This is a genomic window from Variovorax sp. GW822-FHT04E09 (assembly GCF_058800845.1).
In genome coordinates, this window is record NZ_JBXAMR010000005.1 from 1 (window position 1) to 223,078 (window position 223,078).

Consider the following 223,078-nt stretch of genomic DNA (forward strand, 5'->3'; position numbering starts at 1 on the left):
CAGTGCAGCCTGACCAAGAACAACAGGGATCGCAGCAGAAGAGACAGACAGCGTGCGCGGCATCGACGACTTCCTTGGGAGGAAAACAGGTCGCGCAGTTTGCGAGTCGCCTCGCGATCACACTGATAACAATCGTCAAACTCCACGCACCCCTTTCGCCATGCGTGGGATTTGTCATTCGTCGTGAAGAAGGATGAGCCTGTTCCAGGCCGGGAAACAGCGCCTCATCGAAGACGCAAGAAAGGAATGCTGCGCTCTGCCTTGAGCGTGATTCACAGCGGGCACAGCGCCCGCACGCATCAACTCTTGTACTTGATCGAACACCCGTACGGCCGCGTGCTCGCCATCGACACCGGCTTGCCGCCGGTCACTTCGCCCAGCGCCTGGTTCACGTAGTTGGTGGCGGTCTTGATGTCGTCCACACGGGCCGAGGCGATGCTGTCGATGCCGCCGGCATACACCAGCGTGCCCTTGGGGTCGATGATGAAGATGTGGGGCGTGGTGCGCGCACCGTAGACCTGGCCGATCACGCCGTCTTCGTCCATCAGCACGGCGGTGGGCGCGGCTTTTTGCGACTTCATCCAGGCGTCGAGTGCGTCGGCCTTCAGGTAGTCGCTGGCGGCGCGTTCGGTGGAGTTGATGGCGAGCCAGACCACGCCCTTGTCGGTGGCCGCCTTCTGCGTGGCCGGCATGTTGCCGCTGCCGTAGTGCTTGCGCACGAAGGGGCAGCCGGGGTTGGTCCATTCGAGCACCACGAACTTGCCCGCGAAGTCAGACAGCTTGTGCTTGGCACCGGTGGTGTCGACGGCCACGAAGTCGGGCGCCTGCTGGCCCACGGCGGGCGCGGCGAAGGCGTTGGTGCCCATGAGGAAGGTGGCGCCCAGCGCGACGGCGGCGGCCACGACGGCGCGGCGGGAAGCGCGGCTGAGGGCGGCGCGCGCCTGGCGCGCGGCGCGAAGGGAGCGTGAGTCGACAGTGGGCGAGAGCGTCATGGCCAGCTTGAACTCCAAAAAAACAAAATTCCAAACAACAACTGCAGCTTAGAACGGTTTCTTCAAGTGCGTGTGACAACCCATGACAGCGGCGTTGTCATCTCGTTTCAATTCACCGCATCGGCGCTCAAAGCGCTGCCAACGCGGCGCGCACCTCGTCTTTGCTGAGGATTTCGGTCAGCACGACGGGCGCCTTGCCCGGTGCCTGCAGCACGTACACGGGCACGCCGCTGCGGCCCAGCGCGGTGAGCGCGGCGGTGATGGCGGGGTCGCGGCGGGTCCAGTCGGCGCGCAGCATGGCGACCTGCTTCGTGTCGAAGTCGGCGAGCACCTCGGCGTCGGCCAGCGTGCTCTTCTTGTTGTACTGGCAGGTCACGCACCAGGCGGCGGTGAAGTCGATGAACACGGGCCGGCCCGCGGCCGCCATGTCGCTCACGCGCTGGGCCGACCACGGCTGCCAGCGCTCGCCGTCGTTCGGTGCTGCCGAGGCCAGCTTGGCCGTCGGCTCGGGCACCTGCACGATGTTGCGGCCGATGGTGCCGGCCAGCACGGCGGTGAAGGCGATCATCACGGTGGCGATGACGACGCGCGTGCGTCCGGTCAGCGTGAGCGCCCAGACCACGGCGGCCAGGCACACCAGCAGCGCGAGCAGCGTGCCAGCGCCGTCGATGCCGCTTTGCTGGCCCAGCACCCAGACCAGCCAGGCCACGGTCGCGAACATCGGAAAGGCGAGCAGGCGGCGCAGCGTGTGCATCCACGGGCCCGGCTTGGGCAGCAGGCGCGCCACGGCCGGCACGAAGCCCGCCACCAGGTAGGGCAGCGCCAGGCCCAGGCCCAGCGCGGCGAACAGCAGCAGCGCCTGGGCCGCCGGCAGGCCGATGGCAAAGCCCAGCGAGGCGCCCATGAACGGCGCGGTGCAGGGCGAGGCGATCACCACGGCGAGCACGCCGGACAGGAAGTCGTTGGCCAGCGGATGCTTGGCCTGCGCGCTGCACACCGATTGCGGCGCGGCGCGGCCGAACTCGAACACGCCGGCCAGGTTCAGGCCGAGCAGGGTGAAGAGCGCCGCCAGCGCCGCCACCACGCCGGGCGACTGCAGCTGGAAGCCCCAGCCGAGCTGCGCACCGGCCGCGCGCAGCGCGAGCATGGCGCCGCCCAGCGCGAGGAAGGACAGCATCACGCCGCCCGTGTAGGCCAGGCCCGCCTTGCGGTGCGCGCTGGCGTTGCCCGCCTGGCGCGCGAAGCCCAGCACCTTGATCGCGAGGATCGGGAACACGCAGGGCATGAGGTTGAGCAGCAGGCCGCCGAGCAGCGCGCCGAGCAGGGCGACCATGAAGGTGCCGGCGGGCTGGGCCTGCGCAGCGGCAGCGGGGGCCGCCGCCTGGGCCGCGTTGGCGGCCAGCGCCGCCTGCAGCGCGGGCGACACCTCGGCGGCGCGCGGTGCGGCGGTGGCGGCGGGCCAGGTGCCCGACACCGGCGCCTCGGCGCGCCAGGCCACGGGCTGGCCGGCCTGGCGGTCGGCCTCGGCCAGCGCCACCACCACGGGCATGGCGGTGGGGCTTTCGCTGCGCTGGTCGGCCAGCGGCACGGTGGCGGTCCAGGTCGCGCCGTCCCAGGCCTGCGTCCAGTCCTTGCCGGACACGGCGGCGGTGCGGATCACCTCGGGCGTTTCGGGGAAGAACTCGAGCGTCTTGCCGCGCACGGCGGCGGGCAGGCCTTCAAGGCGCACCTTCAGCTGCTGGCCCTCGACGGCGATGGTGCCGGGCGCGCCCAGCGGCTGCGGCTGTGCGGCCTGCGCGGTGTCGAAGGCCGACTTGTTCAGCGCGGTCGAGCCGCGCGTGGCCAGCGAGAGCGTGAACTCGCCCTCTTCGGGAATGCATTCCTTGCGGCAGACCAGCCAGGAGGCCTGCAGCTTGATGTCCATGGCGGGCGAGCCGCCGGTGAGCGCCACGTCTGGCTTGTAGAGCGTCGAGACCTCGAGCGGCACCGGCAGCAGCACGGTGTTCTCGTAGCCGTAGTTGGCGAGCGTGCCGACCGGGATCTTCTTGGGCACCGGCCAGGCGATCTCGCCGGTCGAGACGCCGGCGGGCAGCGTCCATTTCAGTTCCGTCGGAAGGCCCGAATCGCCCGCGTTCTTCCAGTAGGTGTGCCACTCGGGCTGGTGGGTGATCTGCAGCCCGACCCAGACCGGCGCGCCGGGCGCCACGCCCTGGGGCGCATGGGCGACCAGTTCGGCGCGCACATGGGGGGTGGTGACCACGGCCCCGGTTTTCGGGGCCAGCTGGGCCGCAGCCGGCATGCAGGCTGCGGCGGTAGCTATCAGAAAAGTAGCGAAAGAGATGCGCGAAAAGGTCATGCCGGTCAGTCGGAGCCAGAGGGCGGGGCGAAGTTCCTGGGGGCCGGGTCTTTCCGGGGGCTCAGACGGCGGAGGCCGCGGGCCAGCCCAGCACCACGCGCCGGGTGGTCGCGCTCTTCTTCTCGATCTTGGTGACGACCATGGCGCCGATTTCCGCCGTGTTGGCCACGTGCGTGCCGCCGCAGGGCTGGAAGTCGATCGACGGCGCGCCGCCGTCTTCGCCCGTACCGCCGATGCGGATGGTGCGCACCGTGCCCGTGCCGCGCGGCGGCTGCACGCTCATGCTCTTGACCAGCGCGGGGTTGGCGTCGAGCTCGGCGTCAGTGATGGCGCCCACGGTCAGCGGGTGGGCGGCCTCGACCAGCTTCGCGAGGCCGGCGGTGAGCGTTTCCTTGTCGAGCGGGTCGGTGATGTGGAAGTCGATGCGCGCGTACTCGGGCGTGATCGAGCAGCCGTTCACCGGCACCGGCACGAGGTGGCACAGCAGGTGGCTGGCGGTGTGAAAGCGCATCAGCCGGTGGCGGCGCTCCCAGTCGAGGCGGGCGGTGACGGTGTCGCCGGGTGCCAGCGCGGCCAGCAGCTCGGCCTGGTCGGGCGCGGGCACGTGGACGAATTCGGCGGTCGGCTGGCCCTCGGCGTCCTTGGCCTTGCGGGTGTCGGCGATGGCGATTTCGCGGCCGTCGGCGAGCACCAGCGCGCCGGCATCGCCGGCCTGCCCGCCGCCCAGCGGATAGAACACGGTGCGGTCCAGCACGATGCCGGTGTCGTCGATGCGCAGGATGCGGGCTTCACAGGTGCGCAGGTAGGCGTCGGCGCGGAACAGGTCGTCGGTCATGCGGCGATGGTAGCGACGATGCGCGAAGGAGGTGCGCGCACGCCGGAAAGCGCCCACGACCGACACGCCCGCGCCGTGCGATTGCGCATGATCCGGCGGTCTGCGGCCGCCTGCCGCGCAAGGAATCCGCATGAACGCATCGCCGCACCTTCCCGTCCGCCTCGCTCTTTCTGCAGCGGCCGTGGCCGCCGTGCTGCTCGTCGCCGGCTGCGGCGAGACCGCCAAGCTCGCGCCCGAACTCACGACCGGCCCCCGGCCCCAGCTGGCCGATCCGAACAAGACGCTGATCCCCACCGTCAACGTGGCGCCCGCCGTCGGCTGGACCGACACCGCCGGGCCCACGCCCGCCGAGGGCCTGCGCGTGACGGCGCTGGCGCGCGGGCTGGACCACCCGCGCTGGGTCTACACGCTGCCCAACGGCGACGTGCTGGTGGCCGAGAGCAACAAGCCGCCCAAGCCAGAAGGCAGCGGCGCCGGCGGCCCGGTGGCCACGGTGCGCAACTGGGTCATGGGCAAGGTGATGGGCCGCGCGGGCGCCGGCGTGCCCAGCGCCAACCGCATCACCTTGCTGCGCGACGCCGACGGCGACGGCCTGGCCGAGGTGAAGCAGGTGTTCCTGGCGAACCTCAGCTCGCCCTACGGCATGGCGCTGGTCGGCAACGAGCTCTTCATCGCCAACGCCGACGCACTCGTGAAGGTGCCCTACACCGAGGGCCAGACCTCGGTCAGCGCCACGCCCACCGTGGTGACGGCGCTGCCCGCCGGTATCAACCACCACTGGACCAAGAACGTCATCGCCAGCGCCGACGGCAGCAAGTTGTACGTCACGGTCGGCTCCAACAGCAACATCGGCGAGAACGGCATGGCGGCCGAAGAGGGCCGCGCCGCGATCTGGGAGGTCGATGCGAAGAGCGGCGAGAAGCGCTTGTTCGCGAGCGGCCTGCGCAACCCCAACGGCCTGGGCTGGGAGCCCGAGACCAACGTGCTGTGGACCGTGGTGAACGAGCGCGACGAGATCGGCAGCGACCTCGTGCCCGACTACCTCACCTCGGTGAAGGACGGCGCCTTCTACGGCTGGCCCTGGAGCTACTGGGGCGGCGTGGTCGATGCGCGCGTCACGCCGCAACAGCCCGAGCGCGTGGCCAAGGCGCTGGCGCCCGACTACGCGCTGGGCGCGCACGTCGCGCCGCTGGGCCTGGTGTTCTCGCACGCGCGCGGCATGCCGCCCGAGTTCGCGAGCGGCGCCTTCATCGGCGAGCACGGCTCGTGGAACCGCAAGCCCAAGTCGGGCTACAAGGTGGTGTTCGTGCCCTTCATCGGCGGCAAGCCGAGCGGGCCGCCGGTCGACGTCCTCACGGGCTTCCTGAGCGCCGACGAAAAGGCGCACGGCCGGCCGGTCGGCGTGGCGCTCGACAAGAACGGCGCGCTGCTGGTGGCGGACGACGTGGGCAACGCGGTGTGGCGCGTGTCGAAGGCGAAGTAGCCCGGCGCGGTCGTTTCAGCGCCGCGGGTTGCAGATCCGGAACAGCCGGTGGCCGCGCAGCGCATGGCCCTCGGGCACCGCCGGATGCTCGAAGGCGCCGGCCACGTCCTCGTGCATGCCGATGCGTGCCATCACGGCGGCCGAGCGCAGGTTGCCGTTGGCGGTGAACGCCACGATCTCTTCGAGCCCGAGCCGTTCGAAGCCGACCTGCAGCGCGCCGCGCGCGGCCTCGGTCGCGAAGCCCTGGCCCCAGCTGGCGCGCGACAGGCGCCAGCCGATCTCCACGCAGGGCGAGAAAGGCAGCGTGGCCATCGGCACGTTCAGGCCGGTGAAGCCGATGAACTCGCCGGTGTCCTTGCGCTCGACGGCCCAGAAGCCCCAGCCCTTCTGCGCGATGAGCGCGCGGGCACGGTGGGCCGCTGCGTCGCTCTCGGCGCGCGTGGGCAAGGGCAGCAGGAACTCCATCACCTGCGGGTCGCAGGCCAGCGCGAAAAATGGCGCGAGATCGCTCTCGCGCCATTGGCGCACCCGCAGGCGCGGGGTCTCGAATTCGATGAGGGGCGGGTGTGTGCTTTCTTCGGTCATGCGACCGATTGTGCGCAAATCAGAACCCGGCCAGCACCACCTTGCCCTGCGCCTTGCCGCTCTCGATGAGCGCATGCGCCTTGCGCAGGTTCGCGGCGTTGATGGTGCCGAAGCTCGCATTCGCCGTGGTGCGGATGCGGCCCGCGTCGACCAGCGCGGCCACCTCGGCCAGCAGCTTGCCTTGCTCGGCGATGTCGGGCGTGGTGAAGCGCGAGCGCGTGAACATCATTTCCCAGTGCAGTGAGATGCACTTGGTCTTCAGCGGCATCGCGTCGAGCACCTTCATGTCGTCGATCACCGCGAGCTGGCCCTGGGGCTTGAGGCTTTCGATGAGCTGCGCGTAGTGCTGGTCGGTCTGGGTGAGGCTGGCGACCATGTCGACTTCATCGATGCCGGCGGCCTTGAGTTCGGCGGCGAGCGGCTTCGAGTGGTCGATGACGACGTGCGCGCCCAGTGCCAGGCACCAGGCGCGCGTTTCGGCGCGCGAGGCGGTGGCGACCACGCGCAGCTTCGTGAGCTGGCGTGCGAGCTGGATGAGGATGGAGCCCACGCCGCCCGCACCGCCGGTGATCAACAGCGTCTGGCCTTCGCCGCCGCCCTTGGGCACCTGGAGGCGGTCGAACAGCAGTTCGTAGGCGGTGATGGTGGTCAGCGGCAATGCGGCGGCCTGCGCGTCGTCGAGGCTCTTCGGGGCGAGGGCGGCGATGCGCTCGTCGACCGCGTGCAGCTCTGAATTGGCGCCGGGGCGAATGATGGAGCCGGCGTAGTAGACGCGGTCGCCGACCTTGAAGCTTTGCACGTCGCTGCCGATGGCTTCGACGGTGCCGACTGCGTCCCAGCCCAGCACCTTGGCCTGGCCGGCTTCGGGGGCGGCGTTCTTGCGGACCTTGGTGTCGACCGGGTTGACCGACACGGCCTTCACGCGCACCAGCAGGTCGCGCGCGCCGGGCACGGGGGCGGGGAGCTCGATGTCCTGCAGCGATTCGGGGTTGTCGATGGGGAGGGGCTGGTGGTAGCCGACGGCTTTCATGGGAAGAGACCTTCTTTCTGGAACGATGGCTGGACTGTAGGATGACAACGTCTGTTTGATAAGACGGGCTGAATCACCAACACTTTCAAATGAAGATTGAAAATATATCGGACCTGCAGGTGCTCGTGCAGACGGCGCGTGGCGGCACGTTGACGGCGGCGGGGCACGCGCTGGGGATCACGCCCGCCGCGGCGAGTGCGACCTTGAAGCGGCTGGAGGCGCAGTTGGGGGCGCGGCTGTTCGAGCGGTCGACGCGGGCGATGCGGCTGACGCCGCAGGGGCAGACGCTGCTCGACTATGCGGTGCGTGCTTTTGAGCTGCTGGATGAAGGGGAGTCGCTGGTCACTGCGGATCGCGGCGAACTCGTCGGCACCTTGCGGGTGGCCTCGCCGTCGGACCTCACGCGCAGCACCTTGTTGCCCTGGTTCGACGAGTTCCTGGCGTTGCATCCAGGGGTGCAGTTGTCGCTCTCTGTCGGGGATCGGCCGCTGGACGTGATGCGCGACGAGGTGGATGTGGCGCTGCGCTACGGGGCGCTGGCCGATTCGCGGTTGGTGGCGCGGGCGTTTGCGCTGACGAATCCGGTGCTCACGGCTTCACCGGACTATCTGCGTCGGCATCCCTTGCCTCGGGTTCCGCAGGATCTGCTGCAGCACAACTGTCTGACGTTCAACCGGAGTGGGCGGCGGCACCGGGTGTGGCGGTTTGCGCAGTTGGGGCAGTGGACGGAGGTGCGGGTGAATGGGGATCGCAGTGTGGATGATGCTTCGCTGGCGCGGGAGTGGACTGTGGCGGGGTATGGGATTTCGCTGAAGTCCGCTTTGGATGTGCGTAATGACATTCGGGAAGGTCGTCTTGTGCGGCTGCTGCCTGACTGGGAGACGGAGCCTTATCCGTTGCATGCGCTGTTGCCTAGTGGGCGGTTTGTGCCGGCTCGGGTTCGGGGGTTTGTGGATTTCCTGGCGTTGAAGTTCGAGGGATTGTTGGCTTTGGGCTGAGGGGTTGCTTTCGGGGGCCGGGTCTCGCCCCGGCGGGCGACTCACTTTCTTTTGCTTCGCCAAAAGAAAGTAAGCAAAGAAAAGGCGACCCCACTGTCCGCGTCCCTCCGCTTCGCTGCGGGCAACCTGCGGTGCTCGCGTTTCGCGGGGTCTCGCCCAAACTCGCTTCGCTCAAACAAGGGCGAGCCCTGATCCGCGAAACGCTGCGCTCCTCGGCGCGGCCAGAGGGGAGGGGGAACGGGCGGGCCGTCGCTGCGCTCGGCTTGGGGGTCGCTTCACTGCGTTCGCTCCCTCGTGCTGCTCGTTGTCAGATCATCGGGGTCACTGCGCCATCCATCGCCACGATCGCGCCGGTCACATAGCTTGCCTTCGGCGACGCCAGGAAGAGCACGGTGTTGGCGACTTCCTCGGGCGTCGCGATGCGGCCCAGCGGCAGGCGTGCGGTGGCGCGCTCCAGCGCTTCGTCGGTGTCGATGCCCTGCAGTTTCGCGTCAGCCTTCATCCCCTCCTGCAACCGCGCGGTCAGCGTGAGGCCGGGGTTCACGGCGTTCACGCGCACGCCCTTCGCGGCGTAGGCGGCGGCCATGCCGGCGCTCACGAGCATCAGCGCGGCATTGGCGGCGCCGCCGGCCATGTGCACGGGGCTGGCGACCTTGCCGCCCTGGCCGATGACGTTGACGATGGCGCCGCGGCCGCGCGTGCCCATGCGCTTCACGACCGGGTCGATCATGTGGATGTAGGTGAAGTACTTGGCGTCCATCGCGTCGTGCCACGCAGCGGGCGTGAGCTCGTCGGGCGGAGTGCGGCGCGCGGCGCCTGCCGAGTTGACGAGCACGTCGACGGGGCCGAAGGCCTGTTCGGCGGCGTCGAGGGCGGCGACGGCACTGGCGGGGTTCTTGAGGTCGGCGGCGTGCAGGCTGACGCGGCCTTCGGCTTGCGGGAACGCGGCGATCAGTGACTGCTGGCCCTGTTGCAGGTTCTGCAGGTCGCGCGAGACCAGGCTCACGCGCGCGCCTTCGCGCAGGAAACCGAGCGCGCAGGCCAGGCCGATGCCCTTGCTGCCGCCGGTGATGAGAACGTGCTGGTCCTGGAGCTGGAGGTCCATGTCGGGGTCCTTGGAAGAAGGTGAATCTGTCTGCGGCGTTGCCGCCGCGCGATTGAATCACCGCCCCGAAACCCCTGCAGCGACGCGGCCGAAAAGGCCGCGCCGGTTGCCCTTGCGCGTCAGGCCTTGCGGCGCTTGGGCTGCGTCGTTTCTTCTTCGAGCGCGGCCGGCGCGGTGTCGGTGGCGTCGCGCAGCTGGCCGTGGTGATCGTGGTGCGCCAGCAGCTGGCGCGTGCGCTGCCAGGTCGACAGGCGCGCGGGCGCGACCTCGATGTACGACGCCAGCGCGAACAGCGACGACTGTTCCTTCTCCGGCGGCGTCTCGCTGCGGTGCTGGCGGCGGCGCAGCGGGCCCATGATCAGCATCGAGGCGAGGATCACACCGATGACGATGGCGTACAGGCCCAGCAGCTGAAGCACCTCGGGCTGGGAGCGCGCACCCATCACGTAGGGCCAGGCGTACCAGATGGCGCAGAACCAGATCGCGACGGTGATCGCGGGGCGCAGCACGCGCAGCCACAGGTACATGGCCAGGGTGCGCGCCGGCGAACGGCCGTTGCCGAAGGCGTGCAATGGAATGCGCGCGGCGTCGATGATGGGTTCGTCCACCGCGGGCTGGCCCCACGAACGGGTGCGGGGCGGCGGGGCTTCGTGCAGCGCCGGCGAAGAGAGCGGGTTCTCAGGATGCATCGGAAGAAACTCCTCGGTCAGGGCTCGTCCACACCGCGCGCTTGCCGCGACGACGCATCAGAGCGTTGGGAAGGGCGACCACCGTGGTGGCCATCGTGATCGTCCAGAACGCGATCGGGTACCAGATCGTTCCGGCGAAATAGCGCATGAGGTCGCGGTCGTAGCGACGGTCGATCCACAGGCTCAGCAGCATCTGCAGGATGCAGGTCATGGCCAGCAGCGTGCCCTGCCAGTGCGGCAGCAGCGCCGAATGCCAGGCCGACTCGTGCGGCAGGAAGGGGCGGATGAAGCTGATCAGCAGCACCAGCGCCATCGCATAGGCCCACACCACGCTCACCATGTACTCGCTGTAGATGAGCCACAGGCGCCAGCTGCGCAGGCGCAGGATGGACGGCGTGATGCGCAGCATGGTCTGGATGCCGCCGACGGCCCAGCGCAGGCGCTGCTTCCACAGGCCGCGCAGGGTCTCGGGCATGAGGATCCAGCACAGCGCGCGCGGCTCGAAGCGCAGGCGCCAGCCGGCGAGCTGGAGCTTCCAGCTCATGTCGATGTCCTCGGTGAGCACGTCGGGGCTCCAGAAGCCCACCTCGAGCACGGCGCGGCGGCGGAACATGGCCAGCACGCCCGACACCGTGAACAGCGTGCCGATGAGCTGCTGCGAACGCTTGATGAGGCCGATGATCGACGAGAACTCGCCCACCTGCATGCGCCCCAGCAGCGTGGTGCGCGTGCGGATGCGCGGGTTGCCGGTGACGGCGCCGATGCGATCCGAGGCCAGCATGCGCTTGAGCATCCAGGCGATGGCGTTGGGGTCGACCAGCGCGTCGCCGTCGATGCCCAGGATGTACTCGCCGCGCGCCAGCTGGCAGGCGGTGTTCAGGCCCACGGCCTTGCCCTGGTTGCTGGCGTTGTGGATCACGCGCAGGCGGCTGAACTCCTGCGTCATCTCGTCGAGCAGTTCGCCGGTGCCGTCGGTGCTGCCGTCGTTGACGGCGATCACCTCGTAGTTCGGGTAGCGCGTGCGCATCAGCTGCTCGATCACTTCGCGCAGGTGCGGCGCCTCGTTGAAGCAGGGCACCACCACGGTGACGAGCGGCTGCGAGGGCAGCAGCGGCAGCGGGTCGACCTCGACGTCGCGCTTGCGCTCGAACGACCACGCGTGCGAGAGGCCGCCCGCGATCCACACCCACGCCATGAAGAACGGGTAGTAGAAGACGAAGCCGAAGAGCACCGGTGGAATCAGGTCCACCAGCATCTGGAGCGTGTTCATCGGGGCTTCCCTCCTTCAGGCGGCAGCGTGGCGGCGTCGTGGTTGCGCCGGGGGGCGCGCGACAGCAGCGAACGCACCGAGATCGCGCGGCGCACGGTCTCCAGCGAGGGCTGGTTGTTCAGGAAGTCGTCGGGGTAGTAGCCCAGGTGGCGCACGCCGGCACGCTGCAGCAGGGTCCACTGGCGCGTGAGCTCGGCGTCGGCCACGGGTTTCCCGGTGCGCCAGTCGCGCGCCTGCAGCTCGAACACGGTGCGGTCCAGGCCATGCGGCGTGGCGGCCGCGCGCTGCGCCAGGCGGCCCAGCCAGGCGTCGCTGTCGGCCGGGGTGCGGGCCTCCTGCTCCATGCGCGGCATGGCCATCAGGCCGACGTAGTCGTAGGCGGCAAGCGAGGCTTCATAGTTTTGGGCAAACCATTGCTCGGCCGCGGGTTCGAGCACCGGCCGCGCGTAGAGGTTGCGCGCCGTCTCCAGCGCAGGGCGCCAGGTGCCCACGCGCGCCGCGAGTTCGTGCGTGAAGTCGATCAGGTAGCGGGTCTTGGCGCTGGTCCAGCGGGCCATGAGCGCGGGGTCGGCGCGCAGCGCGGCCACGTCGGCCGGCAGGCCCCAGCGGCGGTAGGTGTCGAGCGCGGCGGGGCTGGCGTCCTCGTCGTCCGAGAGCATGGCGTCGTCGTGGAACAGCAGGCCTTCGAAGAAGGTGTGGCGGCCCAGGTCTTCGTACAGGTCGCCGACCAGCGTGCGCACGGCCGGGTCGAAGGGCGAGAGCCGGTGGTAGCGGTCGGCCGGCGCGTCGCCCTTGAGCGTGCGCACCGTGTGCGTGGCCAGCGGGTTCGACGCCGGCAGCCGGTAGGCGGTGACGGGCATCCAGGCGTAGACCTTCACGCCGGTGCGGCTGCGCAGCTGCCAGGCGGCGCGGGCGAACAGGTCGGCGCGCATCGGCAGGTGGCGGTTGGGAAAGTACAGCGCGTCGGCCACGCCGTCGCCGTCGGGGTCGGCATAGGCCTGCAGGAACACCGAGCGCGGGCGCACGGCGGCCACGCGCTCGATCAGCGCCGAGAGGTTGCGCTCCTGCTGGGCCGGGTCGGCGTCGTACACGTAGTCCAGGTCGACGTGCATCACGCGGTTGATCGGGCGCACCTCGCCGCCCACCGGGCTGCGCAGCATCTGCACATAGTCGGGCGCCTCGTTGTCGTAGGCGGCCAGCGCGCGGCGGATGCGGTTGAGCGGAATCTCCTTGGTGTTCGCGCCGTCGTCGAGCGTGAAGGTGATCGGCATGCCCACGCGCGCCGAGGCTTCCAGTGCGGGCGTGTTGTAGGCGCCGTAGGGCCACACGGTGGCGCGCACCTTGGCGCCGGTGCGCTTCTCGATGAGCTCGCGACTGCGGCGCAGGTCGGTCTCGATGCGGCGCAGGTAGGCGGCGTCGTCCTCGTAGCGGCCGGTCTTCGGGTCGTAGCGGTGCGTGGCCGCGGCGGGCAGCATGTTGCCTTGCGGGTTGGCCTGGATGCCGGTGTGCATCGCGTCGGTGTGGCTCGCGAACTCGACCAGCGGCGAGCGCGCCATCTCGGCGGCTTCGCGCCACAGCAGGAAGTTCTCGCGCGGCGCGGGCTTGTCGCCCCAGTGCACGGGCTGGCCTTCGGGCACCTCGAGCCAGCTCGTCACGAGCGCGAACAGCGCCGGGTAGTTGAAGCGCTGGAGCAGCGGGAACACGTGCGTGTAGGCACTGCGGTAGCCGTCGTCGAAGGTCAGCAGCACGGGCTGCGAGGGCAGTGGCTTGCCGCCGCTGCGCGCATCGATGATCTGCTGCAGGCTGACCGGGTGGTAGCCGCTGTGGCGCAGCCAGGCGAACACTTCGGCGAGCGTGCGCTCGTCGATGGCGGTTTCGTCGGGCGAGGTCTCGAAGCTGGCGCGCACGTTGGGGCGCACGTCGTGGAACGAGATCACGCGGAAGTCGACGCCGTTGTCGGGGTCGGCGGGCAGCACCGGCGCCGCCAGTGCGGGCAAGGCCGCCGCCAGCAGCAGCCCGAGCAGGGCCGCGCGCAGCCGGAGGAAGAAGGTGGGGGCTTGCATCACGGACATCACTGCAGGGGCATCGAAAGGTTCAGGAACACGCCGCGCTGTTTTTCGCGCACGCCGTCGTAGGGGTGGCTGCCGAAGGTCAGGCCGTAGCGCAGCGTGAGCTTCTGGCCCAGGGCCCAGCGGTGCTCGTAGCGCAGGTTCCACAGCGGGCCGCTGCCGAAGCCGGCCTGCTGGTAGCTGCCGCCGCCGAGTTCCAGCACCTGGAAGAACTGGCGGTCGTCGCTTTTCCAGGTGAGCCACTGGCCGCGCACCGACAGCTGGGCGCTGGCATCGCGCGAGGGGCTGAAGTAGCGCACGTCCTGCAGGCGGCTGCGGCTGGCATCGACGCCCAGCCGCGTCTCGATCTGGAAGCGCGGCGTGCTGACCCAGCGCTCGCGCCAGCCGAAGTCGAGGCCGTCGCGCAGGTTGCCGTCGCTGAAGTCGAGCCGGCGCCATTGCAGGTCGAAGCGGCGCGACTCGTTGACGACGTAGGCCGCGCTGGCGCCGAACTCGCGCGCGCCGATGGCCTGCGCGCCGAAGGGCACGGCGCGGGCCTTCCAGGGCAGTTCCTTGCTGTCGCCGTCGTAGGTGGCCGACAGGCGCCAGGCGTCGCTCGCGCGGTAGTCGACGCGGCCGGCCACGCTGTTGCGGTAGCGCCCGCTGTTCGCATGCTGCAGCACGCCTTCGGCCAGCCAGCGGCCTTGTTGCCAGCTCGCGCCGAGGCCGCTGCGCGCCCACTGGGCGGTGCCTTCGGAGGTGTAGCCGCGGCCCAGCGTCTGCGCGTAGAACACGCGCCATGCGTCGCCGATGAGGCCGGAGCTGAGCCGGCTGTCGACGCGCCATTCGCGGCTGGCCAGCGTGCCGCCGCCGCGCGAACCTTCGGCATCGATCTCGAGCTGCGGGCCGACCAGCGAGCGGCGCTTGCGCGCCATCTCGCGCACCTCGGCGGCGTCGGGCGCATCGGCCTCGAGTGCTTCGGCGCGCAGCCGCGCGGCGCGAAATTCGTCGGCGTCGAGCAGCGCTTCGACATGGCCGGTGCGCACGCTCAGGTCGTCGGGGTGGTCGGCGCTCAGCGCCTCGAAGCGCGCCACGGCCGCCTCGGGGTGCTCGCGCAGCCGCTCGGTGAGTGCGGCGCCGTAGGCGTAGCCCGCGTTGAGCGGGGCTTCCTGCGTGAGCGTGTTGAAGCGCGGCTGAGCAAGCTTCGGCCGGTCGCCGTACAGCTGCAGCAGCGCACCCAGGCCGCTCACTTCGGAGAACTGGTCGTTGGGGCGGCCGGCCTCCGGCGCCAGCCGCATCAGCACGGGCGTGGCGCTTTCGATGCGCTGGAGCAGCGCCTCGGCCTCGTCGAAGCGGCCGGTGTCCAGGTAGGCGTAGACCAGGCCGAAGTGCAGGCTGTCGGGCATCGGCAGGTCGACGACCGCCTTCTCGAACAGCGGCACGGCATCGGCCGAGCGGCGCTCCTGCGCCAGCGCGCGGGCGGCGGTGCCGAGCGCGTAGGGCGGCAACGCGGTGCCGTCGGCACGCAGGCTGTCGTACAGCGCGATGGTGTCGGCGGGGCGGCCGCGCTCCAGCAGCGCCATCATGCGGTCGGACTGCAGCCGCGTACGCAGCGTGCGCCAGGTGTCGGCGTCTGGCGGGGCGGGCTGCGCGAGCGCGGCGTCGACGCGGGCCAGCGCGGCATTCTGGGCGGCCAGCACCTTGTCGAGGTCGGTGACGCGCGCCGCGCCCAGGCGCTGGTCGCGCGCCTTCACGGCCCAGCGCAGCTGCTGCGCCAGTGCCTGCTGTTCGAGCAGGGCGAGCGTCAGCGGCGCGAGGCTGCCGGGCTGCTTGCGTTCGGCCGCCTGCGCGTCCTCGAACGCGGCGGTGGCGCCGCCGTACTCGGCCAGCAGGAAGTCGGCGTCGCGCTGTGCATCGCGGCGCTGGGGCTGCAGCGCGGTGATCTCGCCGTAGGCCGTGAGCGCCTGGAAGGGCTGGCCCTGGGCACGCGCCAGCGCGGCGCGCAGGTCGAGCAGCGCGACGCGGTCGGCGACCTCGGTGGGCGCGGGCTGTGCGAGTGCGCGGTAGAGGGTTTGCGCGCCGGCCGTGTCGCCGCTGGCCAGCCGCCAGAAGGCTTCATGGATGCGCGGTTCGCGGGCCGCCGGCTGGCGCGCGCGCCAGACCTTGACGGTGTCGCCTTGCAGGGCGATGTCGCCCGTGCGCCGCGCGGCACCGGCCAGCGGGCCGAGCGCGTAATCGCCCAGCTCGCTCGGCGGCACCTGGCGGCCCACGGCCACCGCGTCGGCGAACTGGCCGTCGGCCACCGCGATCGCGATGGCGTCGGACGCCACGCGGCGGCGCTGCTCGTCGGCCAGCGGCGTCGCCAGCCATTGGCGCAGCTGCTGCAGGGCTTGGGCCGGTGCGATACGACCGGCACGGCGCGCGACGATGAGGGCGTCGTGCTGCGAGGCGTCATACGCCAGCGCGCTGCCCAGGGGGGCGGCCGGCGAGGGCGCGACAGTGGATTCCGCGTACGCGGTGCTGCTTCCGAAGACCAGCACGCACACGATCGGCGGCAAACCCCGCACGGCTCGTGCGAGATGGTGAGGCAATGCCTTGAAGGGCGCGACTTTGCGCCCGGCAACGACGGTGCCTCCATTTTTTTGTGGATGGATGGACACGCTACTCCCTTTTGCGTGAACTCTCCTGGGCCGTGACAAGCCGTGGCGGAAAGTTCGTGAAAAGGGACTCTAGGCCAATTTGTAAACAATAGGACCGAACATCGGGAAAGATGAGAACTAATCGTGAACAGATTCGCGATCAATTCATCCGATGTTGGCAAGTTGTATGCAAGTGTTGCCCCATGCGCCGCCCATGGCCCCGTCCTAAGATCGCGGCATGAACGCACTTCCGGTCTCTTCGCCCCGTTGGCCCCGTTTCTGGTCCCAGTTGACGACGCGCGACTTCGCCGCGCTCGACGCGGCGACCACGGTGGCGGTGCTGCCGCTGGGCGCGACCGAGCAGCACGGCCCGCACCTGCCGCTGGGCGTGGACACCGTGCTGGCCGACGGCATCGTGGCCGCGGCGCTGCCGCTGTTGCCGCCGGAATTGCCGGCGCTGTTCCTGCCCACCCAGCAGATCGGCCTGAGCCCCGAGCACGCGCGCTTCGCGGGCACGCTCACCTTCTCGGCCGAGACGCTGATCCGCATGTGGAACGAGATCGGCGCGGGCGTGGCGCGCGCCGGCGTGAAGAAGCTGGTGCTGTTCAACGCCCACGGCGGCCATGTGGGCGCGATGGACATCGTGGCGCGCGAGCTGCGCGCCGCGCACGGCCTGATCGTCTACAGCGTGAGCTGGTTCAACCTGCCGCTGGGCGATGCGAACGCGCAGTTCAGCGCCCGCGAGCATCGCTTCGGCGTGCACGCGGGCGAGGTCGAGACCTCGATGATGCTGGCGCTGGCGCCCGCGCTGGTGCGTATGGGCGAGGCGAAGGATTTCAGTTCCACCTCGGAGCAGCGCGCGGCCGACTGCGCGATCCTCGGCAACGGCAAGAGCGCCAAGCTCGGCTGGGCCATGGAGGACTACAACGCGCAGGGTGCGGCGGGCAATGCCGCAGCAGCCACGGCCGCGAAGGGGCAGGCGGTGATCGATGCGGCCGCGCAGCAGTTGGCGCTGCTGCTGGCCGAGGTGTCCCAGCTGCCGCTGAGCACGGCGAACACAGGGCCGCTGCCCTGAGCGCGGATCAGGCGCTGCGCCCCAGCACCCCGGCGAACATGTCCGCGTCGACATTGCCGCCGCTCAGCGCAACGCCCACCGTCTGCCCGCGCCAGCGTTCCTTCTGCTGAAGCGCCCCCGCCAGCGCGGCAGCCCCCGCGCCTTCGGCCACGTTGTGCGTGTCGCTGAAAAGCACGCGCATCGCTTCGGCCACTTCGTCGTCGGTCACGGTGATCACGTCGTCGGCTTCGCGCAGGATCACCTCCAGCGATTCGGGCACCGGCGTGCGGCAGGCCATGCCGTCGGCCAGCCGCGTGGTGGCGGGCGACTCGACCGCACGGCGCGCGCGGAACGAATCGCGGTAGGCCGTGGCATGCGCTGACACCACGCCGATGAGCTTCGTCGACACGCCGCAATGCGCGCGCGCCGCCGCCGCGCCGGCAAAGCCGGAGCCCAGGCCGATGGGCACGAACAGCACGTCGGGCGGTGAAGCTTTCAATGCGCTGAAGAACTCGACATACGCGGTCGACACGCCGCGCACCAGTTCGCGATGGAACGAGGGCACGCGGTGCAGCGCGTCGCGTTCGGCCAGCACCGCGGCGTACTCGGCCGCGGCCTGGAAGTCGTCGCCATGCTCGACCAGCGTCACGCCGAGCGCGCGCATCGCGGCGTTCTTCTCGCGCGAATTGCCGTGCGGCACCACGATGGTCGCGGCCAGCCCGTGGCGCTGCGAGGCGAAGCCGACCGACTGGCCGTGGTTGCCGCGCGTGGCGCTGATCACGTGGCGCACGGCAGGCTGCTCGCGCGCGAGGGTCTCGAAGTAGGTCAGGCCGCCGCGGATCTTGAAGGCGCCGACCGGCGTGTGGTTCTCGTGCTTGGCCCAGACCGTGGCGCCCAGGCGCTGCGACAGCTGCGGCCAGGTGTACTGGGGCGTGGGCGGCATGGCCGCATGCACGGTGCGCTGCGCGGCTTCGATCTCTTCGCGGGTGAATCGCATCGACGTCCTTCTTGTTGCTTACTTGCGTTCGGTGAGCGCCACGCGCACGGCCAGCGCGGCCAGCACGCTGCCCATGATGTAGCGCTGCGCGCGCAGCCAGCCCGCGCTTTGCGACAGCACGGCCGTGATGCTCGCGGCGCCGACGATCATCACGGTGTTGACCAGCGCGCTGCTCGCCATCTGCGCCATGCCCAGCTGCAGGCTCTGCAGCAGCACCGAGCCGCGCTCGGGATGGATGAACTGCGGGAAGAACGACAGGTAGAACATCGCCACCTTCGGGTTCAGCAGGTTCGTGAGAAAGCCCATGCGAAACAGCTTGGCCGGCGGATCGGCCGGCAGCGCGCGGGCCTCGAAGGGCGCGTTGCCGCCGGGCTTGACCGCCTGCCACGCGAGCCACATCAGGTAGGCCGCGCCGGCGAAACGGATCGCGTCGAACGCGACCGGCACCGCCAGCAGCAGCGCCGTGAGGCCCAGCGCCGCGGCGAACAGGTGCACCAGGAACGCCATCAGCACGCCGCCCAGCGAGATGAGCCCCGCGCGGCGGCCCTGGATCAGCGTGCGCGACACGCAATAGATCATGTTCGGCCCCGGCGTGAGCGCCAGCAGCAGCGAGGCGAGGGCGAACCAGGCGATTTCGGTCAGGGTGAGCATGGGGTCAGAGTCCTTGCGATTCGAGGGTGACGGGGCCGCGCGGCGTGTCGAGCACGGCGACGAGGTTGGGCGGGCCGGCATCGACCGGCAGGCCGCCCATGCCGATGGCCGTGAGCGCGGCCGACAGCGCCGGCGCGCGCGGATGCGCCACGCGCAGCGAACGCAGCGCCAGGCCCGAGGCGGGCATGGCGTCGGTGGGGTGCACCGCGCCCCACTGGATCAGCGTGGGCAGCGCGCCGTAGAACAGGCGCTGGCCGTCGTCGCGCACCGTGATCTGCCATTCGAGCCGGCCGGCCGGTGTGTCCCGCGAGGCTTCGAGCAGGTGGCCGCGGTCGATGTGCGCATGTTCTTCGCGTGCAAGCGCCTGCGTGGCTGCGTGCGCGTCGGGCACGCGCGCCACGAAATGGATCAGCCGCGGGCCGCGCTGCACGAGCGCGGCCTGCAGCGCGGTGTCGTCGAGGTCGAACCAGCGGTGCGTCTTCGGCCGCGACGGCGCCTTGCCGGGCTCGATGGCGATGATCTCGGCATAGGCGCGCGGGAACGCGCCGCTCGCGATGTTCAGCAACCGGTTGTGCGTGCCCATCAGCGGATGCACGCCGCCGGGCGCGGGCGTGACGCCGAGCGTGGCCTCGCACCACGCCACGCCCTCGGCCAGCGAGGCGGCGGCGATCACCAGGTGGTCGATTTCGGCGGGGGCCATGGCGTGCCTTTGTTCAGAGGGTGACGTGGCCGTCGACGCAGGTCACGGCATCGCCGCCGACCCAGATCGTGCCGTCGCTGTCGCGCTCGATGTGCACGCGGCCCGCGCGGCCCAGGCACTGGCCTTGCGCGGCCAGGTAGCGCTCGGGCATGTGGCCGTCGGCGATCAGCCATTCGGCCAGGCTGGCGTTGAGGCTGCCGGTGACCGGGTCTTCCTGCACGCCGATGGGCTCGGCGAAGGCGCGCACCTCGAGGTCGATCTTGGCGCCGTCGTCGTTCGGCGTGGCGGGGCGGTTGCCGAAGGCGCGCGCCTCGCGGTTCGAACGGCCGATGAGCAGCGAGGTGTCGTGCGCCGAGGGCACGCCGGCCACGCCGGCCTTCACGCCCAGTTCCTTCAGCGCGCGGTGGTCGGGCTGCAGCGCCAGCACGGCGTCGGCGTCGTTCAGCAGCAGGCCGAACCAGACCGGGCCGTTGTCGAGCACCTGCGCCGCGATGACCTGCTGCGCCTTCAGGCCCAGCGCGCCGGCCACCTTGGCCAGCAGCGCGGGGCTCGGGGCGCTGCGCTTGAGCGGCGGCGCGGCAAAGGCCAGGCGCTCGCCGTCGCGCCGCAGCGGCACGAGGCCCGCGCCGCACTGCTGCACCACGCGGCCCGCCACCTTGGGCTTGCCGCCGGCCTGCAGCCACGCATGGCAGCTGCCGATGGTCGGGTGGCCGGCAAAAGGCAGCTCGCCGCCGGGCGTGAAGATGCGCACGCGGTAGTCGGCGCCCGGGTCGGTCGGCGGCAGCAGGAAGGTGGTCTCCGACAGGTTGGTCCACTGCGCGAAGCGCTGCATGGCGGCGTCGTCCAGGTCCTGGCCGTCGATCACCACCGCGAGCGGGTTGCCGTAGTAGGCGGTGGCGGTGAAGACGTCGACTTGCTTGAAGGGGCGGGATTTCATCAGGGTCATTCGAGGGAAAGATCAAGCACGCCACGCGTGCCCGGACGGGAAAGCAGGTCGGCGTACCAACGCTCGACGTTGGGCCAGACGGGCCGGCGGTACTCGGCGCCGGGCAGGCCGAACCAGCGGTGCGCCTCGCAGCCGATCGGGATGTCGGCCATGGTGAAGCGCTCGCCGGCCATGTAGGGGCGCTGCGCGAGGTGCGCATCGAGCATGGCGAACAGCGCCTCGCTCTCGCGCACCGACGCGGCGATCAGTGCGGGCTGGCGTTCCGAGGGCGCCGTGCGCACCCATTGCACGAAGGCGTCGCGGCTGGCGCGGTTGAGCGTGGTCTGCTGCCAGTCCATCCAGCGCTCGGCGTCGAAGCGCGCGGGCAGCTCGCTCGGGTAGAGCGTGCCGTGCGAATGCCGGGCGCAGAGGTAGCGCACGATGACGTTCGACTCCCACAGCGTGACGCGCTCGGCGCCTTCGCCGTCGTCGATGGTGGGCACCATGGCGTTCGGGTTGAGCGCGCGGTATTCGGGCGTCTGCACCACGCCGAACTTGCCGCCGGCCTCGGTGCGCTGGAAGTCGAGCCCGAGCTCCTGCGCGCACCACACGACCTTGCGCACGTTGATCGAACTGATGCGGCCCCAGATGTTGAGCATGGTGTTCAGTGTCCTTGTGCGCAGAGGGCGTCGGCCGTGGCCGATGGCCGCGTCTGCAGGTACGGTTCGATGTTGCGCATCGCGCGCGCCACGTAGTCGTCTTTCTCGCCGACAGGCGCGACGTAGTGCAGCGCGCTCTTCGCGGCCTCGAGGCCTTCGGTGCGCGCGATGAGCCAGGCCGCGAGGTAGGGCGCCGAGAAGCAGCCGCCCGCGGTGGCCACGTTGCCCTGCGCGAAGAAGGGCTGGTTGAGCACCTCGACGCCGGCTTCCTGCACCCAGGGCTTGGTCGTGAGGTCGGTGCAGGCCGGCACCGTGCCCAGTAGGCCGAGCTTGGCGAGCAGCAGCGTGCCCGAGCATTGCGCGCCGATGAGCTGGCGCGACGGGTCGAGCCCGCGCAGCACGCCCATGAGGCCCGCATCGGCGGCGATCTCGCGCGTGCGGATGCCGCTGCCGACGATCACCGCGCCCGCCTCGCAAGCCGACTCGAGCGTCGCGGTGGCGTGCACCGTGACGCCGTTCATCGAGGTCACGGTGGCGCTGGGCGAGGCCAGCGTCACGCGCCAGCCGGGCTTCTTCACGCGGTTGAGCACACCGAGCGCGACCAGCGAGTCGAGCTCGTTGAAGCCGTCGAAGGTGAGGATGGCGATGTGCATCGTCGTCGGCCTTGTCAGGCGTGGGCGGGGGCCAGCAGCGCCAGCTCTTCGCGCAGCGTGACGGCGAGCGCGGCGATGGCGGTGTCGATCTCCTCGACGCTGGCGGTCACGAACGACAGGCGCAGCGTGCGCGGATCGCCTTCGCCCGCGTAGAACGGCGCGCCGGGCACGAAGGCCACGTTGCGCTCCACGGCCTTGGGCAGCAGGGTCACGGTGTCGATGCCCTCGGGCAGGCGCGCCCACAGGAACATGCCGCCCTTGGGAGCGTTGAACTTCACGTCGAGGCCGGCCATCTCGCGGTGCAGCGCGGCGATCATGGCGTCGCGCTGGCGCTTGTACAGCGCGCGGATGGTGGGCACGTGGCGGTCCAGGAAGCCGTCCTTCATCACGGCCGAGACCATGCGCTGCGTGAAGATCGGCGTGTGCAGGTCGACCGCCTGCTTGGCCTGCAGCAGCTTGGGGAAGATGGCCTTCGGCGCCACCAGGAAGCCCAGGCGCAGGCCCGGGGCCAGCACCTTGGAGAACGAGCCCAGGTAGATCACGCCCTCGGGGTTGCGCGCGGCCAGCGGCAGCGGCGGGGCTTCGTCGAACCAGAGCTCGCCGTAGGGGTTGTCCTCGACGATCGGCAGGTTCGCGGCGGCTGCGGCAGCGGAGACGGCGGCGCGGCGCGCCTCGGTCATGGTGCGGCCGGTGGGGTTCTGGAAGTTGGGCAGCAGGTAGACGAAGCGCGCGTCGGCCGCCTTGCTCACGAGGTCGTCGACGATCACGCCGTCGTCGTCGCTGGCCACGCCCACGGGGTGCGGCTCCATCGGGCCGAAGGCCTGCAGCGCGCCCAGGTAGGTGGGCGTCTCGACCAGCACCTTGCTGCCCGGATCGATCAGCACCTTGGCCACGAGGTCGAGGCCCTGCTGCGAGCCGGTGGTGATGAGCACCTGCGAGGCGTCGACGTCCCAGGGCAGCATGTCGGCCACGGCCTGGCGCAGCGGCGCATAGCCTTCGCTGGCGGCGTACTGCAGCGCGGCCTGGCCGTCGTTGTGCAGCACTTCGGCGCAGGCGTCGGCGAACTCCTGGATCGGGAAGGTCTTGGGCGAGGGCAGGCCGCCGGCCAGGCTGATGATGCCGGGGCGCTCGGTGACCTTGAGGATTTCACGCAGCACCGAAGGATTCATCTTGGCGGCGCGGGCGGCGAGTTTCCAGTTCATGGGAGGCTTTCTTCTTTCTGGCGAATGAGAGGTGAGTCTGAGTGTGTCGTCAGGATGGCGGGATGTCGCCACGGTGCACGACATGGATTTTGTTGCCGTCCGGGTCGCGCAGGTAGGCGCCGTAATAGCCCTGCCCGTAGCGGGGGCGGGGACCGGGCGCGCCTTCGTCGCGGCCACCGTGGCGCAGGGCCGCCTCGTGGGCGGCATGAACGGCCTGCGGCGAGGGCGCGCAGAACGCGACCATGCTGCCGTTGCCGGCGCTGGCGGGTTCGCCGTCCAGCGGGATGTACACGTAAAAGCGCGGCAGCGTCTGGCCCGGCACGATCCAGCAGGCGGCGTCGGGGCCGCCATCGGGCGTCACGGGGCGGCGGATCAGGCCGAGCGGCGCCAGCACCGCGTCGTAGAAGGCGGCGGCGCGCGGCAGGTCGGTGCAGCCGACGGTGACATGGCTGAACAGCGTCATGGTCGTCAGCTCCTGGCTTGCGGCTCGGCGCCGCGTGGAACGGCAGGCGCCGCCGGTTGCGACAGCCGCTTGCCCGCGACCACCGTGGCGACCACGGCGGCGGCGAAGCCCAGCGTCACCAGGTCGAGCGGCTCGCCCAGCAGCGGGATCGACGCGAGGATCGACAAAAAGGGCTGCAGCAGCTGCGTCTGGCTCACGCGCAGCGCGCCGCCCAGGGCCAGGCCGCGGTACCAGGCGAAGAAGCCGATCCACATCGAGAACATGCCCACGTAGGTGAAGCCGACCCAGGCCGAGGCGGCCACGGGCTGCTGCGGCCACAGGGCGATGGTGGCGGGCAGCGTCACGGGCAGCGCCATCACGCAGACCCAGCAGATCACGCGCTCGGCGCCCAGCGACGGCGTGACCTGCGCGCCGTAGATGTAGCCGACCGAGGCCGCGACGACCGCGCCGACCAGCAGCAGGTCGGCCCATTCGAAACCGAAGCCGTGGCCGCTCTGCTGCGCGCGCAGCACCGAGAACACCACCACCAGCAGGCTGCCCGCGATGGCGCAGAGCCAGAAGCCCAACCGCGCGCGCTGGTGCAGCACCCAGGCCGCGACCGCGGCCGTGACCAGCGGCAGCAGCGCCGTCACCACCGCCGCATGGCTGGCCGTGACCACGCGCAGCGCAAAGGCCAGCAACAGCGGAAAGCCGATGCAGTTGCCCAGCACCGCCATGCCCAGCGGCTTCCACTGGTGCGGCGCCGGGCGCGGCGAGCGCGTGACCAGCAGGAAGACGGCCGACAGCACGCCCGCCAGCGCCGCGCGCCCGAGCGTGACGAACCACGGCGACAGCTGCGGCGCCTCTTGCGTGCCCGTGGCCAGCCGTGTCATCGGCAGCGTGATGGCGAACAGCGCCACGCCGACCACGCCGAGCCACATGCCCAGCGTTTCGTCCTTGATGGCGAGCTTCATACGCCCACCATCCACCAGGCCGTCAGGACCAGGATGAGGCCCATCGCACGGTTGAACCACAGCAGGCGCCGGCCCTTGGCCAGCCACTCGCGCAGCAGCGCGCCGACCAGCGCATAGGCGAAGTTGCTGGTAAAGGCGTAAGTCAGCATCACGGGCGCGACGATGGCGAAGCGCGCGAGCGCGTCGGGCTGGCCGGCGATCCAGCCCGCCACCAGCGTGAGCGCCAGCAGCCAGGCCTTGATGTTCACGAACTGCAGCATCACGCCTTGCCCGAAGCCGACCGAGAGGCGGGCGCTGTCAGCCTTGCCGAGCTGGGCGCTGCCGCTGAGCTTGTAGGCCAGCCACAGCAGGTAGGCGATGCCCAGGCCCTTGATCGCCAGGCGCAGCGGCGGCATGGCCACCACCAGCGCGCCGAGGCCGGCCGCGCAGATGGCGAGCAGCAAGGTCCAGCCCACCGGCACCGCGACCACGAAACGCATCGCACGCGGCAGGCCGCCGTTGGCCGCCAGGGCGGTGGAGAGCGTGGTGTTGGGTCCGGGCGAGAAGCTCATCGCCGTGGCCAGCACCAGCAGCGCGGTGAATTCTTGCCAGTTCATGTCACAGACTCTAAACTTTGGACCATTACAGTTCCAGTACAGATGATCGAACAAATCTGAAATCTGTATTGGTCATTCCTTCGACACACGCCGCCCTTTTCTTGCTCTCTGTGCGATGCAGTCCGACCCGATGCTGACCCGAACCTCCACCCAGTCCCTGACCGGGCAGCTGGCCGACCGCCTCGCCGAGCGCATCCGCAACCGGCTGTTGGCACCCGGCGCGCGCCTGCCCTCGGTGCGCGAATGCGCGCGCCAGCAGGGCGTGAGCCCGTACACCGTGGTCGCCGCCTACGACCAGCTGCTCGCGCAAGGCCTCGTCGAAGCGCGCCGCCAGCGCGGCTTCTACGTGCGCGACGCGGCGCCGGCGCCCGAGAGCTCGCGCAATCCGGCGCATGCCGTGCCCGCGGTCCCGCCGATGATGGCCTCGCGCGTGCCGGCCGACGCCAGCTCGCTGATCCGCAGCATGTTCCACCGCCCGAGCGACAAGCCGCAGCCGGGCATGGGCGTGTTCCCGCCCGACTGGATGGCCTCGACCTTCCTGGCGACCGCGGTGCGCCGCGTGACCACCACGTCGGCGCTGCAGGAGTTGTCGCTGCAATACGGCGAGCCTTCGGGCGATCTCGCGCTGCGCCGCAGCCTGTCGCAGAAGCTGGTGCGCATCAACGTGCCGGCTGGGCCGGACCAGATCGTGACCACCATCGGCGCCACGCATGCGCTGGATATCGTGAGCCGCACGCTGTTGCGCGCGGGCGATCCGGTGATGGTCGAGGAGCCCGGCTGGGCGCTGGAGTTCGCGCGGCTCGAGGCGCTGGGCATGCGCATCCTCCCCGTGCCGCGCCGCGCCGACGGGCCCGACCTCGACGTGATGGCGCAGTACTGCAAGCTGCACAGCCCCAAGCTGTTCGTCAGCGTGAGCGTGCTGCACAACCCGACCGGCTACAGCCTCACGCCGGGCAGCGCGCACCGCGTGCTCAAGCTGGCCAACGAGCACGACTTCCACATCGTCGAGGACGACACCTACAGCCACCTCGCGCCCGAGCACGCCACGCGCCTGAGCGCGCTCGACGGGCTGCAGCGCACCATCTACGTCAGCGGCTTCGCGAAGATCCTGGCGCCCAACTGGCGCATCGGCTTCCTGGCCGCTTCGCCCGCGCTGAAGGAGCGGCTGCTCGAGACCAAGCTGCTGGCCACGCTGACCTCGCCCACGCTGTTCGAGCGGGCGCTGTCGTGGTGCATCGACCAGGGCCAGCTGCGCCGCCATTCGGAGCGCGTGCGCATCCGCCTGGACGGCGCGCGCGGCCGCGCGGTGAAGCTGGCCATGTCGCACGGCTGCACCTTCGCCTCGGAGCCGGCGGGGCTGTTCGGCTGGGTCGACACGGGCGTGGACACCGACGCGCTCACGCAACGCATGCTCGACCAGGGCTACCTGCTGGCGCCGGGCTCGCTGTTCCATGCGCGCCGCCCGCCGAGCACGATGATGCGGATCAACTTCGCGACCTCGCAGGACGCGAATTTCTGGAAGGTTTTCAGCCGGGTCAGGGACGAGCTCTGATTCGCTTGCAAAGGGCTTGGAGTAAGCTGGCAGCACAAGAAAACCCAGCCAGGAGACCTCCCGCATGAGCAACGCCAGCAAACCCTTCGACTTCAGCCAGTTCGTCCCCGGATTCGACTTCCTGAAGAACCTCGCCGGCGGTGCCGCCGCGGGCTCCGGCTCGGTGCCCGGCATCCCCAGCTTGGCCAGCTGGGTCGCGCCGACCATGAGCGTCGAAGAGGTCGACAAGCGCATCCAGGAACTCAAGACCGTCCAGTACTGGCTCGAACAGAACGGCCACGCGCTCAAGGCGACCATCCAGGCGCTCGAGGTGCAGAAGATGACGCTGTCGACCCTGCGCGGCATGAACGTGCGGATGGAAGACATCGCCAGCGCGTTCACCAAGCAGGCCGCGGCCATGGCGCCGGCACCTGCACCGGCTCCCGCCCCGGCCCCCGCACCCCGGCCCGAGCCGGAGCCGGAGCCGGAGCCCGTCGAGGAAGAGGAAGAAGAGTTCGACGAGGCCGAGGAAGAAGCGGAAGAAGAGGAAACCCCGGCGCCGAAGAAGACCTCGCGCGCCAAGCCCGCAGCGTCCAACGGCGCCGCCGGCGTGGTCGACCCGATGCAATGGTGGGGCTCGCTCACCGAGCAGTTCCAGCAGATCGCGAGCACCGCGCTGCAGGATGCGGCGCAGCTCAAGGTGCCGGCCATGGCACAGCCGCTGGCCGACGCCGTGGGGCAGGTCATCGGCAAGGCAACGGCGGCGCGCAAGCCGGCCGCCAAGACCGCCGCGAAGAAGGCCGCCGCGAAAAAAGTCGCGCCGGCACCCGCCGCGCGCAAGAAAACCACGTCCGCCGCCGCGCGCAAGCGAACCTCCGGCCGGCGCTGACGTCTTACAGACACCTTTCCAGACGACGACGCACGGGTCGGTACGCACCATGAAACTGTTTCCCACCGGCCATGCCACCCACCCGCAATGGCGCATGGCCGCCGGCCTCGTGCTGGCCCAGTTGCGCGCGCAGATGGCGCTGCCCGACTACGCGTCGAACCCGACGCTCGGGCTGCTCTACATCACCGACCACTACGCGGCCGAGGCGCAGGAGATCCTCGATCACCTGAGTGCCGAATTGCCCGAGGTCACCGACTGGTCGGGCACGGTCGGCATCGGCGTGTCGGCCAACAACGCCGAGTACTTCGACGAGCCCGGCCTGAGCCTGATGCTGTGCGCGCTGCCCAGCGACCAGTACCGCGTGTTCTCGGGCGTGGCGCCGCTGGGCAGTTCCGAAATGAGCGGCTTCGAGGCGCACACCGCGCTCGTGCACGCCGACCCGGCCACGCCCGATCTGGGCGAGCTCATCGGCGAGATGGCGGGCCGCACCGACACCGGCTACCTGTTCGGCGGGCTCTCGTCCGGCCGCGGCGGGGCGCTGCAGTTCGCGGTCGGCGGCAATGGCAACATCCGCGGCCACGGTGCGGCGGGCGGTGTGTTCTCGGGCGGCTTGTCGGGCGTGGTGTTCGGCGAGGGCGTGCGGCTGGTGTCGCGTGTCACGCAGGGCTGCCAGCCGCTGCGCACGGGCGGCGCGCGCGAGCGCGAGATCACCGAGGCCGACGGTAACCTGCTGCTGTCGCTCGACGGCGAGCCGGCGCTCGACGTGTTGCTGGCCGACCTGCAGGTGTCGCTCGACCGGCCGCAGGAAGCCATCGACGCCGTGCGCAACACGCTGGTCGGCCTGGCCGACGCGGGCAGCGACGGCATCCGCCGCACCGGCGACCTGGGCGCCGACGTGCTGGTGCGCCACATCATCGGGCTCGATCCGACGCGGCGCGGCATCGCCATTGCCGACAACGCCGAGGCCGGCATGCGGCTGAGTTTCTGCCGCCGCAATGCGCAGGCGGCGCGCGCCGACCTGATGCGCATCTGCGCCGAGATCCGCGAAGAACTCGAGCCCGAAGAACAGACGCTGGCCACCGCACGCGCCGTGGCGGCGGGCGAGGCCGAGGCCGCACCGCATCCGGCGCGGCGCATCGCGGGCGCGGTGTACGTGAGCTGCTCGGGGCGCGGCGGCCCGCACTTCGGCGCACCGGGCGCCGAGCTGCAGATCGTGCGGCATGCGCTGGGCGACGTGCCGCTGGTCGGCTTCTTCGCCGCCGGCGAGATCGCGCGCCACCACCTGTACGGCTACACCGGCGTGCTGACGGTGTTCACCGCGCCGGACTGACTGACGGGAAAAAACGACGCGTGCATCCGCGCACTGTGTTCGCAGGCGCTTCGCGTCGCTAGAATCCGCCCGCTTTCTTGAATCTCTGCTGCTGCAAGAAAGAGTGATCCGCGCGCCCCGAGGCACGCGGTCGATCTCTTTCGCCCCGCCACGCGATGTGACGGGGCCCGGAAACCGACACGGTTTCCCCGAATGGAATTGCAGCCATGGGCAGACCCACCAATAGTCATTTTTCGAGACTCCAGCGCGCCTTTTCGCGCGCCCACATCGCCGTCGACTACCGCGACGGCATCTATCACCTGCGCAACGAAGCCGCGCAGGCGACCGTGCTTCTGCCGCAGAGCCTGCCGCTGGAAGAAAAAGCCGTGAGCCAGCTGCTGGCCTTCGCCAGCGTGCGCTCGCCCGACGGCGCGCACGGCGTGTGCAAGGCCTGCGCGACGCCGGACTTTCATCCGGGCTCGGTCGCGCCGGTGGGCAGCGTGGTCGCGACCGATGGCGACTTCGTGATTCCCGCCGCGGTCGGCACCGACATCAACTGCGGCATGCGCCTGCTGACCACCGGCCTCACGCTGGACCAGGTGGCGCCGCACAAGACGCAGCTGCTCGCGCGGCTCACGCGCAGCCTGCTCGACAACGGGCGCGACGTGCCGGTGCACACGGCGGCGTTTCGTGCGCTGTTCGACGAAGGGCCGGCCGCATTTTTGGACGCCGTGCGTGGCGACGGGCTCTGGGCCGCGTGCGACCGCGACCGGCTGCAGGCCGAGATCGGCGCGTGCATCGGCCTGGCGAGCTTCGGCGGGCAGTCGCGGCACGCACCGCCGGCCTACACCGGCGTGCGCCACGAGGTGTTTCGCGACCCGTGCCTGGGCACGCCGGGCAGCGGCAACCACTTCGTCGAGTTGCAGGTCGTCGACCAGGTGATGGACCGGCACGCGGCCTACCGCGCGGGCCTCAAGGCGGGCGAGGTCGTCGTGATGATCCACAGCGGCTCGCGCGACATCGGGTTCCACGTCGGCGGCCGCTGGATGGACCGCGCGCGGGCCGAGTGGCCGCAGGGCCTGCGCCATCCGAAGAGCGGGCTGTACGGCCTGGCCGGGCCGCTGGCGCAGGAGTACCTCGAAGCCATGGGTGTGGCCGCGCGCTATGCGTGGGCCAACCGCGTCGTGCTGGCCGAGCTGGTGCGCAAGGACTTCGCCGAGCTGCTGGGCGCCACGGCGTCGACGCTGGTGGTCGACGTGCCGCACAACGTCGTGCTGCGCGAGCACGGCATGAACATCCATCGCAAGGGCGCGACGCCGGCGCATGCGGGCGACCTGGCGCTGATTCCCGGGTCGATGGGCGATCACTCGTACCTCGCGACCGGGCTGGGGCATGAAGACTGGCTGTGGTCGTGCAGCCATGGGGCCGGCCGGCGCATGCGTCGGCAGGAAGTGCGCGCGATGCGGCCCGCACCCGGCGACGCCGATGCCAGCTGGCAGTGCGTGACCTTGCGCGAGGAGCGCCGCATCGAGGAGGCGCCGCAGGCCTACAAGCCGATCGGTGCGGTGATCGAGGCGCAGGAAAGCGCGGGGCTCGTCCGCTGCGCCGTGCGGCTCAAGCCCTGGGTCACGTTCAAGGCATGACCCGAGGGCGCGTGTCGTGTCAGCCCAGTGCGGGTTGCACGGCGCGCGGCGCGGGCGCCGGCATGCCGGCGAACGCGAAATCGACCTCGGGCGCCAGCCCGCTCACGATGCGCGCGATCGACTTGCCCGAGCCGCAGGCGTGCGTCCAGCCGAGCGTGCCGTGGCCGGTGTTGAGGAACAGGTTCGGCAGCTTGGTCTTGCCGATCAGCGGCACGTTGCTCGGCGTGGCCGGGCGCAGGCCGGTCCAGAACTGCGCGCGTTCGGTGTCGCCGGCGCCGGGGAAGAGCTCTTCGACGCGCCGCACGATGGCTTCGCAGCGCACGCGGTTCAGGTCGCGGTCGTAGCCGTTGAGCTCGGCCGTGCCGGCGATGCGCAGGCGGTCGCCCGACTCGGAGGTGTAGCGCGAGAACACCAGCTTGTATTCGTCGTCGGTCAGCGAGACCTGGTGCGCCTTCGACGCGTCCTTCACGGGCAGCGTCACCGAGTAGCCCTTGGCCGGGTAGATCGGCAGGCGGATGCCCAGCGGCGCGGCGTACAGCGGGCTCAGCGAACCCATCGCGAGCACGAAGGCGTCGCCGCGGATGCGCTGGAAGCGGCCTTCGTTGTCCGTCGCCTCGACGTGGTCGATGCTGCCGCCGGCTTCGCGCAGCGCGGTCACCGTGTGGCTCATGAGGAACTTCACGCCGGCCGCCTCGGCCAGCTTCACGAGCTCGCGCGCGAAACGGTTGGCGTCGCCCGACTCGTCTTCGGCGGTGTAGGTGGCGCCGGCGAGTTGGGAGCGGATGTGGGCAAGGGCGGGTTCGATCTTGATGGCTTCGTCGGCCGAGATGACCAGCCGCTCGCAGCCCAGGGCACGCATCTGCTCGGCGGGCTTGAGGGCGCCGTCGAATTCTTTTTGCGTCGTATAGAAGTGCAGGATGCCTTGCGTGCGCTGGTCATAGCTCAGGCCGGTGTCTCGACGCAATTGCTGCAACATTTCCCGGCTGTATGTACCGAGACGAACGATCTGTTCGATGTTGTGGCGGGTGCGCGCGGGGGTGCATTCGCGCAAAAACTGCAGGCCCCAGAGCCACTGGCGCATGTCGGCGCGGATGCGAAAGAGCAGCGGCGCATCTTCCTTGCCGAGCCATTGCAGCACCTTCAGCGGTGCGCTCGGATTGGCCCAGGGTTCGGCATGGCTGACCGAGATCTGGCCGCCGTTGGCGAAGCTGGTTTCGGCGGCCGGGGTGGCCTGCCGGTCGATCACGGTCACCTCGTGGCCGAGTTGCTGGAGGTAGTAGGCCGAAGTCACGCCGAGCAGGCCGGCGCCAAGAACGATCACACGCATTGCAAGTACCTTTGAGTTTGCAGCGCTTGAACGGCGGGCGTGGAGTGCTATTGAACCAATAGCAAGCAACCGGACGACCGATGTCCAAGTTGCCGCTCCCCCTGTCCTCGGTACCTGAGAGATTCACCCTGCTGCACCCGCAGCGGGTTTGCTCCTTCGGTGCGCCACATGGCGTGGCGGCTCTCCAGACGGCTGTATCGATGAGTGCAGTACTGACCCCTTGCCGAAGTTCCTGGGCGTTGCCTGGAATTTCGTCGGGCCGACCTGAGCGTTTATGGGAGTTTGCGCCTTCGGTAGGGCCTCCGTGGAGGCCCGCTCTCCTGCAATTGTTGGCGATTGTAGGCGGGCCCCGCAAGCCGGCCAAGCCCTGTACATCGGCACTTCACACCGATGGGATAATTGAATGTTGATTTTTGGTAAAGCAAACTTTTTTCTACAGGTGGGGACCTCATGATCCTGGTTACCGGCGGCGCAGGCTTCATTGGCGCCAATTTCGTACTCGATTGGATCGCACAGGGCAACGAGCCCGTCGTGAACCTCGACAAGCTGACCTACGCGGGCAACCTCGAGACCCTGGCGTCGCTCAAGGGCAACGCGAACCACGTCTTCGTGCAGGGCGACATCGGCGACAGCGCGCTGCTTGATCGCCTGCTGGCCGAGCACAAACCCCGTGCCGTTGTGAACTTTGCCGCGGAATCGCATGTGGATCGCTCGATCCACGGCCCGGAAGACTTCGTGCAGACCAACGTGCTCGGCACCTTCCGCCTGCTCGAATCGGTGCGCGGCTACTGGAACGCCCTGCCGGCCGACCAGAAGGCCGCCTTCCGCTTCCTGCATGTGTCGACCGACGAGGTCTACGGCTCGCTCTCCAAGACCGACCCGGCCTTCACCGAAGAGAACAAGTACGAGCCCAACAGCCCGTACTCGGCCAGCAAGGCCGCCAGCGACCACCTCGTGCGCGCCTGGCACCACACCTACGGCCTGCCGGTGGTCACCACCAACTGCTCGAACAACTACGGCCCGTTCCACTTCCCTGAGAAGCTGATCCCGCTGATGATCGTCAACGCACTGGCCGGCAAGAACCTGCCCGTGTACGGCGACGGCATGCAGGTGCGCGACTGGCTCTACGTGAAGGACCACTGCAGCGCCATCCGCCGCGTGCTCGAAGCCGGCAAGCTCGGCGAAACCTACAACGTCGGCGGCTGGAACGAGAAGCCCAACATCGAGATCGTCAACACCGTGTGTGCGCTGCTCGACGAACTGAGCCCCCGCGCCGACGGCAAGCCGTACAAGGAACAGATCACTTACGTCACGGACCGCCCGGGCCACGACCGTCGCTACGCCATCGATGCACGCAAGCTCGAGCGCGAACTCGGCTGGAAGCCCGCCGAGACCTTCGACACCGGCATCCGCAAGACCGTCCAGTGGTACCTCGCCAACGGCGAGTGGGTGCGCAACGTGCAAAGCGGTGCGTACCGCGAGTGGGTCGAGAAGCAGTACGACGCCGCACCTGCAAAGGCTTCCGCATGAAGTTGCTGCTGCTCGGCAAGGGTGGACAGGTCGGCTGGGAGCTGCAGCGCAGCCTCGCGCCGCTCGGCGAAGTGGTCGCGCTGGACTTCGACAGCACCGACTTCCACGCCGACTTCAGCCGCCCCGAGCAGCTGGCCGCCACGGTGCTGGCGGTGCGCCCCGACGTCATCGTCAATGCCGCCGCGCACACCGCCGTCGACAAGGCCGAGAGCGAGCCCGACTTCGCGCGCAAGCTCAACGCCACCTCGCCCGGCGTGGTGGCCGAGGCCGCGCAGCAGATCGGCGCGCTGATGGTGCATTACTCCACCGACTATGTCTTCGACGGCAGCGGCACCCGACCCTGGAAAGAAGACGACGCGACCGGTCCGCTCAGCGTGTACGGCCAGACCAAGCTCGAAGGCGAGCAGTTGGTGGCGCAGCATTGCGCGAAGCACCTGATCTTTCGCACCAGCTGGGTGTACGCCGCACGCGGCGGCAACTTCGCCAAGACCATGCTGCGCTTGGCCAAGGAGCGCGACAAGCTCACGGTCATCGACGACCAGTTCGGCGCCCCGACTGGTGCCGAGCTGCTGGCCGACATCACCGCGCACGCCATCCGCGCCACGCTGCAAGACCCGGCCAAGGCCGGGCTGTACCACGCCATCGCCGGCGGCGAGACCACATGGCACGGTTACGCGCGATTCGTGCTCGAGATGGCGCAGCAGGCTGGCGTCGAACTCAAGGCCGGCCCGCAGGCCGTGGAGGCCGTGCCCACCAGCGCCTTTCCGACGCCCGCGAAGCGGCCGCACAACTCGCGGCTCGAGACCACCAAGCTGCAGACCACCTTCGGTCTGCGCCTGCCGCCATGGCAGGAAGGCGTGGCACGCATGCTGCGCGAGACGCTCTGACCGACTGATTTTTCCTGCCCCTCACAGAAGAAGACTCCCATGACGCAACGCAAAGGCATCATCCTTGCCGGTGGCTCCGGCACCCGCCTGCACCCGGCCACGCTCGCCATGAGCAAGCAACTGCTGCCGGTGTACGACAAGCCCATGATCTATTACCCGCTGAGCACCCTGATGCTCGGCGGCATGCGCGACATCCTGATCATCAGCACGCCGCAGGACACGCCGCGCTTCCAGCAGCTGCTGGGCGACGGCAGCCAGTGGGGCATCAACCTGCAGTACGCGGTGCAGCCGAGTCCCGATGGCCTGGCGCAGGCGTTCATCATCGGCGACAAGTTCGTGGGGAACTCGCCGAGCGCACTGGTGTTGGGGGACAACATCTTCTATGGGCATGACTTTGCCCATCTGCTGTCGGACGCTGATGCGAAGCAGAGTGGTGCGACCGTGTTCGCATACCACGTGCATGACCCGGAGCGTTATGGCGTGGTGGCCTTCGATGCCAACGGCAAGGCCAGCAGCATCGAAGAAAAGCCCGTGAAGCCCAAGAGCAGCTATGCCGTGACCGGCCTGTACTTCTACGACAACCAGGTCGTCGACATCGCCAAGGCCGTGAAGCCGAGCGCGCGCGGCGAACTGGAGATCACGGCGGTCAACCAGGCGTACTTGGACCTGGACCAGCTCAACGTGCAGATCATGCAGCGCGGCTATGCTTGGCTCGATACGGGCACGCACGAGAGCCTGCTCGAAGCCGGCCAGTTCATCGCGACGCTGGAGCATCGGCAGGGGCTGAAGATCGCCTGCCCTGAAGAAATTGCGTGGCGTAATGGCTTCATCGACAGCGCCCAACTCGAAAAGCTCGCTGCACCGCTGCAGAAGAACGGGTACGGAAAGTACCTGAAGCACCTGCTGACCGAAGAGGTGCGTTCGTGAATGTCATCCAAACCGAGATCCCCGACGTTCTGATCATCGAGCCGAAGGTCTTTGGCGATGCCAGAGGGTTTTTCTACGAGAGCTTCAATCAACGCGCATTCGAGGAGGCGGTTGGATCGAAGGTCGACTTCGTTCAGGACAACCATTCAAGGTCTTCCAAGGGCGTGCTTCGGGGGTTGCACTATCAGGTTCAGCAAGCGCAAGGAAAGCTGGTGCGCGCGGTACGCGGCGCGGTGTTTGATGTGGCCGTCGACATTCGGCGCTCTTCGCCCACGTTCGGGCGTTGGGTGGGCACGGAGTTGAGCGAAGGCAATCACCGACAGTTGTGGGTTCCGGCGGGCTTCGCGCACGGATTCTTCGTTCTCACGGACTCCGCGGACTTTCTGTACAAGACGACGAACTACTACGCACCGGAGCACGAGCGATGCATTGCCTGGAACGACGCGAGCCTGCAGATCGCGTGGCCTGACATTGGCATGGCGCCGCAGTTATCCAAGAAGGATGCCGAAGGCAAATCGCTTCAAGCGGCGGACGTCTTCGAGTAATCAAATTTTTTTGGACGAGGCACCTGAGTGCCAGTCGAATTCGGTGCTTTCGTTTTTTTGATCGCACATCAAATGAACAAATGCCGAAAGTGAGATTCTTGTCTTCTCGCTGTATTTGAAATATTCCTGCTGCCTGTGAATGTGGGTTGCTTCTGATGGAGTGAACCGAACGACTCCGGCCTCATGCGCATTCGATCGATGAACAGAGACCTGAGCGTGTGAGCGCAAGGAAGCGCATCAATTTTCATGAAACCCGGAATGAATTTCAAAAAGCTACTGAAGCGCAGCGCTCAACTTGTGAACGAGTATCGCGATGCCGGTCTGCTCCGGCAGTCGGATCTGTTCGACAAAAAATGGTATCGGGAGCGCAATCCGGATGTTCCGGAAGGCGCTGAGATCCAGCATTTCCTTCGGTTCGGCGGCAGGGAAGGGCGTGCACCGAGCGAAAAGTTCGATGCAGCAGGATATCTGGAGGCCAACAAGGATGTGGCGTACCGGGGCCTCAATCCTTTGGTGCACTACCTCAAGTGGGGCAAAGAGGAGGGGCGGAAGATTGCAGTTGCCCACCCACCGATGCGCGCGTCCCTCTCCGAGAAGCGACGTTCGGTGCCAGCCATCGATCTCAGTCGCTATTCAAGAAACGGCACGCTGCTCGTCACAGAGCAGGAGATTCGCGATCTCGAATTGCTCCACGAAACCGACCTCTTCGATGCCGGGTGGTATCTCGAAAACTACCCGCATCTGAAGAATCAGGACCCTTACCTTCATTTCCTGCGGCATGGCGGTTTCGAGGGATTGAAGGCCAGCGAGAACTTCGATTGCGAGTGGTATTGCGACATCTATCCGGATGTCGTCTTGCACGGCGTACACCCACTGCTTCACTACCTGAAGCACGGTATGAAGGAAGGTCGCTTCAAGGGCATGTCGCCCAAGATCGCATCGGTCGTCAAGCGGACCGTTGCCGACCTGATGGCGCTCGACCCCGAAATCGAATCGTGCCATCCGTTGCACGGCAAGCACTTGAGGCTGCGCCCGAATTTCAGTATCCCGACCGATGAACTCGGTGCAGCGTGGACTGAAATTTTTCATGACCTGCCTGCCGGAATCCGGCACGTCGTTTTCATGCCGTGGCTCGTCAAGGGCGGGGCGGATCTCGCCGGGGTCAACATCCTGCGTGCAGCGCAGGAGGCGGTCGGCGTTTCTGCCACGCTGCTCGTCTTGACCGATCATGACAAGGTGGATGCCTTCGACTGGCTGCCCTCGGGGTCGCAGGTGCTGGTTCTGTCCGATTACGACGCCGATCTCAATCAGCGGAACAGACAACGCATTGTCGAGGCGCTGATATTCGCGCTTCAACCCGAGTCGATCACGAACGTAAACAGTTTGGCGTGCTGGGCCGCTCTGGTTGAAAAGGGCAAGGCTTTCCAGTCGATATGCAAGGTCTACACGACGCTGTTCTGCCGCGACTTCACGGAAGATGGCCGCGGGGCGGGGTATGCGGATACGCACCTTCGGGCTGCGATCCATAACGTCGACAAGATCTATTTCGATACCAACGTCTTCCTTGAAGAAGTGGTGGCGAGGTATGGATTTACTCCTGCATTGACGCAGAAGCTCCAGTTCTTGCCTCAGCCTGCATTGGACGATCTGCGAGAGATTTCCAAGAAATCCCAATCCGACGAACAGCGACCGGCCATCTTCTGGGCGGGCCGGTTCTGCCATCAGAAAAATACGGAGTTGTTGGGGCGGATCATCCGGTCTCTGCCGGAGGTCGCGCTGGACGTCTACGGCGGCGGTGAGCCTCAGCGCGAAGCCGAATTGGCGGCGCTCGCAGACACGCAGCCCAAGCTTCGTCTGCTGGGGATGTTCGCCTCGTTCAGCAAGCTTCCCCTGGAGCGGTATGCCGCCTTCCTCTTCACGTCGCGTTTCGAAGGCATGCCGACGGTCCTGATCAATGCCGCCGCCGCAGGCGTCCCCATCATCGCAAGCAATGTCGGAGGCGTCTCCGAACTGGTGACCAACGAAACCGGATGGCTGATCGATACCCTGGACGACGAGCTCGCTTACTGCGCGGCCATCCAGGAAATTCTCGACAATCCGGAAGAGGTGGAGCGTCGCCTGCAGGCCATGAGGAAAAAGTTGGGCCTCGAGCGTTCTTGGTCCGCATTCACAGCAGGACTCCCTTTCTCATCCATGTCCTCCAGCGAGGCTGAGCATGTCTAAGTTTCACGTCACGGCGATCGTCAATGCGCACAAGGAGGGCCTGTGGCTCAAGCCGGCATTGGACAGTGTCTGGGCGTGCTTCGAGGCGGCCCGGGAACGGGGTTTGACCACCGAACTGCTCGTCGCGATGGACCGCGCGGACGCACTTTCTGTCGAGATCGTCAGCGACAGCGTCGCAAGATTTCCCCATGTGCGCGTGGTTCCCATGAACCATGGTGATGTCGGGCATGCCCGGAATCAGGCGGCATTGATGGCCGAGGGCGAGTACGTGGCGTTTCTCGACGGCGACGATCTTTGGGGCCCTGCCTGGCTTTCGGACGCCTATGCCATGGCGAGTGCGGACGAGCGGGAACTCGTGCTTCACCCGGAGGTGAATGTTTATTTCGGGCACGACCCTCATGTTTTTGTGCATATCGATGCCGAAAGCAAGAATTTCGACACGGCTGCACTTGCATTGGTGAACTACTGGACGTCACTTTGTTTTGTGCGCAGGGAATTTCTTGTGGAGAATCTCTATCCAGAAACAGATCTGGCAGCACAAATAGGCTACGAAGATTGGGCCTGGAATCTCAAGGTGATGTCTGCGGGTGCCGTGCACAAATGCGTTCCAGGAACCGGGCATGCCATCCGGATGAAGAGAATTTCTTTGGTTCGTCAAACAAGTTCGGCAGGTTGTATCGCGGCGCCCAGTGATATTTTCAGGAAAGTCCTGAAAAATCAGAAAAGAAGACCTGATTCGAAGCTTCGCATCGCAGTTTAGTTCGCGCTTCCCGAGAAGCTTTTTAATTTGGCTTCAATGTGTGATGGAAAAAACAAAATTCAAAATTCTTGACGGGTGGGAGAGCACTCATGTCAAGTTGCTGTTGATCGTATTTGGTGCAGCGCTGATTGCAAAAGGCGGGGTTCTGGCGCGCGGTTTTGCCGTCGATGACTACGCGTTCGGGCAGGGGTTCACAAAGGGCGAGCTGAGCACATTTTTGACGCAGGGCCGGTTCCTGCTAGGAGGCATTGACAGTTTCATCGACTCCCTCGGTGTGAACATCAATGACTTGTACGTGTCGCTCGGCGTCTGCGCACTGCTTCTTCAGGCCGTGCTGGTCGTTTCCATCTTGCGATTCGTAGGTGTCGCGAATGCGCGAGGTGCGGCGTTGGTGGGCGCTGTCATGGTGGCCCATCCATATCTGGCGGAAATACTCACCTTCCGCATGGTGTTGCCTGGATATTGCGTGGCGGCGGCGTTTTCCATCGTGTCGCTGGAGATGATTTCGAGAAAGCCGTTGAGGTGGCCGTACATCGCGATTGCACTGGCTGCCACGGTCGGCATGCTGTTCATCTACCAGGGGTTTCTGAACTATTTTTCCGCAGCCATCGTTTTTGCCTATCTGTTTGGCGCAATTTCCTGGAAGCGGATCGGTTTTGAAGTAACTGATGGACAGGATCTCAAACGACGCGCTGTGGTGTTGATGCTCGTTTGCCTTGTTTCTGCGCTCATTTTCTTGGCCATTCTCAGCGTATCGAAGAGCCTGGGATGGATCGAGCTGACAGGAAGAGCGAACTTCATTGAACGCGGGTTCATTGCGGAGAGAATGGGGCAGATCAAGGATCTACTGCTTCGGATCTACTGGTCGGGTGAGCCGGTGTCCCCTCGGTGGTTGAAGGTTCTTGTTGCCGCGATGATTTCTATCGCCGTGATCTTGACCGCAAATATTTTCTGGTCTCAAGAAAAAAATTCAAAGAAGCCGCTTGATATTCTTGGCATTGCATTGGGTTTGCTCTTGCTGATTCCAGTGACTGTGGGCGTGATTGCTCCATTCAAGGACTGGCATCCGGTGCCGAGAGTGCTTCCCCAGGTTGCATTGATTGTTGGATTGTTTCTGCTCGTCGGTTATTCGGCGGTGCGAGGGTTCTTTGGAAAAATTCCGGGAGATGTTTTCTCGGGTTTGTTGGCTGTTTTGCTGGTGGTGTTTGTTTTTGTAAACAATCAGATATTCGCAGATCAACAAAGAATCAATTCTTGGGACGGAGCTGAGGCGAATCGAGTGATTGCTCGTCTTGAGCAACAAGAAGAGTTCTCGAAGATTGAATACATCTTCGTAAGCGACGGTGGCTGGCGCCATCCTTCCCGGTTGAGCACGATTCTAGGGGATATGAATATTTCGGCTTTTTCTCCAGAGTACTCAAGGGTGCCATTGCTGGTTGAAATTTCTGGTTATGCCTTCAAGAAATCCTCTGGTGATAAAAATCTGATTGGCGAAAGGTATTGCGAAAAATCCAAGCCATGGCCAAGTCGGGAGTCTGTTTTCGTTATTGAAAATCTGGCTATTGTTTGCTTGAAGAAGTGAGCTTTTGGTTTCGACAGGAGTTTCTGACTTGAGTTCTATTTCAATGGCGAAAAATTAAACTGTTAGAATTATTAAAATGAACAGGTTAGAACGAGTTTCCATAGTGATCCCGGTTTATTCGGGGGAAAAGACGCTGCCAATTCTCGTGGCCGAAATCGAGAAACTGACGCACCCGCAAGTCACTGCGGCCGGAAACTCGTTCGTCGTCAGCGAAGTCGTGCTGGTCCACGATTGCGGCCCGGACCGATCGGACCTCACCATGACCGCGCTCGCGGAGAGCCATGCCTTCGTTCAGCCGGTATGGCTGTCCCGAAACTATGGACAGCACGCCGCCACCATGGCCGGCATGGCCAGCGCCACGGGGGACTGGGTCGTGACCATGGACGAAGACGGCCAGCAGGACCCCACGAGCATCGGTGCGATGCTGGACCTCGCCCTGAGTGCTTCGCTCCAGCTCGTCTACGCTCAGCCCACGAATCCGCCGCCGCATGGCTGGTTGCGCAATCTGATGAGTCGGACGGCGAAGGGCATCAGCACGCGTCTACTCGGCAACAAGACGATTGGTCGCTTCAACAGCTTCCGGTTCATCGATGGCGAAATTGCCAGGACGTTGTCCGCCTATTGTGGCAACGGTGTCTATCTGGATGTCGGACTGTTCTGGATCACGGGCCGTGTGGGGCACTGCCCATTGCGTCTCAGGGAAGAACTGGGCCGCCCTTCGGGTTATTCCTTCCTGTCGCTGGTCAGACATTTCTGGAGCCTGGTGCTCACGACCGGCACCCGACCGCTGCGTCTCATCACCATCATGGGATTCTTCTCGATTCTGTTGGCGATGGGATTTGCGATCTATGCCCTCTACGAGAAGTACACGGGGCAGGTGCCCGTCGAAGGGTGGACATCGCTCGCCGTCGTGGTGGCATTTTTCTCTGGGGTCATCCTGACAGCGCTTGGCGTGATCGCGGAGTACCTGGCGGTGACGATGGGCATCGCAATGGGCAAGCCGCTCTACGTGGTGAGCTCGAAGCCGACCCGGTCGAACCGCCCATGACCTTGACGTGGGTCCTCGGTAGCCGTGGTTTGCTGGGCTCCGCTTTTTGTCGTGCCCTGCAACTCGGCGGGTCTGAGGCATTCGTTCCTGCCGAGCATTTCAGCTGGGGGGACGAAGCGCGGCTCGCGTTGCAGATCGAGGCCGCAGTCGACGCTTTTTCGTCCCAGGCGCGTCAAGCATCCAAGTGGGAGATCTACTGGGCCGCCGGTGTCGGAACGATGGGCAGTGCCGAGGAATCACTTGAGCCTGAGGTGCGGGCGCTCGCGTTGCTTGTCCGACTGATCGAGTCGAACGACGTGCTGCTGGCGATGCCGGGTGCGCTGGTGCTTTCGAGCTCTGCCGGAGCCATCTACGCGTCGTCCAAGGACGAAGTCATCACCGAGAACTCCGTACCGGCGCCCAACAGCGCCTACGCGCGAGCGAAGCTGCGCCAGGAAGACCTGCTGCGCGATTTTGGGGCTGCACACCCGCAGATCTGCGTGTTGCTGGCCCGGATATCGACGCTCTACGGCGCGGGGCAGGCCATTGGCAAGGCGCAAGGGCTCTTGACGCACATGGCCCGCAGCATCGTGCGCAATCGCCCGGTCGGTATCTATGTTCCGATCGACACCATCCGCGACTACATCTCGGTGGACGATGCGGCATCCGAGATCATTGGCACCCTGCGTGAACCGGGTTTCTGGCCGGGCGTGCTGCTGAAGATCGTCGCATCGGGACGGCCGACAACGATCGCCGAGATCATTTCCATTTTCAAGAGAATTTCCAGAAAGCCGCCCAAGATCACGACGGGTGCCAGCAAGGTTTCCAGCCTCTATCAAAGAAAAATTCAATTCCGGTCTGTCGTTGGAAATGGAAGACGGTTATCGCAGGTACGCAGCCTGGGAGTTGGAATACATCAGATCCTCAGTGCCGAGCGGGCCGCACATGCCAATCCGGAGAGACTCCTTCGATGACGGATTTTCAATTTTTGAGTGCTTTTCGGATTTGTAGGCGGGAATTGGTATGAAGAGGGGTGAAATTTTTTCCTTTCAGTTCGTTCGATTTCTCGTGGTTGGTGTTGTCAATACATTGGTTGGCCTGTCGATAATCTATTCCGCCAAGTATTTTCTCAAAGCCGGCGATGTCGCCGCCAATGCCATCGGCTACGGGGTTGGAATCTGCGTGAGCTTTATCTTGAACAGCCGATGGACATTTGCATACAGCGGCCTCATGGTCCCTGCGGCAGTGAAGTTTTTTTTAGCCACAGCGGTGGCATACGCAGCCAATTTGTTGACGGTCATGACGGCAATCGATGGGTTTGGTATAAATACCTATCTGGCTCAGGCGCTTGGCATGCCGGTCTATACGGTCGTGGCGTACCTGATAAGCAAGTACTTGGTGTTTCGTTTGAAAATAGAATAAACACCATGTCTTCATGGCGTGTGAAACGGAAAACTGAGTGTTTATTTGTAGAGGTTCGGTTTAGGTCGATAAACCTTGGCTACTCCGCCAAAAGGTAGGGTCGATTTGATTTTCTCTCTCGCGATGTTGCATATTCCGACGATCTCTCATGTCGGGGTTTGATAAAGAAAAACAGGAAACAAAAATGAGTATGCGAGGTCGACGCTTCGTGGAGTTCTGGAGAGAGCACGGAACCCGAGCGGCTGCAAGATTGATTCGCGAAAAATTGGGGGACGCCATCGCCGGGCGCGCCGTGTTCACGAAGGTGGAAGTCGCGCCGGCCATCGTCGAGCGCGGCGGGACGGTGCCGCAAATCTGCGGGCAGCGCTTTATTTCGCAGCAGCCCCTGCAAACCTATGTCATTCCGCAGCCTTCGCTGCCGCGTGTCAGCTTGGTGACGGACAGCATCGGCTCGGACAGCCTGTTCGGGGGCGTGGGTACGGCCTTGCTGTTTTCGGCCCAGTTGGCCAATCGCATGAACGCAACGTTGCGGGTCGTGACCCGGACCGAAGCCCCCATTCCCAGCAATGCCTGGCAGATCCTGAATGCGTACGGCATCGAACTCCAACACGAAATCCAGTTCGCTTTCGCACCGCTCTCGGACATGAATCCGGATGCAAGCCAACTGGGCGAAACGGTTTCGCCCGGCTTGGACATCCACCCGGACGAGACCTTCATCACGACCTCCTGGTGGACGACGGCCGCCGCGTTGCCGAGCGTTCCGCATGCATCGATCATCTATCTCCTCCAAGAGGACGAGCGCATGTTCTATCCGTTTGGCGAAGAGCGGGTGCATTGCGAACAGGTCTTGCGCACCGAAGACATCCGCTTCGTCGTCAATACGCAGTTGCTCTATGACCACCTGATTGCCTCCGGCCTCACGCACCTGAGCCGCACGGGGTGCTGGTTCGAGCCGGCGTTTCCGAAGTCGCTGTTCCATGTGCGTGATCGTGAGCCGGGAGGCAAGAAGCGCTTCTTCTTCTACGCCCGCCCCAACAATCCGCGCAATCTCTTCCATGTCGGCCTGACGCTCCTCGATCGTGCAGTCAATGAAGGCATTCTCGATCTCGAGCAGTGGGATGTGTTCCTCGTAGGCAAGGACATTCCGAACGTGTCGTTCGCCGACGGCAGCAGGCCGCAGCGATGCGAGGGGCTCGGTTGGAAAGCCTATGCCGATCTCGTGGGCACCATCGATCTGGGGCTCAGCCTGATGTACACGCCGCATCCAAGCTATCCGCCATTCGATCTCGCAGCCAGCGGTGCGGTGGTGGTGACGAACAGGTTCGCCAACAAGCAGGATCTTTCAAACTATTCGCCGAACATTCTTTGCGCGGACCTGGACACGGAGGCCTTGCTCGACGCTCTACGGGAAGGGGTCGCACTGGCAGGAGACGCGCAAACGCGCAGTCGCAACTACGCCGCGAACGGGTTGGGCACGGATTGGGCGCAGGCGTTCGAAGCTGTCCTTCGAGCGCTCACGGCGGCACGCTGATGTTTGCTCTGGACACACCCAGCGTTCCCTATGCGGACCCTTGGCTTCTGCCGGTTTCCGCACGCCTGGCCATGTTGCATAGGCGTTCGGTGCGTGTGGCGTACTTCTATGAGGAGCCCAACAACAGCACGTTCCGCTACCGGGCCTACAACATGGCCCAGGTGCTCAATGAACTCGATGCCGGCAGCCATGTTTCAGCCAGCTACTTCTTCTTGTCCGACAGTGCACGTTTCGACGAGATCGCCGATGCCGCGGATGTGCTGGTCATCTGCCGCTCGCGCTATTGCCACCAGGTCAACGGCCTGATCACCAAGTTCCGCGCGCGCCGCAAGCGTGTGTTGTTCGACGTCGACGACCTGGTGTTCGACACGGACTATGCCCATCTGGTGGTTGCGACCCTGGGCCTTGATGTCGCGCAGAAAGGGCTGTGGGACGACTGGTTCGCCATGATCTCCCGCATGGGGCAGACGTTGAGACTGTGTGACGGTGCCATCACGACCAATGACTTCCTGGCTCGGAAACTGGCGGACTATTCGGGTCTTCCCGTGTCCGTGGTGCCGAACTTCATGAACAAGGAGCAGCTAGGGCTTGCGGAGAAGGTCTTTGCCGAGAAGCAACGCATGCGCTTCTCGGGTGACGGCAAGGTCACCCTGGGCTACTTCAGCGGTTCGCCTTCGCACCGCCTGGACTACGCCATCGTGGAGCCGGCGCTGGCGGAGGTGCTGGCGATGCGGCCGAATGTCGAGGTGATGGTGGTCGGCTACATCGACCACGGGCTCGCGATGCGCGCCTTCTCGAATCGCGTCAGTCGGCAGCCGTTCCATGACTACGTGAACCTGCAGCGGCTGCTTGGAACGGTCGAGTTCAATCTCATGCCGCTGCAATCGAATGCTTTCACCGACTGCAAGTCCGAACTGAAGTACTTCGAGGCGGCGAGCGTGGGCACCTTGAGCATCGCTTCGCCGAGCTTCACCTATCGCCGCGCCATTCGTCACGGCGAAAACGGCTATATCGCGAAGGCCCATGAGTGGGCCTCGGCGATCCTGCAGGCGGTGGATCGCAGTGCCGAGAGCTATGAGGCGATGGCGACCGAGGCCCGGTGCGATGCGCTGCAGAAGTTCGGCTGGCAGCACCAGACCGAAGCGATCCTCAACGCATTGCAGATCGCCTGACAGGGCCGAGCATTTCCGGGGCGCGCTTCTTCAGCGTTCGACGATCCGCCCGTGTTCCATATGGATCACGCGATTGCACTCCTTGGCAATCAATTCAGGCGAGTGCGATGCCAGCACCAGGATGCCCGACTTGGACACCACGTCGCGCATCCGCTTCTCTGCCTTCTCGGTGAAGGCGGCGTCGCCCACCGACAGCCATTCGTCCATCAGCAGGATGTCGGCTTCGACGCTGGTCGAGATGGAGAACGCCAGCCGCATCATCATGCCGGTCGAGTAGGTGCGAACGGGCATGTTGACGTACTCGCCCAGGCCGCTGAACTCGCAGATGTCGGGCGTGAGCCGGTCGACCTCTTTCTTGCTCATGCCCATGACGAGGCCGCGCAGCATGATGTTCTCGATGCCGGTGGCGTCCATCTCGATGCCCAGTGCGGGGTCGATCAGGCTCGCCACGGAGCCCTGGCGCGTGAACTCGCCCGACGAGGGCTCGTAGACGCCCGCCAGCGTGCGCAGCAGCGTCGACTTGCCCGCGCCGTTGTGGCCGATCAGGCCCAGCCGGTCGCCGCTCTTGAGCTCGAGGTTGAGGCCGCTGAGCGCCTGCACCACGGTGACGCCGGTTTCCTTGCCGAAGCGCCCGCCGGTGACGGAGGCCGCCAGCGTCTTCTTGAGTGACACCGAACCTGCCCCGTAGATGGGGAAGCTGACCGAAACGTTCTTGAGTGAAATGGATGCCATGGATCAGAGCCAGTAAACGACGCGGCGACGGTATTTGACGAACATCACGCTCGCGGCGGTCAGGCACAACACGGTCCACAGACCGATACCGATCCAGCTTTCGAGGTGGGCCACGCCGCCCATCAGCGGCGTGCGCAGCAGGTCGAGCATCTGTGCGAAGGGGTTCCACAGCACGTACTTGGCGCGGCCCGGGAGGTTCTCGGGAAGCCAGAACACGGGGGTGAGGAACATCAGCATCTGCATGATGCTGGTGATGATCTGCGTCACGTCGCGGTAGCGGGTGCAGATGAGGCCCAGCAGCAGGCCGAGCGCATGGGCGTTGACGATGAGGATCAGGAAGGCCGGAATGACCAGGAGAACCGACCACGACAGCGAGACGCCGGCCCAGAGGGCGACGGGGATGTACAGCACGATCTGGTGGGCGAACTGGATCAGGTTGCGCCCCAGACCTCGCCACACGAAGAGGCTGATGGGAAAGTAGCCCTGCTTCAGGTAGTTGGAGGCGCCGACGAAGGCGTTGCAGGCATCGGTGACGATCGCGGAGAAGAAACCCCAGAAGATGACGCCGAGCGCCAGGTGCGGGAAGAACTTGTCCAGCTGGGTGCCGAAGAGCGAGGCGTACAGCGGGCCCATGCCGCCGATCATGATGCCCATGCTCAGCGTGAGCCACAGCGGCCCCAGCATGGAGCGGCGATAGCGCAGCACCACGTCGAACCAGGCCAGCGTCCACCAGATGTCGGTGCGGCGGGTGCCTTCCCACCAGTCGGCCAGGGCGCTTCGATGGAGATTGGAATGAACTTGGCTCATGCGTGTGCGTCAGTGTCTTTGTCTGCCATGCGGATGCCGATGTGCAGGGTCAGGTTCCCACCGCCGCGTGAAACGGCGATGAGCAAAAGCGCTTCGTGGCCGAGGGGGTCAAGCGGGATTTCTTGGAGGGCTATGGCCGTAAGGGCCGGGACGGTGCTCGTGCGAGCCCGCGCATTTTATTCAGAGTATCAACTGAGAGATAATTTTACCGGCTCCGGTTCCCCTGCAATTCGTAACCATGGAAGAGCCCACCGCTCCCCCGATCGGACGGGCTGCGGCTGCCATCGGCAGCATGCCCGACAGAAAAACGATCCACCCATGCGCAATCCCCGTCCTCTCGAAGTCTCCGTCGCCCTGTGCACCTACAACGGCGCCCGCTTCCTGCGCGAGCAGGTGCGCAGCATCTGCCTGCAGACCCGGCCGCCGGTCGAGATCGTGCTGTCCGACGATGCCTCGCGCGACGGCTCGGTCGATGTCGTGCGTGCCACGGTGGCCGAATGCGCGGCGGAGCGCCCCGGGCCGCCCATCGCCCTGCGGGTCTTCGAGAACCCCGTGGCCCTGCGGGTCGTCAAGAACTTCGAGCAGGCCATCTCGGCTTGCACCGGCGACCTGATCGCGCTGAGCGACCAGGACGACGTGTGGGTGCCCGACCGGCTCGAGCGGATGGTGGCGCCCTTCGTGCAGGACGACAACCTCTGGTTGCTGCATACCGATGCGCGCCTCGTGGATTCCCAAGGCCGCGACCTGGGCAACACGCTGTTCCACGCGCTGGAGGTCACACCGTCGGAGCTCGAGCGGATTCACACCGGGCGGGCCTTCGACGTGTTCCTGCGGCGCAACCTCGTGACTGGCGCCACCACGGTTTTCCGTCGTGCGCTGCTCGCCGATGCGCTGCCGCTGCCCGTCGAGTGGGTGCACGACGAATGGCTGGCCATCATCGCGTCGACGACATCGCGGGTCGACCTGCTGGAAGAGTCCCTCATCGAATACCGCCAGCACGAATCCAACCAGATCGGTGCCCGCCGCGACACCTTCAAGGAAAAGGTGCGCAAGGCGCTCGCCTCGCGCGGCAACACGCACGTCGAGCGCGCGATCAAGGCCGAGCTGTTGCTGGAGCGTCTGCTCCAGCTCGGCGATCGCGTGCCCCCCGAGATCATCGACAAGGTGCGCAGCAAGATCGTGCACCAGCGCTTCCGCGCCGCCTTGCCGGCCTCGCGCCTGGCCCGGTGCGTGCCGATCCTGCGCGAGGCCATGACCGGTCGCTACGACAAGTTCGGCCGCGGGGTGCGCGGCGTGGTCCGCGATCTTTTCGAATCCGTCTGACACAACAACAATGAACCCAACCAACGTCCCCGCGAACTCATCCCGGCCCGGCGAGCCGACGGCCTGGCCGAACGTCGTGGTCATCATTCCGTTCTACAACGGCGCCGATTTCATCGAGCGCTCGGTGAAGAGCGTGTTCGAGCAGTCGGTGCCCGCGCACGAGGTGATCGTGGTCAACGACGGCTCTCGCCCGGAGGAGCGCGCCGCGCTCGACGGGCTGGCGGCCCGCTACCCGTTCCGCATCCTCGACAAGGAGAACGGCGGCCAGGGCTCGGCGCGCAATGCGGGCGTGGCGGCGTCGACCTCCGACTACATCTGCTTCCTGGACCAGGACGACTTCTACCTGCCGAACCACATCGAGACGCTGGTGTCGTCGATCCCGTGGGACGACCGCCTGTTCGGCTACATCTACGCCGACCTGTACGAAGCGGACGGCGACGGCAATGTGATCCGCACCGGCGTCATCAAGGACCACGCGCAGCACCCGAAGCGCAGCATCTTCGACCTGCTGCGCTACGACATGTTCGTGTTGCCCTCGGCTGCGCTGGTGAGCCGCAAGGCCTTCGACGCGGTGGGCGGCTTCGACTCGCAGTTCATGGGCTATGAAGACGACGATCTGTTCCTGCGCATCTTCCGCAAGGGCTACAGCAATCACTTCGTGGACAAGGCGGTGACGGTCTGGTGCATCCACACGGCCAGCACCTCGTTCGGCATCCGCATGGTGCGCAGCCGCTTCAAGTACTTCAAGAAGCTGCTGCAGATGTTCCCCGACGAGCACCAGCGCGGCCGCTACTACCTGCGCGAATACCTGATGCCGCGCTTCCAGCTGTTCTTCGTGAACGAGGCGATCGAGGCCATCAAGAAGGACGACCAGTACCGCAGCGAGATGACGGCGGTGCTGGACGACTACGCGGCCATCGTCTTCGCGAACCCGTATGTGGGCCGCAAGAAGAAGCTGCGGTTGTGGATCACGCTGTTCCTGCTGCGCCGGAGCACGCCGGGCATGGTGCGCTTCATCGGCGCGCTGACGAAGCTGCCGGGCATCCGCAGCCTGCGCAAGGTCTACAAGTCCTGATGCGCGCCGCGGCGGCCCGCAGGCCGCCGCAGCCTGGTCCTCAGCGGGCCGGCGCCGACGTCATCGCCGGGTCCATGTAGGTGGCGTGCGAGCGCACGTACTCGGCGCGCAGGTGGCCCGCGTCCTTGTAGATCGGCGTGGCGTCGGCATCGGCGCGGGTGCACCAGTCCTTCTGGCACAGGGTCGGGATCGGGTCGATCACGATGGCGCCGCTGCGCTGCGCGATCTGCCGCATGCGCTCGTGCAGCGCCTTCTGCCTCGCGTCCCAGGGAGCGGTGGGCGACATCTTGCCCACTTGCATGTCGCCCAGGCGGCCACCCTTGATGAACTCCTCGGGGCCGAAGCCCTCGCCGACCGGGTTGTCCAGCAGCAGGTAGACCTGCTTGTGCTTGGCCAACGTGGTCAGCACGGTCTCGAGCATGTTGAGCGAGAAGTCCACGCCGCCGCCGCCCATGAAGCGCCGCTTGTCCTTGCCGTCGAAGAAGTAGTAGCGGTCGGCCGCTGCGTTCTCTGCGTTGGGCTTGCCGGTCTCGGTGAAGTAGCAGTTCCAGCAGCCGCCGAAGACGACGGCGTCGAACCGGTCGCTCATGGCCAGCCGCATGCCGCCGTCGCGGCGTTCGCCGCAAAGGTTGTTCTGCTCGTCGACCACGTTGGGAATCGGCGGGCACGCGCCCCAGGTCACGAAGGAGAGCGAATCGAGCGTGCCCGGCGAGGTCTTGGAGAGCTCGACGGCGCGCGGCCCGTACTGCTCGACGTGGCTGTCCCCGAAGAACAGCACCCGTCGCTTGCCCTGCCCGATCTGCTGCAGCACCTCGCCGTCGACCTTGATCGGGCTCAGGCCGTCCGGGTAGGCCCAGTCCTTGGCGGCGGCGGCGGTCTTGTTGAAGTACGGATCGCTGTGGCGGCCGACGTAGTAGCGCGTGGTCGCCAGCAGGCCGAGCACGACGAAGCCGATCATCACGGCCACCAGCCCCGCCGTCACCGTCGGGTTCTCGCTGCGGCGCGTGTAGCGCTCGACGAACCGGTAAGTCAGCCACGCGAGCACGAACGACGCCACGAGCATCAGCGCGCGGATGCCATCGGAAGGCAGCTTGCCTTCCAGGATGCGCGCATAGGCCAGCAGCGGCCAGTGCCAGAGGTAGAGCGGGTAACTGATCAGCCCGACCCAGACCATCGGCCTGGACGCGAGCACATAGCGGTTGAGCACGCCGCTCGGTCCGGCGGCGATGCAGAAGAAGGCGCCTACCGACGGCAGGATGGCCCAGAACCCGGGAAAGGCCTTACCGCCGCGGATGTAGCACAGGCCCAGCACGATCAGCACGAGGCCGGCGATCGACTGCGCGTGGCGGCTCCAGCCTGGCTTCGGTGGCGGGCGGTGCAGCCGCGCGTAGGCCAGCATGCCGCCGATCATCAGTTCCCAGAAGCGCGACAGCGGCGAATAGAACGCGGCCGTGCGGTGGCTGTGGATGGTCGTCACGTTGAGCAGGAACGACATTGCCGCCACCGTGCCGAGCACTGCGAGCATGCGCCACTTGCGCTTCCAGGCCAGGCCCAGCAGCACGGGCCAGAAGATGTAGAACTGCTCTTCGATGGCCAGCGACCACAGGTGCAGCAGCGGCTTGGTCTCGGCGGCGTTGTCGAAGTAGCCGGCCTCGCTCCAGAAGGCGAAGTTCGAGACGAAGCCCGAGCCCGCGGCCACGTGCTTGCCCAGCTGTTCCCATTCGTGCGGCAGCAGGGCGAACCAGCCGAAGGCCATGGTGGCCAGCAGCACCAGCGCCAGCGCCGGAAAGATCCGCTTCACGCGCCGCGCATAGAACTCGCGGTAGCTGAAGCCGTCGCCCTGGAAGCTGCCCAGGATGATGGTGGTGATCAGGAAGCCCGAGATGGCGAAGAAGATGTCGACGCCGATGAAGCCGCCCTTGATCCACTGCGGGAACGCGTGGTAGCCGAGCACCGACAGCACCGCGACGGCACGCAGCCCGTCGATGTCCGGGCGGTATTTCGGGTGAACCAGGTGGGCGTGTTCGGGGAGGGAGGTCGGGCTGCTCGTGGTCGTCATCGTCGGTGCTGAAAGCGGCGCTTGCGGGCTTTTCGTGCGGGGCTTTTCGGCCCCGATTGTCCTCGCAAACGCTGCCGTGCCTTTTTCAGGCGGCGGCGCGCTGCAGCCGCCAGTAGCGCCAGAAAGCGCCCGACAGCCACACCTTGAGCAGGCTGGTCAGGTGCCAGTACAGGTACTTCTTGCTGCGGTGGCTGGCGCGCTGGGCGTCGTGGCGCGCGCGCAGGTCTTCGGTCACCTGGAGCTTCCAGCCGGCCAGCCGGGTGCGGGCGCAGATGTCGAAGTCTTCCCCGTACATGAAGAAGCGCTCGTCGAAGCCGCCGATCTTGCGGTAGGCCTCGCTGCGAAACAGCATGAACAGGCCCGGAATCCAGGCCGGCACGGCCGGCGGCTGGTAGCCGGGCTTCTTGCGGCCCAGGATTTCGAAGGGGGTCAGCAGCGCGCGGTGCGGTTCGGGCTCGGGCCGGCCCGACTCCAGGATGCGCGGCGTCATCAGGCCGGCGTCGGGCGCGGCCTGGGCGAGCATCGGGGCGAGCACGTCGGCGTCGAAGCGGATGTCGGGGTTGAGCACCAGGAACCAGGGCGTGTCGCAGCGCGCGAAGGCCTGGTTGTGGTTGGCGCCGAAGCCCAGGGGCGCCGCGTTCTCGATGCGTTCGATGGCGAAACCCCACTGTCGTCCTGCGAGCAGGTCGGCCTCGGGAATGTTCAGCGTGAGCACGACCTTGGCGATCGCGTTCCGGCTGTGCCGGTCGAGCTGCTCGAGCAGCGGCAGCACCAGCGCGAGCTGGCCGTGGCTCACGATCGACAGGGTGACCGGGGCGTGGGGTGAAGAAGGGGGCGTGGGCATGGTCTAATTTCGCTCGGGAATTCTAGGGTTCCCCCAACCCCACTCATGATTGCCCTGATCATCCTCAGTTTCTTCGTCTCCGCCATCGCGGTGCAGCTGTTCATGCGCCGCGCGCGCAGACACGCGCGCCGCTACGGCGCCGACATGCCCCAGCGTTTCCACAAGGGCCACGTGCCGCGCCTGGGCGGGGCCGGCATCATGCTCGGCATGAGCGCGGCCTGGCTGGGCGCCGGCCTGATCGAGCCGCTGAACATCGCCTGGCCGCTCAAGTCCTCGATGCTCACGCTGGTGTGCATCCTGCCCGCCGTGCTCGGCGGCATCGTCGAAGACGTGACGCAGCAGGTCAAGGTGCGCTACCGGCTGGGCCTGACCATCGGCTCGGCGCTGCTGGTGTGCTGGGTGCAGGGGCTGGGCGTGGCGCGCACCGGCTTCGAGACGCTCGACGGCTGGCTCGCGCTGCTGCCCTATGCCTCGCTGGTCTTCGCGGCCCTGGCCATCGGCGGCCTGCCGCATGCCTTCAACATCATCGACGGCTACAACGGGCTGGCCGGCACCGTGGCCGTGCTCGTGTGCCTGGCGATCTCGCACGTCGCGCTGCAGCTGGGCGACCGGCAGCTGGCCGCGATGGTGATCTGCCTGGTCGGCGCCACTTTCGGCTTCCTGGTCTGGAACTACCCGCGCGGCAAGATCTTCGCCGGCGACGGCGGCGCCTACGTCTGGGGCATGGTGATCGCCGTGGCCTGCGTGACGCTGGTGCAGCGCCACCGCGTGGTGTCGCCGTGGTTCCCGATGCTGCTGTTGATCTACCCGGTGTGGGAGACGCTGTTCTCCATCTACCGCAAGCTGGCCCGGGGCCAGTCGCCTGGCACGGCCGACGCGCTGCACTTCCACCAGCTGATCTTCCGGCGCATCGTGCGCGTGGCCTTCGCGGACGACGAGGCGCGCCAGCTGCTGGCGCGCAACAACCGTACCTCGCCGTACCTGTGGATGTTCGCCGCGCTGTCGGTGGTGCCCGCGGTGCTGTTCTGGAACAACACCTTCGTGCTGATGCTGTTCTGCCTTCTGTTCGTCACGACCTACGTCGGGGCGTACCTGATGATCGTGCGCTTCAAGGTCCCGCGCTGGCTGCGGCCCTGACCGCCGGCGCCGCCTTGTTGCGAGAATTCTTCCCATCGTCCACCGCTTTGGAGCCTGACCGCCCATGACCGACCCCGTCCTCAACATCCCTCCGCGCGACAAGGCCGAGATCCTGGCCCAGGCGCTGCCGTACATCCGCAAGTTCCACGGCAAGACCATCGTCATCAAGTACGGCGGCAACGCCATGACCGACCCCGCGCTGCAGGCCGACTTCGCCGAAGACGTGGTGCTGCTCAAGCTGGTCGGCATGAACCCGGTGGTGGTGCACGGCGGCGGCCCGCAGATCGAGGCCGCGCTGAACAAGCTGGGCAAGAAGGGCAGCTTCGTGCAGGGCATGCGCGTGACCGACGCCGAGACCATGGAAGTCGTCGAATGGGTGCTGGCCGGCGAGGTGCAGCAGGACATCGTGGGTCTGATCAACCAGGCCGGCGGCAAGGCCGTGGGCCTCACGGGGCGCGACGGCGGCCTCATTCGTGCGCAGAAGCTCAAGCTGGCCGACCGCACCGACCCGAACGTGCACCACGACGTGGGCCAGGTCGGCGACATCGTCTCCATCGACCCCAGCGTGGTCAAGGCGCTGCAGGACGACGCCTTCATTCCCGTCGTGAGCCCCATCGGCTTCGGCGAGGAGAACGAGAGTTACAACATCAACGCCGACGTCGTCGCCGGCAAGCTGGCCACGGTGCTCAAGGCCGAGAAGCTCATGCTGCTGACGAACACGCCCGGCGTGCTCGACAAGAACGGCAATCTGCTCACCAACCTGAGCGCGCGCGAAATCGACGACCTGTTCGCCGACGGCACCATCTCGGGCGGCATGCTGCCCAAGATCGAAGGCGCGCTCGACGCGGCCAAGAGCGGCGTGAACGCGGTGCACATCATCGACGGCCGCGTGCCGCACGCGATGCTGCTCGAGATCCTGACCGACCAGGCCTACGGCACAATGATCCGGGCGCGCTGAGCGCCCTCCGCGTGCCTTCCGTCGGCGGAAGGCGCGCGCTCACTGCGCTGTGCGAGAATCAATTGATTACATCTTTGCACGCGCTCCCATGCAGAACGAAGAGACAGCTGCCCCCGGCGTAGAGACCCCGGCCGACACGCCCGCCGCCGCACCGACGCGCAAGCGCCCCAAGCCGGGCGAGCGGCGCGTGCAGATCCTGCAGGCGCTGGCCGCCATGCTGGAGCAGCCCGGTGCCGAGCGGGTCACCACCGCCGCGCTGGCCGCGCGGCTCGAGGTGAGCGAGGCGGCCCTGTACCGCCACTTCGCGAGCAAGGCCCAGATGTTCGAGGGCCTCATCGACTTCATCGAGCAGAGCGTCTTCACGCTGGTCAACCAGATCCTCGAGCGCGAAGGCGCCACCGGCAGCCAGCAGGCGGCCCGCATCCTCGTGCTGCTCGTGCAGTTCGCCGAGCGCAACCCCGGCATGACGCGCGTCATGGTCGGCGATGCGCTGGTGTTCGAGAACGAGCGCCTGCAGCAGCGCATGAACCAGTTCTTCGACAAGATCGAGGCCACGCTGCGCCAGGTGCTGCGCGGCGCGGCCGCCGCCGACGGCTCGGCCACGCCCAGCGTCGATGCCCAGGTGCGCGCCGCGGCGCTCACGGCCTTCGTGGTCGGGCAGCTGCAGCGCTTTGCGCGCTCGGGTTTCCGCCGCGCGCCGTCCGAACACCTGGAAGCCACGATCGCACTGATCGTTTGACGGCAAGGCTGGCTGGTCCGGCGCAGCCATGCTGAACTCGACGCGGCCCTTTGCGGCGCGTACGATCGATTTCCTCCCTTGCCGCCACGCGGTGCCGCGGTGACAAGCCCGTTTCGCATGACCTCTGGATCGGAGGCTCGCATGAGTGCTTGTCCTTCCCGCCGCCGCTGGCCTTCCGGGGCGCGCCATGCCTGACGCCGCCGCTGCCCGCCCGGCCCCTCTCCTGCACGCCGTTGCGCTCACCGCCGTCGCCATGGTCGCGTTCGCGGCCAACTCGCTGCTGTGCCGGCTCGCGCTGCAACACGGCGGCATCGACCCGGCCAGCTTCGGCAGCATCCGGCTCGCGTCCGGGGCGATCACGCTGGCGCTTGTCGTGCGTTTCCGGGCGCAGCCGTCCGCGCTCGGGCGCACCGGCTGGCTGCCGGCCGTCATGCTGTTCGCGTACGTCGCGTTCTTCTCCTTCGCCTACCTCAGCCTCCCGGCGGGCACTGGCGCGCTGATCCTCTTCGGCGCGGTGCAGCTCACGATGCTGGGCGCGGGGCTGGGCGGCGGCGAGCGCTTCGGGGTGCTGGCGTGGTGCGGCTTTGTCCTCGCGGCGGCCGGGCTCGTGTACCTGGTGTCGCCGGGCGTCGCCGCGCCGCCGCTGCTGGGCGCCGTGCTGATGGCGGTGGCGGGCGTGGCGTGGGGCGTGTATTCGCTGCGCGGCCGGGGCGTGGCCGATCCGCTGGCTGCGACCGCGCGCAACTTCCTGCGCGCCGTGCCGCTGGCCCTGGCACTGAGCCTGGTGTTCGCCATGCGCGCGCACGCCGATGCGCGCGGCGTCGCGCTGGCCGTGGCCTCCGGTGCGCTGACCTCGGGGCTCGGCTACGTCGTCTGGTACGCGGCGCTGGGCCGCCTGTCGGCCTTGCGGGCGGCGACCGTGCAGCTGTCGGTGCCGCTGCTTGCAGCGTTCGGCGGCGTGCTGTTCCTGTCGGAAGCGATCACGCCGCGGCTGGCGCTCGCCTCGGTGGCGATCCTCGGCGGCATCGCGCTCGTGCTGAGCCAGAAGTCGCGCCAGGCGGCGCGGCGCTAGGCGACGGCCACGCCCACCTTCGCGCCGGCGGCGACGATCTCGCCCCAGGTCGCGTCGTCGACCCACACCCCGTCGCGCCGGCGTGCCGCGCGCGCCTGGCGCTCGGGCTCGCCCGCGATCTGCACGGCCTCGAAGCCCTGGCCCGGCGGGCTTTGCCGCAGCCAGCCGATGAACTCGCGCGCCTCCTCGTCGAAGGCCTTCTGCGTGCCGAGCTTCACGGGGTCGATCAGCACCGTCAGCATGCCGTTGAGCACCGTGCGCGCCGTGTCCGCCGGCCGGTGCCAGGTGCCGCCGCCCGTGAGCGCGCCGCCCAGCAGCTCGCAGGCCACCGCCATGCCGTAGCCCTTGTGTTCGCCGAAGGTCATGAGCGCGCCGAACAGGCCGTTGCCCTGCGGCACCACGACCACGCCCGGGTCGTTGGTGGGCGCACCGCGCTCGTCGATGAGGTAGCCGTCGGGCACCTGCTCGCCCTTGTTGTGGGCCACGCGCATCTTGCCCTGCGCCACGCGGCTGGTCGCGTAGTCGAGCACGAAGGGTTCGGCGCCCGCCAGTGGAATGCCGATGCAGCACGGGTTGGTGCCGAAGCGCCCGTCGCCGCCGCCCCAGGGCGCCACCACGGGCCGCGAGAGCACGTTGACGAAGTGCATCGCCACCAGCCCCTGCGCCGTCGCCATTTCCGCGAAATGGCCGATGCGCCCCAGGTGGTGCGCGTTCGCGAGCGTGAAGATGCAGCTGCCGTGCTGCTTCGCGCGCGCGATGCCGAGCTCCATCGCCTGCACGCCGACGATCTGCCCGTAGCCGTGCTGGCCGTCCAGGCCCATCAGCGTGCCGATGTCGAGATTGACCTTCACGGCGGCGTTGGGCACGAGCCCGCCCTCGGCCACCGCATCGATGTAGCGCGGCAGCATGCCCACGCCGTGCGAGTCGTGCCCGCTGAGGTTGGCCAGCACGAGGTTGGCGGCCACCTGCTGCGCTTCGGCGGCGCTGCTGCCCGCCGCTTCGAGGATGCGGGCGACGTTGGCTTGCAGGCCGTCGGCCGGCAGGGTTCTGGACATGGATCAGGCTCCTCTTGCGTTCAATGGGATGGCGTGGCCGAAGGGGCGGGTGGGCAGGGGCTGCGCCTGCTTCACATCACCGCGCCGACTTGCCAGGGCACGAACTCGTTCTGCCCGTAGCCGTGCTGCTCGCTCTTGGAGTGCGCGCCCGAGGCCGTGGCCAGCACCAGCTCGAAGATGCGCTGGCCCATCTCCTGGATCGAGGCCGTGCCGTCGACGATCTCGCCGCAGTTGATGTCCATGTCTTCTTCCTGCCGCTGCCACAGCGCCGAGTTGGTCGCGAGCTTGAGCGAAGGCGAGGGCGCGCAGCCATACGCCGAGCCGCGCCCGGTCGTGAAGCAGATCAGGTTGGCGCCGCCGGCCACCTGGCCCGTGGCGCTCACCGGGTCGTAGCCTGGCGTGTCCATGTAGACGAAGCCGTGCGCGGTGACGGGCTCGGCATATTCGTACACCGCCTCGAGGTTGCTGGTGCCGCCCTTGGCGACCGCGCCCAGCGACTTCTCGAGGATGGTCGTGAGCCCGCCCGCCTTGTTGCCCGGCGAGGGGTTGTTGTTCATCTCGCCCTCGTTGATCTCGGTGTAGTGCTCCCACCACTTGATGCGGTCCACGAGCTTCTGGCCCACCTCGCGCTTCACCGCGCGGCGCGTGAGCAGGTGCTCGGCGCCGTACACCTCGGGCGTCTCGCTCAGGATGGCCGTGCCGCCGTGCGCCACCAGCAGGTCGACTGCCGCACCGAGCGCCGGGTTCGCGCTGATGCCCGAGTAGCCGTCCGAGCCGCCGCACTGCAGCCCGATGGTGATGTGCGCCGCGCTGCACGGCTCGCGCTTCACGGCGTTGGCGCGCGGCAGCATCTCGTTGATGAGCGCCACGCCCTTCTCGACCGTCTTGCGCGTGCCGCCCGTGTCCTGGATGTTGAAGGTGCGGAAGTTCTCGCCCTCGGCCAGGTGGCCGGTCGCGAGCCATGCGTTGATCTGGTTGGCCTCGCACCCCAGCCCGACCACCAGCACGCCCGCGAAGTTCGGGTGCGTGGCATAGCCCGTGAGCGTGCGCTCCAAAATCTGCATGCCCATGCCCTGCGTGTCCATGCCGCAGCCCGTGCCGTGCGTCAGCGCGACCACGCCGTCGACGTTCGGAAACGCCGCCAGCGCCTGCGGATTCGTCTTGCGAGAGAAGTGGTCGGCAATCGCGCGCGCGGCCGTGGCCGAGCAGTTCACACTGGTCAGCACGCCGATGTAGTTGCGCGTGGCCACGCGGCCATCTGCGCGCTTGATGCCCATGAAGGTGGCCTCGCGTTTCGCGGGCGCGGGCTTCACGTCGGCGCCGAAGGCGTAGTCGCGTTCGAAGTCGCCCTTGTCGGGGCCCATGTCCAGGTTCTGCGTGTGCACGTGCTCGCCAGCGGCAATGGCCTTGCTCGCGAAGCCGATGATCTGGTTGTAGCGGCGCACCGGTTCGCCCTGTGCGATGGCGCGCATGGCGACCTTGTGGCCCGGCGGGATCAGGCCGCGCACGGCCACGTTCTCGACGAGCGTGCCGCCCAGCAGTTGCGAGCGCGCGATGACGACGTCGTCGGCGGGATGGAGTCGGATGTAGGGGGTCATCGTGGGTATCGTTCTCGGAGCCGGCGCGGGTGCGCCGGCGGTGGTCGTTACTGCATGATCTTCGGCAGCCACAGCACGGTGGCAGGCCAGTAGGTGATGATGCCCAGGCTCAGCAGCAACGGCACCAGCCAGGGCAGGATCGCCATCGTCGTGCGCTCGATGCTCAGGTTGGCGATGCGCGCCAGCACGAACAGCACCATGCCCATCGGCGGGTGCAGCACGCCGATCATGAGGTTGAGCACCATCACCACGCCGAAGTGCACCGGGTCGATGCCCAGCTGGTTCGAGATCGGCAGCAGGATCGGCACCAGGATCGTGATGGCCGCGGTGGTCTCCAGGAAGCAGCCCACGAACAGCATCAGCAGGTTCGCCAGCAGCAGGAACACCCAGGCTTCCTTGGTGAAGTTGAGCACCCAGCCCGCGATGTCGGCCGTGACACCGGTGGCCGTCAGCATCCAGCCAAAGATCGAGGCGGCCGCCACGATGAAGAGCACCGTGGAGGTCGACTCCACCGTCTCCAGGCAGACCTTGACGAACATCTTCCACTGCAGCGTGCGGTACCAGAAGAAGCCCAGCACCATCGCCCACACGCAGGCGGCAATGGCGCCTTCGGTGGCGGTGAACAGGCCCGTCGCCATGCCGCCGATGAGCAGCACCGGCGTCATGATCGGCAGCACCGCCTCGAACTTGAAGACCTTGTCGGCCGCGAAAAGAATCACCAGCGCAATGGCCACCGCCGGTTGGGCCGGCGCGCCGAACTTGTCGACTGCGAACCACAGCAGCGTGGGCCACAGGCACACCACCAGCAGCTCGACCAGCGCCTTCATGAGGCGCGGCCACTGGAACTTCACGTCCGCGCCCCAGCCGTTCTTGTGCGCGTAGTAGGCCACCGTGAGCATCATGAGCAGCGTCATGATCAGCCCCGGCATCAGCCCCGCGATGAAGAGCGCGCCCACCGACACGTTGGCCATCATCCCGTAGATCACGAAGGGCAGGCTCGGCGGAATGATCGGCCCCAGCGTGGCCGAGGCCGCGGTCACGCCGACCGCGAACTCGGTCGAGTAGCCGTGCTCCTTCATCGCCTTGATCTCGATCGTGCCCAGGCCTGCCGCGTCCGCGATCGCGGTGCCGCTCATGCCCGAGAAGATCACCGAGCCCAGGATGTTCACGTGCCCCAGGCCGCCCTTGAGCCAGCCCACCAATGCGAGCGCGAAGTTGTAGATGCGGTTGGTGATGCCGGCGTTGTTCATCAGGTTGCCGGCGAGGATGAAGAAGGGAACGGCCAGCAGCGGAAAGCTGTCGACGCCGCTCACCATGCGGTGAATGACGACGAAGCCTGGCAGGTTGCCGCTCCAGAGGATGTAGACCAGCGAGGCACCGGCCATGGCCACGGCGACCGGGATGCCGGCGCTCATGAAGAGCAGGAAGGCGATCTTCAGCATGTTGTTGTCGTGATGGAGTGGGGTTGCGACCTCAGCGGTCGTCGATCGTGGATTCGGGCCGCTCCAGCACGCAGTAGCCGCGGCGCCAGTGCACCACGCTCACCTGCACCGAGCGCACGCACATGGCGACGAAGCCCAGGAGACACACGCCGTAGACGATGTTCATCGGCAGGTCGACGATGGTCATGCTCGCGTTGTTGCCGATCTTGAGCATCATCTGCACCGTCATGACCACCGCCGCCGCGAAGAACGCCGTGCGCAGTACGTCGACGAGCAGGCCCAGCGCGCGGCCCATGGCCGGCGGCATGTGGCGGTAGAAGAAGTCGACCTGGATGTGGTTGTTGCGCGCCACGCCGATCGACGCGCCCACGAACACCGTGCCCACCAGCAGGTAGCGCGCGATCTCCTCGGTCCAGGAGGCCGAGTCGTTCAGCACGTAGCGCGTCACGAACTGGTAGAGCACCGTGAGGCCCAGCACCCAGAAGATGCCCAGGGCGGCCCAGGCCTCCACGGTGGTGCCGGACAGGTCGACGGCCTCGTCCTTGGCGTGGAACTCGCCGTCGTCGCCCAGCAGCTTGTCGTCGCTCATCGTGTGGCCTTACTTGATCGCGATGATGCGGTCGTAGTCCTGCTGGCGGTAGCCGTGGTCGGTGGGCTTGGTGTTCTTGAGCACGGCCTCGCGGAACGCGCCCTTGTCGACCGTGATCACGTTGTTGCCCTTCTTCTTGAACTCCTCCACCAGCCGGGTCTCGGAGGCGATGATCTCGCGGCCGGTTTTTTCGGCGGCTTCCTGCATCACGTCGTTGAACATCTTCTTCTCGTCGGCGCTCAGCTTGGCCCACAGCTGGCCCGAGACCACGGTGAGCAGCGAGTCGACGATGTGGCCGGTCAGCGAGATGTTCTTCTGCACCTCGTAGAACTTCTTGGCCTCGATGGTGGGCAGCGGGTTCTCCTGCGCATCCACGGTGCCGCTTTGCAGCGCGAGGTAGACCTCGGCGAAGGCGATCGGCGTGGCGTTGGCGCCCAGCGACTTGGGGAAGGCCAGGTAGGCCGGCGCGTCGGGCACGCGGATCTTCAGGCCCTTCATGTCCTCGGGCTTGCTCACCGGCTTGGCCGCGCTCGAGGTGACGTGGCGCGCGCCGTAATAGTTGAGCGCCGTGATGTGGTTGCCGGTCTTGTCGTCGTAGCCCTTGGCGAGCTCCTTGAACACGTCGCTCCTGGCGTACTTCAGCTGGTGCTCCGCGTCGCGGAAGATGAACGGAAAGTAGGTGATGGCCAGCGGCTTGTAGCTGTTGCCCGCGAAGCTCGCGCCGGTCAGCACGATGTCGACCGTGCCCAGCGTCAGGCCCTGGTTGATGTCGGCTTCCTTGCCCAGGCTGGAGGCCGGGAACACCTGGATGTCGTACTTGCCGTTGCTGCGCTTCTTGATCTCCTCGGCGGCCCACACCGAGTACTTGTGGAAGGGCTCCGAGGTCTCGTAGACGTGCGCCCACTTGAGCTTGGTCTGCGCCGAGGCGATGCCCGTCGCGCCCAGCGCGCCGGCCGCGAGGGCGCAGGCGGCCAGGGCCTTGAGGGCGGTGCGTTTGCTGTTCTTGCTGCTGCTGATCATGGGGTGTGTCTCCGTTGTAGTGAACTGGCAGGAAGGCTGGCGAGGAATCAGGCGGGCTTGGCGCGGCGCCAGCTCGCGCTGAAACGGTGGTGCGAGTTGTCCATGTGCGTGTGCATCGCACTGCGCGCGGCCTCGGCGTCGCGCGCGGCAATGGCGTCGCGGATCGCCTCGTGCTCGGTGATGGCGGCGCGCCACGAGGTCACGGTCTCGAAGTAGCCGCCCAGCCGCGTGAAGATCGGCCCGCGGCGCGAATCCCAGAAGCCCTGCACCGTCTCGACCAGCACCACGTTGCCGCTGGCGCCGACGATGGCCAGGTGAAAGGCGCGGTCGCCGTCCAGCGGCATGACGTTGCGGTCGGCCATCTCGCGCATGGTGGCGATGGCGCGCGTCATCGCGTCCACGTCCTTGCGCTTGCCCGACAGGGCGGCGATGGCGGCGGTCTCGCCCTCGATCACGCGGCGCGCGCGGATCAGCTCCAGCGGCCCCCACTCGGTGGGCGCCACCGGCGCGCTGGCACGGTGCGAGCGGTCGAGCACGTACACGCCCGAGCCGGTGCGCACCTCGACCCAGCCCTCGACCTCCAGCGCGATGAGCGCCTCGCGCACCGACGGCCGGCTCACGCCCAGCTGCTTGGCCAGGTCGCGCTCGGCGGGCAGGCGCGCGCCCACGTCGAATTCGCCCTTGGCGATCAGCCCCCGGAGCTGGTCGGCAATCTGGCGATAGAGGCGTTGGGGTTCGACGGTCTGGAGCGGCACGGGAGCAGGCAGTGGGTGTGGGCGAGGCGGTGGATCGGCTTAAGGGTTGTCCTGAATTGGACAAGTGGTAAGGCCAATTCAGAATACGGCGATTCACAGATGTCACCCATCGGGCCTAACCCGAACCCACCCCGCATCCGCAGAACACCCCAGGAGACACCGACCATGAGATTGAAGGGAAAGACCGTGCTCGTCACCGCCGCCGGCCAGGGCATCGGCCGCGCCAGCGTGCTGGCGCTCGCGGCCGAGGGCGCCCATGTGTGGGCCACCGACGTCAACGAGCAGCTGCTGTCGGCCTACGCCGGCGTGGCGAACGTCACGGCCCTGAAGCTCGACGTGCTCGACAAGGCCGCCATCGGCGCGGTCGTGGCGCAGCTGCCCACGCTCGACGTGCTGTTCAACTGTGCGGGCGTGGTGCACAACGGCACCATCGAGCAGGCCGGCGACGACGACCTCGACTTTGCCTTCCGCCTCAATGTGCGTGCGCAGATGTGGACCATCCAGGCCGTGCTGCCCGGCATGCTTGCGGCCGGGCGCGGCAGCATCATCAACATGGCCAGCGTGTGCTCCAGCATGAAGGGCCTGCCCAACCGCTTCGTCTACGGCACCACCAAGGCGGCCGTGCTCGGCCTCACCAAGAGCGTGGCGGCCGACTACGTGGCCCGCGGCATCCGCTGCAATGCCGTGTGTCCGGGCACGGTCGACACGCCCTCGCTGGGCGATCGCATCAACGCCAACGCCGACCCCGAGGCCGCGCGCAAGGCCTTCGTGGCGCGCCAGCCCATGGGCCGGCTCGCGCAGGCCGAGGAGATCGCGCCGGTGGTCGTGTTCCTGGCCAGCGACGAATCCATCTTCGCCACCGGCCAGTACTTCACGGTCGACGGCGGCATCACGATATGAACCGGCTCGATTTCGAAGGCCGCCACGCCGTGGTCACGGGCGGTGCCACGGGGCTGGGCTTCGGCATCGCGCAGCGGCTCGTCGCCTCGGGCGGCAGCGTCACGCTGTGGGACCGCGACGAGGCCGCCGCGGTGCGCGCGGCTGAAGCGCTGGGCGCCAAGGCCTTCGCGTTGAAGGTCGACGTGACGCAGCAGCCGTCGGTCGCGAAGGCCGTGGCCGCCACGCTCGCGCACGCGCCGCGCATCGATGCGCTGGTCAACAGCGCCGGCATCACCGGGCCCAACGTCAAGCTGTGGGACTACCCGGTGGACGACTGGCGCCAGGTGATGGAGGTCAACGTCAACGGCGTGTTCCTGTGCTGCCGCGAGGTGGTGGCGCAGATGCGCAGGCAGGGCGCGAAGGGCGAGGGCCGCATCGTCAACATCGCCTCGGTGGCGGGCAAGGACGGCAACCCCAACGCCAGCGCGTACAGTGCGAGCAAGGCCGCCGTCATCGGGCTCACCAAGTCGCTCGGCAAGGAGCTGGCCGACACCGACATCCGCGTGAACTGCGTGACGCCCGCGGCGGTGAAGACCGCCATCTTCGACCAGATGACCCCCGACCACATCGCCTTCATGCTCTCGAAGATTCCCATGGGCCGCTTCGGCACCGTGGAAGAGGTGGCGGCGATGGTCGGCTGGCTGTGCACCGACGATTGTTCGTTTTCCACCGGCGCCGTGTTCGACCTGTCGGGCGGCCGCTCCACCTACTGATTCCCCATTCAATGCACTGAAAGGAACGCATGAAACTCGTCCGCTACGGCAACCCCGGCAAAGAAAAGCCCGGTCTCATCGACAACGAAGGCAAGCTGCGCGACCTGAGCGCCGTCGTCAAGGACATCGGTCCCGACCAGCTCGGCGATGCCGCCCTTGCCAAGCTGCGCAAGACCAAGGTCGACAAGCTGCCGCTGGTCAAGGGCAAGCCGCGCTTCGGTAGCCCCGTGGCCAACGTCGGCAAGTTCATCGCCATCGGCCTGAACTACGCCGACCACGCGGCCGAGTCCGGCCTGCCGGTGCCCAAGGAACCCATCGTCTTCATGAAGGCCACCAGCTGCATCCAGGGCCCGAACGACCCGGTGATGCTTCCCAAGGGCTCGGTCAAGTCCGACTGGGAAGTCGAGCTCGGCGTGGTCATCGGCACGAAGGCGCGCTATGTGTCGCAGAAGAGCGCACTGGACTACGTGGCCGGCTACTGCACCATCAACGACGTGAGCGAGCGTGAATACCAGATCGAGCGCGGCGGCACCTGGGACAAGGGCAAGGGCTGCGACACCTTCGGCCCCATCGGCCCCTGGCTCGTCACGCGCGACGAGATCGAGAACCCGCAGAAGCTCGCCATGTGGCTCGACCTGAACGGCCAGCGCGTGCAGACCGGCAGCACCAAGACCATGATCTTCAGCGTGGCCAAGCTCGTGAGCTACGTGAGCCAGTTCATGACGCTGATGCCCGGCGACGTGATCACCACAGGCACGCCGCCCGGCGTCGGCATGGGCATGAAGCCGCCGCTGTTCCTGAAGAAGGGCGACGTGATGACGCTGGGCATCGAAGGCCTGGGCGAGCAGCGCCAGGACGTGGTGCCCTTCAAGCTCTGAGCACGCGCACCAGCTCGTCGTACACCAGCCGCACGCGCGCCGGCACCGGCGCGCGCCGCGGGCGGTAGACGTGGATCGGCCAGGGCTCGGGCGCCTCGGCCGCCAGCACCTCCACCAGCGCACCCGACTGCAGCCATGGCTGCGCCAGCGGCCCGATGAGCTGGCCGAAGCCGATGCCCGCCAGCACCGCGGCGCATTCGGCGTCGATGTTGTCCGTCACGAACGCGGGCGACGACACGGTGAACACCCGTTTCTTGCTGAAGGCCCAGGGCCAGGGCCGGCCCGAGCTGTGGTCGATCAGCGCCGTCACCGGCAGCCCGGACAGCGCATCGACGGTGCGCGGCGCGCCGACCCGCTCGATGAGCGCCGGTGAGCCCACCACGCACAGCGACATCTTTCCCACGCCCCGCGCCACGAAGCGCGCGTCGCGCATCGGGCCGACGCGCACGCCGAGGTCGATCTGCTGGTCGACCACGTCGGCATGCTGCTCCGACAGCCGCAGGTCGAGCACCAGCCCGGGATGCTGCGCCAGCAGCGGCGCCAGCGCCTGCGGGATCAGCCGGGCGTACACATGCGGCGCCGTGACCCGCACCGTGCCCGTGTGCTGCGACAGCGCGCGCCGGTCGATGCGATGAAAGAGTTCGTCCACGCCGCCCACGGCCACGCGGGCGCGCTCGGCGAGCTGGCGCCCGAAATCGGTGAGCTGCACGCCGCGCGTGCTGCGGTGAAAGAGCGGTTCGCCCAGCTCTTCTTCGAGTTCGCGCACCGCGCGCGTCACCACCTGCGGCGACACCGACAGGCGCACGGCCGCCTCGCGGAAGTTGGCGGCATCGGCGGCGGTGAAGAACACGCGCAGGGCTTCGAGGCGGTTGGACATGGGGTGTTCCTTTTTTGGGAATTCTGAAGTCGCCAGAGTTTCATTTACTGGAACGCGTGGATTTTCCACACTGCATGCACCTCTTCAACACACCCCCCAAGGAAATTCCATGACCTCCATTCAAGACAACATCCAGGGCAAGGTCGCCATCGTCACCGGCGCCAGCAGCGGCCTGGGCGAATCGACGGCCCGCCACCTGGCCGCGCGCGGCGCCAAGGTGGTGCTCGCGGCCCGCCGCACCGACCGGCTCGACCAGGTCGTCGCCGAGATCCGCGAGGCCGGCGGCGATGCCATCGCCGTGGCCACCGACGTGGCGAAGCGCGCCGACCTGGAAAAGCTCGCGGCCGCCACCGTCGAGGCCTTCGGCCGCATCGACGTGCTGGTCAACAACGCGGGCGTGATGCCGCTGTCGCCGCTGGACAAGCTCAAGGTCGACGAATGGGACCGCACCATCGACGTCAACATCAAGGGCGTGCTCTACGGCATCGCCGCCGTGCTGCCGCGCATGCAGGCGCAGGGCAGCGGCCACATCGTCAACGTCGCGTCGATCGCCGGGCTGAAGGTGTTCACGCCCATCGGCACCGTCTACAGCGCGACCAAGCACGCGGTGCGCGCCATCTCCGAAGGCCTGCGCGTGGAGGTGGGCAACAGCGGCGTGCGCGTGACCATCGTGTCGCCCGGCGCGGTGGACTCGGAGCTGAAGTTCGGCAGCAGCGACGCCGAGAGCGCCGCCGGCGTGAAGGCCTTCTACGACGCCAACCAGATTCCGGCCGACTCGGTGGCGCGCGCCATCGTCTACGCGGTCGAGCAGCCGGCGAACGTGGACATCAACGAGGTCGTGCTGCGGCCTGTGTCGCAGGAGTTCTGATCCCGCCGGGGCAAGGGTGCGGCCCCCTGGCGGCCGCCCCTTGCTTTGGCTAACCTTTATTAACCTACCGCCGCCCAAGGTCATTTGCGGTCAAAAGTGCAAAGCCCCTGCAAAATAGAACGACCGTTCGTTTTATTCGGAGCTTTCACGATGTCTGCCACCGCCGTTCCCGCCAAGCCGGCCCGCGCCGCCCCCAAGGGCCAGCAGACCAAGGCCATCATCGTCGACGCCGCGCTGGCGCTGGCCGCGCAGATCGGGCTCGAGGGCCTGTCGATCGGCGCCGTGGCCGAAATCACCAAGATGAGCAAGTCGGGCGTGTTCGCCCACTTCGGCTCGCGCGAGGAACTGCAGATTTCGGTGGTGCGCGAATACCACGCCCGCTTCGAGCAGGAGGTGTTCTTCCCCGCCCTGCAGGCCCCGCGCGGCCTGCCGCGCCTGCGCGCCATGTTCGCCAACTGGATGAAGCGCACCTCGACCGAGATCGACTCGGGCTGCATCTACATCAGCGGCGCCTCCGAATTCGACGACCGCCCGGGCCCGGTGCGCGACGCGCTGGTCGAGTCGGTCAGCATCTGGCAGGCTGCCGTGCTGCGCGCCATCGTGCAGTCCAAGACCGAAGGCCACCTGCGCGCCGACGCCGACGAGCGCCAGGTCGGGTTCGAGATCCACGGCCTGATCCTCGCGCTGCACTACGAAGCCCGCTTCCTGCAGGTGCCCGGCTCCATCGGCCGCGCCAACGTCGGCTTCGACAACATCCTCGCGCGCGCCGCCACGCCGGACGCGCCGCCTGCTTCCAACGCCGCCGAGTCCGCGCCCGCCGCGCGCGGCACGCGCCGGCTCAAGACCGTGCGCTGAGCGCCACGGTTGCCCGTTTCGTTTTTCCGTTTTCGTTTTTTCCAATCTATCTAGCTTCGACCAGGAGAGTCCCGGATGCCTACCTACAACCCCCCCGTGCGTGACATGCAGTTCGTGCTGCACGAAGTGCTCAACGTCGCCGAGGAACTCAAGGCACTGCCGGCCCACGCCGAGACCGATGCCGACACCATCAACGCCGTGATCGAAGAGGCCGGCAAGTTCGCGGCCGAAGTCACCTTTCCGCTGAACATCAGCGGCGACGAAGAAGGCTGCGTGCTCGACAAGGCCACGCACGAAGTCAAGACGCCCACCGGCTTCAAGGACGCCTACGCCAAGTACGTCGAAGGCGGCTGGCCCGCGCTGTCGTGCGACCCGGCCTTCGGCGGCCAGGGCCTGCCGTTCGTGGTGAACCAGTGCCTGTTCGAAATGCTCAACAGCGCCAACCAGGCCTGGACCATGTACCCGGGCCTGTCGCACGGCGCCTACGAGGCACTGGCCGCGCACGGCACCGACGACCAGAAGAAGACCTACCTGCCCAAGCTCACGAGCGGCGAGTGGACCGGCACGATGTGCCTGACCGAACCCCATTGCGGCACCGACCTGGGCCTGCTGCGCACCAAGGCCGAGCCGCAGGCGGACGGCACCTACCGCATCACCGGCAGCAAGATCTTCATCTCGGCCGGCGAGCACGACATGACGAGCAACATCATTCACCTGGTGCTGGCCCGCCTGCCGGACGCGCCCAAGGGCAGCAAGGGCATCAGCCTGTTCGTGGTGCCGAAGTTCCACGTCAAGGCCGACGGCTCGCTGGGCGAGCGCAACCCGATCTTCTGCGCCGGCCTGGAGCACAAGATGGGCATCCACGGCAACGCCACCGCACAGATCGTGATCGAAGGCGCCACCGGCACGCTGGTGGGCGAGCCCAACAAGGGCCTGGCCGCGATGTTCGTGATGATGAACGCCGCCCGCCTGGGCGTGGGCAACCAGTCGCTCGGCCTGACCGAAGTGGCCTACCAGAACGCCCTGGCCTACGCCAAGGACCGCATCCAGATGCGCTCGCTGTCGGGCGTGAAGGCCAAGGACAAGGAAGCCGACCCCATCATCGTGCACCCCGACGTGCGCAAGATGCTGCTCACGGCCAAGGCCTATGCCGAAGGCGGCCGCGCGCTGCAGATCTTCTGCACGCTGCTGCTGGACAAGGAACACAACCACCCCGACGAGAAGGTGCGCAAGGACAGCGGCGAGCTGGTCGCGCTGCTCACGCCCATCGTCAAGGCCTTCATCACCGACAACGGCCACATCGCGACGAACTCGTGCATGCAGGTCTTCGGCGGCCACGGCTTCATCAAGGAATGGGGCATGGAACAGTTCGTGCGCGACAACCGCATCAACATGATCTATGAAGGCACCAACACCATCCAGTCGCTGGACCTCTTGGGCCGCAAGATCCTGGGCAACAACGGCGCGTCGCTGAAGAAGTTCGGCAAGCTCGTGGCCAAGCTGGTGGAAGAAGAAGGCGTGAACGAGAAGATGGCCGAGTTCATCAACCCGATCGCGATGCTGGGCGACCAGCTCACCAAGTTCACGACCGAGATCGGCTTCAAGGGCTTCCAGAACCCCGACGAAGTGGGCGCCGCCGCCGTCGACTACCTGCGCGTGGCCGGCCACTTCGTGTTCGGCTACCTGTTCGCCCGCATGGCGCAAGTGGCCCTGCGCGAAATCGCCGCCGGCAACAACGATCCGTTCTACGTCGCCAAGCTGCAGACCGCACGCTTCTACTTCGCCAAGCTGTTCCCCGAGACCGTGATGCTGATGCGCACCGCGCGCGCCGGCAGCAAGGTGCTGATGGACACCGACGCAGCACTCGCTTAAGCGGCACACAGCCTTTCTTCATCGACCCACCGGGAGCCCGCTCATGAAAGCAACGCTTGCAGCCGTCTTGTTCACCGTCACCGCCGTCTCGGCCATGGCCCAGAGCACGCCGATGGGCCTGTGGCGCAACGTCGACGACAAGACCGGCGAGGCCAAGGCCGAGATCCGCATCGCCGAGACCAACGGCGCGCTGCTCGGGCGCATCGAGAAGTCGTTGAAGAAAGACACCAAGCCCGACGCCACCTGCGACGAGTGCGCCGACGACCGCAAGGGCAAGCCCATCGCGGGCCTGGAGATCATCCGTGGCGGCAAGAAGGCCGAGGGCAAGGACGTCTGGGAAGGCGGGAAGATCCTCGACCCCGAGAACGGCAAGGAATACCGCGCGAGCTTCACGCCGATCGACGGCGGCAAGAAGCTGGAAGTGCGCGGCTACCTCGGCCCCTTCTGGCGCACCCAAACCTGGAACCGTGTGCAGTAACTCCGCGCACAACCTATCCAAGAAATACCAAGCAACATGTCCCGATTTCAAGTGAAGAAGGTCGCCGTGCTCGGCGCCGGCGTGATGGGCGCGCAGATTGCCGCCCACCTCGTCAACGTGCGCGTGCCTGTCGTGCTGTTCGACCTGGCCGCCAAGGAAGGCCCGAAGAACGGCATCGTCACGCGCGCCATCGACAACCTCAAGAAGCTCAAGCCCGCGCCCCTGGGCGACGTGGCCGACGCGGGCCTGATCGAGCAGGCCAACTACGAAGACGACCTGGCCAAGCTCGGCGAATGCGACCTCATCATCGAGGCCATCGCAGAGCGCATGGACTGGAAGCTCGATCTGTACAAGAAGATCGCGCCTCACGTCGCCAAGCATTCGATCCTGGCCTCGAACACCTCGGGCCTGTCGATCACCAAGCTCAGCGAGGCGCTGCCTGAAGCCCTGAAGCCGCGTTTCTGCGGCATTCACTTCTTCAACCCGCCGCGCTACATGTTCCTGGTGGAGCTGATCAACACGCCCACCACCCAGCCCCAGGTGCTCGATGACCTCGAGGCCTTCGTCACCAGAACGCTCGGCAAGGGCGTGGTGCGCGCGCACGACACGCCCAACTTCATCGCCAACCGCGTCGGCATCGCCGGCATGCTGGCCACGCTGAAGGAAGTCGAGAAGTTCGGTTTGACGCCCGACGTGGTGGACGACCTCACCGGCAAGAAACTGGGCCGCGCGAGCTCGGGCACCTTCCGCACCGCCGACGTGGTGGGCCTGGACACCATGGCCCACGTCGTGAAGACGCTGCAGGACAACCTGAACGCCGAGACCGACCCGTTCTACGCCAACTTCGCGACGCCGCCCGTGCTCGCCAAGCTGCTGGAGCTGGGCAACCTGGGCCAGAAGACCAAGGCCGGTTTCTTCAAGAAGGCCGGCCGCGACATCCTGCGCTTCGACCTGAAGAGCGGCGAGTACGTGCCCGCCGGCGCCAAGGCCGACGAGGTGTACGGCCGCATGCTCAAGAAGCCCGCGGGTGAACGCCTGAAGCTGCTGCGCGAGAGCGAAGGACCGCAGGGCCAGTTCCTCTGGGCCATCCTGCGCGACGGCTTCCACTACGCCGCCGTGCACCTGGCCGACATCGCCGAGAGCGCGCGCGACATCGACTTCGCGATGCGCTGGGGCTTCGGCATGAAGCAGGGCCCGTTCGAACTCTGGCAGGAAGCCGGCTGGGCGCAGGTCGCCAAGTGGGTGCAGGAAGACATCGACGCCGGCAAGGCACTGAGCACCGCACCGCTGCCGAAGTGGGTCTTCGAAGGCCCGGTCGCACAAGCCGGCGGCGTGCACACGCCCGAAGGATCGTGGAGCGCCTCGCAGAACAAGTTCGTGCCGCAGCGCAAGCTGCCGGTGCACGACCGCCAGCTGTTCCCCGAGAGCGTGCTCGGCGCGAACGCGGCCGATGCCAACACGGCCGGCACGACGATCAGCGACGAAGGCGATGTGCGCGTGTGGACGCTCGACGGTGAAGTGCTCATCGCGAGCATCCAGTCGAAGATGCACGCCATCAGCCCCGACGTGGCCGAGGCGCTCGGCGCCGCGGTCGACCTGGCCGAAGCCGAATACAAGGGCCTGGTGATCTGGTCGCCCGACGAGGTGTTCTCGGTCGGCGCCGATCTGCAGGCGATGCTGCCGGCCTTCGTGGTCGCGGGCATCGGCGCGGTCGAAGGCGCGGAGGAAGAGCTGCAGAACGTCATGCTCAAGATCCGCTACGCCAATGTGCCGGTGATCTCCGCCGTGCGCGGCATGGCGCTGGGCGGCGGCTGCGAGCTGGCCATCCACTCGGCCAAGCGCGTCGTCGCGATGGAAAGCTACATCGGCCTGGTCGAAGTGGGCGTGGGCCTGATCCCCGGCGCGGGCGGCCTGACCTACATCGCTCGCCGCGCGGCGGAAAACGCATCGGCGTCGACGGGCACCGACCTGCTGCCGTTCCTCACCGAAGGTTTCACCGCCGCGGCGATGGCCAAGGTCGGCACCGGCGCGCTCGACTCGAAGAAGCTGGGCTACCTGCTCGACAGCGACGTGATCGTGCCGAACAAGGACGAGCTGCTCTACGTGGCACTGCAGCAGGCCAAGGCCATGGCCGACGCCGGCTACCGCCCGCCGCTTCGCCGGACCTTCCGCGTGGCGGGCCGCAGCGGCGCCGCGACGATCAAGGGCCAGTTGGTGAACATGCGCGACGGCGGCTTCATCAGCGCGCACGACTTCCACATCGCCAGCCTGATCGCGAACGTGGTCACCGGCGGCGACGTGGACGCGGGCTCGCTCGTGACCGAGGAATACCTGATGACGCTGGAACGCAAGGCGTTCTGCTCGCTCATCGTGCACCCCAAGACGCAGGAACGCATCATGGGCATGCTCAGCACCGGCAAGCCCGTGCGCAACTAAGGACAGATTTCATGAGCAAGCAAGTACAAGACGCCTACATCGTCTCCGCCACCCGCACGCCCATCGGCAAGTCGCACCGCGGCTACTTCCGCAACTACCGTCCCGACGACCTGCTCGCGACCACGCTGAAGGCCGCACTCGCTGCCGTGCCGGGCCTGGACCCCAAGGCCATCGAAGACATCATCTGCGGCTGCGCGATTCCCGAATCGCAGCAGGGCCTGAACGTCGCGCGCATCGGCGCGGTGCTGGCCGGCCTGCCGACCAGCATCGGTGGCATCACCGTGAATCGCTTCTGCGCTTCGGGCCTGTCGGCCGTGCAGATGGCGGCGGACCGCATCCGCGTCGGCGAGGCCGACGTGATGATCGCGGCCGGTGTCGAGAGCATGAGCATGGTGCCGATGATGGGCAACTCGCCCTCGCTGTCGCCCTCGATCTTCGAGCGCGAAGGCGACGTGGGCATTGCCTACGGCATGGGCCTCACGGCCGAGAAGGTTGCGCAGCAGTGGAAGGTGAGCCGCGAGGCGCAGGACGCGTTCGCGCTGGCCTCGCACCAGAAGGCACTGGCCGCGCAGGCCGCCGGCAAGTTCGCCGACGAGATCACGCCGATCGAAGTGACCGACCGCACGCCGAACCTGGAAACCGGCGAGTCGATCGCCAAGACCCGCACCGTGAGCCTGGACGAAGGCGCACGCCCCGACACCAGCATCGAAGGCCTGGCCAAGCTGCGCACCGTGTTCGCCGCGCGCGGCACGGTGACGGCCGGCAACAGCTCGCAGACCTCGGACGGCGCGGGCGCGTTGATCCTGGCCAGCGAGAAGGCCATCAAGCAGTACGGCCTCACGCCGCTCGCACGCTTCGTGAGCTTCGCGAGCAAGGGCGTGCCGCCGCACATCATGGGCATCGGCCCGATCGAGGCGATTCCGGCCGCGCTGCGCTATGCAGGCCTGAAGCACGAGGACATCGACTGGTTCGAACTCAACGAAGCCTTCGCCGCGCAATCGCTCGCGGTGATGAACACGCTGAGGCTCGATCCGTCGAAGGTCAACCCGATGGGCGGCGCCATTGCACTGGGCCACCCGCTGGGCGCGACCGGCGCGATCCGCGCAGCCACCGTGGTGCACGCGCTGCGCCGCGAGAAGCTGAAGTACGGCATGGTCACGATGTGCGTGGGCATGGGCCAGGGCGCTGCAGGAATTTTTGAACGCGTCTGATCCGTCCGACCCCGGGACGCCCTAGCAAGGGGCCGCAGAACGAAGGAGACCACGGAATGCAAGCCCTGCAACTGCCGGTCGACGCCGGCGCCCACGTGGCGGTGCGCCGCTACGACCCCGCCGGCGCCCCGCGCGCCAGCATCGTCATCGGCGGTGCGATGGGCGTGCGCCAGTCGTTCTACGAGCCCTTCGCGCACTGGCTCGCGGGGCAGGGCCTGCGGGTCTGGACCTTCGACTACCGCGGCAGCGGCGACTCGCTCGGCGATGCGCCGCTGCGCGGTTTCCAGGCCGACCTGTTCGACTGGGCGCGCGACTACGAGGCGGTGATCGACGCCGCGAAGGTCGCGCTGCCCGACGAACCTCTGTACCTGCTGGGCCACAGCCTCGGCGCGCAGCTGCCGGGCTTCCTGCAGCGGCCGGGGCAGGTCGACGGCCTCGTGAGCATCGCGGCCGGCAGTGGCTACTGGCGCGAGAACGCGCCGAAGCTGCGGCGCAGCATCCTGTATTTCTGGTTCGTGCTGGTGCCGCTGGCGACGCGCCTGTGGGGCTACTTTCCGGGCCGCAAGCTGAAGAAGGTCGGCGACCTGCCGCGCGGCGTGATCCTGCAATGGCGCCGCTGGTGCCTGAACCCGCGCTACAGCGTGGGCGCCGAAGGCGAGCCCGCGTTGCAAAGCTATGCACGCGTGCGCTTCCCGGTGCTCGCGCTCTCGATGACCGACGACGAGCTCATGACGCACGCCGGCACGCGCAGCCTCGTGAGTTTTTATGCAGGCGCGCCGAGTGCGGTCGAGCGCATCGCGCCGGCCGACGTGCAGGCGCGGCGCATCGGCCACTTCGGTTTCTTCCGCGAGCAGTTCAGTCAGAGCCTGTGGCCGAGCACGCTCGACAAGCTGCACCGGCTTGCCGCGCTGACCGCGCCTGCGGCAGTGCAGCACGCCAACGTCCCGCACACGACTGCGTGACGTCATCCTCCGCAGGCACACTGGCGATCACCATGAGCAGCACGACCCCACACCCCCTCGACAAAGCCCTGGCCCTGCACCACAGCGACATCCGCGTGGGGCACTTCACGGGCACCACGAGTCCCGACTACTGGAACATGGTCGGCCCGTTCGGCGGCACCACCGCGGCGCTGGCGCTGCAGGCGGTGCTCAAGCACCCCGACCTGCTCGGCACGCCCATCGCGCTGACCGTCAACTACGCGGCCGCGCTCGGCGAGGGCGCGTTCGACATCCAGGCCACCGCCGTGCGCACCAACCGCTCGACGCAGCACTGGACGGTGACGATCACGCAGCCCGGCGCTGACGGCACGGCGAACATGACGACCACCGCCACCGTGGTCACGGCCGCGCGCCGCGACACGTGGAGCCAGGTCGACCTCACCATGCCCGAGGCGCCCAAGCCCGAGGCGGTCGATCGCATCCGCATCGGCCCGTCGGGCGTGGCCTGGCTCGAGCAGTACGAGATGCGCCCCTTCAGCGGCGGCATTCCCGCCAAGTGGGACGGCAGCCTGCAGCACAGCGAAACGCGCCTGTGGGTGCGCGACGCGCAGGCGCGCCCGCTCGACTTCGCCTCGCTCGCCGCGTTGAGCGACGTGTTCTACCCGCGCGTGTGGCTGCGCCGCGCCACGCACGTGCCCGCGGGCACGGTGTCGATCACCACCTACTTCCATGTCGGCGCCGCCGAACTGGCCGAGGTCGGCACGGGCTACCTGCTGGGCTGCGCGGCGGGGCAGCAGTTCTTCAACGGCTTCTTCGACCAGAAGGCGCAGCTGTGGAGCGAGAAGGGCGCGTTGCTCGCCACCTCGAACCAGATCGTCTACTACAAGGAATGACCGTCATGGCGCTCACCAAGGCTGCATTGATCGTCGGCGCGGGCGACGCCACCGGCGGCGCCATCGCCCGCCGCTTCGCGCGCGAGGGCTACGCCACCTGCGTCACGCGGCGCAGCCTCGACAAGCTGCAGCCGCTGGTGGCGCAGATCGAGGCCGACGGCGGCCGGGCCCACGCCTTCGCCTGCGACGCACGCAAGGAAGAAGAAGTGGTGGCGCTCATCGAGCAGATCGAATCGACCGTCGGGCCGATCGAGGTGATGGTGTTCAACATCGGCGCGAACGTGCCCGAGAGCATCCTCACCGAAACCGCGCGCAAGTACTTCAAGGTGTGGGAGATGGCCTGCTTCTCGGGTTTCCTCAACGGCCGCGAAGTGGCCAAGCGCATGGTGGCGCGCGAGATGCCCGCCGGCGGCCACCGCGGCACGATCATCTTCACAGGTGCGACGGCCTCGCTGCGCGGCGCCGCCAACTTCGGCGCCTTCTCGGGCGCCAAGATGGCCCTGCGCGCGCTGGCCCAATCGATGGCGCGCGAGCTGGGGCCGCAGGGCATCCACGTCGCGCACGTCGTGGTCGACGGCGCCATCGACACCGAGTTCATCCGCAGCAACTTCCCCGAGCGCTATGCGCTGAAGGACAGCGACGGCATCCTGAACCCGGACCACATCGCCGACAGCTACTGGATGCTGCACGCGCAGCCGCGCGATGCGTGGACGCACGAGCTGGACCTGCGCCCCTGGTCCGAGAAGTTCTGACCGGCGCCGCGCTACGCATCGCGGCGCGACGCACAGCCACAAGGAGACACCCATGACGAAATCCGTCGCGTTCTATTTCGACGTCGGCAGCCCCGCCGCCTACCTGGCCGCCACGCAGCTGCCGCACGTGTGCGCCGACACCGGCGCCGAGCTGGTCTGGAAGCCCATGCTGCTGGGCGGCGTGTTCCAGGCCACGGGCAACCATTCGCCCGCCGAGATCAAGGCCAAGGGCCCGTACCTCACGACCGACCTGCAGCGCTTTGCCAGGCGCTACGGCGTTCCCTTCGTGCACAACCCGCATTTCCCGATCAACACGCTGCTGCTGATGCGCGGCGCCACCGGCGTGCAGATGAAGATGCCCGAACGCTTCGGTGCCTACATCGACGCGGTGTTCCATGCGATGTGGGTCGAGCCGAAGAACCTCAACGACCCCGCGACCGTCGGCGCCGTCTTGCAGAATGCAGGCTTCGACGCCGCGGGCCTGCTCGCGCTGGCCGGCGCGCAGGAAGTGAAAGACCGCCTCAAGGCGGTCACGCAGGAGGCGGTGGAGCGTGGCGTGTTCGGCGCCCCCACCATGTTCGTCGGCGACCAGATGTTCTGGGGCCAGGACCGCCTCGATTTCGTCCGCGAAGCCATCGACGCTTGAGCGCGTCGCCCCCGTTTTACCTACCCAAGGATCTTTCCATGAGCGACATCCTCGTCCACACCGAAGCCGGCGTGATGACCATCACCTTCAACCGCGTCGACAAGAAGAACTCGATCACCAGCAACATGTATGCCGCGCTGGCCGACGCGCTCGCCACGGCCGAGAGCGAAGCGGCCGTGCGCTGCGTGCTGATCCAGGGCGACCCGACGATCTTCAGCGCCGGCAACGACATCGGCGACTTCCTCAACGGCCCGGCCTCCACGCAGGAATCGCCGGTGTTTCGCTTCCTGCGCGGCATCGCCACCTTCCCCAAGCCCATCGTCGCCGCCGTGTGCGGCCCGGCCGTGGGCATCGGTACCACGATGCTGTTCCACTGCGACCTCGTCTACGCGGGCGACAACGCGGCCTTCTCGATGCCTTTCGTCAACCTGGGCCTGTGCCCCGAGGCCGCGTCGAGCCTGCTGGTGCCGCAGATGCTGGGCTACCACCGCGCCGCCGAAGCCTTGCTGCTGGGTGAGCCCTTCATGGCCGAGGCCGCGCTCGAAGTGGGCCTGGTCAACCGCGTGGTGCCGCCGACCGAAGCCAACGGCATCGCGCAGACGCAGGCCCGCAAGCTCGCGGCCAAGCCGTTGAGCGCGCTGATCGAGACCAAGCGCCTGCTGAAGAAGGCACAGATGCCTGCCGTGCTCGAGCGCATGGGCGAAGAAGGTGCGAGCTTCGGCCGCATGCTGCGCGAGCCGGCTGCCAAGGAAGCGTTTGGTGCTTTCATGGAAAAGCGCAAGCCCGATTTCTCGAAGGTCTAAGCCTTCCGTGGACTTGCCTGCGGACGGTGGCTGCGTACACTGTTCCTCGTGCCTGCTCCAGACATCAACCTGCCCACAACGCCCGCCACGCGGGCGATGCGTGCTACTGAAAAAGTAGCATTCGGGCCGACGCGCCGGCATGCTTTGGGCTTACTCGCGGGCTCGCTCGCGGCGCCCTCGCTGGTGCTGGCGCGTGTGCGGCCGTTGCGCATCGGGGTCATCGGCTCGTGGTCGGGGCCCTATGCGGGCGGCGGGCGCCAGTTCGACGCCGGCATGGCGGTCTGGCTGGCCGACCACAAGCAGCAGATCGCGGGCCGGCCGGTCGAGCTGCTGCGCCGCGACGTGCCCGGCAGCGCGCCCGAGCAGGCGCGGCGCCAGGCGCAGGACCTCATCGAGAGCGAGCGCGTCGACCTGCTCACGGGGCTGGACTTCAGCTCCAACGCCTACGCCGTCGGCACGGTCGCCACGCAGGCGCGCGTGCCGACCGTGATCATGAACGCCGCCTCCTCGGGCATCCCCGGGCGCTCGCCGTTCATGGTGCGGGTGTCGTTCACCATCGCGCAGGTCACGGCGCCGCTGGCGCGCTGGGCGCTGCAGCAGGGGTTGCGCGACGTGTGCACCGTGGTGGCCGACTACGCCTCGGGCGTGGACGCCGAAAGCGCCTTCGTCTCCGGTATCACCGCGGGCGGCGGGCGCGTGGGCGCGATGCTGCGCGTGCCGCTGAACACGCTCGACTATTCGGCCTACATGCTGCGCCTGCGCGAGCTGAAGCCGCAGGCCGTGTTCTTCTTCCTGCCCTCGGGCCAGATGCCGGCCATCTTCCTGAAGTTCTGGCGCGATCGCGGCATGGCCGACACCGGCATCCGCCTGCTCGCCACGGGCGACGCCACCGACGACCACTACCTGGACGGCATCGGCGAACTGGCCGAGGGGCTGGTCACCAGCCACCACTATTCCTTCGCCCACGAGTCGCCGGCCAACCGGCGTTTCGCGGGCGCCTTCGAGACCGAGTACGGCAGCCACCTGCGCCCGGGCTACTTCGCCGTGGCGGCGCACGACGGGCTCGCGGCCATCGACGCCGCATTGAGCGCGCCGGGCGCGCGCGGCGGCAAGGCGGGCGCCGAGCGGCTGGTGGATGCGTTCCGCGGCCTGCGGCTGGACAGCCCGCGCGGGCCGGTCGAGATCGACGCCCACACGCGCGACGTGGTGCAGTCGGTCTACATCCGCCGCGTGGAGCGGCGCGACGCGCGCTGGATCAACCGCGAGTTCGAGTGCTTCGAGCGCGTGCGCGACGCCGGCATGGGCGTCGCCTGAAGGCGGCTCAGGCCGCCGGCTGTTCGATGGGGCGGGGGCGGCCGTTGTCGTCGATGGCGACGTAGGTGAAAGTGGCCTGCGTCACCTTGATGTACTCGCCCTGGGCCCGGAAGCGCTCGGCGAACACCTCGACCGTCACCGTGATGGAGGTGCGGCCCACGCGCACCAGCTTCGAATAGAACGAGAGGATGTCGCCCAGCCGCACCGGCTGCTTGAAGATGAACTCGTTGACCGCCACCGTCGCCTGGCGGCCCTTGGCGTAGCGCGCCGGGATCACCGAGCCGGCCAGGTCGCACTGCGCCATGACCCAGCCGCCGAAGATGTCGCCGTTGGCGTTGCAGTCGGCCGGCATCGGGATGACCTTGAGCACCAGCTCCATGTCGGTGGGCAGGCTCTTGAGGGTGGCGGCGGCCGCCGCTGCGGCGGAAGCGGCACTGGAAGGGGAGGACATGGGCACAATCTGAAGCAACAACAACACCCACGATTGTCCCCCATGCGCCGAAGCGGCGAAGCCCTTTCCTCCTCTCCCCATGCGCCTGGCGGCCATCCGCCGGACCGCTCCGACCGTTCCGACTGGGCGACCCTGCGCCGCCTCTTTCCCTATCTCTGGCAGTACAAGTGGCGGGTGATCGCCGCGCTCGGCTTCATGATCGCGGCCAAGGTGGCGAACGTGGGCGTGCCGGTGCTGCTCAAAAACCTCGTCGACACGATGACGCCCAAGCCCGACATGGCGCAGGCGCTGCTCGTCGTGCCGATGGCGCTGCTGGTGGCCTACGGGCTGCTGCGCTTTTCGACCTCGCTCTTCAACGAGCTGCGCGAGCTGATTTTCGCCAAGGCCACCGAAGGCGCGGCGCGCAGCATCGCGCTGCAGGTGTTCGGCCACCTGCATGCGCTGAGCCTGCGCTTTCACCTGGAGCGCCAGACCGGCGGCATGACGCGCGACATCGAGCGCGGCACGCGCGGCGTGCACTCGCTCATTTCGATGTCGCTGTACAGCATCGTGCCCACCATCATCGAGCTGACGCTGGTGCTGACCATATTGGGCGTGAAGTTCGACGCGCTGTTCGTGTGGATCACGGGCGCGGCGCTGGTGCTGTACATCGTCTTCACGGTCACTGTGACCGAGTGGCGCACGCAGTTTCGCAAGACCATGAACGAGCTCGACTCGATGGCCCAGAGCCGTGCGGTCGATTCGCTGCTGAACTACGAAACGGTCAAGTACTTCAACAACGAAGACTTCGAGGCGAAGCGCTACGACGCCAGCCTCGACCGCTACCGCAAGGCCGCGATCAAGAGCCAGCGCACGCTGAGCATGCTCAACACCGGCCAGCAGCTGCTGATCGCCGTGAGCCTGGTGCTGATGCTGTGGCGCGCCACCTCGGGCGTGGTCGAAGGGCGCATGACGCTGGGCGACCTGGTGATGGTCAACGCGTTCATGATCCAGCTCTACATTCCGCTCAACTTCCTGGGCGTGATCTACCGCGAGATCAAGCAGAGCCTGACCGACCTGGACAAGATGTTCGTGCTGATGGAGAAGGAGCGCGAGGTGCGCGACGCGCCCGGTGCGCAGCCGCTGGCGGGCGCGGACTCGACCGTCCGCTTCGAGGACGTGAGCTTCGCCTACGAGCCCGATCGCCCGATCCTCAAGCACGTGAGCTTCGAGATCCCCGCCGGCAAGACGGTGGCCGTGGTCGGCCCGTCGGGCTCGGGCAAGTCGACGCTCGCGCGGCTCCTGTACCGCTTCTACGACGTGCAGCAGGGCCGCATCACCATCGGCGGCGAAGACATCCGCGCCGTGCAGCAGGCCAGCGTGCGCCGCGCCATCGGCATCGTGCCGCAGGACACGGTGCTGTTCAACGACACGGTCGAATACAACATCGCCTACGGCCGCCCCGGCGCCACGCGCGAAGAGGTCGAAGGCGCCGCGCGCGCCGCGCGCATCCACGACTTCATCGCCGCCACGCCCAAGGGCTACGAGACGACGGTGGGCGAGCGCGGCCTGAAGCTCTCGGGCGGCGAGAAGCAGCGCGTGGCCATCGCGCGCACGCTGTTGAAGAACCCGCCGATCGTGATCTTCGACGAGGCCACCTCGGCGCTCGACTCGGCCAACGAACGCGCCATCCAGTCCGAGCTGCGCAGCGCCGCGCAGGGCAAGACCACGCTGGTCATCGCGCACCGTCTCTCGACCGTGGTCGAGGCGCACGAGATCCTGGTGCTCGAGTCGGGCGTGATCGTCGAGCGCGGCACGCACGCCGATCTGCTCGCGCAGCAGGGCCGCTATGCCCAGATGTGGGCTTTGCAGAAGAGCGAAGCAGTGCCGATGCTCTAGCCCGATCATTCACCCCTTCTTTCTTTTCACCGACCCCAAGAGTTCAGACGTGTCGACCAAGATTCCCCTGCTGGTGCTCAACAGCCTCTCGAGCGCCCACCAGGCCCAGATTGCCGAGGTCTACGACATGACCTACGCCTTCGGCGACGCCCAGCGCGCCGCCGCCATCGCCGAGCACGGCAGCAAGTTCCGTGCGGTGCTGACCATCGGCGTCATCGGCCTCACGCCCGCCGAGATCGACGCCATGCCGGCGCTCGAGCTGGTCTGCTGCATGGGCGCGGGCTACGAGGGCGTGCCGCTCGAGGTCACGCGCGCACGCGGCATCGCCACCGCCAACGGCGCCGGCACCAACGACGACTGCGTGGCCGACCATGCCTTCGGCCTGCTGATCAGCATCGTGCGCGAGTTCCGCACGCTCGACCGGCTGTGCCGCGAAGGCGTGTGGCGCGAAGCCATTCCGCAGCCGCCGAACGTGTCGGGCAAGAAGCTCGGCATCCTGGGGCTGGGCACCATCGGCCAGAAGATCGCCAAGCGCGCCGCCGCCTTCGACATGGCCATCGGCTATCACAACCGCAAGCCGCGCGAAGGCGCCACGCACCGTTACTTCGACGACCTGAAGTCGCTCTCCACCTGGGCCGACTTCCTGATCCTGGCCGCGCCGGGCGGGCCGGCGACCAAGCACCTGGTCAACGCCGAAGTGCTCGACGCGCTGGGGCCGCAGGGCTACCTCGTGAGCATCGGCCGCGGTAGCGTGGTCGACACCGAGGCGCTGGCGAAGGCGCTGCGCGAGCGCCGCATCGCGGGCGCGGGCCTGGACGTGTACGAGAGCGAACCCAAGCGCCCCGAGCCGCTCATCGGCCTGGACAACGTGCTGCTCACGCCGCACATGGCAGGCTGGTCGCCCGAGGCCACGCAGAAGTCGGTGGACCACTTCCTCGCGAACGCCCAAGGGCACTTCGCGGGGCGCGGCGTGCTCACGCCGATCTGATCAGATTCGATCAGGACAGGGCCGGCGGGCGCCGCGCCGCCCAGCCGCAGGCCTGGTCGTAGGCATGGCCCAGCCGCAGCACGTCGAGGTCCGCATGGATCGGCCCGGCCAGCTGCAGGCCCATCGGCAGCCCGCCGTCGCCGAAGCCCGCGCGCACATTGAGCGTGGGCAGGCCCGCCAGCGTGAAGGGCGTGACGATCTCCATCCAGCGGTGGTAGGTGTCGCTCTTCACGCCGTTCACCTCGGCCGGCCAGTGCAGCTCGGCGTCGAACGGGAACACCTGCGCGGTCGGCGCGACCACGAAGTCGAAGCGCTCGAAGAGCTTCAGGAACGCGCGGTACACGTTCGAGCGGTAGTGCGAGGCCTGGTACAGAGAGGCGGCGTCCAGGTGCCGGCTCTGCTCGATCTCCCATTGCGCCTCGGGCTTGAGCTGGGCGAACAACTTCGGGTCGCTCAGGTAGGCGCCGAGCTTGCCGCCCACCAGCAGTTGGCGCAGACGCAGCCAGGCGCTCCAGTTGTGCTCGCGCGGCACGTCGAGCGTGCAGGGCTCGACTTCGCAGCCGATGGTGCGGAAGGTGTCGAGCGCTTGCTCGCCGAGTTCGCGCACGCCCGGCGCCAGCGGCAGTTCGGGCCAGAGGCTGCCGAGCCAGCCGATGCGCAGGCCGCGGCCGTCGCCGTCCAGCTGCAGGTCGTCGGGCGAGGGCAGGGCGTGCGGCGACGACAGCGGCACGCGCGTGTCGAAACCCGCTTGCACGGCCAGCAGCCGGGCCGTGTCTTCCACGGTGCGGCCCATCGGGCCCTCGCAGCCCAGCTGCTGGAAGAAGAGTTCCTGCTCCGGGTCGCCGGGCACGCGGCCGCGCGAGGGGCGCAGGCCGATCACGTTGTTGAAGGCGGCGGGGTTGCGCAGCGATCCCATCATGTCGCTGCCGTCGGCCACGGGCAGCATGCCCAGGGCCAGCGCCACGGCCGCGCCGCCGCTGCTGCCGCCCGCGCTGCGATCGGGCGCGTAGGCGTTGCGCGTGATGCCGAACACCGTGTTGTAGGTGTGCGAGCCGAGCCCGAACTCGGGCGTGTTGGTCTTGCCGATGACCACGGCGCCGGCCGCGCGCATGCGCGCCACATGCAGGCTGTCGGTGCGCGCGGGCGAGCGCGGCGACAGCGGCGAGCCCATCGAGGTCGGCAGGCCGGCGGCGTGGCTCAGGTCTTTCACGGCCAGCGGAAAGCCGTGCATCCAGCCGCGCCGTTCGCCGCGCGCCAGCTCGGCGTCGCGCTCGTCGGCCTCGGCCAGCAGCTGCGCCGCATCGCGCAGGGAGACGATGGCGTTGAACCGCGGGTTGAGCGCGTCGATGCGGGCGAGCGCGGCCTGCATCACCTCGCGGCAGGACACGTCGCGGGCCGCGATCTTGCGCGAAAGTTCGGTGGCGCTGAGGTCAGGCAGGTCGTCGAAAGGCATGGCGCATGCGGGAAAAGGAGGGGGCGCCCAGTATGGCGCGGCGCTCGCATAATCGCCGCGTATGGAAACAAAGTGGCTCGAAGACTTCATCAGCTTGGCGGAAACCCGCAGCTTCAGCCGCTCGGCCCAGTTGAGGCACGTGACGCAGCCGGCGTTCTCGCGGCGCATCCAGGCGCTCGAGGGATGGGCCGGCACCGACCTGGTCGACCGCAGCTCCTACCCCACGCGCCTCACGCCCGCGGGCCAGACGCTCTACAGCCAGGCCATCGAGATGCTGCAGTCGCTGCAGAGCACGCGCGCCATGCTGCGCGGCCACTCGGCCGCCGGCCAGGATGTGATCGAGATCGCCGTGCCGCACACGCTGGCCTTCACCTTCTTTCCGTCGTGGGTCACCAGCCTGCGCGAGCACTTCGGGCCGATCAAGAGCCGGCTCATCGCGCTCAACGTGCATGACGCGGTGCTGCGGCTGGTCGAGGGCAGCTGCGACCTGCTGATCGCCTACCACCACCCCTCGCAGCCGCTGCAGCTCGATGCCAACAAGTACGAGATGGTCAGCCTGGGTGAGGAAACCGTCGCCCCCTGGGTCAAGGCCGATGCCGAGGGCGCGCCGCGCTACCGGCTGCCGGGCCGCCCGGGCCAGCCGCTGCCCTACCTGGGCTATGCGCCGGGCGCCTACCTCGGGCGCGTGGTCGACCAGTTGCTGAAAGAGTCGGGCACCGCCATCCACCTCGACCGCGTCTACGAGACCGACATGGCCGAAGGCCTGAAGGTGATGGCGCTCGAAGGCCACGGCATCGCCTTCCTGCCGCAAAGCGCGGTGCGCAAGGAGATCAAGGCGCGCAAGCTGGTGAGTGCGCTGCCGCCCGAGATCGACAGCCTCGAGGCCAAGATGGAAATCCGCGCCTACCGCGAGCGCCCCAGCGCGCCGGTTCCGGTGAAGGGCGGCACCGGCCGCTCGGCGGCCCGGGCCGGGCTGTCCGAAAGCCTGCAGCCCAAGCGCACGGCCGACGCCCTGTGGTCCTACCTGGTCGGAACCCAGCCGCCGCAGTGAACGGGCGAGTGTGAATGGTTGTGGATTTGTGCGCTGCACAATCTATAAGCACCACGCATACGACCCCCCGCAATCAGCATTGGCGGCCCGGCCACGGCGCCACTACAGTCGCGGCAGTTTTTTTCGGCCGTTGCACGCCGGGGATCGCCGGTCGCTGCTTGCGCCACGCGCAGCCGCCCGAATTCCGGGCACAAAGGCTGCTTAGTGAAAGTCGGACAATGCGAAATGTCTGGATTGCACCAGGCTGGCGCCCCGATGGGCGCGGCCGGTGCGAGGCGGGCGGCGATGCCCGTGGAATGCACCGGGTTGGTCCGGGTATCCCGCAAAATGCGAGTGTCTAGAATTTCGTTCTATTTGTTTCAGTCACCCTCAGGAGCTTTTCGTATGAAAAAACAAGTATTGGCATTGGCTGTCGCAGCGCTCGCCACCAGCGGCGCCTTTGCACAGGCCAATGACACCCTGGCCAAGATCAAGGCCTCGGGCACCATCACCGAAGGCGTGCGTGAGTCCTCCGGCCTTTCGTACACGCTCGGCAATGGCCAGTACACCGGCTTCCATTACGACGTCTGCGCCAACATCATCAAGGACCTGGAGAAGGCCGCCGGCAAGAAGCTCGAAGTCAAGTACCAGCCCGTGACTTCGCAGAACCGCATCCCCCTGGTGCAGAACGGCACCGTGGACATCGAGTGCGGCTCCACCACCAACAACGCCACCCGCCAGAAGGACGTGGCTTTCGGCGTGACCACCTACGTCGAAGAAACCAAGATCGTCGTCAAGGCCAACTCGGGCATCAACTCGCTGGCCGACCTGAAGGACAAGACGGTCGCCACCACCACCGGCACCACGCCGCTGCAGACCGTGCGCAAGCAAAAGCGCGCCGAGAACCTGACCTTCAAGGAGGTCTACGGCAAGGACCACTCCGACAGCTTCCTGCTGCTGGAAACCGGCCGTGCCGACGCCTTCGTGATGGACGGCTCGATCCTGGCTGCCCTGGCCGCCAAGTCGAAGTCGCCCAAGGACTACAAGATCCTGAACGACGTGCTGGCCGTGGAACCCATCGCCATCATGATCCGCAAGGACGACCCCGCCTTCAAGAAGGCCGTGGACGACAGCATCAAGGCACAAGCCAAGTCGGGCGAACTCGCCAAGCTGTATGACAAGTGGTTCCTCAAGCCGATTCCCCCGGCCAATGTGACCATCAACCTGCCGCTGGGCGAAGCCACCAAGAACGCGTGGGCCAACCCGAACGACAAGCCGGCCGAAGAGTACGTCACCAAGGAATAAGCGCGCGTCGCTGCGTGAATGGACGCCCACCTTTCGCGGTGGGCGTTTCTTTTCAAGGGACGGTTTTTCGAAAAGAAGCTGAAGGAGTAAACACACATGGGAAACTGGGATTGGCAGGTCTTCCTGCAAGACCCCGGGGGGGAATATCCGAGCTACCTGCAATGGATGCTCTCGGCCTGGGGCTGGACGGTGTCGGTTGCGCTGCTGGCGCTGATCGTCGCGCTGGTGCTGGGCTCGCTGATCGGCATCATCCGCACGCTGCCCGACAGTCCGTGGCTCGTGCGCTTCGGCAATGCATGGGTGGAGCTCTTTCGCAACATTCCGCTGCTGGTGCAGATCTTCCTCTGGTACCACGTGATTCCGGCGCTCATCCCCGTGATGAAGGGCGTGCCGAGCTTCATCCTCGTGGTGCTGGCACTGGGCTTTTTCACCTCGGCGCGTATCGCCGAGCAGGTGCGCTCCGGCATCCAGGCGCTGCCCAAGGGCCAGCGCTATGCGGGCATGGCGGTGGGCTTCACCACGCCGCAGTACTACCGCTACGTGATCCTGCCGATGGCGTATCGCATCATCATCCCGCCGCTCACGAGCGAGACGATGAACATCTTCAAGAACTCGTCCGTCGCGTTCGCCGTGTCGGTCACCGAACTCACCATGTTCGCCATGCAGGCGCAGGAAGAAACCTCGCGCGGCATCGAGGTCTACCTGGCGGTGACGGCGTGCTACGTGGTGTCGGCCCTGGCCATCAACCGGCTCATGGCGTTCATCGAGAAGAAGACCCGCGTGCCGGGCTTCATCGTCTCGGCCAGCGCTGGCGGCGGAGGACACTGACATGATGAATCTCGACCTGTCCTTCTACAACTGGGACGTCATCAGCAACTTCGTCATCAAGGGCTTCTACTTCAGCATCATGCTGACGGTGGTGGCCACCATTGGTGGCGTGATCTTCGGCACGATCCTGGCGCTCATGCGCCTGTCGGGCAAGAAGTGGCTCGATGCGCCCGCGGCCCTGTACGTCAACGGCATGCGAAGCATCCCGCTGGTGATGGTGATCCTGTGGTTCTTCCTGCTCGTGCCGGCGTCGTTCTATTCGATGTTCGGTTCGCTCGGCTCGAACTACCGCTCCGAAATTTCGGCGGTGATCACCTTCGTGGCGTTCGAGGCGGCCTACTTCAGCGAGATCATGCGCGCGGGCATCCAGTCGATCCCGCGCGGCCAGGTGAACGCGGGCCAGGCGGTGGGCATGACCTACGGCCAGAACATGCGTCTCGTGGTGCTGCCGCAGGCCTTCCGCAACATGCTGCCGGTGCTGCTCACGCAGACCATCATCCTGTTCCAGGACACCTCGCTGGTCTACGCCATCGGTGCCTACGACATGCTCAAGGGCTTCGAGACGGCCGGCAAGAACTTCGGCCGTCCGATCGAGGCCTACCTGCTGGCGGCGGTCGTGTACTTCGCCATGTGCTACGCCCTTTCCTGGCTGGTGAAGCGCCTGCACAAGAAAATCGCCATCATTCGCTGATTGAGTGGCTGAACTGAACCGGAGAGAAACAAATGGCCGAAAAAATGATTGAAATCAAGAACGTCTCCAAGTGGTACGGCCCGGTGCAGGTGCTCAACGACTGCTCGGTGAACATCTCCAAGGGCGACGTGGTGGTGGTGTGCGGCCCGTCGGGTTCCGGCAAGTCCACGCTCATCAAGACCGTGAACGCGCTCGAGCCCTTCCAGAAGGGCGAGATCACCGTCAACGGCATTCCGCTGCACGACCCCAAGACCAACCTGCCCAAGCTGCGCTCCAAGGTCGGCATGGTGTTTCAGCACTTCGAGCTGTTCCCGCACCTGTCGGTGACCGAGAACCTCACGATCGCGCAGATCAAGGTGCTGGGCCGCACGCCCGACGAAGCCAAGACCCGCGGCCTGAAGATGCTCGACCGCGTGGGCCTGATGGCGCACAAGGACAAGTTCCCGGGCCAGCTGTCGGGCGGCCAGCAGCAGCGCGTGGCGATCGCCCGTGCGCTGTCGATGGACCCGATCGTGATGCTGTTCGACGAACCCACCTCGGCGCTCGACCCCGAGATGGTCGGCGAGGTGCTCGACGTGATGGTGAGCCTGGCCAAGGAAGGCATGACCATGATGGTGGTCACGCACGAAATGGCCTTCGCCCGCAAGGTCGCGAGCCGCGTGATCTTCATCGACGTGGGCGGCAAGATCCTCGAAGACTGCCCGAAGGACGAGTTCTTCAATCATCCGGAGAACCGTCAGCCGCGCACCAAGGACTTCCTGAACAAGATCCTGCAGCACTGATTCGCTGCAGCGCCCCAAGCAAAAAGCCACGCTGTTCGCAGCGTGGCTTTTTTCATGGGACTTGCCCTGAGCCTCAGGGCAGCCGCGCGATGTGCTCCGTCAGCAGGTCGAAGAAGCCCTGCGCATCGCCGTCGACGACCCACTGCACGTTGGCGGGCCGCTTCAGGCTGCCGTGCCAGTCGGCCACGGTCTGGCCGAAGCCCATGCCTTCGCGGCTGTCGATCTCGACGTGGATGCGGCGGCCCTGGAACAGGTCGGGCCGCAGCAGGTAGGCCGTGACGGTGGCGTCGTGCACCGGGCCGCCCGGCATGCCGTAGTGGGCCATCTCCTGCGGCGCGTAGGCGTCGAGGATGTCGGCGACGATCGCGCCAGCGCGGTTGCCCAGCTGGCGCAGCCGCGCGATGCGCGCGTCGCTCGTGAGGATCTTGTGCGTCACGTCCAGCGGCAGCATGGTGATCGGCACGCCGCTCTTGAGCACCGCCTCGGCCGCATGCGGGTCGGCGAACACGTTGAACTCCGCCACCGGCGTGATGTTGCCGCCGTTGAAATGCGCGCCGGCCATGAGCACCAGCTCGCGCAGGCCGCGCACGATGTCGGGCGCCTGTGCGAGCGCGAGTGCGAGGTTGGTCTGCGGGCCGAGCATGGCGAGTGTCACGCTGTGCTCGGGCGCTGCGCGCAGCGTACGGACAAGGTAATCGACCGCATGGCCTGCGGCCAGCGGCACGGCGGGCTCGTGCACGGCCACGCCGGTGAGGCCTTCGCGGCCGTGGATGTTGGCGGCGTAGATGGGTGTGCGCTGCAGGGGCCGCTCGGCGCCCGCATAGACCGGAAGCTCCGGCCGTCCGGCCCATTCGCAGGCCAGGCGCGCGTTGCGCGAGGTCTTGGCCAGGGGAACATTGCCCGCCACCGTGGTCAGCGCCTGAATCGCCAGCGATTCGGGCGCCGCCAGGGCGAACAGCAGTGCGATCACGTCGTCCGCGCCGGGGTCCGTGTCGATGATCAGGGTGTGCATGGCGACATTGTCATGCCGCCCCCGATCCACGGCGATGCGCGGCGGCTTACTTCGCGCGCGCGGCGATGGCCTTCTCGGCCTTGGCCACCAGGTCGACGCCGACGGTCGACTTCCACTTGTCGTACACCGGGCGCGTGGCCTTCACGAAGGCGTCGCGCTCGGCCGGCGTGAGGTTGGTCACCGTCACGCCCATGGCTGCGATGTCCTTCAGCACGGGTTTGTCGGCTTCGACCAGGCCCTTGCGCGCGATGGCGATTTCCTGCTTGCCGGCGTCGAGCGCGGCCTGGCGCACGATGGCCTGGTCGGCCGGCGTCCACGAGGCCCAGATTTCCTTGTTCACGACGAACACCAGCGGGTCGGCCACGTAGCCCCAGGTGGTGACGAACTTCTGGCCCACCGTGTGCATCTTGAGCACGGTGAACAGGAACAGCGGGTTCTCCTGGCCGTCGACCGCGCCGCTGGCGAGCGCGGGCTGCGCGTCGGCCCAGCTCATCTGCGTGGGGTTGGCGCCCAGCGCGGTGAGCATGTCGGAGTAGATGGGCGAGCCCACCACGCGGATCTTCATGCCCTTGATGTCGGCCGGCGACTTGATCGGCTTCTTCGAGTTGGTGATTTCGCGGAAGCCGTTCTCGCCCCAGGCGAGCGGCACCACGCCGGCCTTGTCGAGCGTCTTGAACATGTCCTTGCCCACTTCGCCTTGCGTGAGCGCGTCGATGGCCGCGTAGTCGGGCATCAGGAAGGGCATGGAGAACAGGTTGAGCTGCTTCACTTGCGGCGACCAGTTGATGGTCGAGCCCACGGCCATGTCGATCACGCCCTGGCGCAGCGCGCTGAACTCGCGCGTCTGGTCGCCCTGGATCAGCGACACGCCCGGGTACAGCTTGATGTTGATGCGGCCCTGGGTGCGCTCCTTCACGAGATCGGCCCAGATCTTGCCGGCCTGGCCCCACGGCGTGGGCGGGCCCAGCACCAGCGACATCTTGTACTCGGGCTTGTAGGTGGCCTGCGCCATCGCGCCGGTCGAGAACAGGCCGAGCGTGGCGGCGACGGCGGCAAGGCCCAGCAGGGTGCGGCGGAATTTCATGAGAGAGGTCTCCTCTTTGACTGTCGATGGATCGAAAAAATCAGTAGCCCAGCTTGCGCGGCAGCCAGAGCGCGAGTTCGGGGAAGGCGATCACCAGCACCATCACCACGAACATCGAGAACAGCATCCAGCCCACCCACTGCACGGTTTCTTCCATGCGCACCTTGGCGATGCGGCACGAGACCATGAGGTTGACGGCCAGCGGCGGCGTGAACTGGCCCAGCGCGACCTTCAGCGTGAGGATCACGCCGAACCACACCGGGTCCCACTTGTAGTGCTGCACGATGGGCAGCAACAGCGGCACGAAGATCAGGAAGATCGACACGCCGTCCAGGAACATGCCCACGGTGATCAGCAGCAGGATCAGCAGTGCCAGGATGCCGTACTCGCCCAGCCCCGAATTCACGATGGCGCGCGTGACCGGATCGATGACGCCCAGCGTGGAAAGCGAGTACGCGAAGATGCCCGCCAGCGACACCACCAGCAGGATCACCGCCGACAGCTCGCCCGACTCGCGCAAGATCACGAACAGGTCGCGCACCTTGATCGTCCGGTGGATGCACATGCCCACGAACAGGCCGTAGAACACGGCGACCACGGCCGCTTCGGTCGGCGTGAACCAGCCCGCGCGCATGCCGCCCAGAATCAGCACCGGCGCCGCCAGGCCCCAGATCGCTTCGCGAAAGCTCTTCCAGAACGGCGGGCGCGGCAGCGTCGATTCGAGCGCGCCCATCTTGTGCTTGCGCGCCAGCCACACGGCCGGAATCATCAGCGCCAGGCCGGCCATCACGCCGGGGATCATGCCGGCCGCGAACAGCGCCGGCACCGAGGCGCCGGGCACCAGCACCGAGTACACGATGAACGCGACCGACGGCGGAATCAGGATGTCGGTGGCCGCCGCGGCACCCACCACGCTGGCCGAGTAGGCGGCCGGATAGCCGGCGCGGCTCATGGCCGCGATCATCACCGCGCCCACGGCGGCGGCGTTGGCCGGGCCCGAGCCCGAGATGCCGCCCAGGAACATCGCCACCGCAATCGCCACCAGCGGCAGCATGCCGGGGCCGCGGCCCACGATGGCGATGGCAAAGTTGACCAGGCGCAGCGCCACGCCCGAGCGGTCGAAGATGGAGCCCACCAGCACGAACATCGGAATCGCCAGCAGCGGGTACTTGCCCAGGCCGGCGTAGAAGTTCTGCGGCACGGCCAGCAGGCCGAACCACTGGGCGTCGGCGTTGGCCAGCGCGATGCAGGCGGCGCCCGCCAGGCCGAGCGCGGCGCCGATGGGCACGCCCACCAGCATCATGAGCACGAAGGCGACGAAGAGCAGGGTGGCGATCACTTGGCATCGCCCTTCTTGCTGCTGCTGTTGTCGTCAGACTTGTAGTTGGTCTTGCGGCCACGGCGGACCATCAGGCCGATGGCGCGCCCCGCGATCGCGAACGACACGATGGGCAGCCAGATCGAATACCACCAGGCCGGCAGGCCGATGCCGGGCGTGGTTTCCTCGAAGCGGTAGTCGTCCCAGACCATGCGGATGCTGAGCGCGCCGATCAGCGCGAACAGGATGGCGATCATCAGCGCGCCGAACTGGGCCAGGCGCTTGCGCCGCGCCATGGAGCCGCTTTCCGAGAAGTACTCGATGCGGATGTGCCGGTCGCGCGCCACCGCGGCCGAGCCCGCCACCAGCGCCAGCATGATCATGAGGAACACCGAGAACTCCTCCGTCCACGCGAAGGACGAGTCGGTGAAGTAGCGCACGATGACGTTGGCAAACGTGATGAGCGCCAGCGCGCCCATGATGAGGACCGTGAGCCAGTCTTCAATGGCGAGGGGAACCTTGGTGGGTTCGTCGGCGGCTTCGATGTCGGGGGGGAGGGGACTGGCGGCGTCCAGTGTGGGGCCGGACTCGGGAGGAGTTGTCATCGCAGGAAAGGGCAGCTGAGGCAGGCGCCAGGTCACCGGGCGGACGCCGGGACGCGATCCGTACACCTTGACAGGCGAGCAGCGCTCGATGCTAGGGGGTCAATGATCATTCATATATCGGGGGTTTCCTTAGCTGTGGCGGTGTGTTGACGGCCTTGGTCGGGGGCCTTCAGGGTGCGTGCACAGGACACCGGGTACTCCCCTCCGCGAATGTCCCCCGGCCTGCGGCCTCCTCCTTGATTTCGCTGCGGGGAGTACCCGATGCCCTGCGCACGATGAGTGCGGTTGTGGGGTTGGTGGTTCGACCGCTGCGGTGGATTGCAGATGGATGTGCGGGGCGTACCACTGAGCTTTCGTGAGCGACAGGCACTGGCGAAGCAGAAGCCCGAAGGGCTGGTGCCGGATGCGGTCGACATGGACAGGGCTGCGTTCAATTTCGAATCACGCTGATCAGGCCCACCTTGCCCTAACAGTGCGAACAGAAGACCAAATGGTCCTCGCCTGTGCTGGCGTGCGCATCATGGACTGCGACGATGGCCCCGATAGCATCGAGGTGAACGTCTTGGGCATTTCCTACCCGGCCTATGAGACGTTGTTTTCCGAGCACGTCGCAGCCTATGAGCGACAGTGGAGCTGATCACGTCGGCTTTCCGCTGCGAACTCGGTCACGACGGCAGCGCGACTGGCTGCAGTCGGCCAAAACCAGTCGCTCAACCTTGTGGCACGATTCATCAAATGAACTGCCGGATTTGTGGTCGTGAGCTCGGTCGAGAGGATGACCCGCTGTCCTTGGATTGCGGCGGGGACTGTTGGGGCTGCATCGGTGAAATCGAGGCGGAGATGGGTTCGGAATCGTCCCTCGCACGGATTCGCGAGGAAGCGGCCCAAGGTTTCCGGCCAAGCTGGAAGGCCCCGGCTGAGCAGCCGCCGTCGGCCAGAAGCTGACTTTCCGAGAAGCCTTACAGAAGCGAAGCTGCGGCGACTCCAATCTCAGGAATCAGTGGGACATTGCAATGGATCGTGTAACCGCCCTCAATTTCTTGAAGACCCTCACTCGGACGGAACTGGCTTTGCTCGTCGCGGAAGCGGCCGAAAAGTGGACGGTCGGAGATTTAGCGGATGGGCGCTCAGTCGTTCGACTTGCGGAGTGCTTTGTCTACAGGGCCGTTGGCGAACAGCGCGCTGAACCAGCCTTCCTGGCTTTGGTCGCCTATCCGGCAGAATCAGAACACTACACAGGTCACGATTGGGTTGAACAAGGTGGCTCGTGCTCCACATGCGGCGTGGACGTTTATTGTTCAGAAAAAGTGGCCATTTGCCCGGTTTTCGGTGGAGAAGTGCTTTGCACATGAGTGGGTCATGATCCCTCTCATCAAGAATTGAGGGGCTGCTTCCAAGGAGGACTTCGAGCCCCGCCGCGATGGAGTCGCGACCGGCTAGAGCCGGCCATAACCTGACGTTCGCGTACACCGGCAGATTCAGAGCCAAACGTGGCGCTACCGACGCATGACCAAGCTACTCGACATCGACCTGCGCAGCACCGTTCCAGGGCCTGAAGCGCGCCCACATCAAGCAGATCTGAATCGGCTGTTTGACGATCCTGGATATGGCCTGTGCCGAGGGCAATCGCAAGCATCACTTTGGGGGCGCGTCCGAGTGTCCCTGGTTGATGACCGTGAAAGCCCGCCAGGGCTGACAGACTTCATGCGCACCGTTCCGTTCTACATCGTGTCTCGACGGTTCGTTGACGTGCTGCAGCGGCACGACTGCAAATGCGAATACCTGCCACTAGAAGCCACATACAAGCGCAAGGAATTACCTGGTGAGTTCTGCGCCCTCAACGTCCTCAAGATCCAGAAGTCCGCAGCGGACCTCGATCGCTCGGTGTTCGATAAGCGGCACTTTGAGTTTGGGTTGATGGAGGATGTGGAGAAACTGGTGCTCAAGGACGACCCCTTGGCGGGCGCACCGTTGGCATATCTGCGGGAGATACTTCAGATCGCGGTAAGCGACGACTTAGCAAAGGATCTCGCTCAGCTTACTGGTGTGCGGCTCGTCGATCCGCAGGCATTCACCAGCTAACCCATAGTCAAAGAGGCGGCTGCAACGACCGCTTTGGAGGGCAGCGCACAGCCACTTTGGGCCCGTTCAGGAACACGGCGCGACCGGCTACAGTCGGCCAGAAGCAGGCGGCCGCTGCGGCAGCTAAATTTGGCCAAAACGCTTATCCATTCAATGTCCAAAGACCACCATGACGGTCTTTCATCACGAAGGTAGGAACCAACCATGGGAATGCTCACCGACTTCTTTGTCGCGTCTGATGAGGATGCAGGCGCATATGAAAGTCGCCTTCTTGCGGACGATGAATCTTCTGAAGATGACCTGCGCTCGTTAGAGCGGGTTGAGCACAAAGGTCTTACCGGAATTGAACTCGGGGCTCTTTGGGCTCTTCTAGCCGATAAGAAATTTTCTTATCCAGAGTTCGGTTTGCAAGTAGGTCCTATGACCGAAGAAAGTGAAGGCATTCTGGAGGCGTTTCCTTCTGACTTCACACGTCGATTGGCGCAGCTTCCCCAGGGTTCAATACCCGGTCTTAGCGCGGGCTGGGCAGATGTCGACGGTGTGCCTCATGAAGCTGATGAGCTGGTGCCGATTCTGCAAGACCTCACACGCTTGGCACAAGCGGCGCAAAGCACTGGGAAATCGCTCTACATCTGGTACTCAATCTGAACGCCGGAATCATCTGGCGCTATCGGTCAGAACCGGACACCTAATGAACCTTGAAGAATACTTTGCCGAGTTCAATGCGGCGGTTAATGTGGACGCAGGTTCTGGCATCACAGTGCATGTCGCAGCTGAAGTCGCCGCAGGTCATGCGATAGGACTTACCGTCGCGCAGATGCATGCTTTCCTTGCTCGACGTACTCAGATAACGAGCGTTGCCGTCGCCCTGAAGAGCCACTTTCTATCTCCAGAGCAGATTGCCAGGATGGATTTGGCACGAGCTGAAGGTGCGGTCGAGCCCAAGGAAGTAATTCTGAGAGCCTTCACGCCGGAGGAGGTACGCCCGGACCTCCTGGCCAAAATCTCCGCATAAGAAACAAGGTCTGCTTCGGAGAAGAGTGAACTTCGGCTTAGGGCCCATTGCTGAAGTCAACCTGCAGCCCACAGAAGCGTCGAAGGCTTCTGGAGCCCTTCATAATCAAAATCTGCCCCCCGCTTGTTTGAGATACCGATCTTTCGTCATGGATAAATTCTTGCTGCAACAGCAGGTGCTGGAACGGCTCGCCGAAGACCTGCTGCAAGTCGAACAGGCAGTGCGGGCAGCCCATGAAACGGCGACTCATGAAGAGAACATCGCCGAAAACAAATACGACACATTGGGACTCGAAGCCGCCTACCTGGCCACCGGCCAAGCTCGGCGCGCCGAAGCCATACGCCAGGCGATGGCCAATTGGCGCCAATTCCGCCCGCGTCCCTACGACGCCAGCATAGGAATACGGCTCGGCGCGTTGGTCTGCCTGGTCGATTCCGACGACAAGCAGCAACAGCTCTTTCTCGGCCCGGATGGAGGCAGCATGACGTTGGTCAGCGGCACTCAGCTTGTTCAGGTCATCAGCAGCGAAGCCCCTTTGGGTCGGGCAATGCTGGGCAAATGCGAGGGTGATGAGGTGTCGATACAGGTCGCTCCAATCCGACAGCAGTTTGAGGTGCTGCGGGTTCTTTAAGCCGCGACTGGACAGAAGCGGCACGCGACGTTGAGAGTCAGTCGAAGTCGGCGGACCTCGACCTGCATGGACGCGAGCTAGGGTCTCGACGAACGTTCCTCGAAGATGGGCCCCGATTTTCCAGTTGTAGATTTCAGCTGCGCGTTGGCGAGATCTCCAAGACTCCTGATAGCCCCTTCCAAGCGCGGGTCGCCGAGATACCCGTAGTTGATGCGCAGGTGCCGGGTGTATCGGCGGTCGGCTGAAAACAAATGGCCCGGCGCTACGCCTATGCCGAGCCGAAGAGCGTCCTGGTGCAGTGCGAGCGAGTCGACACCTTCTGGCAGCGCGAGCCACAGGAAATAGCCACCCTCGGGGCGCGTGACCCGCGTTCCAGTCGGAAAGTATCGATCGATAAATCGCAAGCATGCAGCCTGCTGGCGGCTGAGCGAATGCCGCAGGGCGCGCAGGTGACGATCGAAACTCTTGTGTTGCAGGTACTCCTGCAACGCCAGCTGCGAGGGGAGTGCCGTCGCCAGCGAGCTCATCAACTTGTTGCGACCCAAAGTGGCTGCAAAGCGACCGCCCGCTACCCAACCGATGCGATATCCGGGGGCCAGGGATTTCGAGAAAGAACTGCAGTGCAGCACCCAGCCATCCCGGTCCCAGGCCTTGGCTGGTGGCGGTCTCCGAGCCCCATGCGCGAGCTCGCCGTACACGTCGTCTTCGATCAGCGGTATGGCGCGGGCGGCGAGCATGCTGACCAGTTGCTCTTTGGCTGCGTCGCTCATGGTGCAGCCCATTGGATTCTGGAAGGTCGGCATGAACCAGCAGGCCTTCACCGGATGCTGGTCGATCACGCGAGCAAGAGAGTCGAGATCTACGCCTGTTCGCGGGTGGGTCTCTACCTCGACCGCGCGAAGACCGCGCCGCTCCAGTGCCTGCAACGCACCATAAAAGGTTGGCGTTTCGATCGCCACGAGGTCGCCTGGCTGCGTCACCGATTCGAGCGCAAGATTGAGTGCTTCCATCGCCCCGCTGGTGATGACCAGTTCAGACGCAGGAACATCCATCCCGATGCTGCCGTAACGCAGGGAGATCTGATGGCGTAGTAAGGCGTTTCCTGGCGACAAATCCTCGACGGTCTGCCACGGATCCATCCGCTTGAGCGCTCGCGTCAGGCCGGCGGCAAGTTGCTCGAAGGGAAACAGCTCTGGCGACGGAAAGGCCGAGCCGAGCGGGACCATATCGCGCTCGCGAGCCTGCGCAAGGACCTGAAAGACAAGCGACGAGACGTCGACCGACATGGACCGCAGGACAGGCTCGCTGGCGGCGAGTTCGTTGGCCGGCATTTCCGCGCCCGCTCGAACGAAGTACCCCGACCGCTGCCGCGCTTCGACAAGCCCTTGCGCCTCCAGCAGGTAATAAGCAGAGAACACGGTGGACGCACTGATGCCCATTTGCGACGTCAGTTCGCGCACGGAGGGAAGGCGATCGTTCGCCTTCAGGCTACCCGCGCGAATACGCTGAGCGATGTTGTCGGCAAGCTTCTCGTAGCGGTTCATGGGCATCTCTTTCTGATACGGTCGTTCTGGACCGCTCCAGAGATTGTCATATCAGACGTCGGCGTGCCCCGGAGCGACCACCGGCTTCCTTGCATCTGATATGGAAATTTCCAGATGATCTGGTTCTGTACGTATCAGCCTGGAAGATGAACACTCGACAGCACGATGAGAGTGCTTCTGTGGTGCAGGCAGACTGCTCCGCCTTTCGACGCGTCTTGCGGACGCCCATTTAGCTGACCGTTACCGTTTCGTTAGATTGATTGATTGACCGTTTCTTCATTGGTCTATTGAGCTAATCGCCGCACTCGAGCACTTCGCCGTCTTTCACCATTGATATCCCTTCAATCATGAATTCAATCCCTATCTCTTTTGTTATCTTCAAGGTTCTCGTGCTCAGCGTGGGCATGTATTTAGCCGTCAAGTGGCATTACGAACGGGGACAGAAGGACAAGAATCAGAAGACAGCTGCAGTGGTACTGACATCCATCAAGGTGGGCGGGGCGTTCGTCGCTTCTGCGTTCCTCGTGCTCTTCCTCACCTTTGAATTTTGCAATTGGATGGGTCTGGACCTGGCCATGCAGTGATTGGAAGTTTTCGGTCGATAGCCCGGATACGGTGCGACTGACGGCACGACCCTTTCAGAGACGGACATCGACACGATGGCGCGGTATTTGGCTGGCATGCCGACATGCGAGGCGAGCTCGCCGATGGCAAAGTTCTCGCCCAGAATTCATGTCAAGTGATCGCCCGGCTGCATAGTCTCTGCTCCTGCGCCAACCTGCGTTAGTGCCAGGCATCAGGCCAGCTACCTTCTTGCCAGCAGCCTTGAGGCGGCGCCGGAACTCGATCTGGCAATCTTCGATTTTCATATTCGATGAGCCCGCCGAGTGGCTGCTTGTGGTCGCAACGAGCCCTGGTCATCGACCTCAACAATCTGAGGCCCCAATCGACTGAGCTCGTTCCGCTGACTCTCGGTGAAGGTGCGTCGCGCGAGCACAAGCGACTGCAACCCGGTGATGCCTGCCAATGCCGCGATGGTCGCTATGGAGAGCCGCGAGGCGTCGAGCGCAATTTGCTGGATGCCTCGCAGACCGCAAAGCGGAATGACTTTATCGTCCGCCAAAGATACATCCATAAGAGTGACCGCAAAGACCTCCGCGTCCCACACGTAGCCGCCACCGACGGCTTCCACGCCGTCGAGAATCGACTGATTGGCTTGGCTTTCTTCAGGCGTCATTTTCGGTTCACTGTATTGAAGGCGGCGGGAAGCAGGCGCGCCCCGTCTGGAAAGCTGAGAGGCGCCGACGAACTTCCGCTCTTGGCCGACTGTGGCCGGTCGCCTTGCCATCGCAAAGGGCGCTGCTCTCGACAATTTCGCGCGATCATGAAAGCTGGAGCTGGAATGGATTGACACACACCCGAGGCAATGGAAAAGGCCCATTTAGGATGTGTGAATCCCCGTCCCACCATCAAAAATTCCTACGGATTTCGACTGGGGCCCAGTGTCGATTCATGTACTTCATTGTGAAGATGGGCCCTTCGATAATCCGGAGACGGACAACGTGCGTCTGATGAGTTCGCGCACATGAGATTAACTAAATAGAAACAACGCTTGTGGAGCAACATCGCTTTGGGCCTATGCTGCCACCGTACCTCCAGGTTTCGCGCGAAGGCCGTGTGCAGCACTTGGCCGAACACAGCGGCACCTGCCGCGGTGCAGTCCTGCGCATTGCATGCAACGGAATCGATGGCTTTCATGCCGGGATGGCAGCCAAGCAGTACGGCCACGCGTGTCCTGGCATCGAGGACACGGGGTGGGGCACGCGTGAGGTGACAGTTCGGCATTCCTTCGGGAGTCGGTTGACGTTTGCCAACGCAGTGAGCACGTGACGGGCCGTCCGAATGCCCCGAACCGCCGACGGCCGTGGCTACAGTCGATGGCAGCCCTCGCCGTCGCGACCTTGATCGGCTGGGGGTGCCTTATTGGAGCGATCGAAGTGGTGGAAAGCGTGCGCACCGGGGTGCTCAACAACCGCAAAGGACCTGACATCCTTGCCGTCGAGCAGCCTGTCCTTTACTGGGCCCTGATCAGCTTCTACGCGGCGGCAACCCTGACCGCCGCCGGCTTGGCGCTTTTGGTGATGACCATTGCCGTGCGCGATCTGATCAGTGCAAGAGGCCTTGAGCGATGAATGCGTCGTCTACGCGCTTGGCGACCTGCGTGCGCGTTGCCGAGGTGTAAAAGTGGCGCGATCTTTCCTATGCCGACTGGAGCGCGAGATTCCGGCTTGAAGATGGCCCGCGGACCTCGAAGGGTCGAGGTGGCGACGCCGAATGACTGCTTCTGTCCGAAGCCGGGCTTCCGCTGATTCACAGAAAGATGGTGTGAGGCTGCAGTTTCACTCCTTCTTGCATACGCACTCACAAAGAGTTGACGACTTGTCCGTTCGCTGCAATTTGTCAGTGCGCCGAGAGCAGATATTTCATGCCCTGCGTAAAGCCACGCGGCGCGACGGTGAGATGGTCCTCGTCGTTCAGGACCGCTGACTTCAGCTTCAAGCCTGGGTACTTTCTGTTCTGTAGCACCGTCTCCAGCGCCTAGTTGTCGGCAACCATGTCTACCGTCTGGTTGTAGCGCCGAACACCTTTGCGCAGCGCCTCATAGGCGCCGACATAAAGATAGACATTCGCCGTCAGGTCCCGATTCTGTTTGGCGTAGCTCGCTTCGAGCTTCAAGGCATGTCGCTTGTCGTACCAGAGAGATGGGCTGCCGAGGATATAGCCGTTGAACAAGCCGGGCTCGGTGAAAAGGATCTGCATCCCAAGCAGGGCGCCGTAGGAGTGGCCGAGAAACATTGCTCTGGCCGGGTCGGCCCGGTAGCGAGCGGCGATGAACGGCTTTACCTGGTTGCGCAGATATTCTTGATAGGCGCGCGCCTGACCGTGGACCGCATTAGCAGGCGCGGTGCTTGGGCCGTTCGGTGTCGGTGTGTAGTCGCGCTGGCGGCTGAACGCCCCGTCCTCGCCCTTTGCGTAAGACAGGCCGACGAGGATGAATTCCTCGATCCGAGGCCCTTCAACGTTCAGGCGGCGCCCCAACTGCCGGACGATCGGGAAAGCGTAGTCGGCGTCAGTCACATACAGCACGGGGTAGCGCTGCCGGGGCTGCTTCGCATAGGACGGCGGCAAAGCAACGAAGACTTGGTAGCCGCGGCCTGAAACCGGATCGGGCACGTCCCATACCTCGCTGTCGACAATCTCGTAAGGCCGCCCCTCGCCGGGCTGCACCTTGGGCGTCGTTTGGGCCTGGGCGCGTACCGGATCGCCAGAGATGCCGAAGCTGGCGATGAGGGCAGCCAGCAAGGCATTCAGAAAACGTTGTTGCATGTGATGAGGTCTTCGCAGATCGGGGGAAATTCTGGTGCAGACCGAGAGGATGGCTTTCGTTCGACACCTGTCCCATGTTGAGTGTCTGCTTGTGACCGAATCGTTCCGGCGCAAAAAAACGGACGATTGTTGGCCCCTGGTGACCTTAGGGTGTTCGCGAACTGGGCGGCGTGAGCGAAGGTCCGGTTCTGGCCGATAGCACTCATTCGCGCGAGGCCAGAAGATGTCGGCAACCGCTGCATACCCGTCCTTCGTGTGCGCCCACTTCAGACTGTTGCGAGACAGGCCTGCACGCCTGGCTATCTCGCGAATGCACAACCATTCATTTCATTTGCATCTTTTACTCAGAGCAAATCAGCCGGCGCATCATGCCTTGTGCATGTCGTATGGATGCACTTTGGGTCTCGGCTCGACCCACCCGGCCGCTCCGGTATCCAACTACTTCAATTGGAGACCCAAATGAAAAAATTCATTCCCAGCGCCATCGCCAGCCTCCTGATCGCAGGGGCAATCTTGCCGGCCGCCGCCAAGGAGAAAGTCGTCGACCGGAGCATCACGGAAGCGGAAGTCCTGGGGGCCCAGCAGGCCTGGTGCAAGGCGCTGGTCGACATCAGCGCTGCGAATTCCAGCGGAGGGCAGCCGGCCGCCAGGGCGCTGGCCGAGAAGGTCATCGACAGCGCCTACGCCTACCAGTTGGGTGCAGTGCTGTTCAAGCCGACGCTCACGACATCGCCGCAGACCTTTCGCACCGCTCGCGACGGCGCGCTGGCGTACTTCGTGGGCGGCAACCCTGCCTTTCCCAACGACACCGGCTTCGCCCTGAAGGGCTGGACCAAATGCGAGATTGCCAACAGTGCCGTGCTCATCCACGGCGACGTGGCCAGCACGCTGGGTAACGTGCTCTTCACTGACCCGGACGGCAAGGTCACCACGGTCGACAAGACCTGGACTTTCGTGAAGGACGGTGCCGGCAAGCTGCGCATCGTCGTGCATCACTCGTCGCTGCCGTACGCTGGCCGTTGAACACCGTGTTCGAGCGCCGGCAGGCCCAGGCTCTAGGGCGGCGCCTTCAAGGGGCCTTCATCGGATGATGAAGGCCCCTCGGAGGACCGTCATTGGTGGCTCAAAGGCGCGAATCGGTGGCAGCACGCCGTCGTGGCGCTCGACCTGCACCGTAGTGCGTTGCCCCGCGCAACCCTGCGCCAGCGATGAGGTGCCGATGTCGCGCGTCAACACATTGGGGTTGCCGTGCACGCTTGCACTTCGAGCGGCAGTGGCCAGAGTGGCTGAACGCCTGTCTGTCTTGGGTCAGTAGGCACCCATGTAGTCGCGCTTGCCGATCTCCATACCGTTGTGGCGCAAGATGGCATAGGTGGTGGTCACGTGGAAGAAAAACTGCGGCAGTCCATAGTGCAGAAGGTATGCGCTTGCGGTCAGCTTCTTTTCCTTGGGGGTGCCGGGGCGCAATACGATCTCGCGGCTCTCGCTGGAATCGAATTGCTCAGGCTTGAAGGAGCCGATATGGGCCAGAGCTTTGGCGATCAACGCTTGCAGGTCGGCGAAGCTGACCTCGGTGTCGGGCCAGGACGGCACCTCGGCACCCGCCAGGCGGGAGGCAATGCCCTTGGAGAAGTCTGCGGCGATCTGTACCTGACGCACCAGCGGAAACATGTCAGGGAACAGCCGCGCCTGCAGCAGCGCATTGGGATCGATATTCCTTTGCGTCGCCTGGTCTTCGGCCTTCTTGAGCACGTCGGACAGGGCGCGCAGCATCTGCTGCATGACGGGAACGGAGGCGTTGTACAGCGGGCTGGTCATGGTGAGTTCACTTCAAAAATTTTGGGCACGATGGCCGGAGTTGGCGTGGCAGAGGCCCTGCCGACCATGCAAGGCTAACAGCACAGGGCGAACTGAATCGCCCCGGTTTTTGTGGCCAGCTTTTCTTCCCGCTGGTGGTCGGAGCAGCCGCGTTGAAGGGCAGTTCACTGGCAAGAAGCGGAGCGCGCCGCGAACCCAGCAGCCCGCAGACCAGCCGCTAACCGCCGGTCTCAAACGCTGTGCGTCGCGCCATCTCGCTCAGTTGAAACAGCTCCCCCGCCTTGCGAGCGAGATCAGCCGCAAGCCAAAGCACGTTGTCCAGCTGTCGAGGCCCGTCACCGCTGCACCAGTCGATCTCTTCCCCGTGGCAGACCCACAGGAGCGCTTCGAGTTGCGAGAGTGTGTTTTCGAGAAGATCCGCCGGGTCTTGGGCGTTGTCTTCGGAAGCTACCGGCGTAGTTGGCCGGGCTATAGTCTTGGTAGCCATTTTTGTGCGTTCCTTCCAAGGCGATTGCACGAACTTGGTTAGACGGCTGGGGTGCTAGTAACACCTCGGCCGTCGCCTTTTGATACCTCGCATCTGCATCGCTGCTTTCGCACCGATGACCTGCCGCGAGGCAAGCAGCCTTCAAACATCTCGATGGTGGTGGGGGTGTGGCGCCTTTCTTCTTCCCTTGGTGGGGTGTCGAGTGACAGGGGCATTCACTCTAGAGAAGAACCCGGCGAAGTGGCCGGTTCATGCGGCACGAAGTCTCGGCGAGCGCCAACAAATGCAGCTTCTGCGATGCGCTGAGCACGGACCTCGTGGGCCCGTGCCGCGCCAGTCCGAAGCGGCTCTGAACGCTCCCGTCGGCGGGAGCGCGGCAGAGCTTCAGTTCATCCAGCTGCGGGCGCGGTCCAGATGCTCACGGCACTCGCGCACCATGCGTTCCAGCAGTTCCGCGCAGGTCGGGATGTCGTCGATCAGCCCGATGCACTGGCCGGCCGAGACCACGCCGTTGTGCACCTCGCCCGACTCCAGCGCCGCGCGGCCGCGCGCACCCGCCACCAGCGGGCGGATGTCCTCGAACTCGCAGCCGCCCGGACGACGTTCGGTGGCCACCACTTCTTCGGAGATCGCGTTGCGGAACACGCGCGCCGTGTTGTGCAGCGTGCGGAACATCAGCTTGGTGTCGCGCTCGGTCGCGGCCACCAGCGCCTGCTTGATGTTGTCGTGGATCGGCGCTTCCTGGGTCACGCAGAAGCGCGTGCCCATGTTGATGCCCTCGGCACCGAGCGCCAGCGCGGCAGCCATGCCGCGGCCGTCGGCGATGCCGCCCGACGCGATGATCGGAATGCGCAGCTTGCGCGCCGCCACCGGCAGCAGCACGAGGCCGGGCACGTCGTCCTCGCCCGGGTGGCCCGCGCATTCGAAGCCGTCCACGGACACCGCGTCGACGCCGTTGCGCTCGGCCGAGAGCGCGTGGCGCACCGAGGTGCACTTGTGGACGATCTTCACGTCGTGGCGCTTCAGGGCCTCGATGAAGTCCTTCGGGCTGTTGCCCGCGGTCTCCACGATCTTCACGCCGCTGTCGATGATGGCCTGCACGTACTCGGCGTACGGCGGCGGCTTCACCGCCGGCAGGATCGTGAGGTTCACGCCGAAGGGCTTGTCGGTCATCGTGCGCGTGCGCGCGATTTCTTGGCGCAGGTCGTCGGGCGTGGGCTGCGTGAGCGCCGTGAGAATGCCCAGGCCGCCGGCGTTCGACACGGCGGCGGCCAGCTCGGCGCGGCCCACCCATTGCATGCCGCCCTGGATGATGGGGTAGCGGATGCCGAGCAGTTCGGTGATGCGGGTCTTCATCGTCGCAGCCGCTTACAGCGTGGTCACGAGTTCCGGCACGGCCGTGAACAGGTCGGCCACGAGGCCGTAGTCGGCTACCGAGAAGATCGGGGCTTCTTCGTCCTTGTTGATCGCGACGATGACCTTCGAGTCCTTCATGCCGGCCAAGTGCTGGATCGCACCCGAGATGCCCGCGGCGATGTACAGCTGCGGCGCGACGATCTTGCCCGTCTGGCCCACTTGCCAGTCGTTCGGGGCGTAGCCCGCGTCGACCGCGGCGCGGCTGGCGCCCAGGCCGGCGTTGAGCTTGTCGGCCAGCGGTGTCATCACTTCGGTGAACTTCTCGGCGCTGCCCAGCGCACGACCACCGGAGACGATGATCTTGGCGGCCGTCAGTTCGGGGCGGTCGCTCTTGGTGACTTCACGGCCCACGAAGGCGCTCTTGCCGCTGTCGGCCACGCCTTCGGCGGTTTCAACGGTGGCGCTGCCACCGGTGGCGGCTGCGGCGTCGAAGCCGGTCGTGCGCACGGTGATCACCTTGGTGGCGTCGGTGCTCTGCACGGTGGCGATGGCGTTGCCGGCGTAGATCGGGCGCTCGAACGTATCCGGGCTGTCGACCTTGGTGATGTCGGAGATCTGCGCCACGTCGAGCTTGGCGGCCACGCGCGGAGCGACGTTCTTGCCGTTGGCGGTCGAGGGGAACAGGATGTGGCTGTAGTTGCCGGCGATCGCGAGCACCTGGGCTGCGACGTTCTCGGCGAGGTTCTCGGCCAGCGAAGCGCTATCTGCAGCGATCACCTTGGACACGCCGGCGATCTGCGCGGCGGCCTTGGCGGCTTCGGCGGCGTTGGCACCGGCCACGAGGATGTGGACGTCGCCACCGCAAGCCAGAGCTGCGGTCACGGTGTTGAGGGTGGCCGGCTTGATGCTGGCGTGGTCGTGTTCGGCAATGACGAGTGCGGTCATGTTCGTTTCTTCCTCAGATCACTTTGGCTTCGTTCTTGAGCTTGTCCACCAGGGTGGCAACGTCGGGCACCTTGATGCCGGCGCCACGCTTCGGGGGCTCGCTGACCTTGAGGGTCTTCAGGCGGGGCTTCACGTCCACGCCCAGGTCTTCCGGCTTGAAGGTGTCCAGCTGCTTCTTCTTGGCCTTCATGATGTTGGGCAAGGTGACGTAGCGCGGCTCGTTCAGGCGCAGGTCGGTCGTGATGACCGCGGGCAGCGTGAGCGTCAGGGTTTCCATGCCGCCGTCGACTTCGCGTGCGACGGTGACCTTGTCGGCTGCCAGATCGACCTTCGAGGCGAAGGTGGCTTGGGGCAGGTCGGCCAAGGCAGCCAGCATCTGGCCCGTTTGATTGGCGTCGTCGTCGATGGCTTGCTTGCCGAGGATGATCAGCTGGGGCTGCTCCTTGTCGACCAGCGCCTTGAGCAGCTTGGCAACCGCGAGAGGCTGCAGCTCTTCGCTCGTCTCGACCAGGATGCCGCGGTCGGCGCCGATGGCCATCGCGGTGCGCAGGGTTTCCTGGCACTTGGCATCGCCGCAGGAGACGGCGATGACTTCGGTCACGATGCCCTTTTCCTTCAGCCGCACCGCCTCTTCGACAGCGATCTCGTCGAAGGGGTTCATGCTCATCTTGACGTTGGCAATGTCCACCCCGGTGCCGTCGCTCTTGACGCGCACCTTCACGTTGTAATCGACGACCCGTTTGACAGGCACCAGAACTTTCATGGCTGCTCCTCTTGAATGACAAAAAATGGGGAAGGGGTTATTCGAGCTTGGCGCCCGACTGCTTGATCAGGCGCTCCCACACGGGGCGCTCCTGCTTCCAGGCCGCGGCAAAGAGTTCGGGCGAGCTGTCCTTGATCTCGAAGCCCATGGCCGCCACGCGCTCGCGCACGTCGGGCTGCTGCGTGGCCTTGCGCACTTCGTCGGCGATGCGGTCCACGATGGCCTTGGGCGTCTTCGCGGGTGCGGCGATGGCGAGCCAGCCGGTCACGCGGTAGGCCTCGTCCTTCAGGCCTTGCTCGGCCAGCGTGGGCGCGTTGGGCAGCGTGCTCATGCGGCGCTCGCCGGTCACGCCGACGGCCTTGAGCTTGCCCGCGTCGATGTGCGGCTTGGCTGCGAGCGCGCTGGCGTAGGCCATCTGGATCTGGCCACCGATCAGGTCTTGCACCATCGGCGCTTCGCCCTTGTAGGCGACGTGGTTCATGTCGGCCTGCTGCGTGAGGCTCATGTGCGCGCCGGCCAGGTGCGGGTAGGCGCCCACGCCGTACGAACCGTAGGCGACCTTGCCCTTGTTCGCGGCCACGTACTTCAGCAGCTCGGGGCCGGTCTTGGCGGGCACGCTGGGGTGCACCACGAGCACCAGCGGCGCCATCGCGATCTGGTAGACCAGCGTGAGGTCGCGCTGCGTGTCGTAGGGCAGCTTCTCGTAGAGGAACTCGTTGGTCATGAGCGAGTTGCTCAGCGACAGCACGATGGTGTAGCCGTCGGGTGCGGCCTTGGCGACCGTGTCGGTGCCGATGATGCCGGCCGCGCCGGGCTTGTTGTCCACCACGATGGGCTGGCCCATGCTGGCCGACATCTTCTGGCCCAGCACGCGCGCCAGCACGTCGGTCGCGCCGCCGGCCTGGAAGGGCACGACGAGGCGGATCGGCTTGTTCGGGTAGGGCGCCTGCGCATGTGCGGGGGCCAATGCGAACAGCGCGGCGGTCGAGGCTGCGGCGCACAGCAGCGCACGGCGGGTCGAGGGTTGATGGGTCATGGTTTGTCTCCCGTTCGGTTTCAGAAAATCGTGTCGAAGAAGAAGCAGGCGGGTCACTTCAGCGCGATGCACGTCTTGAAGGGCAGGGGCTCCAGGGCTTTCTGCAGCCGCTCCTGCAATGCAGCGGCTTGTGCGCCCGTTGCAGCGGCGTCGATCTGCACGTGCACGAGGCTTTCGCCTTCGGTACTCACCGCCGGCCGGGCCGCATCGTTCACGCCGAGTGCGGCGCAAACCTCGGCGACCGTGGCCGCCACCACCTGCCGCGCGGCCATGGCGCGCAGTTCGGGCTTGTAGATCTTGCCGACGTTGGTCATGGGCATCGTGGCGATCACCGACACCCACTTGGGACGGGCCGGTGCCTCGTCCACGCGTGCAGAAGTGAAGGCCAGCAGTTCCTCTTCGGTGGCCGAGGCGCCGGGCACCAGCGTCGCGAAGATCACGGGCAGTTCGCCCGCGTAGGCGTCGGGCGCTCCGACGGCGGCGCACAGCTGCACGGCGGGGTGCGCGCCCAGCGCGTCCTCGATGGTCTTGGGGTCGATGTTGTGGCCGCTGCGGATGATCAGGTCTTTGGAGCGGCCCGTGAGGTGCAGCCGCTCTTCGGCGTCCATCCAGCCCAGGTCGCCGGTCGCGAGCCAGCCGTCGGCGGTGAAGGCCTTGGCGTTGTCGGCCGGATCGACAAAACCCGAGAACACGTTGGGCGACTTGAACAGCACCATGCCGGTCTCGCCCTGCGCCACTTCGCGGTCGCTGGCGTTGCCGTTCTCGTCGAGCGCCACGATGCGCACCTGCGCATAGGGCAGCCGAAAGCCGACGCAGCCCGCGGGCCCGTTCACGCCGGGCGGCGTGATGGTCGAGATGCCGGCCATCTCGGTCATGCCCAGGCTCTCGTGCACATGCAGGCCGAACAGGCGCTCGAAGCGCGCGGCCAGCTCGGGCGCGAGCACGGCGGCGCCGGTGCGGCAGTAGGTGATGGAGGAGATGTCGGCGCCGTCCAGCGGCACGTTGGCCAGCGCGGCGAGCACCGTGGGCACGGCGGACAGCGAGGTCGGGCGGTACTTCTCGACCAGCTTCCAGTAGTTGGCCAGCACCTCCTTGTTGCGCAGCAGCGAAGGCGTCGGAATGATCACCTCCACGCCCGCCGACAGCGACGACAGCGAGGCCGGCAGCACGCCCGCCACATGGAACAGCGGGTAGCCGTTGATCGAGATGCCCTGCTCGTTCATGCCCGCGAGCTGCACGCTGGCCCAGGCGGTGAACACCTGCGCGCCGTGGCTGTGGCGCGCGAGCTTGGGCGCGCCCGTGGTGCCGCCGGTGTGGAAGTAGGCGGCGATGTCGGTGGGGGCGATGTCGCGGCCGCTCACGAGGCGGTCCGAAGGTTGCGCGGCGCGCAGCACGTCGAACTCGGCCACGCCTTCGGGGAGCGTGCCGGCCGCGCCGAGCGCTTCGTCGTGCGGCGCCACGCGCAGCACGGTGGTGAGCGTGGGCACTTGGCCGCGCAGGCGCATCGCTTTCGACCACATGCCCGACTCGGTGTCGGAGCCGTAGGCGATGAGCACCTTGGCGCGGCCCGCGGTCATGAGCGCGACCAGCTTCTCGTCGGTGAGCAGCGGGTTCAGCGGCTGCACGATGCCGGCGGCCTCACCGCCCCAGAGTGCGAGGTGGTACTCGAGGCAACCGGGCAGCAGCACCGCCACTGCATCGTCAGGCCCCACGCCCAGCGTGTGCAGCAGGTTCGCGGTCTGGTGGATGCCCGCGAGCAGCTGCGCATACGACCAGCGGATGGGTTCGTCCGCCGGGTTGCCGCTGCGCAGGAAGGTGAGCGCGGTCTTGTCACCGAAGGCCGCGCCGGAGTTGCGGAAGAGCTCGTAGGTGCTGCGCACCGTGAGCGCTTCTTCGAGCGGCGTTTCTTCCAGCCGCCGGATGTCGGCGAGACCGCGCACCGGAAACAGGGGGCGGAACGGCGCGCTGGCCGTTCCCGTGGGGTTGTTCTTGTCGTTGCCTGTTGTCATGTTGTCTCCTTGAGGGGGGCTTGCCGGCTGCGGACGGAGGCCGTGTCTTACTGGTTCGTGATCTTGTTGTCGCGAATGACCTTGCCCCAGCGCTCGAAGTCCTGGCGCATGCGCGTGGCGGTCTGTTCCGGCGTGCCGTAGGCCGCGAAGGAGCCCACGCTCTGCAGCTTCTCGCCGACTTCCTTGTCGGCCAGCGCCTTCTTCAGCTCGGCGCTCATGCGGTCCACCACGGCCTGCGGCGTGCCGGCCGGAGCCAGCAGCCCGCCCCACGAGGTGGCGTCGAAGCCGGGGAAGCCCTGCTCGGCCACGGTCTTCACGTCGGGCAGCAGGCTCACGCGCTTGCCGGAGCCCACGGCGATGGGGCGCAGCGTGCCGGCGCGGATGTGCGGGATCACGGCCACGAGGTCGGAGAACATCGCCGGCACCTGGCCGCCGATGAGGTCGGTCACTGCCGGGGCGCTGCCGCGGTAGGGCACGTGCTGCATCTCGAACTTGCCGATGTTCTTCAGCTGCTCGGTCGTCAGGTGGCCGAAGCTGCCGGCCCCGGCGGTCGTGTAGTTGAGCTTGCCGCCGTCGGCCTTGGCCTTGGCGATCAGGTCCTGCAGGCCGTTCACGCCGGGCAGCGCCTTCGGGTTCACCACCATCACGATCGGCAGGTCGTACACCGTGCCCACGGGCGTGAAGTTCTTGAAGATGTCGTAGGGCACGGTGCCGTACAGGTGCGAGGCCAGCAGCGTCGGGGTGGCCAGCATCACGAAGGTGTAGCCGTCGGGTGCGGCCTTGGCGGCAAAGGCCGCGCCGATGGTGCCCGAGGCGCCGCTGCGGTTGTCGACCAGGATGTTCTGCTTGAGCGACAGCGACATCTTCTGCGCCACGATGCGCGAGGCCACGTCGGTCGGGCCGCCGGGCGGGAAGGGCACGACCAGCGTGATCGGCTTGGTCGGCCAGGCCTGGGCGAAGGCGCTGCCGGCCAGCAGGGGAAGGGCCAGCGCGAGCAGGGCGCGGCGCACGGGGTTGCGGGGGGTACGGAGGAACGGGGAGGCCATGGATTTCTCTTCAGGGATGCGGGCGTTGTCTTCGCGTGGTGCGATCAGACGACGCCGTTCGTTTTCAGCGCTGCCAGCTTTTCATCCGACAGGCCGAGCAGGGACTTCAGCACGTCGTGCGTGCCTTCGCCCAAAGTGGGCGGCGCGCTGCGCACGGGCAGGCGCTCGCCATCGAAACGGTAGGGCGGTGCCAGCACGTTGACCTCGCCGGCCACCGGGTGCGGCTGCTTGGTCACCAGGCCGGCGTCGGTCGCGCGCGGGGAGTTCAGCGCCTCCAGCAGGCCCAGCACTTCGCCGCAGGGAATGCCCGAGGCGTTGAGTTTCTCGAGCAGCGCAGCGCGCGGGCGCTTCGCGAGTTCGGCGGTCAGCTCGGGCAGCAGTGCGGCGCGGTTGGCCGAGCGCAGGATGTTGGTCTTGAAGCGCTCGTCGGCCGCGAGGTCGGGGCGCTCGATCACCTCGGTGCAGAAGCGCATGAACTGCGCGTTGTTGCCCACGGTGATCACGAGCGGGCCGTCGGCCGCGTCGAACACGCCGTAGGGCACGATCGACGGGTGCGAGTTGCCATAGCGCGGCGGGTCTTCGCCCATCAGCAGCGCTTCGAGGCCGTAGTAGGCGGTGATCATCAGGCCGCAGTCGAACAGCGCCATCTCGATGTGGCGGCCCGTGCCGGTCTTCTCGCGCTGGTAGAGCGCGGCCAGCACGGCCTGCGCCGAGTACATGCCGGTGAACAGGTCGACGGCGGCCACGCCGAACTTCAGCGGGGGCTGGTTCGCTTCGCCGTTCAGCGCCATCAGGCCGGCCTCGCCCTGCACCACGAGGTCGTAGCCGGGGCGTGCGGCCTCGGGGCCGGTGCGGTCGTAGCCAGAGATCGAGCAGTAGATGAGGCCCGGGTTCTCCTTGCGCAGCTGTTCGTAGCCCAGGCCCAGCTTGTCGATGCCGCCGAACTTGAAGTTCTGGATCACCACGTCGCACTGCTTGGCGAGGTCGCGTGCGATCTGCTGGCCTTCGGGCGTCTGCAAGTCGAGCGTGACCGAGCGCTTGTTGCGGTTCACGCTGTTGAAGTAGGCGGTTTCGGTCTTGCCCACGCGCAGGCCCCAGTCGCGCGTGTCGTCGCCGCGGCCCGGGTGCTCGACCTTGATCACCTCGGCGCCCATGTCGGCCAGCACCATGCCGCACCAGGGGCCGGCAAGGATGCGGGACAGATCGAGGACGCGCACGCCGGCGAGCGGCAGCGAGGAATTCAGCGAGGGCATGGGAACAACTCCAGGAAAACGAAAGACCCCCGCATCTGCATCGGCATGCACGAGCGGGGAGGGGCTCGGCGCGTCAGGACGCGTCGGGCTGGGGCGCGTGGCGCAACGCGACGAAGTCGGCCTTGCGCTTGCCGAGGAAAGCGCCGATGCCTTCGGCGGCTTCGGCGTCGGCCTGCGACGTCACCATGTAGATCGCTTCGGCCTCGAGTTGTTCCTCGAGCGTTGCACGATGGGCCTGGCGGCACAGCGTCTTGATGCGTGCGCTCGCGCGCTGCGGGCCGTTGGCCACCTTGGCGGCGAGGGCGATGGCCTCGGCCAGTGCGCCGCCCTTGTCGGTCAGGCGGTTCACCGCGCCCATCGCGTGCAGGCGCTCGGCCGTGAGGCGGTCGCCGGTGAGGCACAGCTCGGTGAGCAGCTGGCGCGAGACGAACTCCGCGAGGAAGGCCGTGGCGCCGCCGTCGGGCGTGAGGCCGACCTTGACGTAGGCCACCGTGTAGAACGCATCGCGCGCCGACACCAGCATGTCGCAGGCCAGCGCCATCGACAGGCCCGCGCCGGCCGCGCCGCCTTCGACCGCCGCGATCACGGGCTTGCCGCAATCGCGGATCGCGCGGATCAGGTCGTGCAGGCCTTCGAGCTTCTCGCGGCGTTCGGCCTCGGGCAGTTCGCGGCGCTTGGCCAGCAGGTTCAGGTCGCCGCCCGAGCAGAAGAAGTCGCCCGCGCCGGTGAAGACGATGGCGCCCACTTCGGGGTCGTTCTGCGCGTCGGCGAGCGCGGCGGAGAGTTCGGCGTACAGCGTCGGCGTGATCGCGTTGCGCGCGGTCGGGTTGCTGTTGGTCAGGATGCGGACGGCGCCTTCCTGGCTGATCAGCACGGTCTTGTTGTCGCTCACGACGCCAGCTCCTTGCCGGACTCTTTGCCCAGAGCGATGTAGCGCTGCAGGTGGTGGTCTTCGTCGCCGAGCTGGTGGTCGATCATCACGAGGCGCTTGGCGTAGTGGGGCAGCGGCAGCTCCCACGTCATGCCGATGCCGCCGTGCATCTGGATGCTTTCTTCGGCCACCAGCGCACCGATGCGGCCGATGCTGAACTTGGCGGCCGACAGTGCACGCTCGCGCGCCACGCGGTCGCTGCCGTCGATGGCGGCGGCGGCGTTGATCACGGCCGAGCGGGCCTGTTCGATCTCGAGCAGCAGGTCGGCCATGCGGTGCTGCAGGGCCTGGAAGCTGCCGATGAGGATGCCGAACTGCTTGCGCGTGCGCAGGTACTCGAGCGTGGCGGTCTTGGCGGCTTCCATCGCGCCCAGGGCTTCGGCGCACAGCGCGAGCACGCCGCGGCCGATGGCGCGTTCCAGCGTCGCTGCGCCCTGGCCTTCGGCGCCCAGCAGCGCGTCGGCGCCGAGCGTCACGCCGTCGAGCGTGAGTTCGGCCACGCGGCCCCCGTCGATCGCGGGGCAGCCGCGCACGGTGAGGCCGGCGGTCTTCGCGGGCACGAGGAACAGCGAGATGCCGGCTTCGTCATCGACGTTGCCCGAGGTGCGGGCCGAGACCAGGAACAGGTCGGCCTGCTCGCCTTGCGGCACCACGGCCTTGGCGCCCTTGAGCACCCAGCCGTCGCCGCTGCGCTCGGCCTTCGTGGCCACGCGCGTGCGCTCGTAGTGCGTGTCGGCTTCGTCGTGTGCAAAGGCCGCCACGGTCACGCCGTTGACGATGTCGCCGATCTTTTCTTTCTGCGCATCGCTGCCGGCGGCGCTGATCGCCTCGCCGACCATCACGGCGCCCAGCAGCGGCTCGACCACGAGGCCGCGGCCCAGTGCTTCGAAGACCACGGCGATGTCGAAGCCGCTGCCGCCGAAGCCGCCGTCGGCCTCGCTGAACAGCGCGCCGATCACGCCGAGCTCGGCGAAGTTCTGGAAGATTTCCTTGCTGAAACCGTGCGCCGACTTCGCGATGCGGTCGCGCGCATCGAAGGCGTACTGCTCGGCGATGAAGCGGTTCAGGCTGTCGGCGAGCATGCGCCGGTCTTCGGTGTGTTCGAAGTTCATGTGCGTGTCTCCTTTACAGCCCGAGGATCATCTTGGAGATGATGTTCTTCTGGATTTCGTTCGAGCCGCCGAAGATCGACAGCTTGCGGTTGTTGAAGTAGCGCGAGGCGGCAGCCTTGGCATAGGCCGGGCCGAAGGTCTCGCCGGTGAAGCCATCCTGCAGCGCTTCGGCGACGAAGGGGCGGCCGTACACGCCCATGGCGCGGCGCGCGAGCGACGAGATTTCCTGGCGGATCTCGGTGCCGCGAATCTTCAGCATCGAGCTTTCCGCACCGGGCACGCCGCCGCCGGCCACCGCCGCGATCACGCGCAGGTTGGTGGTCTTCATGTTCTCCAGGTCGATCTCGACGCGCGCCAGGCGTGCGGCAAAGGCCGGGTCGTCCGCCAAGGGCTTGCCGTTCTTGGTCTGCGAGGCGGCGATGCCCTTGAGCTGTTCGAGTGCGGCCACCGAGAAGCCCACGCCCGCGATGTTGGTGCGTTCGTAGGTCAGCAGGTACTTGGCGCAGGTCCAGCCCTTGTTCTCTTCGCCCACGAGGTTCTCGGCGGGCACGCGCACGTCGGAGAAGAACACCTCGTTGACTTCATGCTCGCCGTCCAGCGTGATGATCGGGCGCACTTCCACGCCGGGCGAGGTCATGTCGACCAGCAGGAAGCTGATGCCTTCCTGCTTCTTCGCCTCGCGGTTGGTGCGCACCAGGCAGAAGATCATGTTGGCGTGCTGGCCCAGCGTGGTCCAGGTCTTCTGGCCGTTCACGATGTAGTGGTCGCCCTGCGCGTCGATGCCGCGCACGGCCGTGGTCTTCACCGCGGCCAGGTCGGAGCCCGCGCCGGGTTCCGAGTAGCCCTGGCACCACCAGTCGGCGCCGCTCAGGATGCGCGGTAGCCAGTAGCTCTTCTGCGCTTCGTTGCCGTACTTGATGAGCACCGGGCCCAGCATGTTGACGCCGAAGGGCACGATGCGCGGCGCGAAGGCCAGGGCGCATTCGTTCTCGAAGATGAACTTCTCGACCGCGGTCCAACCCGGGCCGCCGTACTGCTCGGGCCAGTGGTTGGCGAGCCAGCCGCGCTCGTTCAGGATGGCGTGCCATTCCTGCATGTCGGCCTTTTCCAGGATCTTGCCGCTGCGCACCTTGTCGGACAGCCGCGCAGGCAGCTTGTTCGCCAGGAAGGTGCGCACTTCGCTGCGGAAGGCTTCTTCTTCGGTCGTGAAGTTCAGGTCCATCGCGGACTCCTCAATGAATCAATAAATTTCGAACAGGCCGGCCGCGCCCATGCCGCCGGCGATGCACATCGTGACCACGGCGTACTTGGCGCCGCGGCGCTTGCCTTCGAGCAGCACGTGGCCCGTGAGACGCGCGCCGGTCATGCCGAAGGGGTGGCCGATGGAGATCGCGCCGCCGTTCACGTTCAGGCGTTCCGACGGAATGCCCAGCTTTTCCTGGCAGTAGATCGACTGCGAGGCGAAGGCTTCGTTGAGTTCCCACAGGTCGATGTCCTGCACCTTCAGGCCGTGGCGCGCGAGCAGCTTGGGCACGGCGAAGACCGGGCCGATGCCCATCTCGTCGGGTTCGCAGCCGGCCAGCGCCAGGCCCCGGAAGGCGCCCAGCGGCTTCAGGTTGGCGCGCTCGGCGTCCTTGGCTTCCATCATCACGCAGGCCGAGGCGCCGTCGGACAGCTGCGAGGCGTTGCCGGCGGTGATGAACTTGTCGTCGCCCATCACGGGCTTGAGCTTGGCCAGCGCCTCGTAGGTGGTGCCGCGGCGGTTGCAGTTGTCTTCCGTGGCGGTGACTTCGCGGTGGGTGACTTCCTTGGTCTCCTTGTCGGTCACGGCCATCGTGGTGGTGCAGGCCACGATCTCGTCCTTGTAGCGGCCGGCCAGTTGCGCTTCTTCGGTCTTGCGCTGGCTCTCGGCGGAGAAGCGGTCCTGCGCTTCGCGGCTGATGTTGTAGCGCTTGGCGACGATGTCGGCGGTGTCGATCATCGCCATGTAGAGCTCGGGCTTGTGCTCGACGATCCACGGGTCCAGGCTGAGGTCGCCACCGTCGCCGGGGCTGCGGCCGCGGATCTGCGAGATGCTTTCCACGCCGCCCGCGATCATGGCCGGCGCGCCGTCCACCACGATGCGGCCCGCGGCCATGGCGATGGCCTGCAGGCCCGAGGCGCAGAAGCGGTTCACGGTGGTGCCGGCGATGCTGATCGGCAGGCCCGAGCGGATGATCGACTGGCGCGCGATGTTGCGGCCGGTGGTGCCTTCGGGGTAGCCGCAGCCGAGGATCGCGTCCTCGATCAGGGCCGGGTCCAGGCCCGAGCGCTCGACCGCGGCCTTCACCGCGAACGAGGCCAGCGTGGCGCCGGAGGTGATGTTGAATTCGCCGCGGTGCGCCTTGGTGAGCGGGGTGCGGGCGGTAGAAACGATGACGGCTTCACGCATGGGTTTGTCTCCTGGACGGTGGGCTCTAACGGTTACTCGGATTGATTCAGGCTGGCGAAATCGGCGCCACGTTCGACCAGCTCCACGAGCAGCGGCGACGGCTTCCAGAAGATCGGGTCGGCCTTGGCGAACTCGCGGATGTCGGCGAGCACCTTGGGCAGGCCCACGGTGTCGGCGTACTTCATGGGGCCGCCGCGGTGGCGCGGGAAGCCGTAGCCATAGAGGAAGGTCACGTCCACGTCGAGCGGGCGCAGCGCGATGCGCTGCAGCACGACGTTGGCGCCTTCGTTGACCATGGCGGCCATGTAGCGGCGCATGATTTCTTCTTCGGTGAAGGTGCGCGGCGTGATGCCGGCGCGCTCGCGCTCGGCGTCGATGATGGCCAGCACCTCGGGGTCGGGCACGCCGGTGCGCGCGCCTTCGGGGTACAGGTAGTAGCCGCGTTGCGTCTTCTGGCCGAACCAGCCGCGCTCGCAGATGCGGTCGGCCACCTGCACGTAGCGCGCCTGCGGGTCGCGCGTGGCGGCCTTGCGCTTGCGCGTGGCCCAGCCGATGTCGCCGCCGGCCAGGTCGGACACCTGGAACGGGCCCATCGGGTAGCCGAAGTTGCGCACGGCCGCGTCGATGTCGTAGGGCGAGGCGCCGTCTTCCATCATGTGGTCGGCGGCCTGGCGGTACACGGCCAGGATGCGGTTGCCGATGAAGCCGTCGCACACGCCGGCGCGCACGGGCACCTTCTTCAATTTCTTCGCGAGTTCGAAGCCCGTGGCGACCACGTCGGCGCTCACCTTGGCGGGCACCACGATCTCCAGCAGCTTCATGATGTTGGCGGGCGAGAAGAAGTGCAGGCCCACCACGTCCTGCGGGCGCGAGATGCTGGCGGCGATCTCGTCGATGTCCAGGTACGAGGTGTTGGTGGCGAGCACGGCGCCCTTCTTGCACACGCGGTCGAGTTCGGCGAACACGGCCTTCTTGACGCCCATCTCTTCGAACACGGCCTCGACCACGATGTCGACATTCGCGAAGGCGTCGTAGCTCGTCGAGCCCGAGAAGCGGGCCATGACGGCGGCCTTGGCCTCTTGTGTCATGCGGCCCTTGGCGATGAGGCCGTCGTACACCTTCTCGACGTGCGCACGGCCGCGCGCCAGGCTGGGCTCGTCGCGCTCGACCATGGTCACGGGCAGGCCCGCGTCGAGCATGGCCACGGCAATGCCCGCACCCATGGTGCCGCCGCCGACGATGCCGGCCGAGGTGAGCGGGCGCGGGCTGGCCGAGCGGGTCTCGGGCGCCTTCAGCACTTCGCGTTCGGCGAAGAAGGCGTGGATCAGGCCGGCGCGCTGCGGGCTGTCGATGCACTGCAGGAACAGCTTGCGCTCCAGTGCCATGCCTTCGTCGAAGGGCAGCGTGAGCGCGCCTTCGACCGCTTCGACGATCTTCATCGGCGAGAACAGGCCGCGGCTCTTCTTGGCGGTGTCGGCGCGCGCGGCCTCGAGGGCGGCGCGGGCTGCGTCCTTGTCGGCCAGGCCGGCGGCTTCGCGCGTGCGGCGCACCGGGGCGTGGGCAGCGACCAGCTCCTGCGCGTAGGCGAGGCCTTCGGCGCGGGCATCGGCTTCAGCGCCGAGGCGGTCGACGAGGCCGAGCGTCAGCGCTTCCTTGGCGCCCGCATGGCGGCCGCTGAGCATCAGTTCGAGCGCGGGCTTCACGCCGATCAGGCGCGGTGCGCGCTGCGTGCCGCCCGAGCCGGGCAGCAGGCCCAGCGCCACCTCGGGCAGGCCCAGCTTGGCGGTGGGCGCGGCGAGGCGGTAGTGCGCCGACAGGGCAATTTCCAGCCCGCCGCCGAGCGCCGCGCCATGGATGGCGGCGACCACCGGCTTGCTGCAGTTCTCGATCTTCAGGCAGACCTCGGGCAGCGAGGGCTGCTGCGGCGTCTGGCCGAACTCGCGGATGTCCGCGCCGGCGATGAAGTTGCGGCCCGCGCCGACGATCAGCACCGCCTTGGCGCCGCTGTCGGCCTCGGCCGCGTCGATGGCGGCGGCCAGGCCGCGGCGCACGTCCACGCCCAGGGCGTTGACGGGCGGGTTGTCGATGGTCACCACGCACACGTCGCCTTGACGCTGGAAGGTGACGGGACCGTTGGACGTGGAAGGGCTGGGAGTGGGGGTGGCCATGTGCGTGTCGCTTGTCTCTTGCTTGCGTGGCAGGCCCTCGTGAAGCCGAGGGGTCCGGGGCTCTGGGGAGCCCTGCATTCTTGGCCGGCATCGCTGCTTTGACAATTGCATAGGTGGTTGACAGACTGTCAAAGAATTTTTGACACAATCCGCCCATGGACCTGCAATCGCTCACCCTGCTGGTGGAAATCCTTGACGCGGGCAACCTGAGCGCGGCGGCGCGCCGGCTCAAGATGACCCGCGCCAACGTCAGCTACCACCTGAACCAGCTGGAGCGCTCGGTGGGCGCGCAGCTGATCCGGCGTACCACCCGGCGCGCCGAGCCCACCGAGATCGGGCTGCGGCTGTACCAGCACGGCGTGGCCATCCAGGGCGAGCTGCTGGCGGCGCGCGAGTCGGTCACCGCGCTGGGCGAGGGCCTGCAGGGCCGCGTGCGCCTGAGCGTGCCCAGCGGCTACGGCCAGCTCGTGATGGCCGACTGGCTCATCGACTTCAAGCGCCAGTACCCCGGCATCGTGCTCGACGTGGTGTTCGAGAACCGCATCGAAGACCTGCTGCGCGACGAGGTCGACATCGCCATCCGCGTGATCCCCGAGCCGCCGCAGAACCTCGTGGCGCGCGAGATGGGCCCGGTGCGCTACGTGGCCTGCGCCACGCGCGCCTACGCCGAGCGCCACCCGCTGCCCGTGCAGCTGGACGCGCTGCGCGCCACGCCGGTGGTCACGGCCGCCGTCATCGGGCGGCAGCTGCGCATCTCGGCCTACCAGGGCGAGACGCGGCGCGAGGTGATCCTGGAGCCGACGCTGATCTCGGAGAACTTTTTATTCCTGCGCCAGGCCATCCTCGCGGGCCTGGGCGTCGGCCTCGTGCCCGACTACGTGGTGCAGGAAGACGTGCGCCGCGGCGACGTGGTGACCACGCTGGACGACTGGCGCCTGTCGATCTTCGGCACCCAGATGTTCATGCTCTACATGCCGAACCGCCAGCACACGCGGGCGATCCGGACGTTCATCGATTTCATCCTGGCGCGGGTGCGGCCGGAAGAAGCCGAAGAAGCTCAGTCGCAGCGGTAGACGACTTCTCCTGCCGGCACACCTTCTGCCGGCACCTCCGACAGCGTGCTGCTCAAAAAGCGCATCGGCGCGCCGAAGTTGCGGCAGTAGTTCTCGGCGTCCTGCGCGGTGGGCGACTTGAACACGCCGTCGGCCAGGAAGGTGACGCGCGGCGCGGGTCGCGAGACGCAGCCCGCGCCGATGAGTAGGGCCGGAACGAGGACGGAGACAGCAGCGAATCGGCGCATGGGGCAGGGCGGAAAGAAGAGGCCGCGACTGTAGCCGCTCGCCCGCGTCAGTCGGCCAGCCACACGCTGCCGTCCGCCGCCTCGCGCAGCGCCAGCGGCGTGAGGCGCGCGCCGCGGCAGGGGCCGCCCACGCAGCGCCCGGTGTCGGGCTCGAAGATCGCGCCGTGCCGCGCGCACATCAGGTAGCGCCCGGAGCTTTCGAGGATCTGGCCTTCGAAATCGAGCGGGCCGCCGGCGTGCGGGCACTGGTTCAGGTAGCCGTGCACGGCGCCCTGCCAGCGCACCGCGAAGGCCGGCGCGCCGCCGGGCGCGGTGAACAGGGCCGCGAGGCCGCCGTCGGCGAGTTCGGTGGCGATGGGCTGGGCGGTCGGGGCGGGCGCGGTCATGGGGAGCGAGCCTACCAAGGTCCGCCGCAGGGCTGGCGCCCGGGGGAAACCTCCGTGGCATCACATGTTCCGGCTATGTCATCCGACCAATAGACGCAGGGGCGTGCCGTTTTCACAATGCATCCGCTCGCTTTCCTTCGTCCGTGCATCCTTGTGTCAAGGGGGATTCCCACCGATGAGCACGCTGAAACAGGGCTGGCGCGGGGCCGATGTCCGTCGCCTGCAGGAGGCCCTGAACCGCAAATTGCAGCCCAGCCCCGGCCTCGCGCCCGACGGCGACTACGGCCCCGTCACCCGGGCGGCCGTGCTGCGCTTGCAGGCCGCGCACTGGCTGTGCGAGGACGGCGAAGCCGGCCCCTGCACCCGCAACGTGGCCTTCGACAACGAAACCCACGCGCCGCTGCTGCACCCCGTGGCGTTGATTCCGCAGCCCGTGCCCGCGCTGTGCTGGGCGGCGGCCACCGCGATGCTCACGCGCGCCACCGTGCAGACCGTGGTGGCGCGCACGCCCTCGGAGCTGATGGGCGCCGACGGCGCCTTGCGCCGCCGCGTGGACAGCGACCGCCATGCGCAGGGCAGCGACCCCGATGACGACGACAACCGCCGCTTCGCCGCTGCGCACGGCCTCACGCTGCGGACCCACGGCCCGTGGACCGTCGCCGCGCTGCGCACCGCGCTGCACGCCGGGCCGCTGATGTTCGACCTGCGCTGGGGCGCCAAGGGCGGCGCGCCCGCCGGCCAGCCGGGCCACATGGTCGTGCTCGCGGGCATTCGCGGCGACAACGACCCCGGCGGGGGCGGCACCACGCTGCGCCTGTTCGATCCCTGGCCGCCGGGCCGGGGCGCGCGCAGCTCGACCAGCCACGTGCGCTGGATGCAGGCCGTGGCCGACCGCGTCTGCGGGGTGTTCCAGCGGTAGCTGTGCCTCATGCGGGTGGGCGTTGCCGCGAGGGCATGAAAAAATCCTGACTTTCCGCGAACCGTTTCGGCGGGTGGCCGCCTCTTTCCATGCGGGAGGGGCGTTCTGCTCCTCCCGCATTCACACGTCACGGATCGAAGGAAACCACCATGCTCTACGTCAAGAATGTTCCCGGCTGGGAACGCGCCCTGCGCATCGCCCTGGGCCTCGCCGGCCTCGCCTTCGCCGCCATGAACTGGCCGGCGGACGTCCTGGCCGTCGCGGTCGGCCTCATGGGCGCGATGCTGGCCCTCACCGGGCTGGTCGGCTTCTGCCCGATGTGCGCGATGGTCGGGCGCAGGCTCGACAAGGGCCGCTGACCCATGGCCACCGCAGCGATCGACCGCACCTGCCTGATCCTGGCCGCGCAGACCGGCGACCCCGTCGCCCTCGAGGGCCTGCTCGCCGCCTGCCAGACCGACGCGCGCCGCTACGCCCGCCGGCACTGCCAGGCCAGCGACGTGGACGACGCCGTGCAGGAGTCGCTGCTGGTGGTCGCACGCCGCGTGCGCGGGCTGCAGGCGGCCGCGGCGTTCTCGTCGTGGCTGTTCACCGTCATCCGGCGCGAATGCCTGCGCCTGCAGCGCGCCATGTTCCGCCACGACCCGCTCGACGAAGACACCGTCGAGCGCCAGCTCGCGGCCCGCAGCGACCACGCGCTGCGCATCGACCTGGCCCATGCGCTCGAATCGTTGCCGGCGCACTACCGCGAGGTCGTGCTGCTGCGCGACTTCGAGGAACTCACCATTGCCGAGATCGCCGAGCGCCTGGGCGAGCCGCCGGGCGCCGTGAAGAGCCGGCTGCATCGTGCGCGCCTGCTGGTGCGCGAATACCTGCTGGGGTAGGGCCCGTCTCAGGGGGCGATGCGACAATTGCGCCCGCCATGACAGACACCCTCACGATCACCCGCCCAGACGACTGGCACCTGCACGTGCGCGATGGCGCCGCCCTCGAAGCCGTCGTGCCCCACAGCGCCCGCCAGTTCGGCCGCGCGCTGATCATGCCGAACCTGCGTCCGCCCGTGACCACCGCCGCCCAGGCCGTGGCCTACCGCGACCGCATCCGCGCCGCCGTGCCCGCGGGCACGTCCTTCGAGCCCGTGATGTCGCTCTACCTGACCGACAAGCTGCCGCCCGAAGAAATCGCGCTGGCCGCCGAAGCCGGCGTGCGTGCGCTCAAGCTCTATCCGGCCGGCGCCACCACCAACAGCGATGCCGGTGTGACCGACATCCGCAAGACCTACAAGACGCTCGAAGCCATGCAGAAGCACGGCCTGCTGCTGCTGGTGCACGGCGAAGTGACCGACCCGGCCATCGACCTGTTCGACCGCGAAGCCGTGTTCGTCGACCGCGTGATGATCCCGCTGCGCCGCGACTTCCCCGAACTGAAGGTGGTGTTCGAGCACCTCACCACCAAGGAAGGCGCCCACTACGTGCGCGACGCCGACCGCTTCACAGCCGCCACCATCACGGCGCACCACCTGCTGTACAACCGCAACGCCATCTTCACCGGCGGCATCCGCCCGCACTACTACTGCCTGCCCGTGCTCAAGCGCGAAACGCACCGCGTGGCGCTCGTCGAGGCCGCCACCAGCGGCAGCGACCGCTTCTTCCTGGGCACCGACAGCGCGCCGCACCCCGCGCACCTGAAGGAGCACGCACTGGGCTGCGCCGGCTGCTACACCGCGCTCACCGCCATCGAGCTGTACGCCGAGGCCTTCGACAGCGTGAACGCGCTCGACAAGCTCGAAGGCTTTGCCAGCTTCCACGGCCCCGACTTCTACGACCTGCCGCGCCACACCGACACCATCACGCTGAAGCGCGAAACCTGGACCCTGCCCGAGACCGTGCCCTACGGCGAAGCCACGCTCAAGCCGCTGCGCGGTGGCGAGACGGTGAACTGGAAGCTCGCATGACGGCGCCGGTGCCCCTGTCGTCGCTGCGCGTGATGCTGCTGATCGACGCCGACAACGTCTCGGCCGACGTGATCGAGCAGGCCGTGCAGCGCACGATGGAGGACTACGGCGCCATCCACGTGCGCCGCGCCTACTGCAACGCCGAGATGGCCGTGAACCGCCAGGCGCTGTTCAAGCGGCTGTCGGTGCGGCCCATGGTGAACCTGTCGGCGGGCAAGAACAGCACCGACATCGCGCTGGCCGTCGACGCCATCGACCTCGTGATCGCCGAGCGGCCCGACGTGGTGGTGCTGGTGTCGTCCGACTCCGACTTCGCGCCGCTCGTGATCCGCCTGCGCGAAAAGGGCTGCCGCGTCTGCGGCATCGGCCAGCAGGGCAAGACCGGCGAAGAGACCGTCGGCATCTACGACAGCTTCATCGACCTCGCGCACCACGGCATCAAGCCGGCCGTGCGCACCGCGCCGGCCAAGAAGGTGGCGGCTGCGAAGAAGACGCCGGCCGCGAAGACCGCCCCCGCGAAGAAGGCTGCGGCCAAGACTGCGCGCAAGACGGCGGCGAAGACGGCCAAGCCGGTGGCACCGCCACCGCCGCAGCAGCCTGAAATCTCCGAAGCCGCCGAGTTCATCCTGCAGGCCGTGCCCGCGCTGCGCCGCGGCACCGACGTGCCGCTGAACGACGTGGCCAAGGCCCTGCGCACCGCCGGCCTGCTCAGCAAGAGCGGCAGCTCGCTCAAGCTCTTCGACAAGCTCACGGGCGAGTTCGCGGTGATGCAGCACCCCGACCGCATCCGATGGACGGGGGCGTCCGCGCCTTGAGCCCGGGCCTGCCGGCGGTCGCGGCCATCGATTGGGCCGCACCCTGGCTGGCACCGTACCGTGATCCCGGCGAAGCCGTGGCGCGGGCCGTTGCACACAGCGGCACCGTCGCCGCCGCGCTGCAGATGGCCAAGCCATCCGCCGTGCCTGACTTCGTCACGCAGGACGCGCTGCCCGAGGGCCAGGCCTACGAGGCCCACATCTTCCGCACGCGCACCGTGCCCACGCGCGACAACCTGCACGACTTCTTCAACGGCCTGGTCTGGCTGGCCTTTCCCGAAACCAAGCGCCGGCTCAACGAGCTGCAGGCCACCGAGATCGCACGCGCCGGCGTCGGCGCCACGCGCGGGCCGCTGCGCGATGCGCTCACGCTGTTCGACGAGAACGGCGCGGTGCTCGATGCACCGCCCGCGCTGTGGGAGGCGCTGGTGGCGCGCGACTGGCAGGCGTTGTTCGTCACGCGGCGCGCGCTCTGGGCGCAGGCGCGGCTGCGCGTGTTCGGCCATGCGCTGCTCGAAAAGCTGGTGGTGCCGCGCAAGGCCGCGACCGCGCATGTGCTGCTGCCTTCAGCCGAAGGCCCGCTCGGCGATGCAGCCTTGGCGCGCTGCCTCACGCCCGAATACATGGCACGCAAGCCCTTCGCACCGCTGCCGGTGCTTGGCGTTCCGGGGTGGTGCGGCGCCAACGAAACACCCGATTACTACGACGATCCGAAGGTCTTCCGGCCCCGTTCGTAGAACTTTTACTCCTATCATTGCTCTACCGCACGCCACCGCGCCGCGTCCGTCACAACCTACGACAACAGCGGTCACCCCGGCCGGACAGGCTTGAAGCGGGCCTTGTGGCCCTCATCTGGTCGGCAGTGTTCCCCACGGAGAATTCAACTTGAAACGTATCCTTCTGTTTGTCCTGACCAACGTGATGGTCGTCGCGGTGCTCGGCGTGGTCGCCAGCCTGCTCGGCGTCAACCGCTTTCTCACGGCCAACGGGCTCAACCTGACGGCGCTGCTCGGCTTTGCGCTGGTCATGGGTTTCGGCGGCGCGATCATCTCGCTGCTCATCAGCAAGCCCATGGCCAAGTGGACGGCCGGCCTGCGCATGATCGACAACCCCCAGTCGCCCGACGAGGCCTGGATCGTCGGCACCGTGCGCAAGTTCGCCGACAAGGCCGGCATCGGCATGCCCGAGGTCGGCATCTTCGAAGGCGAGCCCAATGCCTTCGCCACCGGCGCGTTCAAGAACTCGTCGCTCGTGGCCGTGTCCACCGGCCTGCTGCAGGGCATGACGCGTGAAGAAGTCGAGGCCGTCATCGGCCACGAAGTCGCGCACATCGCCAACGGCGACATGGTCACGATGACGCTGATCCAGGGCGTGATGAACACCTTCGTCGTGTTCCTCTCGCGCGTGATCGGCTACGCGGTCGACAGCTTCCTGCGCCGCGGCGACGACCGCTCGTCGGGCCCCGGCATCGGCTACTACGTGAGCACCATCGTGCTGGACATCGTGCTCGGCTTCGCCGCCGCGATGGTGGTGGCCTGGTTCTCGCGCCAGCGCGAGTTCCGCGCCGACGCCGGCGCCGCCGCACTCATGGGCAACCGCCAGCCGATGATGAACGCGCTCGCCCGCCTGGGCGGCCTGCCGGCCGGCGAGCTGCCCAAGGCTGTGGAAGCCATGGGCATCACGGGCGCGATGGGCAAGCTGTTTGCCACGCACCCGCCGATCGAAGAGCGCATCGCGGCGCTGCAGAACGCGCGCTGAGCAAGTTGCAGGCACGGCGGCCAACGCCGTCGCCCATGAAAAAAGCCGCCACAGTGATGTGGCGGCTTTTTGCGTTGGGGCGGGCGTGTGGTGTCAGTCCGCGGCGGGCGCCTCGGGGGCGGCCGGGGCGGCTTCTGCTTCGGGCGCTGCCTGCGCTTCAGGCGCTGCGGCTGCTGCCGCTTCAGCGGCCACCGCCGCGGCAGCGGCTGCGGCCTCGGCCCGCTTCTTGTCATCCCGCACGCGCTGCAGCGTGCGCGTCACGTCGCCGGGCTTCATGCCGTACATGTCGGCGAACTCCTGTTCGCTGCGGCCGCTGGCTTCGAAGGCGCGCAGCAGGGCTTCGCGCTTGGCGGCCTGCTGGGCGAGTTCGGCCAGGGCTTCGTCGACGACGGCGTTGTTGTTGGCGTCGCGCGAGCGCACCAGCACGGCATAGGCCTCGTGGTCGAGGCCCGAGGCTTCGATGGCCTTGGCGATGCGCGTCACCAGCTGCGGACGCAGGTCTTCGCCGGGGTTGCGGTGCGAGCGGCGGCGGTGCAGCTCAAGAATGGCGTGGTGCACGTGCTCGGGCGCGACCGGGTCGAGCGCATTGCCGTCCAGGTCATGGCGCGCATGGCCGGCGGCCACGCTCTCGAGGTAGCGCGTGGAGCGCGCATGCTGGCCCATCGCGATCTTCAGGTCTTCGGCCTTGAAGTCTTCGGGGTGGCGCGCGATCAGCTCTTCGTACACGCCGAGCTTCAGCGGCACGAAGCGTGCGCCGAACAGCTGCGGGTACAGCGCGAACAGGCGCTCGAGCACCGGGTTGACCTTGCGCGGTGCGCGCTGGGCTTCGGGCTGTTGTTGCTGTTGCGGCTGCTGTCCGCGCGGCTTGCGCCCTTGCTGCGGCTGTTGCTGCCCGTGCGGGCGCTGTTGCTTGGCGCGCGGCGGCCGTTGTTGCTGCTGCTGTTGCGCGGGGGCGGTGGGCTGCGTTGCCGACGCGTCAGCGCCTGCGTCGGTGCTGCCCGCGCCGGCCTTCAGCTGCTGCAGCTGCTCGGCCATGTCCGGGCGCTGGCGCCGTGCGTTGCGCGAGTTCGTGTTCGGGGCGGCGGTGGATGCGTCGGTCATACGGAAGGCTCGGCGATGGGCGCGAGGGATGGAAAGGGAAGAAAAAGAACAACCGGTCCCGCGCGGTCAGCGCGGCCGGAACATCCTGCGGGTATTGTCAGGGCGGATCGTCATGCGTGTGCAGCGCCTCGGTCAGCGGCTTGCCGCCCGATCAGCAGCCGGAACGGCAGCAGCATCAGCACGCCGACACCGAGCTTCACGCCCAGGTCGCCGAGCGCCCAGGTGAGCCAGGGGCCGTCGGTGCCCGCGAAGGCGATGCCCCAGAAGACGATGCTGTCGAGCACGGCCGCGATCACCGTGGCCACCAGCGGCGCGCGCCACCACAGACCCCGGCGCAGGCGGTCGAACACGCGGATGTCGAGCAGCTGCGAGGCGATGAAGGCCAGGCCCGAGGCGGCGGCGATGCGCGCCGGTGCCAGCAGCAGCGACACCGCCACCGCCACCGCGAAGCCGACCCAGGCCACGCGGCGCGCCATGCCAGGGCCGAAGCGCCGGTTGACGAGGTCGCTCACGAGGTAGGCCACCGGGTAGGTGAAGGCGCCCCAGGTGAGCCAGTCGTTGATGGCGAACTGCACCAGGAGGTTGGACGCGAGCACCACGGCGGCCATCGCCAGCGTGGCGACGGCCAACTGGCCGGTGGTGGGGCGGTGGAAGTGCATCGTCAAACGGCGCTGCCGAGCACGCTGCGCGCCACGGCCTCGGCCACCTTGATGCCGTCCACGCCGGCCGACAGGATGCCGCCCGCGTAGCTCGCGCCTTCGCCGGCCGGGTAGAGGCCGCGCACGTTGAGGCTCTGGAAGTCGTCGCCGCGCGTGATCTTGATCGGCGACGAGGTGCGCGTTTCCACGCCGGTGAGCACGGCGTCGTGCGTGTCGAAGCCCTTGATCTTGCGGCCGAATGCCGGGAAGGCCTCGCGCATCGCCTCGATGGCGTAGGCGGGCAGGGCCTGGTGCAGGTCGGTCGGTGTCACGCCGGGCTTGTACGACGGGATGATGCTGCCGAGTGCGGTCGACGGCTTGCCGGCGATGAAGTCGCCCACCAGCTGGCCCGGTGCGTGGTAGTTGCTGCCGCCGAGCACGTAGGCGTTGCTTTCGAGCTGGCGCTGCAGCGCGATGCCTGCCAGCGCATCGCCGGGGAAGTCCTTCGGGTCGATGCCCACCACGATGCCCGCGTTGGCGTTGCGTTCGTTGCGCGAGTACTGGCTCATGCCGTTAGTGACCACGCGGCCCGGCTCGCTGGTGGCCGCGACCACGGTGCCGCCGGGGCACATGCAGAAGCTGTAGACCGAGCGGCCGTTGCTGGCGTGGTGCACCAGCTTGTAGTCGGCCGCGCCCAGCAGCGGATGGCCCGCGTGGCGGCCCCAGCGGGCGCGGTCGATCAGGCCCTGCGGGTGTTCGACACGGAAGCCGATCGAGAAAGGCTTGGCCTCGATGTGCACGCCGCGGGCGTGCAGCATCTCGAAGGTGTCGCGCGAGCTGTGGCCCAGCGCCATCACGACGTGGTCGGCGCGCAGCTCGCTGCTCTGGCCCGTTGTCTGGTCGAGCACGGTGAGGCCGCGCAGGTGGCCGTTTTCGATGTGCACGTCGGTCACGCGCTGCTCGAAGCGGATCTCGCCGCCGAGCGCGACGATCTGCTCGCGGATGTTCTCGACCACCTTCACCAGCTTGAAGGTGCCGATGTGCGGATGCGCGACGTACAAAATTTCGGGCGGCGCGCCGGCCTTCACGAACTCTTCCATCACCTTGCGGCCGAGGAAGCGCGGGTCCTTGATCTGGCTGTAGAGCTTGCCGTCCGAGAAGGTGCCGGCGCCGCCTTCGCCGAACTGCACGTTCGACTCGGGGTTGAGCACGCTCTTGCGCCACAGGCCCCAGGTGTCGCGGGTGCGCTGGCGCACGGTCTTGCCGCGTTCGAGCACGATGGGCCTGAAGCCCATCTTCGCGAGCATCAGCGCCGCGAAGATGCCGCAGGGGCCGAAGCCGATCACCACGGGCCGCGTGGCGTCCGCGGGCGCCTGGCCCGGCGGCGTGTAGCGCATGTCGGGCGCGGGCTGGATGTGCGGGTGGCTGGCGTGCTTGGCCAGCAGCGCGGCTTCGAGCGCGGCGTCGGTCAGCTGCACGTCGCAGATGTAGACCGTGAGCAGGTCGACCTTGCGGGCGTCGAAGCTGCGCTTGTAGACGGTGTGGGAGGCGATCGCTTCAATCGGAACGTCGAGCGTCCGGGCGATCAGGGTGGCCAGCGCCTCTGGGGCGTGGTCGAGCGGGAGTTTGAGTTCGGAGATTCGCAGCATGTCGTGGGGCTTGTGGTTATCAAGCAGACCGACGATTTTAAGCGCCCGAGGCGCTATGAAACTTGTAGCTGGATCAGGCGGGCAGGAAGCCTTCGACGGAGAGGTAGCGCTCGCCGGTGTCGTAGTTGAAGCCCAGCACCACCGCATCGGGCGCCAGCGAGGGCAGCTTCTGCGCAATGGCCGCGAGCGTCGCGCCCGACGAGATGCCGACCAGGATGCCTTCCTCGACCGCGCAGCGGCGCGCCATTTCGCGCGCCGGTTCGGCGTCGACCTGCAGCACGCCGTCCAGCAGCGAGGTGTCGAGGTTCTTCGGAATGAAGCCCGCGCCGATGCCCTGGATGGGGTGGGGCGCCGGTGCGCCGCCCGAGATCACGGGCGAAGCCACCGGCTCCACCGCGAACACCTGCAGCTTGGGCCACTTCTTCTTGAGCACCTTCGCCACGCCGGTGATGTGGCCGCCCGTGCCCACGCCGGTGATGAGCACGTCGATGCCTTCGGGAAAGTCGGCCGCGATTTCCTCGGCCGTGGTGCGCACGTGCACGTCGACGTTGGCGGGGTTGTTGAACTGCTGCGGCATCCACGCGCCCGGCGTGCCGGCCACGATTTCCTCGGCGCGGGCGATGGAGCCCTTCATGCCGTTGGCGCGCGGCGTGAGGTCGAAGGTGGCGCCGTAGGCCAGCATGAGGCGGCGGCGCTCCACCGACATGCTGTCGGGCATCACCAGGATCAGCTTGTAGCCCTTGACGGCCGCGACCATCGCCAGGCCGATGCCGGTGTTGCCCGAGGTGGGCTCGACGATGGTGCCGCCGGGCTTGAGCGCGCCGCTCTTCTCGGCGTCTTCCACCATCGACAGCGCGATGCGGTCCTTGATCGAGCCGCCGGGGTTGGCGCGCTCCGACTTGATCCAGACCTGCTGCTTCGCATGGCCGAACAGGCGGTTGATGCGGATGTGCGGCGTGTTGCCGATGGTCTGGAGGATGTTCTGGGCCTTCATGGAATCTCCTTGGATCAATGCGGTTGTTCGGGCGGACAGCGCGCATTGTGAGACCAGCCCGCGACTGTTTCAGCGCAGGGCCTTGCTTCCCTCAGGCCTCCAGGGCTTCGAGCGGCCCGAAGAACTCGTAGCGAAGCTGCTGCTTCGGCACGCCGAGCGCCAGCCCGTTGGCATACACCGCCTGCATGAAGGGCTTCGGTCCCAGAAAGTACAGGTCGACGTCGCGGTCTTCCGGCAGCACTCCGGCCAGCAGTTCGCGGGTGACGAAGCCGGTCGCGTGCGGCGTGTCGGTGTCGCGCGGCGCGTCGTAGACATACAGCGGCTTCACGTTCGCATGCCGCTGCGCGAGTGCGTCCACGCGGGCGCGGAACGCATGCGCGCCGCCGTGCCGCGCCGCATGGACGAAGTGCACCGGCCGGCCGGTGTGCGCCACCGATTCGAGCATGCTCATCGCGGGCGTGATGCCCACGCCGCCCGTCACCAGCACGAGCGGGCGCGCCTGCTCGCCCGCGGGCTGCAGCACGAAGTCGCCGCACGGCGCCTGCACCTGCAGCCGCGTGCCGACCGCGGCGGCTGCGTGCAGCCAGTTCGAGGCGCGGCCGCCTTCTTCCTTCTTCACGCTGATGCGGTACCACGGCTTGCCCGGCGCGTCGGACAGCGAGTAGTTGCGGCGCACCGGCTGGCCGTCGATCTCCAGCACCAGCGTGAGGTACTGCCCCGGCGTGAAGGCCAACAGCGCGCCGCCGTCCACGGGCTCCAGGTAGAACGAGGTGATGACCTCGCTTTCGTCTTCGCGCCGGGCCACGCGGAACTCGCGCGTGCCGCGCCATCCGCCGGGTTGCGCCGCATTGGCGCTGTAGACGGCTTCTTCCGCGTCGATGAGCAGGCCCGCCAGCGATTCGTAGGCTTCGCGCCAGGCGGCGATCACCTCGTCGGTCGCGGCGTCGCCGAGCACCTCCTTCACGGCGCGCAGCAGGTAGTGGCCGACGATCGGGTAGTGCTCCGGCAGCACGCCCAGCGCGGCGTGCTTCTGGATGATCCGGGGCAGGGCGCCGGCGATCGCTTCGAGCCGGTCGATGTGCGCGCCGTACGCGATGACCGCCCCCGCCAGCGCGCGCGCCTGCGTGCCAGCGGCCTGGTGCGCCTCGTTGAAGAAGGCCTTCACCTGCGGATGGCCCTCGAACATGATCTTGTAGAAGTGGCTGGTGATGGCCTCGCCGTGGGCCTGGAGCGCGGGCACGGTGGACTTGACGATGGCGATGGTTTGCGGGTTCATGGTCTTGCGGTCCTTCGGTTGGAGATGCCTGTTTCATCTCACGATCCGTGCCAGCCGGAAGGCAGCTGCAAGTGCTTGACGCCATTGGGGATTTATCAGGTGTGGTCAAATTCACAACAAATTCAGTGTTGTATTTATGACCACAATGCGTGTCGATTCGACCACCGAGGCCTCACCACCCGAGCCCGAAGCCGAGGCCGCCCGCTACCGGTCGCTGCTCGCCGCCGCGCGCGGACTGGTCCGCTGCGATGCCGCCGCGCTGCTGCAGCTCGACGTCGACGTGCTGAAGCCCGTCGCGGTCGATGGCCTGAGCGATGAAACCCTGGGGCGCCAGTTTCCCGTCGCCGCCCATCCGCGTTTTGCGCGCCTGCTCGCCAGCGAACGGGGCCTGCGTTTCGCCCACGACAGCAACCTGCCCGACCCGTACGACGGCCTCGTCGCCGGCCAGCCGGGCATCCTGCCAGTGCACGACTGCATGGGCGCGCCGCTGCGCCTGCGTGGCGCCGTCTGGGGCCTGCTCACGCTGGACGCCCTGGAGCCGCACGCCTTCGACGCCGTCGGCCCGGCGCAGATGGAGGCACTGATTGCGCTTGTCGAAACCGGCATCGAGGCCGCCGACACGATCCGCGAGATGCAGGCGCGCGCGATGCGCGAGCAGGCCGTCGCGCAGGCATTGCGCGCAGGGCGCGGCGCTCCCCGCGAGCTGCTGGGCAGCAGCCCGGCGATGAAGCAGCTGTGCCACGAGATCGACACGGTCGCCGTGTCCGACCTCACGGTGCTGCTGCTCGGCGAAACCGGTGTCGGCAAGGACCTCGTCGCGCAGCGCCTGCTCGCGCGCTCGCGCCGCAGCGAGCAGCCGCTCGTGCAGGTCAACTGCGCGGCGCTGCCCGAGTCGCTGGCTGACAGCGAACTCTTCGGCCACAAGCGCGGCGCGTTCACCGGCGCCGTGCAGGACCGCGACGGCAAGTTCGAGATCGCCGATGGCGGCACGCTCTTTCTCGACGAGGTTGGCGAACTGCCGCTGAGCGTGCAGGCCAAGCTGTTGCGCGTGCTGCAAAGCGGCGAGGTGCAGCGCCCCGGCAGCGACCGCATGCGCAAGGTCGACGTGCGCGTGATCGCGGCCACCAACCGCGACCTGCCCGCGGCGATCGCGCAGGGCCGGTTTCGCGCCGACCTGTACCACCGGCTGTCGGTCTATCCGCTCGTCGTCGCGCCGCTGCGCGAACGGGGGCGCGACGTGCTCGTGCTCGCCGGCAGCTTTCTCGAGGAGAACCAGCACCGGCTGGGCGCGCGCAACCTGCGGCTCTCGCCGGCGTCGAAGGCCGCCATGCTGGCGCACGGCTGGCCGGGCAATGTGCGCGAGCTCGAGCACGTGATCAGCCGCGCTTCGCTGCGGGCGTTCAGGGAACAGCCGCGCGGCTCGCGCTGGACGGCCATCGAGCCGCATCACCTGGCGCTGGACAGCGCTGCCGGCGTGGGAAGCGCCGTGGCGGCGCCCGTGCAGGCCCCGGCGAACGAATACGCGGGGCCTGCCATTGCTGGTGGCACGTTGCGCGAGGCGACCGAGGCCTTCCAGCGGGCCTGGCTCTTGGAACTGCTCGCCCGCCACGGCGGCCGCGTGGCCAGCGCCGCGCGCGAGGCCGGCATCGACCGCAGCAACTTTCACCGGACCTTGCGCAAGCTGGGCCTGGTGCAGGCCGGCGAACACGAAACGCCCGGCTGACGACCGGCGCGCGACACCGCTCGAAGGGTCATTGATGGGGCGGGCGATAATCGAGAGGTGAAGCACGCCAGACCGCCGCTGGTGCAAGCCCGAAAGGGACGATGCTCTGCCTTCGGGCAACAGCATCGGGTCGAAAGATCGCACTGGAGGAACGTCCGGACTGCACAGGACAGCGCAGGAGTTAACGACTCTCCACCGTGAGGTGAGGATCAGAGCAACAGAGACGAGCCGATTCAGTTCGGGTGAAACGGGCAATCTCTGCGCGCAGCAACACCAAGTAGGCCAGTATTGAGGTGGTTCCGCTGAGCTGGCGGGTAGGTGGCATCGAGCCGTTTGGCGACAAACGGCCCAGAGTAATGGCGGTCACGCCGGGGTCTTCGCAAGAGGGCCCCGGTGCACAGAATCCGGCTTATCGGCGAGCTTCACACTTTTCTTTCCCTTCCCCCTTTTCCCTGGGCCGCGCGCTGATGGCGTGCGCGGCCGCGTGCAAGACTCGGTAGAAACCCGTACAATTGTTAGCAAGCTAACTAATTGATAACGCCGTGGCCGATACCGAACCCATCTCCCCGTTGCGCGAACACGCGCTGATGCGGCTCGGCACCTCGCTGTCGGTGCTCCAGCGCGGCTACCGCGCGGCGGCCGACAAGGCGGTGGCGCACGTGGGCCTGTCGCAGACGCTGGCCTGGCCGGTGGTGGTGCTCGGGCGCATGGAAGACGGCGTGCGCCAGGGCACGGTGGCCGAGGCGCTGGGCATCGAAGGGCCGTCGCTGGTGCGCTCGCTCGACCAGCTGGTCGAGGCCGGCCTCGTCGAGCGCCGCGAAGACCCGGCCGACCGCCGCGCCAAGACGCTGCACCTCACGCCCGCCGGCCGTGCCGTCTGCGAGCCCATCGAGGCCGCGCTGCGCCAGATGCGCGCCGCGCTGTTCGAAGGCATTCCCGACGAGGACATCGCCGCCACCTTGCGCGTCTTCGGCGCGCTCGAGGCCAAGCTCGGCCGCAGTGCCGCCGGCATGCAGAGCCTGCAGCAGGAAGGGCGCGGCCAGTAAATGGCAATGTCGATGGCCCTGCTGCGCTTCACCCGCGCGGAAGTTCTCTTTTCCGTCAAGAGCTTCGCCGCCGCGATGCTGGCGATGTACCTGGCCAGCCGCGCCGGCCTGCCGCGCCCCTTCTGGGCGCTCATGACCACCTACGTCGTCGCCCATCCGCTGGCCGGCGCCGTGCGCTCCAAGGCGGTGTTCCGCTTCTGCGGCACGCTCATCGGCAGCGTCGCCACCGTGCTCATGGTGCCCGCGCTGTCCAACGCGCCCGAGCTGCTCACGCTGGTGCTCGCGCTGTGGGTCGGGCTGTGCCTGTATGTGTCGCTGCTCGACCGCACGCCGCGCTCGTACGTCTTCATGCTCGCGGGCTACACGGCGGCGCTGATCGGCTTTCCGTCGGTGCAGACGCCGCTCGTGCTGTTCGACACCGCCGTGGCGCGCGTGGAAGAGATCGGCCTGGGCATCTTCTGCGCCACGCTGGTCCACAGCCTCGTGCTGCCCGCCGGGCTCGCGCCCACCGTGCTGGGCCTGCTCGACCGCACGCTGAAAGACGCGCGCCAGTGGCTCGGTGACCTGTTCCAGCCCGGCGACCGCAGCACCCCCAAGGACGCCGACCCCAAGCGCCTGGACGACGACCGCCGCCGCCTCGCCGGCGACATCACGCAACTGCGCCTTCTCTCGACCCACGTGCCCTTCGACACCACGCACCTGCGCTGGACCGCCGGCGCGATCCGCGCCATGCAGGACCGCGTGGCGGCGCTCACGCCCGCGCTGTCGGCCGTCGAAGACCGGCTGCAGGCGCTGGCGCAGGCCGAGGGCCGCCTCGCGCCGGACGTCACCGCCGTGCTGGCGCTGGCCGCGCAGTGGCTGCGCGACGAAAGCGATCCGGCCGTCGATGCCTCCACCCGCCTGCAGGCGCTGCGCCAGGCGATCGCTGCGCTGGGCGGCGCGCAGGACGCGGGGGTCACGCCCTGGGCCCGTGCGCTGCGCATCGGCCTCGCGGGCCGGCTCGAAGAGCTGGTCGACGGCTGGACCGCCTGCGCCCGGCTGCGCCGCGACATCGACGAAGGCCTGAAGGGCGGCGCGCCGTTGCGCCGCACGGCCGCGCTGGGCCAGCGCGCGATGCACCGCGACCACGGCATGGCGCTGCTGTCGGCGCTGGCCGCCGTCATCGCCATCTGCGTGTGCGGCGCGTTCTGGATCCTCACGGGCTGGACCATGGGCTCGGCCGCCACCATGATGGCCGCCGTCTTCTGCTGCTTCTTCGCCACCATGGACGACCCCGTGCCCGCGATGCACGGCTTCCTGAAGTGGACGCTGTGGTCCATTCCCATCTCGGCCGTCTACGTGCTGGTGCTCATGCCCACGGTGCAGGACTTCGGCATGCTCGCGCTGGTCTGCGCGCCGCTGTTCCTGGTGCTGGGCCTGTACCTGCCGCGCCCGACGCACTTCATGGCCGCGATGGCGCTGGTCTTCGGCGTGTCGGGCACGCTGGCGATGCACGACACCGCCAGCGCCGACCTCGTGAGCTTCATCAACAGCATGACCGGCCAGATCGTCGGCGTGGTGATGGCCGCGCGCGTCACGCGGCTGGTGCGCTCGGTGGGCGCCGACTGGAGCGCGCGCCGCATCCAGCGCGCCACCTGGCGCGAACTCGGCGACATGGCCGCTTCCACCCAGCCGCAGTACGCGCAGAGCGACGCTTATGCCGTGCGCATGCTCGACCGCATCGGCCTGCTGGCGCCGCGCATCGCGCAGGCCGGTGGCACTGTCGAGGGCGTGGCCGCCAACGACGCGCTGCGCGACCTGCGCATGGGCGCTGACATCGCCGTGCTGCAGCGCGTGCGCGCCCAGCTGCCGATGGCCACCTCGGCCGCGCTGCTCGGCGGCATCGCGCGCTTCTTCCGCCAGCGCGGCGAAGGCCGCATGGCGCCGCGCCCGGCGGCGCTGCTGCCGCAGATCGACGAGGCGCTGGCGGCGGTGCTCGCAGCACGCGACAGCTCCACCGCGTCGCGCGCCGCCGTCACCGCGCTGGTCGGCCTGCGCCGAAACCTGTTCCCCGACGCGCCGCCTTCGCTGGCAGGCGTGTCTTCCTCTTCACCGCAAGGAGCTTCCGCATGATCGGCGAAGCCAGTTTCTACGGGCTCTACGTGCCCTGGCTCATGCTGCTGGCCGGCGCCGCGCTGCTCGCCCTGTGGGGCGTGCGCCGGCTGCTCGCCGCCACCGGCCTGTACCGCTGGGTGTGGCACCCGGCGCTGTTCGACATGGCGCTGTACCTGCTGCTGCTGTACGGCCTGAGCCGCCTCACGGCGCACCTGCAATGACAACGCAAACCACACAGAGATTCCCATGAAAGCCAACCCCTTCGCAGACAACCCTCGGGCCCAGAGCCTGCTGCGCGTCCTTCTCACCGTGGCCGTGGTGGCTGCCGCCGTCTGGGCGGGCTTTCGCCTGTGGGACCACTACGAGCTCGCACCGTGGACGCGCGACGGCCGCGTGCGCGCCAACGTCGTCCAGATCGCGCCCGACGTCTCGGGCCTCGTCACGGCCGTGCCGATCCGCGACAACCAGCCGGTCGCCGCCGGCACGCTGCTGTTCGAGGTGGACCGCGCGCGCTACGACCTCGCCGTGCGCCAGGCGCAGGCCGCGCTCGCCGCGCAGCGCGCCGTGAGCGCCCAGGCCCAGCGCGAGAACGCGCGCAACACGGGGCTCGACGAGCTGGTGTCCAAGGAGTCGCGCGAACAGACCCGTGCCCGCGTCGAGCAGGCCCAGGCCGCCGTCGCGCAGGCCGAGGTGGCGCTCGATTCGGCGCGCCTGAACCTGCAGCGCGCCGAAGTGCGCGCGCCGGCCGACGGCCTCGTCACCAACCTCGACCTGCGCCAGGGCAGCTACGCCGCCGCCGGCCGGCCGGTGCTCGCGCTGGTCGATGCGCAGTCGTTCTACGTCGAGGGCTATTTCGAAGAAACGAAACTGCCGCGCATCCACCTGGGCGACCGCGTGCGCGTGACGCCGATGGGCGGCGGCGCGGTGCTCGAAGGCGCGGTCGACAGCGTGGCCGCCGGCATCGCCGACCGCGACCGCTCCACCAGCGCCAACCTGCTGCCCAGCGTGAACCCGACCTTCAACTGGGTGCGGCTGGCGCAGCGCATCCCGGTGCGCGTGAAGCTCGACCCGCTGCCCGAAGGCGCGCGCCTCGTGGCCGGCCAGACGGTCACGGTGCAGGTCCTCGAACACGACGCGGCCCACGCGGCCGCCACGCCGAAGAAGGGATGACCGCCATGACCCGCTTCGCCTTTCGCATGGCTTCGCTCGCGGTCGCGGCCGGGCTCGCGGCCTGCGCGGCGGTCGGCCCCGACTACCGGCAGCCGCCCGAGGCGCTGGCCAGCCAGCCCGCTGCCGGCAAGCCTTTCGCCGAAGCTCCGGCCCATGCTGCGCCGCTGCCCGCGCACTGGTGGCGCCTGTACCACGACCCGCTGCTCGACCGGCTCGTCACGCAAGCGCTCGCGCACAACACCGACCTGCGCCAGGCCGTCGCCAACCTCGAGCGCGAACGCGCCATCGAAACCGAAGTGGCCGGCGCCAAGTACCCGACGATCGGCGTGAACGGCGGGCCCTCGTTCGGCCACGTGTCGGGCCTGTCGCTGCTGCAAAAGGGCTACGAGCCGCCGAACACCTTCAACTACAGCGCGGGTGCCTCGCTGTCGTACCAGGTCGACCTGTTTGGCCAGATCCGCCGCGCCATCGAGGCTTCGGCCGCCAGCAGCCAGGCCGCCGAAGCCGCGCTCGACCTCGTGCGCGTGAACGTCGCGGCCGGCACCGCGCGCGCCTACGCCGAAGCCTGCTCGACCGGCCTGCGGCTGCAGATCGCGCAGAAGTCGGTCGCGCTGCAACAAGACGCCGTGAACGTCACCGAGCGCCTGCAGCGCGCGGGCCGCGCCGGCGCCATCGACGCCGGCCGCGCGCGCGCCCAGCTCGCGCAACTCGACGCCGCGCTGCCGCCGCTGAAGGCCCAGCGCCAGGGCGCGCTCTACCGCCTGGCCACGCTCACCGGCGCACTGCCGCAGGACTTTCCGCGCGAGGTGGCCGACTGCACCACGCCGCCGCGCGTGGCCGGCGCGCTGCCGGTGGGGGACGGCGCCGCGCTGCTGCGCCGCCGCCCCGACATCCGCCAGGCCGAGCGCAGCCTCGCCGCATCCACCGCGCGCATCGGCGTGGCCACGGCCGACCTTTATTCGAAGGTCACGCTGGGCCTGTCGGGCTCGTCGGCCGGCCATGCCACCGGCTTCGGCCGCCAGGACACGCTGGCCTGGAGCGTCGGCCCGCTGATCTCGTGGACCGTGCCCAACACCGGCGCCGCGCAGGCCCGCATCGCGCAGGCCGAGGCCGGCACGCGCGCCGCGCTCGCGAAGTTCGACGGCACCGTGCTCACGGCGCTGCGCGAGACCGAGACCGCGCTCGGCACCTACGCCCGCGAGCTCGACCGCCGCGCCGCCCTGCAGGCCTCGCGCGACGAAAGCGCCAAGGTCGCCGCGCAGGCGCGCCAGCTGTACCGCAACGGCCGCACCGCCTACCTCGACGCGCTCGACGCCGAACGCGCACTGGCCGGCGCCGACGCCGCATTGGCCGCCAGCGAGGCGCAACTGGCCGACGACCAGGTCGTGCTGTTCATGGCGCTCGGCGGCGGCTGGGAGCCGGCCGATGACGCGCTCGCACAAAGCCAACAAGGCAAGCCCGCCACGACCGTCCGCTGAGCGGCACGTGCCGCTCGCCGGCCGCAACGCTCAGCGCGTGAACAGCCAGCCGCCCTTGGGCTGGCGCGTCAGCTCGTGGCGCTTGATGGCGCGCTCCTCGCCGTCGTCGCCCACGTAGACCACGTCGAAACGCAGCAGCCGGGGCGACACCAGCTTCCAGTTCTGGATGCGCTGCACCGTCACGCAGGCGGTCTTGTCGTGGTACTGCATCTCGGCCATCGGCCCGCCCTGGAAGCCTGTGCCGTCGAACAGCCGGCCGGGCGCCGCGAAGGGGTTGAGCACCGCGCCGTTGCGCGCCGTGATGCAGCCTTCGGTGCGCAAGAAGGATTCGATGGTCGGCGACGCGCTCCCCACCACCTTGCCCACCGCGGGGCTCGGGGGCTTGCCGCCGACGGCTTCGCGGATGCGCTCCACCTGCACCGCGGTGATCGGCGCGAGGCCGTCCTTGGAAACCACGGCGGGCGGGGCGGCTGTCGTCGCTTCTGTCGGCGAACCGACCGGCGCGTCGGGGAACAGCAAGGCCGTGAGGTAGCTGCAGCCCGCCAGCAGCGTCAGGGGCAGGGTGCAGGCCAGGGTGCGGATCGGTGTGCCGAACTTCATGGTGCTGGTATCTCCCGTGTGCGGCGCGGGGCCGCTGTCTTCAGGTGGCAGTTTGCGGTGCTGCCTCGTCGTCCTCAAGCCGCTTTCAAAAACGCTCGTGCGGCGCCAGGTAGCGCCACTGGCCCGGCTGCAGCCCGGCCAGCGAGACACGGCCCACGCGCAGGCGCCGCATGCCGACGATGCGCAGGTTCACGCCGTCGCAGATGTGCGCGATCTGCCCGGGCCGCGCGCCCTTGAGTGCAAAGCGCAGGCCGGTCTGCTCGGGCGACTGCCGGCCGATGCTCACGCGCGCGGGCGAACGCTCCAGCCGCGCCAGCACCTCGGGGCTCACCGGGCCGGCCACGTCGACCATCACTTCGTGTTCGAGGATGCCCGCGTCTTCCTGCAGTTTGCGCTCGATGCGCCACTCCTGCGTGTAGGCCACGAGGCCGCTGGCGCCGGTTTCGAGCGGCGTCATGCAGCGCTGGCCGCGCGCATGCGCCGGCAGAAAACGCTGGCCCTCGCGCTCGGGCTCGTGGTGGTTGGCGGCCACCAGCAGCTGGTGGGCGTTGTCGGTCGGCATGCCGGCGGGCTTGTAGAGCACCATCGTCACCGGCACCACGGGCTCGGGCCGCGCGCCGGCGGCGATCTCGACCTGCTGGTGCGGCTGCACGCGCGACTGTGGCAGCAGGGCGGGCACGCCGTCCACGCGCACCGCGCCGTTTTCGATGAGCAGCTCGGCCTCGCGGCGCGACACCTGGGCCATGGCGGCCACGCGCTTGGCCAGGCGCACGCCTTCGTCGTCGGGTGCCGAGGGGCGGTTCGAGCGGTTCATCGCGCGTCAGCCAGTTGACGGATGCGCGCCACGTGCGCCGCCAGCGAACGCGCGGCCACCGGCCACATGCGCTCGGGCACGTCGTCGTAGGCGAGCGGCAGCCACTGCTCGGGCGTGCCGTCGGGCAGCCGCTGCATCGCGGCGGCGATCTTGGCCTCGCGCTTGAGGCGGTGCGCCTTCAGGTGCGCGATGGCGGTGCGCGCAAAGCCGATCACGTAGCCGTGCGCCGGCAGGATGAAGTCGATGCCGCCGGCCGCGCAGGCCGCGTCAAGCTTGTCGAGCGAATCGAGGTAGGCCGTCATGTCGCCGTCCGGCGGATCGACCACCGTCGTGCTGCCGTTCAGGATGTGGTCGCCCGAGAACAGCAGGCCATCTTCTTCGAGCACCAGGCACAGGTGGTTGGCCGCGTGGCCGGGCGTGTGGATGGCGCGCAGCGTGTGCGTGAGTGGCGTGCCGTCGGGCGCGGTGCCCGAGAGCACCAGCCGTTCGCCGTCAGCCAGCTCGCGCTCGGCGCTGAAGCGCGCGGTGGAACGGGCCGTGGGCGCCGACGACAGCCCGAGGATCGGCGGCTTGCGCCCCGCCGCGCACAGCGCCTGCAGCGGCGCGGCGCCCGGCGAGTGGTCGGCGTGCGAGTGCGTGCAGACGATGAGGCGGATGTCGCCTTGCGTGGCTTCGATCAGCCGTGCCAGGTGCGTGGCGTCGTTCGGGCCCGGGTCGATCACGAGGTAGCCGGTGGCCGCGTCGCCCACGAGGTAGGTGTTGGTGCCCGGGCCGGTCATGGCGCTGGGGTTCGGCGCGGTGAGGCGCTGCACGTTCTTCAGCAGCGCCACGGGCTGCGTGCTCTGCCAGTCGAGCGCGTGCGCGATCTGGCCGTCGGGGCACACCAGCGCGAGCTCGCCGAAGGGCGACTCGTGTTCCATGTAGCGCGCGTCCTCGCCCTTGAGCAGGCCGGCGCGCGGGCAGCTGGTCCACAGCGGCTTCTCCTGGCCGTCGGCTCCGGGCGCGCAGGCCGCGAGCACCGCGTCGACCGTCGCGTAGGCCGCCATGCGCTGCAGCGTGCGGATGGTCGGGAAGATCATGAAGAAGCTGCCCGCCTCGTGGCGCGCCAGCGCGTCGGCCGGGCGCACCCAGCAGGGCTCGAACTGCTCGCTCTCGTCGGCCGTGGGCACCTGGCCCTCGGGCATGCGCGCCACCAGGAAGGGCACGTCGAAGCGCTTGGGCAGGTCGCGGTCGGTGATCCAGTGCGCGAAGGTGAAGACCTGGTCGGCCGACAGCACCAGGCCGCGCGCGGCGCACTGGTCGGCGAAGGCCGTGCCGGCGGTGGCGTTGCGGTCCATGGCGGCGACCTCGCCGGCGCTCACCGCGCGACCGTCGGCGTGGCGGGCCAGCAGGATGCCGAGTTCTTCGAAGGCCTCGCGGATCGCGGCGATGGCCTGCGTGTGCTGCGTGTCGCTCTGCGTGGCGCGGCGTGCCGCGATGCGCGCGGCGGCGGCGTCGGCCGCGTCGATGTGGCCCCCCGGAAAGACGTAGGCGCCAGGTGCGAAGCTCGCGGTGGCCGAGCGGCGGGTCATGAGGACCTCCAGGCCGGCGTCGGTGTCGCGCAGCAGCAGGACGGTGGCGGCGGCGCGCACGGGCACCGGTTCGCGATGGGTGTGGAGTTGTTGTGTGGGGCGGACCATGGAGCGATTATGGAGAGGCAAGGGGCGCGGTGCATAAGCACATGTGCAAACAGATATCAGCCGCGCGCCACAATCGGCGCCTGCACCGTCCGCCTCGAAGAAAGACCGACATGGCCCATTCTCCCTTCCCGCGTCGCGCCCTGCTGGCCGCAGGCGCCTTGCTCTGCACCGCCGCCGCATCGACCCTGGCGCTGGCCCAGCCCGATTGGCCGCAACAACCCGTCACACTGATCATGGGCTTCCCGGCCGGCTCGGGCGTCGACGTGGTCGCCCGCGCCATCCAGGAGCCGCTGTCGCGCCAGCTCGGCAAGCCCGTGATCATCGACTACAAGTCGGGCGCGGCCGGCAACATCGCCAGCGAGTACGTCGCCCATGCCAAGCCCGACGGCTACACGCTCTCGTTCGGCACCGCCGCCACGCACGGCAGCAACGCGGCGCTGTACAAGAAGCTGCCCTTCGACGTGGAGGCCGACTTCGTGCCCGTGGCGCCCGTGCTCGACGTGTCGAACGTGCTCACCATCAACCCCGACGTGATCAACGTGCGCACGCTCAAGGAGTTCGTCGAGCTGGTGAAGGCCAACCCCGGCAAGTACAACTACGCCTCCACCGGCAACGGCGCGGGCACGCACATGGCCTTCGCCGAATTCAACTCGCGCCTGGGCCTGAACATGGTCCACGTGCCCTACAAGGGCGGCCCCGAGGCCATCACCTCGGTGGTGCGCGGCGAGACCTGCTGCATCATGAACCAGGTGCAGACCGTGCTGCCGCACTACAAGGCCGGCAAGGTGCGCCTGCTGGGCGTGACCACCGCCACGGCGGTGCCGGCCGTGAAGGAGGTGCCGACCATCGCCTCCAGCGGCCTGCCCGGCACCAAGGGCTTCGACAGCGCCATCTGGTTCGGCATCTTCGCGCCCAAGGGCACCGACGCGCACATCGTCGACAAGCTCAACGCCGCCGTGAAGACGGTGCTCGAGCAGCCCGAGATCCGCGAGCGCTTCGAGAGCCAGGGCAACACCGTGCGCATCGAGTCGCCCGCGCAATTCAAGAAGACCGTGCACGCCAACCGCGTGAAGTGGGCCGAGGTCGCCAAGGCGGCGAACATCAGCATCGACTGATCACAAGGTCTTGGTCAGCGTGAGGATGAAACGGGCCTTGTTCGGCGAGTAGGTCGTCTGGCCGACGGTGCCGAAACCGTAGTCGTAGCCCGGGTTGGCCACCGAAACGTACGAACTCTTCTTGTTCGCGCCCTGCACCGAGCCCGTGAGCGTGAGGCCGCTGCCGAAGTCGTAGGTCGCGCCGACGTTGTAGTCGACATAGCTCCTGTAGCCCAGGCTGCGGATGTCGCTCGACATGTTCGTGTAGCCCACGGCCGCCTTGAGCGTGACCTTGGGCACGATCTCCTTGCTGTAGGCCAGGTTCAGGTAGCCGGTGTTGCGGCCCGTGCGGCCCGAGCCGGTCTTGGCGCCGGCATAGCCGAAGTAGTCCTTCGACACCGTGTGCGAGTACTTCAGCGTGAACGACCCGAGCGTGGCGTCGGTGTAGCCCGCGCTGGCGTACAGCTCCGTCGTGTTGCCCGTCGAATTGCCCGGGTACAGGTAGGTGAGGGCGCCCACGTCCATGTCGAGCGGGCCGGCCTTGAACTTGTAGCCGCCGTACAGGTCGCTCTCGAGGCTGTTGCCCTTGAGCCAGTTGACGCTCGAATTCCAGTTGCCGACGTAGAAGCCGCTGTCGCCGAAGGCGTAGTCGAAGCCGCCCTGCACGGCGGGCTTGAAGCCGCGGGTCTTGGCGTAGTCGTTCTTGCCCAGCATGTCCTGGTCCTGGCCGCGGAACTTGTAGTTCGTGGTCAGCGCCACGTTGCCCGTGAGCTGCGCATTGGCGAGCACCGGCAGGGCAAAAAGGGTGGGAAGAACGAGCACCGGCAGGGCGGTGCGAAGGAGGTGTTTCATCGAAAGAATTCGCTAACGGATGGAGGAGCCGGCAGCGTAGAAGCGCGGGTCTAAAAGCCGCGTAAAAAACGAAGGCCCCGGCGCAAAAGTTGTGTGTCGGGCATCGACATCGCGACCACGCCCACCACCACGCAGGCCAGCCCGACCCACGCCGTGGCCGCCAGCGTCTCGCCCAGAAACACCACGCCGATCGTCACGCCGATGGGCACGCGCAGGTAGGCCTGCGCCGAGGTCGACATCGGCCCCAGCGTCTTGATGAGCCGGAAGTAGATCGTGAAGGCCAGCGCCGTTGAGAGCACCGCCAGCGCCAGCACGGCGAGCATCGAGGCGGCTGAGGGGGTGAGCGTCCAGGGCCTGTCGATCGCCAGGCTCGCGGGCACGAGCAGGGCCGCGCCGCTCAACAGCGAGCCGGCCGCGGGCACCATCGGGTCCAGGCCCTTGAACACGCGGCCGAACATCGCGGCGCAGCCGTAGCAGACGGCGGCCACCACCAGCGCCAACTGCGCCAGCAGCGAATGACCCAGCCCCTGCAGGGCCTCGAAGCCCACGATCAGGCAGATGCCCGCCAGCCCCGCCCCCACGCCGAAGAGCCGCTGCAGCGTGGGCTTGCCCGACCCGCCCAGGCCCCAGCCCAGCAGGAAGATGAAGATCGGCGAGGTCGAGTTGAGGATGGTCGCCAGCCCCGCATCCACGCTGCGTTCGGCCCACGCGATCAGCGTGAACGGCAGCACGCTGTTCAGACAAGCCTGCAGCGCGAAGCGCCGCCATGTCGCGCCGTCTTTGGGCAAGCGCACGCCGCGCACGCGCAGCACCGCGAGCAGCAGCAACCCGGCGATCAGGGTGCGTGCTGCGATCAGCGTGACCGGCGGGATCGTCGCCACGCCGATCTTGATGAAGGTGTACGAGGCGCCCCAGCAGGTCGCGAGCACCGCGAGCAGCGCCCATTCGAAAGCGGGAGTGTGGGGTCGGACTGAAGCGGCGAGCGGGGTCGTTGGCATGGTGCGCCGATCTTCGCGAGACCGGCCCCTCGACACTTCGCTCGTGGACGAAATGTGGGCGAAACGTGCGCGCGAAGCCTCAGTGATCGTGCCCGTGGCTTCGCGCCGGCGCAGCGCCGTTCAGCAGCGCCGCCAGGTCGACTTCCTGCTCCGCCGCCGCGCCCGCGATCACGCGCTGCTCCAGCTCGTCCAGGTGCTCCAGCGCCACGGCCAGCGCGGCGTCGAGCGAGTCGCCCATGAGCGCTTCGATGATCTGTTCGTGCTCACGCGGCGCGCAGCTCGCGGCCTCGGCCGAGTCGTACAGCGCCTTGTACAGCTCGGTGTTCGCAATCAGCCGCCGGATGTACGACAGCAGCTCGTCGCTGCCCGCCATCTGCGCCAGCAGCAGGTGGAAGTCGCCGGCCAGGCGGATCGCGTCCTCGCGCCGGCCTTCCTTGAACGCCTTCTGCTCCGCCTGCACGTGCTTGCGCAGCGCGGCCACCTGCTCGCGCGCCAGCCGGCCGAACAGCGTGGCGACCAGCCCGGCTTCCACGATGCGGCGCGCGCGGTAGATGCCGCGCATGTCGTCGATCGACGGGTTGGGCACGAAGGCGCCGCGGTTGTGCTCCAGCACCAGCCGCTTCTCGGAGCCCAGCCGCGCCAGCACCTTGCGCACCGCGCCGCGCGTGCAGCCCAGCGCCTCGGCCAGCGCGCGCTCGCGCAGCGGCGTGCCGGGGCGCAGCTTGCCGCTGAGCAGCGCCTTGGACACGGCGGCGTAGACGCGCTCGTCCACGTTCGCGTCGTCAGCGGACTCGATGGGTTCGGTCGAAGGGGCGGGCGCGGCGGATCGGCGGGTGGCGGCAGGCATGGGCCTGCGGATTATTGCCTGCACCCCGCCACCTCCGGGAAAGCCCCCGGATTGACGCGGCCCGCCCGGCTCCGTACCATTTGCGCCGTTTGGTTAACCAAAATACATAAAATGGTTAACCAAAAGAAGATCGAATTTCCAACCACCCGAACACACAGAGACATCCCATGAAACTCGCCAAATGGCTGGCCCTGCTGCCGGTCGCCGCCTTCTTCAGCGGGGGATGGCTGTCGTCCGTCGCGCCCACCTTCGTGCTCGGCATGCCCTTCCTGATGGTCTGGAACGTGAGCTGGCTGGTGCTGACCTCGCTGGTCATGGTGGTCATCGACCGCGCCGAAGGCGACCTCGACGCGCAGGATGCGCAGGCTGCCCAAGCCGCAGGAGACGCGCGATGAACGCCGCACTCGGCGTGATCGCGCTCTTCGTGGCCGGCGCCCTGGGCCTGGCCGTGCTCGCGCGGCGCGGGCGCACCATGAGCCTGGAGCAATGGGCGCTGGGCGGGCGCGGGCTGGGCACGATCATGGTGTTCCTGCTGATGGCGGGCGAGTCGTTCTCGACCTTCACCTTCCTGGGCGCCAGCGGCTGGTCGTACAGCAAGGGCTCGCCGGCCTTCTACATCCTGGCCTACGGCGGCCTGGCCTACCTCATGGCCTTCTGGATGCTGCCCGCCATCTGGCGCTACGCCACCGCGCACAAGCTGGTGTCGTTCTCCGACTTCTTCGCCCACAAGTACGACAGCCGCCCGCTCGGCGTGCTGGTGTCCGTCGTGGCGCTCATGGGCATGGTGGCGCTGCTCACCATCCAGTTGCGCGGGCTGGGCATCATCGTGTCGGAGGCCTCGTACGGCTCCATCGCGCCGCAGGTGGCGATCTGGATCGGCACACTCGTGATGGTCAGCTACATCCTGTTCTCGGGCATCCACGGCTCGGCCAGCATCGCCATCGTGAAGGACATCCTGATCCTCGTGCTCGCCGTGTTCCTGGGCGTGTACCTGCCGTGGCACTACTACGGCGGCGTCACGCCGATGTTCAGCGCCATCCACGCGGCCAACCCCAGCTTCTTCGAGTTTCCGAAAGAGGGCCTGAACCTCACCTGGTACAACTCGACCATCCTGCTCACGGCGCTGGGCTACTACCTGTACCCGTTCAACCTGACCTCGGTGTACGCCGCGCGCAGTGCGAGCGCGGTGCGCCGCAACACCATCCTGATGCCGCTGTACCAGGTGGTCATCGCCTTCCTGTTCCTGGTGGGCTTCGCGGCCATCCTGCAGGTGCCGGGGCTCAAGGGCTCCGAGGTCGACCTGGCCCTGTTCGGCCTCGTGAAGCACACCTTCGACCCGTGGTTCGTGGGCGTGATCGGCGGCACGGGCGTGCTCACCGCGCTGGTGCCGGGCTCGATGATCTTGCTGACGGCTTCCACGGTGATCGGCAAGAACGTCTACAAGGAAGGCTTCGCGCCCCATGCCACCGACAAGCAGGTCTCGCGCGTGGCGCGCGGCGTGCTGCCCTTGTTCGCATTGGTGGCTGTGTACTTCGTGCTGCGCGGCGGCACCACCATCGTGGCCGTGGCCATCTTTGCGTCGAGCCTGCTCACGCAGCTGCTGCCCTCGCTGCTGTTCAGCCTGCTGAAGAAACCCTTCGGCAGCAAGCACGCGGCCTTTGCGGGCATCCTCGCGGGCGGTGCGGTGCTGGCCTTCACGATGACCACCGGCGCGAACCTGGGCACGCTGTTCCCGGCGGCGCCCGTGGTCTTCAAGTCGCTCAACACCGGGCTGGTGGCGCTGGCGGTCAACGCGCTGGTCTTCGTGGCGGTGGCGCTCGTCACGCCGCGCGTGCTGCCGCGCACCGTGGCGGCGCAACCCGCCTGACCGGTCTTCTCTTGCCCCTGACCCACGAACGAAACCGAATGACCTCGCAGCTCCTGATCCGCAACGTGCGCCCCCTGGGCGCGTCTCCTGTCGACGTGCGCGTGCACGACGGCCGCATTGCCGAGATCGGCGCGGCGCTGGCCACGCCGGCCGGCGCCACCGTCGAAGACGGCGAGGGCGCCTTGCTGCTGCCCGGCCTCGTCGAAGGCCACACCCACCTCGACAAGACCATGTGGGGCATGGACTGGTACCGCAACGAGGTCGGCACGAACCTCACCGACAAGATCGAGAACGAGCGCGCCTTCCGCCACGCCAGCGGGCACGACGCCGCCGCCCAGTCGCTGGTGCTGGCCAAGGCCTTTCTCGCGCTCGGCACCACGCGCCTGCGCACGCACGTCGACGTCGACACGCAAGCCGGCCTGCGCCACCTCGAAGGCACGCTGCGCACGCGCGAGACGCTGCGCGAGGTGCAGCAGATCCAGGTCGTCGCGTTTCCGCAGTCGGGCCTGCTCGGGCGCGCCGGCACCGCTGAGCTGCTCGACCAGTCGCTGGCCCTGGGCGCCGACGTGCTCGGCGGCCTCGACCCCTGTGCCATCGACGGCGACCCCGTGAAGTCGCTCGACGTGCTCTTCGGCATCGCCCACAAGCACCAGCGCCCCGTCGACATCCACCTGCACGAGCCCGGCGCCATGGGCGCCTTCTCGCTCGAGCTGATCCTGCAGCGCACCGAAGCGCTCGGCATGCAGGGCCAGGTCGCGATCAGCCACGGCTTCTGCCTGGGCGACGTGAGCGAACGCGAGCGCGACGCGTTGCTCGCGCGCATGGCCAAGTTGGGCGTGGTGCTCATCACCAGCGCGCCGGCCTCGCGCAACGTGCCGCCGCTCATGGCGTGCCGCGCCGCCGGCGTCACTGTGCTCGGCGGCAACGACGGCATCCGCGACACCTGGTCGCCCTACGGCAACCCCGACATGCTCGAGCGCGCCATGCTCATCGGCCTGCGCTACAACCTGCGCCGCGACGACGAGCTCGAAGTGGCGCTCGACACCGTCACCCATTCCGGCGCGCACGGCTGCGGCTTCGCGGCCTACGGGCTCGACGTGGGCTGCCGCGCCGACCTCGTGCTGGTCGACGCGCAAACGCCCGCGCAGGCCGTGGTGGGCCGCCCGGTGCGCAAGCTCGTGGTGTCGGGCGGCCGCGTGGTCGCGCGCCACGGCACGCTCGTGCCCGGCGCCGTGCCCGCGTGAGCCGCGCCGCACGCCCTGCAACCGACAGCTCGCGCACCGGCGCGGGCCCGGTCTTCTTCGCCTGCGTGGTCGTGCTGGTGGCGCTCAACCTGCGCGCCTTTCTCACGTCGAGCAGCCCCTTGCTCGAACCGATCCGCGCCGCCACCGGCATCGGCTTCCATGCCGTCGCGCTGCTCACCGTGCTGCCGATGTTCGCGATGGGCGCGGTGTCGCTGTCGGGCGCGGCCGTGGGCCAGCGCCTGGGCGCGCGCGGCGGCATCGCGCTCGGGCTCGGCGCCATCGCGCTGGCCTGCGCCGGCCGCTACGTGGCGGGCGGCGCCGCGGCGCTGCTGTGGAGCGCTGCGCTCGCGGGCGCGGGCGTGGGGCTGGTGCAGGCGCTCATGCCCGGCGTGGTCAAGCAGGCCTACCCCGCGCGGCTGGGCCTCATGACGGGGCTCTATTCGGCCGCCATCATGGGCGGCGGCGGGCTCGGCGCCATGGCCAGCCCGTGGCTCGCGCGCGCCGTGGGCGGCGATGCGCAACTCGACTGGCACGCCGGCCTCGCGATGTGGGCGGTGCTCGCGGTCGTGGCGCTGGCGGCCTGGCTGCGCGGCGCGCGGCAGCTGCCGTCCGCGTCGTCATCTGTGCGCGCCGCCGACCCCTCGCTCGACCGCGCCTGGCTGCGCTGTTTTGGCCACCGCCGCGCGTGGCTGCTGGCGCTGTGCTTCGGCCTCATCAACGGCGGCTACACCAGCCTCGTCGCGTGGCTGCCGCATTACTTCCATGCCGAGCGCGGCTGGACGGCGCAGCAGGGCGGCGCCGTGCTCGCGCTCATGACGCTGGCGCAGGTCGTCGGCGCGCTCACCCTGCCGGCGCTCGCGCGGCGCGGCGGCCAGCGCGACCTGCGGCGCTGGCTGGTTGGCGCGCTGCTCGCGCAGCTCGCGGGCTTTGCGGCGCTGGGGCTTGCGCTGCCCGTGCCGGCGGCCGTCATCGCCGTCGTGCTCGGCGCCGGTTTGGGCGGTGCGTTCTCGCTGTGCATGGTGCTCGCGCTCGACCACCGGCCCGACCCCGCGCAGGCCGGCGCGCTCGCGGGCTTCATGCAGGGCGTGGGCTTCATGATCGCGGCGCTCGCGCCCTTCGTCACCGGCTGGGTGCGCGAGCAGACCGGCGGCTTCACCATGGCCTGGGCCTACCTGGCCGCCGTCACCGTGCTGCTGCTGCCCGCCGTGCTGCGCTTCGACCCGCGCCGCTACGCGAGTGCCACTGCCGGCCTGTTCGGTGTGCAGGCCGCGCCCGCGCCGTCCCCCATCGACCAGGCCCGCAAGGCTTGAGACCCCAGGAGATCCGACCCATGTACCAAGAACACTTCATGCAACGCGCCCTGGCCCTCTCGGCCCGGGCGCTCCAGGAACCCGGCACCGAGCCCTTCGGCGCCGTCGTCGTCAAGAACGGCGAGGTGGTGGGCGAGGGCTTCAACCATTCCGTCGCGCACCACGACCCCACCTCGCACGGCGAGGTCGAAGCCATTCGCGATGCCTGTCGCCGGCTGGGCACCGTCGACCTGTCGGGCTGCGAGCTCTACACCTCGTGCGAACCCTGCGCCATGTGCGTGGCGGCCATGCACATCGCGGGCATCGGCCAGCTGTACTACGCGGCCACGCTCGCGCAGTCGGGCGACGCCTTCAAAGGCGTGACCGTGGAAGCGCGTCACCCCATCGACGTCGACGTGCTGCGCGCCGAAGCCGGCGCACCGCTGGCCGCGCGTGCGCAGCCGGCCGAACAGAAGATGGACGCCGAGGCCGTGCGCATCCTGTCGGCGTGGGCCGAGCCGCGACGCGGCGACTGAAACGCTACGCGGCGGCAGCGTCGCCGCGCGTGGCCGCTTCGAACTCGGCACGGTTGAGCAGGCCGAAGTACAGCACGTCGTACCACTGCAGCCCCAGCGGATATTCCGTGGCGCGGCTGCGCGTGCTGTCGCAGTCGTCGTCGAAGCGCAGCCCGAAGAACGCGTCGAGCGGAGCCGCCTGTTTTTTCGCACCGGCTTCGCGCAGCACCTGCGCCGCCGCCGCGATGTCTTGCGGCAGCGCATCGAGCGCGGCGCCGGCCTGCTGGCAGCGGGCAAGCTCCTTCTCGACGCAGGCCCGCAGCGGGGCTTCTTCCGATTCGGTCATGGTGTCGAGCTCGACCGTCTCCAGCAGCAGGTGCTCGTTGCGGTGGGCTTCGAGAAACGCCAGGGTCTCGTCCAGCCAGCCCGGCAGCTGCGTCGAGCCCGTCGCGGGTGTGGCCGCTGCGCGCGCGGCAGCCGCAGGCGGTGCCTTCGGTGCGGCGGATGGCGAGAACCAGCCCTTGAGCCGGTCGACGAACGACGTGGCCTTCGGCGCGGCCACGACGGGTGCTACTGCGGGCGCAGGCACCGGCGCCTGCGCCGCCAGGTACCGCATGATGTCGATGAGCCGCTTCACCCGCGCAAAGCCCGGCTCGAAGCGGCCGCTGATCGCGTACAGCCTGACCTTCTCATCCCCCTCGTCGCTGTCGAGGCCGTCGGAGATCAGAGACGCGCACAACTGCGGATCGCCCGACATCAGCAGGCGGTACATGAACGGAATGTCGTAGTTCCATTCGGACAGGCCCGAGATTGTTTCGGGTCGGTCCGTGTACGCCGTGGGCCGGTTGGTGAGGCTGTAGAGGTAAGAGCGATTGGCCATGGATCAAAGTGTGAATGGCGGCTGCAATGCGAGCGCGTCGCCGTGACAAGAATGAAGAAGAGCCACCCCTCGCGAAGCGGCCTTCGGCCTGGTCGGCAGATTCTGCCTTCGCCAGATTTACACTCCGCCCCATGCAAGGAAAGCAAGGCAACGGCGAGGTTCAGCGCGGTCTGCAGCCCGTGGTGGAGCTGCGGTCTGAAGGCGCGTCGTACCTGTATTCCGTGCGCGCGCCGCGCTCCAAGGGCGTGATCCCGCCCAGCTCGTACAGCCACACCGGCTTTGCCAGCGTGGCCGATTGTCTGCGCGACATTGCACGCGCGCTCGGGGGCAACTTCAGTCGCATCTACGTGCGCCTCGAAGGCCACTGCGTCGGTGAGCGCGACATTGCCGAGCTGCGCAGGGCGCCCGACATCGTCGCGGCCGAACTGCAGGCCCTGTGCCGCGCGGTGATCGCCGAGCAGCAGAAGCAGCAGCAACAACAAGAACAGAGCGAAGCCACCACGCCGCGCTGCTAGCCACGCGAAGCGGCGTGCCGTCCGCTTACTGCGGCACGTTCACGATGGTCGCCTGCATCATCGCCACCACCTTGTAGTCGGTGTCGCCCGCCTTCGCGAAGGCACGCACTTCGCCCGTGCACACCGCGAGCAGCTTGCCCGAGCTTTGCACGCGGCCCACCGCCAGGAAGCGTTCGCCCAGCGCGGGCCGCATGAAGTTGATCTTGAACTCCGCCGTCACCACGTCGCAGCCCTGCGGCGCCTTCGTGAGCCCCGCGTAGCCGCAGGCGCTGTCGACGATGCTCGTCACCGCGCCCGCATGCACATAGCCGCGCTGCTGCGACAGCGCTTTTGAAAACGGCATCTCGATGTGCACCTCGCCGTCGCCCACATGCACCAGCCGCGCGCCGAGCGTGGCCATCAGGCCCTGTGCGTTGAAGCTGTCGGAGATGCGGGTGTGGAGGTCGGTCATGGCTGGCAAGCGAAAAGAAGCAGAAGAAAAAGGGCGCCCGTAGGGGCGCCCCGAGGGGTCACTGCATTCTGCCGCGCGGCGCTACGCCCCGCGCCAGCGCCTCAGTCCCACGCCGGCGACAGCCCTTGCGGATCGGTCAGCCGCTCGCCCCGCTCGAGCGCGGCGATCTGCGCCATCTCGGCCTCGGTCAGCGTCAGTTGCTGCGCCTTCAGGTTGCTTTCGAGGTTCGCGCGCTTCGTCGACGACGGAATTACCGCGTAGCCCAGCTGCATCGCCCAGGCCAGCACCACCTGCGCGGGCGTGGCGCCGTGCGCCGTGGCAATCGCGCCGATCACCGGGTCGTTCAGCACCTTGCCGTAGGCCAGCGTCATGTACGAGGTGATGCGGATGCCCTGGCTCTGCGCGAAGGCCGCCACCTTGCGGTTCTGCAGGTAGGGGTGCAGCTCGATCTGGTTGGTGGCGATGGCCGATGCGCCCACGGCCGCAATGGCTTCTTGCATCAGCGCGATGTTGAAGTTCGACACGCCGATCTGCTTCGTGAGCCCCAGCGCCTTGGCCTCGGCCAGCGCGCCCATGAACTCCGCCACCGGCACCGCGTTGGCGGGCGAGGGCCAGTGGATCAGCGTCAGGTCCACATGGTCTGTGCGCAGCTTGGCGAGGCTGTCTTGCAGGCTGGGCACCAGCTTGTCTTTCGCGTAGTGGTCGGTCCAGATCTTGGTGGTGATGAACAGGTCGTTGCGGGCCACGCCGCTTTCGGCAATGGCCTGGCCCACCTCGGCTTCGTTGCCGTAGATCTGCGCCGTGTCGATCGTGCGGTAGCCCAGGTCGAGGCCGTTCTTCACCGAGTCGATCACCACCTGGCCCTGCAGGCGGAAGGTGCCGAGGCCGAAGGCGGGAATGGGGGTGTGGATGTTCGTGGTCATGGCGTGTGTGTTCCTTGTGTTCAAAGAAAGAAAAAGAAGAGAAGAGAGGACTCAGTGCCCGACCGGCACCGGCCCCGAGGCGCGCACCGGAATGCCGGCACGGCGGTCGAGCGAGCCGCTCCACTGCGTGAGGGCCAGAGAGACCAGCACGACGAGTGCGCCGATCCATGGCGTGTGCATCAGCCCGAGGTGCGTCACGATCAGGCCGCCGGCCCAGGCCGCGCCTGCAATGCCCAGGTTGAAGGCCGCGATGTTCAGGCCCGAGGCCACGTCCACCGCCTGCGGCGTGAAGCGTTCGGCCTGCTTCACCACGTACACCTGCAGCCCCGGCACGTTGCCGAACGCCACCGCGCCCCACATCAGCACCGCCACCAGCGCCAGCCACTTGTGCGGCGCCGCGAAGTTGAAGACCAGCAGCACGGCCGCCAGCAGCGCAAAGATGATCTTCAGCGCCGGAATCGGGCCCATGCGGTCGGCCAGCTTGCCGCCCCAGATGTTGCCCACCGCCACCGAGATGCCGTACACCAGCATCACCCAGCCCACCGCGCCGGCGCTGAAGCCCGACACGTCGGTGAGGATCGGCGCCAGGAACGTGAACGGAATGAACGAGCCGCCGTAGCCGATGGCCGTCTTGGCATACACCAGCAGCAGGCGCGGCTCGGCCAGCACCTTCGCTTGTTGCGCCAGCGAGGCCGGCGGCGTGTGGCGGATGTTGCCCGGCACGAAGATCCAGCTGCCGATGAAGGCGACCACGCCCAGCGCCGACACCGCCAGGAAAGTCTCGCGCCAGCCGAAGTGCTGCCCGATGAACGTGCCCAGCGGCACGCCCGTGACCAGCGCCACGGTGAGGCCCGTGAACATGATCGCGATGGCGCTCGCCGCCTTTTCCTTCGGCACCAGGCCGGTGGCAATCGTCGAGCCGATCGAGAAGAACACCCCGTGCGCCAGCCCCGTGAGCACCCGGGCGGCAATCAGCGATTCATAGCTGGGCGCCTGCCACGCCAGCAGGTTGCCGACCGTGAAGAGGGCCATCAGCCCGAGCAGCAGCGCCTTGCGCGGCAGCTTGCCCGTGAGGGCCGTGAGCACCGGCGCGCCAATGGCAACGCCCAGCGCATAGAGGCTGACCAAGAGGCCCGCCGACGGAAGGCCGATGCCGAGGTCGGCAGCGACGGTGGGAATGAGGCCAACGATGACGAACTCGGTCGTTCCGATGGCGAAGGCGCTGAGGGTCAGCGCGAGTAAGGCGATTGGCATGAGAGCACTCCTTCTGGGATGAGGAGGAGTGTCTTGCGGTTACCTTTGCGGATAAATGGGGGGTAATGCAGAAGATAGTTGCTTCGGAAGCAACTATTGAGGACGCTTTCAGATGCGTCTATCGATGGAGGAAAGGTCTGGATGTCGCCCCATTTTTATCAAATATCCCTTGATGAATTCTCTAATTACTTTCAAGGATCATTGTCAAAACAAATCCCCGTCGGAGATTATGTCGTCCAGCGCTTCATCAATTCCATATAGCTTTTCTTTTACTAAGGTATATAGCTCGCTAAACGATGCCTTGGCCTCGCGTGTTCCAATTTCGGCATCGTTGTATGAAACAAAGGTCACGCTTTCCCATTCATCTTGATCGTCGAATGAGGCCAGCATACTAATTTCCGGTGCTTCAGGATAAAAATACAAGAAATTCGAATCTTGGCGTTTGTTGATTGACCAAACGTATTTTTCCTTGTAGGCAAAAAAGATTTCATGCACGCCTTGAGTGACATTGGAAATTAAACCTGCATTGGCGATCATTGCATTTACGGCTTGGACAATTTTACTCATTATTTATTTCCGTCTTGTAGGTGGCGTCGACTTGAATATTTCTGAGTTGTTCTCGCAACTCACTGATAAAGGCACGCTTCGCTTGTTCGGTAAGCTTTTTTCTATTGCTCGCTAGATTTTCCGCACTGTTTGCCAGTTTTGATATGGCACTATCGAGTTTGGAGTTGCCGCGAATTTGGCCAGCTATTTCATGAAGAATGTTTTTTATCTCTTCTATTTCTGTAGGCTCGGAGGCATTGTATTCGTTTAATCTTTCGAGTTTCTCTTTGAGTTCGCCAAGAGTGGTTTGAAAAGAAAAGTTCAAAAGCAATTGAAAGGCCTTGGAAATTCTTCCTCTGTTGGCGAGATATAAATATATAGCGAGTGCTGCTGCGAATAAGGAAAATAAATTGGATGCAACAGCTATTGCGTCGAGAATAGGCTGTCTTTCTGCTGGAGGCTTAAACCATGAAAGAAGTCCGCCGCCAGTGATCGTTAAAAACACTATCGCGATCACCCATATAATTTTTGACATTTTTATTGTTTTTCGATCGATGACATGTATTTGGGATTGTTTGAGATTTGAAATGCAGTAACTGCATATTTCTTTCGAGAATGTACACGCTTCGAGCGACGTGTCCAAGTAGGTAGATCAGCATCTGCGCGGGCGCGTGGTGCTGTTTGTGTCAGCTCGCATGGCGTACGTGGGAAGACGAGTGAAGCTAGCGGTCTGATGTCTTGCTCAAGCTCAGCAGCTACCGCAGGGCGTTCTTGAAGAAATGGGCTTCGATATACTGCGCCGGTCGCGCAAGAAGGTGCGATCGGGTTTGGAAGCCCGCATGAAACTCTGCGACGAAAGCCGCAGCCACCGCACAGGGTCTGCGGCTTTTTCGTTCGCGCGCCAGTTTTTGGCGGCTCGGACGGGAGGGCGCGAGCCCTGCCGGTTTCTTGCAAGAGTTTCCCGGTCTTCCAACCCGTTCGAGCTGCCGCCCCTGTTTGGAAGCGGGTGCGGCGGTTGTAGCAAACCGAAATTCTTGGAGGCCTCTCATGGCTGAAGCTGCATCCGCGCCCGGGCAATCGCCCACTCGGCACGACCCCGCATTCCCCTCTCTCGACGACCTCGCTTTGCAAGCCTGCGACGACGCCGACAACCTCAACGCGGTAATGCGCGCCTACATCGCCCTAGAAAAGCTCGTAGACACCAGCGGCCTGAACGACAGCGAAGAACTCACCCCCACCCGCACCGAACTGAGCGCCTTGCTGCGCCTGCTCAACGAAGCGTTGATGACGCGCATCGCCACCGTCAACGCAACAGCCGGCGCGGTACGCGATGCGCTGCAAGCGCACCCCTCGCTCAAGCCGGCCTAGCCCCCGGCGGCCGGCGTGAAGCCTCTGCCTCACGACCGGCTCGCGACCCTCAAGCCGCCTTCGTCTCCGGCAACGCCGCCGTCAACGCAAAGTCCACCAGCATCAACCACGTCTCTTCGAGCCCGGTGATGTTGTGGGGGTCCGAGTTCGACACGGCCTGCACGCGCACGGGCGCGCGCTGACCGGCTACGCTGCGCATCCCGTTCGCTTTCCAGCGTTCTCTCTTCTCCACGACAAAGCCGATGCCAGTTGCGCCCATTGCCGCCGACGACAGCACCAACAACAAACCCGAAGAGGCCACCTTCATTTCCGCCGCCTGGACCCGCCTGCGCGACATGGTCGCAGCGCGAACCCCCGTGGACGGCCGCACCGACGCGCCGTACCCGGGCCTGCGCTGCTACCGCTTCTCGCACCCGGTTCGCTACGAGAAAACCCAGCGCCTCACGCCGGGCGTGGTGGTGGTCTTGCAGGGCCGCAAGACCGCGCACCTCGGCGGCGGCCGTTCGCTGGCCTACGGCGCCACGCAGTGCCTGGTGCTCGGGGCCGAGGTCGCGTGCCTCGGCACGGTCGTCGGGGCGAGCGCTGCGGCGCCGTACCTGGCCATTCATCTGGACCTGCCGCCCGACGTGCTGGTCAAGTCGGTCCTCGCACTGGCCGAAGGCGGTGGCGCACGGCCGGCCGAGCCCGCCCGCGTGTGCGAGCACTTCACGGCCCCGGTGGGGCCGGTGGTCGAGGCCTTCGCCCGCCTGCTGCTGGCGGCCGACGACCCGGTGGACCGCCGCACGCTCGCGCCGCTGGCCGTCGAGGAAATCGTGCTGCGGCTGCTGCGCTCCGAGGCCGCCGCCGCCATCCGCAGCGCGGGCGCCGTCACCAAGGCCGGCGCGCGCATACAGACGGCCATCGCCTTCATGCGCCGCCATCTGGGCCGGCCGCTGTCGGTGGCCGAGATCGCGGGCCACGTGCACATGAGCCCTTCGCACTTCGCGCACAGCTTTCGCGAGGTGGCCGGCGTCACACCGATGCGCTGCATTCGCGACCTGCGCCTGGAAGAGGCGCGCTCGCTGATGCTGGGCGCCGGGCTGCGCCCCGGCGATGCGGCTGCCAAGGTGGGGTTCGAGAGCGCGGCGCATTTCAACCGCGCGTTTCGCAGGCGGTTCGAGACGACGCCTGCGGAGTACGTGCGGCGCATGCAGGCGGCGTGATGCCTGGGTGACCCCGGCATGGCTGCGTGCGTCCTTCGCAGCCATGGTCAATTTCTTCGCAGCTTCGTGCCTAGGCGCGGGAGAGGGGGCTGGCTAACCTGCCTGCTCTCTCTTTTCATTCATTCATTGGATCCACAAGCCAACGCGAAGAAGAAATGTCCATGGACCCGATCAACGTCATCATCACTTTCGAAGCCAAGCCCGAGCGCGCGTCTGCGTTCGCGGAACTCATGAACCAGGTCAAGCAGTCGCTGCCGTCGGCGGATGGATGCCGGGGCGTGCGGCTGTTCGGGCGCAGCGACAACGACTGCGTTTTCACGCTGGTCGAATCGTGGGCGTCGCAGGCGCACCACCAAGCGCACATTGCGGGCGCGGTGGCGTCGGGGGCCTGGGAGGCGCTGGCGGGGGAACTGGCGCGGGAGCCTGTCAGCTGCTATTGCCGGGAGCTTTGAAAAAGCCCTGGCCGCTTGCGCTGCCTACGCCGCCTTCGTCTCCGGCAACACCGCCGTCAACGCAAAGTCCACCAGCATCAGCCAGGTCTCTTCGAGCCCGGTGATGTTGTGGTGGTCCGAGTTCGACACGGTCTGCACGCTCACGGGCGTGGGCCAGGCGGCGATGAGTTTTTCGGAGCGTTCGTGCGGCACCACGTCGTCCTTCGCGGCGAGCAGCACCTGGGTCTTGGCGGCGACTTCCTTGCTGTGCTCGATGGAGTTGAAGCGGTGCCGCAGCAACAGCGACAGCGGCACGAGCGGAAAGCGCTTCTTGGCGACTTCGAGCAGCGAGTCGTAGGGGGTGATGAGCTGCAGGCTCGCAAATTCCTGCCGCGCCACGAGCTGGATGGCCACGCCGGTGCCCAGGCTGCGGCCCACCACGTGCAGGCGCGCCTGCGGAAAGGCGCGGCGCAGGTGGCTGGCGAACTGGGCGGCGTCGGCCACGGAGGCAATTTCAGACGGCGCGCCCTGCGAGTCGGCCACGCCCCGGTAGTTGAGCGCCGCAAAGCCGAAGCCCTCGGGCAGCCAGTGCAGCATCTGCGCGGTGGCGCGCACGTCTTCGCCGCGGCCGGCGAAGTAGATGAACAGGTCCTGCAGCGCGTCTTCGCCCTGTGGGTGGTACACGTAGCCGCGCACCATGCCGCCGGGCACGGGGTGCGAGTAGGTCGAGAAGTCTTCCGACAGATGCACCACGGGCAGCTTGCGGGCGTTGAACAGGATGTGGCCCTGGCGCGTGGCGAGCAGGGTCCAGTAGGCGGCCAGGCTGCCAATGGCGGCGGCCGAGGCCGACAGGGCAATGCGGGCAATCTTGGCTTGGGTCTTCGGCTGCAAATCAGGGCTCCCGGAAAAGTGGCGGCGGTGCATCGCAAGGGCAGGGCCCGGCCGGTGCACAACCACACAGCAACGCGCAAGGGGCGTAGTTTCACCGCGTTCGCGAGGCGGTGCGTTGCGAGGTGTATGGCCGCGGCGCGCGGCGCGCCGGCCGGGGGCTGAAGATAATCCCCGCATGATCGCCCTCGACTGCTACTACAGCCTCTCCTCGCCCTGGGCCTACCTCGGCGGCCCGCAACTGCAAGACATCGTGCGCCGCCACCATGTGCAGCTCACGCTCAAGCCCTACGACTTCCAGGCGGTGGTGCCGCAGACCGGCGGCATTCCGCTGAAGACGCGCCCCGAGCCGCGCCGCACGTACCACGCGCTGGAACTGTCGCGCTGGCGCGATTACCTCGGCATGCCGATGAACCTGGAGCCCGCGCACTACCCGAAGGGCGCGCCGACCGACCCGAACTGGAACAAGTACCCCGGCTGGATGGTGATCGCCGCCCAGCTGCAGGGGCTCGACGCGCAGCCGCTGTCGCACGCGTTGCTGCGCGCGCTGTGGGCCGAGGAGCGCGACACGGCGCAGGCCGCGGTGCGCCTCGCGATCGCTGACGAAAACGGCTACGACGGCGCGGCGCTGCAGGCGCTGGAGCAGTCGGCCGAGGTGCTGGCGGTGTACCGCGCCAACAGCGCCGACGCGGTGGAAGCGGGCGTGTTCGGCGCGCCCACGTTCATCCTGAACGGCGAGCGCTTCTGGGGACAAGACCGGCTGGCGTTTCTCGACCGGGCGCTCGACAAGCTGCGCGCCGGCGGCTGAGCGACAACTTCTTTTTTCTTCTCTCAGAGGAACGAGCGTGGCAGCAGCGCGGGCACGAGCGTGCGGTGCAGCCGCTCGCGCCACCAGCGCAGCGCCTGGCCCTGCGCGCCAGTCTTCCACGCGAGCCAGAAGGCTTCGGGCGCGCGCGGTTCCTCGGTCGGCAGTTCGACCAGCGTGCCGCGCGCCAGCTCGTCGGTGATGCAGGCGCGCGGCAAGAAGCCGTGGCCCAGCCCGGCGACCTGGCAGGCGACCTTGGCGGCCATCGACGGCACGGTGATGCGCGGCTGGCCGGCCATGAGGCCGACGGTGCGGTCCGACAGGGTGCGCGCGGTGTCGCCGACCACGATGGCGTTGCAGTCGATGAGGTCGCCGCGCTGCACGGGGCGCTTCAGCCGCGTGAGCGGGTGGGTGGGCGCCACGCAGAAGGCGAACGCCAGGCTGCCCACGGCCACGGCCTGATGGCCGCCGCCGGCCGGGCCTTCGCCCGCGGCCACGACGATGTCGGCGCGGCCCTCGCGCAGCGCCTCCCAGCTGCCGGTGAGCGCCTCGCAGCCGATGCGCAGCCGCGTGCCGCAGCGCAGGTCTTCGAAGGCGCGGATGTCGTCCATGAAGGCCTGCGTGGGAATGAGCGAGTCGTGCACGAGCCGCAGCTCTGATTCGTAGCCGGTGGCAATCTGCCGCATGCGCGATTCGAGGTCGCTCGCGGCGCCGAGCAGCCAGCGGCCTTCCTTGAGCATTTCCTCGCCGGCGGCGGTGAGGGTCACGCGCGGGCCGTTGCGCTCGAACAGCAGCATGCCCAGCTGCTCTTCGAGCTTGCCCACGGCGTAGGAGATGGTGGAGGGCACCTTGTTCAGCCGCGCGGCGGCGGCGGCAAAGGAGCCGTGGCGCGCGATGGCGTCGACGACCTCGATGGCTTCCAGGGTGAGCTTGAGCACGGGGCGTTCCTCGCAGCAAAAAGGAATGATCGAAAACTTCGATCATTGATGGTGAAAAGTTTCGTCGATGGGGCCCTGCGTGCACCGGATGATTCAGCCCACGCCAAGGAGATTCCCTCCGAAAGCGATTGTGAACCGAATCGAATATCCACGCACCCAACTTTGCCGAAGGAGCCTTTCATGACCGTCCAAGCCACCCCCACCGCCGGCGCCAAGCTGCTCACCCCCACCGACCACACGCTGGTGATGATCGACTTCCAGTCGCAGATGGCCTTTGCCACGCACTCGATCGACGCCGTGAACCTGCGCAACAACGCCGCGCTGGTGGCGCAGGCGGCGGCCGGCTTCAAGGTGTCGACCATCCTGACGACGGTGGCCGAGAAGAGTTTTTCGGGCCCGATGTTCAGCGAGATCACCGACGCCTTCCCCGGCCAGAAGATGCTCGACCGCACCTCGATGAATACCTGGGAAGACGCTGCCGTGATCGAGCGCGTGAACGCCATCGGCAAGCCGCGCATCGTGCTGGCAGGCCTGTGGACCAGCGTGTGCATCGTGGGCCCGGCGCTGTCGGCGCTGGACCAGGGCTTCGAGGTGTACGTGATTGCCGACGCCTGCGGCGACGTGTCCACCGAGGCGCACAACCGCGCGATGGAGCGCATGGTGCAGGCCGGCGCGCAGCCGATGACCTCGCTGCAGTACCTGCTCGAGCTGCAGCGCGACTGGGCGCGTGGCGACACCTACGAGTTGACGACCGGTATTGCGAAGAAGGTGGGCGGCGCCTACGGTCTGGGCGTGACGTACGCCAAGACGATGTTCGGCGCCCACGAGGGTTGAGCGCAGCGCACCCGCAAGGCCGACCGACCATGAAGACCTATGTCGTTTCCCTCGCGCTCGGCCTGCTGGTCGGCGTGATCTACGCGCTCTTCCAGGTGCGCTCGCCGGCGCCGCCGGTGATCGCCCTGGTGGGCCTCTTGGGCATCCTGCTCGGCGAGCAGATCCCGCCGCTGGTGCGGCAGGTGTTCGACCGGCCGGCCGCCACCTCGTGGCTGCATGACCAGGTCAAGCCGCACGTGTTCGGCGCGCTGCCGACCTGCGCGCAGCCCGGGGCGGTGAAGTCTGCCGCCGCCGCCGGCAGTCGCCCGTCCGAGCGGAGCGACGCATGAACGCCCCCGACCCGCAACGCCGCCACTTCCTGGGCGCCCTCGGCGCCTTTGCAGCCACCTCCCTCGCACCCGCATCCACCATGGCCACCACCCAGACTCCCGACCTCATCCTGCGCAACGGCCGCTTCACCACGCTGGACCGTGCCAACCCCACGGCCGACGCGGTGGCCATCAAGGACGGCCGCTTCATCCGCGTGGGCCGCGCCGAAGACGTGCTGCCGCTGGCCGGCAGCCAGACCCGCGTGATCGACCTGCAGGGCCGGCGCGTGCTGCCGGGCCTCATCGACAACCACCTGCACATCATTCGCGGCGGCCTGAACTACAACATGGAGCTGCGCTGGGACGGCGTGAAGAGCCTGGCCGATGCCATGGGCATGCTCAAGCGCCAGGTGGCGATCACGCCCGCGCCGCAGTGGGTGCGCGTGGTGGGCGGCTTCACCGAGCACCAGTTCGTCGAGAAGCGCCTGCCGACCCTGGCCGAGCTGAACGCGGTGGCGCCCGACACGCCGGTGTTCATCCTGCACCTGTACGACCGCGCACTGCTCAACGGCGCCGCGCTGCGCGCCGTGGGCTACACCAAGGACACGCCCGCGCCGCCCGGCGGCGAGATCGTGCGCGACAGCGCCGGCAACCCCACGGGCCTGCTGCTGGCCAAGCCGAACGCGGCCATCCTGTACGCCACGCTGGCCAAGGGGCCGAAGCTGCCCTTCGACTACCAGCTCAATTCCACGCGCCACTTCATGCGCGAGCTCAACCGCCTGGGCGTGACCGGCGCCATCGACGCGGGCGGCGGCAACCAGAACTACCCCGACGACTATGAAGTGATCCAGAAGCTGCACGACGACGGGCAGCTCACGATCCGCCTGGCCTACAACCTCTTCACGCAAAAGCCCAAGGCCGAGAAGGACGACTTCCTCAACTGGACGGCCAACTCCAGATACAAGCAGGGCGACGACTACTTCCGCCACAACGGCGCGGGCGAGATGCTGGTGTTCTCGGCGGCCGACTTCGAAGATTTCCGCCAGCCGCGCCCCGACATGGCGCCCGAGATGGAAGGCGACCTCGAAGGCGTGGTGCGCATCCTGGCGCAGAACCGCTGGCCCTGGCGCATGCACGCGACCTACGACGAAACCATCAGCCGCTCGCTCGACGTGTTCGAGAAGGTCAACAAGGACACGCCGCTGGCCGGCCTGAACTGGTTCTTCGACCATGCCGAGACGATTTCCGAGAAGTCGATGGACCGCATCGCCGCGCTCGGCGGCGGCGTGGCGGTGCAGCACCGCATGGCCTACCAGGGCGAGTATTTCGTGGAGCGCTACGGCCCCGGCGCGGCCGAGGCCACGCCGCCGGTCAAGAAGATGCTGGAGCGCGGCCTGAAGGTGTCGGCTGGCACCGACGCGACGCGCGTGGCCTCGTACAACCCGTGGGTGTCGCTGTCGTGGCTGGTCACGGGCAAGACGGTGGGCGGCATGCAGCTGTACCCGCAGCGCAACTGCCTGGACCGCGAGGCCGCGCTGCGCATGTGGACCGAGAACGTCACCTGGTTCTCGAACGAGGAAGGCAAGAAGGGCCGCATCCAGGAAGGCCAGCTCGCCGACCTGGTGGTGCCCGATCGCGACTTCTTCGCCTGCGCCGAATCGGAGATTGCGGACACCACGGCGCTGCTCACGATGGTGGGCGGCAAGGTGGTCTACGGCGCCGGCCCGTTCGCCGCGCACGACGAAGGCAGCCTGCCGCCCGCCATGCCCGACTGGTCGCCCGCGCGCACCTTCGGCGGCTATGCCGGCTGGGCCGACACCGCCGAGGGCGCGCCGCTGCAGAAGGTGATGCGCAACGCCGCGATGTCGTGCGCCTGCGCCAACGACTGCAACGTGCACGGCCACAGCCACGCGACGGCCTGGAGCAGCAAGCTGCCCATCGCCGACCTGAAGAGCTTCTGGGGCGCGCTGGGTTGCGCCTGCTGGGCGGTGTGATGAAGGCCATGCACTGGACCCTTTCGCCCGCCGTGCGCTGGATCGCCTTGCTGCTGCTGTGCGCGGCCTACCTGCAGGGCGGCCTGAACAAGGCGCTGGACTTCAACGCCGCCATCGCCGAAATGAACCACTTCGGCCTGTCGCCGGCCGGTCCGCTGGCCGTGGCGGTGATCGTGCTGGAGCTGGGCGCCGCGGCGCTCATCCTCACCGGCTTCTGGCGCTGGCTCGGCGCGCTCGCGCTGGGCGGCTTCACGCTCATGGCGACCTTCGTCGCGCTGCGTTTCTGGGAGATGCCGCTCGGGCAGGAGCGCTTCATGGCGGCCAACTCCTTCTTCGAACACTTGGGCCTGGTCGGCGGCTTCGTGCTCGTTGCCTGGCTCGACCTCAAGGAGCGCCACGATGACTGAGCCCCAAGCCAAAGCCGCCGGCGCCTTCGCGCCGCTGCGCCAGCCGGTCTTTGCCGTGCTGTGGGCCGCCACGGTGCTGGGCAACATCGGCAGCTTCATGCGCGACGTGGCCAGCTCGTGGCTGGTGACCGACCTGTCGGCCAGCCCGACGGCCGTGGCGCTGATCCAGACGGCGGCGACGCTGCCGATCTTCTTGCTGGCGATTCCGGCGGGGGTGCTGTCGGACATCCTCGACCGCCGGCGCTTCCTGATCTTCGTGCAGGTGCTGCTGGCCGCGGTGAGCGGCACGCTGCTGGTGCTCTCGCACACGGGCACGCTCACGGTCGAGTACCTGATCGCGCTGACCTTCGTGGGCGGCATCGGCGCGGCGCTCATGGGGCCGACCTGGCAGTCGATCGTGCCGGAGCTGGTGCCGCGCAGCGAGCTCAAGGGCGCGGTGGCGCTGAACTCGCTGGGCATCAACATCGCGCGCTCCATCGGGCCCGCGGCGGGCGGGCTGATCCTGGCGAGCTTCGGCGCGGCCGCCACCTACGGGCTGGACGTGCTGAGCTACGTGTTCGTGATCGCGGCGCTCTTGTGGTGGAAGCGCCCGGCGGCGGTGGACAGCGGGCTGTCCGAGAACTTCTTCGGCGCCTTCCGCGCCGGCCTGCGCTACACGCGGGCCAGCAAGGAGCTGCATGTGGTGCTGCTGCGCGCGGCGGTGTTCTTCCTGTTCGCTAGCTCGGTGTGGGCGCTGCTGCCGCTGGTGGCGCGCCAGATGCTCGGCGGCACGGCGAGCTTCTACGGCATCCTGCTGGGCGCCGTGGGCGCGGGCGCCATCGGCGGCGCGCTGGTGATGCCGCGGCTGCGTGCCCGGCTCGATGCCGACGGCATGCTGCTGCTGGCCTCGCTGCTCACGGCCGCGGTGATGGGCGCGCTGGTGTTCGCGCCGCCGCAATGGCTGGCGGTGCCGATGCTGGGCGTGCTGGGGCTGGGCTGGATCATTGCGCTGACCACGCTCAACGGGGTGGCGCAGTCGATCCTGCCGAACTGGGTGCGCGGGCGCGGGCTGGCCGTGTACCTCACGGTGTTCAACGGCGCCATGGCCGCCGGCAGCCTGGGCTGGGGTCTGGTGGCGCAGCAGATCGGCGTGCCGGCCACGCTGGTGGCGGGCGCCGTGGGGCTGGTGGTGATGGGCCTGGTGTTCCATCGCGTGCGGCTGCCCGCCGGCGAGGCCGACCTGCAGGCCTCGAACCACTGGCCTGAGCCGCTGCTGGCCGAGCCGGTGGCGCACGACCGTGGGCCCGTGATGATCCAGGTCGAGTACCGCATCCGCAAGGAAGACCGGCCGGCGTTCCTCGATGCGATGAAGCGCCTGTCGCTCGAGCGCCGCCGCGACGGCGCCTACGCCTGGGGCGTGCACGAGCACACGGCCGACGCCGAGCGCGTGATGGAGTGGTTCCTCGTGGAGTCGTGGGCCGAGCACCTGCGCCAGCACCACCGCGTGTCGCACGCCGATGCCGACCTGCAGGCCGAGGCGCTGCGCTTTCACATCGGCCCGGGCAAGCCCGAGGTGCATCACTTCCTGGCGCTCTGAGCGGCGCGGATTCTTTCTCTTTCCCTTTCACCCTTTCGTCCATCTCAAGGAAAAACCATGACCACACTGACCCTTCGCGACGGCACCGAGCTCTATTACAAGGACTGGGGCAGCGGCCAGCCCATCGTCTTCAGCCACGGCTGGCCGCTGAGCGCCGACATGTGGGACGCCCAGATGCTGTTCTTCGCCGAGCGCGGCTACCGCGTCATCGCGTTCGACCGCCGCGGTTTCGGCCGCTCCAGCCAGCCCTGGACCGGCTACGACTACGACACCTTCGCCGACGACATCGCCGAGCTGATCGAAACGCTCGACCTGAAAAACGTGATCCTGGCGGGCTTCTCGATGGGCGGCGGCGACGTCACGCGCTACATCGCCCGCAAGGGCAGCGCGCGCGTGGCGAAGCTGGCGCTCATCAGCGCGGTGACGCCGCTCTTTATGAAGACGCCCGACCATCCCGTGGGCCCCGAGGCGTCGCTGTTCGTGGGCATCCGCGCCGGGCTGGCCGCCGACCGGGCGCAGTTCATCGACGACTTCAGCACGCTGTTCTACGGCACCAACCGCCCGGGCGCGAAGGTGTCGCAGGGCGTGTTCAAGCAGACGCTGCAGATCGCGCTGCAGGCCTCGATCAAGGCCACCATCGACTGCGTGACGGCGTTCTCCGAGACCGACTTTCGCCCCGACATGGCGAAGATCGACGTGCCCACGCTGGTGATCCACGGCGGCGACGACCAGGTCGTGCCCTTCGAGGCCACCGGCAAGCTGGCGGCCGAAATGATCCGGGGCAGCCAGCTCAAGCTGTACGCCGGCGCGCCGCACGCCACCTGCACCACGCACGCGGCGCAGGTCAACGCCGACCTGCTGGCGTTCATCCAGGGCTGAGGCCGGGTGTGTCGAAAGGGCCGCGCCCTGCGGCCCTTCCGGCGCGAAGGGCGGCGCCGGTGGCGATAATCCGGCGATGCGAATCCGCTTTACCAAGATGCAGGGAGCCGGCAACGATTTCGTCGTGCTGGACGAAACGCGCGGCACGCTGGGCCTCACGGCCGCGCAGTACCGCTTCCTGGCCGACCGCCATTTCGGCGTCGGCGCCGACCAGATCCTCACGGTGCGCCCGTCGCCCGCTGCAGGCATCGACTTCCAGTACGTGATCCACAACGCCGACGGCGGCGAGGTGGAGCAGTGCGGCAACGGGGCGCGCTGCTTCATGCGCTTCGTGAGCGAGCACGGCCTGACCGAGAAGAAAGACGTGCGCGTGCAGACGCTGGCCGGCGTGATCGAACCCCGCATGGGCGACGACGGCCGCGTGACGGTCGACATGGGCGCCCCGGTCTTCGAGCCGGCGCGCGTGCCCTTCGACACGGCCGGGCTCGACCCGCAGCACGAAGGCGCGTGGCAGACCTGGCACCTGGCGCTGGGCACCCGGGCCGGAAGCGCTATCGTTTCGGTAGCGGTGCTGTCCATGGGCAACCCGCACGCGGTGCAGGTGGTCGACAACGTCGACACCGCGCCGGTGGCCGAGCAGGGCCCGCAGATCGAGCACCACCCGCGTTTTCCGCAGCGCGTGAACGCGGGCTTCATGCAGGTGGTCGACCGCACCCACATCAAGCTGCGGGTGTTCGAGCGCGGCGCCGGCGAAACGCTGGCCTGCGGCACGGGCGCCTGCGCGGCCGTGGTGGCGGGCATCCGCCTGGGGCTGCTGGATTCCCGCGTCGACGTGCAGACGCACGGCGGCATTCTCACGATCGAGTGGCAGGGCGACGGCCGGCCGGTGCTCATGACAGGACCGGCCACGACGGTGTTCGAGGGCGAGATCGACGTGCCCGACATTTCGGAACAGCCATGACCCCATTCACCCACGACAACAACGCCATGAACCCGATCACCGAAGACGACATCGCGAACTACCTGTCGAACACCCCCGACTTCTTCGAGCGCCACGCCCAGCTGCTGGCGCAGGTGCAGCTCACCAGCCCGCACGGCAACCGCGCCGTGAGCCTGCAGGAGCGCCAGGCCGAGATGCTGCGCGAGAAGATCAAGGCGCTGGAGCACCGCCTGATGGACATGGTGCGCCACGGCACCGAAAACGTGGTCATCGCCGACCGCCTGCAGCGCTGGACCAAGGGCCTGCTGACCACGCGCGACCCGCGCAGCCTGCCGTACCGCATCGCGGTCGACCTGCAGTCGCTGTTCCTGGTGCCGCAAACGGCCATCAAGGTGTGGGACTGCGGCACCGAGTACCTGAATGAAGCCTATGCCCAGTGGGTGAGCGACGACGTGAAGGCGCTGGCCACCTCGCTCACTTCGCCGTACTGCGGGCTCAATGCGGGCTTCGAGGCGGCCAACTGGCTGCCCGAGCCGCAGGGCGCCGCGTCGATCGCGCTGATTCCGCTGCGCGCCGATGCCGAATCGCCGGCCTTCGGCCTGCTGGTGCTGGCCTCGCCGGACGCGCAGCGCTTCAACGCCGAAATGGGCACGGACTTTCTCGAGCGCATCGCCGAGCTGTCGTCGGGCGCGCTGTCGCGGCTGCGCCCTTGAGCCGTTCCGCGCGAAGCGGGTGGCGCCGCCGGCCTTGGCTGACCGGCCTGTGCGTGGTCTTGCTGGCCGGCGTGCTGACGTATGCCGCCATCGCGGGCGTGATCTGGCAACGCGCCGAAGCCGCACTGGCCAGCCCGATGCCGCGCGCGGCTGATGTGGCGCTGGTGCTGGGCAACCGCGCCTACCTCGACGGCAAGCCGAACCCTTGCCTCACGGGCCGGGTCGACCAGGGCATCGTGCTGGCGCGCGCGGGTCGCGCGCAGACGCTGGTGTTCTCGGGCGGCGTCGACGTGGAAGACGGCCGCATCGAGGCCGAGGTGATGCGCGACCACGCCACGGCCGAGGGCTACACGGGGCCGATGGTGCTGGAGTCGGTGTCGTCGTCCACGCGCGCCAACCTGTCGCTGTCGCGCACGGTGCTGGAGGCCAAGGGCGTGCGCAGCGTGATCATCGTGTCGGAGCCGTACCACCTGTGGCGCATCGAACGCCTGGTGCGTGCCAGCGGCTTCGACCAGGCCTTCGACGTGCAGTACGCCGCTGCGCCCACCTCGTGCTGGCGCCGCTGGGGCATGCTGTTCAAGGGCGCGTTGCGTGAGCCGGCCGCCATCGTGAACAATGCGTCGCTGGGCTATCTGTTCTAGCTAACGGGCTCGGGCGCCGCACGGAGCACGACGACACCATGGAATGGATCGACAAATACCTCGAACACGTGCGCGTGGAGCGTCGGCTCGCGCCGCGCACGGTCGAGCTGTATGCCTTCCATCTGCGCGCGCTGACCGACCACGCGGCCGAGGCCAACCTGCCGCTGGACCGCGTGCAGACCGCCCACATCCGCCGCTGGATGGCGCAGCTGCACAGCGCCGGGCGCGAGCCGCGCGGCATTGCGCTGGTGCTGTCGTGCTGGCGCAGCTTCTACCGCTGGCTCGGCCATGAAGGGCTGATCGGCTTCAACCCGGTGCAGGACGTGCACGCGCCCAAGGCGGGCCGCCCGCTGCCGAAGGCGCTGGGCGTGGACGACGCGGTGCGCCTGGCCGAGCTGTACGACCCCGAGGCCGACCCCTGGACCGAAGCGCGCGACGGCGCCATCGTCGAAATGCTCTATGGCTGCGGCTTGCGCGTGAGCGAGCTCACGGGGCTCGACGCCCAGGCCAGCGCCACGGCGCTCGGCTGGGTCGACCTCGACGCCATGGAAGCCCACGTGCTCGGCAAGGGCAGCAAGCGGCGCAGCGTGCCCGTGGGCAGCAAGGCGGCCGAGGCGCTGCGCGACTGGCTCGCGGTGCGCGGCGAGCGCCAGGAGCCGGCGCTGTTCGTCAGCGCGCGCGGCGCGCGCATGTCGTCGCAGGCCGTGTGGAAGCTGCTGCGCGAGCGCAGCCTGAAGGCCGGCCTGGCCGCGCCGGTGCATCCGCACATGCTGCGTCACTCGTTCGCGAGCCACGTGCTGCAGTCGAGCAGCGACCTGCGCGCGGTGCAGGAGCTGCTGGGCCATGCCAACATCGCGACCACGCAGGTCTACACGCGGCTGGATTTCCAGCACCTGGCCAAGGTCTACGACGCGGCGCATCCGCGCGCCAAGGCCCGGCCGGACAAGGACGGCAAGTAGCCTCGCCATCCGTCGCCTGCCTCGTTTTCTTTCGTCTTTCATTTCTTCTTTCATTCATCTCCCATGAAAACCCTCCGCCTCAAGCCGGGCAAGGAGCGCTCGCTCCAACGCCGCCATCCCTGGGTCTTCGAATCCGCCATTGCGCGCGGCGGCGCGGACTCGGGGGAAACGGTGCGCGTGGAGTCGCACGACGGCCACTTTCTCGCGTGGGCGGCCTTCGGCCCCACCTCCAAGATCCGGGCACGGGCCTGGAGCTTTGACGAGAAGCAGCGCATCGACGCTGCTTTTTTTTCCACGGTCTGTGCGCGCGCGGTGCATGCGCGCGGCCTGTTCGACCTGCAGAGTGACGGCGTGCGGCTGGTGCACGGCGAGGCCGACGGCCTGCCGGGGCTGATCGTCGACCGCTACGGCGACACGCTGGTGGCGCAGTTTTTGTCGGCCGGCGTGGAGCGCTGGAAAGACGTGCTGGCCGATGCGCTGCTCAAGGCCACGGGGCTCTCCAGGCTGTATGAGCGCTCCGACGCCAGCGGCCGCGAGCGCGAGGGCCTGAAGCCCGTCACGGGCTGGCTGCGCGGCGAGGGGCCCACCCAGATCACCATCCGCGAACACGGCTGGCAGCTGTCGCTGGACATCGCCACCGGCCACAAGACCGGCTTCTACCTCGACCAGCGCGACAGCCGCCAGCGCTTTGCCGAGCTGGCGCAGCACCGGCGCTTCCGGCGCGTGCTCAACTGTTTTTGCTACACGGGCGGCTTCACCGTGGCGGCGCTCGCGGGCCTGAAGGCGGCCGGGGCGCTCGAGGGCGCCTCGCTGGTGTCGGTCGATTCGTCGCAGCCCGCGCTCGAACGGGCGCGCGCGCACCTGGCGCTCAACGGCTTCGAAGGGCAGGGCATTGCGACGGAGTTTCTCGACGCCAACGTGAACACGGTGCTGCGCGAGTTCATCGACCAGGGCCGCACCTTCGACGCCATCGTGCTCGACCCGCCGAAGTTTGCGCCCACGGTGGCGCACGCCGAGCGCGCCGCGCGTGCCTACAAGGACATCAACCGCCTGGCGCTCAAGCTGCTGGAGCCGGGCGGCGTGCTGCTCACCTTTTCCTGCTCGGGCGGCATCAGCGCCGACCTGTTCCACAAGATCGTGGCCTCGGCGGGGCTCGATGCCGGCGTGGACGGCTACATCGCCGAACGCCTGGGCGCCGCGCCCGACCACCCGATGACCATCGAGTTCCCGGAAGGGGAGTACCTGAAGGGGCTGGTGGTGGTGAGAAAGCCTCTGTGAACGAGGGCTTGACCCCGTCGGCAACGCAACTCAGTGGCATTGGCTAAACTGCCCGCCAATCCCCCGCCTTTTTCTGTTTTCCGTTTCCGGAGCACTTTTCCATGGCCCTCATTCCCGCGACCATCCTGACCGGCTTTCTCGGCTCGGGCAAAACCACGCTGCTCAAGCGCATCCTGACCGAGGCCCATGGCCAGAAGATCGCGGTCATCGAGAACGAGTTCGGCGAGGAGAACATCGACAGCGACATCCTCGTGACCGAGTCGAAGGAGCAGATCGTGCAGATGAGCAACGGCTGCGTCTGCTGCACCATCCGCGAAGACCTGCGCGAAGCGCTGCAGCTGCTGGCCGCCAAGAAGCGCCAGGGCCTGCTCGACTTCGACCGCGTGGTGATCGAGACCACCGGCCTGGCCGACCCCGGCCCGGTGGCCCAGACCTTCTTCATGGACGACGAGATCGCCGAGAGCTACCTGCTCGACTCGATCCTCACGCTGGTCGACGCCAAGCATGCGCCCCAGCAGCTCAACGACCGCCAGGAAGCGCGCCGCCAGGTGGGCTTTGCAGACCAGATCTTCATCAGCAAGAGCGAGCTGGTGTCGGCCGAAGAGACCGATGCGCTCATTCACCGCCTGAAGCACATGAACCCGCGCGCGCCGCAGCAGAAGGCGCACTTCGGCGACGTGCCGCTGAAGGACATCTTCGACCTGCGCGGCTTCAACCTGAACGCCAAGCTGGACATCGACCCCGACTTCCTGAAGGAAGACGACCACGATCACCACGACCATGACCACGCGCATGGCGAGGCGTGCGACCACCCCTCGCACAAGCACGAGGGCCACGGTCACCATCACCACACCGATGACGACGTGAAGAGCTTCGTCTACAAGGCCGACCGGCCTTTCGACCCGGCCAAGCTCGAAGACTTCCTGGGCGCCATCGTGAACATCTACGGCCCGCGCATGCTGCGCTACAAGGGCGTGCTGAACATGAAGGGCACCGAGCGCAAGGTGATCTTCCAGGGCGTGCACCAGCTCATGGGCAGCGACCTGGGCCCGGAGTGGGGCAAGGACGAGGCGCGCCAGAGCCGCATGGTGTTCATCGGCATCGAGCTGCCGCGCGAAATTCTGGAGCAGGGGCTGGAGCAGTGCCTGGTCTGAGTACGCCCGCTTGAAACGAAAAAACGGCGCCGACCGAGAGGTCAGCGCCGTTTTTCATGGGGCAGACAACGGCTACTTGCCGAAATTCCCCATCGGCTTGCCTAGGAGCTTGAGCTGGCCTTCGCTGAACTCGACCTGGCTGACCACGTCGTCGCCTGCGCGCTTCACGTAGCCGTTCTGCTCGGCCTGTTCGATCAGGCCCGCGACCATTTCAGGCGGTGGCAGCTGGCCGCTCTCGGCGCCGGTTTCGGCCAGCTTCTCGATCCACTTCACGGGCACGCGCGCGTTGGCCTTGAGCACGCCGCGCTGGAGCACCAGCGCGTTGCCGGGCAGCTTCAGGTCTTCGTCGGTCACGCCGGCGAGGGCCACGGAGTAGCTGAGTTCGGCGCTCTTGCCGCCGATTTCGATCAGCATGCGGTCCAGGCCTGCTTCGGGGCTGTGCTTGGCCATGGCCTTGAGGTCGGGGGCGAGCTGCTTGATCAGCGCCTGCATCGCGTCCTTCTGGCCCTTGCTGCGCTGGCCGCAACCCGCGCCGTCGGTCGACTGCAGCCAGGCGTCGGCCAGCTTCTTGTAGCCGGCCGCCTGGATGCGGCGTGCGCTGCTGGCGATCTCGAACTTGTCGATGGTGGTCTCGTTGACCTTGCCCTTGCCCTTGAAGGCGCCTGCGGAGGCGTACAGGCCGTCCTTGATGGTGGCTTCGCCGGTCAGGTCGATGCTTTGCAATAGCACCTTGATCGCCTTGGCAGGGGCGGAGCCCTCGCCGCCGGGGACCAGGCCCTTGGGCGCGTTCAGCTCGAAGCTGTCGAGACGTCCTTCGGACTTGCCGGTGGCCAGGAGCCAGCCGGCGCTGCCGTCCATGTCGGCCTTGGCGGTGAACTTGCCCATCTTGACCTGCACGCCCTTGGAGGCGGTGTTGACGTCCAGGCCGGGCATCGTCATGTCGTAGCGCAGGTGGGTGCGGGCCGCGTTCATGTCCAGGCGGGCCTGTGCGCCTTGCCAGGCGAACTCGCCCTTGCCTTCTTCGGCCAACTTCGCGGGCGCGACGGTGAGGTCGCTGGTGAAGCCGCCGCCGAAGCCGACCTTGGTGTGCGCGGTCAGCGGCTTGGCCTTGCCGAACAGCTTTTCGGCCTCGGCCTGCGCCTTGGCGTCGAGCACCAGCTCGCTGTCGATGACGGCCGCGGCCAGCGTGGCGCCGGCGATCGGGCCGTGGCGGATGGTGTCGCGGAAGGTGATGCGCACGGGCTTGGGCGGGGTGGCCACGGCGTCGCTGTCGTCTTCGCTCGGCTCTTCTTCCTCACCTTCGGTCGTGGCCTGGGCGACGTCGGCCGTGGCTGCGGCCGGTGCCGATGCGGCAGGGGCGGTGGCGGCTTCGGCCGGGCAGCCCAGCTCGAGCGTCACCGTGCTCACGGCGCCGAAGAAGTTGCGCTCGTAGCTGCGCTCGATCACGCGCACCAGCGCGGTCTGCTTCGGCAGTTCGCCCAGGGCGACGTCGTAGCTCGATTTGATCTGCGTGCCGGCCCACCAGGTGCTGCCGCCGTAGGCGACGGCGATGGCCGCGGCCAGGACTCCCAATACTGCTTTCTTGCTCAAGATTTCTTTCCGATCAGTTGTATTTGAATGGCGGGTGCGGCGCCTCCCGGCGCGCACACCGTGCCTGCGCCGCCTCCTCCGGCGGCGCCGCAAGATGCTAACGGAGCAGGGCAGTGCGGTACCCCATGGCGCTGCGTTTCGAGTTCTCTATACAATCGCGCGCCTGTTCCGGGAGCCATGCTTCGTCCACAGGGGCGAGATATGACTTACGGCACGGGGCGCCAAGGGTTTTTGGCGGGCTTTCGGGGGTATAACCCCGGGGTTCGCCCACCTGCGGACGCCCCCCGACACGTGGAGCCCGCGCGGCCTGACACCCGCAACGACTCCCTTGGGAGGAGACACCCAGTGAAAGCGCGTTCCAGTTCGTACAAGGAGCCAGTCACCGTGAAGAAACCCGCCGTCAAGGCCACGCCAGCCACCAAGCCCGCCGCAAAGAAGGCGCCGGCTGCGAAGGCTGTACCCGCGGCGAAGAAGGTTTCCGCCACCGCTGCTGCTGCACCTGCCGCGAAAGAGAAAAGCGCTGCCAAAAAGCCTGCGGCAACCCCGGCCAAGACCGGGACCGTGGCTGCCAAGAAGTCCGCCAAGCCCGCAACGAAATCCGCGGGCGCGGCGCCTACGTCATCCCAACCGGTCGGCCGTCCTGCGGCCACCCTTTCTGCTCCCCCGACCCCCATGAAAAAAACGGCTGCCGCCTCTTCTTCCGCCCCGGCGACACCCTCGATCCCCGCTACGCCCGCTCCCGCCGCGCGTGGTGGCCGCGTGTCCCGGCTGTCGCAACTCACCGTGCCCTCGATGCCGCAATCCGTGGCCTCGACCGCCGCCAAATCCAGCTTCTCGCAGGCACCTTCCACCGCGCTGGTGCCGCCGCCGCCCCTGGCCGTCAAGAAAGACCCGAAGCTGGCCAACAACTGGAAGACCAAGACGCCCGCCGAGATGAGCGACGCCGAGGTCATCGCGATGCCTGACGACGAGTACATGAACGACAAGCAGATGGCGTTCTTCCGTCTGAAGCTCGAAGAACTCAAGCGCGGCATCCTCGAGAACGCCGGTGAAACCACCGAGCACCTGCGCGAAGACACCGTGGTCGTGCCCGACCCGGCCGACCGCGCCACCATCGAGGAAGAGCACGCGCTCGAACTGCGCACGCGCGACCGCGAGCGCAAGCTGCTCAAGAAGATCGAGCAGTCGATCCAGCGCATCGACGCCGGCGACTACGGCTACTGCGACGAGACCGGCGAGCCCATCGGCGTCGGCCGCCTGCTGGCCCGTCCGACCGCCACGCTCTCGCTCGAAGCGCAGCAGCGCCGCGAGCTCAAGCAGAAAATGTTCGGGGATTGAACGGCTGCACGGTAGAACGGAACCCGCGCTTTCGATAACCTTCTCTGAATGCCAAAGGAAGAGTCAGGCCGCCTTTTCTCGAAGGTGGCCAAGTTCGTTCGAAATCCCCTGAAAGACTGGTCGGAGCTGGACACGCCGTCCTCCGACTCGTCGCTGCCCGAGCAGACCTACAGCCGCGAGATGCTGAAGGAAATGATCGAGCGGCGCCAGCGCAACGACTTCGTGCGCCGCCGCGAGTTCGACATGCTGCGCAAGCTGCGCCAGCGCGAGGCAGCGGCCCATGCCTTCGAGGCGACGGTCACGCCGTCGTCGTTCAACCTCAACAGCACCTCCGAAAAATCCGAAGGCCGCGCACTCACGCTCAAGAAGATCGACGAGATCGAAGAGCAGATGTCGCAGCAGTGGTGGAAGGGCCGCGGGCCGAACGGCGAGACGCTGGTCAATCCGCCGCCCGACGCGGGCGCTGAAACGCTGCCGCCGGTCGACAGTGGTGGCGATCAGTTGCCGGCTGAGCCGGCTGCTTCTGCGTCCGTGGCCGCAGCGCCAGAGGTTGCTGCCACCGCAGCTGTCCCCGCGCCTCAGCCGTCCCGGCTCGCGCATGACGGCGCGCTCGAAGAAGCGGTGATCCGCTTCGCGCACGGCGACGACACCGGCGCCGAGGCCATCCTGCTGCAGGCGCTGGCCGCCGAAAGTGCGTTCGCCGCCGACGACGCGACCGCAGCCGTCACGCTGGAGCGCGACGACGCCCGCTGGCGCGCGCTGTTCGACCTGTACCGCGCCACCGGCGATGCCGCCAAGTTCGCGGCCGCCCGCATGCGCTATGCGCAGCGCATGAAGCGCATGGGTCCTGACTGGGTTTCGCTCGACGAACTCGCGCGCAGCGTGAAGGCCGTCACCGCCAGCGAAGACGCCGAGGCGGCCTCCGACACGACGGGCGCCGCCGACTGGGCCAGCCCCGCGCACCTGACGCGCGAGGGGCTCATGGCGCTCACGCGCGCGCTCTCGCAGGCCGGCATGGTCTGGACGCTCGACTGGCGCGCGCTCACCGAGATCGATCCGCCGGCCGCCGCGCCGCTGCGCATCCTGTTCGCGCACTGGTCCGATTCGCCGGTGCAGCTGCGCTTCTTCGGCGCCTCGCAGCTCATGGCCGTGCTGGCCGCGGCCACGCCCAACAACGAGCGCCATCCCGACGACGCCTGGTGGCAGCTGCGCCTCGCGGCGCTGCGCATGATGCACCTGCCCGACGACTTCGAGCTGGTGGCGCTCAACTACTGCATCACCTACGAGGTGTCGCCGCCGTCCTGGCAGGACCCGAAGGGCGAGTGCACCTCGCTGGCCGCGCCGCCGGCGAGCCGGCCGAGTTCGGTCTGGTCGCTGCTGTCGGTCGGGGGCGATTCCGAGAGCTTCCCGTCCACCGACAGCGGCTTTGCCGCGCTGGCGGGCGACCTGCGCGGCGATTCGCTGTCGTGCTGGCAGCGCCTGGACCACGACCTGCGCCACACGACGGCGCCGGTCATCTCGTGCGCGGCCCTGCTGCGCATGGACCTGACGGCGGCCGGCACGCTGTTGAGCTGGGTCCGCGAGCGCGATGCGAACGGCGAGCGGGTGCAGTTCGTCGATGCGCACCGGCTGATTGCCGCGCTGTTCGGGCTGATCGGCATCACCGACCACGCCACGGTCGCCGTCCGCAAGAACTGACCCCGCCACAGGGGTTCCGCGGCCCCTGCGCGGCCGTGTTTTCCGCCAGCAGTTTGTCCGACCGCAAGGGTTGCATTGGCGGGGCCCATCCCCAGATGGCTGCGATGGAACAGTTTCACGGCACCACCATCGTGAGCGTGCGCCGCAAGACCCCCCAAGGCGATCAGGTCGCCATCGGCGGGGACGGGCAGGTCACTCTCGGCAACATCGTCATCAAGGGCACGGCGCGCAAGGTGCGGCGGCTCTATCACGGCAAGGTCCTGGCGGGTTTCGCCGGTGCCACAGCCGATGCCTTCACGCTCTTCGAGCGCTTCGAGGCCAAACTTGAAAAGCACCAGGGCCACCTGACCCGCGCGGCGGTCGAGCTCACCAAGGACTGGCGCACCGACCGCGTGCTGCGCAAGCTCGAAGCCATGCTGGCCGTGGCCGACGCCACGACTTCGCTCATCATCACCGGCAATGGCGACGTGTTGGAGCCTGAAGACGGCGTGATCGCCATCGGTTCGGGCGGCGCCTACGCCCAGTCGGCGGCCAAGGCGCTGATCGACAACACCGAGCTCTCGGCCGAGCAGATCGTGCGCAAATCGCTGGCGATCGCCGGAGAAATCTGCATTTACACGAACATGAACCACACGGTGGAAGCGCTCTGACCATGTCCATGACCCCCCAGGAAATCGTCTCCGAGCTGGACAACCACATCGTCGGCCAGCCCGCCGCCAAGCGCGCCGTGGCCATCGCGCTGCGCAACCGCTGGCGCCGCCAGAAGGTCGACGAGAAGCTGCGCCACGAGATCACGCCCAAGAACATCCTCATGATCGGCCCGACGGGCGTTGGCAAGACCGAGATCGCCCGCCGCCTGGCCCGCCTGGCCGACGCGCCGTTCATCAAGGTCGAGGCCACCAAGTTCACCGAGGTGGGCTACGTGGGCAAGGACGTCGACTCGATCATTCGCGACTTGGCCGAGATCGCCGTCAAGCAGACGCGCGAATCCGAAAGCGTGAAGGTGCGTGCGCGCGCCGAAGACGCGGCCGAGGAGCGCATCCTCGACGCGCTGCTGCCTCCGGCGCGTGGTGCCGATGGCGCTGCGCCCGCACTCGACAGCCCCAACCCGACGCGCCAGGCCTTCCGCAAGAAGCTGCGCGAGCACCAGCTCGACGACAAGGAGATCGAGCTCGACCTCGCCGAAACCCGCGCGCCGCTGGAGATCATGGGCCCGGCCGGCATGGAGGAAATGACCGAACAACTGCGCGGCATGTTCGGCCAGTTGGGCGGCGGCAAGCGCAAGACGCGCAAGCTCAAGATCGCCGAGGCGATGCGCCTCTTGATCGACGAGGAGGCCGCCAAGCTGGTCAATGAGGACGAGATCCGCGCGCAGGCCATCGCCAACGCCGAGCAGAACGGCATCGTGTTCATCGACGAGATCGACAAGGTCGCCACGCGCAGCGAAGCGCAGGGCTCCGACGTCTCGCGCCAGGGCGTGCAGCGCGACCTGCTGCCGCTGGTGGAGGGCACGGCCGTGTCGACCAAGTATGGCGTGGTGCGCACCGACCACATGCTGTTCATCGCGAGCGGCGCGTTCCACCTGAGCAAGCCGAGCGACCTCATTCCCGAGCTGCAGGGGCGCTTTCCGATCCGCGTCGAGCTGCAATCGCTCTCGGTGTCGGACTTCGAGAGCATCCTCACGCAGACCCGCGCCTCGCTCGTGAAGCAGTACCAGGCGCTGCTGGCCACCGAAGGCGTGACGCTCGACTTCGCGCCCGACGGCATCACCCGGCTGGCGGCCATCGCCTTCGAGGTGAACGAGCGCACCGAGAACATCGGCGCGCGCCGTTTGTCGACCGTGATGGAGCGCCTGCTCGATGAGGTAAGCTTCGATGCCACCCGCATCGAGGGCCAGACGGTCCGCATCGATGCCGCTTATGTCGACGAGCGCCTCGCGGCACTAAGTCACGACGAAGACCTTTCGCGCTTCATCCTCTGAAGCCGCCTCCCTCGGCCCCTGTAACGGGGTCGTCCTTCACGCATCACTTTCACTGCGTGAGCTAAGTACTTCATTTTCAACACAATTCGCCGATTTCCAGGTTTGGAAATCGGCGCTAAGTCGTTGATTCCATTACAAAAAATACCCCCGAGCCCCAGTTGCGTCGCAAGTGTTTCCTGCTACAGTGGAAAAAAGTGCAGTTAAGTGGGAAAAAGTGCGGGCAACGCCCCTTCCGGGTGTCGCGGCACCTCCCACCACAGGGGTTTCGTGGTCGTGTTTCAAGGCGCTTCATCGCTCAGTCTGGATGCCAAGGGGCGGCTCTCCGTGCCGACCCGGCATCGCGACGTCCTGAGCGCCACGGCAGGCGGCCAGCTCACGATCACCAAGCATCCGCACGGATGCCTGATGGTGTTCCCCCGTCCCGAATGGGAAAAATTCCGCGAACGCATTGCTGCGCTGCCGATGTCGGCACAGTGGTGGAAGCGCGTCTTCCTCGGTAACGCGATGGACGTCGAGATGGACGGCACCGGCCGCGTGCTGGTGTCGCCCGAGCTGCGCGCCGCCACCGGCATCAACCGCGAGACGCTGCTGCTGGGCATGGGCAACCATTTCGAACTCTGGGACAAGGCCACCTACGAGGCCAAGGAGGCCGAGGCCACCCAGGGCGAGATGCCGGATGTGTTTCAGGACTTCGCGTTCTGAGGAGCCCCGTGAACACCCCCCTGACCCACACGACCGTCTTGTTGAACGAGGCGGTGGAAGCCCTTCTTTCCGGCAGCGCGGCAGCCACGGGCACGTACGTGGACGCCACCTTCGGCCGCGGAGGACATGCGCGCGCCATCCTCGCGCGGCTGGCGCCGGAAGGCAGGCTCATCGCATTCGACAAGGATGCAGAAGCGGTGGCCGAAGCAGCGCGCATCTCGGATGCGCGTTTTTCTATCCGCCATCAGGGATTCCGCTCGCTGGGCGAATTGCCCGACGCCAGCGTCAACGGCTTGCTGATGGACCTAGGCGTGAGTTCGCCGCAGATCGACAACCCGGTGCGCGGTTTCAGTTTCCGTTTCGACGGTCCGCTCGACATGCGCATGGACACCACGCGCGGCGAGAGCGTGGCCGAATGGCTGGCAACGGCCGAACTTCAACAAATTGCAGAGGTGATCCGTGACTATGGCGAAGAACGGTTTGCTGTTCAGATTGCAAAGGCGATTGTTGCTCGCAGACAAGAACGGGGCGCAATTTCAACCACCACCGAACTGGCCGAGCTCGTGGCTGGCACGGTCAAAACCCGCGAGCAGGGCCAGAACCCTGCAACGCGCACATTTCAGGCTTTTCGGATTTTCATCAACGCCGAGCTTGAGGAGCTGCAACAAGCGCTAGAAGCCAGCCTGTCGGTGCTCGCGCCCGGCGGCCGGCTCGCGGTGATCAGCTTCCATTCGCTCGAAGACCGCATCGTCAAGCAGTTCATCGCCAAGCACTCGAAGGAGGTCTACGACCGCCGCGCGCCCTTCGCCGCGCCCAAGGTGATGAAGCTGCACGCGCTCGAGCGCATCAAGCCGTCCGAAGAAGAAGTGCGCGGCAACCCGCGCTCGCGCAGCGCCATCCTCCGGGTGGCCGAACGCACGGAGGCCGGGTAGCCATGGCGCGCATCAACCTGCTTCTCTTGCTGGCCGTCATTGCGACGGCTTTGTACCTTGTGCACACCCAGTACCAGTCGCGCCAGCTCTACACGGAGTTCGACCGCGCGCTGCAGGAGACGCGCAAGCTCGAAACCGAGCATGACCGCCTGCAGGTCGAGAAGCGCGCCCAGGCCACGCCGCTGCGCGTGGAGAAGCTGGCCAAGGAACAGCTGCAGATGCGCACGGCCTCGCCGGCCATCACGCAGTACGTGCGCCCCGACGGCTCGGTGATCCCGGCTGTCGCGCCGCTGCCGCCGACCACGCCGCCCAAGCCCGGCACCACCGCGAGGCCCGCCCGATGAGCCGCGGCAACCGCAGCGTGCGCTACACCACCAGCCCCTTGCTCGCGAGCAAGACGCCGGTGTGGCGCAGCAAGTTCATCGTCGCCGGCATCGCCTTCGGCTTCGTCATGCTGGCGGGGCGGGCCGCGTACGTGCAGGTCTTCAACAACAGCTTCTTCCAGCGCCAGGGCGAAGTGCGCTTCGCCCGCACGCTGGAGCTGCCGGCCAACCGCGGGCGCATCCTCGACCGCAACGGGCTCATCCTGGCGTCCAGCGTGGTGGCGCCCAGCATCTGGGCCATTCCCGAAGACGTGGAGCGCGACGACCCCGAGGTGCGCGCCAAGCTCAAGCAGGTGGCCAAGCTGCTCGGCATGCCGCAGAAGGACTTCGACAAGAAGCTCGAAGACGAAGACAAGACCTTCGTCTGGATCAAGCGCCAGGTCGACGAGCCCATCGCCAAGCAGATCGCGGCGCTCAACCTCAAGGGCATCTACCAGCGCAAGGAATACAAGCGCCAGTACCCCGAGGGCGAGGCGGCCGCGCACGTGGTGGGCTTCACCAACGTGGAAGACAACGGCCAGGAAGGCATCGAGCTGGCGTTCAACAAGGAACTGGCCGGCAAGGCCGGCTCGCGCCGTGTCATCAAGGACCGGCTGGGCCGCGTGGTCGAGGGCGTGGGCGAGCAGGTGCCGCCGGTCGAGGGCCGCGACATCCAGCTCAGCGTCGACAGCAAGGTGCAGTTCTTCGCCTACCAGAAGCTGCGCGACGCCGTCACCGCGCGCCGTGCCAAGGCCGGCAGCGTGGTGGTGCTCGACAGCACCACCGGCGAGGTGCTGGCGCTGGCCAACTACCCGAGCTACGTGCCCGACAAGCGCCAGAACCTCACCGGCGAGCAGCTGCGCAACCGCGCGCTCACCGACACCTTCGAGCCCGGCTCGACCATGAAGCCCATCACCGTGGCGATGGCGCTGGAGGCCGGCCGCGTGAAGCCCTCCACCATCATCGACACCGCGCCCGGGCGCTACCAGCTGGGCGGCTTCACCATCAGCGACACCCACAACTACGGCTCGCTGACCGTGGAGGGCGTGATCCAGAAGTCGAGCAACGTGGGCGCGCTCAAGATCGCCCAGAAGATGACGCCCCACGAGATGTGGGACACCTACACCGCGCTGGGCTACGGCCAGAAGCCGCAGATCCAGTTCCCCGGCGCCGTGACGGGCCGGCTGCGTCCGTGGAAGACCTGGAAGCCGGTCGAGCAGGCCACCATGGCCTACGGCTACGGCCTGTCGGCGTCGCTGTTCCAGATGGCGCATTCGTACACCTCGTTCGCGCACGACGGCTCCATCATTCCGGTCACCATTTTGAAGAACACCGAGCCGCCGGTCGGCGTGCGCGTGTTCTCGCCCTCCAACGCGCTTGCGGTGCGCAAGATGCTGCAGATGGCCGCCGGCCCGGGCGGCACCGGCACGCGCGCGCAAACTGTGGGCTACTCGGTCGGCGGCAAGTCGGGCACGGCCCACAAGCAGGTCGGCAAGGGCTACGCCAGCAACAAGTACCGTGCCTGGTTCACCGGCATGGCGCCCATCGAGAAGCCGCGCATCATCGTCGCGGTGATGATCGACGAGCCGACCGACGGCCAGTATTTCGGCGGCCTCGCCGCGGCGCCGGTGTTCAGCGAAGTCGTGCAGCAGACCCTGCGCATGATGAACGTCCCGCCCGATCTGGCGGTCAAACCCCTCGTGCAGACGCAAGACGTCCCCGAGAGCTTCTGACATGCTGACACTCACTTCCCCCACCACGGCCGCGTTCTGGCTCAAGGAGCGCGTGCAGGGCGCGCTGCAGGCCGACAGCCGCGCGGTCGCCCCGGGCGATGCCTTCATCGCCTGGCCCGGTGCCGCCACCGACGGCCGCCAGCACGTGGCGGCCGCGCTGGCGCAGGGCGCCGTGGCCTGCCTGGTCGAGCACGAGGGCGTGGACGCCTTCGGCTTCGACGGCGACGAACGCATCGTGAGCTACCCCGGCCTCAAGGCCGCCACCGGCCCGGTCGCCGCCGCCTTCTACGACAACCCCTCGGCCCAGCTCGACCTGCTGGCCGTGACCGGCACCAACGGCAAGACCTCCACCGCGTGGTGGCTGGCCGAATCGCTGTCCACGCTGCGCGCGGCCGGCGGCGTGCGCGCCATGCGCCCCGACGGCACCACCGAGCGCGGCGCTCCGTCGCCCTGCGCCGTGGTGGGGACGCTGGGCATCGGCGTGCCGCCCGAGCTCACCTACACCGGCCTGACCACGCCCGATCCCGTGATGCTGCAGCGCGCGCTGCGCGACTTCGTCACCGAAGGCTTCGGCGCCTGCGCGATCGAGGCTTCGTCGATCGGCATTGCCGAGCGCCGGCTCGACGGTTGCCGCATCGCGGTCGCCGTGTTCACCAATTTCACGCAGGACCACCTCGACTACCACGGCAGCATGGACGCCTACTGGCAGGCCAAGGCCGAGCTGTTCCGCTGGCCCGGCCTGCGCGCCGCGGTGATCAACATCGACGACATGCACGGCGCCAGCCTGTGCGCCAACCTGCTCGACGCCGGCATCGGCGCACTCGACGTCTGGACCGTCTCGGCCGGCGGCAAGCCCGCACGGCTGGTGGCGCGCGACATCGGCTACGACGCGCAGGGCCTGCAGTTCACCGTGGCCGAGCACGGCAGCACGGCACCGGCCGAACGGCTCGCGACCGGGCTCATCGGCCAGTACAACGTCGCCAACCTGCTCGGCGTGCTCGGCACCCTGCGCGCGCTGGGCCTGACGCTCGCCCAGGCCGTGGCCGCCTGCGCCCACCTCAGCAGCGTGCCGGGCCGCATGGACCGCGTGCAGCCGACCGACGGCGCGCCGCTGGCCGTGGTCGACTACGCCCACACGCCCGACGCACTCGACAAGGCCCTCGCCGGCCTGCGCCCGCTGGCCAAGCAACGCGGCGGCGCGCTGTGGTGCGTGTTCGGCTGCGGCGGCAACCGCGACCCGATCAAGCGCCCGTTGATGGCGGCCGTCGCCGAGCGGCAGGCCGACCATGTGGTGCTCACCAGCGACAACCCGCGCAACGAGAACCCCGACGCGATCATCAGCCAGGCGCTGCGCGGCTTCACGCGCGTCGAGGCGGCCCGCGTGCAGGTCGACCGTGCGCGCGCCATCGCCGAAACCATTGCCCAGGCGGCCCCACAAGACGTGGTGCTGATCGCCGGCAAGGGCCACGAAGAGTGGCAGGAGATCGCCGGCCAGCGCCTGCCGTTCTCCGACAAGACCCACGCGCTCGACGCGCTCGCAAAGCGGGGTGCCGCATGACCGCCATGGCCACGCCCGTCTCTACGCCGCTCAACCTGACGTTGGCGCAGGCGCAGCAATGGGTGCCGGGTTCGCGACTCGTGGGTGATCCGGCCACCGTGATCGCCCGCGTCCACACCGACACCCGCACCCTGGCTGCTGGCGACCTGTTCGTCGCGCTCAAGGGCGAGCGCTTCGATGCCAACGACTTCCTGGCCGACGCGAAGAAGCAGGGCGCGGTGGCCGCCATTGCGCACGGCGGCCTCGAAGCCGCGGGGCTTGCCGGCCTCGAGGTGCCCGATTCGCTCATCGCGCTCGGTGCGCTGGGCGCCGGCTGGCGCGCGCAGTTCCAGCTGCCGCTGATCGCCGTCACCGGCAGCAACGGCAAGACCACGGTCACGCAGATGATCGCGGCCGTGCTCGCGGCCTTCCGCGCCGACCGCGCGCTGGCCACGGCCGGCAACTTCAACAACGAGATCGGCGTGCCGCTCACGCTGCTGCGCCTGCGCGCGCAGCACCAACTGGCAGTGCTCGAACTGGGCATGAACCACCCGGGCGAGATCGCGCGGCTGGCCGCCATGTCGCGCCCGACCATCGCGCTGGTCAACAACGCGCAGCGCGAGCACCAGGAGTTCATGGCCAGCGTCGAGGCGGTCGCCATCGAGAACGCAGCCGTGTTCGCCGAACTGCCCGACGACGGCACGGCCGTGTTCCCCTACGGCGACACCTTCACTTCGCTGTGGACCGACCTGGCACGCCAGAGCGGTTCGCGTCGCTGCCTGACCTTCGGCGAGCACGCCGACGCCGACATCTCGCTCGACAGCGCCGAATGGCAGCAGGGCGCCTGGCGCGTGCGCGTGCGCACGCCGCTGGGCGCCTTCGACGCGCGCCTGCACATCGCGGGCCGCCACAACGTGGGCAACGCGCTTGCCGCCACCGCCTGCGCGCTGGCGGCCGGCGTGTCGCTCGACACCATCGCCGCGGGCCTGTCGGCCTTCGAGCCGGTCAAGGGCCGTTCGCGCGCCAGCGAGGTCGTGCTGCCCGGCGGGCACGCGCTCACGCTGGTCGACGACAGCTACAACGCCAACCCCGATTCCGTGATTGCCGCCATCGACGTGCTCACCGGCCTGCCCGCCCCGCGCCTGCTGGTGCTCGGCGAGATGGGCGAGGTCGGCGGCCGCTCGCCGGAATTCCACGCCGAGGTCGGCGCCTGGGCGCGCCAGCGCGGCCTCGACGCCGTCTACACGCTGGGCGGCGAGACCGTGCATGCGGCGACGGCTTTCAACAACAACAACGATGGTGTCGATGGACGCCATTTCGACGATTTCGACACGCTCCGCGCGGCCGTGCTCGCCCGCCTGCCGCAGCTGGGCAGCGTGCTGGTCAAGGGGTCGCGCTTCATGAAGATGGAGCGCGTGGTGCAGGCGATCGAAGCACAACAACAAAAGGAGGCCGGTCATGACGCATGAGCCGCGCAACACACCATGCTGATGTCCCTGGCCCAATGGCTGCAGACGCTGTCGCCCGAGTTCGGGTTCTTGCGCGTTTTCAACTACCTCACGTTCCGCGCCCTGATGGCCGCGCTGACCGCGCTCGTCGTCGGCCTGGTGGCCGGCCCGTACGTCATTCGTCGCCTCGCCGCGCTCAAGATCGGCCAGCCGATCCGCGGCTACGGCATGGAAACGCACCTGACCAAGAGCGGCACGCCCACCATGGGCGGCGTGCTCGTGCTGTTCGCCATTGCGTTCGCCACCTTGCTGTGGTTCGACCTCTCGAACCGCTTCGTGTGGATCGTGCTGTGGGTCACGATGGGCTTCGGCGCCATCGGCTGGGTGGACGACTGGCGCAAGGTGGTGCGCAAGGACCCCGAGGGCATGCGCTCGCGCGAGAAGTATTTCTGGCAATCGCTGGTCGGCCTGCTCGCGGGCTTCTACCTGCTGTTCAGCATTTCCGAGAGCTCCAACTGGCGCGTGCTCGAGCTGTTCTACGCCTGGGTGCGCTCGGGCTTCGACCTCGACTTTCCGCCCAAGATCAACCTGCTGGTGCCGTTCTTCAAGGAAGTCAGCTACCCGCTGGGCGGCATCGGCTTCGTGATCCTCACCTACCTGGTGATCGTGGGCGCGAGCAACGCCGTCAACCTCACCGACGGCCTGGACGGCCTGGCGATCATGCCGGTGGTGATGGTGGGCTCGGCGCTGGGCGTGTTCGCCTACGTCACGGGCAGCGCGGTGTACTCCAAGTACCTGCTGTTCCCCAACATCCCCGGCTCGGGCGAGCTGCTGGTGTTCTGCTCGGCCATGGCCGGCGCGGGGCTCGCGTTCCTCTGGTTCAACACCCATCCGGCGCAGGTCTTCATGGGCGACGTGGGCGCGCTCGCGCTGGGCGGCGCGCTGGGCACCATCGCGGTCATCGTGCGCCAGGAGATCGTGTTCTTCATCATGGGCGGCATCTTCGTGGTCGAGGCGATCTCGGTGATGGCCCAGGTCATGTACTTCAAGTACACGAAGAAGCGTTATGGCGAAGGCCGGCGCGTGCTCAAGATGGCGCCGCTGCACCACCACTTCGAGAAGAGCGGCTGGCGCGAGACGCAGGTCGTCGTGCGCTTCTGGATCATCACGATGCTGCTGTGCCTCATCGGCCTGTCGACGCTGAAGCTGCGGTAACAAGAAAACCATGCGGCACCTGAAAGACCTCCCCGTTCTCATCCTCGGCCTCGGCGCGTCCGGGCTGGCGATGGCGCGCTGGTGCGCGCGCCACGGCGCGGTCGTGACTGTGGCCGACACGCGTGAGGCGCCCGCCTCGCTCGCGACGCTGCAGGCCGAGCTGCCTGATGCCACTTTCATCGGCGGGCCGTTCACGGCCGCGCTGGTCGAAGGCACGCCGATCCGCGCCGTGTACCGCTCGCCGGGCCTGTCGCCCGCGACGCTGGCGCCGGTCGTCGACGCCGCCAAGGCCGTGGGTCTCGTGGTCGGCGGCGAGCTGGACCTGTTCGCGCGCGCGCTGCTCGATCTGCAGACGGTCGAGGTGCCGGTGGTGGAAGCCGAAGCTGAAGTGCCGGTCGAAACCGCCGTGGTCGAGCCTGTCGTTGAAACGCCGGCCCAGGCCGAACTGGCCTTGAGCGAAGGAGTCCCTGTGGCGGAGGCTGCGGTGGCCGAAACGCCGGAAGTGCCTGCGCCGGAGGCTGCTGCGGTTGTCGAAGGCGAGCCCGAAGCGGCCGCGCCCGTCGAAGCTGTTGAGGCGACCGAGGCGGTTGCACCCACGGAGGCCGTGGCCGCTGAGTCGACCGAAGCCGCACTGCCAGTCGATGCGACTGCCGCAGAAGCCGAACCCGCCGCTCCCGTCGAACCGACCGAAGCCACCGAACCCACACCGCCCGCCATGGCCGAAGCCATGCCGCGCGATGCATCGCTGAGCGTGCTGGTGACGCCGCCCACCGAAGACGTCGTCGCCGAAGGCGTCACGACGGAAGACGGCGCAGCACCAGCCGCCATCGAGACGCCCGCCGTGTCGCCCGCGCCCGCCGCCACCGTCTCCCGCCTGCCCACCCCCGGCAAGCCCTACGTGCCCACCGCGGCGCGCGAGGCCGCCGAGTTCGTCGCCAAGATCGCCGAGCTGTCCGCCACCAACCCGGCGTCGGCCGCGGTCGAGGAAGAGGCCACGCCGCAGCTCGAACTCGTGCCCGAACCCGAGCCCGAAGCGCCCAAGGGCTACACGCCAGCCGTGCTCGCCATCACCGGCACCAACGGCAAGACCACCGTCACCTCGCTCACCGGCCAGCTGGTCGAGCGTGCGGGCAAGACCGTGGCCGTGGCCGGCAACATCGGCCCGACGCTGCTCGACACGCTGGCCGCGCACCTCGACGCCGGCACGCTGCCCGATGTGTGGGTGCTCGAACTCTCGAGCTTCCAGCTCGACGGCGTGCAGGGCTTCGAGCCCACGGCGGCGACCGTGCTCAACCTCACGCAGGACCACCTCGACTGGCATGGCGACATGCCGGCCTACGCGGCCGCGAAGGCGCGCATCTTCGGCGCCAAGGGCCTGATGATCCTGAACCGCGACGACGCCGGCGTGATGGCCATGCTGCCGCCGCCGGTCAAGGTGCGGCTGCAGCGTCCGCAGATCCGCACCCACGTCACCTTCGGCGGTGCGATGCCGCTGCGCCCGGGCGACTACGGCATCGAGCGCATCAACGGCGTGGCCTGGCTGGTGCGTGCGCTGGAAGCCGACGAAACGCAAAAGCGCAAGCGCGGCGCGGTGGTGGAAGAAGAGATCTTCTTCCAGCGCCTCATGCCCGCCGACGCGCTGCGCATCCGCGGCCGTCACAACGCCATGAACGCGCTGGCGGCGCTTGCGCTCGCCAGTGCCGCCGACTGCCCGCTGGGCCCGATGCTGTACGGCCTGCGCGAGTACCGCGGCGAGCCGCACCGCGTCGAGCCCATCGCCATCGTGGACGAGGTCGAGTTCTTCGACGACAGCAAGGGCACCAATGTCGGCGCCACCGTGGCCGCACTGAGCGGCCTCGGCGAAGAGCGCCGCGTGGTCGTGATCCTCGGTGGCGAAGGCAAGGGCCAGGACTTCGAGCCGCTGGCCGACCCCGTGCGCCAATACGCGCGCGCCGTCGTGCTCATCGGCCGCGACGCCCCGTTGATCGAGGCCGCGCTGGCTTCCACCGGCGTCTCGCTGAAGCACGCGGGTTCGATGGAAGAGGCCGTGAAGCTTGCCGCCGCGCGCGCCCACCCCGGCGATGCCGTGCTGCTGTCACCGGCCTGTGCGAGCTTCGACATGTTCAAGGACTACGCGCACCGCGCCGAGGTGTTCTGCGAGGCCGTGGAGGCTTACGCCGACAGCCCGCGCGAGGCCGTGGGTGGCGACGACGCCGTGGTGTCGTACGCGCCGCAAGCTTCGCTGTCCACCGCCGGATCGATGGAGGACCCGATTTGAACTCCGCAGCCGCAGGCCAGGAAACCAGCACCGGCAGCCGTTTCGGCGGCTGGTTCCGGCGCGCCCGCAGCGGCATGGATTCGCTGCCCGTGCACCTGCCCGTGCGGCTGGGCGGCGCCGGCGTCGCGCAGACCAAGGCCACGCCGATGCGCGTGCTGGGCTTCGACCAGGCGCTGGTCTGGGTCACGGTCGCGCTGATGACCTGGGGCCTGATCATGGTGTATTCGGCCTCGATCGCGCTGCCCGACAACCCGCGCTTCGCGCGCGCCGGCTACAGCGCCTCGTACTTCCTCACGCGGCATGCGGCCTCGCTGGTCATCGCCTTCATCGCCGCGCTGCTGACCTTCCAGGTCCCCATGAAGACCTGGGAGCGCGCCGCGCCCTGGCTCTTCGTGGCTTCGTTGCTGCTGCTGGTGGCGGTGCTCATTCCGCACATCGGCATCAACGTGAACGGCGCGCGCCGCTGGCTGCCGATGGGCTTCATGCGCTTCCAGCCGTCGGAGCTGGCCAAGTTCGCGATGGTGCTCTATGCCGCCAGCTACATGGTGCGCAAGATGGAGATCAAGGAACGGTTCTTCCGCGCCGTGCTGCCGATGGGCATCGCGGTGGTGGTGGTCGGCATGCTGGTGATGGCTGAGCCCGACATGGGCGCCTTCATGGTGATCGCCGTGATCGCCATGGGCATCCTGTTCCTGGGCGGCGTGAACGCGCGCATGTTCTTCGTGATCGCGACGCTGGTGGTGGTGGCCTTCGGCTCCATCGTGGCGAGCAGCCCGTGGCGCCGCGAGCGCATCTTTGCGTACCTCGATCCGTGGAGCGAAGAGCACGCGCTGGGCAAGGGCTACCAGCTGTCGCATTCGCTGATCGCCATCGGGCGCGGCGAGGTCTTCGGCGTGGGCCTGGGCGGCAGCGTCGAGAAGCTGCACTGGCTGCCCGAGGCGCACACCGACTTCCTGCTGGCCGTGATCGGTGAAGAGTTCGGCCTCATCGGCGTGCTGCTGATCATCGGCCTGTTCCTGTGGCTCACGCGCCGCATCATGCACATCGGCCGCCAGGCGATCGCGCTCGACCGCGTGTTCTCGGGCCTCGTGGCCCAGGGCGTGGGCGTGTGGATCGGCTTCCAGGCCTTCATCAACATGGGCGTGAACCTTGGCGCGCTGCCGACCAAGGGCCTGACCTTGCCGCTGATGAGCTTCGGCGGCTCGGCGATCTTGATGAACCTCGTGGCGCTGGCCGTGGTGCTGCGCATCGACTATGAGAACCGCGTGCTCATGCGGGGAGGTCGCGTATGACCGGCCGTACGGCACTCGTCATGGCCGGCGGTACGGGAGGCCACATCTTTCCGGGTCTCGCAGTGGCCGAGGCCCTGCGCGAGCGCGGCTGGCGCGTGCACTGGCTGGGCGCGCCCGGCAGCATGGAAGAAAAGCTCGTGCCCCCGCGCGGCTTCGCCTTCGAGCCGGTGCAGTTCGGCGGCGTGCGCGGCAAGGGTCCGCTCACGCTGTTCCTGCTGCCGCTGAAGCTGCTGCGCGCCTTCTGGCAGAGCCTGGCCGTGGTGCGCCGCGTGAAGCCCGACGTGCTCGTGGGCCTGGGCGGCTACATCACCTTCCCGGGCGGAATGATGGGCGTGCTGATGGGCAAGCCGCTGGTGCTGCACGAGCAGAACTCGGTCGCCGGCCTCGCCAACAAGGTGCTGGCGGGCGTGGCCGACCGCGTGTTCACGGCCTTCCCGAACGTGCTGAAGAAGGCGCAGTGGGTGGGCAATCCGCTGCGCGCGGCGTTCACGTCGCAGCCCGATCCGGCCACGCGCTTCGCGGGCCGCACGGGTCCGCTCAAGTTGCTGGTGGTCGGCGGCAGCCTGGGCGCGCGTGCGCTCAACGCCGTGGTGCCGCAGGCGCTGGCACGCATCGCGCTCGACGTTCGCCCGCAGGTGCTGCACCAGAGCGGCGCCAAGCAGATCGACGAGTTGCGCGCCAACTATGCGGCGGCCGGCGTCGAGGGCGAGCTCACACCCTTCATCGACGACACCGCGCAGGCGTACGCCGAGGCCGACCTCATCGTCGCGCGCGCCGGCGCCAGCACTGTCACCGAAATCGCGGCCGTCGGCGCAGCAGCGCTGTTCGTGCCTTTCCCCTCGGCGGTCGACGACCACCAGACCACCAACGCGCGCTTCCTCGTGGACGCGGGCGGCGGCTGGCTGGTGCAACAGACCGACCTCACCCCTGAATTGCTGGCTGATTTGCTACAGAAAACCGAACGCGCGATCTTGATCGACCGGGCCACCAAGGCCAAGACCCTGCAGAAGACCGAAGCAGTGGACGCGGTTGTCCGCGCCTGCGAGGAGCTTGCGAAATGAAGCACGCGATCCGTCACATCCACTTCGTCGGCGTCGGCGGCTCGGGCATGAGCGGCATCGCCGAGGTGCTGCTGAACCTGGGCTACCGGATCACCGGCTCCGACCTGTCCGACAGCGCCACGCTGCGCCGTCTCGCGGGCCTGGGCATCGGCACCTTCGTAGGCCATGCCGCCGCGCACATCGACGGCGCCGATGCGGTCGTCACCTCCACCGCCGTGCAGTCGGACAACCCCGAGGTGCTGGCCGCGCGCGAAAAGCGCATTCCGGTCGTGCCACGCGCGCTGATGCTCGCCGAGCTGATGCGCCTGAAGCAGGGCATCGCCATCGCCGGCACGCACGGCAAGACCACCACCACCAGCCTGGCCGCGAGCGTGCTCGAGGCCGCTGGGCTCGACCCGACCTTCGTGATCGGCGGGCGCCTGAACAGCGCCGGCGCCAACGCGCAGCTGGGCAGCGGCGACTACATCGTGGTCGAGGCCGACGAGTCGGACGCCTCGTTCCTGAACCTGCTGCCCGTGATGGCGGTGGTCACGAACATCGACGCCGACCACATGGAGACCTACGGGCACGACTTCGCCAAGCTGAAGAAGGCCTTCGTCGATTTCCTGCACCGCATGCCGTTCTACGGCGTGGCCATCCTGTGCACCGACGATCCGGCGGTGCGCGAGATCGTGGCCGACGTGACCTGCCCGGTCACCAGCTACGGCTTCGGCGAGGACGCCCAGGTGCGCGCCATCGACGTGCGCGCCGTCGGCGGCCAGATGCATTTCACCGCGCAGCGCCGCAACGGCGTGACGCTGCCCGACCTGCCCATCGTGCTGAACCTGCCGGGCGAGCACAACGTGCGCAACGCGCTGTCGGTGATCGCCATGGCGGTCGAGCTCGGCATTGCCGACGAAGCGGTGCAGCGCGGCCTGGCCGGCTTCAAGGGCGTGGGCCGCCGTTTCCAGAGCTACGGCGACGTGGCCGTGCCGAACGACACGGCGGGCGGGCGCTTCACCGTCATCGACGACTACGGCCATCACCCGGTCGAGATGGCGGCCACCATCGCGGCCGCGCGCGGCGCCTTCCCGGGGCGCCGGCTTGTGCTGGCCTTCCAGCCGCACCGCTACACCCGCACGCGCGACTGCTTCGAGGACTTCGTGAAGGTCATCGGCACGGCCGATTCGGTGCTGCTGGGCGAGGTCTATGCCGCGGGCGAGGCGCCCATCGTGGCCGCCGACGGCCGCACGCTGGCGCGCGCGCTGCGCGTGGCCGGCAAGGTCGAGCCGGTGTTCGTGGACGACATCGTCGCCATGCCGCAGGCCATCCTGGACAACGCCCGCGCGGGCGACGTGGTGTTGTGCATGGGCGCGGGCTCCATCGGCGCGGTGCCGGGCAAGGTGGTCGAACTCGGCACGCCGCCCGCACCCTCATCAACAACTTCAGAGCGCACTGCGCGCAAGGGGAGGGCCGCGTGAGCCTTCAGGATCCACAACTTTTCGGCAAGGTGGCCGTGCTGTTCGGCGGCAGTTCCGCCGAACGCGAGGTGTCGCTGATGTCTGGCGCCGGCGTGCTGCAGGCCCTGCGTTCGCGCGGCGTCGACGCGCATGCCTTCGACCCGTCGGAGCGCGAGCTGACCGACCTGAAGCGCGAAGGCTTCGCACGCTGCTTTGTCGCGCTGCATGGTCGCCACGGCGAAGACGGCACCGTGCAGGGCGCGCTCGAGCTGCTCGGCATTCCCTACACCGGCTCGGGCGTGATGGCCTCGAGCGTGGCGATGGACAAGGTCATGACCAAGCGCATCTGGCAGGCCGACGGCCTGCCCACGCCCAAGTACGTGCGCCTGGCCTTCGACCAGCAAAGCCGCGAGCAGATCATGGTGGTGCCCGACGTGCTCGGCCTGCCGCTGATCGTGAAGCCGCCGCGCGAGGGCTCGTCCATCGGCGTGACCAAGGTCGAGGGCTACTCGCAGATGCAGGACGCCGTCGCGCTGTCGGCGAAGTTCGACGCCGACGTGCTGTGCGAGGAGTTCATCGACGGCGAGGAAGTCACCTGCGCCGTGCTCGGCCAGGGCCTGGACGCGCGCGCGCTGCCGGTGGTGCGCATCGCTGCGCCTGAGGGCGCCTACGACTACCAGAACAAGTACTTCACCGACGACGTGAAGTACCAGTGCCCGAGCGGCCTGCCCGAAGCCGAGGAACGCGAGATCCAGCGCATCACGCTGGCCGCGTACCACACGCTCGGCTGCCGCGGCTGGGGCCGCGCCGACGTGATGATCCGCGCCAGCGACCGCAAGCCCTTCCTGCTCGAGATGAACACCTCGCCCGGCATGACCAGCCATTCGCTGGTGCCGATGTCGGCGCGCGCGGCGGGCATTCCCTACGAAGAGCTGTGCGTGCGCGTGCTCGCGTCCGCATCGCTGGATGCCAAGGGAGGCGCGAACTAAGCCATGGCCGACAGCATCCCCGCTCCCTTCGACGTCAAGCTGATGAACATCGTCGCGAACGTTGCGTTCGTGCTGGTGGCGCTCATGCTGCTGGCGGCGAGCGCGTGGTGGGTGCTGCGCCAGCCTTTCTTCCCGATCTCGGGCATCAAGGTGGACGGCGAGGTCACGCACAACAACGCGGTCACGCTGCGTGCCAACGTGGCGCCGCAGCTCAAGGGCAACTTCTTCACCATCGACCTGGCGCGTGCGCGCACCGCCTTCGAGACGGTGCCGTGGGTGCGCAGCGCGGTGGTGCGGCGCGAGTTCCCGAACAAGCTGCGCGTGACGCTGACCGAGCAGGTGCCGGTGGCGGTGTGGGGCGACGAGGCCGGCTCCAAGCTGATCAACGGCTTCGGCGACGTGTTCGAGGCCAACGTGGCCGAGGTCGACGCCGACCTGCCGCGCCTGGACGGACCGATCGAGCAGGCCGGGCAGGTGCTGGGCATGTACCGCGTGCTCGCGCCGATGTTCGAGCCCTACGACTTCGACATTGCCGAGCTGCGGCTGTCCAGCCGCGGCAGCTGGAAGGTGCTGCTGGACAGCGGGGCCGAGATCGAGCTCGGCCGCGGCCAGAGCGACGAGGTGTCGGCGCGCCTGCAGCGGTTCCTGAAGACCGTGACGCAGGTCGCGGGCCAGTACCGCCGCACGGTGGCCGACGTCGAACGCGCCGATCTGCGCCACAACGACGCGTATGCCCTGCGGCTGCGCGGCGTCACCACGGTCTCGCCCGAGGCCCCAAGAAAAATCAAGTAGCGAATACCGAGGACATCTACATGCCCAAAGAATACAAAGACCTGGTCGTAGGCCTGGACATCGGAACCGCCAAGGTGATGGTGGTCGTGGCCGAGGTGCTGCAAGGCGGCGAGCTCAAGCTGGCCGGCCTGGGCATCGCGCCCAGCAACGGCCTCAAGCGCGGCGTCGTGGTGAACATCGACGCCACCGTGCAGAGCATCCAGCAGGCGCTGAAAGAAGCCGAGCTGATGGCCGACTGCAAGATCAGCCGCGTCTACACCGGCATCACCGGCAGCCACATCCGCGGCATCAATTCGAGCGGCATGGTGGCGGTGAAGGACAAGGAAGTCACGCCCGCCGACGTGGCCCGCGTGGTCGAGACGGCGCGCGCCATCAACATCTCGAGCGACCAGCGCCTGTTGCTGGTGGAACCGCAGGAGTTCGTGATCGACGGCCAGGACGTGAAGGAGCCGATCGGCATGAGCGGCATGCGCCTGGAGGCCAAGGTGCACATCGTGACCGGCGCGCAGAGCGCGGCCGAGAACATCATCAAGTGCGTGCGCCGCTGCGGCCTGGAGGTCGACCAGCTGATGCTCAACCCGCTGGCCTCCAGCCAGGCGGTGCTCACCGAAGACGAGCGCGAACTGGGCGTGGTGCTGGTCGACATCGGCGCGGGCACCACCGACGTGGCGATCTTCACCAATGGCGCGATCCGCCACACGGCCGTGATCCCGATCGCGGGCGACCTCATCACGAGCGACATCGCGATGGCCCTGCGCACGCCCACCAAGGACGCGGAGGACATCAAGGTCGAGCACGGCTATGCCAAGCAGCTGCTGGCCGATCCTGAATCGCAGGTCGAAGTCCCCGGCCTTGGCGATCGCGGCCCGCGCATGTTGAGCAAGCAGGCGCTTGCCGGCGTGATCGAGCCGCGCATCGAAGAAATCTTCTCGCTGGTGCAGCAGGTGGTGCGCGAGTCGGGCTACGAGGAAGTGCTGTCGTCGGGCGTGGTGCTCACGGGCGGCAGCGCCGTCATGCCCGGCATGGTCGAGCTCGGTGAAGACATCTTCCTCAAGCCCGTGCGTCGCGGCATTCCGAAGTACTCGAGCGCGCTGTCGGACATGGTGGCGCAGCCGCGCGCGGCCACCGTGATGGGCCTGCTCGAGGAGGCACGTTTTGCACGCATGCGTGGCTTCAAGGTCGCACAGAAGAACGGGTCCGTAAAGACTGCGTTCGGACGTTTCAAGGACTTCATCGTGGGGAACTTCTGACCATGAACCACTCCCCACTCTGGCTCGCACGCGCGGGCCCTCCGCTGCATTTCAACGAGCGATGGCGACGCACCGGTCCACCATCGCGACGGCGATCCCGTTGATCACGTCACGGCAAAAGAAATATTCATAGACACATAACGGCAACTGCAATATTCAAGGAGTTAGAAATGACCATCGAAATGATCGAAGTCGAAGAATTCAACCAGGGCACGCAGATCAAGGTGATCGGTGTCGGCGGCGGCGGTGGCAATGCGGTCGCCCACATGATGGAGCGTGGTGTGCAAGGCGTGCAGTTCGTCTGCGCCAACACCGACGCGCAAGCCCTGCAACGCAGCAACGCGCACAAGAACATCCAGCTGGGCATCAGCGGCCTGGGCGCCGGCAGCAAGCCCGAGAAGGGCCGTGACGCGGCCGAAGCCGCGGTGGACGACATCCGCGCCGCCATCGACGGCGCGCACATGCTGTTCATCACGGCCGGCATGGGCGGCGGCACGGGCACCGGCGCGGCGCCCGTGATCGCGCGCGTGGCCAAGGAAATGGGCATCCTGACGGTGGGCGTGGTGACCAAGCCCTTCGACTGGGAAGGCGGCCGTCGCATGACCAACGCCGACGCCGGCCTGGCCGAGCTCGAAGCCAACGTCGACTCGCTGATCGTGGTGCTCAACGAGAAGCTGCTGGACGTGCTCGGTGAAGACATCACCCAGGACGAAGCCTTCGCGCACGCCAACGACGTGCTGAAGAACGCCGTGGGCGGCATCTCGGAAATCATCAACGAGTACGGCGGCGTGAACGTCGACTTCGAAGACGTGCGCACCGTGATGGGCGAACCCGGCAAGGCCATGATGGGCACCGCTGCCGCAGCAGGCCCCGACCGTGCGCGCATCGCCGCCGAACAGGCCGTGGCCTGCCCGCTGCTCGAAGGCATCGACCTCTCGGGTGCCAAGGGCGTGCTGGTGCTGGTGACGGCGTCGAAGGGTTCGCTGAAGCTGAACGAGTCGAAGCTCGCGATGAACACCATCCGCGCCTACGCCTCGCCGGACGCGCACGTGATCTACGGCGCCGCTTACGACGAAAGCCTGGGCGACCAGATGCGCGTCACGGTGGTGGCCACGGGCCTGTCGCGTGCCGACGCACGCCGCCAGGCCCCGACGCTCGAAGTGATCCGCACCGGCACCGACAACATCCCGTTCACCGTGCCGACGCTCGGCGGCGTGGGCCACGCGGGTGGTGGTTCGGGCAGCCAGCCCAACTACGACGGCATGGCCGTGCCCAGCGTGTGGCGCACCAACCGCACGATGGCCGCTGCCAAGGTCGACGCACTGTCGTCGGGTGGCATGGACGACTTCGAGATCCCCGCATTCCTGCGCCGTCAAGCAGACTGACCGCAGGCCACCGAACGCAGAGGGCACGAGGGTTCGCAAGGGGACGGGGAAGACCTGAAAGGGACTGACCCCCGGCTCTAGGCGCTGCGTCCACCTCGTGCCCCTTGCGTCCACCGCCGGGGGCTCCCCGGCTTTTTGTTCTTTCTTATCTGACCGGTCCATGTCTATCGCGGCCATAGCGAAGGGAATAGGGCGTCACGGTCGCCGCCCGCCTAAAATCTCGGGCGTGCTGCAACAACGAACCCTCAAGTCGATCAGCCGCGCCGTGGGCGTGGGGCTTCACAGCGGCCAACGCGTGGAGCTGACCCTGCGACCGGCCCCGGCCGACACGGGCATCGTGTTCCGCCGCGTCGACCTGCCCGAGCCGGTCGAGATCCGCATGACCGCCGAATCGGTCACCGATACGCGCCTGGCGTCCACCGTCTCCACGGGCGGCGCCAAGGTGCAGACCGTCGAGCACATCATGTCCGCCTGCGCGGGCCTGGGCATCGACAACCTCTACATCGACATCACGGCCGACGAAGTGCCGATCCTCGACGGGTCGGCCTCGTCCTTCGTGTTCCTGCTGCAAAGCGCGGGCATCGAGCTGCAGAAGGCGCCGCGCCGCTTCATCCGCGTGCTGCGCAAGGTCGAGGTGCGCGAAGGCGAGGGCGCCAACGAGAAGTGGGCGAGCCTGGAGCCGTACCACGGCTTCAAGCTGAGCTTCGAGATCGACTTCGACCACCGCGTCGTCAACTCCACCGGCCAGCGCGTGGAGTTCGACCTGGGCACCGACTCGTACAGCCGCGACATCGCACGCGCACGCACCTTCGGCTTCACGAAAGAAGTCGAGTACATGCGCAGCAAGGGCCTGGCACTCGGCGGCGGTCTCGACAACGCCATCGTCATGGACGACACCAAGGTGCTCAATGCCGGTGGCCTGCGCTACGACGACGAGTTCGTGAAGCACAAGATCCTCGACGCCATGGGCGACCTGTACATCATCGGCAAGCCGCTGCTGGCCGCGTACACCGCGTTCCGCTCGGGCCATGCGCTCAACAACAAGCTGCTGCGCGAGCTGCTCTCGCACAGCGACGCCTACGAGGTCGTGACCTTCGAGGACGAGAAGCGCGCACCGCGCGGCTTCGGCGAAGTGGCGCGGGCCTGGTAAGCCCGGCGCACGCCTTTTCTTTCCGATGCTTCTCTTTCGCTGGGCCATCCTGCTGCTTCTGCTGGTGGCGGGCGTGTCCTTCGCGTTCTATGCGGGCACGGGGCAGGTCAAGTACCGCCGCTTCGGCTGGATCGTGTTCAAGTGGACGGTGCTGGCGGCGCTGGGCTTCTTCGCCGTGCTCATCGCCGAGCGCGTCGCGTAGCGCGAGCCGTTCAATCGACCAGGGCCTGCAGCGCCTGCACCTGCTGCGCAAGCAGCGGCCCCTTGCGGTGCGCGGGCACCAGCAGCATCAGCGTGTCTCCCAGCGCCTTCGGTCGCCCCCAAGGCGCGTGCAGCCGGCCTTTCTCGAGCAGCGGTGCCACTAGCCGCTCGCGACCCATCAGCACCCCTTCGCCGTCGAGCGCGGCCTGCAGTGCGAGGCTGTAGAGCGAAAAATCCGGGCCGGCGGCCAGCGCATCGGCCTCGGCTGCCGTGGTGCCGGGGCGCACGGCCTGCAGCCAGCGCGACCAGTCGTCGCGCCACACCGTGTCGTGCAGGCCGCCGCAGCGCGCGAGCACGTCGAGGAGGTCGTCGAGCGGGCGCGGGCGTGCGCTCTCCAGCGATGCGCGCACGCGCGGGCTGCATACGGGCACGAGGCGGTCGCGCGCGAGCGGGATGCCCGTGGCGCCGACGGCGGCCTCGGCGCCGTAGAACAGCCCGAGGTCGAAGGGCTCGCGCCGGAAGTTCGGTGGCTGCTCCAGCGCCGTCACCGACACCTGCACGCCGGGCAGCGCGGCCTTCAGCCGCGAGAGCCGCGGCGACAGCCACAGCTGCGCCATCGCCGGCAGGGCTGCCACCTGCAGCGTGCTGCGGCGCGCGGCGGTCTGGGTTTCCTGGCGCAGCGCCTGCACCGCGAGGCCGAGCTGGTCGACCGCCGCGCTGAGCGCGGGCAACGCGCGCCGGCCGTGCGCGCTGAGCCGGATGCCCTGGCTGTGCCGCTCGAACAGCGCACCGCCGGCCCAGGTCTCGAGTGCCTTGATCTGCTGCGCGACGGCGGCGGGCGTCACGAAGAGTTCCTCGGCCGCGCGCGCGAAGCTGCCGTGGCGTGCCGCGGCCTCGAAGGCGCGCACGGCCGTGTGTGGTGGCAGGCGAGGGCGGGGTGGGGCGAGGGACATGGTGTGCAGGCCAAGTTTTTCTATGGCTCGGGCCCAGTTTATCCGTGTTGCCGGCGCAGGCGCAGGGCGCGACCATGCGGTCATTCCTTTCCTCAGCGAGACACCGCATGCCCGCAGCCCTTCACCGCCGTTCCTGGGTTCCCGCCGCCAGCGAGGACCACGTGCTCGCCATCGCCGCCGACGCCGCCGCGCGCGACGCGGCGGGCGTGGCCGCCGAGATCGAACGCCTCGTGGCCGACAGCCACCGCATCCATGACGTCGACGGGCTGAACCTCAACCCCGCCACCAACGTGATGAACCCTGCCGCCGAGGCACTGCTGTCGCGCGGGCTGGGCTCGCGCCCGTCGCTGGGCTATCCGGGCGACAAGTACGAGATGGGGCTGGAAGCCATCGAGCGCATCGAGGTCGTTGCCGCCGAGCTGGCGGCCGAGGTGTTCGGCGCGCGCTTCGCCGAGGTGCGCGTGAGCTCGGGCGCGCTGTCGAACCTGTACGTGTTCATGGCGACCTGCCAGCCCGGCGACACGATCATCGCGCCGCCGCCCGCCATCGGCGGCCATGTGACGCACCACGCGGCGGGCGCGGCCGGGCTCTACGGCCTGAAGACCGTGCCGGCGCCGGTCGATGCCGACGGCTACTCGGTCGACGTGATGGCGCTGGCCAAGCTCGCGCGCGAGGTGAAGCCCAAGCTCATCACCATCGGCGGCAGCCTGAACCTGTTCCCGCACCCGGTGCCCGCGATCCGCGAGGTGGCCGACAGCGTGGGCGCCAAGGTGCTCTTCGATGCCGCGCACCTCTCGGGCATGGTGGCCGGCAAGGCCTGGCCGCAGCCACTCGAAGAGGGCGCGCACGCGATCACGATGAGCACCTACAAGAGCCTGGGCGGCCCGGCCGGCGGGCTGATCGTGTCGAACGACGCGGCGCTGATGGCGCGCATCGACGCCATCGCCTACCCCGGCCTCACGGCCAACTCGGACGCGGGCCGCACCGCGGCGCTGGCGCGTGGCCTGCTCGACTGGAAGGTGCACGGCACGGCCTACGCGGCGGCGATGCGCGACACCGCGCAGGCGCTCGCACGCGCGCTCGATGCGCTAGACCTGCCGGTGTTCGCCAAGGCACGCGGCTTCACGCAGTCGCACCAGTTCGCGCTCGAGGCTGCGCGCTGGGGCGGCGGGCAACGCGCCGCGAAGCAGCTGGCCCAGGGCGGGTTGCTGGCCTGCGGCATCGGCCTGCCGATCGCGCCAGTCGACGGCGACATCAACGGCCTGCGCCTGGGCGTGCCCGAGATCGTGCGGCTGGGCTTCACGCCCGAGGACATGCCGCAGCTGGCCGGCTGGATCGCGCGGGCGTTGGCTGGCGATGCGGTGTCGGTGGCCGCCGAGGTGCGCGAACGCCGCCGGCGCCTGGGCGACCTGCGCTACATCGTGCGCTGAAGCCTCAGCGCGAACGCCCTTGCCGGTAGGTGCCGGCGTGGGTCTTCGACAGCTCGGCCGCCTCCGCGAGCCGCGCCATCGAACGGCCGACCTGCGCGTGCGTGATGGCGATGCCCAGCGCGTCCGCCGCGTCGGCGCCCGGCAGGCCGGGCAGGTCGAGCAGGCGCTTGACCATCTCCTGCACCTGCGCCTTCGCGGCCTGGCCGTGGCCGGCCACGGCCTTCTTCATCTGCAGCGCCGTGTACTCGGCCACCGAGAGGTTGTGGCTCACCAGCGCCGTCACGCAGGCGCCGCGCGCCTGGCCCAGCAGCAGCGTCGACTGCGGGTTGACGTTGACGAAGATGATTTCGACCGCCGACGCCTCGGGCTGGTAGCGCGCCGTGATCTCGCCGATGCCGTCGAACAGCACCTTCAGGCGCGCCGGCAGGTTGCCGCTGCCCAGGTGCCGGGTGCTGATGGTGCCGCTGGCCACGTAGCGCAGCGCATGGCCGTCCGCATCGACCACGCCGAAGCCGGTGGTCTGCAAACCGGGGTCGATGCCGAGGATCCGCATGAAAAGGAAGCGTAAAGGCCTAAGCCTGGGTGAGGAAGGTTGAAGAAGGTGCGAATTCGCGCGCGATGCGTGGGGGATCGCGGGCAGAATCCGCCGTTCTTGCATTCCGCCCCGCTCCGCGCGGGGCGCGCCACACAAGGAAGCGAAGGTGAATGTAGTCGAGTCCTCCGCGCAGCAGCAACCGAAGCCATCGAACGACGCCCCGGCCTTGCCCGCGCACCTGCAGCAATCTCCTGCCGAACGTGCCGCTGCGAGCTTCCGCCAGGCGGAGCTGTTGAGCGACCTCGGCCGCCGCCGCGAGGCGATCGCCGCCTGCAGCCGGCTGATCGCCGAGTTCGGTGCGCTGCCCGATGCCGCCGTGGTCGTGCCCTGCTGCCAGGCGCTGCGGCTGCTCGCGCACGTGCTGCGCCAGCTGCATCGCCCGGCTGACGCGCTGGCCACGCTCGACCGCCTGGTGGCCGCGCACGGCGGGCGCAGCGAGCCCGAGGTCCGCGCGCACATCGCCCACGCGCTGTACCAGCGCACCTGGCTCATCGACGACGCGGCGGCGCGTTGCGAGGCCTGCGACTTCATGAGCGAGCAGCTCGACGCGCAGGCCGACGCCGCGCTCGATGCGTGGCGGCTCGACGCGCGCCTGCTGAAGGCCGAGATCGAACACCACCGCGGCCTGCCGCAGGACGCATTGGCCACGCTCGAAGCGGCCATCGAACGCTTCGAGGGCAGCGCCGACGCCGGCGTGGTCCTGCGCGTGGCGCGGGCCCGGCTGGCCGCGGTGCTCAACCTGCGCGAACTGGCGCAGCACACGCAGGCGCAGGTGCTGTGCCTGCAGGTGGCCGACCAGATCGAGACCGGCCTGGCCGAGGCTGCGCCGGAGCTGCGGCTCGAAGGCGTTCGCGCGCTGGCCCTGTTCTTCGACGGCCTTGGGCTCGACGAGGTCGCGCGCCGCGCCGAGCTGGTCGGCTGGCTGCTCGACCGCTACGGCCATGACGCCTCCGCGCAGGTGCGTCGCCTCGCGGCCGTGCGCGCCCACGAATGGGCCGTGGGGCTGCGCGACCAGGGCGACGGCGAGGCCGCGCTGGCCGCCTGCGAGCGCCTGCTCGGCACCTTCGCGCGCGACAGCGACGCCATGGTGCAGCGCACCGTGGCCACCACCTTGCTGCACAAGGGCTTCGTGCTGCTCGACCTGCTGGGGCGGCCCGAGGCGGCGCTTGCGGTGTACGAGCCGCTCGTGGCGGCGTCGCGCGACGGCGCCACGCCCGAACTGCGCGAGCTGCGCGTGAAGGCCATGGCCGGGCGCGAGGCTTGCCTGAAGCGGCTGCGCAAGACCGGCGGCCTCGACGCCGGCGAGCTGCCGGCCGAGCTCTTCGATGCGGCGTGCGACACCGTCCGCGAAGGCCGCAAGCTCGGCGACGCGGGCGCATCGCGCGAGGCCATCGCGCTGTTCGACGAGGTGCTCGCCGCGCATGCCGCCTCGCCGCACCCGCTGATGCGCCGCCAGTGCGCGCGCGCCTTGTCGCACAAGACCTTCTGCCTGCTGGCGCTCGAGCACTTCGCCGAGGTCGTCGAGGCCGCCGACGCGATGGACGCGCGCTACGGCGCTGATGCCTCCACCGAGATGCAGTCGCAGGTGGCGCTGTGCCTGCAATACAAGAGCACCGCGCTCGACCGCCTCGCGCGGCCCGCGGACGAGATGCGCGTGCACGACGAGATCGTTGCGCGCTGGGGCAACTCCGAGCTGCCCGACCTGCGCGCGCGCGTGGCCGGTGCGCTGTTCCGCAAGGGGGCCGTGCTGCGCCGCGCGGGCCGCTTCGCCGAGGCCGTGGTCAGCTACGACGAGGTGATCGCGCGCACGGCGATGGCGCGGGACAGCGCGCTGCAGCTGTGGGCCGCCAAGTCGCTGATCAACAAGGCCAAGGCCTTCGACAAGATGGACGACCTGGCGGGCCAGGCCAAGGCCTACCGCGTGCTCATCGCGCGCTTCGGCGAGTCGGGCGACGCGGCCTTGCGCGGGCGTGTGGCCAATGCCTGCGAATGGCTGGCCGAGGCCGAAGGGCGGCAGGGCCGGGTGGCGGCGCAGCGCGAGGCGCTGGAGCTGGCACTCGGGCGCTTCGGCACCGCGCTCTCGGCCGAGCAGCGCACGCGGCTCAAGCGAGAGCTTCAGGCGCTGAAGACGAGGGCTCTAGGGCGGCGTGCGAAGCAGGCCTTCGACCGCGTGGTGCGGCGCAAGGTCTGATAGCCCGCCGCCCGTCCGGTGCTTCAGACGTTGAAGTACCAGCGGATCGAATGGAAGAAGATCGGCGCCGCGAAGCACAGCGCGTCGACGCGGTCGAGCAGGCCGTTGGCGCCGGTCACGCCCACGCCCTTCTGGCCCCAGTTCGGAATGCCGCGGTCGCGCTTGAGCGCCTTCATCACGAGGTGGCCCATGGAGCCCGCGACGCAGGCAATGATCGACACCGCGAGCGCCTGCCCGAACTTGAACGGCGTGATGAACGAGAACAGCGCGCCCACCAGGCTGGCCACGACGATGCCGACGCCCCAGCTGGTCCAGTTGAAGCTGCGGCTCACGTTCGGCGCGAACGGCGTGCGCTGCATGCGCCGCGAGATCAGGTGCTGCACCAGCACCGAGGTCTGCACCACGAACACCAGAAAGAACACGAGGAACGCGCTCTTGCCTTCGTAGCCCGGGAAGGTCAGCAGCAGCAGCGCGGGCACGTGGCTCATGCCGTAGACGCAGACCATGATGCCCCACTGCAGCTTGGCGTTGCGCTCGAGGAAATGGCTCGGGTCGTTCGCCAGCGCGCTCGCCACCGGAATGGCGAGGAACACGTAGACCGGGATGAACACCGTGAACAGGTCGAAGCGCGCGGTGGCCACCAGCCAGAACTGGATCGGCAGCACCACGAAGAACGCGAGGATCAGGCTGCGGTGGTCGCCGCGCCGCGTCGGCGAGAGCGTGATGAACTCGCGCAGCGCAAAGAACGCGATCAGCGCGAACAGCACGGTGGCCACCGTTTCGCCCAGCGCCCAGCCGATCCAGAACACGATCACCATGAACCAGGTGGTGCCCAGCAGCGCGCGGAAATGCGCCAGCTCGGCCTGCCACGATTCGTCGTGCACCGGGTTGCGCCGCTCCTTGAAGCTCAGGAAGAAGACGGCGGTGCTCACGATGAAGAGCAGGCCGAAGACGATCAGGAAAAGGGCCGCGACCTGCTGGGTCGGGCTGAGGCTGCGCAGGAACTGGTTCATACCTTCAGACGTCGCGCAAGGCGATCACGGCGGCGCGGGCGCGGTCGAGGAAAGGGCGGCGCTCTTCGCCGTCCTCGACGCGGATCGGCGCGCCGAAGGTGACGGAGCACAGGATGGGCACGGGCACGATCTCGCCCTTGGGCATCACGCGCTGCACGTTGTCGATCCAGGCCGGCACGAGCACCACGTCGGGGAACATCGTCGCCAGCGCATACAGGCCCGACTTGAATTTCTGCGGCTCGCCGGTGTGGCCGCGCGTGCCTTCGGGGAAGATGATGATCGAGTCGCCGCTGCGCAGCGCGTCGATGAGCGGGGCGAGTGGGTCTGCGGCGGGGGGCTCGGGTGTAGTGGCTGGCGCCTCGGGTTCGATCGCAGGCGGCGGAGCGACCGGTGGTGGGGGCGGCGGGGGCGCGGGAAGGTCGAGCTGGCCCTGAATCTCCTGCGGGCCTTCGGCAGCTGGTGCGTGAACCACCGTTTCGATCGGCAGCAGCGGCTCCATCGAGGGCTCGATGCGCTCGGCCGGGGCGATGGGCGCCGCGGGTGGCGGTGCCTGAGGCGGTGCTTCCGGCGGCGGGGCAACCGGTGCAGCCCCCGTGGCCGCCCGCTCCACATACACCGCGTTGAACACCTCCGTCGTGATCCAGCGCTTGACCGGCGTGTTGGCCCAGTAGTCGCGTGCCGCGATGGGCCGCGTGATGCTGCGCAGCTCTTCGGGCAGCGCGGCCCAGATCATCACGAGGTCCGCGTGGCTCTGGTGATTCGCGAAGTAGATGCGCTGCTCGGCCTTCGGTGGACAGCCGTACCAGCGCGCCTGCGCGCCGGTGAGCAATCGGACGATTCCCAGCAGCAACCAACCTGTGAGCTTTGCCAGCATATGGAGGCGATGATACGGGCCATGCGATGGCGATTCGATCTTCTTTCCCTGGCGTGGGCGGTGGCCCTTTTCGTGTTGCTCGTGCTGCTGGCCACCGTCGGCGCGCGCTGGGGCTGGGTGCGAAGCTTCTTCGGTGACGTGCTGGCCGTGGCGTGGGTGTACGTGGTGTTCAAGACCTTCGTCGCCGCGCGCGTGCTGCCGCTCGCGCTGGCGGCCTTCGGCGTGGGGCTGCTGGTGGAACTCGGGCAGTTCCTTGCGTCGACCTGGCACCTGCACATTCCGAACCGCGCGCTGCGCATCGTGCTCGGCGCCACCGCCGACTGGTGGGACGTGCTGGCCTACGCGATCGGCTTCGTCGCGGTGCTGGCGGTGGAGGGCGCGGTGCGCAAGCTCAGGGCAGGTCGACCGCCGGCATCCGCGCCACGATCGTCGATGCCCGTCCGTTGATGTACGAGGAGTTGGGCCGCCGCTCGAAGAACTTCGGGCTCGGCAGCATCACGGCCAGGCGCGCGGCCTCGTAGGAACTCAGGCGCGCGGCCGGCTTCCTGAAGTAGTACTGCGCGGCGGCCTCGGCGCCGAACACGCCTTCGCCCCATTCGACGTTGTTCAGGTAGATCTCGAGGATGCGCCGCTTGTCGAGCAGCACCTCGAGCAGCGTGGCGAGCACCAGCTCCTGGCCCTTGCGCAGCATGGTGCGCTCGCCCGACAGCAGCAGGTTCTTCGCGAGCTGCTGCGTGATGGTGGAGCCGCCGCGCAGCGGGGCCGGCTGCACCGGCTTGCCGCGCGCCGCTGCGCGCGCCATGCGCTTGGCGGCCAGCTGCTCGGCGCGGGCGTTGCGCTGGCGCGCCCGCTCGATGGCTTCCCACTCGACGCCGTTGTGGTCGACGAAGCCGGCGTCTTCGCTCGCGATCACGGCGCGCTTGAGGGTGTCGTTGATCTGCGTGTACGGCACCCAGTCCTGGCGCCATCCGCCGTCGCGGCCCTGCGAGAGGGCGACGCGCCAGGCTTCGGAGCGTTGGAAGGCCGTGCTCTGCGGATCGATCACCGCCATGGCCGCGATGCGCACCACGAAGAAGAGTTCGAGCGCCAGGCCCGCCACCACGAGGCAGGCGATCAGGCGCAGCAGGCCCTTCATGCGCCGGCGGCGAGCGAGGCGCGCAGCTCGGCCAGCACCTGCGCCGACGGCGGGCGCACGCCGCGCCAGAATTCGAAAGCTTCGGCGGCCTGTTCCACCAGCATGCCGAGGCCGTCGCGCGCGACCGCGCCGTGCGCTTCGGCCCAGGCCATGAAGCCTGCGGCGGCGGGGCCGTACATCATGTCGACGGCCAGCGCGCCGGGACGCAGCACCTGCGCGCGCACGGGCACCGCGGCGCCCGCGAGGCTGGAGGCGGTGGCGTTGACCACCACGTCGAAGTCGCCCGGCACGTCGTCGAGCGCCCAGGCCTCGAGCGTGGCGCCGTGGCGCAGCGCGAGCGCCGCGTGGCGCTGCACCAGCGCGATGGCTTTGTCGAGCGTGCGGTTGGCCACCACGACGTGCGCGGTGCCCGCGTCGAGCAGCGGCCCGAGCACGCCTGCCGCCGCGCCGCCGGCGCCGATCAGTAGCAGCGACCGGCCCGCCAGCGGCACGCCGGCGTTGCGCACGATGTCGTTGGCCAGGCCGATGCCGTCGGTGTTGTCGGCGTGGATGCTGCCGTCGGCCTCGAAGCGCAGCGTGTTCACGGCCTGCGCCAACGTGGCGCGCTCGCTGGTGTGCTGCGCGAGCGAGGCCGCGTCGAACTTGAAGGGCACGGTGACGTTGCAGCCGCGCGCGGTGTTGCCTTGTGCAGCCGCTTCGCTGCGGAAGGCGGCGATGCCTTCGGCGAAGGCGCCGATCGGCACCAGGCGCCGGCCGTAGGCCATGGGCTGGCCGCAGAGTTCGGCAAAACGTGCGTGGATGCGGGGCGAGCGGCTGTGCTCGACGGGGTTGCCCATGACGCAGTACTGATCCATGGCCGGTGTTCCGTGTTCTGCTGTGGGGGTTACTGAGACGACAGCTCGATGGTCTCGTCGCGCGTGAACTTGAAGCGCGACTGCAGCACGATCTGGTCGGTCTGCTTGCGCATCGCGTCGGTGAATTTGCCGAAGTTGCCGACGCTGCGCACGATGGCCTGGGCACGGCGATCGAGCGTGGTGTTGCCTGAGCTTTCGTCGACCACGGTGTCGAGCACGCGCCCGTCGTGGTTGATGGTGACGGTCATCTTGAGTTCGCCGTAGAGCTTCTTGCCGGCCGCGGTCGGGAAGTTCTCGGTGCCCTTGACCTCGATGCGGCGGCGCAGCGTGTCGACGTACAGCGCGTAGGCGGCCTCGCGCGTGGCGGGGCTCAGGTAGCGCTTCTTGGGGCGCGCGTTTTCCTCGTTCACACGGCGTTCGATCTCGGCGAGCAGCGCGACCATCTGGCGGCGCTTTTCCTCGCGCGCGGCGGCCTCGGTCGGATCGCCGGCCTGGCGCGGATCGGGCACGGGCATGGCGGCCAGTTCGCGCTTGAGCTGCGCCAGCATCTGCATCTGCTGGGCCTGCATGGCCTCGACCTGGCGGCGCGACTCCTCGAACGAGTCGCCCATGTTGGTGAAGCTCGACGGCGGCAGCGGGCTGGTGGCGCGACCCTTGTCGAGGTCGCCGCCGCCCGCGAGCGTGGTCTGCGCCATCACGCGGGCCGCGGGGTCGGCCTTGTCGTTGGTCTTGCTGTTGACCAGGATCACTTCGAGCGGGGTTTCGCTGAAGACCCGGTTGAACGATTCGGGATCGACGAAGCGCACCGCGAGCAACGCGGCATGCGCGATGACCGACACGCCCAGAGCGATCTGCAGCGTGCTGAGGTCCTTGAGATTCATTCTCGAAACTCCTCCAGGGGTCGCGTGTCTCCGGTCGTTCGATCGGGGGTCATGCAGGCGTGGTCGTCGTCGGGTCGGGTGCGGCCTCGGTGTCGCTCAGGTCGACCGCGATGGCGATCGGGCCGGCGACTTCTTCCTCGTCGTCCTCGCTGCCGTCAGCGGCTGCGGCATCGGCCTGCGGCACGTCGAAGCGTTCGAGCACGGTGCCGCTCACGTCGAGTGCGATCTCGTCGATCTCGCCGAGCTTCACGCGCACGCGCGCGCCGCGCTCCTGCTGGCCGGCCACCGGGAACACCAGCGGCAGCGTGTCGGCGCGCACCAGCGCGCCGTTGGGAATGTCCTTGATGACCGTGGCCTCGAGCTCGGTGATGCCCTGCTGCTGCAGGTACTTCAGCGTCCAGAAGCGCTCCATGCCGCCCTGGTAGGCGTTGTACGTGGCGTAGGCCGCGTCGAAGCCCGAGAGGATCGAGAACAGGTCGGCGTCCTTCGGCTTGAAGGGCGCGGCCAGCGCGGCGGTCTTGCCGTGGCGCGCGGCCGCGATGATCTGCCACTGGTTCACGAGGTCGGTGTAGCGGCGCAGCGGCGAGGTGCTCCAGGCGTAGCTCTTCACGCCCAGGCCCGCGTGCGGCAGCGCGCGCGTGCCCATGCGCACCTTGATGCCGGGCGCCAGGCTGGCCTGGCTGCGGTACAGGCCCGGCACGCCGAGCTCGCCGAGCCAGCCGCCCCAGCTGCTGTTGGCCAGGATCATGGCCTCGGACACGATCAGGTCGAGCGGTGCGCCGCGCTGGCGCGTGCTGATCTGCACCTGCTCGTTGCCGGTGGGCTCGGCGCCGTCGTTGCCGACGAGGCGGAAGTTGTAGTCGGGCCGGCTGAAGTTCTCGGGCTTGCCGCGCACCACTTCACGCTGCGCCTTCAGGTGCTTGGCCAGGCGGAACAGGAAGGAGAGCGGCGCGCGCAGCTTCGCGGCGGCGTCGGGAGTGTTGTCGGAGTTGAAGGTGGCGTCTTCGAGCCAGGGCTGCGTGACGACGGCGTCGAGCTGGTCGTGGCGCAGGTTGGCGACGATCGGCACGCGTTCGAGCTTGGTCTCGGTGCCCTGCAACTCGAGCGTGGCTTCGTCGAAGCGCGCATAGAGCGACACGGCCGGGCGGTCGCCGCCTTCGAGCAGCGTGTAGGTGTCGACCACCTCGTCGGGCAGCATGGTGATCTTGTAGCCCGGCATGTACACGGTGGACATGCGCGCACGCGCCACGGCGTCGATGGCGCTGCCCGGCGTGAGCGCCAGGCCCGGCGCGGCGATGTGGATACCGACCGTGATGGTGCCGCTGCCCATGCCCTGCACGGACAGCGCGTCGTCGATTTCGGTGGTTTGCGAATCGTCGATCGAGAAGGCCCGCACGCCTTCGGCCAGCGGCAGGTCGTCGGCGACGGCCGGCGCCGCGAGCGCGGGAAAGCCGGTGCCCTTGGGGAAGTTCTCGAACAGGAAGCGCCGCCAGTGGAACTGGTAGGGCGAATCGATGGCGCCGGCGCGCTCCAGCAGATCGAGCGGCGGGCGCTGCGTGGCGCGCGCGGCGTCGACCACGGCCTTGTACTCGGGCGCGTTCTTGTCGGGCTTGAACAGGATCTTGTAGAGCTGCTCACGGATCGGCGGCGGGCACACGCCCTCGGCCAGTTGCCCCGCCCATTCGACGATCTGCGCCTGGATGGCCTTCTTCTTCTCGATGGCGGCCAGCGCCTGCTGCACGATCTCGGCCGGCGCCTTCTTGAAGCGCCCCTTGCCCGCGCGGCGGAAGTAGTGCGGCGCCTCGAACAGCGCGAACAGCGCGGCGGCCTGCTGCGCCAGCGAGGGCTTGTCGCTGAAATAGTCGGCGGCCAGGTCGGCAAAGCCGAACTCGCCTTCGGCTGCGAATTCCCAGGCGAGGTCGAGGTCCATGGCAGCGGCGAGCGTGCGCGCCTCGGCGATCAGCTCGGCCGGGGACGGTTTCTCGAAACGCAGAACGATGTTGGCGCCCTTGACCTTGACGCGCTTGCCGGTCTCGAGCTCGACCTGTGCCGAGGCTTCGGCTTCCGACAGGATGCGGCCGCCGAGGTATTTGCCGGCTTCTTCAAACAATACAAACATCCGGCGATTCTCCCACGCGGGATCGGACGCCCTTCCGGGCCCGGGCGGACGCTAGACGGGGTTGATGAAGGCCATCACGTCGTCGAGGTGCGCTTTTTCGAAATCGGACAGCGCATGGTCGCCGCCCTCGAGCAGCTTGATGCGGCTGTCGGGGTAGCGTGCCGACATCTCGTGCCAGTCGAGCGCCTCGTCGCCCTTGGCGATGATCGCGAACAGGCGCTCGGGCCGCGTGAGCGCACCGATTTCCATGGCGCGCAGCTCCTGGATGAACTCGGGCTGGAAGTAGAAGTGCTCGGCCGGGTCGTGCCAGGCGGTCTGGCTGCCGATGTAGCGCGTGAGGTCGCGCGCCGGGTGCACCGCGGGGTTGAGCAGCACGGCGCGGCAGCGGGTCATGCCGGCGACGTAGGTGGCGTAGAAACCGCCCAGCGACGAACCGATCACCGCCATCGACTTGCGCGGCCAGTGCGCGATGCCCTTCATCACCATGTCGATCGCATCGTGCGGCGACGGCGGCAGCTGCGGGCACCACCACTCCAGGTTCGGGTGCTCGCGCGCCACGTGCTTCGCCACCAGCCGCGCCTTGGTCGAGCGGGGCGACGAGCGGAAGCCGTGCAGATACAACAGATGGGTGGTTTGCGGTTCCATGGGAGGAGGTGACTGGGGTGCGCTGGTCGCGCCCCGTGGCCGGATTCAGACAATTTTGCATGAGGTCTGCGCCGCTCACGGCGCGGTGACCCCACAAATCCCTGCGAATCGGCCCCTGAAAAGGCCGCGAGGGCGTGGCTGGAATTCGAAAGTATTCACGGTGCGGCCGCGCAGGGGGCGGCGGTGCGGCGCAAGGGGAGAAAGAAGAGACAAGTTTCGTGACGCATCTGGCAGGGGGCATCCCATGAACGAGGGAGGCAGGCCCCACGTGGCGGTGGGTGCCCAGGCTTATGCTTCATCCCATGAATACCGAGGTACAGGATGACGGGATGCCACGCCGCTGGGGCGTGCTCGTGGTCGAGGACGACAGCCGCGCACGCGCCTTCTTCGAGGCCAGCGTGCAGCGCAGCCCGCGCCTGTTCTGGCTCGGCAGCGCCGGCACGGTGCAGGAAGCGCGTAGCTGGCTGGCCGCGACCGCGACCATCCCCGACGTGCTGCTGGTCGACCTCGGCATGCCCGACGGCACCGGCCTGGACGTGATTCGCGATGCCGTTGCGCGCTTTCCCGGCTGCGAGCCGCTGGTGGTGTCGGTCTTCGGCGACGAGGAGAACGTGCTGGCCAGCATCGAGGCCGGCGCCGTCGGCTACATCCACAAGGACGCCGCACCGGAAGACATCGCGCAGACCATCGTCGAGATGAAGGCCGGCGCCTCGCCGATCTCGCCCATGATCGCGCGCCGCGTGCTCGCCAAGTACCGCAGCCTGCAGGCCGCCGTGCCGGGCACCACTGGCGCGGCGCCGGCGGAGACGGCGCTCGACGAGGCCGACCGCGGCCTGCTCTCGGCGCGCGAGCACGAGGTGCTGACGCTGATCGCGCGCGGCTTCTCGTACGCCGAGATCGCGCGCCTCAAGGGCCTGAGCGTGCACACGGTGCAGACCCACATCAAGAACCTCTACGGCAAGCTCGCGGTGCATTCCAAGAGCGAAGCGGTGTTCGAGGCCACGCGCCTCGGCCTGCTGTCCCACCCGGGCTGAGGGCGGATGCTGCGGCGGCTGGCGTTCCTGTGCCTGCTCGGGCTGGCGGCGCTGTTCGCCGCGGGGGGCGCCGCTGCAGGGGAGGCGCAGGGGCCGATCGAACTGCGCCACGCCAGGGTGACCACCACCATCGACGGTGTCGTGCAGACCGAAGCGGTCGACCTGTCCTACCACTGGGACCGTCGGCACCGCGGCCGCACCGGCTTCGCGAGCTTCGAGCTGCCGTTCCGGGTCGAAACCCTGCCCGAGGTGCCCTGGGGCGTCTTCATTCCCCGCGCCGGCAGCGTCTTCGAGGTGCAGCTCAATGGCGCGCTGCTGCAGTCTTACGGCGACCTCGGCCAGGGCAACCGCGCCGACTACGCCAAGGCCCCCGTCTACGTGCCGGTGCCCGGGCGGCTGCTGAAAGAGGGCGAGAACCTGCTGCAGATCCGCATCCGCGCGGACAGCGAACGGCGTGCCGGCCTGTCGCGCGTCACCATCGGGCCGGCGACGCCGGTGCGCACCGCGTTGTTCGAAGGTGCCTACGCCTGGCGCTTCACGGGGTCGGTGCTGCTGACGGCGTTCAGCCTCATCGTCGGCAGCATCGCGCTGGCGCTGTGGTTCACCCAGGTCGACACCGGCGCGACCGGCCGCCGCCAGCGCGACGCTCTCTACTTCTGGGCCGCGGTCGCCGAGTTCTGCTGGGCGCTGCGGGTGGCCGACGCCATGATTCCCGAGCCGCCGCTGCCGTGGCAGCTGTGGGGCGTGCTGATGGCCGGCTGCTACGCGGGCTGGGCCGCGTCCGCCATGATGTTCTGCTATCACCTCGCCGACTGGGCGCAGAGCCCGCGCACACGCTGGATGCGCTGGCCGACGGCGGCCGTGGTGGCCGGCACCGTGGTGTTCACCTGGCTGGCGCTGAACCGCGAGGAGCCGCGCTGGCTCACGGCCTGGCTGGCGGTCGAGATCACGATCGTCCTCGGCTTCGTGGCCGCCTTTGCCGTCGCCACGGTGCGCCGGCCCAGCGTCGAGCGGCTGCTGGTGGCTGGCGCCGCGCTGGTCACGGTGGCCTTTGGCACGCGCGACTGGCTGGTGATCCGCCTGAGCGACGCCTACGGCGAGACCACCTGGGTGCGCTATTCCTCGGTGATGTTCGGCGTGGCGCTGCTGCTGATCGTGCTGCGGCGCTTCCACTTCGCGAGCGTGCAGGCGCGCGGCTGGGTCAAGACGCTGGCCGACCGGGTGGCGCAGCGCGAACGCGAACTCGCTTCCACCTACGCCGAGCTGGAAGAGGTGGCGCGCGACCAGGCGCGCACCCACGAGCGCGAGCGCATCCTGCGCGACATGCACGACGGCGTAGGCTCGCACATCAGCTCGGCGATCCGCCAGCTGCAGTCGGGCCAGACCAGCCCCGAGGAATTGCTGCGCACGCTGCGCGACTCGCTCGACCAGCTCAAGCTGTCGATCGACTCCATCCACCTGCCGCCCGGCGACATCGGCGCGCTGCTGGCGGCGCTGCGCTACCGGCTGGAACCCCGGCTGGCCGCTGCGGACATCGCCTTCGAATGGGGCGTGGACGAACTGCCCCCGGTGACGCAGCTCGACGCCCACGCCACGCGGCAGCTGCAGTTCTTGCTGTTCGAGGCCATCTCGAACGTGCTGCAGCACGCCCACGCGAGCGCGCTGCGCATCGAGGCCGACGCGCGCGACGGCGCCGTGCGCTTGCGGGTGATCGACAACGGCGTGGGCTTCGACGCCGCCGAGGTGCCGGAGGCGCTGTCGAAGCGCGCCGCCGCCATCGGCGCCCGGCTGGCGATCGAAAGCCGACCGGGGCGCACGGTCGTTCAGCTCGTTTTCGACTGAAGGGGCGGGCGGGGCGGGGATAATCCGCCCCCATCATGTCTGCCGTGTTCAACCAGCCCTCCCTGGCGCGTCGCATTGCGCCCATCTTCCAGGGCTTCGACGGCTTCCTGGCCTTTGCCGTGATGCTGCTCGCCTTTGCCGGGCTGCTCACCATGTATTCCTCCGGCTACGACCATGGCACGCGCTTTCTCGACCATGGCCGCAACATGCTGCTGGCCGGCGGCATCATGTTCGTGGTGGCGCAGGTGCCGCCGCAGCGGCTCATGGCCTTCGCCGTGCCGCTGTATGCGGCCGGGGTGGCGCTGCTGATCGCGGTGGCGCTGTTCGGCATCACCAAGAAGGGCGCCCAGCGCTGGATCAACGTGGGCGTGGTGATCCAGCCCAGCGAAATCCTCAAGATCGCGATGCCGCTGATGCTGGCCTGGTGGTTCCAGCGCCGCGAAGGCCAGCTGCGCCCGCTCGACTTCGTGGTGGCGACGCTGCTGCTGGCGGTGCCCGTCGGGCTCATCATGAAGCAGCCCGACCTGGGCACCTCGCTGCTGGTGCTGGCGGCCGGGCTGGCGGTGATCTTCTTTGCCGGGCTGCCGTGGAAGCTGATCGTGCCGCCGGTGGTGCTCGGCGCGGTGGCCATCACGCTGATCGTGGGTTTCGAGTCGCAGCTGTGCGTCGACGGTGTCGACTGGCGCGTGCTGCACGACTACCAGAAGCAGCGCGTGTGCACGCTGCTCGACCCGAGCAAGGACCCGCTGGGCAAGGGCTTCCACATCATCCAGGGGATGATCGCCATCGGCTCGGGCGGCGTGGGCGGCAAGGGCTTCATGCAGGGCACGCAGACGCACCTCGAATTCATTCCCGAGCGCACCACCGACTTCATCTTCGCGGCGTACTCCGAGGAATTCGGCCTGATCGGCAACCTGGCGCTGATCGCGGCCTTCATCCTGCTGATCTTCCGCGGGCTGACCATCGCGCTGAACGCGCCCACGCTGTTCTCGCGCCTGCTGGCCGGGGCGGTGACCATGATCTTCTTCACCTACGCCTTCGTGAACATGGGCATGGTCAGCGGCATCCTGCCGGTGGTGGGCGTGCCGCTGCCTTTCATCAGCTACGGCGGCACCGCCATGGTCACGCTGGGGCTGGGGCTGGGCATCCTGATGTCGATCGCGCGGGCCCGCAAACTCGCCCAGAACTAGAGCCCCCCGGGGCGGCACGGACGGGGGCGGCTGCCTAGAATGGCAGTCATGATCTCCCGCGAACCCACCATCGAGCGCCTCGCCACGGCGCAACAGCTCCTGCTCACGCCGTTCGGCCTGGACGAATCGCACCTGAGCAAGGCCCTGGCCGAGATCACCGCGCACCGCGTGGACGATGCCGACCTGTACTTCCAGTACACCCGCAGCGAGGGCTGGAGCCTCGAGGAAGGCATCGTCAAGACCGGCAGCTTCAGCATCGACCAGGGCGTCGGCGTGCGCGCCGTGAGCGGCGAGAAAACCGCCTTTGCCTATTCGGACGACATCTCCGAGGCCTCGCTGCTCGACGCGGCGCGCACGGTGCGTTCCATTTCTTCCGCCGGTCGCACCGCGCGTGTGAAGACCGTGCCGCGCAAGATCGCCTCCAGCCGCTCGCTCTACGGCGGCATCGACCCCATTGCCACGCTCGACAGCACGGCCAAGGTGAAGCTGCTCGAGAAGGTCGAGCAGCTCGCCCGCTCGCGCGATCCGCGCGTGGCGCAGGTCATGGCCGGCCTGGCCAGCGAGTACGACGTGGTGATGGTGGCGCGCGCCGACGGCACGCTGGCCGCCGACGTGCGGCCGCTGGTGCGGCTGTCGGTCACCGTGATCGCAGAGCAGAACGGGCGCCGCGAGGTCGGCTCGGGCGGCGGCGGCGGGCGTTTCGGCCTGGCCTACTTCACCGACGCGCAGATCGCCGAGTACGTCGACCACGCCGTGAAGGCCGCGCTGACCAACCTCGACGCCCGTCCGGCCCCGGCCGGCGAGATGACGGTGGTGCTCGGTTCGGGCTGGCCCGGCATCCTGTTGCACGAAGCCATCGGCCACGGCCTGGAGGGCGACTTCAACCGCAAGGGCTCGAGCGCGTTCTCGGGCCGCATCGGCCAGCGCGTGGCGGCCAAGGGCGTCACGGTGCTCGACGACGGCACCATCGCCGACCGCCGCGGCTCGCTCAACGTGGACGACGAAGGCCACGCCAGCCAGCGCAACGTGCTGATCGAGGACGGCATCCTCAAGGGCTACATCCAGGATTCGATGAACGCGCGCCTCATGAAGGTCAAGCCCACGGGCAACGGCCGCCGCGAGAGCTACGCCCACGTGCCGATGCCGCGCATGACCAACACCTACATGCTCGGCGGCGACAAGGACCCGCAGGAAATCGTCGCCAGCATCAAGAAGGGCCTGTACGCCACCAACTTCGGCGGTGGGCAGGTCGACATCACGAGCGGCAAGTTCGTGTTCTCGGCCAGCGAGGCCTTCTGGGTCGAGAACGGCAAGATCCAGTACCCGGTGAAGGGCGCGACCATCGTGGGCAACGGCCCCGACGCGCTCACCCGCGTGACCATGATCGGCGACGACATGGCGCTCGATTCGGGCGTCGGCACCTGCGGCAAGGAAGGCCAGAGCGTGCCCGTGGGCGTCGGCCAGCCGACCCTTCGCATCGACGGCCTGACGGTAGGTGGAACGGCTTAGGACTTTCGGCACTTGCCGGCTGTTTCATTCGGTTGCTAAGCTGCGCTCCTTTTTGCGAACGACGAATCAAGGAGCATTTCAATGGGGAACAGGATCAATTCGCCCGCCGTGCTGTGGGCCGCGACCGCCGTGGTCGCGCTGGCCACAGCCGGTTGCGCATCGCGCGGCGGTTCGGGCAGCCAGCCCGCCGCTGCACCGGCACCCGCCCCGGCCGCCGCCGCGCCTGCGGCGCCCAGCGGTTCGAAGGCCGGCATGGACGCACGCGGCAACGTGGTCGATTCTTCCAAGGTCGAGGCCGGCAGCGGCCGCACCGTCAAGGGCCTGAACGGTTTCGAAGGCGAGATCACCGGCAACCCGGCGCGCAACAGCAAGTTCACGCGCCTGCAGATCGGCATGAGCACCAAGCAGGTCACCGACCTCGCCGGCCAGCCCACCGACCAGGGTGCGTACATCACCGGCAAGGCCTGGATTCCGTTCTATTTCGGCAGCGATCGCCACCGCTTCGAGATGACCTATAAGGGCCAGGGCCGCCTGATCTTCGCGGGCGGCGGCATGGGCGATTTCAGCAGCGGCAACCTGATCTGGATCATTCACAACGCCAACGAATCCGGCTACAGGTAAAAACAACACCGACCCGGCCGCCTGGCCGGGTTTTTGTTTTCCGTGCTACATTCCGCCCACATGTCCGCCCTCCGCGCTTACTTTTTTGCCTACTTTTGGTTCCCGGTTTCCGGCGGACGAGAGGCGAGCGCGTAAAGCAAACGAACACCCTCCCAGAACCGCCGGTGGCTTCCAGCCCCCGGCGGTTTTTTTATGCCCTGACGATTTTTCATTCACACCAACAAGGAAGAGAACCATGAGCACGAACACCCCTCCCGCCGGCGACAGCTGGTATGCGAGCGTCGAAAAAACCAGCAAGACCGACGACGAACGCATCAAGGACATCAACGTGCTCCCCCCTCCCGAACATCTGATCCGCTTCTTCCCGATCCGCGGCACGCCGATCGAAACGCTGATCACCGGCACCCGCCGCGGCATCCACAACATCATGGCCGGCAAGGACGACCGGCTGCTGGTGATCATGGGCCCGTGTTCGATCCACGACCCGGCCGCGGCCCTCGAGTACGCCCGCCGCCTCAAGGCCGAGCGCGACAAGTACGCCGGCACGCTGGAAATCGTGATGCGCGTGTACTTCGAGAAGCCGCGCACCACGGTCGGCTGGAAGGGGCTCATCAACGATCCGTACCTGGACGAGAGCTACCGCATCGACGAAGGCCTGCGCATCGCGCGCCAGCTGCTGATCGACATCAACCGCCTGGGCCTGCCGGCGGGCAGCGAGTTCCTCGACGTGATCTCGCCGCAGTACATCGGCGACCTGATCGCCTGGGGCGCCATCGGTGCGCGCACCACCGAAAGCCAGGTGCACCGCGAGCTGGCCTCGGGCCTGTCGGCCCCCATCGGTTTCAAGAACGGCACCGACGGCAACATCCGCATCGCCACCGACGCCATCCAGGCCGCGGCGCGCGGCCACCACTTCCTGTCGGTGCACAAGAACGGCCAGGTCGCGATCGTGCAGACCAACGGCAACCGCGACTGCCACGTGATCCTGCGCGGCGGCAAGACGCCGAACTACGACGCCGCCAGCGTCGAAGCGGCCTGCAAGGACCTCGAAGCCGCCAAGCTGCCGCCCACGCTCATGGTCGACTGCAGCCACGCCAACAGCTCCAAGCAGCACCAGAAGCAGATCGACGTCGCGAAGGACATCGCCGGCCAGATCGCCGGCGGTTCGAAGCGCGTGTTCGGCGTGATGATCGAAAGCCACCTGCAGCCGGGCGCCCAGAAGTTCACGCCGGGCAAGGACCAGCTGTCGGGCCTCGAGTACGGCAAGAGCATCACCGATGCGTGCATCGGCTGGGACGATTCGGTGCAGGTGCTCGAGACGCTGTCTCAAGCCGTCAAGCAGCGCCGGGGCTGAAGCGTAGTTAGTTAGAGCATGCTGGCCAGGTCGGGCCAGTGGTGCCGCATCGACGCCGCCTCGTCGCTGCCCTGCGGCACCAGCGAGAAGTCGGCGAAGTCGAAGCCCGGCCCGACCATGCAGGCGACCAGCGTGTAGTCGCCCGCCGCGTGGCCCTGGATCGGGCGCGCGGCCTGCCACTGGCCGGCGGGCACCACGTGCTGTGGCCGGGTGCCGTGCACATCGACCGGGCCCAGCTTCACGTGGGCCGGCGCGGTCCGCATCGCAGCGTCGCAGGTCCACAGCGCCAGCGGCACGCCTTCCAGGTGCACCCAGACTTCGTCGGACAGCACCCGGTGCCAGCGCGAATGCTGGTGGGCTTCGAGCAGGAAATAGATGCTGGTCAGCGCGCTGCGCGGCGCGCGGCCGTCGGCGGGCGCCACGCTCGCGGCCGACCGGAACACCTCGCTGTACCAGCCGCCCTCGGGGTGGGGCTGGAGCTTCAGGGTGTCGATCAGCTCGCGCGCGCGCATGCCGTTCATGATGCGTGGGCGGCGCGCAGGGCGTCCAGGAGTTTCTCGTGCACGCCGCCGAAGCCGCCGTTGCTCATGCAGACGATGTGATCGCCGGGCCGCGCGGCGGCCACGACCTGCTGCACCAGCGGTTCGATGGCGCCGGCGACTTGGGCGCGTGCGCCCATCGGTGCCAGCGCGGCGGCCGCGTCCCAGTCGAGGCCGGCCGTGTGGCAGAACGACAGGTCGGCCGATTCCAGGCTCCACGGCAGCTGCGCGGCCATCACGCCCAGCTTCATCGTGTTGCTGCGCGGTTCGAAGGCCGCGAGGATGCGCTCACTTTGCTTGCCGGCGTCGTCGAGCTTCTTGCGCAGCCCATCGAGCGTGGTGCGGATCGCGGTCGGGTGGTGCGCGAAGTCGTCGTAGACGGTGATCGCGCCGCCTTGGCCCTCGACCGTGCCGCGCAGCTCCATGCGGCGGCGCACGTTGCGAAAGCGCCCGAGTGCGCGGGCCGCATCGGCCGGCGGCACGCCCACGTGGTCCGCCGCCGCGATGGCGGCCAGCGCGTTCATCTGGTTGTGCAGGCCCGAGAGCGCCCACTCGACCCGGCCGACCACTTCGCCCCGGTGCAGCACGTCGAAGGCGTCGTGCGTGCCGCGCGCCTGCCATTCCGTGGCCGGGCCGCCGTCGCCGAAACGGGCGAGTTCGCTCCAGCAGCCCTGGGCCAGCACGCGCTGCAGGCTCTCTTCGGTGGCGTTCACCACCAGGCGCCCGGTGCCGGGCACGGTGCGCACGAGATGATGGAACTGGCGCTCGATGGCGGCCAGATCGTCGAAGATGTCGGCGTGATCGAACTCCAGGTTGTTCAGCACGGCGGTGCGCGGCCGGTAGTGAACGAACTTGCTGCGCTTGTCGAAGAAGGCGGTGTCGTACTCGTCGGCCTCGATCACGAAGGCCGGGCCGTCGCCCAAGCGGGCCGACACGCCGAAGTCCAGCGGCACGCCGCCGACCAGGAAGCCGGGCGCCTTGCCGCCCTGTTCGAGCACCCAGGCCAGCATCGAGGTGGTGGTCGTCTTGCCGTGCGTGCCGGCCACGGCCAGCACATGGCGGCCCTGCAGCACGTGCTCGGCCAGCCACTGCGGGCCACTGGTGTAGGGCTTGCCGGCGTCGAGGATGGCCTCCATCAGCGGGAACTTGGGGCTGCCGTCGGGCAGGCGGGCCCGCGAGACCACGTTGCCGACCACGAACATGTCGGGGGCGAGGGCCAGCTGGTCGGCGCCGAAGCCTTCGATCAGGTCGATGCCGAGCGCGCGCAGCTGGTCGCTCATCGGGGGGTACACGCCCGCGTCGCAGCCCGTGACCCGGTGGCCTGCTTCGCGTGCGAGGGCGGCCACACCACCCATGAACGTGCCGCAGATACCCAGAATATGAATGTGCATCGGCCAATTCTAGGGAGGCGCTGCGGGTGCCCCGGCGGCTTCGCCCCGGGCGCCGTACTGATGTTCATGTGAGGGACGTCCGCAGCGGGCAAAATGCCCCGATGGACACGTCCAAGCGTGAAATCGCCGCCGTTGCCGCCCGACTCGTGGTCGAGGAGGGGCTCGAGTACGGCCCGGCCAAGCGCCGGGCGCTGCGCGAACTCGGCCTCCCGACGCGCACCGCGCTGCCCAACAACGACGAGGTCGAGGCCGAGGTGCGCGACTACATCGCGCTCTTCTGCGCCGACACCCAGCCCCAGGAACTGCACGCACTGCGCCTGCTCGCGCTCGAGTGGATGGAGCGCATGGCCGTGTTCCGGCCGCATGTGGGCGGCGCCGTCTGGCACGGCACGGCCACGCGTTTGTCAGACATTTATATTCAATTGTTCTGCGATGATTCCAAGTCGGCCGAAATCGCCCTGATCGATCACCACGTGGACTACGAGCCGCGCATGGTGACCGGCTTCCATGGCGAGCAGGTCGAAGCCCTCAGCGTCCACGCGCCGAGCCGGGCGCTGGGCGAGGAAATCGGGGTGCATCTGCTGGTGTACGACCTCGACGACCTGCGCGGCGCCCTCAAGCCCGACGCCCAGGGGCGCGCGCCGCGCGGCGACCTGAACGCGCTGCGCCGACGCATTGAACAAGAAAAGGACCAGTAATGACTTCAACGCCCACACGACGCGGCATGCTGTATGCCGGCGTGGCGGCAGTCGCTGCCGCGGCCGGCATCGCCGGCGCCTGGTGGCGGGAGCGCAATGACAGCGGCGTCGCGGCCACCGGCGGCGAAAAGCTCGATGCCGCCATGTTCTGGGACCAGCGCTTCGAGCGCCCCGAGGGTGGCGAGCTGGCCCTGTCGAGCCTGCGCGGCAAGCCCGTGCTGCTCAACTTCTGGGCCACGTGGTGCCCGCCCTGTGTCGAAGAAATGCCGATGATCGACGCCTTTTTCCGCGAACACGGCGCCAACGGCTGGCAAGTGGTGGGATTGGCCATCGACCAACCCAGCGCTGTGCGCAAGTTCCTGCAGCGCACGCCGGTCAACTACCCGACCGCGCTGGCCGGCTTGCAGGGCATGGAACTGGTGAAGAATCTGGGCAATACCGGGGGCGGCCTGCCGTTTACCTTGGTGCTCCATGCCGACGGTTCGGTGCTGGCTCGTAAAATGGGCAAGCTTGAAACGACCGACCTGGACGCTTGGCGACGCCAACTTGTTCACGGTTAGAATTTAAATACACAAGCTGGCGTTAGACGCCAAACGCCGAAAATCGACGGTTTTCGGTCAAGTTCTTTCCTAAAGACCGGCAAAGCTGGCACTGGAGTCCCATGGATCTGCGCAAACTCAAGACACTGATCGATCTGGTGTCCGAATCGAATATTTCCGAACTGGAAATCACCGAGACCGAAGGCAAGGTCCGCATCGTCAAGGGTGGCGGTGCCGCCCCTGTGCAGTACGTGCAGACCCTGGCCGCCGCGCCCGCCGTGGCAGCGCCCGCCGTGGCCGGTGCTGCGGCCCCGGCCGCTGCGGCCCCCGCCGTCGAAGCCGCACCGAGCGGCCATGCCGTGAAGTCGCCGATGGTCGGCACCTTCTACCGTTCGTCCAGCCCGGGCGCCGCGGCCTTCGTCGAAGTCGGCAGCAAGGTGAACGAGGGCGACACGCTCTGCATCATCGAGGCGATGAAGATCCTCAACGAAATCGAGGCCGACAAGGCCGGCACGGTCACGCAGATCCTCGGCGAAAACGGCCAGGCGGTCGAATACGGCCAGCCGCTGTTCATCATCGAGTAAGCATGTTCAAGAAGATTCTGGTTGCAAACCGGGGGGAGATCGCCCTTCGGATCCAGCGCGCTTGCAGCGAAATGGGCATCAAGGCCGTGATGGTCTATTCCGAAGCCGATCGCGAAGCCAAGTACGTCAAGCTGGCGCAGGAAGCCGTGTGCATCGGCCCGGCGCCTTCGGGCCTGAGCTACCTCAACATGCCGGCCATCATCTCGGCCGCCGAGGTGACCGACGCCGAAGCCATCCACCCCGGCTATGGTTTCCTGAGCGAGAACGCCAATTTCGCCGAACGCGTGGAGCAAAGCGGCTTCCAGTTCATCGGCCCGACGCCCGACAACATCCGCACGATGGGTGACAAGGTCTCAGCCAAGCAGGCCATGATCAAGGCTGGCGTGCCCTGCGTGCCCGGCTCGGAAGGCGAACTGTCGGAC

General features: G+C 67.8%; 217 protein-coding genes, 1 other RNA gene and 2 riboswitches (1 of these 220 cut by a window edge). Of the genes, 129 read left to right on the forward strand and 89 right to left on the reverse strand.

Annotated features, from left to right (window positions below; all coding sequences use genetic code 11):
* The coding region (locus AC1RL8_RS20140; protein ID WP_492686395.1) for a hypothetical protein at positions 1-197 on the forward strand (197 nt) is incomplete at its 5' end.
* Between the two features lie 102 nt (positions 198-299).
* Here the strand turns inward: AC1RL8_RS20140 and AC1RL8_RS20145 are convergent.
* The 3 genes from AC1RL8_RS20145 to AC1RL8_RS20155 form a co-directional block, all read right to left on the reverse strand.
* Positions 300-992 (reverse strand): redoxin domain-containing protein, encoded by a 693-nt coding sequence (locus tag AC1RL8_RS20145; RefSeq protein ID WP_174250269.1) that lies wholly within the window; start codon positions 990-992, stop codon positions 300-302.
* Positions 993-1,119: 127 nt separating this feature from the next.
* The gene (locus AC1RL8_RS20150; protein ID WP_492686394.1) at positions 1,120-3,348 is read right to left on the reverse strand and encodes a protein-disulfide reductase DsbD family protein; all 2,229 of its coding nucleotides are present in this window, start codon (positions 3,346-3,348) and stop codon (positions 1,120-1,122) included.
* A 61-nt stretch (positions 3,349-3,409) separates the two neighbouring features.
* Positions 3,410-4,183, reverse strand: coding sequence for an alanyl-tRNA editing protein (locus tag AC1RL8_RS20155; protein ID WP_492686393.1), 774 nt, complete (start codon positions 4,181-4,183; stop codon positions 3,410-3,412).
* 130 nt (positions 4,184-4,313) lie between these two features.
* Here AC1RL8_RS20155 and AC1RL8_RS20160 point away from each other — a divergent pair, with 130 nt between their 5' ends.
* Positions 4,314-5,666 carry a PQQ-dependent sugar dehydrogenase gene (locus tag AC1RL8_RS20160; RefSeq protein ID WP_492686392.1) on the forward strand — a complete coding sequence of 451 codons (1,353 nt, stop codon included), beginning with the start codon at positions 4,314-4,316 and terminating at the stop codon, positions 5,664-5,666.
* Between the two features lie 15 nt (positions 5,667-5,681).
* On the opposite strand, the gene AC1RL8_RS20165 is transcribed toward AC1RL8_RS20160, so the two are convergent.
* Both AC1RL8_RS20165 and AC1RL8_RS20170 read right to left on the reverse strand, forming a co-directional pair.
* Complete coding sequence (locus tag AC1RL8_RS20165) at positions 5,682-6,251, reverse strand: GNAT family N-acetyltransferase (protein WP_492686391.1); 570 nt, start codon at positions 6,249-6,251, stop codon at positions 5,682-5,684.
* Positions 6,252-6,270: 19 nt separating this feature from the next.
* On the reverse strand, positions 6,271-7,281 hold the full coding sequence (locus AC1RL8_RS20170) for a zinc-binding alcohol dehydrogenase family protein (protein WP_307696623.1): 1,011 nt from the start codon (positions 7,279-7,281) through the stop codon (positions 6,271-6,273).
* 89 nt (positions 7,282-7,370) lie between these two features.
* Here AC1RL8_RS20170 and AC1RL8_RS20175 point away from each other — a divergent pair, with 89 nt between their 5' ends.
* Entirely contained in the window at positions 7,371-8,279 is a 909-nt protein-coding gene (locus AC1RL8_RS20175) for a LysR family transcriptional regulator (RefSeq protein ID WP_095949478.1), read from the forward strand.
* A 307-nt stretch (positions 8,280-8,586) separates the two neighbouring features.
* Here AC1RL8_RS20175 and AC1RL8_RS20180 read toward each other — a convergent pair whose 3' ends face one another.
* From AC1RL8_RS20180 to pgaA, 5 genes are all read right to left on the reverse strand, one after another.
* The gene (locus AC1RL8_RS20180; protein ID WP_139701504.1) at positions 8,587-9,384 is read right to left on the reverse strand and encodes an SDR family oxidoreductase; all 798 of its coding nucleotides are present in this window, start codon (positions 9,382-9,384) and stop codon (positions 8,587-8,589) included.
* Positions 9,385-9,503: 119 nt separating this feature from the next.
* Positions 9,504-10,073, reverse strand: a complete 570-nt coding sequence (locus tag AC1RL8_RS20185; protein ID WP_095949479.1) for a PgaD family protein — start codon at positions 10,071-10,073, stop codon at positions 9,504-9,506.
* The gene (gene pgaC / locus AC1RL8_RS20190) at positions 10,063-11,343 is read right to left on the reverse strand and encodes a poly-beta-1,6-N-acetyl-D-glucosamine synthase (RefSeq protein ID WP_139701503.1); all 1,281 of its coding nucleotides are present in this window, start codon (positions 11,341-11,343) and stop codon (positions 10,063-10,065) included. The genes AC1RL8_RS20185 and pgaC overlap by 11 nt, the downstream gene beginning before the upstream one ends.
* Positions 11,340-13,406 carry a poly-beta-1,6-N-acetyl-D-glucosamine N-deacetylase PgaB gene (gene pgaB / locus AC1RL8_RS20195; RefSeq protein ID WP_492686390.1) on the reverse strand — a complete coding sequence of 689 codons (2,067 nt, stop codon included), beginning with the start codon at positions 13,404-13,406 and terminating at the stop codon, positions 11,340-11,342. The genes pgaC and pgaB overlap by 4 nt, the downstream gene beginning before the upstream one ends.
* 8 nt (positions 13,407-13,414) lie before the next feature.
* A complete protein-coding gene (pgaA, locus tag AC1RL8_RS20200; protein WP_492686389.1) occupies positions 13,415-15,958 on the reverse strand; it encodes a poly-beta-1,6 N-acetyl-D-glucosamine export porin PgaA in 2,544 nt (847 codons plus the stop codon).
* 310 nt (positions 15,959-16,268) lie between these two features.
* On the opposite strand from pgaA, the gene AC1RL8_RS20205 reads away from it, so the two are divergent.
* On the forward strand, positions 16,269-17,105 hold the full coding sequence (locus AC1RL8_RS20205) for a creatininase family protein (RefSeq protein ID WP_492686388.1): 837 nt from the start codon (positions 16,269-16,271) through the stop codon (positions 17,103-17,105).
* Positions 17,106-17,112: 7 nt separating this feature from the next.
* On the opposite strand, the gene AC1RL8_RS20210 is transcribed toward AC1RL8_RS20205, so the two are convergent.
* Genes AC1RL8_RS20210 through AC1RL8_RS20255 form a run of 10 tightly spaced genes read right to left on the reverse strand, consistent with a single transcriptional unit; the run spans position 17,113 to position 24,883 of the window.
* Positions 17,113-18,081 (reverse strand): threonine dehydratase, encoded by a 969-nt coding sequence (locus AC1RL8_RS20210; protein WP_492686387.1) that lies wholly within the window; start codon positions 18,079-18,081, stop codon positions 17,113-17,115.
* A gap of 18 nt (positions 18,082-18,099) precedes the next feature.
* Positions 18,100-18,732: a LysE family translocator gene (locus AC1RL8_RS20215; protein WP_062480600.1), complete on the reverse strand. Its 633-nt coding sequence runs from the start codon at positions 18,730-18,732 to the stop codon at positions 18,100-18,102.
* 4 nt (positions 18,733-18,736) lie between these two features.
* Positions 18,737-19,432 carry a VOC family protein gene (locus AC1RL8_RS20220; protein WP_492686386.1) on the reverse strand — a complete coding sequence of 232 codons (696 nt, stop codon included), beginning with the start codon at positions 19,430-19,432 and terminating at the stop codon, positions 18,737-18,739.
* 13 nt (positions 19,433-19,445) lie between these two features.
* Positions 19,446-20,369 carry a PhzF family phenazine biosynthesis protein gene (locus AC1RL8_RS20225; protein ID WP_172438398.1) on the reverse strand — a complete coding sequence of 308 codons (924 nt, stop codon included), beginning with the start codon at positions 20,367-20,369 and terminating at the stop codon, positions 19,446-19,448.
* A 5-nt stretch (positions 20,370-20,374) separates the two neighbouring features.
* Positions 20,375-21,016 (reverse strand): glutathione S-transferase family protein, encoded by a 642-nt coding sequence (locus AC1RL8_RS20230; protein WP_492686385.1) that lies wholly within the window; start codon positions 21,014-21,016, stop codon positions 20,375-20,377.
* A gap of 5 nt (positions 21,017-21,021) precedes the next feature.
* The gene (locus tag AC1RL8_RS20235) at positions 21,022-21,669 is read right to left on the reverse strand and encodes a DJ-1/PfpI family protein (RefSeq protein ID WP_492686384.1); all 648 of its coding nucleotides are present in this window, start codon (positions 21,667-21,669) and stop codon (positions 21,022-21,024) included.
* Positions 21,670-21,683: 14 nt separating this feature from the next.
* Positions 21,684-22,871: an aminotransferase-like domain-containing protein gene (locus AC1RL8_RS20240; RefSeq protein ID WP_070060271.1), complete on the reverse strand. Its 1,188-nt coding sequence runs from the start codon at positions 22,869-22,871 to the stop codon at positions 21,684-21,686.
* Positions 22,872-22,920: 49 nt separating this feature from the next.
* Complete coding sequence (locus tag AC1RL8_RS20245; protein ID WP_492686407.1) at positions 22,921-23,328, reverse strand: VOC family protein; 408 nt, start codon at positions 23,326-23,328, stop codon at positions 22,921-22,923.
* Between the two features lie 11 nt (positions 23,329-23,339).
* Entirely contained in the window at positions 23,340-24,287 is a 948-nt protein-coding gene (locus AC1RL8_RS20250) for a DMT family transporter (protein ID WP_492686383.1), read from the reverse strand.
* Complete coding sequence (locus AC1RL8_RS20255; RefSeq protein WP_070060269.1) at positions 24,284-24,883, reverse strand: LysE family translocator; 600 nt, start codon at positions 24,881-24,883, stop codon at positions 24,284-24,286. Before AC1RL8_RS20255 ends, AC1RL8_RS20250 begins: the two co-directional genes overlap by 4 nt.
* A gap of 130 nt (positions 24,884-25,013) precedes the next feature.
* Here AC1RL8_RS20255 and AC1RL8_RS20260 point away from each other — a divergent pair, with 130 nt between their 5' ends.
* From AC1RL8_RS20260 to AC1RL8_RS20275, 4 genes are all read left to right on the forward strand, one after another.
* A complete protein-coding gene (locus AC1RL8_RS20260; protein ID WP_307696612.1) occupies positions 25,014-26,435 on the forward strand; it encodes an aminotransferase-like domain-containing protein in 1,422 nt (473 codons plus the stop codon).
* A gap of 64 nt (positions 26,436-26,499) precedes the next feature.
* Complete coding sequence (locus AC1RL8_RS20265; protein WP_492686382.1) at positions 26,500-27,303, forward strand: PhaM family polyhydroxyalkanoate granule multifunctional regulatory protein; 804 nt, start codon at positions 26,500-26,502, stop codon at positions 27,301-27,303.
* A 49-nt stretch (positions 27,304-27,352) separates the two neighbouring features.
* Positions 27,353-28,633 carry an FIST signal transduction protein gene (locus AC1RL8_RS20270; RefSeq protein ID WP_070060267.1) on the forward strand — a complete coding sequence of 427 codons (1,281 nt, stop codon included), beginning with the start codon at positions 27,353-27,355 and terminating at the stop codon, positions 28,631-28,633.
* A 206-nt stretch (positions 28,634-28,839) separates the two neighbouring features.
* The gene (locus tag AC1RL8_RS20275; protein ID WP_492686381.1) at positions 28,840-30,255 is read left to right on the forward strand and encodes an RtcB family protein; all 1,416 of its coding nucleotides are present in this window, start codon (positions 28,840-28,842) and stop codon (positions 30,253-30,255) included.
* 19 nt (positions 30,256-30,274) lie between these two features.
* On the opposite strand, the gene AC1RL8_RS20280 is transcribed toward AC1RL8_RS20275, so the two are convergent.
* On the reverse strand, positions 30,275-31,582 hold the full coding sequence (locus tag AC1RL8_RS20280; protein WP_492686380.1) for a D-amino acid dehydrogenase: 1,308 nt from the start codon (positions 31,580-31,582) through the stop codon (positions 30,275-30,277).
* A gap of 91 nt (positions 31,583-31,673) precedes the next feature.
* Positions 31,674-31,780: riboswitch (glycine riboswitch) on the reverse strand.
* Between the two features lie 44 nt (positions 31,781-31,824).
* A riboswitch (glycine riboswitch) is annotated at positions 31,825-31,915 on the reverse strand.
* Positions 31,916-32,032: 117 nt separating this feature from the next.
* Here AC1RL8_RS20280 and rfbB point away from each other — a divergent pair.
* The 12 genes from rfbB (at position 32,033) to AC1RL8_RS20340 (ending at position 45,188) form a co-directional block, all read left to right on the forward strand.
* Positions 32,033-33,112 (forward strand): dTDP-glucose 4,6-dehydratase, encoded by a 1,080-nt coding sequence (gene rfbB / locus AC1RL8_RS20285; protein WP_492686379.1) that lies wholly within the window; start codon positions 32,033-32,035, stop codon positions 33,110-33,112.
* Positions 33,109-33,999: a dTDP-4-dehydrorhamnose reductase gene (gene rfbD, locus AC1RL8_RS20290; RefSeq protein ID WP_492686378.1), complete on the forward strand. Its 891-nt coding sequence runs from the start codon at positions 33,109-33,111 to the stop codon at positions 33,997-33,999. Before rfbB ends, rfbD begins: the two co-directional genes overlap by 4 nt.
* Before the next feature lie 39 nt (positions 34,000-34,038).
* Entirely contained in the window at positions 34,039-34,926 is an 888-nt protein-coding gene (gene rfbA / locus AC1RL8_RS20295) for a glucose-1-phosphate thymidylyltransferase RfbA (RefSeq protein WP_492686377.1), read from the forward strand.
* Positions 34,923-35,471 (forward strand): dTDP-4-dehydrorhamnose 3,5-epimerase, encoded by a 549-nt coding sequence (gene rfbC / locus AC1RL8_RS20300; protein WP_447772165.1) that lies wholly within the window; start codon positions 34,923-34,925, stop codon positions 35,469-35,471. The genes rfbA and rfbC overlap by 4 nt, the downstream gene beginning before the upstream one ends.
* Positions 35,472-35,729: 258 nt before the next feature.
* On the forward strand, positions 35,730-37,694 hold the full coding sequence (locus AC1RL8_RS20305) for a glycosyltransferase family 4 protein (protein ID WP_492686376.1): 1,965 nt from the start codon (positions 35,730-35,732) through the stop codon (positions 37,692-37,694).
* Positions 37,687-38,454, forward strand: a complete 768-nt coding sequence (locus AC1RL8_RS20310; protein WP_492686375.1) for a glycosyltransferase family 2 protein — start codon at positions 37,687-37,689, stop codon at positions 38,452-38,454. The genes AC1RL8_RS20305 and AC1RL8_RS20310 overlap by 8 nt, the downstream gene beginning before the upstream one ends.
* 43 nt (positions 38,455-38,497) lie before the next feature.
* Entirely contained in the window at positions 38,498-40,036 is a 1,539-nt protein-coding gene (locus tag AC1RL8_RS20315) for a hypothetical protein (protein WP_492686374.1), read from the forward strand.
* Between the two features lie 76 nt (positions 40,037-40,112).
* Positions 40,113-41,084, forward strand: a complete 972-nt coding sequence (locus AC1RL8_RS20320) for a glycosyltransferase (protein WP_492686373.1) — start codon at positions 40,113-40,115, stop codon at positions 41,082-41,084.
* Complete coding sequence (locus tag AC1RL8_RS20325) at positions 41,081-42,037, forward strand: NAD-dependent epimerase/dehydratase family protein (protein ID WP_492686372.1); 957 nt, start codon at positions 41,081-41,083, stop codon at positions 42,035-42,037. Before AC1RL8_RS20320 ends, AC1RL8_RS20325 begins: the two co-directional genes overlap by 4 nt.
* 49 nt (positions 42,038-42,086) lie before the next feature.
* Positions 42,087-42,485: a GtrA family protein gene (locus AC1RL8_RS20330; protein ID WP_492686371.1), complete on the forward strand. Its 399-nt coding sequence runs from the start codon at positions 42,087-42,089 to the stop codon at positions 42,483-42,485.
* Between the two features lie 148 nt (positions 42,486-42,633).
* Positions 42,634-44,016, forward strand: coding sequence for a rhamnosyltransferase WsaF family glycosyltransferase (locus AC1RL8_RS20335; RefSeq protein WP_492686370.1), 1,383 nt, complete (start codon positions 42,634-42,636; stop codon positions 44,014-44,016).
* A complete protein-coding gene (locus AC1RL8_RS20340) occupies positions 44,016-45,188 on the forward strand; it encodes a glycosyltransferase (RefSeq protein ID WP_492686369.1) in 1,173 nt (390 codons plus the stop codon). The genes AC1RL8_RS20335 and AC1RL8_RS20340 overlap by 1 nt, the downstream gene beginning before the upstream one ends.
* Before the next feature lie 30 nt (positions 45,189-45,218).
* Here the strand turns inward: AC1RL8_RS20340 and AC1RL8_RS20345 are convergent, their stop codons facing one another.
* Together AC1RL8_RS20345 and AC1RL8_RS20350 are read right to left on the reverse strand one after the other, a co-directional pair.
* Positions 45,219-45,920 carry an ABC transporter ATP-binding protein gene (locus AC1RL8_RS20345; RefSeq protein ID WP_159273763.1) on the reverse strand — a complete coding sequence of 234 codons (702 nt, stop codon included), beginning with the start codon at positions 45,918-45,920 and terminating at the stop codon, positions 45,219-45,221.
* A 3-nt stretch (positions 45,921-45,923) separates the two neighbouring features.
* Positions 45,924-46,727, reverse strand: a complete 804-nt coding sequence (locus AC1RL8_RS20350; RefSeq protein ID WP_492686368.1) for an ABC transporter permease — start codon at positions 46,725-46,727, stop codon at positions 45,924-45,926.
* A gap of 318 nt (positions 46,728-47,045) precedes the next feature.
* Here AC1RL8_RS20350 and AC1RL8_RS20355 point away from each other — a divergent pair, with 318 nt between their 5' ends.
* A complete protein-coding gene (locus tag AC1RL8_RS20355) occupies positions 47,046-48,050 on the forward strand; it encodes a glycosyltransferase family 2 protein (protein ID WP_492686367.1) in 1,005 nt (334 codons plus the stop codon).
* Between the two features lie 10 nt (positions 48,051-48,060).
* Entirely contained in the window at positions 48,061-49,125 is a 1,065-nt protein-coding gene (locus AC1RL8_RS20360; protein WP_492686366.1) for a glycosyltransferase family 2 protein, read from the forward strand.
* 40 nt (positions 49,126-49,165) lie between these two features.
* Here AC1RL8_RS20360 and AC1RL8_RS20365 read toward each other — a convergent pair whose 3' ends face one another.
* Together AC1RL8_RS20365 and AC1RL8_RS20370 are read right to left on the reverse strand one after the other, a co-directional pair.
* The gene (locus tag AC1RL8_RS20365; RefSeq protein ID WP_492686365.1) at positions 49,166-51,184 is read right to left on the reverse strand and encodes an acyltransferase family protein; all 2,019 of its coding nucleotides are present in this window, start codon (positions 51,182-51,184) and stop codon (positions 49,166-49,168) included.
* Positions 51,185-51,269: 85 nt separating this feature from the next.
* A complete protein-coding gene (locus AC1RL8_RS20370; RefSeq protein ID WP_492686364.1) occupies positions 51,270-52,028 on the reverse strand; it encodes a glycosyltransferase family 2 protein in 759 nt (252 codons plus the stop codon).
* Positions 52,029-52,073: 45 nt separating this feature from the next.
* Here AC1RL8_RS20370 and AC1RL8_RS20375 point away from each other — a divergent pair, with 45 nt between their 5' ends.
* The 4 genes from AC1RL8_RS20375 to AC1RL8_RS20390 all read left to right on the forward strand — a co-directional run bounded on the left by AC1RL8_RS20375 (position 52,074) and on the right by AC1RL8_RS20390 (position 55,934).
* Positions 52,074-53,165: a glycosyltransferase family 4 protein gene (locus AC1RL8_RS20375; RefSeq protein ID WP_062471143.1), complete on the forward strand. Its 1,092-nt coding sequence runs from the start codon at positions 52,074-52,076 to the stop codon at positions 53,163-53,165.
* A 64-nt stretch (positions 53,166-53,229) separates the two neighbouring features.
* Positions 53,230-54,123, forward strand: coding sequence for an acetylglutamate kinase (argB, locus tag AC1RL8_RS20380; RefSeq protein ID WP_062471140.1), 894 nt, complete (start codon positions 53,230-53,232; stop codon positions 54,121-54,123).
* An 88-nt stretch (positions 54,124-54,211) separates the two neighbouring features.
* Positions 54,212-54,862 carry a nucleoid occlusion factor SlmA gene (slmA, locus tag AC1RL8_RS20385; protein ID WP_062471138.1) on the forward strand — a complete coding sequence of 217 codons (651 nt, stop codon included), beginning with the start codon at positions 54,212-54,214 and terminating at the stop codon, positions 54,860-54,862.
* Positions 54,863-55,049: 187 nt separating this feature from the next.
* Positions 55,050-55,934 (forward strand): DMT family transporter, encoded by an 885-nt coding sequence (locus AC1RL8_RS20390; RefSeq protein WP_492686363.1) that lies wholly within the window; start codon positions 55,050-55,052, stop codon positions 55,932-55,934.
* On the opposite strand, the gene AC1RL8_RS20395 is transcribed toward AC1RL8_RS20390, so the two are convergent.
* The 6 genes from AC1RL8_RS20395 to AC1RL8_RS20420 all read right to left on the reverse strand — a co-directional run bounded on the left by AC1RL8_RS20395 (position 55,931) and on the right by AC1RL8_RS20420 (position 62,393).
* Positions 55,931-56,989, reverse strand: a complete 1,059-nt coding sequence (locus tag AC1RL8_RS20395) for a malate/lactate/ureidoglycolate dehydrogenase (protein ID WP_307635967.1) — start codon at positions 56,987-56,989, stop codon at positions 55,931-55,933. The genes AC1RL8_RS20390 and AC1RL8_RS20395 overlap by 4 nt on opposite strands.
* A gap of 71 nt (positions 56,990-57,060) precedes the next feature.
* Positions 57,061-58,587, reverse strand: coding sequence for a UxaA family hydrolase (locus tag AC1RL8_RS20400; RefSeq protein ID WP_070060227.1), 1,527 nt, complete (start codon positions 58,585-58,587; stop codon positions 57,061-57,063).
* Between the two features lie 47 nt (positions 58,588-58,634).
* A complete protein-coding gene (locus tag AC1RL8_RS20405) occupies positions 58,635-60,029 on the reverse strand; it encodes a TRAP transporter large permease (protein WP_070060226.1) in 1,395 nt (464 codons plus the stop codon).
* Between the two features lie 31 nt (positions 60,030-60,060).
* Complete coding sequence (locus tag AC1RL8_RS20410; RefSeq protein ID WP_070060225.1) at positions 60,061-60,618, reverse strand: TRAP transporter small permease; 558 nt, start codon at positions 60,616-60,618, stop codon at positions 60,061-60,063.
* 9 nt (positions 60,619-60,627) lie between these two features.
* Positions 60,628-61,638 (reverse strand): sialic acid TRAP transporter substrate-binding protein SiaP, encoded by a 1,011-nt coding sequence (locus AC1RL8_RS20415; RefSeq protein ID WP_307582850.1) that lies wholly within the window; start codon positions 61,636-61,638, stop codon positions 60,628-60,630.
* Positions 61,639-61,685: 47 nt separating this feature from the next.
* A complete protein-coding gene (locus AC1RL8_RS20420) occupies positions 61,686-62,393 on the reverse strand; it encodes a FadR/GntR family transcriptional regulator (protein WP_159273772.1) in 708 nt (235 codons plus the stop codon).
* Between the two features lie 165 nt (positions 62,394-62,558).
* Here AC1RL8_RS20420 and AC1RL8_RS20425 point away from each other — a divergent pair, with 165 nt between their 5' ends.
* Genes AC1RL8_RS20425 through AC1RL8_RS20435 form a run of 3 tightly spaced genes read left to right on the forward strand, consistent with a single transcriptional unit; the run spans position 62,559 to position 64,923 of the window.
* Positions 62,559-63,293: an SDR family oxidoreductase gene (locus AC1RL8_RS20425; RefSeq protein ID WP_062471114.1), complete on the forward strand. Its 735-nt coding sequence runs from the start codon at positions 62,559-62,561 to the stop codon at positions 63,291-63,293.
* On the forward strand, positions 63,290-64,045 hold the full coding sequence (locus tag AC1RL8_RS20430; protein ID WP_492686362.1) for an SDR family NAD(P)-dependent oxidoreductase: 756 nt from the start codon (positions 63,290-63,292) through the stop codon (positions 64,043-64,045). The genes AC1RL8_RS20425 and AC1RL8_RS20430 overlap by 4 nt, the downstream gene beginning before the upstream one ends.
* A 29-nt stretch (positions 64,046-64,074) precedes the next feature.
* Positions 64,075-64,923: a fumarylacetoacetate hydrolase family protein gene (locus AC1RL8_RS20435; protein WP_159278639.1), complete on the forward strand. Its 849-nt coding sequence runs from the start codon at positions 64,075-64,077 to the stop codon at positions 64,921-64,923.
* Here the strand turns inward: AC1RL8_RS20435 and AC1RL8_RS20440 are convergent.
* The gene (locus AC1RL8_RS20440; RefSeq protein ID WP_492686361.1) at positions 64,913-65,800 is read right to left on the reverse strand and encodes a LysR family transcriptional regulator; all 888 of its coding nucleotides are present in this window, start codon (positions 65,798-65,800) and stop codon (positions 64,913-64,915) included. The two genes, AC1RL8_RS20435 and AC1RL8_RS20440, sit on opposite strands and share 11 nt — an antisense overlap.
* A gap of 109 nt (positions 65,801-65,909) precedes the next feature.
* Here AC1RL8_RS20440 and AC1RL8_RS20445 point away from each other — a divergent pair, with 109 nt between their 5' ends.
* The 12 genes from AC1RL8_RS20445 to AC1RL8_RS20500 all read left to right on the forward strand — a co-directional run bounded on the left by AC1RL8_RS20445 (position 65,910) and on the right by AC1RL8_RS20500 (position 78,869).
* On the forward strand, positions 65,910-66,668 hold the full coding sequence (locus tag AC1RL8_RS20445; protein WP_070060220.1) for an SDR family oxidoreductase: 759 nt from the start codon (positions 65,910-65,912) through the stop codon (positions 66,666-66,668).
* Between the two features lie 150 nt (positions 66,669-66,818).
* Positions 66,819-67,523, forward strand: a complete 705-nt coding sequence (locus tag AC1RL8_RS20450) for a TetR/AcrR family transcriptional regulator (protein WP_070060219.1) — start codon at positions 66,819-66,821, stop codon at positions 67,521-67,523.
* 75 nt (positions 67,524-67,598) lie between these two features.
* Positions 67,599-69,395, forward strand: a complete 1,797-nt coding sequence (locus AC1RL8_RS20455; protein WP_070060218.1) for an acyl-CoA dehydrogenase C-terminal domain-containing protein — start codon at positions 67,599-67,601, stop codon at positions 69,393-69,395.
* Positions 69,396-69,438: 43 nt separating this feature from the next.
* Positions 69,439-69,873: a DUF2147 domain-containing protein gene (locus tag AC1RL8_RS20460; protein WP_492686360.1), complete on the forward strand. Its 435-nt coding sequence runs from the start codon at positions 69,439-69,441 to the stop codon at positions 69,871-69,873.
* A 36-nt stretch (positions 69,874-69,909) separates the two neighbouring features.
* A complete protein-coding gene (locus AC1RL8_RS20465; protein ID WP_492686359.1) occupies positions 69,910-72,309 on the forward strand; it encodes a 3-hydroxyacyl-CoA dehydrogenase/enoyl-CoA hydratase family protein in 2,400 nt (799 codons plus the stop codon).
* Between the two features lie 11 nt (positions 72,310-72,320).
* Entirely contained in the window at positions 72,321-73,520 is a 1,200-nt protein-coding gene (locus tag AC1RL8_RS20470; protein WP_492686358.1) for an acetyl-CoA C-acyltransferase, read from the forward strand.
* A gap of 56 nt (positions 73,521-73,576) precedes the next feature.
* Complete coding sequence (locus AC1RL8_RS20475; RefSeq protein WP_492686357.1) at positions 73,577-74,482, forward strand: alpha/beta hydrolase family protein; 906 nt, start codon at positions 73,577-73,579, stop codon at positions 74,480-74,482.
* 32 nt (positions 74,483-74,514) lie between these two features.
* Complete coding sequence (locus AC1RL8_RS20480; RefSeq protein WP_492686356.1) at positions 74,515-75,354, forward strand: acyl-CoA thioesterase; 840 nt, start codon at positions 74,515-74,517, stop codon at positions 75,352-75,354.
* 5 nt (positions 75,355-75,359) lie between these two features.
* The gene (locus AC1RL8_RS20485) at positions 75,360-76,106 is read left to right on the forward strand and encodes an SDR family oxidoreductase (RefSeq protein ID WP_095949525.1); all 747 of its coding nucleotides are present in this window, start codon (positions 75,360-75,362) and stop codon (positions 76,104-76,106) included.
* Positions 76,107-76,158: 52 nt separating this feature from the next.
* On the forward strand, positions 76,159-76,752 hold the full coding sequence (locus AC1RL8_RS20490) for a DsbA family protein (protein ID WP_487848589.1): 594 nt from the start codon (positions 76,159-76,161) through the stop codon (positions 76,750-76,752).
* Between the two features lie 38 nt (positions 76,753-76,790).
* On the forward strand, positions 76,791-77,555 hold the full coding sequence (locus AC1RL8_RS20495; protein ID WP_492686355.1) for an enoyl-CoA hydratase: 765 nt from the start codon (positions 76,791-76,793) through the stop codon (positions 77,553-77,555).
* Positions 77,556-77,750: 195 nt separating this feature from the next.
* A complete protein-coding gene (locus tag AC1RL8_RS20500; protein ID WP_139701560.1) occupies positions 77,751-78,869 on the forward strand; it encodes an ABC transporter substrate-binding protein in 1,119 nt (372 codons plus the stop codon).
* 7 nt (positions 78,870-78,876) lie between these two features.
* On the opposite strand, the gene AC1RL8_RS20505 is transcribed toward AC1RL8_RS20500, so the two are convergent.
* Positions 78,877-79,320 (reverse strand): acyl-CoA thioesterase, encoded by a 444-nt coding sequence (locus AC1RL8_RS20505; RefSeq protein ID WP_070060209.1) that lies wholly within the window; start codon positions 79,318-79,320, stop codon positions 78,877-78,879.
* Positions 79,321-79,362: 42 nt separating this feature from the next.
* Between AC1RL8_RS20505 and AC1RL8_RS20510 the strand changes: the two genes are divergently transcribed.
* On the forward strand, positions 79,363-81,198 hold the full coding sequence (locus AC1RL8_RS20510) for an ABCB family ABC transporter ATP-binding protein/permease (RefSeq protein ID WP_492686354.1): 1,836 nt from the start codon (positions 79,363-79,365) through the stop codon (positions 81,196-81,198).
* 49 nt (positions 81,199-81,247) lie between these two features.
* Complete coding sequence (locus tag AC1RL8_RS20515) at positions 81,248-82,186, forward strand: 2-hydroxyacid dehydrogenase (protein WP_492686353.1); 939 nt, start codon at positions 81,248-81,250, stop codon at positions 82,184-82,186.
* 10 nt (positions 82,187-82,196) lie between these two features.
* On the opposite strand, the gene AC1RL8_RS20520 is transcribed toward AC1RL8_RS20515, so the two are convergent.
* On the reverse strand, positions 82,197-83,639 hold the full coding sequence (locus tag AC1RL8_RS20520) for an amidase (protein WP_492686352.1): 1,443 nt from the start codon (positions 83,637-83,639) through the stop codon (positions 82,197-82,199).
* 61 nt (positions 83,640-83,700) lie between these two features.
* Here AC1RL8_RS20520 and AC1RL8_RS20525 point away from each other — a divergent pair, with 61 nt between their 5' ends.
* The 5 genes from AC1RL8_RS20525 (at position 83,701) to AC1RL8_RS20545 (ending at position 88,275) form a co-directional block, all read left to right on the forward strand.
* Positions 83,701-84,690, forward strand: coding sequence for a LysR substrate-binding domain-containing protein (locus tag AC1RL8_RS20525; protein ID WP_492686351.1), 990 nt, complete (start codon positions 83,701-83,703; stop codon positions 84,688-84,690).
* Between the two features lie 384 nt (positions 84,691-85,074).
* Entirely contained in the window at positions 85,075-85,974 is a 900-nt protein-coding gene (locus tag AC1RL8_RS20530) for an amino acid ABC transporter substrate-binding protein (RefSeq protein WP_062471058.1), read from the forward strand.
* A 96-nt stretch (positions 85,975-86,070) separates the two neighbouring features.
* Positions 86,071-86,802 (forward strand): amino acid ABC transporter permease, encoded by a 732-nt coding sequence (locus tag AC1RL8_RS20535; protein WP_062471055.1) that lies wholly within the window; start codon positions 86,071-86,073, stop codon positions 86,800-86,802.
* Between the two features lies 1 nt (position 86,803).
* Entirely contained in the window at positions 86,804-87,493 is a 690-nt protein-coding gene (locus tag AC1RL8_RS20540) for an amino acid ABC transporter permease (RefSeq protein ID WP_062471052.1), read from the forward strand.
* 44 nt (positions 87,494-87,537) lie between these two features.
* Positions 87,538-88,275 (forward strand): amino acid ABC transporter ATP-binding protein, encoded by a 738-nt coding sequence (locus AC1RL8_RS20545; protein WP_056576214.1) that lies wholly within the window; start codon positions 87,538-87,540, stop codon positions 88,273-88,275.
* A gap of 73 nt (positions 88,276-88,348) precedes the next feature.
* Here AC1RL8_RS20545 and AC1RL8_RS20550 read toward each other — a convergent pair whose 3' ends face one another.
* From AC1RL8_RS20550 to AC1RL8_RS20565, 4 genes are read right to left on the reverse strand one after another with little or no spacing between them, the layout of a single operon-like run.
* Positions 88,349-89,287, reverse strand: coding sequence for a nucleoside hydrolase (locus AC1RL8_RS20550; RefSeq protein WP_492686350.1), 939 nt, complete (start codon positions 89,285-89,287; stop codon positions 88,349-88,351).
* A gap of 46 nt (positions 89,288-89,333) precedes the next feature.
* On the reverse strand, positions 89,334-90,371 hold the full coding sequence (locus AC1RL8_RS20555; protein ID WP_062471046.1) for a DctP family TRAP transporter solute-binding subunit: 1,038 nt from the start codon (positions 90,369-90,371) through the stop codon (positions 89,334-89,336).
* Between the two features lie 40 nt (positions 90,372-90,411).
* Positions 90,412-91,710 (reverse strand): TRAP transporter large permease, encoded by a 1,299-nt coding sequence (locus tag AC1RL8_RS20560; RefSeq protein ID WP_307635951.1) that lies wholly within the window; start codon positions 91,708-91,710, stop codon positions 90,412-90,414.
* Positions 91,707-92,294, reverse strand: coding sequence for a TRAP transporter small permease (locus AC1RL8_RS20565; protein ID WP_095743548.1), 588 nt, complete (start codon positions 92,292-92,294; stop codon positions 91,707-91,709). The genes AC1RL8_RS20560 and AC1RL8_RS20565 overlap by 4 nt, the downstream gene beginning before the upstream one ends.
* Before the next feature lie 490 nt (positions 92,295-92,784).
* Between AC1RL8_RS20565 and AC1RL8_RS20570 the strand changes: the two genes are divergently transcribed.
* The 5 genes from AC1RL8_RS20570 (at position 92,785) to AC1RL8_RS20590 (ending at position 96,022) form a co-directional block, all read left to right on the forward strand.
* Positions 92,785-92,931: a hypothetical protein gene (locus AC1RL8_RS20570; RefSeq protein ID WP_159278624.1), complete on the forward strand. Its 147-nt coding sequence runs from the start codon at positions 92,785-92,787 to the stop codon at positions 92,929-92,931.
* An 869-nt stretch (positions 92,932-93,800) separates the two neighbouring features.
* Complete coding sequence (locus AC1RL8_RS20575) at positions 93,801-94,376, forward strand: imm11 family protein (protein ID WP_492686349.1); 576 nt, start codon at positions 93,801-93,803, stop codon at positions 94,374-94,376.
* A gap of 204 nt (positions 94,377-94,580) precedes the next feature.
* A complete protein-coding gene (locus AC1RL8_RS20580) occupies positions 94,581-95,024 on the forward strand; it encodes a hypothetical protein (RefSeq protein WP_159278622.1) in 444 nt (147 codons plus the stop codon).
* A 43-nt stretch (positions 95,025-95,067) separates the two neighbouring features.
* Positions 95,068-95,391, forward strand: coding sequence for a hypothetical protein (locus tag AC1RL8_RS20585; RefSeq protein ID WP_307693916.1), 324 nt, complete (start codon positions 95,068-95,070; stop codon positions 95,389-95,391).
* A gap of 148 nt (positions 95,392-95,539) precedes the next feature.
* Complete coding sequence (locus AC1RL8_RS20590) at positions 95,540-96,022, forward strand: GreA/GreB family elongation factor (RefSeq protein WP_159278620.1); 483 nt, start codon at positions 95,540-95,542, stop codon at positions 96,020-96,022.
* Positions 96,023-96,099: 77 nt separating this feature from the next.
* On the opposite strand, the gene AC1RL8_RS20595 is transcribed toward AC1RL8_RS20590, so the two are convergent.
* Positions 96,100-97,566, reverse strand: coding sequence for an aminotransferase-like domain-containing protein (locus AC1RL8_RS20595; protein WP_492686348.1), 1,467 nt, complete (start codon positions 97,564-97,566; stop codon positions 96,100-96,102).
* 347 nt (positions 97,567-97,913) lie between these two features.
* On the opposite strand from AC1RL8_RS20595, the gene AC1RL8_RS20600 reads away from it, so the two are divergent.
* Positions 97,914-98,150: a hypothetical protein gene (locus AC1RL8_RS20600; protein ID WP_062471033.1), complete on the forward strand. Its 237-nt coding sequence runs from the start codon at positions 97,914-97,916 to the stop codon at positions 98,148-98,150.
* A gap of 281 nt (positions 98,151-98,431) precedes the next feature.
* On the opposite strand, the gene AC1RL8_RS20605 is transcribed toward AC1RL8_RS20600, so the two are convergent.
* Positions 98,432-98,803, reverse strand: coding sequence for a hypothetical protein (locus AC1RL8_RS20605; protein WP_492686347.1), 372 nt, complete (start codon positions 98,801-98,803; stop codon positions 98,432-98,434).
* A 377-nt stretch (positions 98,804-99,180) separates the two neighbouring features.
* On the opposite strand from AC1RL8_RS20605, the gene AC1RL8_RS20610 reads away from it, so the two are divergent.
* Together AC1RL8_RS20610 and AC1RL8_RS20615 are read left to right on the forward strand one after the other, a co-directional pair.
* Positions 99,181-99,456 (forward strand): glyoxalase superfamily protein, encoded by a 276-nt coding sequence (locus AC1RL8_RS20610; protein ID WP_492686346.1) that lies wholly within the window; start codon positions 99,181-99,183, stop codon positions 99,454-99,456.
* 47 nt (positions 99,457-99,503) lie between these two features.
* Positions 99,504-99,758, forward strand: a complete 255-nt coding sequence (locus tag AC1RL8_RS20615) for a hypothetical protein (RefSeq protein WP_492686345.1) — start codon at positions 99,504-99,506, stop codon at positions 99,756-99,758.
* Positions 99,759-100,164: 406 nt separating this feature from the next.
* Here the strand turns inward: AC1RL8_RS20615 and AC1RL8_RS20620 are convergent, their stop codons facing one another.
* Complete coding sequence (locus tag AC1RL8_RS20620; RefSeq protein ID WP_492686344.1) at positions 100,165-100,953, reverse strand: alpha/beta hydrolase; 789 nt, start codon at positions 100,951-100,953, stop codon at positions 100,165-100,167.
* Between the two features lie 459 nt (positions 100,954-101,412).
* Between AC1RL8_RS20620 and AC1RL8_RS20625 the strand changes: the two genes are divergently transcribed.
* Positions 101,413-101,976 (forward strand): metal-independent carbonic anhydrase family protein, encoded by a 564-nt coding sequence (locus tag AC1RL8_RS20625; protein ID WP_139701440.1) that lies wholly within the window; start codon positions 101,413-101,415, stop codon positions 101,974-101,976.
* Positions 101,977-102,261: 285 nt separating this feature from the next.
* Here the strand turns inward: AC1RL8_RS20625 and AC1RL8_RS20630 are convergent, their stop codons facing one another.
* The 14 genes from AC1RL8_RS20630 to AC1RL8_RS20695 all read right to left on the reverse strand — a co-directional run bounded on the left by AC1RL8_RS20630 (position 102,262) and on the right by AC1RL8_RS20695 (position 118,308).
* Positions 102,262-102,771, reverse strand: a complete 510-nt coding sequence (locus tag AC1RL8_RS20630) for a DUF1993 domain-containing protein (RefSeq protein WP_093058073.1) — start codon at positions 102,769-102,771, stop codon at positions 102,262-102,264.
* A 217-nt stretch (positions 102,772-102,988) separates the two neighbouring features.
* Positions 102,989-103,258 carry a hypothetical protein gene (locus tag AC1RL8_RS20635; protein WP_492686343.1) on the reverse strand — a complete coding sequence of 90 codons (270 nt, stop codon included), beginning with the start codon at positions 103,256-103,258 and terminating at the stop codon, positions 102,989-102,991.
* A gap of 384 nt (positions 103,259-103,642) precedes the next feature.
* Positions 103,643-104,614 carry an NAD(P)H-dependent flavin oxidoreductase gene (locus tag AC1RL8_RS20640; RefSeq protein WP_095747425.1) on the reverse strand — a complete coding sequence of 324 codons (972 nt, stop codon included), beginning with the start codon at positions 104,612-104,614 and terminating at the stop codon, positions 103,643-103,645.
* Positions 104,615-104,626: 12 nt separating this feature from the next.
* The gene (locus AC1RL8_RS20645; protein ID WP_062470989.1) at positions 104,627-105,559 is read right to left on the reverse strand and encodes an electron transfer flavoprotein subunit alpha/FixB family protein; all 933 of its coding nucleotides are present in this window, start codon (positions 105,557-105,559) and stop codon (positions 104,627-104,629) included.
* A 13-nt stretch (positions 105,560-105,572) separates the two neighbouring features.
* Positions 105,573-106,322 carry an electron transfer flavoprotein subunit beta/FixA family protein gene (locus tag AC1RL8_RS20650; RefSeq protein WP_095743555.1) on the reverse strand — a complete coding sequence of 250 codons (750 nt, stop codon included), beginning with the start codon at positions 106,320-106,322 and terminating at the stop codon, positions 105,573-105,575.
* Between the two features lie 37 nt (positions 106,323-106,359).
* Positions 106,360-107,358 (reverse strand): Bug family tripartite tricarboxylate transporter substrate binding protein, encoded by a 999-nt coding sequence (locus AC1RL8_RS20655; protein WP_492686342.1) that lies wholly within the window; start codon positions 107,356-107,358, stop codon positions 106,360-106,362.
* Positions 107,359-107,411: 53 nt separating this feature from the next.
* Positions 107,412-109,367 (reverse strand): acyl-CoA synthetase, encoded by a 1,956-nt coding sequence (locus tag AC1RL8_RS20660; protein ID WP_492686341.1) that lies wholly within the window; start codon positions 109,365-109,367, stop codon positions 107,412-107,414.
* A 47-nt stretch (positions 109,368-109,414) separates the two neighbouring features.
* Complete coding sequence (locus AC1RL8_RS20665) at positions 109,415-110,413, reverse strand: Bug family tripartite tricarboxylate transporter substrate binding protein (RefSeq protein ID WP_492686340.1); 999 nt, start codon at positions 110,411-110,413, stop codon at positions 109,415-109,417.
* Between the two features lie 44 nt (positions 110,414-110,457).
* A complete protein-coding gene (locus AC1RL8_RS20670; protein WP_369631199.1) occupies positions 110,458-111,666 on the reverse strand; it encodes a CaiB/BaiF CoA transferase family protein in 1,209 nt (402 codons plus the stop codon).
* 73 nt (positions 111,667-111,739) lie between these two features.
* Complete coding sequence (locus tag AC1RL8_RS20675; RefSeq protein ID WP_492686339.1) at positions 111,740-112,558, reverse strand: oxepin-CoA hydrolase, alternative type; 819 nt, start codon at positions 112,556-112,558, stop codon at positions 111,740-111,742.
* Entirely contained in the window at positions 112,555-113,709 is a 1,155-nt protein-coding gene (locus AC1RL8_RS20680; RefSeq protein WP_492686338.1) for an acyl-CoA dehydrogenase family protein, read from the reverse strand. Before AC1RL8_RS20680 ends, AC1RL8_RS20675 begins: the two co-directional genes overlap by 4 nt.
* A gap of 13 nt (positions 113,710-113,722) precedes the next feature.
* The gene (locus AC1RL8_RS20685) at positions 113,723-114,931 is read right to left on the reverse strand and encodes an acyl-CoA dehydrogenase family protein (protein ID WP_062478554.1); all 1,209 of its coding nucleotides are present in this window, start codon (positions 114,929-114,931) and stop codon (positions 113,723-113,725) included.
* An 18-nt stretch (positions 114,932-114,949) separates the two neighbouring features.
* Positions 114,950-116,140, reverse strand: a complete 1,191-nt coding sequence (locus AC1RL8_RS20690; protein WP_062478557.1) for an acetyl-CoA C-acyltransferase — start codon at positions 116,138-116,140, stop codon at positions 114,950-114,952.
* A 32-nt stretch (positions 116,141-116,172) separates the two neighbouring features.
* A complete protein-coding gene (locus tag AC1RL8_RS20695) occupies positions 116,173-118,308 on the reverse strand; it encodes a 3-hydroxyacyl-CoA dehydrogenase NAD-binding domain-containing protein (protein ID WP_492686337.1) in 2,136 nt (711 codons plus the stop codon).
* A 155-nt stretch (positions 118,309-118,463) separates the two neighbouring features.
* Between AC1RL8_RS20695 and AC1RL8_RS20700 the strand changes: the two genes are divergently transcribed.
* Positions 118,464-119,381 carry a LysR family transcriptional regulator gene (locus AC1RL8_RS20700; RefSeq protein WP_062478562.1) on the forward strand — a complete coding sequence of 306 codons (918 nt, stop codon included), beginning with the start codon at positions 118,464-118,466 and terminating at the stop codon, positions 119,379-119,381.
* Here the strand turns inward: AC1RL8_RS20700 and AC1RL8_RS20705 are convergent.
* Positions 119,366-119,608 (reverse strand): hypothetical protein, encoded by a 243-nt coding sequence (locus AC1RL8_RS20705; protein WP_095743565.1) that lies wholly within the window; start codon positions 119,606-119,608, stop codon positions 119,366-119,368. The two genes, AC1RL8_RS20700 and AC1RL8_RS20705, sit on opposite strands and share 16 nt — an antisense overlap.
* Positions 119,609-119,655: 47 nt before the next feature.
* Positions 119,656-119,994, reverse strand: coding sequence for a Rieske (2Fe-2S) protein (locus AC1RL8_RS20710; protein ID WP_070060176.1), 339 nt, complete (start codon positions 119,992-119,994; stop codon positions 119,656-119,658).
* A gap of 175 nt (positions 119,995-120,169) precedes the next feature.
* Here AC1RL8_RS20710 and AC1RL8_RS20715 point away from each other — a divergent pair, with 175 nt between their 5' ends.
* The 7 genes from AC1RL8_RS20715 (at position 120,170) to htpX (ending at position 125,440) form a co-directional block, all read left to right on the forward strand.
* On the forward strand, positions 120,170-120,913 hold the full coding sequence (locus AC1RL8_RS20715) for a peptidoglycan-binding protein (RefSeq protein WP_492686336.1): 744 nt from the start codon (positions 120,170-120,172) through the stop codon (positions 120,911-120,913).
* Positions 120,914-121,062: 149 nt separating this feature from the next.
* A complete protein-coding gene (locus tag AC1RL8_RS20720; RefSeq protein WP_492686335.1) occupies positions 121,063-121,272 on the forward strand; it encodes a YgaP family membrane protein in 210 nt (69 codons plus the stop codon).
* A gap of 3 nt (positions 121,273-121,275) precedes the next feature.
* The gene (locus AC1RL8_RS20725; protein WP_062478577.1) at positions 121,276-121,797 is read left to right on the forward strand and encodes an RNA polymerase sigma factor; all 522 of its coding nucleotides are present in this window, start codon (positions 121,276-121,278) and stop codon (positions 121,795-121,797) included.
* 38 nt (positions 121,798-121,835) lie between these two features.
* On the forward strand, positions 121,836-122,867 hold the full coding sequence (gene pyrC / locus AC1RL8_RS20730; protein WP_070060172.1) for a dihydroorotase: 1,032 nt from the start codon (positions 121,836-121,838) through the stop codon (positions 122,865-122,867).
* The gene (locus AC1RL8_RS20735; RefSeq protein WP_369644790.1) at positions 122,864-123,682 is read left to right on the forward strand and encodes an NYN domain-containing protein; all 819 of its coding nucleotides are present in this window, start codon (positions 122,864-122,866) and stop codon (positions 123,680-123,682) included. Before pyrC ends, AC1RL8_RS20735 begins: the two co-directional genes overlap by 4 nt.
* Complete coding sequence (locus AC1RL8_RS20740; protein ID WP_492686334.1) at positions 123,658-124,419, forward strand: DUF3025 domain-containing protein; 762 nt, start codon at positions 123,658-123,660, stop codon at positions 124,417-124,419. Before AC1RL8_RS20735 ends, AC1RL8_RS20740 begins: the two co-directional genes overlap by 25 nt.
* A 148-nt stretch (positions 124,420-124,567) precedes the next feature.
* Entirely contained in the window at positions 124,568-125,440 is an 873-nt protein-coding gene (gene htpX, locus AC1RL8_RS20745) for a protease HtpX (protein WP_139701422.1), read from the forward strand.
* Positions 125,441-125,533: 93 nt separating this feature from the next.
* Here htpX and AC1RL8_RS20750 read toward each other — a convergent pair whose 3' ends face one another.
* From AC1RL8_RS20750 to hmpA, 5 genes are all read right to left on the reverse strand, one after another.
* Positions 125,534-126,541: a ProQ/FinO family protein gene (locus AC1RL8_RS20750; RefSeq protein ID WP_492686333.1), complete on the reverse strand. Its 1,008-nt coding sequence runs from the start codon at positions 126,539-126,541 to the stop codon at positions 125,534-125,536.
* Positions 126,542-126,651: 110 nt separating this feature from the next.
* Complete coding sequence (locus tag AC1RL8_RS20755; RefSeq protein ID WP_492686332.1) at positions 126,652-127,200, reverse strand: VUT family protein; 549 nt, start codon at positions 127,198-127,200, stop codon at positions 126,652-126,654.
* A gap of 2 nt (positions 127,201-127,202) precedes the next feature.
* Complete coding sequence (locus AC1RL8_RS20760) at positions 127,203-128,828, reverse strand: NAD(P)/FAD-dependent oxidoreductase (protein WP_492686331.1); 1,626 nt, start codon at positions 128,826-128,828, stop codon at positions 127,203-127,205.
* Between the two features lie 73 nt (positions 128,829-128,901).
* On the reverse strand, positions 128,902-129,822 hold the full coding sequence (gene cysK, locus AC1RL8_RS20765; protein ID WP_062478599.1) for a cysteine synthase A: 921 nt from the start codon (positions 129,820-129,822) through the stop codon (positions 128,902-128,904).
* Positions 129,823-129,913: 91 nt separating this feature from the next.
* The gene (hmpA, locus tag AC1RL8_RS20770; RefSeq protein WP_492686330.1) at positions 129,914-131,098 is read right to left on the reverse strand and encodes an NO-inducible flavohemoprotein; all 1,185 of its coding nucleotides are present in this window, start codon (positions 131,096-131,098) and stop codon (positions 129,914-129,916) included.
* A 136-nt stretch (positions 131,099-131,234) separates the two neighbouring features.
* Here hmpA and norR point away from each other — a divergent pair, with 136 nt between their 5' ends.
* The 7 genes from norR to AC1RL8_RS20805 all read left to right on the forward strand — a co-directional run bounded on the left by norR (position 131,235) and on the right by AC1RL8_RS20805 (position 138,609).
* A complete protein-coding gene (norR, locus tag AC1RL8_RS20775; RefSeq protein ID WP_492686329.1) occupies positions 131,235-132,821 on the forward strand; it encodes a nitric oxide reductase transcriptional regulator NorR in 1,587 nt (528 codons plus the stop codon).
* Positions 132,822-132,880: 59 nt separating this feature from the next.
* Positions 132,881-133,249, forward strand: an RNA gene (gene rnpB, locus AC1RL8_RS20780) — RNase P RNA component class A.
* Positions 133,250-133,408: 159 nt separating this feature from the next.
* Positions 133,409-133,867 (forward strand): MarR family winged helix-turn-helix transcriptional regulator, encoded by a 459-nt coding sequence (locus tag AC1RL8_RS20785; RefSeq protein WP_492686406.1) that lies wholly within the window; start codon positions 133,409-133,411, stop codon positions 133,865-133,867.
* 6 nt (positions 133,868-133,873) lie between these two features.
* Entirely contained in the window at positions 133,874-135,979 is a 2,106-nt protein-coding gene (locus AC1RL8_RS20790; RefSeq protein WP_492686328.1) for an FUSC family protein, read from the forward strand.
* The gene (locus tag AC1RL8_RS20795; protein WP_062483051.1) at positions 135,976-136,182 is read left to right on the forward strand and encodes a DUF1656 domain-containing protein; all 207 of its coding nucleotides are present in this window, start codon (positions 135,976-135,978) and stop codon (positions 136,180-136,182) included. The genes AC1RL8_RS20790 and AC1RL8_RS20795 overlap by 4 nt, the downstream gene beginning before the upstream one ends.
* Before the next feature lie 25 nt (positions 136,183-136,207).
* Positions 136,208-137,131 (forward strand): efflux RND transporter periplasmic adaptor subunit, encoded by a 924-nt coding sequence (locus AC1RL8_RS20800; RefSeq protein WP_095743575.1) that lies wholly within the window; start codon positions 136,208-136,210, stop codon positions 137,129-137,131.
* Positions 137,128-138,609 carry an efflux transporter outer membrane subunit gene (locus AC1RL8_RS20805; protein ID WP_492686327.1) on the forward strand — a complete coding sequence of 494 codons (1,482 nt, stop codon included), beginning with the start codon at positions 137,128-137,130 and terminating at the stop codon, positions 138,607-138,609. Before AC1RL8_RS20800 ends, AC1RL8_RS20805 begins: the two co-directional genes overlap by 4 nt.
* A gap of 30 nt (positions 138,610-138,639) precedes the next feature.
* Here the strand turns inward: AC1RL8_RS20805 and AC1RL8_RS20810 are convergent, their stop codons facing one another.
* The 3 genes from AC1RL8_RS20810 to AC1RL8_RS20820 all read right to left on the reverse strand — a co-directional run bounded on the left by AC1RL8_RS20810 (position 138,640) and on the right by AC1RL8_RS20820 (position 141,702).
* Positions 138,640-139,209 carry a hypothetical protein gene (locus tag AC1RL8_RS20810; protein WP_369631219.1) on the reverse strand — a complete coding sequence of 190 codons (570 nt, stop codon included), beginning with the start codon at positions 139,207-139,209 and terminating at the stop codon, positions 138,640-138,642.
* Between the two features lie 85 nt (positions 139,210-139,294).
* Entirely contained in the window at positions 139,295-140,023 is a 729-nt protein-coding gene (locus AC1RL8_RS20815; RefSeq protein ID WP_492686326.1) for an RNA pseudouridine synthase, read from the reverse strand.
* Entirely contained in the window at positions 140,020-141,702 is a 1,683-nt protein-coding gene (locus AC1RL8_RS20820) for an MBL fold metallo-hydrolase (protein WP_492686325.1), read from the reverse strand. The genes AC1RL8_RS20815 and AC1RL8_RS20820 overlap by 4 nt, the downstream gene beginning before the upstream one ends.
* 110 nt (positions 141,703-141,812) lie before the next feature.
* Here AC1RL8_RS20820 and AC1RL8_RS20825 point away from each other — a divergent pair, with 110 nt between their 5' ends.
* Positions 141,813-142,817 carry a Bug family tripartite tricarboxylate transporter substrate binding protein gene (locus AC1RL8_RS20825; protein WP_095743580.1) on the forward strand — a complete coding sequence of 335 codons (1,005 nt, stop codon included), beginning with the start codon at positions 141,813-141,815 and terminating at the stop codon, positions 142,815-142,817.
* Here the strand turns inward: AC1RL8_RS20825 and AC1RL8_RS20830 are convergent, their stop codons facing one another.
* From AC1RL8_RS20830 to AC1RL8_RS20840, 3 genes are all read right to left on the reverse strand, one after another.
* On the reverse strand, positions 142,818-143,648 hold the full coding sequence (locus AC1RL8_RS20830; RefSeq protein ID WP_492686324.1) for a TorF family putative porin: 831 nt from the start codon (positions 143,646-143,648) through the stop codon (positions 142,818-142,820).
* A gap of 50 nt (positions 143,649-143,698) precedes the next feature.
* On the reverse strand, positions 143,699-144,646 hold the full coding sequence (locus AC1RL8_RS20835) for a DMT family transporter (RefSeq protein ID WP_492686323.1): 948 nt from the start codon (positions 144,644-144,646) through the stop codon (positions 143,699-143,701).
* Positions 144,647-144,725: 79 nt separating this feature from the next.
* The gene (locus AC1RL8_RS20840; RefSeq protein ID WP_307582963.1) at positions 144,726-145,493 is read right to left on the reverse strand and encodes a GntR family transcriptional regulator; all 768 of its coding nucleotides are present in this window, start codon (positions 145,491-145,493) and stop codon (positions 144,726-144,728) included.
* Positions 145,494-145,660: 167 nt separating this feature from the next.
* Here AC1RL8_RS20840 and AC1RL8_RS20845 point away from each other — a divergent pair, with 167 nt between their 5' ends.
* From AC1RL8_RS20845 to AC1RL8_RS20865, 5 genes are read left to right on the forward strand one after another with little or no spacing between them, the layout of a single operon-like run.
* Positions 145,661-145,888, forward strand: coding sequence for a DUF3311 domain-containing protein (locus tag AC1RL8_RS20845; protein WP_159273847.1), 228 nt, complete (start codon positions 145,661-145,663; stop codon positions 145,886-145,888).
* The gene (locus tag AC1RL8_RS20850; RefSeq protein WP_095743585.1) at positions 145,885-147,360 is read left to right on the forward strand and encodes a sodium:solute symporter family protein; all 1,476 of its coding nucleotides are present in this window, start codon (positions 145,885-145,887) and stop codon (positions 147,358-147,360) included. The genes AC1RL8_RS20845 and AC1RL8_RS20850 overlap by 4 nt, the downstream gene beginning before the upstream one ends.
* A gap of 38 nt (positions 147,361-147,398) precedes the next feature.
* Positions 147,399-148,604: an amidohydrolase family protein gene (locus AC1RL8_RS20855; protein WP_492686322.1), complete on the forward strand. Its 1,206-nt coding sequence runs from the start codon at positions 147,399-147,401 to the stop codon at positions 148,602-148,604.
* The gene (locus AC1RL8_RS20860) at positions 148,601-149,914 is read left to right on the forward strand and encodes a cyanate transporter (protein ID WP_492686321.1); all 1,314 of its coding nucleotides are present in this window, start codon (positions 148,601-148,603) and stop codon (positions 149,912-149,914) included. The genes AC1RL8_RS20855 and AC1RL8_RS20860 overlap by 4 nt, the downstream gene beginning before the upstream one ends.
* Positions 149,915-149,934: 20 nt before the next feature.
* Positions 149,935-150,429, forward strand: coding sequence for a nucleoside deaminase (locus AC1RL8_RS20865; RefSeq protein ID WP_492686320.1), 495 nt, complete (start codon positions 149,935-149,937; stop codon positions 150,427-150,429).
* Between the two features lie 4 nt (positions 150,430-150,433).
* Here the strand turns inward: AC1RL8_RS20865 and AC1RL8_RS20870 are convergent, their stop codons facing one another.
* Positions 150,434-151,288, reverse strand: a complete 855-nt coding sequence (locus AC1RL8_RS20870; RefSeq protein WP_492686319.1) for a DUF7822 domain-containing protein — start codon at positions 151,286-151,288, stop codon at positions 150,434-150,436.
* A gap of 131 nt (positions 151,289-151,419) precedes the next feature.
* On the opposite strand from AC1RL8_RS20870, the gene AC1RL8_RS20875 reads away from it, so the two are divergent.
* A complete protein-coding gene (locus AC1RL8_RS20875; protein ID WP_492686318.1) occupies positions 151,420-151,803 on the forward strand; it encodes a hypothetical protein in 384 nt (127 codons plus the stop codon).
* Between the two features lie 25 nt (positions 151,804-151,828).
* Here AC1RL8_RS20875 and AC1RL8_RS20880 read toward each other — a convergent pair whose 3' ends face one another.
* From AC1RL8_RS20880 to AC1RL8_RS20900, 5 genes are all read right to left on the reverse strand, one after another.
* Positions 151,829-152,254, reverse strand: a complete 426-nt coding sequence (locus AC1RL8_RS20880) for a PaaI family thioesterase (RefSeq protein ID WP_070060148.1) — start codon at positions 152,252-152,254, stop codon at positions 151,829-151,831.
* A gap of 101 nt (positions 152,255-152,355) precedes the next feature.
* Positions 152,356-153,177: a 2,5-didehydrogluconate reductase DkgB gene (gene dkgB / locus AC1RL8_RS20885; protein WP_492686317.1), complete on the reverse strand. Its 822-nt coding sequence runs from the start codon at positions 153,175-153,177 to the stop codon at positions 152,356-152,358.
* Positions 153,178-153,228: 51 nt separating this feature from the next.
* Positions 153,229-154,431: an MFS transporter gene (locus AC1RL8_RS20890; RefSeq protein ID WP_070060146.1), complete on the reverse strand. Its 1,203-nt coding sequence runs from the start codon at positions 154,429-154,431 to the stop codon at positions 153,229-153,231.
* A 204-nt stretch (positions 154,432-154,635) separates the two neighbouring features.
* Entirely contained in the window at positions 154,636-154,998 is a 363-nt protein-coding gene (locus AC1RL8_RS20895; protein ID WP_492686315.1) for a hypothetical protein, read from the reverse strand.
* On the reverse strand, positions 154,991-155,494 hold the full coding sequence (locus AC1RL8_RS20900) for a hypothetical protein (protein ID WP_492686314.1): 504 nt from the start codon (positions 155,492-155,494) through the stop codon (positions 154,991-154,993). The genes AC1RL8_RS20895 and AC1RL8_RS20900 overlap by 8 nt, the downstream gene beginning before the upstream one ends.
* Before the next feature lie 530 nt (positions 155,495-156,024).
* On the opposite strand from AC1RL8_RS20900, the gene AC1RL8_RS20905 reads away from it, so the two are divergent.
* A complete protein-coding gene (locus tag AC1RL8_RS20905) occupies positions 156,025-156,345 on the forward strand; it encodes a hypothetical protein (protein WP_492686313.1) in 321 nt (106 codons plus the stop codon).
* 49 nt (positions 156,346-156,394) lie between these two features.
* Here AC1RL8_RS20905 and AC1RL8_RS20910 read toward each other — a convergent pair whose 3' ends face one another.
* Positions 156,395-156,544 (reverse strand): hypothetical protein, encoded by a 150-nt coding sequence (locus tag AC1RL8_RS20910; protein ID WP_492686312.1) that lies wholly within the window; start codon positions 156,542-156,544, stop codon positions 156,395-156,397.
* A gap of 43 nt (positions 156,545-156,587) precedes the next feature.
* Between AC1RL8_RS20910 and AC1RL8_RS20915 the strand changes: the two genes are divergently transcribed.
* Together AC1RL8_RS20915 and AC1RL8_RS20920 are read left to right on the forward strand one after the other, a co-directional pair.
* Positions 156,588-157,547 carry an AraC family transcriptional regulator gene (locus tag AC1RL8_RS20915; RefSeq protein ID WP_492686311.1) on the forward strand — a complete coding sequence of 320 codons (960 nt, stop codon included), beginning with the start codon at positions 156,588-156,590 and terminating at the stop codon, positions 157,545-157,547.
* A gap of 161 nt (positions 157,548-157,708) precedes the next feature.
* A complete protein-coding gene (locus AC1RL8_RS20920; RefSeq protein ID WP_492686310.1) occupies positions 157,709-157,999 on the forward strand; it encodes a putative quinol monooxygenase in 291 nt (96 codons plus the stop codon).
* A gap of 24 nt (positions 158,000-158,023) precedes the next feature.
* On the opposite strand, the gene AC1RL8_RS20925 is transcribed toward AC1RL8_RS20920, so the two are convergent.
* Complete coding sequence (locus AC1RL8_RS20925) at positions 158,024-158,869, reverse strand: alpha/beta hydrolase (RefSeq protein ID WP_489059366.1); 846 nt, start codon at positions 158,867-158,869, stop codon at positions 158,024-158,026.
* A gap of 175 nt (positions 158,870-159,044) precedes the next feature.
* On the opposite strand from AC1RL8_RS20925, the gene AC1RL8_RS20930 reads away from it, so the two are divergent.
* Positions 159,045-159,674, forward strand: a complete 630-nt coding sequence (locus AC1RL8_RS20930) for a 2-hydroxychromene-2-carboxylate isomerase (RefSeq protein ID WP_492686309.1) — start codon at positions 159,045-159,047, stop codon at positions 159,672-159,674.
* A 23-nt stretch (positions 159,675-159,697) separates the two neighbouring features.
* Here AC1RL8_RS20930 and AC1RL8_RS20935 read toward each other — a convergent pair whose 3' ends face one another.
* Positions 159,698-160,609 (reverse strand): LysR family transcriptional regulator, encoded by a 912-nt coding sequence (locus AC1RL8_RS20935; protein ID WP_056575757.1) that lies wholly within the window; start codon positions 160,607-160,609, stop codon positions 159,698-159,700.
* Positions 160,610-160,789: 180 nt separating this feature from the next.
* Between AC1RL8_RS20935 and AC1RL8_RS20940 the strand changes: the two genes are divergently transcribed.
* The 12 genes from AC1RL8_RS20940 (at position 160,790) to AC1RL8_RS20995 (ending at position 172,292) form a co-directional block, all read left to right on the forward strand.
* The gene (locus AC1RL8_RS20940; RefSeq protein WP_062474264.1) at positions 160,790-161,443 is read left to right on the forward strand and encodes a hydrolase; all 654 of its coding nucleotides are present in this window, start codon (positions 160,790-160,792) and stop codon (positions 161,441-161,443) included.
* Between the two features lie 29 nt (positions 161,444-161,472).
* Positions 161,473-161,772, forward strand: coding sequence for a DUF1427 family protein (locus tag AC1RL8_RS20945; RefSeq protein WP_492686308.1), 300 nt, complete (start codon positions 161,473-161,475; stop codon positions 161,770-161,772).
* A gap of 80 nt (positions 161,773-161,852) precedes the next feature.
* Positions 161,853-163,745, forward strand: a complete 1,893-nt coding sequence (locus tag AC1RL8_RS20950; protein ID WP_492686405.1) for an amidohydrolase — start codon at positions 161,853-161,855, stop codon at positions 163,743-163,745.
* Between the two features lie 8 nt (positions 163,746-163,753).
* Positions 163,754-164,152 carry a DoxX family protein gene (locus AC1RL8_RS20955; RefSeq protein ID WP_492686307.1) on the forward strand — a complete coding sequence of 133 codons (399 nt, stop codon included), beginning with the start codon at positions 163,754-163,756 and terminating at the stop codon, positions 164,150-164,152.
* Positions 164,145-165,728 carry an MFS transporter gene (locus AC1RL8_RS20960; protein WP_070060141.1) on the forward strand — a complete coding sequence of 528 codons (1,584 nt, stop codon included), beginning with the start codon at positions 164,145-164,147 and terminating at the stop codon, positions 165,726-165,728. The genes AC1RL8_RS20955 and AC1RL8_RS20960 overlap by 8 nt, the downstream gene beginning before the upstream one ends.
* Positions 165,729-165,785: 57 nt before the next feature.
* Positions 165,786-166,607 carry an alpha/beta fold hydrolase gene (locus AC1RL8_RS20965; protein WP_492686306.1) on the forward strand — a complete coding sequence of 274 codons (822 nt, stop codon included), beginning with the start codon at positions 165,786-165,788 and terminating at the stop codon, positions 166,605-166,607.
* 76 nt (positions 166,608-166,683) lie between these two features.
* A complete protein-coding gene (gene dapF, locus AC1RL8_RS20970) occupies positions 166,684-167,568 on the forward strand; it encodes a diaminopimelate epimerase (protein ID WP_492686305.1) in 885 nt (294 codons plus the stop codon).
* On the forward strand, positions 167,565-168,260 hold the full coding sequence (locus tag AC1RL8_RS20975) for a DUF484 family protein (protein ID WP_489059355.1): 696 nt from the start codon (positions 167,565-167,567) through the stop codon (positions 168,258-168,260). Before dapF ends, AC1RL8_RS20975 begins: the two co-directional genes overlap by 4 nt.
* Positions 168,257-168,901 (forward strand): YdcF family protein, encoded by a 645-nt coding sequence (locus AC1RL8_RS20980; protein WP_492686304.1) that lies wholly within the window; start codon positions 168,257-168,259, stop codon positions 168,899-168,901. The genes AC1RL8_RS20975 and AC1RL8_RS20980 overlap by 4 nt, the downstream gene beginning before the upstream one ends.
* Positions 168,902-168,939: 38 nt before the next feature.
* Positions 168,940-169,860, forward strand: coding sequence for a tyrosine recombinase XerC (locus AC1RL8_RS20985; RefSeq protein WP_070060138.1), 921 nt, complete (start codon positions 168,940-168,942; stop codon positions 169,858-169,860).
* A 63-nt stretch (positions 169,861-169,923) separates the two neighbouring features.
* Positions 169,924-171,138 (forward strand): class I SAM-dependent rRNA methyltransferase, encoded by a 1,215-nt coding sequence (locus AC1RL8_RS20990; protein ID WP_492686303.1) that lies wholly within the window; start codon positions 169,924-169,926, stop codon positions 171,136-171,138.
* 101 nt (positions 171,139-171,239) lie between these two features.
* On the forward strand, positions 171,240-172,292 hold the full coding sequence (locus tag AC1RL8_RS20995; protein ID WP_307695610.1) for a CobW family GTP-binding protein: 1,053 nt from the start codon (positions 171,240-171,242) through the stop codon (positions 172,290-172,292).
* 72 nt (positions 172,293-172,364) lie between these two features.
* Here AC1RL8_RS20995 and AC1RL8_RS21000 read toward each other — a convergent pair whose 3' ends face one another.
* A complete protein-coding gene (locus AC1RL8_RS21000; RefSeq protein ID WP_492686302.1) occupies positions 172,365-173,882 on the reverse strand; it encodes a YdgA family protein in 1,518 nt (505 codons plus the stop codon).
* Positions 173,883-174,554: 672 nt separating this feature from the next.
* On the opposite strand from AC1RL8_RS21000, the gene dksA reads away from it, so the two are divergent.
* The 21 genes from dksA to AC1RL8_RS21105 all read left to right on the forward strand — a co-directional run bounded on the left by dksA (position 174,555) and on the right by AC1RL8_RS21105 (position 198,666).
* Entirely contained in the window at positions 174,555-175,220 is a 666-nt protein-coding gene (gene dksA, locus AC1RL8_RS21005; RefSeq protein ID WP_489059348.1) for an RNA polymerase-binding protein DksA, read from the forward strand.
* Positions 175,221-175,268: 48 nt separating this feature from the next.
* On the forward strand, positions 175,269-176,918 hold the full coding sequence (locus AC1RL8_RS21010) for an STAS domain-containing protein (RefSeq protein ID WP_307695608.1): 1,650 nt from the start codon (positions 175,269-175,271) through the stop codon (positions 176,916-176,918).
* Positions 176,919-177,022: 104 nt separating this feature from the next.
* Complete coding sequence (hslV, locus tag AC1RL8_RS21015; protein ID WP_056508874.1) at positions 177,023-177,568, forward strand: ATP-dependent protease subunit HslV; 546 nt, start codon at positions 177,023-177,025, stop codon at positions 177,566-177,568.
* Positions 177,569-177,570: 2 nt separating this feature from the next.
* Positions 177,571-178,899, forward strand: a complete 1,329-nt coding sequence (hslU, locus tag AC1RL8_RS21020) for an ATP-dependent protease ATPase subunit HslU (protein ID WP_492686301.1) — start codon at positions 177,571-177,573, stop codon at positions 178,897-178,899.
* A 273-nt stretch (positions 178,900-179,172) separates the two neighbouring features.
* Entirely contained in the window at positions 179,173-179,601 is a 429-nt protein-coding gene (gene mraZ, locus AC1RL8_RS21025; RefSeq protein WP_056576192.1) for a division/cell wall cluster transcriptional repressor MraZ, read from the forward strand.
* An 8-nt stretch (positions 179,602-179,609) separates the two neighbouring features.
* A complete protein-coding gene (gene rsmH, locus AC1RL8_RS21030) occupies positions 179,610-180,533 on the forward strand; it encodes a 16S rRNA (cytosine(1402)-N(4))-methyltransferase RsmH (RefSeq protein WP_062474238.1) in 924 nt (307 codons plus the stop codon).
* Positions 180,534-180,535: 2 nt separating this feature from the next.
* Positions 180,536-180,877, forward strand: coding sequence for a cell division protein FtsL (ftsL, locus tag AC1RL8_RS21035; protein ID WP_062474236.1), 342 nt, complete (start codon positions 180,536-180,538; stop codon positions 180,875-180,877).
* Positions 180,874-182,628, forward strand: coding sequence for a peptidoglycan D,D-transpeptidase FtsI family protein (locus AC1RL8_RS21040; RefSeq protein ID WP_095743607.1), 1,755 nt, complete (start codon positions 180,874-180,876; stop codon positions 182,626-182,628). Before ftsL ends, AC1RL8_RS21040 begins: the two co-directional genes overlap by 4 nt.
* A gap of 1 nt (position 182,629) precedes the next feature.
* A complete protein-coding gene (locus tag AC1RL8_RS21045; protein WP_492686300.1) occupies positions 182,630-184,186 on the forward strand; it encodes a UDP-N-acetylmuramoyl-L-alanyl-D-glutamate--2,6-diaminopimelate ligase in 1,557 nt (518 codons plus the stop codon).
* Positions 184,187-184,191: 5 nt separating this feature from the next.
* Positions 184,192-185,634 carry a UDP-N-acetylmuramoyl-tripeptide--D-alanyl-D-alanine ligase gene (locus AC1RL8_RS21050; RefSeq protein WP_492686404.1) on the forward strand — a complete coding sequence of 481 codons (1,443 nt, stop codon included), beginning with the start codon at positions 184,192-184,194 and terminating at the stop codon, positions 185,632-185,634.
* Between the two features lie 15 nt (positions 185,635-185,649).
* Positions 185,650-186,828 (forward strand): phospho-N-acetylmuramoyl-pentapeptide-transferase, encoded by a 1,179-nt coding sequence (gene mraY / locus AC1RL8_RS21055; RefSeq protein ID WP_070060130.1) that lies wholly within the window; start codon positions 185,650-185,652, stop codon positions 186,826-186,828.
* Between the two features lie 10 nt (positions 186,829-186,838).
* Positions 186,839-189,106 (forward strand): UDP-N-acetylmuramoyl-L-alanine--D-glutamate ligase, encoded by a 2,268-nt coding sequence (gene murD, locus AC1RL8_RS21060; protein ID WP_492686299.1) that lies wholly within the window; start codon positions 186,839-186,841, stop codon positions 189,104-189,106.
* On the forward strand, positions 189,103-190,398 hold the full coding sequence (ftsW, locus tag AC1RL8_RS21065) for a putative lipid II flippase FtsW (protein WP_062474228.1): 1,296 nt from the start codon (positions 189,103-189,105) through the stop codon (positions 190,396-190,398). Before murD ends, ftsW begins: the two co-directional genes overlap by 4 nt.
* Positions 190,395-191,459, forward strand: a complete 1,065-nt coding sequence (murG, locus tag AC1RL8_RS21070; RefSeq protein WP_492686298.1) for an undecaprenyldiphospho-muramoylpentapeptide beta-N-acetylglucosaminyltransferase — start codon at positions 190,395-190,397, stop codon at positions 191,457-191,459. Before ftsW ends, murG begins: the two co-directional genes overlap by 4 nt.
* Positions 191,456-192,919, forward strand: a complete 1,464-nt coding sequence (gene murC / locus AC1RL8_RS21075) for a UDP-N-acetylmuramate--L-alanine ligase (RefSeq protein ID WP_307695604.1) — start codon at positions 191,456-191,458, stop codon at positions 192,917-192,919. The genes murG and murC overlap by 4 nt, the downstream gene beginning before the upstream one ends.
* The gene (locus tag AC1RL8_RS21080; protein ID WP_062474222.1) at positions 192,916-193,887 is read left to right on the forward strand and encodes a D-alanine--D-alanine ligase; all 972 of its coding nucleotides are present in this window, start codon (positions 192,916-192,918) and stop codon (positions 193,885-193,887) included. Before murC ends, AC1RL8_RS21080 begins: the two co-directional genes overlap by 4 nt.
* A 3-nt stretch (positions 193,888-193,890) precedes the next feature.
* A complete protein-coding gene (locus AC1RL8_RS21085) occupies positions 193,891-194,679 on the forward strand; it encodes a cell division protein FtsQ/DivIB (RefSeq protein ID WP_062474220.1) in 789 nt (262 codons plus the stop codon).
* 20 nt (positions 194,680-194,699) lie between these two features.
* The gene (gene ftsA, locus AC1RL8_RS21090; RefSeq protein WP_056575685.1) at positions 194,700-195,929 is read left to right on the forward strand and encodes a cell division protein FtsA; all 1,230 of its coding nucleotides are present in this window, start codon (positions 194,700-194,702) and stop codon (positions 195,927-195,929) included.
* A 170-nt stretch (positions 195,930-196,099) separates the two neighbouring features.
* Positions 196,100-197,314 (forward strand): cell division protein FtsZ, encoded by a 1,215-nt coding sequence (gene ftsZ / locus AC1RL8_RS21095; RefSeq protein ID WP_062474218.1) that lies wholly within the window; start codon positions 196,100-196,102, stop codon positions 197,312-197,314.
* Between the two features lie 226 nt (positions 197,315-197,540).
* Positions 197,541-198,464, forward strand: a complete 924-nt coding sequence (gene lpxC / locus AC1RL8_RS21100) for a UDP-3-O-acyl-N-acetylglucosamine deacetylase (protein WP_056575680.1) — start codon at positions 197,541-197,543, stop codon at positions 198,462-198,464.
* 25 nt (positions 198,465-198,489) lie between these two features.
* Entirely contained in the window at positions 198,490-198,666 is a 177-nt protein-coding gene (locus AC1RL8_RS21105) for a hypothetical protein (RefSeq protein ID WP_167394968.1), read from the forward strand.
* A 10-nt stretch (positions 198,667-198,676) separates the two neighbouring features.
* Here the strand turns inward: AC1RL8_RS21105 and AC1RL8_RS21110 are convergent, their stop codons facing one another.
* Complete coding sequence (locus AC1RL8_RS21110) at positions 198,677-199,618, reverse strand: LysR family transcriptional regulator (protein ID WP_492686297.1); 942 nt, start codon at positions 199,616-199,618, stop codon at positions 198,677-198,679.
* Between the two features lie 107 nt (positions 199,619-199,725).
* On the opposite strand from AC1RL8_RS21110, the gene AC1RL8_RS21115 reads away from it, so the two are divergent.
* Positions 199,726-201,048: an alpha-methylserine aldolase gene (locus AC1RL8_RS21115; protein ID WP_492686296.1), complete on the forward strand. Its 1,323-nt coding sequence runs from the start codon at positions 199,726-199,728 to the stop codon at positions 201,046-201,048.
* 4 nt (positions 201,049-201,052) lie between these two features.
* Here AC1RL8_RS21115 and ruvC read toward each other — a convergent pair whose 3' ends face one another.
* The gene (ruvC, locus tag AC1RL8_RS21120) at positions 201,053-201,601 is read right to left on the reverse strand and encodes a crossover junction endodeoxyribonuclease RuvC (protein WP_062474210.1); all 549 of its coding nucleotides are present in this window, start codon (positions 201,599-201,601) and stop codon (positions 201,053-201,055) included.
* 148 nt (positions 201,602-201,749) lie between these two features.
* On the opposite strand from ruvC, the gene AC1RL8_RS21125 reads away from it, so the two are divergent.
* Complete coding sequence (locus tag AC1RL8_RS21125; RefSeq protein ID WP_492686295.1) at positions 201,750-203,834, forward strand: tetratricopeptide repeat protein; 2,085 nt, start codon at positions 201,750-201,752, stop codon at positions 203,832-203,834.
* 23 nt (positions 203,835-203,857) lie between these two features.
* On the opposite strand, the gene AC1RL8_RS21130 is transcribed toward AC1RL8_RS21125, so the two are convergent.
* Both AC1RL8_RS21130 and AC1RL8_RS21135 read right to left on the reverse strand, forming a co-directional pair.
* Positions 203,858-204,847: a phosphatidate cytidylyltransferase gene (locus AC1RL8_RS21130; protein WP_095948182.1), complete on the reverse strand. Its 990-nt coding sequence runs from the start codon at positions 204,845-204,847 to the stop codon at positions 203,858-203,860.
* A gap of 4 nt (positions 204,848-204,851) precedes the next feature.
* The gene (locus tag AC1RL8_RS21135) at positions 204,852-205,721 is read right to left on the reverse strand and encodes a lysophospholipid acyltransferase family protein (protein WP_492686294.1); all 870 of its coding nucleotides are present in this window, start codon (positions 205,719-205,721) and stop codon (positions 204,852-204,854) included.
* A 9-nt stretch (positions 205,722-205,730) separates the two neighbouring features.
* Between AC1RL8_RS21135 and AC1RL8_RS21140 the strand changes: the two genes are divergently transcribed.
* Positions 205,731-206,168, forward strand: coding sequence for a ribosomal maturation YjgA family protein (locus AC1RL8_RS21140; RefSeq protein WP_307583343.1), 438 nt, complete (start codon positions 205,731-205,733; stop codon positions 206,166-206,168).
* On the opposite strand, the gene mtgA is transcribed toward AC1RL8_RS21140, so the two are convergent.
* Genes mtgA through AC1RL8_RS21165 form a run of 5 tightly spaced genes read right to left on the reverse strand, consistent with a single transcriptional unit; the run spans position 206,113 to position 211,355 of the window.
* On the reverse strand, positions 206,113-206,856 hold the full coding sequence (gene mtgA / locus AC1RL8_RS21145; RefSeq protein ID WP_062474202.1) for a monofunctional biosynthetic peptidoglycan transglycosylase: 744 nt from the start codon (positions 206,854-206,856) through the stop codon (positions 206,113-206,115). The two genes, AC1RL8_RS21140 and mtgA, sit on opposite strands and share 56 nt — an antisense overlap.
* The gene (aroE, locus tag AC1RL8_RS21150; protein WP_492686293.1) at positions 206,853-207,710 is read right to left on the reverse strand and encodes a shikimate dehydrogenase; all 858 of its coding nucleotides are present in this window, start codon (positions 207,708-207,710) and stop codon (positions 206,853-206,855) included. The genes mtgA and aroE overlap by 4 nt, the downstream gene beginning before the upstream one ends.
* Positions 207,711-207,739: 29 nt before the next feature.
* On the reverse strand, positions 207,740-208,591 hold the full coding sequence (locus AC1RL8_RS21155; protein ID WP_492686292.1) for an energy transducer TonB: 852 nt from the start codon (positions 208,589-208,591) through the stop codon (positions 207,740-207,742).
* 49 nt (positions 208,592-208,640) lie between these two features.
* Positions 208,641-210,710, reverse strand: coding sequence for a ribonuclease catalytic domain-containing protein (locus AC1RL8_RS21160; RefSeq protein ID WP_492686291.1), 2,070 nt, complete (start codon positions 210,708-210,710; stop codon positions 208,641-208,643).
* Between the two features lie 51 nt (positions 210,711-210,761).
* On the reverse strand, positions 210,762-211,355 hold the full coding sequence (locus AC1RL8_RS21165) for a YqiA/YcfP family alpha/beta fold hydrolase (protein ID WP_095743618.1): 594 nt from the start codon (positions 211,353-211,355) through the stop codon (positions 210,762-210,764).
* A gap of 290 nt (positions 211,356-211,645) precedes the next feature.
* On the opposite strand from AC1RL8_RS21165, the gene AC1RL8_RS21170 reads away from it, so the two are divergent.
* The 6 genes from AC1RL8_RS21170 to AC1RL8_RS21195 all read left to right on the forward strand — a co-directional run bounded on the left by AC1RL8_RS21170 (position 211,646) and on the right by AC1RL8_RS21195 (position 218,905).
* On the forward strand, positions 211,646-212,389 hold the full coding sequence (locus tag AC1RL8_RS21170; RefSeq protein ID WP_307583042.1) for a response regulator transcription factor: 744 nt from the start codon (positions 211,646-211,648) through the stop codon (positions 212,387-212,389).
* A gap of 6 nt (positions 212,390-212,395) precedes the next feature.
* Entirely contained in the window at positions 212,396-214,231 is a 1,836-nt protein-coding gene (locus AC1RL8_RS21175; RefSeq protein WP_492686290.1) for a sensor histidine kinase, read from the forward strand.
* 35 nt (positions 214,232-214,266) lie between these two features.
* Entirely contained in the window at positions 214,267-215,421 is a 1,155-nt protein-coding gene (gene rodA, locus AC1RL8_RS21180; RefSeq protein ID WP_062481224.1) for a rod shape-determining protein RodA, read from the forward strand.
* A gap of 48 nt (positions 215,422-215,469) precedes the next feature.
* Entirely contained in the window at positions 215,470-216,930 is a 1,461-nt protein-coding gene (gene tldD / locus AC1RL8_RS21185) for a metalloprotease TldD (protein WP_492686289.1), read from the forward strand.
* 81 nt (positions 216,931-217,011) lie between these two features.
* The gene (locus AC1RL8_RS21190) at positions 217,012-217,551 is read left to right on the forward strand and encodes a hypothetical protein (protein ID WP_062481228.1); all 540 of its coding nucleotides are present in this window, start codon (positions 217,012-217,014) and stop codon (positions 217,549-217,551) included.
* Between the two features lie 235 nt (positions 217,552-217,786).
* Entirely contained in the window at positions 217,787-218,905 is a 1,119-nt protein-coding gene (locus tag AC1RL8_RS21195; protein ID WP_095948192.1) for a 3-deoxy-7-phosphoheptulonate synthase, read from the forward strand.
* Between the two features lie 11 nt (positions 218,906-218,916).
* On the opposite strand, the gene AC1RL8_RS21200 is transcribed toward AC1RL8_RS21195, so the two are convergent.
* Positions 218,917-219,426 (reverse strand): cupin domain-containing protein, encoded by a 510-nt coding sequence (locus AC1RL8_RS21200; protein WP_369644744.1) that lies wholly within the window; start codon positions 219,424-219,426, stop codon positions 218,917-218,919.
* On the reverse strand, positions 219,423-220,835 hold the full coding sequence (gene mpl / locus AC1RL8_RS21205) for a UDP-N-acetylmuramate:L-alanyl-gamma-D-glutamyl-meso-diaminopimelate ligase (RefSeq protein ID WP_492686288.1): 1,413 nt from the start codon (positions 220,833-220,835) through the stop codon (positions 219,423-219,425). Before mpl ends, AC1RL8_RS21200 begins: the two co-directional genes overlap by 4 nt.
* A gap of 101 nt (positions 220,836-220,936) precedes the next feature.
* Between mpl and AC1RL8_RS21210 the strand changes: the two genes are divergently transcribed.
* The 4 genes from AC1RL8_RS21210 to accC form a co-directional block, all read left to right on the forward strand.
* Positions 220,937-221,533 carry a hypothetical protein gene (locus AC1RL8_RS21210; RefSeq protein WP_101491179.1) on the forward strand — a complete coding sequence of 199 codons (597 nt, stop codon included), beginning with the start codon at positions 220,937-220,939 and terminating at the stop codon, positions 221,531-221,533.
* On the forward strand, positions 221,533-222,093 hold the full coding sequence (locus tag AC1RL8_RS21215) for a TlpA family protein disulfide reductase (RefSeq protein ID WP_492686287.1): 561 nt from the start codon (positions 221,533-221,535) through the stop codon (positions 222,091-222,093). The genes AC1RL8_RS21210 and AC1RL8_RS21215 overlap by 1 nt, the downstream gene beginning before the upstream one ends.
* 101 nt (positions 222,094-222,194) lie before the next feature.
* The gene (accB, locus tag AC1RL8_RS21220) at positions 222,195-222,656 is read left to right on the forward strand and encodes an acetyl-CoA carboxylase biotin carboxyl carrier protein (RefSeq protein WP_070060113.1); all 462 of its coding nucleotides are present in this window, start codon (positions 222,195-222,197) and stop codon (positions 222,654-222,656) included.
* A 2-nt stretch (positions 222,657-222,658) separates the two neighbouring features.
* On the forward strand, positions 222,659-223,078 hold the 5' portion of the coding sequence (accC, locus tag AC1RL8_RS21225; protein WP_062480332.1) for an acetyl-CoA carboxylase biotin carboxylase subunit. 930 nt of this gene lie beyond the right edge of the window; 420 of the gene's 1,350 nt are visible here — the first part of the coding sequence; the start codon lies at positions 222,659-222,661; its stop codon lies beyond the right edge, outside the window.

Coding starts and splice junctions, on each gene's coding strand:
- AC1RL8_RS20145 (WP_174250269.1), bottom strand. CDS start 992: ATGACGCTCTCGCCCACTGTCGACTCACGCTCCCTTCGCGCCGCGCGC.
- AC1RL8_RS20150 (WP_492686394.1), bottom strand. CDS start 3,348: ATGACCTTTTCGCGCATCTCTTTCGCTACTTTTCTGATAGCTACCGCC.
- AC1RL8_RS20155 (WP_492686393.1), bottom strand. CDS start 4,183: ATGACCGACGACCTGTTCCGCGCCGACGCCTACCTGCGCACCTGTGAA.
- AC1RL8_RS20160 (WP_492686392.1), top strand. CDS start 4,314: ATGAACGCATCGCCGCACCTTCCCGTCCGCCTCGCTCTTTCTGCAGCG.
- AC1RL8_RS20165 (WP_492686391.1), bottom strand. CDS start 6,251: ATGACCGAAGAAAGCACACACCCGCCCCTCATCGAATTCGAGACCCCG.
- AC1RL8_RS20170 (WP_307696623.1), bottom strand. CDS start 7,281: ATGAAAGCCGTCGGCTACCACCAGCCCCTCCCCATCGACAACCCCGAA.
- AC1RL8_RS20175 (WP_095949478.1), top strand. CDS start 7,371: ATGAAGATTGAAAATATATCGGACCTGCAGGTGCTCGTGCAGACGGCG.
- AC1RL8_RS20180 (WP_139701504.1), bottom strand. CDS start 9,384: ATGGACCTCCAGCTCCAGGACCAGCACGTTCTCATCACCGGCGGCAGC.
- AC1RL8_RS20185 (WP_095949479.1), bottom strand. CDS start 10,073: ATGCATCCTGAGAACCCGCTCTCTTCGCCGGCGCTGCACGAAGCCCCG.
- pgaC (WP_139701503.1), bottom strand. CDS start 11,343: ATGAACACGCTCCAGATGCTGGTGGACCTGATTCCACCGGTGCTCTTC.
- pgaB (WP_492686390.1), bottom strand. CDS start 13,406: ATGCAAGCCCCCACCTTCTTCCTCCGGCTGCGCGCGGCCCTGCTCGGG.
- AC1RL8_RS20205 (WP_492686388.1), top strand. CDS start 16,269: ATGAACGCACTTCCGGTCTCTTCGCCCCGTTGGCCCCGTTTCTGGTCC.
- AC1RL8_RS20210 (WP_492686387.1), bottom strand. CDS start 18,081: ATGCGATTCACCCGCGAAGAGATCGAAGCCGCGCAGCGCACCGTGCAT.
- AC1RL8_RS20215 (WP_062480600.1), bottom strand. CDS start 18,732: ATGCTCACCCTGACCGAAATCGCCTGGTTCGCCCTCGCCTCGCTGCTG.
- AC1RL8_RS20220 (WP_492686386.1), bottom strand. CDS start 19,432: ATGGCCCCCGCCGAAATCGACCACCTGGTGATCGCCGCCGCCTCGCTG.
- AC1RL8_RS20225 (WP_172438398.1), bottom strand. CDS start 20,369: ATGAAATCCCGCCCCTTCAAGCAAGTCGACGTCTTCACCGCCACCGCC.
- AC1RL8_RS20230 (WP_492686385.1), bottom strand. CDS start 21,016: ATGCTCAACATCTGGGGCCGCATCAGTTCGATCAACGTGCGCAAGGTC.
- AC1RL8_RS20235 (WP_492686384.1), bottom strand. CDS start 21,669: ATGCACATCGCCATCCTCACCTTCGACGGCTTCAACGAGCTCGACTCG.
- AC1RL8_RS20240 (WP_070060271.1), bottom strand. CDS start 22,871: ATGAACTGGAAACTCGCCGCCCGCGCCGCCAAGATGAATCCTTCGGTG.
- AC1RL8_RS20250 (WP_492686383.1), bottom strand. CDS start 24,287: ATGAAGCTCGCCATCAAGGACGAAACGCTGGGCATGTGGCTCGGCGTG.
- AC1RL8_RS20255 (WP_070060269.1), bottom strand. CDS start 24,883: ATGAACTGGCAAGAATTCACCGCGCTGCTGGTGCTGGCCACGGCGATG.
- AC1RL8_RS20260 (WP_307696612.1), top strand. CDS start 25,014: ATGCTGACCCGAACCTCCACCCAGTCCCTGACCGGGCAGCTGGCCGAC.
- AC1RL8_RS20265 (WP_492686382.1), top strand. CDS start 26,500: ATGAGCAACGCCAGCAAACCCTTCGACTTCAGCCAGTTCGTCCCCGGA.
- AC1RL8_RS20270 (WP_070060267.1), top strand. CDS start 27,353: ATGAAACTGTTTCCCACCGGCCATGCCACCCACCCGCAATGGCGCATG.
- AC1RL8_RS20275 (WP_492686381.1), top strand. CDS start 28,840: ATGGGCAGACCCACCAATAGTCATTTTTCGAGACTCCAGCGCGCCTTT.
- AC1RL8_RS20280 (WP_492686380.1), bottom strand. CDS start 31,582: ATGCGTGTGATCGTTCTTGGCGCCGGCCTGCTCGGCGTGACTTCGGCC.
- rfbB (WP_492686379.1), top strand. CDS start 32,033: ATGATCCTGGTTACCGGCGGCGCAGGCTTCATTGGCGCCAATTTCGTA.
- rfbD (WP_492686378.1), top strand. CDS start 33,109: ATGAAGTTGCTGCTGCTCGGCAAGGGTGGACAGGTCGGCTGGGAGCTG.
- rfbA (WP_492686377.1), top strand. CDS start 34,039: ATGACGCAACGCAAAGGCATCATCCTTGCCGGTGGCTCCGGCACCCGC.
- AC1RL8_RS20305 (WP_492686376.1), top strand. CDS start 35,730: ATGAATTTCAAAAAGCTACTGAAGCGCAGCGCTCAACTTGTGAACGAG.
- AC1RL8_RS20310 (WP_492686375.1), top strand. CDS start 37,687: ATGTCTAAGTTTCACGTCACGGCGATCGTCAATGCGCACAAGGAGGGC.
- AC1RL8_RS20315 (WP_492686374.1), top strand. CDS start 38,498: ATGGAAAAAACAAAATTCAAAATTCTTGACGGGTGGGAGAGCACTCAT.
- AC1RL8_RS20320 (WP_492686373.1), top strand. CDS start 40,113: ATGAACAGGTTAGAACGAGTTTCCATAGTGATCCCGGTTTATTCGGGG.
- AC1RL8_RS20325 (WP_492686372.1), top strand. CDS start 41,081: ATGACCTTGACGTGGGTCCTCGGTAGCCGTGGTTTGCTGGGCTCCGCT.
- AC1RL8_RS20330 (WP_492686371.1), top strand. CDS start 42,087: ATGAAGAGGGGTGAAATTTTTTCCTTTCAGTTCGTTCGATTTCTCGTG.
- AC1RL8_RS20335 (WP_492686370.1), top strand. CDS start 42,634: ATGTCGGGGTTTGATAAAGAAAAACAGGAAACAAAAATGAGTATGCGA.
- AC1RL8_RS20340 (WP_492686369.1), top strand. CDS start 44,016: ATGTTTGCTCTGGACACACCCAGCGTTCCCTATGCGGACCCTTGGCTT.
- AC1RL8_RS20345 (WP_159273763.1), bottom strand. CDS start 45,920: ATGGCATCCATTTCACTCAAGAACGTTTCGGTCAGCTTCCCCATCTAC.
- AC1RL8_RS20350 (WP_492686368.1), bottom strand. CDS start 46,727: ATGAGCCAAGTTCATTCCAATCTCCATCGAAGCGCCCTGGCCGACTGG.
- AC1RL8_RS20355 (WP_492686367.1), top strand. CDS start 47,046: ATGCGCAATCCCCGTCCTCTCGAAGTCTCCGTCGCCCTGTGCACCTAC.
- AC1RL8_RS20360 (WP_492686366.1), top strand. CDS start 48,061: ATGAACCCAACCAACGTCCCCGCGAACTCATCCCGGCCCGGCGAGCCG.
- AC1RL8_RS20365 (WP_492686365.1), bottom strand. CDS start 51,184: ATGACGACCACGAGCAGCCCGACCTCCCTCCCCGAACACGCCCACCTG.
- AC1RL8_RS20370 (WP_492686364.1), bottom strand. CDS start 52,028: ATGCCCACGCCCCCTTCTTCACCCCACGCCCCGGTCACCCTGTCGATC.
- AC1RL8_RS20375 (WP_062471143.1), top strand. CDS start 52,074: ATGATTGCCCTGATCATCCTCAGTTTCTTCGTCTCCGCCATCGCGGTG.
- argB (WP_062471140.1), top strand. CDS start 53,230: ATGACCGACCCCGTCCTCAACATCCCTCCGCGCGACAAGGCCGAGATC.
- slmA (WP_062471138.1), top strand. CDS start 54,212: ATGCAGAACGAAGAGACAGCTGCCCCCGGCGTAGAGACCCCGGCCGAC.
- AC1RL8_RS20390 (WP_492686363.1), top strand. CDS start 55,050: ATGCCTGACGCCGCCGCTGCCCGCCCGGCCCCTCTCCTGCACGCCGTT.
- AC1RL8_RS20395 (WP_307635967.1), bottom strand. CDS start 56,989: ATGTCCAGAACCCTGCCGGCCGACGGCCTGCAAGCCAACGTCGCCCGC.
- AC1RL8_RS20400 (WP_070060227.1), bottom strand. CDS start 58,587: ATGACCCCCTACATCCGACTCCATCCCGCCGACGACGTCGTCATCGCG.
- AC1RL8_RS20405 (WP_070060226.1), bottom strand. CDS start 60,029: ATGCTGAAGATCGCCTTCCTGCTCTTCATGAGCGCCGGCATCCCGGTC.
- AC1RL8_RS20410 (WP_070060225.1), bottom strand. CDS start 60,618: ATGAGCGACGACAAGCTGCTGGGCGACGACGGCGAGTTCCACGCCAAG.
- AC1RL8_RS20415 (WP_307582850.1), bottom strand. CDS start 61,638: ATGATCAGCAGCAGCAAGAACAGCAAACGCACCGCCCTCAAGGCCCTG.
- AC1RL8_RS20425 (WP_062471114.1), top strand. CDS start 62,559: ATGAGATTGAAGGGAAAGACCGTGCTCGTCACCGCCGCCGGCCAGGGC.
- AC1RL8_RS20430 (WP_492686362.1), top strand. CDS start 63,290: ATGAACCGGCTCGATTTCGAAGGCCGCCACGCCGTGGTCACGGGCGGT.
- AC1RL8_RS20435 (WP_159278639.1), top strand. CDS start 64,075: ATGAAACTCGTCCGCTACGGCAACCCCGGCAAAGAAAAGCCCGGTCTC.
- AC1RL8_RS20440 (WP_492686361.1), bottom strand. CDS start 65,800: ATGTCCAACCGCCTCGAAGCCCTGCGCGTGTTCTTCACCGCCGCCGAT.
- AC1RL8_RS20445 (WP_070060220.1), top strand. CDS start 65,910: ATGACCTCCATTCAAGACAACATCCAGGGCAAGGTCGCCATCGTCACC.
- AC1RL8_RS20450 (WP_070060219.1), top strand. CDS start 66,819: ATGTCTGCCACCGCCGTTCCCGCCAAGCCGGCCCGCGCCGCCCCCAAG.
- AC1RL8_RS20455 (WP_070060218.1), top strand. CDS start 67,599: ATGCCTACCTACAACCCCCCCGTGCGTGACATGCAGTTCGTGCTGCAC.
- AC1RL8_RS20460 (WP_492686360.1), top strand. CDS start 69,439: ATGAAAGCAACGCTTGCAGCCGTCTTGTTCACCGTCACCGCCGTCTCG.
- AC1RL8_RS20465 (WP_492686359.1), top strand. CDS start 69,910: ATGTCCCGATTTCAAGTGAAGAAGGTCGCCGTGCTCGGCGCCGGCGTG.
- AC1RL8_RS20470 (WP_492686358.1), top strand. CDS start 72,321: ATGAGCAAGCAAGTACAAGACGCCTACATCGTCTCCGCCACCCGCACG.
- AC1RL8_RS20475 (WP_492686357.1), top strand. CDS start 73,577: ATGCAAGCCCTGCAACTGCCGGTCGACGCCGGCGCCCACGTGGCGGTG.
- AC1RL8_RS20480 (WP_492686356.1), top strand. CDS start 74,515: ATGAGCAGCACGACCCCACACCCCCTCGACAAAGCCCTGGCCCTGCAC.
- AC1RL8_RS20485 (WP_095949525.1), top strand. CDS start 75,360: ATGGCGCTCACCAAGGCTGCATTGATCGTCGGCGCGGGCGACGCCACC.
- AC1RL8_RS20490 (WP_487848589.1), top strand. CDS start 76,159: ATGACGAAATCCGTCGCGTTCTATTTCGACGTCGGCAGCCCCGCCGCC.
- AC1RL8_RS20495 (WP_492686355.1), top strand. CDS start 76,791: ATGAGCGACATCCTCGTCCACACCGAAGCCGGCGTGATGACCATCACC.
- AC1RL8_RS20505 (WP_070060209.1), bottom strand. CDS start 79,320: ATGTCCTCCCCTTCCAGTGCCGCTTCCGCCGCAGCGGCGGCCGCCGCC.
- AC1RL8_RS20510 (WP_492686354.1), top strand. CDS start 79,363: ATGCGCCGAAGCGGCGAAGCCCTTTCCTCCTCTCCCCATGCGCCTGGC.
- AC1RL8_RS20520 (WP_492686352.1), bottom strand. CDS start 83,639: ATGCCTTTCGACGACCTGCCTGACCTCAGCGCCACCGAACTTTCGCGC.
- AC1RL8_RS20525 (WP_492686351.1), top strand. CDS start 83,701: ATGGAAACAAAGTGGCTCGAAGACTTCATCAGCTTGGCGGAAACCCGC.
- AC1RL8_RS20530 (WP_062471058.1), top strand. CDS start 85,075: ATGAAAAAACAAGTATTGGCATTGGCTGTCGCAGCGCTCGCCACCAGC.
- AC1RL8_RS20535 (WP_062471055.1), top strand. CDS start 86,071: ATGGGAAACTGGGATTGGCAGGTCTTCCTGCAAGACCCCGGGGGGGAA.
- AC1RL8_RS20540 (WP_062471052.1), top strand. CDS start 86,804: ATGATGAATCTCGACCTGTCCTTCTACAACTGGGACGTCATCAGCAAC.
- AC1RL8_RS20545 (WP_056576214.1), top strand. CDS start 87,538: ATGATTGAAATCAAGAACGTCTCCAAGTGGTACGGCCCGGTGCAGGTG.
- AC1RL8_RS20550 (WP_492686350.1), bottom strand. CDS start 89,287: ATGCACACCCTGATCATCGACACGGACCCCGGCGCGGACGACGTGATC.
- AC1RL8_RS20555 (WP_062471046.1), bottom strand. CDS start 90,371: ATGAAATTCCGCCGCACCCTGCTGGGCCTTGCCGCCGTCGCCGCCACG.
- AC1RL8_RS20565 (WP_095743548.1), bottom strand. CDS start 92,294: ATGACAACTCCTCCCGAGTCCGGCCCCACACTGGACGCCGCCAGTCCC.
- AC1RL8_RS20570 (WP_159278624.1), top strand. CDS start 92,785: ATGGTCCTCGCCTGTGCTGGCGTGCGCATCATGGACTGCGACGATGGC.
- AC1RL8_RS20575 (WP_492686349.1), top strand. CDS start 93,801: ATGACCAAGCTACTCGACATCGACCTGCGCAGCACCGTTCCAGGGCCT.
- AC1RL8_RS20580 (WP_159278622.1), top strand. CDS start 94,581: ATGGGAATGCTCACCGACTTCTTTGTCGCGTCTGATGAGGATGCAGGC.
- AC1RL8_RS20585 (WP_307693916.1), top strand. CDS start 95,068: ATGAACCTTGAAGAATACTTTGCCGAGTTCAATGCGGCGGTTAATGTG.
- AC1RL8_RS20590 (WP_159278620.1), top strand. CDS start 95,540: ATGGATAAATTCTTGCTGCAACAGCAGGTGCTGGAACGGCTCGCCGAA.
- AC1RL8_RS20595 (WP_492686348.1), bottom strand. CDS start 97,566: ATGAACCGCTACGAGAAGCTTGCCGACAACATCGCTCAGCGTATTCGC.
- AC1RL8_RS20600 (WP_062471033.1), top strand. CDS start 97,914: ATGAATTCAATCCCTATCTCTTTTGTTATCTTCAAGGTTCTCGTGCTC.
- AC1RL8_RS20605 (WP_492686347.1), bottom strand. CDS start 98,803: ATGACGCCTGAAGAAAGCCAAGCCAATCAGTCGATTCTCGACGGCGTG.
- AC1RL8_RS20615 (WP_492686345.1), top strand. CDS start 99,504: ATGGCAGCCCTCGCCGTCGCGACCTTGATCGGCTGGGGGTGCCTTATT.
- AC1RL8_RS20620 (WP_492686344.1), bottom strand. CDS start 100,953: ATGCAACAACGTTTTCTGAATGCCTTGCTGGCTGCCCTCATCGCCAGC.
- AC1RL8_RS20625 (WP_139701440.1), top strand. CDS start 101,413: ATGAAAAAATTCATTCCCAGCGCCATCGCCAGCCTCCTGATCGCAGGG.
- AC1RL8_RS20630 (WP_093058073.1), bottom strand. CDS start 102,771: ATGACCAGCCCGCTGTACAACGCCTCCGTTCCCGTCATGCAGCAGATG.
- AC1RL8_RS20635 (WP_492686343.1), bottom strand. CDS start 103,258: ATGGCTACCAAGACTATAGCCCGGCCAACTACGCCGGTAGCTTCCGAA.
- AC1RL8_RS20640 (WP_095747425.1), bottom strand. CDS start 104,614: ATGAAGACCCGCATCACCGAACTGCTCGGCATCCGCTACCCCATCATC.
- AC1RL8_RS20645 (WP_062470989.1), bottom strand. CDS start 105,559: ATGACCGCACTCGTCATTGCCGAACACGACCACGCCAGCATCAAGCCG.
- AC1RL8_RS20650 (WP_095743555.1), bottom strand. CDS start 106,322: ATGAAAGTTCTGGTGCCTGTCAAACGGGTCGTCGATTACAACGTGAAG.
- AC1RL8_RS20655 (WP_492686342.1), bottom strand. CDS start 107,358: ATGACCCATCAACCCTCGACCCGCCGTGCGCTGCTGTGCGCCGCAGCC.
- AC1RL8_RS20660 (WP_492686341.1), bottom strand. CDS start 109,367: ATGACAACAGGCAACGACAAGAACAACCCCACGGGAACGGCCAGCGCG.
- AC1RL8_RS20665 (WP_492686340.1), bottom strand. CDS start 110,413: ATGGCCTCCCCGTTCCTCCGTACCCCCCGCAACCCCGTGCGCCGCGCC.
- AC1RL8_RS20670 (WP_369631199.1), bottom strand. CDS start 111,666: ATGCCCTCGCTGAATTCCTCGCTGCCGCTCGCCGGCGTGCGCGTCCTC.
- AC1RL8_RS20680 (WP_492686338.1), bottom strand. CDS start 113,709: ATGAACTTCGAACACACCGAAGACCGGCGCATGCTCGCCGACAGCCTG.
- AC1RL8_RS20685 (WP_062478554.1), bottom strand. CDS start 114,931: ATGGACCTGAACTTCACGACCGAAGAAGAAGCCTTCCGCAGCGAAGTG.
- AC1RL8_RS20690 (WP_062478557.1), bottom strand. CDS start 116,140: ATGCGTGAAGCCGTCATCGTTTCTACCGCCCGCACCCCGCTCACCAAG.
- AC1RL8_RS20695 (WP_492686337.1), bottom strand. CDS start 118,308: ATGGCCACCCCCACTCCCAGCCCTTCCACGTCCAACGGTCCCGTCACC.
- AC1RL8_RS20700 (WP_062478562.1), top strand. CDS start 118,464: ATGGACCTGCAATCGCTCACCCTGCTGGTGGAAATCCTTGACGCGGGC.
- AC1RL8_RS20705 (WP_095743565.1), bottom strand. CDS start 119,608: ATGCGCCGATTCGCTGCTGTCTCCGTCCTCGTTCCGGCCCTACTCATC.
- AC1RL8_RS20710 (WP_070060176.1), bottom strand. CDS start 119,994: ATGACCGCGCCCGCCCCGACCGCCCAGCCCATCGCCACCGAACTCGCC.
- AC1RL8_RS20715 (WP_492686336.1), top strand. CDS start 120,170: ATGAGCACGCTGAAACAGGGCTGGCGCGGGGCCGATGTCCGTCGCCTG.
- AC1RL8_RS20720 (WP_492686335.1), top strand. CDS start 121,063: ATGCTCTACGTCAAGAATGTTCCCGGCTGGGAACGCGCCCTGCGCATC.
- AC1RL8_RS20725 (WP_062478577.1), top strand. CDS start 121,276: ATGGCCACCGCAGCGATCGACCGCACCTGCCTGATCCTGGCCGCGCAG.
- pyrC (WP_070060172.1), top strand. CDS start 121,836: ATGACAGACACCCTCACGATCACCCGCCCAGACGACTGGCACCTGCAC.
- AC1RL8_RS20735 (WP_369644790.1), top strand. CDS start 122,864: ATGACGGCGCCGGTGCCCCTGTCGTCGCTGCGCGTGATGCTGCTGATC.
- AC1RL8_RS20740 (WP_492686334.1), top strand. CDS start 123,658: ATGGACGGGGGCGTCCGCGCCTTGAGCCCGGGCCTGCCGGCGGTCGCG.
- AC1RL8_RS20750 (WP_492686333.1), bottom strand. CDS start 126,541: ATGACCGACGCATCCACCGCCGCCCCGAACACGAACTCGCGCAACGCA.
- AC1RL8_RS20755 (WP_492686332.1), bottom strand. CDS start 127,200: ATGCACTTCCACCGCCCCACCACCGGCCAGTTGGCCGTCGCCACGCTG.
- AC1RL8_RS20760 (WP_492686331.1), bottom strand. CDS start 128,828: ATGCTGCGAATCTCCGAACTCAAACTCCCGCTCGACCACGCCCCAGAG.
- cysK (WP_062478599.1), bottom strand. CDS start 129,822: ATGAAGGCCCAGAACATCCTCCAGACCATCGGCAACACGCCGCACATC.
- hmpA (WP_492686330.1), bottom strand. CDS start 131,098: ATGAACCCGCAAACCATCGCCATCGTCAAGTCCACCGTGCCCGCGCTC.
- norR (WP_492686329.1), top strand. CDS start 131,235: ATGACCACAATGCGTGTCGATTCGACCACCGAGGCCTCACCACCCGAG.
- AC1RL8_RS20785 (WP_492686406.1), top strand. CDS start 133,409: ATGCGGCTCGGCACCTCGCTGTCGGTGCTCCAGCGCGGCTACCGCGCG.
- AC1RL8_RS20790 (WP_492686328.1), top strand. CDS start 133,874: ATGTCGATGGCCCTGCTGCGCTTCACCCGCGCGGAAGTTCTCTTTTCC.
- AC1RL8_RS20795 (WP_062483051.1), top strand. CDS start 135,976: ATGATCGGCGAAGCCAGTTTCTACGGGCTCTACGTGCCCTGGCTCATG.
- AC1RL8_RS20800 (WP_095743575.1), top strand. CDS start 136,208: ATGAAAGCCAACCCCTTCGCAGACAACCCTCGGGCCCAGAGCCTGCTG.
- AC1RL8_RS20805 (WP_492686327.1), top strand. CDS start 137,128: ATGACCGCCATGACCCGCTTCGCCTTTCGCATGGCTTCGCTCGCGGTC.
- AC1RL8_RS20810 (WP_369631219.1), bottom strand. CDS start 139,209: ATGAAGTTCGGCACACCGATCCGCACCCTGGCCTGCACCCTGCCCCTG.
- AC1RL8_RS20815 (WP_492686326.1), bottom strand. CDS start 140,023: ATGAACCGCTCGAACCGCCCCTCGGCACCCGACGACGAAGGCGTGCGC.
- AC1RL8_RS20820 (WP_492686325.1), bottom strand. CDS start 141,702: ATGGTCCGCCCCACACAACAACTCCACACCCATCGCGAACCGGTGCCC.
- AC1RL8_RS20825 (WP_095743580.1), top strand. CDS start 141,813: ATGGCCCATTCTCCCTTCCCGCGTCGCGCCCTGCTGGCCGCAGGCGCC.
- AC1RL8_RS20830 (WP_492686324.1), bottom strand. CDS start 143,648: ATGAAACACCTCCTTCGCACCGCCCTGCCGGTGCTCGTTCTTCCCACC.
- AC1RL8_RS20835 (WP_492686323.1), bottom strand. CDS start 144,646: ATGCCAACGACCCCGCTCGCCGCTTCAGTCCGACCCCACACTCCCGCT.
- AC1RL8_RS20840 (WP_307582963.1), bottom strand. CDS start 145,493: ATGCCTGCCGCCACCCGCCGATCCGCCGCGCCCGCCCCTTCGACCGAA.
- AC1RL8_RS20845 (WP_159273847.1), top strand. CDS start 145,661: ATGAAACTCGCCAAATGGCTGGCCCTGCTGCCGGTCGCCGCCTTCTTC.
- AC1RL8_RS20850 (WP_095743585.1), top strand. CDS start 145,885: ATGAACGCCGCACTCGGCGTGATCGCGCTCTTCGTGGCCGGCGCCCTG.
- AC1RL8_RS20855 (WP_492686322.1), top strand. CDS start 147,399: ATGACCTCGCAGCTCCTGATCCGCAACGTGCGCCCCCTGGGCGCGTCT.
- AC1RL8_RS20865 (WP_492686320.1), top strand. CDS start 149,935: ATGTACCAAGAACACTTCATGCAACGCGCCCTGGCCCTCTCGGCCCGG.
- AC1RL8_RS20870 (WP_492686319.1), bottom strand. CDS start 151,288: ATGGCCAATCGCTCTTACCTCTACAGCCTCACCAACCGGCCCACGGCG.
- AC1RL8_RS20875 (WP_492686318.1), top strand. CDS start 151,420: ATGCAAGGAAAGCAAGGCAACGGCGAGGTTCAGCGCGGTCTGCAGCCC.
- AC1RL8_RS20880 (WP_070060148.1), bottom strand. CDS start 152,254: ATGACCGACCTCCACACCCGCATCTCCGACAGCTTCAACGCACAGGGC.
- dkgB (WP_492686317.1), bottom strand. CDS start 153,177: ATGACCACGAACATCCACACCCCCATTCCCGCCTTCGGCCTCGGCACC.
- AC1RL8_RS20890 (WP_070060146.1), bottom strand. CDS start 154,431: ATGCCAATCGCCTTACTCGCGCTGACCCTCAGCGCCTTCGCCATCGGA.
- AC1RL8_RS20895 (WP_492686315.1), bottom strand. CDS start 154,998: ATGAGTAAAATTGTCCAAGCCGTAAATGCAATGATCGCCAATGCAGGT.
- AC1RL8_RS20905 (WP_492686313.1), top strand. CDS start 156,025: ATGGCTGAAGCTGCATCCGCGCCCGGGCAATCGCCCACTCGGCACGAC.
- AC1RL8_RS20910 (WP_492686312.1), bottom strand. CDS start 156,544: ATGCGCAGCGTAGCCGGTCAGCGCGCGCCCGTGCGCGTGCAGGCCGTG.
- AC1RL8_RS20915 (WP_492686311.1), top strand. CDS start 156,588: ATGCCAGTTGCGCCCATTGCCGCCGACGACAGCACCAACAACAAACCC.
- AC1RL8_RS20920 (WP_492686310.1), top strand. CDS start 157,709: ATGGACCCGATCAACGTCATCATCACTTTCGAAGCCAAGCCCGAGCGC.
- AC1RL8_RS20930 (WP_492686309.1), top strand. CDS start 159,045: ATGATCGCCCTCGACTGCTACTACAGCCTCTCCTCGCCCTGGGCCTAC.
- AC1RL8_RS20940 (WP_062474264.1), top strand. CDS start 160,790: ATGACCGTCCAAGCCACCCCCACCGCCGGCGCCAAGCTGCTCACCCCC.
- AC1RL8_RS20945 (WP_492686308.1), top strand. CDS start 161,473: ATGAAGACCTATGTCGTTTCCCTCGCGCTCGGCCTGCTGGTCGGCGTG.
- AC1RL8_RS20950 (WP_492686405.1), top strand. CDS start 161,853: ATGGCCACCACCCAGACTCCCGACCTCATCCTGCGCAACGGCCGCTTC.
- AC1RL8_RS20955 (WP_492686307.1), top strand. CDS start 163,754: ATGCACTGGACCCTTTCGCCCGCCGTGCGCTGGATCGCCTTGCTGCTG.
- AC1RL8_RS20960 (WP_070060141.1), top strand. CDS start 164,145: ATGACTGAGCCCCAAGCCAAAGCCGCCGGCGCCTTCGCGCCGCTGCGC.
- AC1RL8_RS20965 (WP_492686306.1), top strand. CDS start 165,786: ATGACCACACTGACCCTTCGCGACGGCACCGAGCTCTATTACAAGGAC.
- dapF (WP_492686305.1), top strand. CDS start 166,684: ATGCGAATCCGCTTTACCAAGATGCAGGGAGCCGGCAACGATTTCGTC.
- AC1RL8_RS20975 (WP_489059355.1), top strand. CDS start 167,565: ATGACCCCATTCACCCACGACAACAACGCCATGAACCCGATCACCGAA.
- AC1RL8_RS20985 (WP_070060138.1), top strand. CDS start 168,940: ATGGAATGGATCGACAAATACCTCGAACACGTGCGCGTGGAGCGTCGG.
- AC1RL8_RS20990 (WP_492686303.1), top strand. CDS start 169,924: ATGAAAACCCTCCGCCTCAAGCCGGGCAAGGAGCGCTCGCTCCAACGC.
- AC1RL8_RS20995 (WP_307695610.1), top strand. CDS start 171,240: ATGGCCCTCATTCCCGCGACCATCCTGACCGGCTTTCTCGGCTCGGGC.
- dksA (WP_489059348.1), top strand. CDS start 174,555: ATGAAAAAAACGGCTGCCGCCTCTTCTTCCGCCCCGGCGACACCCTCG.
- AC1RL8_RS21010 (WP_307695608.1), top strand. CDS start 175,269: ATGCCAAAGGAAGAGTCAGGCCGCCTTTTCTCGAAGGTGGCCAAGTTC.
- hslV (WP_056508874.1), top strand. CDS start 177,023: ATGGAACAGTTTCACGGCACCACCATCGTGAGCGTGCGCCGCAAGACC.
- hslU (WP_492686301.1), top strand. CDS start 177,571: ATGTCCATGACCCCCCAGGAAATCGTCTCCGAGCTGGACAACCACATC.
- ftsL (WP_062474236.1), top strand. CDS start 180,536: ATGGCGCGCATCAACCTGCTTCTCTTGCTGGCCGTCATTGCGACGGCT.
- AC1RL8_RS21040 (WP_095743607.1), top strand. CDS start 180,874: ATGAGCCGCGGCAACCGCAGCGTGCGCTACACCACCAGCCCCTTGCTC.
- AC1RL8_RS21045 (WP_492686300.1), top strand. CDS start 182,630: ATGCTGACACTCACTTCCCCCACCACGGCCGCGTTCTGGCTCAAGGAG.
- AC1RL8_RS21050 (WP_492686404.1), top strand. CDS start 184,192: ATGGCCACGCCCGTCTCTACGCCGCTCAACCTGACGTTGGCGCAGGCG.
- mraY (WP_070060130.1), top strand. CDS start 185,650: ATGCTGATGTCCCTGGCCCAATGGCTGCAGACGCTGTCGCCCGAGTTC.
- murD (WP_492686299.1), top strand. CDS start 186,839: ATGCGGCACCTGAAAGACCTCCCCGTTCTCATCCTCGGCCTCGGCGCG.
- murG (WP_492686298.1), top strand. CDS start 190,395: ATGACCGGCCGTACGGCACTCGTCATGGCCGGCGGTACGGGAGGCCAC.
- murC (WP_307695604.1), top strand. CDS start 191,456: ATGAAGCACGCGATCCGTCACATCCACTTCGTCGGCGTCGGCGGCTCG.
- AC1RL8_RS21085 (WP_062474220.1), top strand. CDS start 193,891: ATGGCCGACAGCATCCCCGCTCCCTTCGACGTCAAGCTGATGAACATC.
- ftsA (WP_056575685.1), top strand. CDS start 194,700: ATGCCCAAAGAATACAAAGACCTGGTCGTAGGCCTGGACATCGGAACC.
- ftsZ (WP_062474218.1), top strand. CDS start 196,100: ATGACCATCGAAATGATCGAAGTCGAAGAATTCAACCAGGGCACGCAG.
- AC1RL8_RS21105 (WP_167394968.1), top strand. CDS start 198,490: ATGCTTCTCTTTCGCTGGGCCATCCTGCTGCTTCTGCTGGTGGCGGGC.
- AC1RL8_RS21110 (WP_492686297.1), bottom strand. CDS start 199,618: ATGTCCCTCGCCCCACCCCGCCCTCGCCTGCCACCACACACGGCCGTG.
- AC1RL8_RS21115 (WP_492686296.1), top strand. CDS start 199,726: ATGCCCGCAGCCCTTCACCGCCGTTCCTGGGTTCCCGCCGCCAGCGAG.
- ruvC (WP_062474210.1), bottom strand. CDS start 201,601: ATGCGGATCCTCGGCATCGACCCCGGTTTGCAGACCACCGGCTTCGGC.
- AC1RL8_RS21130 (WP_095948182.1), bottom strand. CDS start 204,847: ATGAACCAGTTCCTGCGCAGCCTCAGCCCGACCCAGCAGGTCGCGGCC.
- AC1RL8_RS21135 (WP_492686294.1), bottom strand. CDS start 205,721: ATGCTGGCAAAGCTCACAGGTTGGTTGCTGCTGGGAATCGTCCGATTG.
- AC1RL8_RS21140 (WP_307583343.1), top strand. CDS start 205,731: ATGATACGGGCCATGCGATGGCGATTCGATCTTCTTTCCCTGGCGTGG.
- mtgA (WP_062474202.1), bottom strand. CDS start 206,856: ATGAAGGGCCTGCTGCGCCTGATCGCCTGCCTCGTGGTGGCGGGCCTG.
- aroE (WP_492686293.1), bottom strand. CDS start 207,710: ATGGATCAGTACTGCGTCATGGGCAACCCCGTCGAGCACAGCCGCTCG.
- AC1RL8_RS21155 (WP_492686292.1), bottom strand. CDS start 208,591: ATGAATCTCAAGGACCTCAGCACGCTGCAGATCGCTCTGGGCGTGTCG.
- AC1RL8_RS21160 (WP_492686291.1), bottom strand. CDS start 210,710: ATGTTTGTATTGTTTGAAGAAGCCGGCAAATACCTCGGCGGCCGCATC.
- AC1RL8_RS21165 (WP_095743618.1), bottom strand. CDS start 211,355: ATGGAACCGCAAACCACCCATCTGTTGTATCTGCACGGCTTCCGCTCG.
- AC1RL8_RS21170 (WP_307583042.1), top strand. CDS start 211,646: ATGCTTCATCCCATGAATACCGAGGTACAGGATGACGGGATGCCACGC.
- AC1RL8_RS21175 (WP_492686290.1), top strand. CDS start 212,396: ATGCTGCGGCGGCTGGCGTTCCTGTGCCTGCTCGGGCTGGCGGCGCTG.
- rodA (WP_062481224.1), top strand. CDS start 214,267: ATGTCTGCCGTGTTCAACCAGCCCTCCCTGGCGCGTCGCATTGCGCCC.
- tldD (WP_492686289.1), top strand. CDS start 215,470: ATGATCTCCCGCGAACCCACCATCGAGCGCCTCGCCACGGCGCAACAG.
- AC1RL8_RS21190 (WP_062481228.1), top strand. CDS start 217,012: ATGGGGAACAGGATCAATTCGCCCGCCGTGCTGTGGGCCGCGACCGCC.
- AC1RL8_RS21195 (WP_095948192.1), top strand. CDS start 217,787: ATGAGCACGAACACCCCTCCCGCCGGCGACAGCTGGTATGCGAGCGTC.
- AC1RL8_RS21200 (WP_369644744.1), bottom strand. CDS start 219,426: ATGAACGGCATGCGCGCGCGCGAGCTGATCGACACCCTGAAGCTCCAG.
- mpl (WP_492686288.1), bottom strand. CDS start 220,835: ATGCACATTCATATTCTGGGTATCTGCGGCACGTTCATGGGTGGTGTG.
- AC1RL8_RS21210 (WP_101491179.1), top strand. CDS start 220,937: ATGGACACGTCCAAGCGTGAAATCGCCGCCGTTGCCGCCCGACTCGTG.
- AC1RL8_RS21215 (WP_492686287.1), top strand. CDS start 221,533: ATGACTTCAACGCCCACACGACGCGGCATGCTGTATGCCGGCGTGGCG.
- accB (WP_070060113.1), top strand. CDS start 222,195: ATGGATCTGCGCAAACTCAAGACACTGATCGATCTGGTGTCCGAATCG.